This window comes from Pseudoalteromonas arabiensis (assembly GCF_001550155.1).
Classification (GTDB): Bacteria; Pseudomonadota; Gammaproteobacteria; order Enterobacterales; family Alteromonadaceae; genus Pseudoalteromonas; species Pseudoalteromonas arabiensis.
The window spans coordinates 173,015-403,700 of record NZ_LRUF01000008.1; the positions used below are offsets into that span (position 1 = coordinate 173,015).

The 230,686-nt window shown below is 41.1% G+C and carries 198 protein-coding genes and 3 pseudogenes (2 of these 201 cut by a window edge); 86 read left to right on the forward strand and 115 right to left on the reverse strand.

The genetic code is table 11. From position 1 onward, the window contains the following. Positions 1-423, reverse strand: partial view of a methyl-accepting chemotaxis protein gene (locus tag PAARA_RS03420; protein WP_062567673.1) — the beginning only. 1,701 nt of this gene lie to the left of the window's left edge; only the first 423 of its 2,124 coding nucleotides appear in the window; it begins with the start codon at positions 421-423; the stop codon falls past the left edge of the window. A 274-nt stretch (positions 424-697) separates the two neighbouring features. On the opposite strand from PAARA_RS03420, the gene PAARA_RS03425 reads away from it, so the two are divergent. Then, positions 698-2,431, forward strand: a complete 1,734-nt coding sequence (locus PAARA_RS03425; protein WP_062567674.1) for a GMC family oxidoreductase — start codon at positions 698-700, stop codon at positions 2,429-2,431. A 27-nt stretch (positions 2,432-2,458) separates the two neighbouring features. Here the strand turns inward: PAARA_RS03425 and PAARA_RS03430 are convergent, their stop codons facing one another. Further along, positions 2,459-2,887: an organic hydroperoxide resistance protein gene (locus PAARA_RS03430; RefSeq protein WP_062567675.1), complete on the reverse strand. Its 429-nt coding sequence runs from the start codon at positions 2,885-2,887 to the stop codon at positions 2,459-2,461. 123 nt (positions 2,888-3,010) lie between these two features. Between PAARA_RS03430 and PAARA_RS03435 the strand changes: the two genes are divergently transcribed. The 7 genes from PAARA_RS03435 to PAARA_RS03465 all read left to right on the forward strand — a co-directional run bounded on the left by PAARA_RS03435 (position 3,011) and on the right by PAARA_RS03465 (position 10,126). After that, positions 3,011-3,442: a MarR family winged helix-turn-helix transcriptional regulator gene (locus PAARA_RS03435; RefSeq protein WP_062567676.1), complete on the forward strand. Its 432-nt coding sequence runs from the start codon at positions 3,011-3,013 to the stop codon at positions 3,440-3,442. Between the two features lie 92 nt (positions 3,443-3,534). Continuing rightward, entirely contained in the window at positions 3,535-4,548 is a 1,014-nt protein-coding gene (locus PAARA_RS03440) for a zinc-binding alcohol dehydrogenase family protein (RefSeq protein WP_062567677.1), read from the forward strand. 552 nt (positions 4,549-5,100) lie between these two features. Beyond that, the gene (locus PAARA_RS03445) at positions 5,101-5,331 is read left to right on the forward strand and encodes a helix-turn-helix domain-containing protein (RefSeq protein ID WP_062567678.1); all 231 of its coding nucleotides are present in this window, start codon (positions 5,101-5,103) and stop codon (positions 5,329-5,331) included. A gap of 48 nt (positions 5,332-5,379) precedes the next feature. Further along, positions 5,380-6,723: an N-succinylarginine dihydrolase gene (gene astB / locus PAARA_RS03450; protein WP_062567679.1), complete on the forward strand. Its 1,344-nt coding sequence runs from the start codon at positions 5,380-5,382 to the stop codon at positions 6,721-6,723. Positions 6,724-6,726: 3 nt separating this feature from the next. Next, positions 6,727-7,236 carry a GNAT family N-acetyltransferase gene (locus PAARA_RS03455; RefSeq protein WP_062567680.1) on the forward strand — a complete coding sequence of 170 codons (510 nt, stop codon included), beginning with the start codon at positions 6,727-6,729 and terminating at the stop codon, positions 7,234-7,236. Between the two features lie 94 nt (positions 7,237-7,330). Then, complete coding sequence (locus PAARA_RS03460; protein WP_062567681.1) at positions 7,331-9,019, forward strand: methyl-accepting chemotaxis protein; 1,689 nt, start codon at positions 7,331-7,333, stop codon at positions 9,017-9,019. A 108-nt stretch (positions 9,020-9,127) separates the two neighbouring features. Continuing rightward, a complete protein-coding gene (locus PAARA_RS03465; RefSeq protein ID WP_062567682.1) occupies positions 9,128-10,126 on the forward strand; it encodes a DUF4382 domain-containing protein in 999 nt (332 codons plus the stop codon). Between the two features lie 35 nt (positions 10,127-10,161). Here the strand turns inward: PAARA_RS03465 and PAARA_RS03470 are convergent, their stop codons facing one another. The 8 genes from PAARA_RS03470 to PAARA_RS03505 all read right to left on the reverse strand — a co-directional run bounded on the left by PAARA_RS03470 (position 10,162) and on the right by PAARA_RS03505 (position 19,595). Continuing rightward, positions 10,162-10,773 carry a MarC family protein gene (locus PAARA_RS03470; RefSeq protein WP_062567683.1) on the reverse strand — a complete coding sequence of 204 codons (612 nt, stop codon included), beginning with the start codon at positions 10,771-10,773 and terminating at the stop codon, positions 10,162-10,164. Between the two features lie 60 nt (positions 10,774-10,833). After that, entirely contained in the window at positions 10,834-13,152 is a 2,319-nt protein-coding gene (locus PAARA_RS03475) for a family 20 glycosylhydrolase (protein WP_062567684.1), read from the reverse strand. Positions 13,153-13,155: 3 nt separating this feature from the next. After that, positions 13,156-14,076 (reverse strand): sugar kinase, encoded by a 921-nt coding sequence (locus PAARA_RS03480; RefSeq protein ID WP_062567685.1) that lies wholly within the window; start codon positions 14,074-14,076, stop codon positions 13,156-13,158. Then, positions 14,069-15,517, reverse strand: coding sequence for a sodium:solute symporter family protein (locus PAARA_RS03485; protein WP_062567686.1), 1,449 nt, complete (start codon positions 15,515-15,517; stop codon positions 14,069-14,071). The genes PAARA_RS03480 and PAARA_RS03485 overlap by 8 nt, the downstream gene beginning before the upstream one ends. A 122-nt stretch (positions 15,518-15,639) precedes the next feature. After that, positions 15,640-16,023 (reverse strand): RidA family protein, encoded by a 384-nt coding sequence (locus PAARA_RS03490; RefSeq protein ID WP_062567687.1) that lies wholly within the window; start codon positions 16,021-16,023, stop codon positions 15,640-15,642. A gap of 1 nt (position 16,024) precedes the next feature. Beyond that, the gene (locus PAARA_RS03495; protein WP_209438165.1) at positions 16,025-17,485 is read right to left on the reverse strand and encodes an N-acyl-D-amino-acid deacylase family protein; all 1,461 of its coding nucleotides are present in this window, start codon (positions 17,483-17,485) and stop codon (positions 16,025-16,027) included. Then, on the reverse strand, positions 17,485-18,336 hold the full coding sequence (locus PAARA_RS03500; protein WP_062567688.1) for a MurR/RpiR family transcriptional regulator: 852 nt from the start codon (positions 18,334-18,336) through the stop codon (positions 17,485-17,487). Before PAARA_RS03500 ends, PAARA_RS03495 begins: the two co-directional genes overlap by 1 nt. Before the next feature lie 11 nt (positions 18,337-18,347). Further along, a complete protein-coding gene (locus PAARA_RS03505) occupies positions 18,348-19,595 on the reverse strand; it encodes an amino acid deaminase (RefSeq protein ID WP_062567689.1) in 1,248 nt (415 codons plus the stop codon). A gap of 200 nt (positions 19,596-19,795) precedes the next feature. Here PAARA_RS03505 and PAARA_RS03510 point away from each other — a divergent pair, with 200 nt between their 5' ends. Then, positions 19,796-22,735 carry a TonB-dependent receptor gene (locus tag PAARA_RS03510; RefSeq protein ID WP_062567690.1) on the forward strand — a complete coding sequence of 980 codons (2,940 nt, stop codon included), beginning with the start codon at positions 19,796-19,798 and terminating at the stop codon, positions 22,733-22,735. Positions 22,736-22,930: 195 nt separating this feature from the next. Continuing rightward, complete coding sequence (locus PAARA_RS03515) at positions 22,931-24,526, forward strand: carboxylesterase/lipase family protein (protein ID WP_062567691.1); 1,596 nt, start codon at positions 22,931-22,933, stop codon at positions 24,524-24,526. 40 nt (positions 24,527-24,566) lie between these two features. Here PAARA_RS03515 and PAARA_RS03520 read toward each other — a convergent pair whose 3' ends face one another. From PAARA_RS03520 to PAARA_RS03530, 3 genes are all read right to left on the reverse strand, one after another. Then, on the reverse strand, positions 24,567-25,286 hold the full coding sequence (locus tag PAARA_RS03520; RefSeq protein ID WP_062567692.1) for an SIR2 family NAD-dependent protein deacylase: 720 nt from the start codon (positions 25,284-25,286) through the stop codon (positions 24,567-24,569). Beyond that, the gene (locus tag PAARA_RS03525) at positions 25,283-26,305 is read right to left on the reverse strand and encodes a Kelch repeat-containing protein (protein ID WP_062567693.1); all 1,023 of its coding nucleotides are present in this window, start codon (positions 26,303-26,305) and stop codon (positions 25,283-25,285) included. Before PAARA_RS03525 ends, PAARA_RS03520 begins: the two co-directional genes overlap by 4 nt. A gap of 68 nt (positions 26,306-26,373) precedes the next feature. Then, positions 26,374-27,003 carry an NAD(P)-dependent oxidoreductase gene (locus PAARA_RS03530; RefSeq protein ID WP_062567694.1) on the reverse strand — a complete coding sequence of 210 codons (630 nt, stop codon included), beginning with the start codon at positions 27,001-27,003 and terminating at the stop codon, positions 26,374-26,376. A 102-nt stretch (positions 27,004-27,105) separates the two neighbouring features. Between PAARA_RS03530 and PAARA_RS03535 the strand changes: the two genes are divergently transcribed. Together PAARA_RS03535 and PAARA_RS03540 are read left to right on the forward strand one after the other, a co-directional pair. Next, entirely contained in the window at positions 27,106-27,990 is an 885-nt protein-coding gene (locus tag PAARA_RS03535) for a LysR family transcriptional regulator (RefSeq protein ID WP_062567695.1), read from the forward strand. A 45-nt stretch (positions 27,991-28,035) separates the two neighbouring features. After that, positions 28,036-28,287, forward strand: a complete 252-nt coding sequence (locus tag PAARA_RS03540; protein WP_062567696.1) for a TIGR03643 family protein — start codon at positions 28,036-28,038, stop codon at positions 28,285-28,287. Positions 28,288-28,289: 2 nt separating this feature from the next. On the opposite strand, the gene PAARA_RS20950 is transcribed toward PAARA_RS03540, so the two are convergent. The 5 genes and pseudogenes from PAARA_RS20950 to PAARA_RS03555 all read right to left on the reverse strand — a co-directional run bounded on the left by PAARA_RS20950 (position 28,290) and on the right by PAARA_RS03555 (position 31,478). Next, on the reverse strand, positions 28,290-28,820 hold the full coding sequence (locus tag PAARA_RS20950; RefSeq protein ID WP_420806949.1) for a methyl-accepting chemotaxis protein: 531 nt from the start codon (positions 28,818-28,820) through the stop codon (positions 28,290-28,292). Between the two features lie 12 nt (positions 28,821-28,832). Beyond that, positions 28,833-29,687, reverse strand: a pseudogene (locus PAARA_RS20955) (PAS domain S-box protein); the annotation flags it as partial. A gap of 116 nt (positions 29,688-29,803) precedes the next feature. Beyond that, entirely contained in the window at positions 29,804-30,244 is a 441-nt protein-coding gene (locus tag PAARA_RS20960) for a methyl-accepting chemotaxis protein (RefSeq protein WP_371352958.1), read from the reverse strand. A 99-nt stretch (positions 30,245-30,343) separates the two neighbouring features. Continuing rightward, positions 30,344-31,123, reverse strand: a pseudogene (locus tag PAARA_RS20965) (PAS domain-containing protein); the annotation flags it as partial. A 100-nt stretch (positions 31,124-31,223) separates the two neighbouring features. Next, positions 31,224-31,478 (reverse strand): YfhL family 4Fe-4S dicluster ferredoxin, encoded by a 255-nt coding sequence (locus tag PAARA_RS03555; protein ID WP_062567699.1) that lies wholly within the window; start codon positions 31,476-31,478, stop codon positions 31,224-31,226. 594 nt (positions 31,479-32,072) lie between these two features. Here PAARA_RS03555 and PAARA_RS03560 point away from each other — a divergent pair. Next, the gene (locus PAARA_RS03560) at positions 32,073-32,609 is read left to right on the forward strand and encodes a hypothetical protein (protein WP_062567700.1); all 537 of its coding nucleotides are present in this window, start codon (positions 32,073-32,075) and stop codon (positions 32,607-32,609) included. 304 nt (positions 32,610-32,913) lie between these two features. On the opposite strand, the gene PAARA_RS20870 is transcribed toward PAARA_RS03560, so the two are convergent. The 4 genes from PAARA_RS20870 to trhP form a co-directional block, all read right to left on the reverse strand. Then, entirely contained in the window at positions 32,914-33,156 is a 243-nt protein-coding gene (locus PAARA_RS20870; RefSeq protein WP_062567701.1) for a S41 family peptidase, read from the reverse strand. Next, on the reverse strand, positions 33,156-33,377 hold the full coding sequence (locus PAARA_RS20875; protein ID WP_062567702.1) for a S41 family peptidase: 222 nt from the start codon (positions 33,375-33,377) through the stop codon (positions 33,156-33,158). The genes PAARA_RS20870 and PAARA_RS20875 overlap by 1 nt, the downstream gene beginning before the upstream one ends. Before the next feature lie 288 nt (positions 33,378-33,665). After that, complete coding sequence (locus tag PAARA_RS03575) at positions 33,666-36,977, reverse strand: bifunctional diguanylate cyclase/phosphodiesterase (protein WP_062567703.1); 3,312 nt, start codon at positions 36,975-36,977, stop codon at positions 33,666-33,668. A gap of 121 nt (positions 36,978-37,098) precedes the next feature. Then, positions 37,099-38,484: a prephenate-dependent tRNA uridine(34) hydroxylase TrhP gene (gene trhP, locus PAARA_RS03580; RefSeq protein ID WP_062567704.1), complete on the reverse strand. Its 1,386-nt coding sequence runs from the start codon at positions 38,482-38,484 to the stop codon at positions 37,099-37,101. A gap of 475 nt (positions 38,485-38,959) precedes the next feature. Between trhP and ndk the strand changes: the two genes are divergently transcribed. The 10 genes from ndk to PAARA_RS03630 all read left to right on the forward strand — a co-directional run bounded on the left by ndk (position 38,960) and on the right by PAARA_RS03630 (position 49,754). After that, on the forward strand, positions 38,960-39,391 hold the full coding sequence (gene ndk / locus PAARA_RS03585) for a nucleoside-diphosphate kinase (protein WP_036972405.1): 432 nt from the start codon (positions 38,960-38,962) through the stop codon (positions 39,389-39,391). A gap of 175 nt (positions 39,392-39,566) precedes the next feature. Then, complete coding sequence (gene rlmN / locus PAARA_RS03590) at positions 39,567-40,697, forward strand: dual-specificity RNA methyltransferase RlmN (RefSeq protein ID WP_062567705.1); 1,131 nt, start codon at positions 39,567-39,569, stop codon at positions 40,695-40,697. A gap of 114 nt (positions 40,698-40,811) precedes the next feature. Then, positions 40,812-42,470 carry a type IV pilus biogenesis/stability protein PilW gene (gene pilW / locus PAARA_RS03595; protein ID WP_062567706.1) on the forward strand — a complete coding sequence of 553 codons (1,659 nt, stop codon included), beginning with the start codon at positions 40,812-40,814 and terminating at the stop codon, positions 42,468-42,470. Continuing rightward, entirely contained in the window at positions 42,467-43,345 is an 879-nt protein-coding gene (locus PAARA_RS03600; RefSeq protein WP_062567707.1) for a RodZ domain-containing protein, read from the forward strand. The genes pilW and PAARA_RS03600 overlap by 4 nt, the downstream gene beginning before the upstream one ends. A gap of 5 nt (positions 43,346-43,350) precedes the next feature. Further along, the gene (ispG, locus tag PAARA_RS03605; RefSeq protein WP_062567708.1) at positions 43,351-44,469 is read left to right on the forward strand and encodes a flavodoxin-dependent (E)-4-hydroxy-3-methylbut-2-enyl-diphosphate synthase; all 1,119 of its coding nucleotides are present in this window, start codon (positions 43,351-43,353) and stop codon (positions 44,467-44,469) included. Between the two features lie 133 nt (positions 44,470-44,602). Beyond that, positions 44,603-45,877, forward strand: coding sequence for a histidine--tRNA ligase (gene hisS, locus PAARA_RS03610; RefSeq protein ID WP_062567709.1), 1,275 nt, complete (start codon positions 44,603-44,605; stop codon positions 45,875-45,877). A 24-nt stretch (positions 45,878-45,901) separates the two neighbouring features. Then, positions 45,902-46,522: a YfgM family protein gene (locus PAARA_RS03615; protein ID WP_062567710.1), complete on the forward strand. Its 621-nt coding sequence runs from the start codon at positions 45,902-45,904 to the stop codon at positions 46,520-46,522. Positions 46,523-46,531: 9 nt separating this feature from the next. Then, a complete protein-coding gene (gene bamB, locus PAARA_RS03620) occupies positions 46,532-47,710 on the forward strand; it encodes an outer membrane protein assembly factor BamB (protein WP_062567711.1) in 1,179 nt (392 codons plus the stop codon). Between the two features lie 75 nt (positions 47,711-47,785). Continuing rightward, the gene (gene der, locus PAARA_RS03625; protein WP_062567712.1) at positions 47,786-49,255 is read left to right on the forward strand and encodes a ribosome biogenesis GTPase Der; all 1,470 of its coding nucleotides are present in this window, start codon (positions 47,786-47,788) and stop codon (positions 49,253-49,255) included. Positions 49,256-49,373: 118 nt separating this feature from the next. Continuing rightward, positions 49,374-49,754: a VOC family protein gene (locus tag PAARA_RS03630; protein ID WP_062567713.1), complete on the forward strand. Its 381-nt coding sequence runs from the start codon at positions 49,374-49,376 to the stop codon at positions 49,752-49,754. A gap of 93 nt (positions 49,755-49,847) precedes the next feature. Here the strand turns inward: PAARA_RS03630 and PAARA_RS03635 are convergent, their stop codons facing one another. Both PAARA_RS03635 and PAARA_RS03640 read right to left on the reverse strand, forming a co-directional pair. Next, positions 49,848-50,363 carry a TFIIB-type zinc ribbon-containing protein gene (locus PAARA_RS03635; protein WP_062567714.1) on the reverse strand — a complete coding sequence of 172 codons (516 nt, stop codon included), beginning with the start codon at positions 50,361-50,363 and terminating at the stop codon, positions 49,848-49,850. Between the two features lie 20 nt (positions 50,364-50,383). Then, positions 50,384-50,971 (reverse strand): DUF4202 domain-containing protein, encoded by a 588-nt coding sequence (locus PAARA_RS03640; RefSeq protein ID WP_062567715.1) that lies wholly within the window; start codon positions 50,969-50,971, stop codon positions 50,384-50,386. A 278-nt stretch (positions 50,972-51,249) separates the two neighbouring features. Here PAARA_RS03640 and PAARA_RS03645 point away from each other — a divergent pair, with 278 nt between their 5' ends. Then, positions 51,250-53,658 carry a bifunctional diguanylate cyclase/phosphodiesterase gene (locus PAARA_RS03645; protein WP_062567716.1) on the forward strand — a complete coding sequence of 803 codons (2,409 nt, stop codon included), beginning with the start codon at positions 51,250-51,252 and terminating at the stop codon, positions 53,656-53,658. On the opposite strand, the gene PAARA_RS03650 is transcribed toward PAARA_RS03645, so the two are convergent. Then, a complete protein-coding gene (locus tag PAARA_RS03650; protein ID WP_062567717.1) occupies positions 53,633-54,097 on the reverse strand; it encodes a TlpA family protein disulfide reductase in 465 nt (154 codons plus the stop codon). The genes PAARA_RS03645 and PAARA_RS03650 overlap by 26 nt on opposite strands. A gap of 152 nt (positions 54,098-54,249) precedes the next feature. On the opposite strand from PAARA_RS03650, the gene PAARA_RS03655 reads away from it, so the two are divergent. Further along, on the forward strand, positions 54,250-54,585 hold the full coding sequence (locus PAARA_RS03655) for a zinc ribbon domain-containing protein YjdM (protein WP_062567718.1): 336 nt from the start codon (positions 54,250-54,252) through the stop codon (positions 54,583-54,585). 410 nt (positions 54,586-54,995) lie between these two features. Here PAARA_RS03655 and arsJ read toward each other — a convergent pair whose 3' ends face one another. The 3 genes from arsJ to PAARA_RS03670 form a co-directional block, all read right to left on the reverse strand. Further along, positions 54,996-56,204 carry an organoarsenical effux MFS transporter ArsJ gene (arsJ, locus tag PAARA_RS03660; RefSeq protein ID WP_062567719.1) on the reverse strand — a complete coding sequence of 403 codons (1,209 nt, stop codon included), beginning with the start codon at positions 56,202-56,204 and terminating at the stop codon, positions 54,996-54,998. 5 nt (positions 56,205-56,209) lie between these two features. Next, on the reverse strand, positions 56,210-57,220 hold the full coding sequence (locus PAARA_RS03665; RefSeq protein WP_062567720.1) for an ArsJ-associated glyceraldehyde-3-phosphate dehydrogenase: 1,011 nt from the start codon (positions 57,218-57,220) through the stop codon (positions 56,210-56,212). Positions 57,221-57,296: 76 nt separating this feature from the next. Beyond that, positions 57,297-58,061 carry a metalloregulator ArsR/SmtB family transcription factor gene (locus tag PAARA_RS03670; protein WP_062567721.1) on the reverse strand — a complete coding sequence of 255 codons (765 nt, stop codon included), beginning with the start codon at positions 58,059-58,061 and terminating at the stop codon, positions 57,297-57,299. Positions 58,062-58,236: 175 nt separating this feature from the next. Here PAARA_RS03670 and PAARA_RS03675 point away from each other — a divergent pair, with 175 nt between their 5' ends. After that, positions 58,237-59,370, forward strand: coding sequence for a PepSY-associated TM helix domain-containing protein (locus PAARA_RS03675; protein WP_062567722.1), 1,134 nt, complete (start codon positions 58,237-58,239; stop codon positions 59,368-59,370). A 35-nt stretch (positions 59,371-59,405) separates the two neighbouring features. Here PAARA_RS03675 and PAARA_RS03680 read toward each other — a convergent pair whose 3' ends face one another. Next, positions 59,406-60,215 (reverse strand): sulfite exporter TauE/SafE family protein, encoded by an 810-nt coding sequence (locus PAARA_RS03680; RefSeq protein ID WP_062567723.1) that lies wholly within the window; start codon positions 60,213-60,215, stop codon positions 59,406-59,408. 372 nt (positions 60,216-60,587) lie between these two features. Between PAARA_RS03680 and PAARA_RS03685 the strand changes: the two genes are divergently transcribed. From PAARA_RS03685 to PAARA_RS03700, 4 genes are all read left to right on the forward strand, one after another. Next, the gene (locus PAARA_RS03685) at positions 60,588-61,565 is read left to right on the forward strand and encodes a DUF1852 domain-containing protein (RefSeq protein ID WP_062567724.1); all 978 of its coding nucleotides are present in this window, start codon (positions 60,588-60,590) and stop codon (positions 61,563-61,565) included. A gap of 11 nt (positions 61,566-61,576) precedes the next feature. Beyond that, positions 61,577-62,605 carry a methionine synthase gene (locus PAARA_RS03690; RefSeq protein WP_062568154.1) on the forward strand — a complete coding sequence of 343 codons (1,029 nt, stop codon included), beginning with the start codon at positions 61,577-61,579 and terminating at the stop codon, positions 62,603-62,605. Between the two features lie 270 nt (positions 62,606-62,875). Further along, entirely contained in the window at positions 62,876-63,385 is a 510-nt protein-coding gene (locus tag PAARA_RS03695; RefSeq protein ID WP_083515246.1) for a M23 family metallopeptidase, read from the forward strand. A gap of 150 nt (positions 63,386-63,535) precedes the next feature. Next, positions 63,536-63,871, forward strand: a complete 336-nt coding sequence (locus tag PAARA_RS03700) for a hypothetical protein (RefSeq protein WP_062567725.1) — start codon at positions 63,536-63,538, stop codon at positions 63,869-63,871. 243 nt (positions 63,872-64,114) lie between these two features. Here PAARA_RS03700 and PAARA_RS03705 read toward each other — a convergent pair whose 3' ends face one another. The 3 genes from PAARA_RS03705 to PAARA_RS03715 form a co-directional block, all read right to left on the reverse strand. Then, positions 64,115-69,967: a DUF4011 domain-containing protein gene (locus PAARA_RS03705; protein WP_062567726.1), complete on the reverse strand. Its 5,853-nt coding sequence runs from the start codon at positions 69,965-69,967 to the stop codon at positions 64,115-64,117. A gap of 469 nt (positions 69,968-70,436) precedes the next feature. Further along, on the reverse strand, positions 70,437-70,805 hold the full coding sequence (locus tag PAARA_RS03710) for a hypothetical protein (RefSeq protein WP_062567727.1): 369 nt from the start codon (positions 70,803-70,805) through the stop codon (positions 70,437-70,439). 137 nt (positions 70,806-70,942) lie between these two features. After that, entirely contained in the window at positions 70,943-71,437 is a 495-nt protein-coding gene (locus PAARA_RS03715) for a hypothetical protein (RefSeq protein WP_062567728.1), read from the reverse strand. A gap of 344 nt (positions 71,438-71,781) precedes the next feature. Here PAARA_RS03715 and PAARA_RS03720 point away from each other — a divergent pair, with 344 nt between their 5' ends. Beyond that, positions 71,782-72,261 carry a hypothetical protein gene (locus tag PAARA_RS03720; protein ID WP_062567729.1) on the forward strand — a complete coding sequence of 160 codons (480 nt, stop codon included), beginning with the start codon at positions 71,782-71,784 and terminating at the stop codon, positions 72,259-72,261. Positions 72,262-72,264: 3 nt separating this feature from the next. Here the strand turns inward: PAARA_RS03720 and PAARA_RS03725 are convergent, their stop codons facing one another. Further along, positions 72,265-73,470, reverse strand: coding sequence for an anhydro-N-acetylmuramic acid kinase (locus PAARA_RS03725; RefSeq protein WP_062567730.1), 1,206 nt, complete (start codon positions 73,468-73,470; stop codon positions 72,265-72,267). A gap of 260 nt (positions 73,471-73,730) precedes the next feature. On the opposite strand from PAARA_RS03725, the gene PAARA_RS03730 reads away from it, so the two are divergent. The 3 genes from PAARA_RS03730 (at position 73,731) to PAARA_RS03740 (ending at position 77,198) form a co-directional block, all read left to right on the forward strand. Beyond that, a complete protein-coding gene (locus PAARA_RS03730; protein WP_062567731.1) occupies positions 73,731-76,466 on the forward strand; it encodes a TonB-dependent receptor domain-containing protein in 2,736 nt (911 codons plus the stop codon). Between the two features lie 135 nt (positions 76,467-76,601). Further along, positions 76,602-76,946 (forward strand): VOC family protein, encoded by a 345-nt coding sequence (locus PAARA_RS03735; protein ID WP_062567732.1) that lies wholly within the window; start codon positions 76,602-76,604, stop codon positions 76,944-76,946. 18 nt (positions 76,947-76,964) lie between these two features. After that, a complete protein-coding gene (locus PAARA_RS03740; protein WP_062567733.1) occupies positions 76,965-77,198 on the forward strand; it encodes a helix-hairpin-helix domain-containing protein in 234 nt (77 codons plus the stop codon). Here PAARA_RS03740 and PAARA_RS03745 read toward each other — a convergent pair. Both PAARA_RS03745 and PAARA_RS03750 read right to left on the reverse strand, forming a co-directional pair. Continuing rightward, a complete protein-coding gene (locus tag PAARA_RS03745; RefSeq protein WP_157066161.1) occupies positions 77,195-78,037 on the reverse strand; it encodes an SMP-30/gluconolactonase/LRE family protein in 843 nt (280 codons plus the stop codon). The genes PAARA_RS03740 and PAARA_RS03745 overlap by 4 nt on opposite strands. Before the next feature lie 10 nt (positions 78,038-78,047). Continuing rightward, positions 78,048-78,467: a hypothetical protein gene (locus tag PAARA_RS03750; RefSeq protein ID WP_062567735.1), complete on the reverse strand. Its 420-nt coding sequence runs from the start codon at positions 78,465-78,467 to the stop codon at positions 78,048-78,050. Between the two features lie 186 nt (positions 78,468-78,653). On the opposite strand from PAARA_RS03750, the gene PAARA_RS03755 reads away from it, so the two are divergent. After that, positions 78,654-79,685 carry an NADP-dependent oxidoreductase gene (locus PAARA_RS03755; protein WP_062567736.1) on the forward strand — a complete coding sequence of 344 codons (1,032 nt, stop codon included), beginning with the start codon at positions 78,654-78,656 and terminating at the stop codon, positions 79,683-79,685. A 58-nt stretch (positions 79,686-79,743) separates the two neighbouring features. After that, on the forward strand, positions 79,744-80,361 hold the full coding sequence (locus PAARA_RS03760; protein WP_062567737.1) for a glutathione S-transferase family protein: 618 nt from the start codon (positions 79,744-79,746) through the stop codon (positions 80,359-80,361). Positions 80,362-80,447: 86 nt separating this feature from the next. On the opposite strand, the gene PAARA_RS03765 is transcribed toward PAARA_RS03760, so the two are convergent. Together PAARA_RS03765 and PAARA_RS03770 are read right to left on the reverse strand one after the other, a co-directional pair. Continuing rightward, positions 80,448-81,116, reverse strand: a complete 669-nt coding sequence (locus PAARA_RS03765) for a response regulator (RefSeq protein WP_062567738.1) — start codon at positions 81,114-81,116, stop codon at positions 80,448-80,450. Further along, positions 81,109-82,410 (reverse strand): DUF4118 domain-containing protein, encoded by a 1,302-nt coding sequence (locus tag PAARA_RS03770; protein ID WP_245219880.1) that lies wholly within the window; start codon positions 82,408-82,410, stop codon positions 81,109-81,111. The genes PAARA_RS03765 and PAARA_RS03770 overlap by 8 nt, the downstream gene beginning before the upstream one ends. 180 nt (positions 82,411-82,590) lie before the next feature. Here PAARA_RS03770 and PAARA_RS03775 point away from each other — a divergent pair, with 180 nt between their 5' ends. Further along, on the forward strand, positions 82,591-83,250 hold the full coding sequence (locus tag PAARA_RS03775; protein WP_054553462.1) for a potassium channel family protein: 660 nt from the start codon (positions 82,591-82,593) through the stop codon (positions 83,248-83,250). Next, entirely contained in the window at positions 83,247-84,614 is a 1,368-nt protein-coding gene (locus PAARA_RS03780) for a TrkH family potassium uptake protein (RefSeq protein WP_062567740.1), read from the forward strand. The genes PAARA_RS03775 and PAARA_RS03780 overlap by 4 nt, the downstream gene beginning before the upstream one ends. A 51-nt stretch (positions 84,615-84,665) precedes the next feature. Here the strand turns inward: PAARA_RS03780 and PAARA_RS03785 are convergent, their stop codons facing one another. Continuing rightward, positions 84,666-86,600: a RecQ family ATP-dependent DNA helicase gene (locus tag PAARA_RS03785; protein WP_062567741.1), complete on the reverse strand. Its 1,935-nt coding sequence runs from the start codon at positions 86,598-86,600 to the stop codon at positions 84,666-84,668. 259 nt (positions 86,601-86,859) lie between these two features. On the opposite strand from PAARA_RS03785, the gene PAARA_RS03790 reads away from it, so the two are divergent. The 3 genes from PAARA_RS03790 (at position 86,860) to PAARA_RS03800 (ending at position 90,497) form a co-directional block, all read left to right on the forward strand. After that, on the forward strand, positions 86,860-88,164 hold the full coding sequence (locus PAARA_RS03790; RefSeq protein ID WP_062568156.1) for an NAD(P)/FAD-dependent oxidoreductase: 1,305 nt from the start codon (positions 86,860-86,862) through the stop codon (positions 88,162-88,164). An 88-nt stretch (positions 88,165-88,252) separates the two neighbouring features. Continuing rightward, positions 88,253-88,819, forward strand: a complete 567-nt coding sequence (locus PAARA_RS03795) for a manganese efflux pump MntP (RefSeq protein ID WP_062568157.1) — start codon at positions 88,253-88,255, stop codon at positions 88,817-88,819. A gap of 172 nt (positions 88,820-88,991) precedes the next feature. Continuing rightward, complete coding sequence (locus PAARA_RS03800) at positions 88,992-90,497, forward strand: phospholipase effector Tle1 domain-containing protein (protein WP_062567742.1); 1,506 nt, start codon at positions 88,992-88,994, stop codon at positions 90,495-90,497. On the opposite strand, the gene PAARA_RS03805 is transcribed toward PAARA_RS03800, so the two are convergent. The 5 genes from PAARA_RS03805 to arfA all read right to left on the reverse strand — a co-directional run bounded on the left by PAARA_RS03805 (position 90,481) and on the right by arfA (position 99,599). Continuing rightward, a complete protein-coding gene (locus tag PAARA_RS03805) occupies positions 90,481-91,248 on the reverse strand; it encodes a substrate-binding periplasmic protein (protein WP_062567743.1) in 768 nt (255 codons plus the stop codon). The two genes, PAARA_RS03800 and PAARA_RS03805, sit on opposite strands and share 17 nt — an antisense overlap. Positions 91,249-91,409: 161 nt before the next feature. Beyond that, a complete protein-coding gene (locus PAARA_RS03810; RefSeq protein WP_062567744.1) occupies positions 91,410-94,040 on the reverse strand; it encodes a glycosyl hydrolase family 18 protein in 2,631 nt (876 codons plus the stop codon). A gap of 64 nt (positions 94,041-94,104) precedes the next feature. Then, the gene (locus tag PAARA_RS03815) at positions 94,105-95,703 is read right to left on the reverse strand and encodes a lytic polysaccharide monooxygenase (protein ID WP_062567745.1); all 1,599 of its coding nucleotides are present in this window, start codon (positions 95,701-95,703) and stop codon (positions 94,105-94,107) included. Positions 95,704-95,757: 54 nt separating this feature from the next. Then, on the reverse strand, positions 95,758-98,925 hold the full coding sequence (locus PAARA_RS03820; protein ID WP_062567746.1) for a glycosyl hydrolase family 18 protein: 3,168 nt from the start codon (positions 98,923-98,925) through the stop codon (positions 95,758-95,760). Between the two features lie 485 nt (positions 98,926-99,410). Beyond that, positions 99,411-99,599: a ribosome alternative rescue factor ArfA gene (arfA, locus tag PAARA_RS03825; RefSeq protein ID WP_062567747.1), complete on the reverse strand. Its 189-nt coding sequence runs from the start codon at positions 99,597-99,599 to the stop codon at positions 99,411-99,413. Positions 99,600-99,824: 225 nt separating this feature from the next. Here arfA and PAARA_RS03830 point away from each other — a divergent pair, with 225 nt between their 5' ends. Further along, the gene (locus PAARA_RS03830; protein WP_062567748.1) at positions 99,825-101,693 is read left to right on the forward strand and encodes a cation:proton antiporter domain-containing protein; all 1,869 of its coding nucleotides are present in this window, start codon (positions 99,825-99,827) and stop codon (positions 101,691-101,693) included. A gap of 25 nt (positions 101,694-101,718) precedes the next feature. Here PAARA_RS03830 and PAARA_RS03835 read toward each other — a convergent pair whose 3' ends face one another. From PAARA_RS03835 to PAARA_RS03850, 4 genes are all read right to left on the reverse strand, one after another. Next, a complete protein-coding gene (locus tag PAARA_RS03835; protein ID WP_062567749.1) occupies positions 101,719-102,192 on the reverse strand; it encodes an RES family NAD+ phosphorylase in 474 nt (157 codons plus the stop codon). Next, complete coding sequence (locus tag PAARA_RS03840) at positions 102,192-102,626, reverse strand: antitoxin Xre/MbcA/ParS toxin-binding domain-containing protein (RefSeq protein WP_062567750.1); 435 nt, start codon at positions 102,624-102,626, stop codon at positions 102,192-102,194. The genes PAARA_RS03835 and PAARA_RS03840 overlap by 1 nt, the downstream gene beginning before the upstream one ends. Positions 102,627-102,854: 228 nt before the next feature. Further along, positions 102,855-105,395, reverse strand: coding sequence for a TonB-dependent receptor plug domain-containing protein (locus PAARA_RS03845; protein WP_062567751.1), 2,541 nt, complete (start codon positions 105,393-105,395; stop codon positions 102,855-102,857). A gap of 293 nt (positions 105,396-105,688) precedes the next feature. Beyond that, positions 105,689-106,639 carry a sensor histidine kinase gene (locus PAARA_RS03850; RefSeq protein ID WP_062567752.1) on the reverse strand — a complete coding sequence of 317 codons (951 nt, stop codon included), beginning with the start codon at positions 106,637-106,639 and terminating at the stop codon, positions 105,689-105,691. Positions 106,640-106,738: 99 nt separating this feature from the next. On the opposite strand from PAARA_RS03850, the gene nosR reads away from it, so the two are divergent. Then, positions 106,739-108,043 carry a response regulator c-di-GMP phosphodiesterase, NosR family gene (gene nosR / locus PAARA_RS03855; RefSeq protein WP_062567753.1) on the forward strand — a complete coding sequence of 435 codons (1,305 nt, stop codon included), beginning with the start codon at positions 106,739-106,741 and terminating at the stop codon, positions 108,041-108,043. 79 nt (positions 108,044-108,122) lie between these two features. Further along, positions 108,123-109,145, forward strand: coding sequence for a ferrochelatase (gene hemH / locus PAARA_RS03860; protein ID WP_062567754.1), 1,023 nt, complete (start codon positions 108,123-108,125; stop codon positions 109,143-109,145). 38 nt (positions 109,146-109,183) lie between these two features. Here hemH and PAARA_RS03865 read toward each other — a convergent pair whose 3' ends face one another. Both PAARA_RS03865 and PAARA_RS03870 read right to left on the reverse strand, forming a co-directional pair. Further along, positions 109,184-109,495, reverse strand: coding sequence for a cupin domain-containing protein (locus PAARA_RS03865; RefSeq protein ID WP_062567755.1), 312 nt, complete (start codon positions 109,493-109,495; stop codon positions 109,184-109,186). A gap of 17 nt (positions 109,496-109,512) precedes the next feature. After that, complete coding sequence (locus tag PAARA_RS03870; protein WP_062567756.1) at positions 109,513-110,661, reverse strand: benzoate/H(+) symporter BenE family transporter; 1,149 nt, start codon at positions 110,659-110,661, stop codon at positions 109,513-109,515. 219 nt (positions 110,662-110,880) lie between these two features. Between PAARA_RS03870 and PAARA_RS03875 the strand changes: the two genes are divergently transcribed. From PAARA_RS03875 to PAARA_RS03890, 4 genes are read left to right on the forward strand one after another with little or no spacing between them, the layout of a single operon-like run. Beyond that, a complete protein-coding gene (locus PAARA_RS03875) occupies positions 110,881-112,185 on the forward strand; it encodes a DUF5666 domain-containing protein (protein WP_062567757.1) in 1,305 nt (434 codons plus the stop codon). A 57-nt stretch (positions 112,186-112,242) separates the two neighbouring features. After that, entirely contained in the window at positions 112,243-112,776 is a 534-nt protein-coding gene (locus PAARA_RS03880; RefSeq protein WP_157066162.1) for a hypothetical protein, read from the forward strand. Then, positions 112,776-113,459: a response regulator transcription factor gene (locus PAARA_RS03885; RefSeq protein ID WP_062567759.1), complete on the forward strand. Its 684-nt coding sequence runs from the start codon at positions 112,776-112,778 to the stop codon at positions 113,457-113,459. The genes PAARA_RS03880 and PAARA_RS03885 overlap by 1 nt, the downstream gene beginning before the upstream one ends. After that, positions 113,459-114,781: a sensor histidine kinase gene (locus tag PAARA_RS03890; RefSeq protein ID WP_062567760.1), complete on the forward strand. Its 1,323-nt coding sequence runs from the start codon at positions 113,459-113,461 to the stop codon at positions 114,779-114,781. The genes PAARA_RS03885 and PAARA_RS03890 overlap by 1 nt, the downstream gene beginning before the upstream one ends. On the opposite strand, the gene PAARA_RS03895 is transcribed toward PAARA_RS03890, so the two are convergent. Further along, on the reverse strand, positions 114,778-115,734 hold the full coding sequence (locus PAARA_RS03895; protein ID WP_062567761.1) for an ATP-grasp domain-containing protein: 957 nt from the start codon (positions 115,732-115,734) through the stop codon (positions 114,778-114,780). The genes PAARA_RS03890 and PAARA_RS03895 overlap by 4 nt on opposite strands. Before the next feature lie 196 nt (positions 115,735-115,930). Between PAARA_RS03895 and PAARA_RS03900 the strand changes: the two genes are divergently transcribed. Further along, positions 115,931-116,467, forward strand: coding sequence for a hypothetical protein (locus PAARA_RS03900; protein WP_062567762.1), 537 nt, complete (start codon positions 115,931-115,933; stop codon positions 116,465-116,467). Between the two features lie 18 nt (positions 116,468-116,485). Here the strand turns inward: PAARA_RS03900 and PAARA_RS03905 are convergent, their stop codons facing one another. Beyond that, positions 116,486-117,676, reverse strand: coding sequence for an alkaline phosphatase family protein (locus tag PAARA_RS03905; RefSeq protein ID WP_062567763.1), 1,191 nt, complete (start codon positions 117,674-117,676; stop codon positions 116,486-116,488). A gap of 266 nt (positions 117,677-117,942) precedes the next feature. Here PAARA_RS03905 and dgt point away from each other — a divergent pair, with 266 nt between their 5' ends. After that, a complete protein-coding gene (dgt, locus tag PAARA_RS03910) occupies positions 117,943-119,400 on the forward strand; it encodes a dGTPase (RefSeq protein ID WP_062567764.1) in 1,458 nt (485 codons plus the stop codon). Positions 119,401-119,495: 95 nt separating this feature from the next. Then, positions 119,496-121,739, forward strand: a complete 2,244-nt coding sequence (locus PAARA_RS03915; RefSeq protein WP_062567765.1) for a hypothetical protein — start codon at positions 119,496-119,498, stop codon at positions 121,737-121,739. 53 nt (positions 121,740-121,792) lie between these two features. On the opposite strand, the gene PAARA_RS03920 is transcribed toward PAARA_RS03915, so the two are convergent. Then, entirely contained in the window at positions 121,793-122,488 is a 696-nt protein-coding gene (locus tag PAARA_RS03920; RefSeq protein ID WP_130151953.1) for a hypothetical protein, read from the reverse strand. Between the two features lie 1,190 nt (positions 122,489-123,678). On the opposite strand from PAARA_RS03920, the gene PAARA_RS03935 reads away from it, so the two are divergent. Next, complete coding sequence (locus PAARA_RS03935; RefSeq protein WP_157066163.1) at positions 123,679-124,032, forward strand: hypothetical protein; 354 nt, start codon at positions 123,679-123,681, stop codon at positions 124,030-124,032. A 554-nt stretch (positions 124,033-124,586) separates the two neighbouring features. On the opposite strand, the gene PAARA_RS03940 is transcribed toward PAARA_RS03935, so the two are convergent. Both PAARA_RS03940 and PAARA_RS03945 read right to left on the reverse strand, forming a co-directional pair. Continuing rightward, complete coding sequence (locus PAARA_RS03940; protein WP_062567770.1) at positions 124,587-124,868, reverse strand: putative quinol monooxygenase; 282 nt, start codon at positions 124,866-124,868, stop codon at positions 124,587-124,589. Continuing rightward, positions 124,865-125,086, reverse strand: coding sequence for a DUF2798 domain-containing protein (locus PAARA_RS03945; protein WP_062567771.1), 222 nt, complete (start codon positions 125,084-125,086; stop codon positions 124,865-124,867). Before PAARA_RS03945 ends, PAARA_RS03940 begins: the two co-directional genes overlap by 4 nt. 81 nt (positions 125,087-125,167) lie before the next feature. Here PAARA_RS03945 and PAARA_RS03950 point away from each other — a divergent pair, with 81 nt between their 5' ends. After that, positions 125,168-126,022, forward strand: a complete 855-nt coding sequence (locus tag PAARA_RS03950; RefSeq protein WP_062567772.1) for a LysR family transcriptional regulator — start codon at positions 125,168-125,170, stop codon at positions 126,020-126,022. Positions 126,023-126,143: 121 nt separating this feature from the next. Here PAARA_RS03950 and PAARA_RS03955 read toward each other — a convergent pair whose 3' ends face one another. Further along, positions 126,144-126,617, reverse strand: coding sequence for a hypothetical protein (locus tag PAARA_RS03955; protein ID WP_062567773.1), 474 nt, complete (start codon positions 126,615-126,617; stop codon positions 126,144-126,146). A 217-nt stretch (positions 126,618-126,834) separates the two neighbouring features. Between PAARA_RS03955 and PAARA_RS03960 the strand changes: the two genes are divergently transcribed. Next, positions 126,835-127,545, forward strand: coding sequence for a hypothetical protein (locus tag PAARA_RS03960; protein ID WP_062567774.1), 711 nt, complete (start codon positions 126,835-126,837; stop codon positions 127,543-127,545). Between the two features lie 72 nt (positions 127,546-127,617). Here the strand turns inward: PAARA_RS03960 and PAARA_RS03965 are convergent, their stop codons facing one another. The 3 genes from PAARA_RS03965 to PAARA_RS03975 all read right to left on the reverse strand — a co-directional run bounded on the left by PAARA_RS03965 (position 127,618) and on the right by PAARA_RS03975 (position 131,491). Further along, positions 127,618-128,535, reverse strand: coding sequence for a histone deacetylase family protein (locus tag PAARA_RS03965; RefSeq protein WP_062567775.1), 918 nt, complete (start codon positions 128,533-128,535; stop codon positions 127,618-127,620). A 290-nt stretch (positions 128,536-128,825) separates the two neighbouring features. Next, a complete protein-coding gene (locus PAARA_RS03970) occupies positions 128,826-130,346 on the reverse strand; it encodes an alpha/beta hydrolase (protein ID WP_062567776.1) in 1,521 nt (506 codons plus the stop codon). A 551-nt stretch (positions 130,347-130,897) separates the two neighbouring features. Beyond that, complete coding sequence (locus PAARA_RS03975; protein WP_062567777.1) at positions 130,898-131,491, reverse strand: class I SAM-dependent methyltransferase; 594 nt, start codon at positions 131,489-131,491, stop codon at positions 130,898-130,900. Positions 131,492-131,828: 337 nt separating this feature from the next. On the opposite strand from PAARA_RS03975, the gene PAARA_RS03980 reads away from it, so the two are divergent. Next, positions 131,829-132,977, forward strand: coding sequence for a porin (locus PAARA_RS03980; RefSeq protein WP_062567778.1), 1,149 nt, complete (start codon positions 131,829-131,831; stop codon positions 132,975-132,977). Between the two features lie 12 nt (positions 132,978-132,989). Further along, on the forward strand, positions 132,990-133,397 hold the full coding sequence (locus PAARA_RS03985; RefSeq protein WP_062567779.1) for a type 2 periplasmic-binding domain-containing protein: 408 nt from the start codon (positions 132,990-132,992) through the stop codon (positions 133,395-133,397). Between the two features lie 88 nt (positions 133,398-133,485). Here the strand turns inward: PAARA_RS03985 and PAARA_RS03990 are convergent, their stop codons facing one another. The 4 genes from PAARA_RS03990 to PAARA_RS04005 all read right to left on the reverse strand — a co-directional run bounded on the left by PAARA_RS03990 (position 133,486) and on the right by PAARA_RS04005 (position 137,206). Then, complete coding sequence (locus tag PAARA_RS03990; protein WP_062567780.1) at positions 133,486-135,111, reverse strand: methyl-accepting chemotaxis protein; 1,626 nt, start codon at positions 135,109-135,111, stop codon at positions 133,486-133,488. A gap of 291 nt (positions 135,112-135,402) precedes the next feature. Continuing rightward, positions 135,403-135,900 carry a DUF417 family protein gene (locus PAARA_RS03995; RefSeq protein WP_062567781.1) on the reverse strand — a complete coding sequence of 166 codons (498 nt, stop codon included), beginning with the start codon at positions 135,898-135,900 and terminating at the stop codon, positions 135,403-135,405. 60 nt (positions 135,901-135,960) lie between these two features. Then, positions 135,961-136,497: a carboxymuconolactone decarboxylase family protein gene (locus PAARA_RS04000; protein WP_062567782.1), complete on the reverse strand. Its 537-nt coding sequence runs from the start codon at positions 136,495-136,497 to the stop codon at positions 135,961-135,963. An 88-nt stretch (positions 136,498-136,585) separates the two neighbouring features. Then, a complete protein-coding gene (locus tag PAARA_RS04005) occupies positions 136,586-137,206 on the reverse strand; it encodes a TetR/AcrR family transcriptional regulator (RefSeq protein ID WP_062567783.1) in 621 nt (206 codons plus the stop codon). Positions 137,207-137,433: 227 nt separating this feature from the next. Here PAARA_RS04005 and PAARA_RS04010 point away from each other — a divergent pair, with 227 nt between their 5' ends. Both PAARA_RS04010 and PAARA_RS04015 read left to right on the forward strand, forming a co-directional pair. Further along, complete coding sequence (locus PAARA_RS04010) at positions 137,434-138,201, forward strand: EAL domain-containing protein (RefSeq protein ID WP_062567784.1); 768 nt, start codon at positions 137,434-137,436, stop codon at positions 138,199-138,201. A 207-nt stretch (positions 138,202-138,408) separates the two neighbouring features. Then, a complete protein-coding gene (locus PAARA_RS04015; RefSeq protein ID WP_083515247.1) occupies positions 138,409-140,004 on the forward strand; it encodes an ABC-F family ATPase in 1,596 nt (531 codons plus the stop codon). Positions 140,005-140,071: 67 nt separating this feature from the next. On the opposite strand, the gene katG is transcribed toward PAARA_RS04015, so the two are convergent. Both katG and PAARA_RS04030 read right to left on the reverse strand, forming a co-directional pair. After that, positions 140,072-142,249 carry a catalase/peroxidase HPI gene (katG, locus tag PAARA_RS04020; protein ID WP_062567785.1) on the reverse strand — a complete coding sequence of 726 codons (2,178 nt, stop codon included), beginning with the start codon at positions 142,247-142,249 and terminating at the stop codon, positions 140,072-140,074. Between the two features lie 582 nt (positions 142,250-142,831). Further along, positions 142,832-144,205, reverse strand: coding sequence for a GAF domain-containing sensor histidine kinase (locus PAARA_RS04030; protein ID WP_062567787.1), 1,374 nt, complete (start codon positions 144,203-144,205; stop codon positions 142,832-142,834). A gap of 271 nt (positions 144,206-144,476) precedes the next feature. Between PAARA_RS04030 and PAARA_RS04035 the strand changes: the two genes are divergently transcribed. Further along, a complete protein-coding gene (locus tag PAARA_RS04035) occupies positions 144,477-145,367 on the forward strand; it encodes a tetratricopeptide repeat protein (RefSeq protein ID WP_062567788.1) in 891 nt (296 codons plus the stop codon). Between the two features lie 214 nt (positions 145,368-145,581). Here the strand turns inward: PAARA_RS04035 and PAARA_RS04040 are convergent, their stop codons facing one another. The 4 genes from PAARA_RS04040 to PAARA_RS04055 all read right to left on the reverse strand — a co-directional run bounded on the left by PAARA_RS04040 (position 145,582) and on the right by PAARA_RS04055 (position 149,246). Continuing rightward, positions 145,582-146,292, reverse strand: a complete 711-nt coding sequence (locus PAARA_RS04040; RefSeq protein WP_062567789.1) for a nuclear transport factor 2 family protein — start codon at positions 146,290-146,292, stop codon at positions 145,582-145,584. 70 nt (positions 146,293-146,362) lie between these two features. Then, complete coding sequence (locus PAARA_RS04045) at positions 146,363-147,103, reverse strand: ferredoxin--NADP reductase (RefSeq protein ID WP_062567790.1); 741 nt, start codon at positions 147,101-147,103, stop codon at positions 146,363-146,365. 212 nt (positions 147,104-147,315) lie between these two features. After that, positions 147,316-148,017, reverse strand: a complete 702-nt coding sequence (gene deoD, locus PAARA_RS04050; RefSeq protein ID WP_036972525.1) for a purine-nucleoside phosphorylase — start codon at positions 148,015-148,017, stop codon at positions 147,316-147,318. After that, positions 148,017-149,246: a phosphopentomutase gene (locus tag PAARA_RS04055; RefSeq protein ID WP_062567791.1), complete on the reverse strand. Its 1,230-nt coding sequence runs from the start codon at positions 149,244-149,246 to the stop codon at positions 148,017-148,019. Before PAARA_RS04055 ends, deoD begins: the two co-directional genes overlap by 1 nt. Before the next feature lie 191 nt (positions 149,247-149,437). On the opposite strand from PAARA_RS04055, the gene udk reads away from it, so the two are divergent. The 3 genes from udk to PAARA_RS04070 all read left to right on the forward strand — a co-directional run bounded on the left by udk (position 149,438) and on the right by PAARA_RS04070 (position 152,198). Then, entirely contained in the window at positions 149,438-150,067 is a 630-nt protein-coding gene (gene udk / locus PAARA_RS04060) for a uridine kinase (protein WP_062568159.1), read from the forward strand. Between the two features lie 18 nt (positions 150,068-150,085). Then, on the forward strand, positions 150,086-151,309 hold the full coding sequence (locus PAARA_RS04065) for a NupC/NupG family nucleoside CNT transporter (protein WP_062567792.1): 1,224 nt from the start codon (positions 150,086-150,088) through the stop codon (positions 151,307-151,309). Positions 151,310-151,466: 157 nt separating this feature from the next. Further along, on the forward strand, positions 151,467-152,198 hold the full coding sequence (locus PAARA_RS04070) for a substrate-binding periplasmic protein (RefSeq protein ID WP_062567793.1): 732 nt from the start codon (positions 151,467-151,469) through the stop codon (positions 152,196-152,198). On the opposite strand, the gene PAARA_RS04075 is transcribed toward PAARA_RS04070, so the two are convergent. The 15 genes and pseudogenes from PAARA_RS04075 to PAARA_RS04140 form a co-directional block, all read right to left on the reverse strand. Beyond that, entirely contained in the window at positions 152,195-152,881 is a 687-nt protein-coding gene (locus PAARA_RS04075) for a substrate-binding periplasmic protein (protein WP_167346331.1), read from the reverse strand. The two genes, PAARA_RS04070 and PAARA_RS04075, sit on opposite strands and share 4 nt — an antisense overlap. A gap of 188 nt (positions 152,882-153,069) precedes the next feature. Beyond that, positions 153,070-153,279 (reverse strand): cold-shock protein, encoded by a 210-nt coding sequence (locus tag PAARA_RS04080; RefSeq protein ID WP_036972536.1) that lies wholly within the window; start codon positions 153,277-153,279, stop codon positions 153,070-153,072. A 203-nt stretch (positions 153,280-153,482) separates the two neighbouring features. Then, positions 153,483-154,187, reverse strand: a complete 705-nt coding sequence (locus PAARA_RS04085) for a hypothetical protein (protein ID WP_062567794.1) — start codon at positions 154,185-154,187, stop codon at positions 153,483-153,485. Beyond that, positions 154,175-154,921 (reverse strand): hypothetical protein, encoded by a 747-nt coding sequence (locus PAARA_RS04090; protein WP_062567795.1) that lies wholly within the window; start codon positions 154,919-154,921, stop codon positions 154,175-154,177. Before PAARA_RS04090 ends, PAARA_RS04085 begins: the two co-directional genes overlap by 13 nt. Then, positions 154,908-155,228, reverse strand: a complete 321-nt coding sequence (locus PAARA_RS04095) for a cupredoxin domain-containing protein (protein ID WP_062568161.1) — start codon at positions 155,226-155,228, stop codon at positions 154,908-154,910. The genes PAARA_RS04090 and PAARA_RS04095 overlap by 14 nt, the downstream gene beginning before the upstream one ends. Positions 155,229-155,247: 19 nt before the next feature. Then, positions 155,248-156,558, reverse strand: a complete 1,311-nt coding sequence (locus tag PAARA_RS04100; RefSeq protein ID WP_062567796.1) for an ATP-binding protein — start codon at positions 156,556-156,558, stop codon at positions 155,248-155,250. Further along, the gene (locus PAARA_RS04105) at positions 156,558-157,217 is read right to left on the reverse strand and encodes a response regulator transcription factor (RefSeq protein ID WP_062567797.1); all 660 of its coding nucleotides are present in this window, start codon (positions 157,215-157,217) and stop codon (positions 156,558-156,560) included. Before PAARA_RS04105 ends, PAARA_RS04100 begins: the two co-directional genes overlap by 1 nt. A gap of 3 nt (positions 157,218-157,220) precedes the next feature. Then, entirely contained in the window at positions 157,221-157,868 is a 648-nt protein-coding gene (locus PAARA_RS04110; protein WP_062567798.1) for a tetratricopeptide repeat protein, read from the reverse strand. A 20-nt stretch (positions 157,869-157,888) separates the two neighbouring features. Continuing rightward, positions 157,889-158,665 carry an SDR family oxidoreductase gene (locus PAARA_RS04115; protein ID WP_062567799.1) on the reverse strand — a complete coding sequence of 259 codons (777 nt, stop codon included), beginning with the start codon at positions 158,663-158,665 and terminating at the stop codon, positions 157,889-157,891. Next, positions 158,662-159,351: an iron-containing redox enzyme family protein gene (locus PAARA_RS20655; protein ID WP_209438168.1), complete on the reverse strand. Its 690-nt coding sequence runs from the start codon at positions 159,349-159,351 to the stop codon at positions 158,662-158,664. The genes PAARA_RS04115 and PAARA_RS20655 overlap by 4 nt, the downstream gene beginning before the upstream one ends. Positions 159,352-159,363: 12 nt before the next feature. Next, a pseudogene (locus tag PAARA_RS04120) lies at positions 159,364-160,821 on the reverse strand (AMP-binding protein); the annotation flags it as partial. Then, positions 160,818-161,459, reverse strand: coding sequence for a thermostable hemolysin (locus PAARA_RS04125; protein ID WP_062567800.1), 642 nt, complete (start codon positions 161,457-161,459; stop codon positions 160,818-160,820). The pseudogene PAARA_RS04120 and the gene PAARA_RS04125, both read right to left, overlap by 4 nt. Before the next feature lie 185 nt (positions 161,460-161,644). After that, positions 161,645-163,804 (reverse strand): S46 family peptidase, encoded by a 2,160-nt coding sequence (locus PAARA_RS04130; RefSeq protein WP_062567801.1) that lies wholly within the window; start codon positions 163,802-163,804, stop codon positions 161,645-161,647. Positions 163,805-163,918: 114 nt separating this feature from the next. Then, on the reverse strand, positions 163,919-164,803 hold the full coding sequence (gene folE2, locus PAARA_RS04135; protein ID WP_062567802.1) for a GTP cyclohydrolase FolE2: 885 nt from the start codon (positions 164,801-164,803) through the stop codon (positions 163,919-163,921). Positions 164,804-164,815: 12 nt separating this feature from the next. After that, the gene (locus PAARA_RS04140) at positions 164,816-166,147 is read right to left on the reverse strand and encodes a dihydroorotase (protein WP_062567803.1); all 1,332 of its coding nucleotides are present in this window, start codon (positions 166,145-166,147) and stop codon (positions 164,816-164,818) included. A gap of 129 nt (positions 166,148-166,276) precedes the next feature. On the opposite strand from PAARA_RS04140, the gene PAARA_RS04145 reads away from it, so the two are divergent. From PAARA_RS04145 to PAARA_RS04155, 3 genes are read left to right on the forward strand one after another with little or no spacing between them, the layout of a single operon-like run. Continuing rightward, positions 166,277-166,549, forward strand: coding sequence for an endonuclease/exonuclease/phosphatase family protein (locus tag PAARA_RS04145; RefSeq protein ID WP_062567804.1), 273 nt, complete (start codon positions 166,277-166,279; stop codon positions 166,547-166,549). 9 nt (positions 166,550-166,558) lie between these two features. Then, positions 166,559-167,212 (forward strand): endonuclease/exonuclease/phosphatase family protein, encoded by a 654-nt coding sequence (locus PAARA_RS04150; RefSeq protein ID WP_062567805.1) that lies wholly within the window; start codon positions 166,559-166,561, stop codon positions 167,210-167,212. 15 nt (positions 167,213-167,227) lie between these two features. After that, positions 167,228-169,393: a M3 family metallopeptidase gene (locus PAARA_RS04155; RefSeq protein WP_062567806.1), complete on the forward strand. Its 2,166-nt coding sequence runs from the start codon at positions 167,228-167,230 to the stop codon at positions 169,391-169,393. Between the two features lie 115 nt (positions 169,394-169,508). Here the strand turns inward: PAARA_RS04155 and PAARA_RS04160 are convergent, their stop codons facing one another. Then, positions 169,509-173,522 carry a rhombosortase-dependent M36 family metallopeptidase gene (locus PAARA_RS04160; protein WP_062567807.1) on the reverse strand — a complete coding sequence of 1,338 codons (4,014 nt, stop codon included), beginning with the start codon at positions 173,520-173,522 and terminating at the stop codon, positions 169,509-169,511. A gap of 124 nt (positions 173,523-173,646) precedes the next feature. Between PAARA_RS04160 and PAARA_RS04165 the strand changes: the two genes are divergently transcribed. Further along, complete coding sequence (locus tag PAARA_RS04165) at positions 173,647-174,141, forward strand: hypothetical protein (RefSeq protein WP_062567808.1); 495 nt, start codon at positions 173,647-173,649, stop codon at positions 174,139-174,141. Here PAARA_RS04165 and PAARA_RS04170 read toward each other — a convergent pair whose 3' ends face one another. The 3 genes from PAARA_RS04170 to PAARA_RS04180 all read right to left on the reverse strand — a co-directional run bounded on the left by PAARA_RS04170 (position 174,142) and on the right by PAARA_RS04180 (position 179,501). After that, a complete protein-coding gene (locus PAARA_RS04170) occupies positions 174,142-174,843 on the reverse strand; it encodes a M15 family metallopeptidase (protein ID WP_245219882.1) in 702 nt (233 codons plus the stop codon). It abuts the gene before it with no gap. 50 nt (positions 174,844-174,893) lie between these two features. Further along, a complete protein-coding gene (locus PAARA_RS04175; RefSeq protein WP_245219884.1) occupies positions 174,894-176,507 on the reverse strand; it encodes a sensor domain-containing diguanylate cyclase in 1,614 nt (537 codons plus the stop codon). 132 nt (positions 176,508-176,639) lie between these two features. Continuing rightward, positions 176,640-179,501, reverse strand: a complete 2,862-nt coding sequence (locus PAARA_RS04180) for an FAD-binding and (Fe-S)-binding domain-containing protein (protein WP_062567810.1) — start codon at positions 179,499-179,501, stop codon at positions 176,640-176,642. A 350-nt stretch (positions 179,502-179,851) separates the two neighbouring features. Between PAARA_RS04180 and PAARA_RS04185 the strand changes: the two genes are divergently transcribed. From PAARA_RS04185 to PAARA_RS04205, 5 genes are read left to right on the forward strand one after another with little or no spacing between them, the layout of a single operon-like run. Further along, positions 179,852-181,660, forward strand: coding sequence for a glycoside hydrolase family 3 protein (locus tag PAARA_RS04185; RefSeq protein WP_062567811.1), 1,809 nt, complete (start codon positions 179,852-179,854; stop codon positions 181,658-181,660). Positions 181,661-181,709: 49 nt separating this feature from the next. Then, entirely contained in the window at positions 181,710-182,507 is a 798-nt protein-coding gene (locus PAARA_RS04190) for a putative hydro-lyase (protein WP_083515249.1), read from the forward strand. Between the two features lie 6 nt (positions 182,508-182,513). Further along, complete coding sequence (locus tag PAARA_RS04195; protein ID WP_062568164.1) at positions 182,514-183,242, forward strand: 5-oxoprolinase subunit PxpA; 729 nt, start codon at positions 182,514-182,516, stop codon at positions 183,240-183,242. Then, positions 183,230-184,090, forward strand: coding sequence for a glutamate cyclase domain-containing protein (locus tag PAARA_RS04200; protein WP_062567812.1), 861 nt, complete (start codon positions 183,230-183,232; stop codon positions 184,088-184,090). Before PAARA_RS04195 ends, PAARA_RS04200 begins: the two co-directional genes overlap by 13 nt. A 2-nt stretch (positions 184,091-184,092) precedes the next feature. Next, complete coding sequence (locus PAARA_RS04205; RefSeq protein WP_062567813.1) at positions 184,093-184,950, forward strand: aminotransferase class IV; 858 nt, start codon at positions 184,093-184,095, stop codon at positions 184,948-184,950. A gap of 56 nt (positions 184,951-185,006) precedes the next feature. Here PAARA_RS04205 and PAARA_RS04210 read toward each other — a convergent pair whose 3' ends face one another. The 3 genes from PAARA_RS04210 to PAARA_RS04220 all read right to left on the reverse strand — a co-directional run bounded on the left by PAARA_RS04210 (position 185,007) and on the right by PAARA_RS04220 (position 187,256). After that, entirely contained in the window at positions 185,007-185,987 is a 981-nt protein-coding gene (locus PAARA_RS04210) for a WD40 repeat domain-containing protein (protein ID WP_062567814.1), read from the reverse strand. Positions 185,988-186,207: 220 nt separating this feature from the next. Beyond that, the gene (locus tag PAARA_RS04215) at positions 186,208-186,471 is read right to left on the reverse strand and encodes a hypothetical protein (protein WP_062567815.1); all 264 of its coding nucleotides are present in this window, start codon (positions 186,469-186,471) and stop codon (positions 186,208-186,210) included. Between the two features lie 407 nt (positions 186,472-186,878). Beyond that, positions 186,879-187,256 carry a VOC family protein gene (locus PAARA_RS04220; protein WP_062567816.1) on the reverse strand — a complete coding sequence of 126 codons (378 nt, stop codon included), beginning with the start codon at positions 187,254-187,256 and terminating at the stop codon, positions 186,879-186,881. 160 nt (positions 187,257-187,416) lie between these two features. Here PAARA_RS04220 and PAARA_RS04225 point away from each other — a divergent pair, with 160 nt between their 5' ends. Beyond that, on the forward strand, positions 187,417-189,444 hold the full coding sequence (locus PAARA_RS04225; RefSeq protein WP_062567817.1) for a S9 family peptidase: 2,028 nt from the start codon (positions 187,417-187,419) through the stop codon (positions 189,442-189,444). A 767-nt stretch (positions 189,445-190,211) separates the two neighbouring features. Here PAARA_RS04225 and PAARA_RS04230 read toward each other — a convergent pair. Further along, entirely contained in the window at positions 190,212-191,813 is a 1,602-nt protein-coding gene (locus PAARA_RS04230) for an isocitrate lyase (RefSeq protein ID WP_062567818.1), read from the reverse strand. Between the two features lie 230 nt (positions 191,814-192,043). On the opposite strand from PAARA_RS04230, the gene PAARA_RS04235 reads away from it, so the two are divergent. Next, on the forward strand, positions 192,044-194,218 hold the full coding sequence (locus PAARA_RS04235; protein WP_062567819.1) for a malate synthase G: 2,175 nt from the start codon (positions 192,044-192,046) through the stop codon (positions 194,216-194,218). Between the two features lie 332 nt (positions 194,219-194,550). On the opposite strand, the gene PAARA_RS04240 is transcribed toward PAARA_RS04235, so the two are convergent. From PAARA_RS04240 to PAARA_RS04255, 4 genes are all read right to left on the reverse strand, one after another. After that, complete coding sequence (locus PAARA_RS04240) at positions 194,551-195,276, reverse strand: YebC/PmpR family DNA-binding transcriptional regulator (protein ID WP_054553380.1); 726 nt, start codon at positions 195,274-195,276, stop codon at positions 194,551-194,553. A 249-nt stretch (positions 195,277-195,525) separates the two neighbouring features. Further along, on the reverse strand, positions 195,526-196,143 hold the full coding sequence (locus PAARA_RS04245) for an HAD family hydrolase (protein ID WP_062567820.1): 618 nt from the start codon (positions 196,141-196,143) through the stop codon (positions 195,526-195,528). Between the two features lie 122 nt (positions 196,144-196,265). After that, positions 196,266-196,769 carry a DUF6702 family protein gene (locus tag PAARA_RS04250; RefSeq protein WP_062567821.1) on the reverse strand — a complete coding sequence of 168 codons (504 nt, stop codon included), beginning with the start codon at positions 196,767-196,769 and terminating at the stop codon, positions 196,266-196,268. Then, on the reverse strand, positions 196,769-199,207 hold the full coding sequence (locus tag PAARA_RS04255; protein WP_062567822.1) for a M1 family metallopeptidase: 2,439 nt from the start codon (positions 199,205-199,207) through the stop codon (positions 196,769-196,771). The genes PAARA_RS04250 and PAARA_RS04255 overlap by 1 nt, the downstream gene beginning before the upstream one ends. A gap of 272 nt (positions 199,208-199,479) precedes the next feature. Between PAARA_RS04255 and PAARA_RS04260 the strand changes: the two genes are divergently transcribed. The 5 genes from PAARA_RS04260 (at position 199,480) to PAARA_RS04280 (ending at position 205,711) form a co-directional block, all read left to right on the forward strand. Next, positions 199,480-199,716 (forward strand): hypothetical protein, encoded by a 237-nt coding sequence (locus tag PAARA_RS04260; protein WP_062567823.1) that lies wholly within the window; start codon positions 199,480-199,482, stop codon positions 199,714-199,716. 134 nt (positions 199,717-199,850) lie between these two features. After that, the gene (locus PAARA_RS04265) at positions 199,851-200,087 is read left to right on the forward strand and encodes a hypothetical protein (RefSeq protein ID WP_062567824.1); all 237 of its coding nucleotides are present in this window, start codon (positions 199,851-199,853) and stop codon (positions 200,085-200,087) included. 69 nt (positions 200,088-200,156) lie between these two features. Then, positions 200,157-201,389, forward strand: coding sequence for an exonuclease SbcCD subunit D C-terminal domain-containing protein (locus tag PAARA_RS04270; RefSeq protein WP_062567825.1), 1,233 nt, complete (start codon positions 200,157-200,159; stop codon positions 201,387-201,389). Beyond that, positions 201,386-205,039 carry an AAA family ATPase gene (locus tag PAARA_RS04275; protein ID WP_062567826.1) on the forward strand — a complete coding sequence of 1,218 codons (3,654 nt, stop codon included), beginning with the start codon at positions 201,386-201,388 and terminating at the stop codon, positions 205,037-205,039. Before PAARA_RS04270 ends, PAARA_RS04275 begins: the two co-directional genes overlap by 4 nt. A gap of 9 nt (positions 205,040-205,048) precedes the next feature. Beyond that, a complete protein-coding gene (locus PAARA_RS04280) occupies positions 205,049-205,711 on the forward strand; it encodes a class I SAM-dependent methyltransferase (RefSeq protein ID WP_062567827.1) in 663 nt (220 codons plus the stop codon). 303 nt (positions 205,712-206,014) lie between these two features. Here the strand turns inward: PAARA_RS04280 and PAARA_RS04285 are convergent, their stop codons facing one another. The 6 genes from PAARA_RS04285 to PAARA_RS04310 form a co-directional block, all read right to left on the reverse strand. Further along, positions 206,015-206,821: an alpha/beta fold hydrolase gene (locus tag PAARA_RS04285; protein WP_062567828.1), complete on the reverse strand. Its 807-nt coding sequence runs from the start codon at positions 206,819-206,821 to the stop codon at positions 206,015-206,017. Positions 206,822-207,588: 767 nt separating this feature from the next. Then, positions 207,589-209,286: a gamma-glutamyltransferase gene (gene ggt / locus PAARA_RS04290; protein ID WP_062567829.1), complete on the reverse strand. Its 1,698-nt coding sequence runs from the start codon at positions 209,284-209,286 to the stop codon at positions 207,589-207,591. Positions 209,287-209,417: 131 nt separating this feature from the next. Continuing rightward, complete coding sequence (locus tag PAARA_RS04295) at positions 209,418-210,233, reverse strand: substrate-binding periplasmic protein (protein WP_062567830.1); 816 nt, start codon at positions 210,231-210,233, stop codon at positions 209,418-209,420. A gap of 27 nt (positions 210,234-210,260) precedes the next feature. Further along, the gene (locus PAARA_RS04300) at positions 210,261-210,629 is read right to left on the reverse strand and encodes a response regulator (protein ID WP_062567831.1); all 369 of its coding nucleotides are present in this window, start codon (positions 210,627-210,629) and stop codon (positions 210,261-210,263) included. A 66-nt stretch (positions 210,630-210,695) separates the two neighbouring features. Next, entirely contained in the window at positions 210,696-211,232 is a 537-nt protein-coding gene (locus PAARA_RS04305) for a DUF6942 family protein (protein WP_062568165.1), read from the reverse strand. After that, positions 211,232-211,681: a YaiI/YqxD family protein gene (locus tag PAARA_RS04310; RefSeq protein WP_062567832.1), complete on the reverse strand. Its 450-nt coding sequence runs from the start codon at positions 211,679-211,681 to the stop codon at positions 211,232-211,234. Before PAARA_RS04310 ends, PAARA_RS04305 begins: the two co-directional genes overlap by 1 nt. Positions 211,682-211,783: 102 nt before the next feature. Here PAARA_RS04310 and PAARA_RS04315 point away from each other — a divergent pair, with 102 nt between their 5' ends. Further along, positions 211,784-212,317, forward strand: a complete 534-nt coding sequence (locus PAARA_RS04315) for a lipocalin family protein (protein ID WP_062567833.1) — start codon at positions 211,784-211,786, stop codon at positions 212,315-212,317. Between the two features lie 174 nt (positions 212,318-212,491). On the opposite strand, the gene PAARA_RS04320 is transcribed toward PAARA_RS04315, so the two are convergent. The 3 genes from PAARA_RS04320 to PAARA_RS04330 are packed head-to-tail and all read right to left on the reverse strand — an operon-like array spanning position 212,492 to position 214,766. Further along, entirely contained in the window at positions 212,492-212,827 is a 336-nt protein-coding gene (locus tag PAARA_RS04320; protein WP_062567834.1) for a DUF3325 domain-containing protein, read from the reverse strand. Further along, the gene (locus tag PAARA_RS04325; protein WP_062567835.1) at positions 212,824-214,425 is read right to left on the reverse strand and encodes a PepSY-associated TM helix domain-containing protein; all 1,602 of its coding nucleotides are present in this window, start codon (positions 214,423-214,425) and stop codon (positions 212,824-212,826) included. Before PAARA_RS04325 ends, PAARA_RS04320 begins: the two co-directional genes overlap by 4 nt. Continuing rightward, positions 214,422-214,766 (reverse strand): hypothetical protein, encoded by a 345-nt coding sequence (locus PAARA_RS04330; protein ID WP_245219886.1) that lies wholly within the window; start codon positions 214,764-214,766, stop codon positions 214,422-214,424. The genes PAARA_RS04325 and PAARA_RS04330 overlap by 4 nt, the downstream gene beginning before the upstream one ends. 197 nt (positions 214,767-214,963) lie before the next feature. On the opposite strand from PAARA_RS04330, the gene PAARA_RS04335 reads away from it, so the two are divergent. From PAARA_RS04335 to PAARA_RS04350, 4 genes are read left to right on the forward strand one after another with little or no spacing between them, the layout of a single operon-like run. Next, positions 214,964-215,662, forward strand: coding sequence for an aspartate/glutamate racemase family protein (locus PAARA_RS04335; protein WP_062567836.1), 699 nt, complete (start codon positions 214,964-214,966; stop codon positions 215,660-215,662). 3 nt (positions 215,663-215,665) lie between these two features. Further along, the gene (locus PAARA_RS04340) at positions 215,666-216,028 is read left to right on the forward strand and encodes a VOC family protein (protein WP_062567837.1); all 363 of its coding nucleotides are present in this window, start codon (positions 215,666-215,668) and stop codon (positions 216,026-216,028) included. Between the two features lie 19 nt (positions 216,029-216,047). Then, positions 216,048-216,629 carry a uracil-DNA glycosylase family protein gene (locus PAARA_RS04345; RefSeq protein WP_062567838.1) on the forward strand — a complete coding sequence of 194 codons (582 nt, stop codon included), beginning with the start codon at positions 216,048-216,050 and terminating at the stop codon, positions 216,627-216,629. A 2-nt stretch (positions 216,630-216,631) separates the two neighbouring features. Beyond that, positions 216,632-217,384 (forward strand): phytanoyl-CoA dioxygenase family protein, encoded by a 753-nt coding sequence (locus tag PAARA_RS04350; RefSeq protein WP_062567839.1) that lies wholly within the window; start codon positions 216,632-216,634, stop codon positions 217,382-217,384. Between the two features lie 27 nt (positions 217,385-217,411). Here the strand turns inward: PAARA_RS04350 and PAARA_RS04355 are convergent, their stop codons facing one another. Then, positions 217,412-217,960 carry a hypothetical protein gene (locus PAARA_RS04355; protein WP_062567840.1) on the reverse strand — a complete coding sequence of 183 codons (549 nt, stop codon included), beginning with the start codon at positions 217,958-217,960 and terminating at the stop codon, positions 217,412-217,414. Between the two features lie 110 nt (positions 217,961-218,070). On the opposite strand from PAARA_RS04355, the gene arfB reads away from it, so the two are divergent. Together arfB and PAARA_RS04365 are read left to right on the forward strand one after the other, a co-directional pair. Then, complete coding sequence (gene arfB / locus PAARA_RS04360; protein WP_062567841.1) at positions 218,071-218,484, forward strand: alternative ribosome rescue aminoacyl-tRNA hydrolase ArfB; 414 nt, start codon at positions 218,071-218,073, stop codon at positions 218,482-218,484. Between the two features lie 132 nt (positions 218,485-218,616). Beyond that, positions 218,617-218,934 (forward strand): hypothetical protein, encoded by a 318-nt coding sequence (locus PAARA_RS04365; protein WP_062567842.1) that lies wholly within the window; start codon positions 218,617-218,619, stop codon positions 218,932-218,934. Between the two features lie 11 nt (positions 218,935-218,945). Here PAARA_RS04365 and PAARA_RS04370 read toward each other — a convergent pair whose 3' ends face one another. The 5 genes from PAARA_RS04370 to PAARA_RS04390 form a co-directional block, all read right to left on the reverse strand. Then, positions 218,946-219,980, reverse strand: a complete 1,035-nt coding sequence (locus tag PAARA_RS04370) for a DUF2955 domain-containing protein (protein ID WP_062567843.1) — start codon at positions 219,978-219,980, stop codon at positions 218,946-218,948. 13 nt (positions 219,981-219,993) lie between these two features. Beyond that, on the reverse strand, positions 219,994-221,055 hold the full coding sequence (locus tag PAARA_RS04375) for an HlyD family secretion protein (protein ID WP_062567844.1): 1,062 nt from the start codon (positions 221,053-221,055) through the stop codon (positions 219,994-219,996). Between the two features lie 4 nt (positions 221,056-221,059). Continuing rightward, entirely contained in the window at positions 221,060-221,536 is a 477-nt protein-coding gene (locus PAARA_RS04380; protein ID WP_062567845.1) for a MarR family winged helix-turn-helix transcriptional regulator, read from the reverse strand. A 269-nt stretch (positions 221,537-221,805) separates the two neighbouring features. After that, positions 221,806-222,693 carry a spermidine synthase gene (locus PAARA_RS04385; RefSeq protein ID WP_062567846.1) on the reverse strand — a complete coding sequence of 296 codons (888 nt, stop codon included), beginning with the start codon at positions 222,691-222,693 and terminating at the stop codon, positions 221,806-221,808. Further along, a complete protein-coding gene (locus tag PAARA_RS04390; RefSeq protein ID WP_062567847.1) occupies positions 222,678-223,304 on the reverse strand; it encodes a fused MFS/spermidine synthase in 627 nt (208 codons plus the stop codon). Before PAARA_RS04390 ends, PAARA_RS04385 begins: the two co-directional genes overlap by 16 nt. A 188-nt stretch (positions 223,305-223,492) precedes the next feature. Between PAARA_RS04390 and PAARA_RS04395 the strand changes: the two genes are divergently transcribed. Then, on the forward strand, positions 223,493-223,951 hold the full coding sequence (locus PAARA_RS04395; protein WP_062567848.1) for a GyrI-like domain-containing protein: 459 nt from the start codon (positions 223,493-223,495) through the stop codon (positions 223,949-223,951). Between the two features lie 53 nt (positions 223,952-224,004). On the opposite strand, the gene dgcA is transcribed toward PAARA_RS04395, so the two are convergent. The 5 genes from dgcA to PAARA_RS04420 all read right to left on the reverse strand — a co-directional run. Beyond that, positions 224,005-225,084, reverse strand: coding sequence for an L-Ala-D/L-Glu epimerase DgcA (gene dgcA, locus PAARA_RS04400; protein WP_083515250.1), 1,080 nt, complete (start codon positions 225,082-225,084; stop codon positions 224,005-224,007). Further along, a complete protein-coding gene (dgcN, locus tag PAARA_RS04405; RefSeq protein ID WP_062567849.1) occupies positions 225,078-226,076 on the reverse strand; it encodes an N-acetyltransferase DgcN in 999 nt (332 codons plus the stop codon). Before dgcN ends, dgcA begins: the two co-directional genes overlap by 7 nt. A 121-nt stretch (positions 226,077-226,197) precedes the next feature. Beyond that, positions 226,198-227,073 (reverse strand): LysR family transcriptional regulator DgcR, encoded by an 876-nt coding sequence (gene dgcR / locus PAARA_RS04410; protein ID WP_062567850.1) that lies wholly within the window; start codon positions 227,071-227,073, stop codon positions 226,198-226,200. A gap of 16 nt (positions 227,074-227,089) precedes the next feature. Beyond that, positions 227,090-228,814, reverse strand: a complete 1,725-nt coding sequence (locus tag PAARA_RS04415; protein ID WP_062567851.1) for a Na+/H+ antiporter NhaC family protein — start codon at positions 228,812-228,814, stop codon at positions 227,090-227,092. A 78-nt stretch (positions 228,815-228,892) separates the two neighbouring features. Next, positions 228,893-230,686: the 3' portion of a M14 family zinc carboxypeptidase gene (locus tag PAARA_RS04420; protein ID WP_167346332.1), read on the reverse strand. Its footprint extends 621 nt past the window's final position; 1,794 of the gene's 2,415 nt are visible here — the last part of the coding sequence; its start codon lies beyond the right edge, outside the window; it ends in the stop codon at positions 228,893-228,895.

The following is a 230,686-nucleotide window of genomic DNA, read 5'->3' on the forward strand; positions in this document are numbered from 1 at the left end:
TGCAACTGAGTGATCATAACCGCTGATAAAATTTGCATCGCGGTTATCAAACCCATTGCGCTCAAATTGAGTATAAATAGACGACAGTAAGGTGTTTTTTTCAAGCAATGAGCGGTTTAACTCCACAACAGCTTCACGCGTTAGAGTACTCGCGGCTTTTTCATCACCCAACATCGCAGCATAAGAGTATGGCACACGATACGCTTCATTAATAAACCCAGCAACTTGCTCACCATAGGCTGCTGCATTAGAGGCAAGTTTATCTTCAACCTCAGCAACAATCAGCTTTTCAGATTGCGCAGATAGCTGTTGGTTACTGCTTGATAACTGCCACCATAAAACACTCGATAGAACAAACACAGTAATAAAAATACTGCCAACGGTAAGCCATAATAATTTCTTTGCTAATGCTAACTGCCGCATTGATTTTTCCCATTTTTATTGTTGGTTTGCTAATAGTTTAGACCATTTGCATGACAACAGAGAGACGAATAGAAAAAAAGTGTGAATTTAAGGCTCATAACCCCATCTAAACGAATTAACTGTAACTGCTTTGCTATGTTGGCTGCCAACACTCCTTATAACAATTAATCAGCTGTATTTAGATGGTTATTTAACTTTTTCAAATTACGTTCTATCTTTATCCAGAAATCTTTTTAAATAAGCTCATAATAATAAACACCTACAGGTGACAATAATGCAGCAACACACATTTGATTTTGATCAAATTATCATAGGCTCTGGATTTGGCGGTTCTGTCAGTGCGCTACGTCTAAACGAGAAAGGTAACCGAGTTTTAGTACTCGAAAAAGGCCTGCGCCGCGAAGATAAAGCGTTTCCAAAGACCAACCTAGATATAAAAAACTATATGTGGCAGCCTGAAATTGGTCTAAGAGGCTGCATTCAACTTTCACTTACCAGCAAAGTGACTGTGCTGCATGGCGTAGGTGTCGGCGGTGGCTCACAAATTTATGCTAATGTGCACCTTATTCCTGATGATGAGGTCTTTCAATCTCCAGCGTGGACGCGGATAAAGCCAGACTGGAAAGAAAGCCTAATGCCCTACTATGGTCTTGCACAGCGAATGTTAGGCAGCGCCAAAAATACCTACACTAATGTTGCGGATGACACGCTTAAAGATATTGCTGAGCAGATGGGTCAAGGTGACTCATTCAAAACCGTGAACACTGGGGTGCTTTTTGCAAAACCTGGCGAAGCCTATAACAAAGAGCTACCAGACCCTTACTTTAATGGCGATGGTCCAAGGCGAAATACCTGTCATTACTGTGGTAGCTGTATGACAGGTTGTCGCCATAATGCCAAAAATACCCTCATGAAAAACTATCTTTACTTTGCCGAGCGCAATGGCGTAGAGATAAGAGCTAGCTCTGAAGTAATAAAAATCACCCCGCTCAATGCAGATGGCAGCGCCGGATACAAAATTAAGATTAAAGATACCAGCCATCGCAATAGCCATATTTATACGCTAACAACACGAGGCGTTGTGCTAAGTGCTGGGGTGATGGGCACTGTTCCTTTGCTTTTAAAAATGCGCGATAAAGATAAAACACTACCCAACATTTCGCCATGGCTTGGTCAGCAAATTCGCACTAATTCTGAAACACTTACCACAGTGAACAACACCACTAAAAAAGTTGATGACGGTGTTGCGATCAGCTCATTTATTTCGGCCGATAAAGACACCAACATCGAAATTTGTCGGTTTCGAGAAGGTGCTGATGGCACGTGGCTTTATTTACCTTACGTTCCCATGGTGACAGGAAAAGGCCTCAAGCGTATTGCTAAGTTTTTAGTTAATACACTTCGCCATCCAATAAAAACGGCCAAAGTATTACGCTCAAAAGGCAAAGCCCGCAGCTCAATTGTATTTTTAGTGATGCAAAAATCAGAGGCGTTTATTCACCTTGAATGGCGACGTAAATGGTATCGCTTATTTAAAAACGGCATTACTGCCGTGCAAAAAGAAAATGACACGCCGCTTAGCGTTAGCTTTCCAAAAGCAGAAGAAGCAACCAAACTTTACGCCGAAAAACTCGGTGGTGTACCAGGTTCAGCCTTAACTGAAGTGCTCTTTGGTGTCCCGATGACGGCGCATATAATGAGTGGCGTCGCCATGGGTACTGATGCTTCTAACGGCGTCGTTGATAGCTCTGGTGAAGTCTTTGGGTATCAAAACCTACGTGTTATCGACGGCTCAATCATACCAGGTAATTTAGGGGTAAACCCATCATTAACCATTACCGCATTGTCTGAGTACGCGATGAGCCAAATACCCGTATTCGATGAAACAAGAGCAAGTAAGATTAAGCCAATAGAATTTAGTAAACCACGTGAAGGCCTAGTATCAGCACTTACTGGTTCAGGTGATTTAGCAAAATCGATTGCTGAAAAACAAAAAAACCGTGCATAAAGCACGGCCTATTTTGATAAATAGCAATTAGATCACTGAGAGTTCTACAGCAATGTTACCACGCGTTGCGTTTGAGTATGGGCATACTTCGTGCGCTTTATTAACAAGTGTAAGAGCGGTGTCTTTATCAAGATCACCCACTGATACCGCAAGCTTAACAGCAATACCAAAACCACCTTCGATAGGACCAATTGATACTTCAGAGTTAATGTGAGTATCTGCTGGTAATTTAATTTTTGCTTGGCCAGCCACTAATTTTAATGCGCCGATGAAACAAGCTGCGTAACCCGCTGCAAATAACTGCTCAGGGTTAGTACCTTGACCATCATCACCACCTAGCCCTTTTGGTGTTGATAGTGCCACATCTAAACGACCATCATCTGATTTTGCTGTGCCTTCACGGCCACCTGTTGCTGTTGCTTTTGCTGTGTATGCGACGCTTTGTAGTTCTTTCATGATTACTCTCCTAATTGAGTGAAAATATATTTTGCATGCAAAATATATTAGAACAGCTTTTCCGGGATTGCAAATACTTTGTATGCAAATTAAAATACTCGTATTGAATTTTGAGGATCGAGTATGAAATACCCACAACTAAAATTAGATAACCAGCTATGCCACCGCTTATATATGGCATCGAATGGGATTGCCCGTGCGTATCGAGATTCTCTTAATCAATTAGATTTAACCTACCCGCAATACGTAGTGATGATGGCGCTGTGGGAAAAAGATCAGATCAGCATTGCTGAATTACTTGAAAAAACTGCCATTGATGGCGGTGCGATGACGCAAATTTTGAAAAAAATGAGCGATAAAGCATTGTTATCGATCACCAAAGATAGCCAAGATAAACGCAAACGACTCGTGCAGCTCGAAGCCAAAGGCAAGGCGATGCAAGATCAAGCTGCCGATATACCGTCGCAAATTCGTTGTCGCTTCCCAAGCGTGAGCGAACCACAAGCGTTGCAACTGATTGAGTTACTCGATTTAGTAAATAGTGACCTTAATTAACAAAAATTATTTGAAAGTGAATTTGGATTACACCGCTTTTTAATAAAACTAGATGCGCTATAGTGTTCAAAACTCATCAATACGGACACCATATGAAAGCATTTGGATACACTACAGCAACCCCAACGTTATCAGACTCTTCATTACAAGCGATTGAATTACCTGATCCTGTTGCCACAGGTCACGACATTCTTGTAGCCGTAGAAGCAATTTCAGTAAACCCTGTTGATACTAAAATTCGCGCTAACGTATCACCAGATTGTGGCTACAAGGTTATTGGCTGGGATGCCGTGGGGACGGTTAAAGCTGTTGGCGACAAAGTTTCGTTATTTAATGTCGATGACCGTGTGTTTTATGCTGGCGACTTAACGCGCCAAGGCAGCAATGCTGAACTGCAACTTGTTGATGAGCGCATTGTCGGTCTTGCACCAACAAGCCTTAGTAATAGTGAAGCAGCCGCCCTGCCATTAACCAGTATTACAGCGTGGGAGTTACTGTTTGACCGCTTACAGATTGAAAAGTCTAAGAATAATAAGCCAGCTTCAGTATTAGTGATAGGTGCCGCAGGTGGCGTGGGCTCAATTTTAGTGCAACTTGCCAAACAGCTTACCAATTTAACCGTTGTTGGTACCGCCGCACGAGAAGAAAGCGCCAACTGGCTTAAAGATTTAGGCGTTGATCATGTGCTTGATCATAGCAAAAACCTTAATCAGCAACGCCTTGCAGCCGACCTGAATGAATTTGATTACGTAGTGAGCTTAACGCACACCGACCAACACCTTGATAGCATTATGGAAGTGATCAAGCCACAAGGTAAATTGGCACTTATAGACGACCCTGCAAGCTTTGATATTTTAAAGTTAAAGCGTAAAAGTATTTCCCTGCATTGGGAGTTTATGTATACCCGCTCAATGTACCAAACCGATGATATGATTGCCCAACATCAGCTTTTATCAGAACTTGCTACCCTTGTTGATAACGGCACTATCAAAACAACATTGGGTGAGCATTTAGGTAAGATAAACGTAGCAAACCTTATTAAAGCCCATGGGATATTAGAGTCTCACAAGGCTCGTGGAAAGCTTGTATTAGAAGGGTTTGAGTAACAAGCATGTAGGTGGCGCAAGCATCTAGCGGCGATTTCACATCGCGTTTTGCCCTCGTTTCTTCCCTACCGCACCCAGGACGACCTCTAGGCGTCACGCTTGCTTGGCGCGCGAAACAAGTTTCACGCCTTCGTCCAGGGGTTTTACCTTTGTGTGGTAGTTAATAATTCATGACTAAAGTCATTCCTAGGAGGCGCGAGTATGTAGCAGCGATTTCACATCGCGTTTTATTCTCATTCATTAACGATAACAGGATAGGTCTTTCATACACGCATCATTAAAGTGCACAGAATAAAACTTATTTCCCTATTTTAGTGCTTGGAAAAGTTACTTATAACAATAAAAATCACAACATATTGATTTAAAACAAATTTAAATCATAAAACAGTTTGGCACAGATCTTCCAATAGTGAGTATGAACAGGCACTAACAAGGAGACTAACGTGACTCACTTCTTTCACACTCTTTATCTACTTTGGCGATTAGACATCAGCACATGGCATATTCATGAGGCTCACGATCCGCATAATGTTGCTGATTTGGAGCGTCGCTATGTTAAATAATGATCCGACTTTTATCGAAGCATTACAAAAGGTTTCTGTACATCAACTTACAATCACCGAGGCAGCAGAACAATACGACATCCCTAAAAGAGCTATTTACAAAGCAGTAAGGCAGCAACAGACCAAGCTAAACAAGCAAAAGGCATATTTAATTGCCACTCAGAAGCGTCTTAAGCAAAACCTACGTAATGTAGAAATGGAGTTAGCTAGCTTCAGCTAAATAACTTCTGTATGGTTAAAATACACGCACAACAATGACGGATTAAGTATGCACGCAGTAGAAGTAAACTTTGATGGCTTAGTGGGGCCTACCCATAATTACGCGGGATTATCGTATGGCAATGTTGCTTCGCTAAGTCACGCCTCTTCGCATTCAAACCCAAAAGAGGCAGTGCTACAAGGCCTTGAAAAAATGAAGGCGATGCACGAATTAGGGCTAGAACAAGGTATTTTTGCACCTCATGCTCGCCCCGACATTAACGTGCTAAAACGCTTAGGTTTTACAGGCACTGATAGCCAAATTATTGAAAAAGCATTTAAAGCCGACCCAGTTTTGCTACGCGCTTGCTACAGTGCATCGGCCATGTGGACAGCCAATGCTGGCACTATCTCGCCTTCAGTCGATACCCTTGATGGCAAAGTGCATTTTACGGCTGCAAACTTAAATAATAAGTTTCATCGTTCGTTAGAGCCAGTAACAACATCCGCGTTGTTAAAAGCCATGTTTAACGATGAGCGTTACTTTAGCCATCACACACACTTGCCTGATCAGGGCTTTTTTGGTGATGAAGGTGCTGCAAACCATAATCGATTATGCGACAGCCATGCAGATACAGGGCTTGAGATTTTTGTGTATGGGGCCAGTAGCTTTAATAGCGCCCTACCAAAACCCGTTAAATTTCCTGCAAGACAGTCACTTGAAGCATCACAAGCCATTGCCCGCTTACATCAACTAAAGCCTGAAAATCAGTTATTTATTCAACAAAACCCTGATGTAATAGACCAAGGCGTGTTTCATAACGACGTGATTGCAGTAGCCAATGGCAATGTAATTTTATGCCATGAACAAGCCTTTTTGAATCAGGCTGAAACGCTAAAACAAATTAAACACGCCTACCTTGGTAACAAGCCGCTGCATATTATTGAAGTGCCGACCAATAAAGTAAGCATTACAGATGCCGTAGGTAGCTATTTATTTAATAGCCAATTAATTACCTTAAGTGATAACAGCATGATGCTGGTTGCACCTAAAGAGTGTGAGCGCAATCAAGCCGTTCACGATTACATTCAAGAAATGATTGTGGCAAATAACCCAGTTCAACAAGTGCGCTTTTTTGACTTACGCCAAAGTATGCAAAATGGCGGTGGCCCTGCTTGTTTGCGCCTACGTGTTGCGCTCAATACTGATGAATTGGCAGCAGTCAATCCAGGAGTAAGATTCAGTGAAGAAAAATATAACCAATTAGTAAGTTGGGCAAATAAGCATTACCGTGACTCTTTAAGTAGTGACGACTTTGCCGATCCATTGCTTTTAACCGAAAGCTATCAGGCACTTGATGAGCTAACCAGCTTACTTAACTTAGGCTCTGTTTATCCATTCCAACAAGAATAAATAATGAAAATTAAAGCAGTACATTCTATTAAAGGTGTGTCTAAATCACTTAACGCATTGCTGATTGATAGCGTCGCCAATGGCGCATCAATTGGCTTTATAGCCCCGTTATCATTACAGTCGGCACATGACTATTGGCAAGCAGTCGATGCCGATTTAGCCACTCCCTATCGTCGTTTATACCTTGCTTTCGATGGTGAAGATGTAATTGGCTCTGTGCAACTTTCTTTATGCGCTAAGGCGAATGGCAGCCATCGAGGTGAGGTTGAAAAGCTGATGGTACATAGTGATTACCAAGGCAAAGGAATTGCAAAAAAACTTATGAATAGCCTTGAAACAGATGCACAGGTGTTAGGTCTAGCTTTGCTTGTTCTAGACACACGACTTGGCGATACTGCATCACATCTATATCGAAAACTAAGCTACATAGAAGCAGGCACAATTCCTGGGTTTGCTAAAAGTTCAACAGGGGAGTTTGATGCGACTGTGTATTTTTACAAACAGGTCGTTTAATTTAGCCAATTCAGGTGAATATAGCCATAAAGTCGACTTATAAAATTTTATAAACCCACTACACTAGTAGTAAGAATTATATAAGGAGAAATTAATGGCGCTATCAATTCAGCAAAGGGTACTGCTTCTTGCCCTTCTTCCACCTTTACTCATTGCGATTATGCTCACTATTTATAACTATGTGCAGTCAAAAAATAGTGGTGCTCAAACAGTGGAAAGCTTTGCTTCACAAATGAAAAATGATCGCAAAGCAGAAGTGAGTAATTACCAAAAAATTGCCATGAGCTCTATCTCTCACTTAGTAGCGCAGGATAACGGTACAAATACTCAACAATTACAAGCTCAGGCTAAAGATATTCTTAGAAACTTACGCTTTGATGACGCAGGCGATACTGGGTATGTGTTTGTGTATGATCTGCAAGGTGTCAGTGTTGCCCATGGTGTAAACGCATCATTAGAAGGCAAAAACTTATATGACTTTAAAGATCCCAATGGGGTTTATTTAATTCGAGAGCTCATTTCATCAGCCAAAGAAGGAGGTGGCTTTGTCGAGTATGCATGGAAAAATACCCAAGGTGTTGTTAGTCCTAAACTTGGCTACGCCGCACTCATCCCAAAATGGAACTGGGTGCTAGGTACCGGATTTTGGATAAGCGGCCTTGAGCAACAAGTTGCCAGCACAGAAACAAGAGTTAATGACGCGATTGATAATGCATTTGTAAATACCATTATCGCCTCTATTCTTGCTGTTGCTGTAACAGCCGCAATTGCCGTTGTAGTATCTCGCAGTATCACAAGTCCGTTACATACAACTGTACTTGCCATGAATGATATATCTCAGGGTGATGGTGACCTCACTCGACGACTCATGGAAAAAAGAACTGATGAGCTTGGCCAGCTTGGGAGTTCATTCAATCGCTTTGCCGATGATGTTGGCAAAATGGTCATCGATATCCGCCAATCATCACAATCAATGAATCACGCCTCACTCAAGCTCAATGAGCTACTTGCTAATATGCATACAGGTATTAATCGTCAACATGAAGAAAGTGAGCAAGTTGCAACCGCTATAAACGAAATGTCAGCGGCGTCAATGGAAGTTGCACGGAGCGCACAAGAAGCATCGACCGCGGCTGAACATGCCGACCATCTGGTAAAACAAGCTAATAATCAGCTTCTTATTGCCATAAAAGTGATCAACGGACTTGCTAAACAAGTCGACGAAGGGGCGAATGCGGTTGACCAGCTCAATCAACAATCAAGTCAAATAGGCAGTGTGCTTGATGTAATCAGAAATATTGCTGAGCAAACAAATCTATTAGCACTCAATGCAGCAATTGAATCAGCACGCGCAGGCGAAGCTGGTCGTGGCTTTGCAGTAGTAGCTGATGAAGTTCGTACGCTCGCAAAACGCACCCAAGACAGTACCCATGAAATTGAAAGCATGATTGAACAAGTTCAGCAAGGTACAACAACGGTTACAAGTATAATGCAGGCAATTAAGAGTGGTAGCGCAACCAGTGTTTCTGAAGCAAGTGAAGTAGAAAAAGCTTTAAATGAAGTGTTGCACTCAGTTAACACGATTACATCACAAAATGCACAGATAGCCACCGCAGCTGAAGAGCAAACATCGGTCTCTGAAGCGATAAACCAAAACATGACAACTATTGTTGAAATTGCAAATAAGACGGCCAGTGATACTGATGTAGCAACCTCTTATATGCACGAGCTTACTGATACAGCTACGCAATTGGAGCAGAACGTTAGCCGTTATAAGGCTTAGGTTAGGTCGCACTTTTCAGCTAAAAAGTTATTTTTCTGAAGTTCAAGTTGCATTAAGTTTAATTCATTACACTTAATGCAACATTTAGAACACAAAAAGGGATCAATCATGAACTTCAAAACAACTTTATTAAGCAGCGCCATTTTATTTGCACTTGTAGGTTGTGGCTCAGATAGCGACGATAACGACACGCCAGATCCAACACCACAAACAGCTCAGTTCACACTAGGTGTATCGGATGCGCCTGTAACAGGTTTAAAAGCGGTTAACGTTGTCTTTGATTCAATCACACTGAGAAGCCAAGGCGGTGAAGAGTTTACATTTGAGACTCGTGAAGACAGTGATGACACACTACCAGAGATGGTTAACTTACTCGATTACACTGGCGATGATGTTTTCTCACTACTTGATGATGAAGAAGTACCCGCTGGCGACTATCAATGGATCCGTGCTGATGTAATCAATGGTGACAGCAATAACCTAACGATGACTTCACATGTTGTATATGAAGATGACAGCATCGCGCCACTGGTTGTAAAACGCAAAGGCAACGATGGTGTAGGCGAAATCCAGCTAGATGGTTTTACACTTAACCAAGCTGGTAACGATTTTGTAATGGAATTTGATCTTAAAAAGTCATTGGTTGATCCACAAAATAGTGACGAGATTTTCTTAAAACCTCGTGGTGTACGTCTAGAAAACCTTGCTGAATCTGAAGATATTGAAGGTACAGTAAGCGACGTATTAATCGCTAACTGCGAAACAGATAACATCGATATCGCTCTTGAAGATGGCTCGTTTGGCCATGCTGTTTACCTATACAGCAGTGACGTAGAAGTTCCAATGGATAACTACGAAGTCAATGAAGATGAGACCCCTGCTGATGCCCCGCTTGCAACAGCTGATGTGGTATTCGATAGTGATGACAATCAATTTGAGTTTGAGCTTGCATTCGTACAACCTGGTGATTATCAATTAGCATACACATGTGCAGCACATATTGATGATGCAGAAGCGCAAGACGAGGCTTTCACTCTTTATCAGGTTAAACCTGTAACAGTCACTTCTGGCGACGACTTAGAGGTTTCATTCACTGTATCTGAATAATATTACAGCTTGCAAATTAAGCCCGCTATGCGGGCTTAATTACTTGCTATCCACTTAGCTACACCCAATGCTTCCATTACAAATTCAACAGACAAAGCGGCCAAAATCAACCCCATAATACGTGTTAGAATTGACGCACCGCCAGTGCCTATTAATTTTAAAATGCGACCACTGAGTAATAACAACACAAGTGTTATTAACAACACCCCTAGCATATTTAGAGCCGTTATAACTTGCTCTTTTATGGTGTATATATGGTTATCCGTTATTAAGATAACTGCCAATATTGCTCCAGGTGAAGCCGTTGCTGGGATAGCTAAAGGAAAAACGGAAATATCATGTTGCGGTTCAATATCCCCCTGTGAAGAATCATCAGCAAATATCATTTGCAGGCCAAATAAAAATAAAATGATGCCACCAGCAACCTGAAATGATAACAAGCTAATGCCCATTGCACTCAATAGTAACTGACCAATAACTATGGCGCCTATAAGTACAATGGCTGCATATCCCACCGTTTTAAAGGCTGTTTTGCGCCGCTTTTTAGCAGGTAATTTTGCCGTTAGAGCAGCAAACAGTGCCATCGTGCCTATTGGGTCAATTGTGGCCCAAATAACTAAAAAATCATGCAGTACTTTATCTAACATACACACCTTAACATTTAAAAGCTGTGCTCTTAGATTAGCAATAAAGCATGGGGATAAATATCAAAAGTGACTCTTTTTCATACTTTCGCAATGGTTGCTTGCTTCTTTGTAATGATTCAATGAAGCGATAACATGAGCAATAGTGCCATTATTATTCGCAATAGGTTGAACATCACTCGTGTTAAAAGATGCCTCTATTTGCTTGTAAACCTGCTGCCACTCAGGAATTGATTCAATAACCTTTTGCTGGTCAGTTATAAATTCTCTCCAACGACTGACTTGTGACTGCAACGTTTCTTTTAGCTCTGTGGCGCATTGCTGTCGAAAGTCTTCAACTTGATAATTAAACGCACGTAGCTGCAAACTTTCAACAGGGAGTACATCAACAAGCTTATCAAGTGGCGCATCATGGTGATATTCATTTCGCAAATAGGCTAAATGGTGCAAAGTATAATAATGTGCAGGCTCAATAAACGTACTAAATGTTAGTAGTGTATTGATATTAGCCTGATTGGCATTATCAGCTAACACGTTTTCAAGACGAGAAATAAATTGCGCCTTATGTTTACTACCATGTTGTATGGCAAATTCATCCATAATCGCTAAACGGCGATACATATCTCGCTCATCGGTCATACTCTTGGGTGACCAAAAACGCTCAGCAATAGCATAAACGCGTGGCCAAAGGCGTGTATCTATGGTGTCTGTCGTGATTAGCTCCGCCCATATTGTCGCCTCACCGCCCAATACTTCGCCTGACTTTTTCACCTGCTGCGTATCGTGTAATGTTTGATTAAGCACTTGAATACTGGGTTTCTCATCAGGTTTAGTCTGTAAGTCATACGGGGTATTGCCAACAAATGCTGGTAAGTTACTCACTTTGTTAGTCGCAACAACCAGCATCGTAGGCCCCATCCATGTATCAATTAATACTTCGAACCCTGCTGCTCGTTGTTTCACATTTTTTGTTATAAACGCCCCTTTGCCTGTTATCGTAACTAAAGCGGCAAGCTCTGAATTGGCAGTTGTAAATACACTTATGTCGCCGGTAACAGCACTGCCCTTAAGGCGTGTTAGAGTAAACTGTGCGCTGCTTAAAATGTTGCTTGCGGTTAATGAGTCACGCTTTATAGGCTCAGGGTGATTACGATAATGGTAATTTGTCCATTGTGGCTGATCGATGTAAAAACCACTGGATAATAAACCGTCAAACCCTGCCTTTTGAATGGCAGCAAGAGAATGATGACCACGCCAAGACTGCACTAATGTTTGCTTAGGTAGTGTTGGATGTAATACTTCATCCCAACCAATCATTTTGCGATTATATTTAGCTAAGATTTTAGCAACACGTTGATTAAAATAAGCATGTAATGCGTGGCTATCTGGTAAGTCATGCTCAGCCATAAACGCTTGTATTTTTTTATTTTCTTGCCAGTCACGCGCATCCACTTCGTCACCACCGATGTGTAAATAAGCGTCGGGAAATAGCTCCGTTAGCTCTTTTACAACGTCCTCTACAAATGTATACACTTTTGGATTACTAGGGTCTAATAAGGGTCTAAATACCCCCCAATGGCGCTCTATCGACGTAGGGGTTGTCCCACTGCCGAGCTCAGGGTAAGCAAGCACAATACTGCTCGCGTGCCCTGGCACATCAAACTCCGGCACCACTCGAATACCTAACTGTGCGGCATAGCCAACCACGTCTTTAATCTGCTGCTGTGTGTAATAAAGCCCATCCGAAGCATGTTGATGTAATTTAGGGTAACTTTTAAGCGCTATACGCCAGCCTTGATCATCTGTGAGGTGCCAATGAAATACATTCATTTTTGCTAAAGCAAGCCCTCTAAGGGTACGCTTTACATCTGCAATTGGTAAAAAGTGCCTAACGCTATCAAACAGTAGTCCTCGCCACGGGTACGCTGGCGTATCATCAATTTTGATCGCACTCAGTAAGTAAGGCTGCTTTGTTGAAAACACTAACTGCGACAAGGTGCTAAATCCTCGGAGCATACCAAACTGAGTCGCGCTCTTGAGTAAAATACCTTGAGAACTAATACTCAACTGGTAACTTTCATCCACACCTAAAGTAGGGACTGCGGGTAGCCAGTTATCAACGTCGATAACCAGCTGTGCTTTATTTTTTTCTACCCAATTGACCTTTGCAAACTGCTGAATAAACGCAGCGTGCTCAAATAACCCTTCACTAGGGTCTCGGTATTTCTCAGCTATATAGACAGTTAAGTTTTCTTGAGCTAATTGAAACTTGCCTTCAAGCTCTTTGATATTTGCAGGCATCGGCATTAAAGGTAATGATTTAGCATGCGCAACACTTAGTATCCAAAGACTACAAAATACAACGCGTAAAATAAATGACATGGTTTAACCCTCACTATGCTCTAATTGAATGTTGGTTGCGACTATCGCCCCTTTAGCAACGATAACTTGACTCGCCAATTGCTGAGCAATCTCTACGGCGTATGTAATGGATCCCGTAGGTAAAAAAGCAGCTAAAAAGCCAGCACTAAAAGCATCTCCAGCTGATGTTGTATCTATAACCTGTGTTACAGGCGTCACAGGAAAGCGTTGCAATGTTCCATGCTCAAGCACCAGTGTATCTGCCAGTCCTTGCTTTATCACAACAAGGTCAGATGAACATTGTTGGTAAAACGCGACTAACTGCTGCTCTGTGCATTCACCAAACACCCCATAATGATCATCATCGGTAACAAACAAATAATCAGCAAGCTGGAATGCTTTTTTAAAGTACCCAGCAGCATCGTCTGATTGCCAAAGTACAGACCGATAATTACTATCGAAAATCACTTTGCCGCCTGCCGTTTTAAAGGAATGCAATGCATCTAATAATAATTGTCGGCTTGGTGTATCTAAAATAGCTATACTAATCGCTGAGAAATAACAATGACTCATATTTCCTTCGCGCAAGGCATTAACGAACCTGTGCTGTGTATCTAAATAAAAATACTGCTTGGCAGCGCTGTCATCACGTTCATAACTAAAATTACGCTCTCCTTTTGCATCGGTTGTTATACCGTAGCTACCAAGGGTTTTATTCGCTGCTATTTGCAAGTAGTCAAGCGACAAGCCCTGCTTCTGCCAAAGGCAACGTGCAACGTCACTTACTTCATCACTACCCAGCGCCGTTACAAAGTTTACCTTCGTATTTTTTAATTGTAAGCGCTTAAAATACACCGCAGTATTATAAACATCGCCACCAAATCGAATGCTGTTATCACCGTCAAGCTCTTGCATTGCTTCGCCAAAAAAGGCCACATTAATCATGCTGCATCGCCTCTCTTTGCTTATTTAAAATTGCTAATGCTTGTTCGCTACTGCAGCGCTGTTTTGGGGTAAGTAAGGTCACAATAATACAAAGCAGCATTGATGCAGATGTTGCTGGAATAATGGGGTTACTCCAATAAGCTTGCCAACTTGGCGTTAAAATTACCGCCATTGACACAATAAATGACACTAATAATGCCGTCATAGCGCCCTGCCAATTAAATCGGGGCCAAAAATGCCCAAGCAGTACACAAACACACAACCCCGACATCAATGTCGCAATCATATTGGTGATGTAACCAATGACATCGTTAGTAAGTAACGCCAAAAGTAAAGCCGTGCCAATTGTTAGCACTAAACCTATGCGTGATAGCAAAACGACCTCACTGGCATGTGGCATCCGTTTAAATACCAGCATATAGATATCACGAATCAATACACTTACCGCCGCAATGGCATCGGAACTGGCACTTGAAATAGTGGCTGAGAGTCCAGCAATTATTACCAACGCCGCCAAGCCAAAAGGAAGAAGCTCAAAGGCCATATAAGGAAATGAAAAGGCACTATTTTCAAGGGTTGGGTTGAGCTTGTATGCAGCCATACCTATTATGGCAGGTACAATTGCAAACAGCAGATATAAACCGCCAGATAAATAAAATGACTGACGAATACTGCGAACATGCTTGCCAGAATATATCCGTTGGCGAAATGACGGTGCAACGAGTACGCCAACCAAGACTGCAAAAAACAACGAAATACCATGTACAACACCTATTTTATCGAGTGATAAAAAGCTTTGATTCAGTACAGGTTGTGCTTCGTTGATCATCATCAAACCATCCGCTTGATAGAGCGCAACACCCGCCATCAAGAAAAACCCTATAAACAATACTAGAGCTTGAATAGAGTCTGTCCACACAACGGCAACATAGCCACCTATTACCACATAAATACTAAACCCAAGAGCAATGAACAATTTAGCACTCAGTGGTGATAATCCCGTTAACCAAGCCAAATACATTCCGCCGCCTAGAATATGGGCACCAAGCCAGCCAATACTGGCTACAAAAATGAATATAGCGATAGTATTTTTAACAAGCGGATCAGCCCCAACATAAAAAGAAACCTCTTCGCTCATGGTCATAAATTCATGCTTTCTGACAGGTGCAAATAGCTTTGCTAGCAGCAAGATGCCGCATGCTCCACCAAGCCCATAAATCATCCCTGCCCAGCCATTGTTATAAGCAAAGCCAACTGCCCCCATTGAGGAGCCCGTGCCAACCATAGTCGCAACGGTTGTACCCAAGGTTAAAATAAAAGGAAGATTTCGTCCGCCTAGTAAAAAGTCGTCACCGGTTTTGCTATTACGACTTACCCACCAGCCAAACCAGATCATAAAAATCAGGTAGCCTAAAAAGGCCATTAGTAATTGCCACTTCATACAACATCCTGCTTCACCTCAGCCAAATTATTATCATTGCTTTATGCTTATTACATGGCTTTGGTGCTTATAATTATTTTTATGTATGAGTTCAACAGCCTAAGCTGTCGAACTTTTTTAATTTATGGGGCTTTATAACACGTCACATCGACTTCAACTTTGCAGTCAACAACAAGGTCTGCGACGGCACAAATTCGAGCAGGCGGGTGCTCACCAAAAAACTCTTTAAACACCTTATTAAATGATTGAAAGTAACGCGCATCCGTTAAAATCACTTTGACATGCGCAACATGTTCAAGGCCATAACCCGCTTCATCCATAATATCGATGCAGTTTTGAATCGCTAAACGAGACTGATCGATAATGCCACCTTCAACCACTTCACCGTCTTTCATTGGCGTTTGCCCAGACACCATCAACCAGCCCCCAGCTTCGATGGCTCGTGCAAAAGGTAAATGCTGACCACCGGTGCCTGTACCGCCCTCTGTTCCTATACGTTTAATCATATTACTCTCCAGTTGAAGTTAAAAACTTGCCCGAATATGCAGGCATTACTTGGTCATCAATAAAGGTTGGTTGACCATTGGTCCATACTCTGTGAATACCTGATGCTGGTAATTCAGAGTCAATAAATGTGGCGTTATCGCAAATAGCATCGCTGTCAAAAAGCACCAAATCAGCAAACTTTCCTACGCTAATCTCACCACGGTCAGTTAAACCGTAATTACGAGCACTGAGTCCTGTCATCTTATGTATTGCTGTTGCGAGTGAGAAAATGCCCTCATCACGTGCGTACTTACCTAATACACGAGGAAACGATCCCCATAAACGAGGATGCGGATGGGGATCACACGGCAGACCATCGGAGCCAATCATGGTTTTTTCAAAGGCTAGAATCATTGCCACATCTTGCTCATCAAGCCCATGATAAACAGCACCAGCCGGTTGCAGCTTTTTAGCACTTTCAAGTAACGACAGCTGCCATGTATCTGCAATATCTTGCAGCGAACGCTCCGCCATTTCGGGGTGAGGATCTGACCACGTTATAAAAATTTCGAAGTCGCTGGTCACTTGTTTTAAGTCCAAAGTGCTTGAACTGGCTGCATAAGGGTAAGCATCGCAACTGCAACGAGAGTGCGAACCTTGGTTTGAAAACCGATTAATCAGCTCTGGCGCACGTCCCCAGTTATTTTTACCAGCGCATTTCAAATGCGAAATAATAACTTTTATATCAAAAGCTTGCTCCATCGCAAACGCTTCATCCATCGCCTCAATGACAGCGTCAAACTCAGTACGCAAATGAGTTGTATAGATAGCGTCATGGGCTTTTAAAACAGGGCCAAAGGCTTGAACTTCATCACTGGGTGCCTGATTCGCATTTTTATAAGCAAGCCCCGTACTCAAGCCAATCGCGCCAGCTGCAAGAGCAGCATCAAGCTCTTTACACATATGCTTAATCTCTGCATCATTTGCACCTCGCAAAAGATCATCCATGACATTATTACGCAATGTAGTATGGCCTACTAAAGCCGCTACATTCACATTTGCAGGTCTTGCTTGCAAAGCGTGAATATAATCAGCCATGGTGGCAAATTTAAATTCACTAAGTGCCCCCAATAAGTTCATCGGATCTGGGGCTGCTTCATTTAGCACAGCAGGGGCTGCACTGATCCCACAATTTCCAGTAATGACCGTTGTGACACCTTGGCTGATCTTCGCAGCCATACTAGGATTGCGCAGTACTTCCAAGTCATCATGGGTATGTACATCAATAAAACCAGGCGCTAAGCATAACCCTTTTGCATCTATAACTTGTTTAGCAGGCAATTCGTTGAGCTTGCCAATTGCTATTATGCGATCATCGCTTATCGCTACATCAGTGATTGAGGCTTCATTACCTTGGCCATCAAATACCTTCGCGCCTAGAATCAATGTATCCACAGGCGGTGAGTCTTTGCTGTGCATCATTAATCTCCTAGTGGGGCGCGATCAGGTCCTTGGCGATATTCATCTAACTCGTGTTTAATACGACGTAGTTTTTCGCGTGATTTTTTCTGCGTTAGAATGGCCACTTCACTTGCTAGTACATCGACTGCGGCTAACATGGCATAACGCGCTGTACTCGGTGTGAAAATATAGTCAGATTCATTTGTTTTTATTGGTAAATGAATGGAGGCAGTGTTAGCAAGTTCACTCTCTGGGCAAATAGCAATCACTTTTGCTCCATAATCTTTCGCGATATTCGCTGCATCAATTAAGTCTTTGGTATAGCCTGTTAGTGATAACACCACCACAACATCACTCACATCGACACTTGCTGCTGTCATGCGCATCATTACAGGGTCACTGTAAGCATTGCTTAAAATATCAAGTCTGAATAATCGGTTGTGGCACTCTTGCGCAACCACTGAGCTTCCTCCACCCACACCAAAAATTAAACTATGACGACTATTTGCAATGTAATGAGCTGCTTGCTCAACATCCGTTTGATTAATTAGCCCTGCATTGACATCTAAAATGTCATGAATGGCCTGATAAATTGCCGGTATATCTTCACGCTGAGTGTTATTTTCAGTGATAAAACGCTCACCAACCGCTAAAGATTGCGCTAACTGCAACTTCATATCACGGACATTATTACAACCAAGCGCTTTCGCTAGACGCGTAATTGATGCATGACTCACGTTTGCTTTGTCAGCCAAATCACTAATGCTTGCCGAGGCTGCAAATTGCAAATCAGCTAAAATTAACTGAGCAACAGCTTGTTCTGATTGGCGTAGATGACCCAAACGCTCTTTTATTCTTGAAACTATATCCAAACGTCTTTCTCCTAAAAATAAGTCTCGACGACATCAACCACATTGTAGTTATCGTCTATTACGTTGATGTAGCGCCACTTATCGAATGTTAAGCACGGATGAGAGGTAGCAAAGGCTACAATGTCGCCAACACGAAGTGTGGTATCATTGGGTACTTTCATCATGGCATGCTGGTCCATCATTTTTTCTATTTTCCAATTGCTATTTGCAGCGCTTATTTGCCCTTGTTGATCAACATGAAGTGTTGGGATTGGAAACCCTGCATCAAACGCTGCATCTCGTTTACCAAAACCTATTATGGCCCTTCCTGGCTCGGGCATTGACTGCACATACGCCCAAATTTCTAAGCAAGATGTCAGCTCACTCCCCAAAGAGCATGCCAATTCATTGCGCGCTAATATTTGCTGTTGAGCTTGCTCATAAATTCCCTGATCATGAGTGACATAACAACCAGGTCGCAACACGGCTAGCATATTCTCGGTTAAATTATCTGGATGAAATGCCTCACACACTAAATCGTAGTAAGCCGACCCACCAGCGGTGATCATCACTTGCTTAGTATCAAACACATTATCGGCGATAAGCTGTTTGCAGGTCGCAACCGCATACTCAAGAAATTGACTCACGGCAAGGGGATCGCCCAGCACACCTTCATAAACCTCTATACCCGCTAGAGCTAATGAATCGAATTTTGCTATTTCTGCGATCAACTCTGCCAATAATTGACTGTTAACCACACCACAGCGGCCATCAGGAACGCCAAGCTCAATCAGTACATGAATGGTGTGCTGAGTATTAGCAAAGTACTCACCAAGCATGCGTACGTTATCAAGGTTATCGACCAAGCAATAAAATACAATCTCATTGCTACTGAGCAAATCATCAAGCTGTTGATAGTTTGCCCGACCAATCAATTGATTTGCCATCAAAACTCGCTCAGCGCCACTCGTTACTGCTGCAACAGCTTGAGCTGTGGTTGCCACAGTAATTGCATATGCTCCAGCCGCTAATTGTTTTTTAAAGATGGCAGGTGTCATGGTTGTTTTACCATGCGGAGCAAATAACACATGGCTTTGGTTGGTATAGTCAGCCATCCAGCTAATGTTATTCAATAGGCGTGATTCATACAGACACAAACATGGCAAACTGACATCTTGCTGTGCAATGTTCCACCCTGATTTGTGAAGCTGCTGAACATTACCGAGTCCTTTATTGGCTCGGCTTACGGTTTCCAAGTTTGCAACGCTTAATTTTTTCATTCAAAAACTCTTCATATAAATCAGCTGGTTAATTACTTTTCATTAAAAACCATACAAAAAATGTGACTTATTTAATGTAATAGGTATTGCAATTTTGTTAAATCTAATGTTAATTAATAACACAGCAACAGTCAATACGTGTTACAAATTAACAGAAGATAATAATTAACTTTAAAAATACAGGATGAGGAACGTTTAAAATGAAAACTAAAACCCGTCACCAACATACACTCTCGCCAAGCATAACGGCTAAGGCTGTGGCAGCTGTCATTTGTGGGCTAAGTGGCCTAAATACAGTAGCCGCACAGCAAAGTGATTTGACAAACGATGAAATAGAAACCATCGAGGTACGTGGTATTGCAGCCAGTAACAAGCAAGATATTAATAACAAACGCTTTAGTACTGGTGTGATGGATTCAATCACCGCAGAAGATATTGGTAAATTACCCGATGTGACCATTGCAGATACTCTACAACGTATACCCGGTATTCAAATTCGTCGCTCAGCAGGCGAAGGATCAACGATTAATGTTCGTGGTATGCCGCAAGTGACAACGCTGTTAAATGGCGAACAATTTTTAAGTGCAGGCTCAATTACAACACTTCAACCTGACTTCACTGACGTACCTGCTGCGCTTTTATCGGGTATTGATGTACTCAAGTCTCCGCAAGCCGATATTCTCGCTGGTGGTATTTCAGGCACATTAGATCTAAAAACTCGCCGCCCATTCGACTTAGAACAAGGCACGACTTTTTCATTTACAGGCGAAGCGTCACGCGGCAGCTTATCAGAAGAAACCGATCCTAAATTAGTGGCATTTGCGGGCTATAACAATGACAAATTTGGTATTATTTTCACTGCCGCTTATGATGAAAGTACACTTGCTAACTATCGTAATGGCACGATTTTAACCTCCAACGAGATTCAAAATGAAACCTCACGAGATTTCAATGGTGATGGAGACTTAAACGACAGTTACTACAGCCAACGTTTTTATGGCGTAATGCACCGAGAAACCGAACGAGATCGCCTCGGCTTAAACACCACAGTGCAATATCAGTTGTCTGATTCACTGACTTTTACTGGTGATATATTCTATACCGACATGGATGATGCGGATCGCAAGCAAGGGATGATGGTCGATAATGCGCGCGGCGAAATTTGGGCTTATTCAGATAACTTTATACCACGCCTCGACAACGACCGTGGTGGGCAAATTTACACTGTTAACGACGCCACATTAGAAGCACGACGTGTCAGTGCTTATTCAGAAAGCTTAACCAATGATCGTGAATCAACTAACGCAAGCTTACTCTTTGAATACCAAGGAGATGGCCCTCTTTCAGGTGAGTTCAGATACATACATGGTAGTGCCGAGCGCGGTCATACCGAAAATGTAGCGCATGGTTATTTAACCTCTGGCGCACAACATGGCCTACTTAGGAACGACGGCACAGGTGCAACACCGGTTAACCCAAATGGTGTTGGCCCAGATCCTGTCATGGTTGATTTCTCTCGTACTGGCGAGTACATCACCCTAGGTTTTGAGGAAGGCTTTGGCAGCGATATCAATCAATATAACCTAGTATCAACTTACTCAGAAAACAACTTCGAAGAAGAAGCAACGCTTGATGTTGCTAGACTTGATGGCCGTTATGAATTTTCAACAGACCACCTCACTAACGTCGATTTTGGATTACGGGCATCAAAACGCGATGTCGAGCGCGAAACGTATATTTTAGTGGCACCATTTACATCTGGTGATATTACCGCTGATGTCATGTGGAAAGACTCTGGGGCCTCTTTAGGCGATACCAATGGCGATGGTGAAAACAGCGTTGCGGGTGGTGATTTAACGATTGGTCATCCCAACTATTTTAGTGATTTACCAGACGGCTGGGTAAACCAAATAAATGACTTTGGACCAGGTGGTGTAGGACAAGGGTTTTATCTTATCGATCCGAAGGTAATGGATGACCCTATGGCATTCCAAAATGCTATTTACCCAGGCAATAAACGACTGGCTAACCCATCACGCACTTACAAAGTAAAAGAGCAAACCCAATCAGCTTACTTTAAATTTAATTTTGCAGGTGAGTTGGCTGATATGAGTTACACCGCAAATATTGGTGCGCAATACATCAAAACAGAACTCGACATGTTACAAAACCAACTCGGTTCAGCACGTCCATGTTCATTATGTACCGCGAGTGAAAAAACAGGTGAAAAATGGTTAAGTCGTGATTATTCAGACTTCCTACCATCAATGAACTTTAATTTAAACCTCACTGAAGATTTCATTCTACGTGCTGGTTACGGCAAAACAATGACAACGCTGGACATTGGTAAACTTGCAGGCGGCATCAGTGTTGGTCGTACTCGTGCTGGTGATATCCTCGCAGCTGAACTCGGTGTGAGCCCAGACTTACTCGTTGCGGTACAAGGCACGCAAAATGGTAACCCAGATTTAGAGCCTTGGCGCGCAACTAACTATAACTTATCTGCCGAGTGGTATTTTAATGAAAGTGGCTTATTAAGTATTTCTGCTTTCTTAATGGATATAGAATCATTTGTCGAAAGTGGCACTGTAATGCTAGGTCTGCCAGACATTGACGGCGTAATTCGTCGCGAAGTACCTGTAACGACCGAAATTAATGGCGAAGGTGGTGAAATCAAAGGCTTTGAAGTTACCTATCAACAAGCATTCGACTTCTTACCAGAACCTTTTGATGGTTTAGGTACATCTCTAAACTTTACCTATGCCCCAAGTGACAGCGCTAACGTCGATGCTTACGGTAAGAGCTTACCAATTCAAGACAACTCTGAAAAATCAGCTAATGCTGTTTTATGGTATGAAAAAGGCCCATTACAACTTCGCTTAGCTGCAAACTATCGTAGTGATCGTCTCGATAGCTTAAGCTCCGCTATGGGCGAAGGCGTGGTGCCATTTTGGACTAAAAGTACACTGTATTATGACATGTATGCTGGTTATGAATTTGCAGAAGACACGAGCATTTATACGTCAATCAGCAATTTAACCGAAGAAAAAGAAGATATATACGCCCAGTGGTCAGATAATGTGATCACTCAAAATATCTTTGAGCGTCGTATTACGCTAGGTATTCGTACACGCTTTTAAGCGTTAACTAAATTTGGCTCACTTCTGCCCAAGTGATAAAAGACTAACTTAGTCTTTTTAATGAACAACGCGCCGCGTGGTTTAGCCAAATACAAAACCAGTACAGACTCCCCTTGGTGCTGTACTGGTTTTCTCGTTGTTACTGTATGAATATGTTAATATTATAAGCCTAACCAGTTCTACCTAGGCTATGTGATGACATCTCGTTTTTTTAACTCTATGCTGTGTGCTTCTGTATTACTAAGCTCAGCTCTTTTTTTACAAGGCTGCCAAGAGCAACCTAAAAGTAACAATATCAAAGTCGATGGTGGATTAATCCAAGGACAGCAACAAGGTCGCGTAATAACTTATAAAGGCATTCCTTATGCAGCTCCCCCTGTCGGTGATTTACGCTGGCGAGCACCGCAGCCTGTGCCAAAATGGCAAGATGTGAAAGTGCTTAGCAATTACGCCCCTGACTGTATGCAAAAACCATTTGCTGGCGATGCTGCACCGCTTACAACAACGCCATCGGAAGACTGCCTTTATTTAAATGTATTTAAACCCACTAAACACAGCGATACTCCTTACCCTGTTGTAGTATGGATACACGGTGGTGGCTTTGTAAATGGTGGCGCATCTCCCGCTGTTTACTCAGGCGAAAGCTTTGCTAAACAAGGCGTTATTTTTGTTAGCTTTAATTATCGATTAGGCCGATTTGGCTTTTTTGCCCACCCTGCTCTTACTCGTTTTGAAAACGATGCACTGGGCAACTACGCATTAATGGATCAAATTGCCGCCCTTGAGTGGGTAAAACAAAATATCGCTCAATTTGGTGGTGATGCTTCTAAAGTGACACTTATGGGTGAATCTGCTGGTGGCGCATCGGTGCATGCAATGATGCAAACCCCTGCTGCCAATGGCTTATTCCAACAAGCGATTATTATGTCAGCCGGCGGACGAGAGCTATTTAAGCAGTTGCCGCTTAAGAGTGATGACAACACTGTATTAAGTGCCGAAAAAATTGGCGAAAACTTTGCCAAGCAACACACCATTTTAGGCAGTGATGAAAATGCCCTTGCGGCGCTACGTGAGTTACCTGCACAAGACGTGGTTGATAACCTCAATCTGAGCACATTAAACCGACAAAATAATGATCAGTCTACTTACGTTGGCGGGCCAATTATTGATGGCACAATCATCAATTCGGCCACTGAAGCGCGCTTGAGTAAAGGCACATTTAGCCATGTTGCAACCATGGTTGGCACCACAGATATGGATTTAGGCTTTGCTAATTTTGCTTCAAAAGAGTCACTGTTCGCAAGCTTTGCTCCGCACAGTACACAAGCAAAAATGACTTACGATGCAAATGGCAAAACACCATTACCTTTACTCAATTACCAAGTAGGTCAAGATGCTTTAATGCAAGAGCCAGCAAGGTTCGTTGCAAAACGTGTGACAGATATGGGTAATGATGCCTTTTTATATCGTTTTGGTTATGTTGCACAAACCTTAGATAAACCTGGTGCAGAGCACGCCAGCGAAATCCCGTACTTTTTTAATACTGTGGCAGCTAAATATGGGCATGTCACCACCGAGCAAGATAAGCAAGCCGCTAAAATAATGCACCGTTATGTGACTAATTTTATTAAATTAGGCACACCAAATGGCCCAGGTTTACCAGCATGGCAAGCATATAAAAATGATGAATCTTTTATACTGCAAATGAGCAAGTCAGGGACTGCAGAGTTTTTACCTGATCCATTACAAGCGCGCTTAAACATCACAGCAACAAAAGCCGAACAGCAGTAAAATCAATTAAATAAGGCGCTTAATATAAGCGCCTTATTTTTTACCCTTGCTGCTGCACATACTCAAGCGCAGTCATCTTGTGGTAGGTTACATTAGGATGAAATACGTGAGTAGGATCGGGGTCAACCACGTCAATTGGTGTGCCTTGGCTGCGTGCAATATCAAGTGCCATTTGCGTAATATTGACGCTAAACGAGGTGCCGATAAACACGATTTTATCGGCATCGAGCATGCGCTGTTGCGCCTCAGAAATTCGATAAAGTTCAGTGTAGTATTCATCAAATAACAATACGTAAGGCTTAAACGATTCGTTAAGCTTGGGGCTTTCATTACTGATATTGAACACCTCAAGCAATGAGTTGTGTAGATTGTCTTCGTTGACCTTATCCCACGGTGCGTTAAACGCCATTGCATCGTCACCTTGGTGGTGAAACAGTGTCATTTGATCTAAGCGACCATGAATAGCAATAAAATCGGTGTTACCTGCTTTGCCATCAAGACCATCTATATTTTGCGTAATGAGATTTTTATCACTCAACCAATGATGTACCTCATTGGGACCGTGATGCCGATACGTTGCAAAACGATGATAGTACCAAGCTAGAAACTCGCGGGGATTGTTTTCGTACATAGCACGGGTTGCCATTTCCATCGGCGTGTAATTTTTGCTACCAATGGTCCAAAAGCCATCTTCGCCACGAAAGGTCGGTATACCGCTAGCGGCACTCACTCCCGCCCCAGTAATATAGAGTGTATTCATAAAGAAAGGGCCACCTTGTAACCAAGTGCATCGGCTGTCACTTGTTGATTATTGTCCATACCACCAAGACGATACAAACTTCCTTGGTGCTCTAATAAACCTCGATGATCCATGCTCGCAGTATCGGCTTTTGGCATCACTTGCCAACTGTTTTTATCAACATCAAAGCGCCAAACATGATCACTCGCTGGCGCTGGTTTACCGTCGTATCCCATGCCATTGTAGTTATATGGGTTATCAGAGCCGCCCATCATATAAATGTCGCCATTAAAACTGGTTGCAGCCATACGGTAATGGGCAACACCTGTTGGATGTGGCACGGTACGCCAATCTATTTTTAATGGGTTATTTGCATCAATCGTGCCTTTTAAACACTGTGCAACCGTAGCAAAAGAACGACGCTTATCTGCATTCGCCTGTGTTTTTACACCATCACACACCAAAATTGTGTTACCACTAATTGCCGCCGCTTGGCCAAACACCGGTCGACCTAAAAAGGGCGAAGCCTGTTGCCATGTATCTGTTTGCGTATCATACACTTGTACAAGGTTAACATTGCCATCGTTATGCCAACCACTGACTAAATAGATATAACGCTGCTTATATGAAAGCGCCACACTGTCATCCACCGGCACTGGCATATTAGCAAGTTGCGTATATGAATTAGAGCGCACATCATAGCGATATACATCGGGTGTAGAGATTTCTTGATGATCGGCGCTAACGGTATAGCCACCAAATACATAGGCATGTTGACCAACACCCACTGCGGTACTCGCTAAACGACCAGTAAGGGGCAATGTACTTGGCACCGCTTTAGCCGCTTGCCACGCGTTATCGCCCACTTTGAGTACCCATACTTTATTGTGAACATCATTGTGTGCTTTGCCTGCCCCCAAGCCCATAAAGCTTAAAAAGTAGGCGTGTTCATCAATAACAACTTTGGCTACAGCGTTGTTGGCAACGGGCTCAGGTAAGGCGGGTATGGTTGCAAGTGCAACAGAAAATAGCAGGCTCATAAAATAAATAGATAACTTAACACATCGCTTAAGAATACCACTTTATGAGCCTGAAGAAAGACTCGTTATTAGTAAGCAATACTAATGCATTGATTTAAATGTGCTGCCGACTGTGCTTCATCAAGCATTGCTTTTGCATAATCGGTGACTGATATTTTGCTTTCGCCGTTTGCATCAGTAAAAAAGCTATCGCCACCGACACGGTATGGACCTTCTGACTCACCAGGGTAAATAACCGCAGCGGGTGACACAAATGTCCATGGTGTATCTGTTGTTGATGCTCTAAATACATCAAGTGCCTCACCTTGAGCAATAGCTTCTGCTTTGTATTCAGCAGGAAAATCAGGGCTTGATACCAGTGTTACACCGGGTGCCACTTCTAAGCTACCAGCACCGCCCACCCATAAAATGCGTGTGCCAGTACCTGCAAGCGCGTTTAGTAATTGCTTTGCTGTGTTTGCCACAATTTCATGGTTACCTAAAGCACGCCCCCCAATTGCAGCAATAACAACATCGCTCCCCGCTGCTGCGCTTGCGATATCATCGTTTGTTAAATCAAATTCAGTCACAGTAACGTTATCTTGGGTTACTTTACCTGCGTCTCTAACTAATGCATTTACTTGATGACCACGTGCGATTGCTTCTGAAGTAATGTGACTGCCAATCCAACCAGTTGCGCCAATAACTGCTAATTTCATGAGGAATGCTCCGTTGTTTGTTTCAATGATTGCAGTTTACTTGTTCACTAATTACTGATAAACACACTATATAGATACACATTGTTTCAGTTGAAGATACCAATGGACAAACTCAATTCAATTACTAGCTTTGTCGAAGTTGCCCGTACAGGCAGCTTTACTCAGGCCGCTGAACATTTAGGCTTAAGCCGGTTACAAGTGTCTAGGCATATTCAAGATATTGAAAAGTGGCTAAATTTAAGGTTATTTCATCGCACAACACGAAAAGTAAGTTTAACAATTCAAGGAGAAGAAGCCCTTAGCTACTGCCAGCAAATACTAACTCAAGTGTCTGATTTACAAAGCCGTGCACACAGCCATAACAATGAATTGGTGGGGACTATTCGCGTTGCCTCCCCTATTGGGCTTGGCCAACATAAACTGTTTGATGCCATTGAAGTGTTTACCAAACGCCATCCACAGACGCGATTTGAGCTGTTACTTTCAGATAGTTTATCGCAGCTTGTTGATGACCGCGTTGATATCGCTTTGCGTTACATCCATCAGCCAGATGAAGGACTCATTGCCCGCAAGCTCATGTATATCGCAACCGCTGTGTGTGCATCACACGATTATTTAGCTGCAAACCCACCAATTAATGAACCGAGTGACTTAACTGCACACAATTGCCTTATTCATAACAAACACAACATTTGGCAATTTCAACGCGGTGACAACACACAAAAAGTCACTGTTAAGGGCAACATTGTTGCCAACGATATGGGCGTACTTCTAAAAGCAGCAAAACAAGGCATGGGGGTGGCTCACCTACCTTGTGACCTTGCTAATGACTATTTGGCATCGGGAGAGCTTGTTAAAGTACTGCCAGAGCATACAACTACAGGCTCTCACTTATGGGCAGTGTATTTATCACATAACTTCCAACAAAATGTGGTCAGAGCGTTCATCGACTTTTTAGCAGAGCACTGGCAACAGGATATCTTATAATCTAAATCTGCTGCAAATACGTATAGGCTATAAAAAGGAGCCGTAATGCAGCATTTAGATCATGAAATATCTCGTATTATAGAAATGGCGTGGGAAGACAGAACCCCATTCGAAGCGATAAACCGACAGTTTGGCTTAAATGAAAAAAGCGTTATCGCGTTAATGCGTGAGCAATTAACAAACTCAAGTTTTAAACTTTGGCGAAAACGCGTATCTGGGAGGCAAAGTAAACATATAAAACTTCGCCACCCTGATATTCTACGTGGTTATTGCAAAACTCAATATAAGCACAGGTAACATTATTTAAGTTGGTCAGCAAACTGACCAACAGCATCCACCACTTTTTGCGCGCCGTTTTGAATGTCACTCATTACTTTTCCAGATTCAGTTGCAAGGCTGTAACCTTGCTCAGCTTTACTTTTTCCTTGCTCAATTACCTCTACCGTATTTTGCGTCAGCGCTCTGTTTTGCTGTACAACATCAACTATTTCAACAGTCGCTTTCGAGGTACGCGAAGCTAACTGTCTTACTTCGTCGGCAACAACTGCAAAGCCCCTGCCTTGCTCACCCGCCCTTGCAGCCTCTATTGCTGCATTAAGCGCAAGTAAATTAGTTTGATCTGCGATACTGCTAATACTTTGTACAATATTAGCTATATGCTGAGATTGCTTATCAAGTGCAGCTATTTCCGTTGCTGCTTGCTCCATTTTTTTTGCAAGTTCATCCATAACATTCACCATATCGCCTAACACCTCAGCCCCCTGATGAGCAATTTGGTCAGTTTCTGTCGAGGTACTATAGGCAATCTCAGCAGCTTGAGAGACTGCCATTTCACGATTAACTTGCTCTGTAATGACTGTTGCAAATTTTACGATTTTATAAAGCTCCCCTTGCTCACAAAAAACGGGGTTATAGCTTGCCTCAAGCCAAACAGGTTCACCATATTTATTAATTCGTTTAAAGCGAGACGCAATAAACTCGCCCTTTTGAAGCTTTTTCCAAAAATCGGCGTAGTCTGCTGAGTTTGCCTCCTCGGGCTCGCAAAATATACTGTGATGCTTTCCCACTATTTCTTGTTTTGCGTAGCCCACACCTTGTAAAAACTGTTCATTCGCAGTAATTACATGGCCAGATAAATCAAACTCAATCACTGCCATTGAGCGATGAATCGCTTTTACTAAATCTTGGTTTTCTCTTGACGTTTCTATAGTTCGGGTAAGTGCACTGGCATGCAAAGTGAACTGCTGGAACTGCTGCTGCCTATTAATAACGGGATGCAAAATAACCCGCAACCACGCCTGTTCATTGTGGGCATTTACAAGTTGTACAGCACCGACCCATGCCTCTTTATCATCAAGCGCTTTTTTAAAGCTCTGGTAATGACGGGTCGTTCTTGCCAGTTCAGGCACTAAACTAAGAAGTGATTTGCCTATCAGTTGATTTTTCTCATAACCTAGTTCAACGGTTGCTTGCTCATTCAGTGACAAGATATGTGCATTTTTATCTAGTTCTAAAGTAAGCATTTTACTATCGAGCGTATTTTTTACTTGTGAAACAGTAAACAACTCATCGTCTAATTCAGTAACTTTATTCTTTAATGATTGACTAAAAAACATGGGACTCTTCACGTTAAGGTAAGAAAAAAATACACCTTGGTCTGATGTATAGGCGCGCACATAGCAAAATAGTATATGCATGCTTACTTTAACGTATTTGTTACAGTAAAGTCCCTATTTTTGCGATAATAGGAAAATTCTTAAGACGAAATAAGAATTAACTTAACAATTTGAATATAAATGAGAAAAACACATCTTTAACTTGTTAGTTGATTAGCAAACTGCCCAACGGCATCGACAACCTCCTGCGCTCCTTGCTGAATATCTTCCATGACTTTTCCTGATTCATTCGCTAATACTTGCCCCTGTTCAGCCTTAACTTTACCTTGCTCTATCACTCGCACGGTATTTTGCGTAAGAGACTGATTGTCTTTTACGACATCAACAATTTCTTCTGTTGCTTTAGACGTACGAGACGCCAATTGCCTGACTTCATCAGCTACAACAGCAAAGCCACGCCCTTGCTCTCCGGCACGAGCAGCTTCAATCGCGGCATTTAACGCTAATAAATTGGTTTGTTCAGCAATACTACTAATACTTTGCACAATATTGGCTATCTGTTGTGATTGCTTATCAAGCGCTGCTATTTCCTGTGCAGCCTGTTCCATTTGCTGCGCAAGCTCATCCATCACAGCCATAGTGCTTTGTAAAACGTGTGCACCTTGTTTGGCGAGCTTGTCTGTTTCTGTTGAGGTGCCATAAGCAATTTCTGCTGCTTGAGAAATAGCATGCTCACGGTTCACTTGATCAGTAATGACAGTGGCAAACTTCATTACCTTATACAACTCACCAAAATCATTCGTAATAGGGTTATAAGACGCTTCAAGCCATACGTCATTGCCATAGCGGTCCACTCGTTTAAAACGCTCAGCAATAAATTCCCCCCGTCTGAGGCGCTGCCAAAATGCTTCATATTCTGCGGAGTTAGCGACCTCGGGCTCACAAAACATACTGTGATGTTTACCTACAATATCGTCTTTTTTATAACCCATAGCCGCTAAGAAAGGCTCATTTGCATTAAGCACAACCCCTTCTAGATCAAACTCAATAACGGCCATTGAACGGTAGATAGCATTAATAACATCCCGTTGCTCGCGAGAGCTGGCAATGGCATCAGTTAACACAGTGCCATAAATCGCAAAATAATCCAGCTCACCTTCTGCGGTATGAACTGGGTGAGCAATTAAACGTAACCATTCGAGCTTGCCATCGAATCGAGCTATTTGTAGATGACCGACGCCATGCTCTTGACAGTCAATTGCGCGTTTTAACGCTATAAATTGATCACTACTTTTAGATTGAGGTGTAACTATGTTTTCAAAAGGAGAGTTGATTAGCTGCTCAAGAGAGAAACCTAATTCATCTAGAAAGTTTTGGTTAATATAAGCCATATCCCCATCAGCATTAAGCCTAAGAACTAACATTTCTTCATCAATGCCTGCTGTTAGATCTTTAAGCGGGTAGAGCTCTGCTTTTAATGCTGCAATTTCAGCTTCTAAAGACTTACCAAACCACATAACACACCTTAATTAATAACGTATTGTTGTTCCTAGAATTGTAGAACAATTAACGCAAGGTGCTACTTTAAAACCATTAAAAAGAATGAGTGTACAATGACTAAGACGTTTGAGAAGTGAGTTTGACGTACTTATCAGCAAGTTCATCGAGTGATTCTCGATGATTTGGATCGGGTTTAATGCAATCAATAGGGCAAACACTCACGCAAGTCGGATTATCGTAATGGCCAACACACTCAGTGCATTTATTAGGATCGATTTGATAAATCTTCGCGCCCATATAAATAGCCTCATTCGGACACTCAGGATCGCACATATCACAGTTAATACATTTGTTATTGATGAGTAATGCCATGACACACCTTTAAGCACGATAATGAGTATTGCCATTAAAATCCACATTATGGATTTCGGACGCGACGAAATTGCAGCCGCGTAATATAGATTGCAGCGAATGAAATTTCCTTGATCTAGATCAACCTTAGAAGTACCAAGAATTTTCTTCGACCGATGTTCTAGAGTTACTGCATCAGCGGTTATTTACCGAGCTAAATTGTTTGATGAGGAAGTAAGATGCTTTTTATGGAAGCTAAACAGATTTTTAGTGTCTGCAACAGTTATTAGGAGGTAACTCGTTTCTGTCCCAAAATAAGTCAGGGTAAATGCTCTAACGACTGCTTTGTGCGTGTAAAAATATAGTTGCTTATCTAGCCAAACTTAGGTGTAATGGAAGCATAATAATGACTGAGTAACGCAGGGATAGCTTAGCGTTGGCTTGATATCGCTTAGGCCAGAAAAAACAAATTCCCATAGCATAAACAACACCAACTCTGACACACCGAGCAGGTAGCGGCTCAGTCCAACAAGCTACACTACAACACAAACTGCGTGTCGCATAAATACTAAAATGTTAGTTTTTTTAAATATATCGGTAAAAATAAGGTAAACTATGAAGCATGATGTTTGGGTTTTAGTATTGGCTCCTGGTGATAAAGATTACTCAGATTTTTGTTTTGATACGGGTATTATCGGTACTGGTTGGGCTAGCGTAGATGGTTACCACCATGTATTAGCAAAAAGCGAACAGGAAATTGGACAAGGCTATGATCTCGCATACTCTGGTGAGGATTGGGCGGATAATGACAATCGCAATAAAGCAATTTATGCGTTAAATAAAATAGCAAATGAAATAAAAACTGGTGATAAAGTCCTAATCCGAAAAGGCAATAAAAAACTTTTAGCAGTTGGTGAAGTTACTGGGGATTATAAGTTCAAGAAAAATTGGGTTGGCAGAGATCTTAGTCATATCCGTGATGTTCGATATACAGCCATCGCAAGAGAACAAAATCTATTCGACATAATGGTTAAACACCTAGGTAAGCAATTTTCTATGGGGCATACTATTTACTACTTTGGAGAAATCGATCACAGCGTATGGGGTGGTTTTGTAGAAGGTTGTCGTGATAAATTGATGGAAACGCTATAAACCTAACAAGCAATTTAAGAGTGATTCCCAAGGCTTGGCACTTTTCATTCCATCGTTGGGTTTTGCGTTTAAGGTGGTATGGTTCGGTTTCGGGGTAGCGTTGCTCACACCTTAATTGGGCGTCACCGAATAAATACTCAAACTCATTTCTGTCCAAAAATGAGTTGTTTACCTGTTTACTCATCCCAATAAATTAGAATACATTGAGAAGCGACTCAATGTATTCTAATGATAAGCGCTAGCCTTGAGAGAGAAGCCATTCTACAGCTGCGTCAAAACCTTTATCAGTTCCATTTACGCGATCTTACAGGTTAAAAAATGACGTTTGAATCATCGGTGGGATACCTGTTTGCTCGTATAACACGCGCTGATTTGATAATTGTTTCATGTTAGAAAGCCCAAAGATAAAACCATTCGGTAACGATTTAATTAAACTACCCGATAACATTCCTTGCGTTGCCTCTCCTATTAATGTCACTTTTTCTGATGTACTAAGCATCAAAGTTGCAAGCTCAGCAGCAGAAGCCGTTGTGTTACTTATCAGCACTACAACGGGTTACCATAATTGTGTGCTGCGGGTGTGAGTGTTACAAACTGCTCAGGGGCAAACTGATTTCCGTAACGAGTACTTTTAATGTAGCCCGTTTGTGGGCTGGCAATAAAATACTCAGCGAGTACTTTTGCCAAATAAGTATAGCCGCCACCGTTAAATCTAAAATCAATAATCACACCATCTGTTAATTCGAAATCAGCGATAACTTGCTTCATTGTACTGTGCAGTAAAGCAAGTGCTTAAGGGTGCTTATTCCCTTCGGTATAGTCGTTAAAACTATCAATAAACAGATAACCTAACTTTTCGTGCGTCCCCCAAATAATGTGGTCATTAGCTGCAAATGATAAAGTGTCTGAAGATAAATTACTTAAAATAGCAGCCTGAATGAGGTCTTCACTCTCTTAGATGTACTGTGCTAAGACTGCCTATGAATAGCCACTTTATCGCCGTCTGAGATAAAAGTATATCCATTTAGCAAGGGCTTAATTGCCGCAGATATAATTTCAAGTAACACTGCTTGAAGATTGAATAAATCGATAAAGCGCATCGAGCGGAAGTGGTTTACTAAAATAATAACCTTGTACTTGTGAACACGCGAGTTCCTTAAGTATTTTCACCTGCTGCAGGGTCTCGACCCCTTCGGCAATTGACTCCATATTTAACGCGCTGGCTAAATCAATCATGGCTTTAACGATTGCTTTGTCTGCATCGCTGGGGTTTTCTAAATCATCAATAAACGATTTATCTATTTTGAGCTTATCGAGTGAAAAGTCTTTTAAATAATTCATCGACGAATAGCCTGTGCCAAAATCATCAATCGACATTTTAAAGCCGGCCTCACGTAATTTAGAAATGGTGTTTAATGCAAATTTGGGATTACCAATGGCAATGGTCTCGGTCAACTCAAGCTCGATACATTCAGGGTTAACGGAATGTGTTTGTAAAACCGCAATTAAATCACTAAGCAAATGCTTTTTAATGAATTTAGTCGCCGATAAGTTAATCGCAAACGTCAGTTTTGGCATATCACTTTCTTGCCATTGACGAACAGTTTTAACGGCATTTTCAAATACCCAGTCATCAATTTCACTGATGCGCCCGCAACTTTCAGCAATAGGAATAAATTCGGCGGGTGATACATCACCCAGTATTTCTGAGTGCCAACGAAGTAACACTTCTGTGGCAACGGTTATACCCGTTGCAAGTTCGATCTGTGGCTGAAATACCAACGAAAACTCATTATGTTCAATCGCATAATTAAGCGCATTTATAATCTGTAGCTGTCGCAGTCCAGACTTATTCATCTCCTCAGCGTAAAATAGCGTATTATTACGACCTAGCTTTTTAACTTCGAACATTGCTGACTCGGCCATTTGCAATAACGGCTCAAACTCTTTGCCATCAATAGGATATAAAGCAATACCAATAGAGGCCGTAACAACAATTAACTCATCATTGACCAATAACGGCTCGCTTATCACCCTTAATAATTCTTGTGTGCTTTTATTTATGGCGCCTGTTGATGTATAGGGAGTAATAAACGCAAAACGATCGCTTTGTAAACGCGCCACCATTATATGCTCCCCTAAAAAGCTACGAATTCTGGCACTTAACTTTTGCAAAACAAGGTTACAATGAGCTATCCCCATTGCTTTGTTTAGTATTTTAAAGTTATCTAAACCAATCAATATGAACGCAGCTTTCGAATCTTCGTGTGGCTTGGCAATTCCTTCAAATTCCATTTTTAATCTGTCTTGATTTGCCAGTCCAGTTAGTTGGTCAAAATAGGAAAGTTGATGAATGCGTGTTTCACTCTCAACTTCTTTAGTCATATCGTGTTGAAATGATATGTAATTGCTCACCTTGCCTTGTTTATCTAAAATTGGGTAAATTGTTGTTTGCTCAACAAGGGTTTTGCCATGCTTCGTCATATTAACTAACGCCCCTACCCAAGCTTGTTTATTTTTGAGTTGCTGCCACATTTCTTCATAAACAGAAGATTCTGTTAGCCCTGCACTTATTGTTTGAGGGCTTTGTCCTATTAGCTCATCGTAGTCATACTGGCACATGTCTAAATAAGCACGGTTCATATACTCAATTTTGGCATCTGTATTGGTAAACATAATGGGGTGTGGGTTTTGCTCAACCGCTTGTGACAGAATATGCATGCGTTTATTTAGGTTTATTTTATTAAACCACTGCCAAACAGACTCAGCCCATACTGTAAGCATGTTTTTGTCATGCACTGTGAACACTTTTTCGATATGTTGCAAAATGATAGCCATATGACATTTTCCATAGCGAAGAATTGGCACAACTAATAAAGAATTTGAATCACTCGGTAAACCAAATTCTTTTGCTTGTTTACGATTAACAATAACCGCTTCACCAACGGCTACTTTTGCTTGTAATTTTTCGGTACACACGGCAAATGTAGAACCATGTTCAGCTCTATAGGTAAGTTGCTTTTGTTCATTACAGATAAACAGCGCAGCACCATCACAGTTTGTTATCGCACGTGCATGCTCGACGGCATAATTTAGCAATACATCTTGGTCATCTTGAAAAGAGATTTCGGTCAAATGTAACAGACCTCGATTAAACTTACTCTGTTGTATCAGTGCAGCTACGCGGCCAACTTTTTCAGATACATCGCGAGCATTCACTAAATAGGTAGGGCCATTATTATCATATTCAAATAATGTAATAGAAAACTCAAAATGAATCACACGTCCGTTAAATGCAATAGGTAATGGATTCAACAAACACACCCCCGAACGTTTTGACTCTTTTAAACCTTTTATAAACTCTTGCGCATCTGAATCTGAAAATAACTCTAAGATGCTCTTCCCTACTATACTTTTAATGAAGATATGATTATCAGAATTATCACTAAAAACCTCACGAAATGTGCCATTTTCTTCAAGCTCGAATACTGAATCGGGTAATGCAGTCAGCGTTGCTGATAATTGCTTAGTTGAGTTTTCAAGTGCCGCATAGGGCTTAATAACGGTTTCTACAAAGAGAATTTTATAGAGTAAGAAATAAGTTAACCCTTTATAAACGTGACCAAAAAAGTTAAAGATATTGGTCGTGTGTGAGGTGTCATTAAATACTACAAAACATGTTTCGCTCAAAATAGCGATTACGCATACAAGGGTTCTGTCTGCTATGTTCAAATTTGCTCTAGGCTTGCTTAACTGAGAGGCGAACATAAAAGCTGCACTGGTATAAAGGACTAATACACTCAGCTCTATGATAAATTTTACGTGGCTTGCCCCTTTTCCTTGAATGTATATAGCTGATAACCATGGGGGCGAATAGAACATTATACTAGCAATACAGAAACTGAAGAACAGTAATGAAATTAATAATATATTGGCATTAAGAGGCTTATATTTAAACCAGATCCCCATCGCGATAATTAGAAATGCTGCGGCATTAAAAAGTCGTGCAATTAACCAAAAATTCAGCACTAAACTCATTTGCTCTTCACTTTCATGCATATTGTCATAAGCTAAAAAGTGCAAGGAGTCGAAAATAGCAACACACAACATTGTGCATGCAAGCAACAGCAACTGATAATTTTTAGTAAAATGCCAAGTATTCCAACCAATGGCAAAAATCAAAAACGAGATGACAACCGAAAACAACTCTACGCTGGTGTGCATAGCAACATAAAACGGTATTTCAGCAATTAAACCAAACCACTCTAATAGCAATACAACGGCAATCAAAACAATACCCGCAACAATATATGGCAGCGTGTGTAAAAGCTCTCGATGATGGGATTTATGGACTAAAAATTTCACCATAACTTTTAATTAAATTTGTTAGTTGCCTTATAAAAAGGATAGTAAAAATAATTATTAGAGACAGTGAAATAGCAAAAAAGGTGAATAAAATGCGCTAAGTATGACCTAACGCATCTTGTTGTTAAGCTTTATTGAATGGGTTACGGGTATCTTGGTCGGCATCAAGGTTACGCATCAAAATAGCGTGGTCTAAGTCGATGTCTTCTGGCAAAGGAATTTTTACAATATGACCCGAGCCTTTTGCATCACTGATAGCCTCGCCTTTTTTATTTTCCATGAACTCAAGGTTAAAATTAATATTGCCTTTTGGCGTCATTAGTTCAAGTGAATGACCAGTACAGAATTTATTTTTCACATCAATTTCAACTAAGCCATTACTGTTGCGACCTAATACTTCACCAACAAACTGCTGCTTATCAGATACCGAATGACCGTACTCATAATTTTGATAGTCTTGGTGCGCATGGCGCTTTAAAAACCCTTCGGTATAACCGCGGTGTGCTAAGTTTTCGAGGGTTTTAAATAAGTTCGCATCAAATGGACGGCCTGCAACCGCATCATCAATCGCTTTACGGTACACTTGCGCAGTACGTGCAACATAATAGAAAGACTTAGTACGGCCTTCAATTTTTAAACTATGCACGCCCATTTTAGTAAGCTGATCAACATATTGAACTGCACGTAGGTCTTTTGAGTTCATAATGTAAGTACCATGCTCGTCTTCAAAAGCAGGCATGTATTCACCTGGTCGGCCTTGCTCTTCCAGCATAAATACTTCGTTACTGGGTGCGCCATCTCCCAGTGTTGGGATCACCGCTTTAGGGTCGATTTTATGTACCATTTCACCGGTTTCATTCTCGGTGCCTGGTTTTACATCGTAATTCCAACGACATGCATTGGTACACGTTCCTTGGTTTGGATCCCGTTTATTAATATAACCCGATAACAAACAACGACCAGAATATGCCATACAGAGCGCACCATGAACAAACACTTCAAGTTCTGTATTCGGGCATAGCTGGCGAATTTCAGCGATTTCTTCAAGCGATAATTCGCGCGATAAAATGACTCGTTCAATACCTTGCTTTGCCCAAAAGTTAACTGTGGCATAGTTCACCGCATTAGCCTGCACAGATAAGTGAATTGGCATATCAGGCCATTTTTCACGAACCAGCATAATAAGCCCAGGATCAGACATAATTAGCGCATCAGGTTGCATAGCAATAACAGGCTCAATATCGCGTAAGTAGGATTTTACCTTGGCATTGTGAGGAGCAATGTTCGACACCACATACAATTTTTTATTTTGTGCGTGCGCTTCATTGATACCTATTTGTAGATTATCTAGGTCAAACTCATTGTTACGAACACGAAGGCTATAACGAGGCTGACCTGCATAAACAGCATCTGCACCATAGGCGAAGGCATAACGCATATTCTTTAAACTACCCGCAGGTGATAACAACTCAGGCGTAAAAGGACGAGGGGTCAAAATAGGTGACGACATGAAAGCTCCACACATCGAACCGAGTACAAGTCGGTTGCATGAATTAATAGAATAATTGAGCGCGGGAGTATAATAATCTGCCTATTTTTTTTATTGATCTAGATCATAATTGGCGATAACTCAGCAAGGTTGCAATGAGTCTATAAAAGACGACTGACTGTAAGATCCGCTTTTTTGTTCAAACTCAACTAAGTGCCCAAGATAATTGATTTTTGAGTTTACAATATGCACAAATAGAAAAGCCGCTACATGTGTACTTTCCCCTCAATAGTAATGTAAATTCCTAAGTTAAAATTAGCCCACAAACCGCGCTGAATCATCAAATAAAAACTGACCAGCAATAATCCCTCAGGTAAGGTCATGAAAATGACATGGATGCACTATTTAATAAAATTAGGAATTTTAACGTAAAGCGCGTATAATTCGCGGCCGTTAATATTTAACCTTTTAAATTTAAAATTATTGGAGCATAAAGATGGCTTTAGAGCGTACTTTTTCAATCGTAAAACCTGATGCAGTTGCTAAAAACCACATCGGTGCTATCTACAACCGTTTCGAAACTGCGGGTCTTAAAATCGTTGCAGCTAAAATGGTTCACCTTTCAAAAGAAAAAGCTGAAGGTTTCTACGCTGAGCACAGCGAGCGTCCTTTCTTCGGTGCTTTAGTTGAGTTCATGACATCTGGTCCAGTAATGGTTACTGTTCTTGAAGGTGAGAACGCAGTTCTTAAAAACCGTGAAATCATGGGTGCTACTAACCCTGCTGAAGCACTAGCTGGTACATTACGTGCTGACTACGCAGACAGCATCGACGAAAACGCTGTTCACGGTTCAGACGCTGTTGAATCAGCTGCACGTGAAATCGCATACTTCTTCGCTGACGAAGAAATCTGCCCACGTACTCGTTAATTTCGAGTTCACAGCTAAGTCTGTGATGCAGAAGAAAAAGGGCTTTCGGGCCCTTTTTTAGTCATTAGCTAAGCCTGTTATAAATCTGTTTAGCTAATGACTAAAGCGATTAAATAATATACAATCGCGCACCCAAATTATTAATACCATCACCGTCACTGATTGAGGTTGTTTCATGGCCACTGAAAAAAAGATTAACTTATTAGATTTAAACCGAGATGCAATGCGCGAGCTATTTGTATCGTTCGGTGAAAAGCCATTTCGTGGCGATCAGGTGATGAAATGGATTTATCATTTTGGTGTAGACAATTTTGACGACATGACGAACGTCAACAAAAAGCTGAAAGAGAAGCTTAAAGCTGAGTGTGAAATTGTCGCTCCTGAGATCTCAGTTAAACAAGTAGCAAGTGATGGCACCATCAAATATGCTCTTTTGCTACAAGGCGGCCAAGAAGTTGAAGCTGTGTGGATCCCAGAAAAAGATCGTGCAACTTTATGTGTTTCATCACAAGTTGGTTGTGCGCTTGAATGTACATTCTGCTCAACAGCACAACAAGGCTTCAACCGTAACTTAGCGGTGTCTGAAATCATTGGTCAAGTTTGGCGTGTCGCCAAAGACATCGGTTTAGATGGCGACAGTACTAAACGCCCTGTAACTAACGTTGTAATGATGGGCATGGGTGAGCCATTGCTTAATCTTAAAAACGTTGTGCCAGCGATGGAGCTGATGATGGATGATTGGGGTTTTGGCCTGTCAAAACGCCGTGTAACATTAAGTACATCAGGTGTGGTGCCTGCGCTTGATTTATTAAAAGAGAAGATCGACGTCGCACTCGCTATTTCACTCCATGCGCCAAACAATGAGCTGCGTGATGTACTTGTACCAATTAATAAAAAGTACCCAATTGAAGAGTTTTTAGCGGCGTGTCGTCGTTATATTGATGGCTCTAAAGCAAACAAAGACGTGACAATTGAGTACGTCATGCTGCAAGGTGTCAACGACAGCACAGATCAAGCCCATGAACTAGTTAAAACACTCAAAGGCACACCATCGAAAGTAAACCTGATTCCATTTAACCCATTCCCAGGTAATGAATATGGCCGTTCGAGCAATAGCCGCATAGACCGTTTCTCTAAAGTATTACAAGCTGCAGGTATTACCTGTATTGTTCGTCGTACTCGCGGTGATGACATTGATGCAGCATGTGGTCAGTTAGTAGGTGATGTTGTTGACCGCACCAAACGCCTAGCGAAAAAGAAAATGCGTGAAGACAATGCAATTTCGGTGAACATTCACCAAGCATAAACACGAAAATAAAAGATAAGCCTTTGTAGCAAGCCTGTTATTTTTAAAATAATAGATGCAACACAAAGGCTTTTCGGTAAGATAGGCATACGGAATCAAACAAGAGATTAGGTAATGCGATCTTTACTTGCCATAACTGTTAGTACTTTAGCATTAACAGGATGTGTCACAGAAAACAGCTATAACGGCAGTAACAAACCGGTTGTAGAGAACAAAATCAACAACACAGGTGCGGCACGCACACGTATAGCACTTGCTCTACAGTATTTAAAAACTGGCAATAACTCGCAAGCAAAATATAACCTAGAACGTGCTGCTGATTTTGCTCCTGAGCTCCCTGAAGTTCATTACTCTCTTGCTTATTATTATCAACAGGTTGATGAACCTGAACTTGCAGACAAAGCTTATCAACAAGCATTACGCATTGACCCTAATGATCCTAATACATTAAATAACTATGGTGTGTTTTTGTGCGGTATTGGTGAATATGACCGCGCAGCCGAAGAACTGCTTAAAGCTATTTCAATTCCGAGCTACATCCGAGTAGCAGAAAGTTATGAAAACTTAGCCTTGTGTGCTATTGAATTTGATGACTTTGAAAATGCAGAAAAATACTTAAAATCGGCCCTGAGTCATAGTTCACAACGCCCTTCTTCGCTGATCAGCCTTGCTGGTTTATATTATGCAAAAAGCGACTTGCATAAGGCACAAGAGGTCGTCGAAAAATATGAAGCGACCGGCAGAGTGACACCACGCGCGCTCATGCTAAGTTATTTAATTCAGCAACGCATGGGACATATAGAAAAAGCCCAAACCACCGCAGGGATTATTTTACAAACGTACCCAGGTTCAACTGAGGCCAAAGCAATTTCATCGGAGCAACTAAAACGCACTGAATTTGAAATTTTGCGCGAAAAGTATCGTCAATCACAGCTCAAAGAGCTACAGGTCTCAAACAACACCTTTGCTGTCAGTAAAGATCAACCCAAAATACGCATTGTGAAGAAAAAAGCACCGCCAAAAACTTCGCAACCACAAGTGATAGCAGCAAAAGTAGCAGCACCAGCAGCGCAACCATCAGCTGTAAAAGCTGAAAGTGCGGTTGTTCAAAATACGCCAACCGATAATTCAGTAAACCAAAAAACAACAATAGAAGAGCCAACTGAAGTAACAACTTCACCTAGCACGACAGTAGCAGCTCCCGTTGCAACACAGAGTGACGATATTACTATTGTCTCGTTTGGTGCGCCAAAAAAACCTGCCACCAAGCAGCAAACAACAGCGCAATCTCAAGCGAAAAGTAATGACGCGAGCACGGTTGTTTTTTACGAAGCAGAAAAAGATGAAAGCGTGTTTAGTGCAAACTCAAAAGAGACTCAAAACACCACCCAAACGCACTTTAGTGTAACGAACGAGCATACAAACTTACCGATGCTGAACCCAAGTGTACCTGCGCTGAATATCCCTTATCATATTATTCAAAACGGCGAAAACCTGTTTAGCATTTCGGTGCGATACAATGTTAAACTACAGAAAATTTTGCAGTGGAATGGCTTAAAGGAATCGGATCGTGTGCAAAACGGCACAAAAATCTATTTAAATGATCCGCACATTTATCACAACATAAATACCGGTGATACCCTTTTTGGCATTGCCACTGAGCACAGCGTGTTGATCGATCAATTAATGCGCTGGAACAAATTAAGTCCAGATGTTGCCCTCGAACCTGGACATAGACTCTTATTGGTAGACCCTGACTCATACGCATTATGAATGAAGAAAAAAATACAGAACAACCGCAAGAAACGCTCGGCCAAGTACTAAAACAGCACCGCGAAAAAGCGGGAATGAGCCTTGAGCAGCTTGCAGGTGCATTGAAATTATCAGTGTTACAATTACAACGTTTAGAAAATGACGAGCACACACTTCTTGGCCCTGCTACTTTTGTAAAAGGCTATGTAAAAAGCTATTGCCGAGAGCTAAAACTAGACTGCCAAGAGATTCTCACTCTCTTACCAGAACATGTTGAACCAACTAAAAAGTCCAACATGCAAAGCTTTTCTCGTCGCACAGAAAAAGAAGCGCACGACAGTCGATTAATGCTATTCAGCTATTTTATTTTAGCAATAGTCATTGGCTCATCCGTATTTTGGTGGTGGCAAAATAGCGCACCAAACTTAGAAGAGCCAGTGAATGCAGCCATGCCAAATCAGCTTGAAAAAAATGAGCCTGCGAGGCCGACTGAAGAGACGACAGCAGCTGTTCAGAATACAGAGCAAACAACTGGTTTATCTGAGCCGCAAAACACATCGTTAGATGAAACACCTGCGACACAAACTGTGGAACCGTCAAAACCTACGGTGTCTACCGCAATTGAAAAAACGAAAAAAAATGACCCTGAACATAGCACCATTGTAATGAACTTCAATGAAGATAGCTGGGTCGAAATACATGACGGCAATGGCGATCGTGTAGCCTTTGGTGTAAAAAAGGCAGGCTATGTGATGACAGTAACTGGCGCACAGCCTTTTAATATTGTGTTAGGCAAGCATCAAGTTGTTGATATTACTTTCCAAGGTGAAGCTATCGACACCTCGCACTTTGCCAAAAATCGATTAGCTAAATTTACTTTACCGTTATCAGAGTAACCACAATGTTTTCAGAATCTCCCATTAAACGCAGAAAATCGAAACGTATCAATGTAGGTAACGTTCCGATTGGTGACGGCGCCCCGATTGCTGTTCAGTCAATGACAAATACTGATACGCTTGATGTTGATGCCACTGTGGCGCAAATCCAAGCTATTCAAGATGCAGGCGCCGATATTGTTCGTGTTTCAGTCCCAACGATGGATGCTGCTGAAGCGTTTAAAAGCATTAAAGAGCAAGTGACTATTCCACTTGTGACGGATATTCATTTTGACTACCGAATTGCGCTAAAAGTAGCACAATATGGCGCTGACTGTTTACGTATCAATCCTGGTAATATTGGTAGCGAAGAGCGTATTCGTGCTGTCGTTGATTCTGCGCGCGAGCATAATATTCCAATTCGTATTGGTGTAAATGGCGGCTCATTAGAGCGTGACTTACAAGAAAAGTACGGTGAACCAACACCAGAAGCCTTGCTTGAATCAGCAATGCGTCATGTTGAAATTCTACAACGTTTAGACTTTGATCAATTTAAAGTGTCGGTTAAAGCATCTGATGTATTTTTAGCTGTGGGTGCGTATCGATTACTTGCGAAAGAAATTGACCAACCGTTGCACCTAGGTATCACTGAAGCAGGCGGTATGCGTTCTGGCTCTGTTAAGTCAGCCGTTGGTTTAGGAATGCTACTTGCCGAAGGCATTGGTGATACATTACGCGTTTCCCTTGCTGCAGATCCCGTGCAAGAAATTAAAGTGGGTTTTGATATTTTAAAATCACTGCGCATTCGCTCACGCGGCATTAACTTCATTGCCTGCCCTAGCTGCTCACGCCAAGAGTTTGATGTGGTAAGTACCATGAACCAGCTCGAAGAACGTTTAGAAGACGTTGTTGAACCCATGTCAGTGTCAGTTATTGGCTGTGTGGTAAATGGCCCAGGCGAAGCACTTGTTAGCGATATTGGTCTTGCAGGCGCAAATCGCCGTTCAGGTTTATACATCAACGGTGAGCGTCAAAAAGCACGTATCGATAACGACAACATTGTTGAGCAACTTGAAGGGTATGTGCGTGACTTTATCGCTAAAAAAGAAAAAGAAACGCCAATCGACATCAAAATAGTAGAATAATTAGCATATAGTCGGCAAACCCTTGGGTTTGCCGTTTACCTTTACCGTCCAAACGGTATAATAACGGGTCAATTTTTCAGTTTTCTTGATGCGCAGAACATTTTTGCGCAAGTACAGTATTTAGGATTTATCAGTGGCAAAACAAATTCAGGCAGTGCGTGGTATGAACGATTGTCTGCCAGGCGATACGCAAATTTGGCAGAAAGTAGAAGACATTTTACGTGAAACAGTTTCATCGTTTGGTTATCAAGAAATTCGTTTTCCTATTGTTGAGTCGACCGATCTTTTTAAGCGTTCAATCGGTGAAGTAACCGATATCGTTGAAAAGGAAATGTACACCTTTGCTGACCGAAATGGTGATAACCTAACTCTTCGCCCTGAAGGGACTGCGGTATGTGTGCGTGCAGGTAATCAAAATGGTTTACTGTACAACCAAGAACAACGTTTATGGTACATGGGCCCGATGTTTCGTCACGAGCGTCCACAAAAAGGCCGTTACCGTCAATTCCACCAATTTGGCTTAGAAACATTCGGCATCGCCACTGCTGATATCGATGCAGAAGTTATTTTGCTAACAGCTCAATTATGGAAAGAATTTGGTATCAGCGAGCACGTTCGTCTTGAGCTTAACTCACTAGGTTCTAACGAAGCGCGTGCTGAATACCGTGATGCACTTGTAGCTTACTTAGAGCAACACGTCGATGTGCTCGATGAAGACTCAAAGCGTCGTATGCACACTAACCCATTACGCGTTCTAGATAGTAAAAACCCTGATGTACAAGCTATTTTAACAGATGCTCCTAAGCTATCTGAGCACTTAGACGCTGAATCAAAAGAACATTTTGAAAATTTATGTGAACGTTTAGACGCCGCAGGCGTCGAATACACGGTAAATGAAAAGCTCGTGCGCGGCCTTGACTACTACAACCGCACCGTTTTTGAGTGGGTGACAGATAGCCTAGGCGCACAAGGAACGGTTTGTGCCGGTGGCCGTTATGATGGCCTAGTTGAACAACTTGGTGGTAAAGCCACGCCAGCGGTTGGTTTTGCAATGGGTCTTGAGCGCTTAGTACTGTTACTTCAAGCGTTAGAATCCGTTGGTGACATTCGCCGTAGTGCTGATGTATATTTGGCAGCCATGGGCGATAAAGCCAGTATTCAAGCACCGCTTATTGCCGCTCAATTACGTAAAGATGTTGCGGGCTTACGTGTGATGGTGCACGCTGGCGGCGGCAACTTTAAAAAGCAATTAAAACGCGCAGATAAGAGCGATGCATTAGTCGCGGTAATTATCGGCGAAGATGAATTAGAACAAGGCGTTGTGACTATTAAGTACTTACGAGAGCGTAAAGAACAAGTCACCCTAAAATTAGAAGAAGCGAAGACGCTACTTGCTGCGCTTATATAAGCCCAGTGAGCAACAGAGGTAAGCATGGATATTTATTCAACAGAAGAACAACAAGCAGAAGCGATTAAACGCTTTTTCCGTGAAAATGGTGTCGCACTAGCTATTGGTATTGTTGCTGGTTTAGGTGGTTTATACGGTTGGAAAGCGTATAACCAAAACCAAATCACAACAGCTGAAACAGCATCAGATTCTTTCACTAAACTTGTTGATAGCGGCGCAGTGTTAGACAAAGCAGATACGTTTATCAATGAGAATAGCGAATCAAGTTACAGTACTCTAACAGCATTTGTTGCAGCAAAAGAAGCAGTAGAAAAAAATGATCTTGATGCAGCAAGCGAAAAGCTTAACTGGATCATCACGAATGAGAAAAACCCTGAGTTAAAAGCAACGGCTGCAACACGTCTTGCACGTGTTCATATTGCCCAAAAACAATATGACCAAGCGCTGGCTACTTTAAACTCGCAGTTACCTGAATCATTTGCAGCAACTGTCGCTGAACTTAAAGGTGATATTTTTTCTGCGCAAGGTGATAAGGCTCAGGCACGTACACAGTATCAAGCAGCTGCTGACAAAGGGGGTCTTGAGAATAACCCTTTATTACAAATTAAACTTGATGACTTAGCACAAACTAGCCCAGCGGCGTAAGGGGTTAAGATGAAGAAGTTAACAGCGGCTACACTTGCTCTGTGTATTGCAACCCTAACAGGGTGTTCGTCAAGTGATGACGAAGAAGAATTAGTGCTGCCAGAAATCGTTAATCAATTTGAAACAGACATCATTTGGCAAGAATCAATCGGTGATGGTGTAGAGCATTACTTTTCTCGCCTGACACCTGCAGTGCATAATGATGTTGTGTATGTAGCGAACCGTGAAGGTGAAGTTGAAGCCCTATCGCTTGAAAATGGCGATACACTATGGCAAACAGACGTACGTGAAAACCCAGCATTTTGGCCATGGGAAAGTACAGAAAGCGCGAAGCTTTCTGGCGGTATTTTACAAGCATACGGCAAAATTTTTGTTGGCTCTGAGCACGGCTACTTAACCGCGCTTGATCGCGAAACAGGTGAAATTGCCTGGCGTAAAACCATGCCTGGTGAAGTACTGTCTAAACCAGCCGCCGGTGATGGTCTGGTGTTCGTTAACTTAGGCTCAGGTAAACTATTAGCTGTTCACCCAGATACCGGTGAAGAGCGTTGGCGCTTTGAACAAGAAGTACCCCCTCTTACGTTACGCGGGCAAAGCTCTCCAACCGTTGCAAATGGTGGCGTTCTACTTGGCCTTGAAACGGGCCGATTAAGCGTGCTTATTTCAGAAAATGGCTACTCTGCATGGAGTGCTGAAATTGCAACGCCAAAAGGGGCTTCTGAATTCGAGCGTCTTGTTGATGTTGATACACAAGCATTAATTAGTGGCCCATATGCTTACGCTATCGCCTATAATGGTAACTTAGCAGCTGTTGATATTCGTTCTGGTAATGTTGTCTGGAAACGAGAGTACAGCAGCTATCGTGACTTATCTATGGATAGCCAACACATTTACGTTGTCGATAGCGATGGCGTAATTTATGCTTTAGATAAATCATCAGGCATTGAACGTTGGAGTCAGCCAGCACTGCGCGGTTGGTACCTTACAGGACCAACCATTGCAGGGAATTATATAGCCCTTGGCGACCAAGAAGGTAACCTACATTGGCTAAATAAAGAAACAGGTGAGCTTGTTTCTCGTGAAGACTTTGACAGCTCAGGTTTCTTCGTTGAGCCTGTTGTTGCTGGTGACAAATTAATTTTATACACCCGAGATGGTGAAGTTAGCGCGGTCAAAATTCCAGACTAACTTATTAATATTACTTGTACTTTTTATAAGGCTTCGCTTAGCGAAGCCTTTTGTTGTTTTTTTAAGAGGTAGTTTATGCTTCCCGTGATCGCTCTTGTTGGGCGACCCAATGTGGGCAAATCCACATTATTTAACCGTTTAACACGTACTCGTGACGCCCTCGTTGCCGACTTTCCTGGCTTAACACGAGATAGAAAATATGGCCAAGCTGATTACGATGGCTATGAATTTATCGTGGTAGACACGGGCGGTATCGACGGCTCAGAACATGGTATCGAAACTGAAATGGCTGAGCAGTCGCTACTTGCGATTGAAGAGGCTGATATCGTCTTATTTTTAGTTGATGCCCGCGCGGGTATGACTGCCGCAGACCAAGCAATTGCTAATCACTTGCGTAAACAGCAAAAAAAATGCTTTGTTGTTGCCAATAAGGTAGATGGTATTGATGCAGACTCCTACTGTGCAGAGTTTTTCCAATTAAGCTTAGGTGATATTCATCATATTGCGGCGGCTCACGGCCGTGGCATCACACAACTACTTGAAACAACTCTACAACCTGTGATCGCTGAACTGGCAGGTGAAACAGAAGAGCTTGAAGAAAGCGATGACGAACTCGTTGATCTTTACAGTGAAGATGAAGAAGGCGAAGACAATGCGCAAGCCTTTGCCGATAAGCCTGTAAAGCTCGCTATTATTGGTCGTCCTAACGTAGGTAAGTCAACACTAACAAACCGTATCTTGGGTGAAGAACGTGTTATTGTTTACGATATGCCAGGTACAACACGCGACTCTATCTACATTCCGATGACCCGTAACGATAAAGAGTACATCTTAATCGATACCGCCGGTGTTCGTAAGCGCAAGAAAGTAAGCGATGTAGTTGAAAAGTTCTCAGTGATCAAAACCCTTAAAGCAATTGAAGATGCTAACGTTGTATTGTTAGTAGTTGATGCGCGCGAAGGTATTTCTGATCAAGACTTAAGCTTACTTGGCTTTGCTCTTAATGCGGGCCGCTCGTTGGTTGTTGCGGTAAACAAATGGGATGGCCTTGACGATTACGTGAAAGAGCGTATTAAATCAGAACTTGACCGCCGTTTAGGTTTTATTGACTTCGCTCGTTTACACTTTATATCTGCGCTACATGGTACCGGTGTTGGTCACTTGTTTGAGTCAGTGGACGAAGCGTATGAGTCAGCAACTAAGCGTATCAGCACAGCGATGCTACGTCGTATCATGGATATGGCACAAGCAGACCACCAGCCGCCACTCGTTCGTGGTCGTCGTGTTAAACTTAAGTATGCACATGCCGGTGGTTATAACCCGCCACGTATCGTTATTCATGGTAACCAAGTGCATGACTTACCAGACAGCTACAAGCGCTACCTAATGAATTACTATCGTAAAGCATTAGGTATTATGGGCACGCCAATCAAAATTGAATTCAGAGAAGGCGATAACCCATACGCAGGCCGTACCAATAAAGTAACGCTATCGCAAAAACGTAAAATACGTGCCTTTGCAAAAGAAAACCGTAATAAATCTTAACGACGGTATCTATTAAGATGAAAACCTTGTAATTAACACTTACAAGGTTTTTTTATCTCTGCAAAATCGTAAAAAGTATGCTTTATTTAAAGAATCAATAATCACTTTGAGTGTACAAATGGAGTTTATAAGTCAGGTTATTTACGTCGATAACGTAGAAGAAGTACTCGACTTTTACTATCAAGCATTTGCTTTAAATACCAATCATATCAGTGATGATGCAGAGTATGGCGAGCTCGTAACGGGCACTGTAAAACTAGCATTTGCCACTCACCCATATGCCCAATCTTATTTTAAACAAGGCTACATTCGCGCCCATCCAAAGCAACCTGCGCTTGGCTTTGAGCTACGTTTTAGTTGTAAGAACTTAGTTGAAAGCTACGATAAAGCGGTGCTCGCAGGGGCAGAGCCTTTATGCCCACCAATCAAAAAAGATGCTCAACACTATGCCTATGTTCGCGCAATCGAGGGCACCCTCATTTGTCTAGTAGAGATTTAAATTACCATTTTTAAGTAATTAATTACGCTTAAAAACCCCTGCTCTTTGAACAATGAATTTCCTAAAGTTTAACTACCGAGGTTATACAAGTAATCACTCATTCAACAAAGACAAATACGCAAGCTCTGCGAGCTTTTGTAGGTTCGAGTTTTCATCGGCAGCAGACTTTTCTACATGAATATGATGACGCCGTTTTGGGATTTTAACTTGAATAAAGCCATTGTTATTTGCCATGTCGATGCGCAGCATTTCACGCTCTTTTGGGGTTAGGTGATTCTCATGAATTTTTTCAAGTTCCCCATTATCTAGCCAAATTGCAGCGCAGTTCGGACACTCATCAATTTCAACCACTCTAAGCGGGGTAAAAAAGCGCCGCATCATGACAACATAAGGACACTTAGGACAATGAATCCGCTTTTTTAAATCTATTGACTCAGGTGGCAGTGTTTGTAAATGAGCCACCAGCACTTGTGCGGGCTTTAACCTTGGGTCGCTGAAATGAAAGATTTGTCGATTATCAAAAAACACACCGCCAGTTGGGGATAAATAAACCTTAATATCACCAATAGTTGTTTCTTCAAGCGCTACTTTTGTTCGCGGGCAATACATTTTACATCCTTGTTTTACAATTAATTTAGCGCTTTTGTAATTAGCGGTTTAAGCGGCTCAGGTAAGCTGATGTTACCAGCGAGTACAAATTCATGTGCTTCGTTTGACATTTTTTGCCATGTTTTACGAATAATGCCCAGCCATTTTTGCTCATCGTAATCAGGCTTGCTACTTGCAAAATCAAGCATGTAATGTTCAATAAACACAAGACTTGCGATATCTTCAATGAGTTGGCTGTCGGGATTACGTTTTATATTCTTTTTAGCGACTGCCGCATAGACACGCTCGCATTCATCTGACGAATAGCCTGCCTGTTGCATTAACGTTGTAACACGTTCAGCATGAAAATCATATAAAGCAGTACGCCATTGATAGTAGCCTTGTTTTCCTAATGGAAAGTCACTTCGAGGAGAGCGCCAACGTTCAATGTGTTGTCCGTGAGCTGCGATACACATCAATTCATCTGCCGATGGATTAAAACGCTGCAACATCTCACTCATACGCGTAGCGTACAGGCTCTCTTTGCCATAGGGTTTCCCATCTACAGTCACTTTATTAGGGTCTGCAGCATTCGCTTTATCTATGGCTTTAATAACACTTTGGTACATTGCTTTTACACTTCTAAATTTCAAGTTACTGTTTCTCGGTACAAATATTTGTACTTTTAACAGCAATAACGCCCTATTTTATGTCTACTAACTAGACAATAAAACAACCCTAAACTAGTATTTTTAAGAACCTGCTCAATACTTAAATTGCATTATTAATCGGGAATACGAACTCTTTGCGAAATAATAACAAATCTTCACTAAGTGTGATCTCTTTCATTCTGACTTTTTGCTTATTTTCGATTATTGCGTTTAAAGTTTATCTCGATAGACAAACAATGCATCATATTGAACAAGAGTCTGTTCTTGATAGTTATACAAACTATTTAAAAACAAACCTAGAAACAGCCTTGCTCGGTCCTTATTTAATTAGAGATGCGATGCGTGATGCCAGCTACACAAAGACACAGTTTGAAACGCTCGCCAAGCATATTCTAAAACATAGTGACGGTAGTCAAACCATCCAACTCGCCCCAAATGGCGTTATTACTTACAGTTATCCGCTTGTTACACACGAAGGAGTCATTAACAGTGATTTGTTTGCTGTCCCTTCAATAAGACCCTCACTAGAAAAAGCAATTCAAACAGAGCAAATGCAGCTTGATGGCCCAAAGCAACTTTCTCAAGGGGGGGCTGGATTAGTTGCCCGCTTACCTATATTCAACAAAGGCTCTTTCTGGGGATTCAGCATTGTAGTGCTTCGCTTTCCTGAGTTTATTAATAAAATAAAATTAAAACATGTATCCCACTCCCATATTATCGAGGTGTGGCAAAACAACGATGGTAACTACATTCCTTTATTAGGAGAGCATGCGTTTAATAATACTAAATGGGAAACACGTTCACTACCTGTCAAAAATCAATTATGGATTGTAGGGATAAAAGATGAATTTGCGTATCGTGCGTATGCTGAGATAGGCATTTTAACATTCATTGTTTTAGCTTTTTCGTCTTTAATTAGTTACTTAATTAGCATCACTTTGCGCCTGCGCGAACATGAAAAAAACTTAGAGTCATTGCTAACAAAGCGAACCAATGAGCTTTCTGAGCAAGCATTAGCCTTAAAACAGGCCCAAACACTGAGTGGTGTAGGCAGTTGGCACATTTCGCCTTACAGTGAATCGAGACACCTTTCTGCACAAGCGACTAAATTATTTAAAACGAAGTCACCTAAGCAGCCAATTCAACAAGTATGTGACCAAATCGATAGTGCCTATAAAAATGCATTTCTTAATTTTATAAACGCAAAACCAGCCAGCCCCAGTGAGCTTGAGTACACAATAAAAATCAATGGTGAACAACGCTGGTTTCATGAGTATGCTGAGTGGAATAACAAAACAAAAACCTTGGTGGGAACAGTAGAAGATATTAGTGCTGAAAAGCAAAAACAGCATGAACTATATCAACAAGCTCATTTTGATCCCATAACGGGATTAGCAAACCGCCACTACAGCGAAAAATATATCACCAGCCTATGCTCTAAAAACCAATATAACTCGGGTTTAACTCTAATTTGCCTAGAAATTAAAGGCTACAGGCAAATTGAAGACATGTACGGATATAAGGCGTCAAATGAACTACAAAAAGCCTTAGCCAATCGCTTAATTGAGTTTGCAGAGCAACACCAAGCATTCTGCTCTCATATTAAACTAGGCTGCTTTATGCTCTTGCTAAAAGAGGGAATTTTTGACGAAGAACTTGCAACTCTCATCGATGAACTACAACACCGTGTCGCGGGGCTGATTGAAACAGCAGGTACAGCTCATTTTTATCATTTTTATGTTGGCATAGGCTATCCGCACTTACAGAATTTAGATGCAGCAGAGCAAATTAACACAACATTAATTGCCATGAATGAATGCCACCGACAGAAAAAAGCCTACACCATTTACAGTCAGTCTCTTAAAGACAAACTAATCGCACAAAGTGATTTAGAAAGTGACTTAAGGCATGCACTTTCAACCGATAAACAACTTAGTATGGTGTATCAACCTATTGTAAATACAAAAGATGGAAAACTGATAGGCTGCGAGGCACTTATTCGCTGGCAACATCCTGTACGAGGTTTTGTATCCCCACAGGAGTTTATCGCCATTGCTGAGCAATCTGAGCTAATTAACCTCCTTTCGCGCTGGATTGTCGCAAGAGTCGCAAAAGATTGCCATAGCCTTGTGGCGAACAATATCCATGTAAAAATGTCGATCAACTTATCACGTAAACAATTTTCAGATGCGCACCTTGTTAATCGACTAACAAGTGAAAAAGCGCAGCTGTTTCCTGCTACACAAAAAATTAATTTAGAAATTACCGAATCAGCGCTATTTCAAAATACGCAGTATGCTATTAGTTTAATGCATGAACTCAAGGCCGTTGGATTTGACTTATCACTTGATGACTTTGGCACTGGCTACTCATCACTCGCTTCGATTCAGCAATTCCCATTAGATAATGTAAAAATAGACCGCGCCTTTATTTGTAACTGCGTTGAAAACCCACGCGATGGTTTATTTTTACAGACCATGAGTGACTTAGCCCATCAACTAAATCTGACTATCACCGCTGAAGGGGTTGAGAGTTCAGAGCAGTGGGAGCTGGTCAGCGATAAACGCATTGATTATGTGCAAGGGTATTTAATATCAATGCCTTTACCGATTGAGGAGTTTATAAAATTTGACCCTGTATTGTGAGATCAGCAGCAATACTTTGCTTTGGTTTCTCAATCATACGCACAAGCTCTTTTTCGTCATCGCTGACAATGATGGTAGGCGTATAACGCACATCGTATTGCTTAGCCAGACCATTGGGATCGCGTTTATCATAGCCTACCGCCACTAAACGCAGCGAATCTAACTGTACCTTTGCAGCATTGAGTAATTTTAAAAAGCGCGGTACTTCTCGTTTTGAGTCATGACACCAAGTGCCCAAAAATACCAATACTTGCTTCCCTTGCAGTGCTTTAATTTTTACAAGCTCTTCTTTGCTTGGCGAAAAGCTCTCATACTCTTTATTAAATGCAGGGTAATCTTTAAGTAACTCATCGGTGGTAATGTCTCCTCGGTGAGGAGCATCCGTTGCATAAGCCATACATGAAAATAACACTAACAAAGCAGCTAAAAATCGTATCATTATTATATTTCCCTTTCATAAAGCTGTATCACATTAACTTAGACAAAACTCATCAATTTAATAAAAATCAACGCTCATAAATGAGCAAACAATCGAATCCTTTTGCCAAAACGGTTAAACTACAAAGAATCAAATGATTAAGAGTGAAGTGTATGTCTTATCCTCCCTGTCCACAATGTAATTCGGAATATGTTTATCCGGAACAAAATAATCTTATCTGCCCAGAGTGCGCCCATGAGTGGAATCCTGATACGGTCAATGAAGATGACATTATCAATGTAAAAGACGCTAACGGCACGCTGTTGGCTGATGGCGACAAAGTAACCGTTGCAAAAGACTTAAAAATCAAAGGCAGTTCACAAGTCATTAAAATCGGCACCAAAGCGTTAATCCGCCGAGTGCTTGATAAAAAAGATCACGAACTCGACTGTAAAGTTGATGGTGTCGGTGAAATGATGGTGACAGCTAAGTTCGTTAAAAAAGCATAATTTGTAGCTCACTTTAATGGCAAAAATCGCGCCACGATATTAAATCGAGACGCATTATTGAACTCAGTTAATAAATAAGCTGTTGGCAGGGTTTATTTTCAAAAGAGCGATTAAAATCTGAGATTTCTGTCGCTCTTTGATAATTTTAAGGCTCTAAGCAGTGCTAATTTGAGACACTCTCAAATAAATCTTGAATGTGTTTGGACATCGAATCTAACTAAGTTGTATCCCCCTCTTTTCAGGCATGCCCATTTTCTTTGCGAAAGCTGACATAACACCTCACATAACTTCATAAAAAGTTACTTTACTACTTATAGATATTAATAATTTTTATTCAAGTGCTTCAATGCCTTCATTCATATATTATGATGGACAACAATAAATAGGTGAGCAGCTTACTTTGCATGAAACTAAATTTGTTTTGGTAATTTAGTTGAAATAAATACGGTAAAAACAATAAACACCAGTGAGATAGCCAAGCACGCTGCCAAGCCATATAGCTGAAAAACTAAACCAGACAGCACTGTACCAACCAAGCGCCCCACAGCATTAGCCATGTAATAAAACCCGACATCGAGTGATACGCCATCGGCATCGGCCATGCTAACAATTAAGTAACTGTGCAAAGATGAGTTAATCGCGAATAACACACCAAATAACATCAACCCGCCTATGAGCATAGGTTTTACAGCCCACTCAAAGCCAATAGCAAGGGCAATCGCTAAAGTCACTAAAGCAAGCCATGATGCCCACTTAACTGTTTCTGCACTCGGTGATGTTTGCTTATTAAGCTTAATGATTTTAGGAGCAAAAGATTGCACTATCCCATAACCAATTACCCAAGTAGCTAGAAAAGCGCCCACAGTCCAGTGCTCCCAGCCAAAGGCTTGCGATAAAAACACCGGAAGTGCAACAACAAACCAAACATCACGCGCACCAAACAAGAACAACCTTGCTGCTGACAAAATGTTGATTGAACTGCTTTTTGAAAATACCTCGTTAAACTTAGGTTTGTTTTTGGCTTTGCCTAAATCATTTTTAAGTGCATAAAGACTGAAACACCACACCACCAGCAAAGTGGCAGCCATCGCGAGCATTGCGCCTTTAAACGACATTAATGTGAGAAGTAAGCCACCTAAAAAGAAACCCACACCTTTTAATGCATTTTTAGAGCCCGTTAGTATCGCCACCCATTTAAACAAGGTGCCTTCTTGGCCACTGGCAACCAGCATTTTAATTGAGCTTTTAGCACTCATTTTATTGAGATCTTTTGCAATGCCCGACAGAGCCTGCGCTAACATCACATAGGCAACGCTCAACCAGTCAGGGGGGACTGCCAGCATGAACAACGCCGCCACCTGTATGGCAAGGCCAATATTCATAGTTTTGTTTAAACCAAGCCTTGCGCCTAAATAGCCACCTACTAAGTTAGTAACAACACCAAAAATCTCATAAAACAAAAACAACATGGCAATACTCAAAGGCGAGTAGCCAAGCGCATGAAAATGCAATACCACCAACATCCTCAATGCGCCATCTGTTAGCGTAAATGCCCAGTAATTCCCAGTGACAATTAAGTACTGCTTTATATCAGCGGGAAGATTAGCCAAACGCGTCATTGGTTTTAACCTTTTAATGATAACGCAACTTTACGGGCAAGTTCGGCAGTGCGGTTTGCATAACCCCATTCGTTATCGTACCAAACATACAGCTTAACTTGTGTCTCGTTCACAACCATAGTTGATAACGCATCAACAATGCTTGAGCGTGGATCTGTTTTGTAATCGATAGAAACAAGTGGCTTTTCTTCATAGCCTAAAATGCCTTTTAGCTCACCCTCTGCGGCTTCTTGCATCCATTGGTTAATTTGCTCAGCGGTAGTCGGCTTTTCAACTTCAAACACACAGTCTGTGATTGATGCATTCGCTAAAGGCACACGAACCGCGTGGCCGTTTAATTTGCCTTTAAGTTCAGGGAAAATATGTGTAATCGCTGTTGCAGAGCCTGTTGTAGTTGGAATTAAGCTCATGCCACATGCGCGAGCACGGCGTAAATCTTTATGCGGCGCATCTAAGATAGTTTGCGTATTAGTGATATCGTGAATGGTCGTCATTGAACCATGTTTGATGCCAATTTTTTCTTGCAGTACTTTAACCACAGGCGCTAAACAGTTGGTAGTGCATGATGCCGCAGTCACAATATCGTGCTGCTGTACATCGTATAAATCATCGTTTACACCCATTACAACGTTTAACACGCCGTCTTCTTTTACAGGCGCAGTGACAACAACTTTTTTCACACCTTGTTCAAGGTAGGCTTGCAGTAACTCGTTTTTTTTCATCACGCCCGAGGCTTCAATAACGATATCGCAGCCAGACCAATCAGTGTCTGCAATTGCTTTATTTTGTGTGACATTAATTTCGTGACCATCGATAATCACTGCGTTATCGTTACTTTCAACCTCATGAGGCCAAATACCGTGTACCGAATCATATTTTAGTAAGTGAGCCAGTGTTGCTGCATCACCCGCAGGGTCATTAATTTGCACAAACTCAACGTCGTCCCATGCAAACGCTGCTCTTAGCGATAAACGACCCATACGGCCAAAACCATTAATGCCTACTTTAATTGCCATTATTAAGCTCCTACTTTTTGAAAATTGTCTAACTTGTTTACCGAGTTTGCCGACAGTTAACAGCAAACCGCTTTGTTTAATTACAACAGCGAGCAACACGGGTTGGGCGATCATCTCCCATCGCATTTAGCCTTGCTAACTCGTTCTCTATAAAATTCGGTTCGTTTACTACGGTCGAGGTAATTGTTTGTTTCATCCACATAGGTAGAGTCGGGTTTAAAGAGTAAAACACCCACTGCTGGTGTTTTCTATCCGACAAAATGCCCTGCTTTTTCAGCTGCGCTAAATGCCTTGAAACCTTTGGTTGGCTTTGCTCATTAAGTGCCGTCATTAATTCACACACGCAAACCTCTTGCTCAACGGCGATAAGTAATAAGCTTTTTAAACGAATATCATCTGCAAGCGCTTTATAAAATGTGGTTGGCGAAATAGAGACGGGCTTTTCTTTGTTATGGGATTGTACAAACTGTTTAATTCGCTCATTGATCTCTTGCAAGGTTTTTTCAAAAGCGTGAGGTTCGGAGCGAGATTTAGGATCTGCAAAGTCCCACGCAAGGCAATGGCTGCCATCGACGCGATTGGCGCATTCTTTTGTAGCGTCATCACATAAGGTAATAACGTAATCAAAATGCAGATTAGTTACATCGTTTAAGTGCTTTGAGTGTAAGTTATCGGTTTTTAAACCAAAATGCTCAATCGCCGCAAGCGTACGAGGGTCTACCGCATAAGGTTCTGTACCTGCACTAAACACTTCAAACTCACCTTTACCATGATGTTTAAGTAATGCCTCAGCCATAATTGAACGAGCTGAATTTTCTATACATAAAAAGAGAACTTTCATGGTCACTCCATAACAATTTATTTATATAATAATTTTGTTATATAAATAAAGCAAACCTTGTCTGACCTTATTTGAGAGCGACTGTGACATTTTGTCGCATTGCCCAGCGCAATTAATTTATGAAATAATATTTCTTGGCATATTGAATAAAGCCAGTAATCATAAGGGGTTCTCAATGCTCAACTGGCGAAAACTGCACCGCCGTATACACAAATGGCTTGGCCTGAGCCTTGGGTTATTATTTTGTGTTATCGCACTAACAGGTTCGTTATTAGTATTTTACGACGAGCTTGATCAAAGCTTAAACATCTCCCATTCCAAGTTGCAGAGCAACGCTTCGCCTAATTTTAGTAACGCACTGAATACCCTGCGTAAACAATATCCAGATAAACAAGGTAGTTGGCGTTTTGAAGTAACGGCAAATGCAGAGCTAATTCCCGCTCGATATTACAATCCGCCTGAAACACAGCACCTCGAATTTGCGCCGTTAATGGTGTGGCTCTCACGTGATGGCAATACAATTCTACGTCACGATTATTGGGGTCAATACTTAATGACGTGGCTGTATAACCTGCACTTCACTTTACTACTAGGTAACACGGGAACTTGGCTTTTAGGCTACGCAGGTTTAGCTATTTTATACTTGTTATTCAGTGGCTTATTTGCATGGTGGCCAAAACGAGGGCAATGGCAAAGACAAATTAAATTTAAAAAACGCCCATCGCCTATCGGCAGGCTTTACGATTGGCATAAATTGCTTGGGCTGATTTTTATAATACCCTTAGTCATTTTGTCAGTTACTGGCGTAATGTTAGCACTCCCTAAAGAGTCAACGGCAATTTTAATAAAAATAACAGGGCCAATAGACACAGCGGAGGCTCCTGTAAATCCTTATGGTACTGATGCAGATAACACTATCATTGAACCCAATACAGCATTGAGTTTAGCACTAAATACTTTACCTAACTCAAGAGGTGCATGGATAGAAACACCCGCAACAAACGGCAACCCGTTTTATTATCGAGTTAGAGTGCAAACAAAGGGTGACCCATCGCGCCGTTTTCCGCACAGCTATGTCTATATTGACGGCCATACAGGTGAAATTTCAGAGGTATTCGATTACCAGAAACAAGGCACCAGCACTACTATTTTAAATTGGCTTCATCCTATACATGATGGTAGTTTTCTTAATTTAACTGGACGTATAACTTGGCTTTTCAGCGGCTTAGCTGTAGGTGTGTTATTTATACTTGGCGCTATGCGCTGGTTTATTCGTAATCAACACAAAGGTAAAAAAAGCCCAAGTTAATATATTTTAAGGGCTCACTTTACCGTTTTCAGTTATCACCGAGTAAGCATGTTCACAGCCATAATAACCAACAATCCTGCAAAGATTTTTTTAATAGTAGATACTGGCAAGTGATGCGTCGCTTTTGCCCCTAACGGCGCGGTAAACCACGAAGTACAGACAATCCCAAACAAGGCAGGTAAATAAACAAAACCAGCAAAGCCCTCTTTTAACGTAAAGTACTGACTGCCCGAACTGATGTAACCCACTGAGCCAAACAGGGCAATCACAATACCGCACGCCGAGGCGCAGCCAATAGCTTTTTTCATATCGACCGAGAAAAACGTGAGTAGCGGTACCAACACGGCACCACCACCAATGCCTATCATGGCAGATAAACCGCCTGTGATTGTTGTATAAAACGTTAAAAGCCCTTTATTTGGTAATGCGCGAGCTGTTTGGGCATCATTTTTACTGCCAAAAATCATTTTTAATGCAATAAGCACCACACTTACCGCAAACACAATTCGTACTACATTTTGCGGTAATAACGCTGCTAAGAAACCACTTATCAGTGCGCCTAATGCAACTCCTGTCATAACCCAAGGCGCAAGCTGCCAAGGCACATTGCCATTTTTATGGTGAGCAATGGCTGATGATGTTGAAGTAAACAGGATTGAAGCGAGCGATGTAGCAATAGCCACCAGCACAACTTGCTCTGCTGGCAACACCTGAAAATGCAGCAGTATCATACTTAATATCGGCACGATCACTAAGCCACCACCGATCCCCAAGAGCCCTGCCAAAAAGCCAACACCACTGCCGAGTATCGCACAAGCTAGTATTAACACGATTAATTCATTCATTTTACTTGTCTTTGTTATTAGTTAGGGAGCCGAGTATAACAACTTAAAGCAGCACAAATGACTATGAAGACAATGATAAGGGGTGAATATTACTCACGTTTTATATGAAAAAATCACAACACCAATAAAAACATCTAGCCATCTAGACATTCAAAGGTATTTTTCCAGATATTATCCTCTCTTTGCCACTCGATAAACTAATCACCTCATTCAGGTATGAATCAAATTCATGTTTTACCTGAAATAAAAACGTTTTTCTTCATGATGCGGGGCACGTATAAATAGATACCCAAGCCACCTCAAGGTTAATGACCTAGCTATTAAAGGAAGGTGAGCAGCAATCATTTATCTCAGGACATTAGGTACATTGCCATGAAACATAATTTCTCATTTACAATTAAGAGTATTCGCCTTGACGAAAATTACCAACCGTCAAACAGCACCCGTATTACCACTAACTTCGCTAACCTAGCACGTGGCGAAAGTCGCCAGCAGAACTTACGTAATGCATTAAAAATGATAGATAACCGTTTCAATGCACTGGCAAATTGGGATAATCCACAAGGCAACCGCTATTCTGTTGAGCTTGAAATTGTCTCTGTTGATTTAGATATTGCAGGTAGTGGTGAAGCGTTTCCTTCAATTGAAGTTTTAAAGACCAATATCATTGACCATAAAACCAATGAACGTATTGAGGGAATTGTTGGTAACAACTTCTCATCGTATGTCCGTGATTATGATTTTAGTGTGCTATTACTTGATCACAATAAAAGCAGAGAAGAATTTAGTATTCCAGATAACTTTGGCGATCTACACGGTAAGTTATTCAAATACTTTATTGATTCAGAAACTTATAAACAGCACTTCAAGAAGCCTCCGGTTATTTGCCTAAGCGTTTCTGACAATAAAACATATCACCGTACTGAAAATCACCACCCTGTTTTAGGTGTCGAGTATCAACCTAATGAATCGTCACTCACAGAACAGTATTTCAAAAAGATGGGCTTACAAGTTCGTTACTTTATGCCACCAAACAGCGTTGCACCGTTGGCGTTCTATTTCTTTGGTGACTTATTGAATGATTACACTAATTTAGAGCTAATCAGCACAATCAGTACCATGGAAACATTCCAAAAGATTTATCGACCGGAGATCTATAACGCAAACGCCGTAGCGGGTAGCAAGTATCAACCAAATTTACGAAATGCCGATCACTCTATCACACAGATAGTTTATGACCGCGAAGAACGCAGCCAACTTGCTATTGCTCAAGGTAAGTTTACTGAACAGCACTTTATTAAGCCTTATCAATCAGTTTTGGAACAGTGGTCGGCTAACTACGCGATTTAATGAGAGTTAACATGAAAAAATTATTACCAACATCGACAGCGGGCAGCTTACCAAAACCTTCTTGGCTCGCTGAACCCGAAACTCTATGGTCGCCATGGAAGTTACAAGGCGCAGAGCTTATTGATGGCAAACAAGATGCGCTACGTGTAGCCCTGCAAGAGCAACAACAGGCTGGCGTTGATATTGTCAGCGACGGTGAGCAAACACGCCAACACTTTGTAACCACCTTTATTGAACATTTGAATGGTGTTGACTTTGAAAACCGTAAAACAGTTACTATTCGCAATCGCTACGAGGCAAGTGTACCAAGCGTCATTGGGCCGGTATCACGCAGTAAGTCGGTGTTTGTTGAAGACGCTAAATTTTTACGTTCACAAACCAAACAGCCAATAAAGTGGGCATTGCCAGGCCCTATGACAATGATAGACACCTTGTATGACGCCCACTATCAAAGCCGAGAAAAGCTGGCTTGGGAATTTGCCAAAATTCTCAATCAAGAAGCCAAAGAGCTCGAAGCCGCTGGCGTTGATATTATTCAATTTGATGAGCCTGCGTTTAATGTATTTTTTGATGATGTAAATGACTGGGGCATCAAGTGTCTAGAAAGAGCAATCGAAGGCTTAAAGTGCGAAACAGCCGTACACATTTGCTACGGCTATGGCATCAAAGCAAACACAGATTGGAAACAAACGCTTGGGAGTGAATGGCGTCAATACGAAGAAGTGTTTCCAAAACTACAAAAATCGAATATCGATATTATTTCGCTGGAGTGTCACAACTCTCGTGTACCTATTGAACTGCTTGAACTTATTCGCGGTAAAAAAGTAATGGTTGGTGCAATTGATGTGGCAACCACTGATATTGAAACACCCGATGAAGTGGCCGCAACGTTGCGCGAAGCTCTCAAATATGTAGATGCTGACAAACTCTACCCCTGCACCAACTGCGGTATGGCACCGCTTTCAAGAGATATAGCTAGAGCTAAACTAAGCGCACTTAGTCAAGGTGCTGAAATCGTAAGAGCTGAATTAGGCGCGTAGTTAATAAGCTCGCTCCCCACGTTATTCTTAAATCTACACATTAATCTATTTATTAAAAGTGCTTCACCACACCTTGAAGCACTTTCCTCCCTTTTACGGCTCACGCTTTAAACTGAAAGATAAAATTCAGTTTAAGATACATAAAAATTAAACCCCTTATTATGAATCAGAGTGTTCCAAACAACAGGTGGCGTTGTTTTGTATTGTTTTTTAGACTATTAATGAGTTTAATGGGTCAGCTTTAATTAAAAATATGTCATGGATAAGACAATGAAATACATAAAATATAGTTTCCTTACTTTAGGCTTGATAATCTTAATTGGCATGTTGATACCAGAAAAAATCATTATTCCTGTTAAAGGAGCGACACCGAATGATTGGAACCATGAAACTTTTTGGTTCGAGCCTTGGGGCTCTTCTGTTGTACATAAAGGTATAGATATATTTGGCGAGAAGGGAACCCCCATTTCAGCTGCAAGCTCTGGCATAGTTGTTTTTTCAGGTCATCTCAACAAGGGTGGTAAAGCAATTGCTATTTTAGGGCCTAAGTGGCGTATTCATTACTTTTCTCACCTAGATAGCCTTTCAGTCGCGAGTGGGAGCCTTGTTAAAATAGGTGATACCATCGGCACATTAGGTAATTCTGGCAACGCAATTGGTAAACCGTCACACGTTCACTATTCAATTTTATCTCTGCTACCACTGCCTTGGTTAATGACAAATGAAACCCAAGGATGGAAGAAGATGTTCTATCTAAACCCTCATGAAAAACTACTGTAAAGAGCTGAATTAATTACTCCTTCTACTGTTTTATTAACCCTTATTCAGAGAGGGTTAACCAAAAATCTGCAAAATAGCGTTGGCTAGATTTATTATTCTTTGCTAGATTTTAGTTGTACCCAATGGACGGGCAAATATTGAGGGATTAATATGAATGAGTTCGATATTTTCATTAAAAATATAGTCATGGATTACATTCGAGACCATGGTACTTGCAGTGATATTTGTGAAGAAAATGAACAGCTAACCTTCTATGTTGACATAGAAAACCCTGATAACGTCGTCTCACATCAGCAGTTTAAAGTCACCTACCCTATTACTTACTCAATTCAGTCAGCTATTAAACATGAAGTTGATTTACTGAGGTATTTAGACTCTGGCGAAATAAGAACACCGTTTACAACCGATATCGTCGAAGTACTTAAATCGGAACTCGAGTCGTTCATGTATAGCAATAAACCTAAAGGTGAATACCAGATTTATTGATGGGTTTGTTTTGATACAAAGATAGTTATACGTGTCTTAAGTACGCCTTAGATACTTGTTACATATGCACCTAAAGTTATCACCAAAGGTTACACCTGCATGACTGGTTAGCATCAAAGCAACGGAAGTTAAAAGTAAATTTCTTCTTTGTCTGCTAGTTACTTCACTTAGTTCTAGTACTTTATCATTCAATTTTTCAAAAACTCCTTTTGAAATAAAGCATCCACTGAAAGTCAGTAAAACCTATTCGACAAGCGAAAGCCACTGCTCAAATTGCTTAATAGTAGTTTCATGCTTTCTTTTTAAGCCGAGTTCAGAGCACATCTCTTCTACAGGGTTTGAGCTATTATTAGTTTTAGCAAAAGTTGCTAAGCCCAGAGCTTCTTCAAAAGCAAGCTCTTTCCAGTTTCTTTCATACCCAAACGCGTTCACACCTCGCCAATGTATTAACTCGCAAGTATCTTCTGGCGATAACCAAACTGTTGGCGAGAAACCCGAATTCTCTTTAATTCCTGCCCATGGCTTTAAAAGCTCATAAATGTAATCAACTTGCTTTTTACTAGTGCGTGTTAAGCCATGTAAGTTAGCAATCTCCAATGCCAAAGTATGTAATGTGATACCGGGCCTTTCTTTCAATGTTTCTTGTGCAATTTCAGTTAACCGTGACTTATACTCTTCTTTAAAGTAGTTGCTTGCATCAAGCACATTACTGGTAAGCTGTTGAGTATTTGATAAAAGAGATGTTTCATGTTGAGCTGAAGATGTTTTGTAATTAGTATTAGCAGCCGTTATTAGCACCTCTGCTTCTGCTTCTGCTTCTGCTTCTGCTTCTGCTTCTGCTTCTGCTTCTGCTTCTGCTTCTGCTTCTGCTTCTAACAAACTATCCTTTTCTCTTTCAGTAGCAAGTATTTCGTTTAACTTTGAATCTAACTTTTTAAGTGCGGTTTCTGAATCTACAAAATAATCCGTAGACCAGAGCCTAACGATATTCCAACCTAAACTTTCAAGAATTATTTGTCTTACACGATCTCTATCTCTAGCTGCTGGTGAGCCGTGATATGTAACACCATCGCATTCGACACCTGCAATGTAGCATCCGGGTTTATCAGGATGAAGAATCCCTAAATCAACTCTGAACTTACTGACACCAACCTGTGTTTGGACCTTCCAACCCATGTTGCGTAATTCGTTTGCAACGGCTTGTTCAAAATCACTATCAAACTGATCCACTCCGTAACGAGCCGAAGTGCTTTCCGCAAGTGAAATTGGCCCTCTTTCAGCAAACTCTAAATAATGTTTTAAATGTTCAATAGCAGTTGAAGAGGTGCGGCTCAAATCAATCATTGAAGAGTCAAAACTACTGAAAATTACGACTTCTGTCGTTGCTCTCGTAATGGCAACATTAAGTCTTCGCTCCCCACCTTGTTTGTTTAATGGACCGAAGTTCATACTCATTGTTTTCGCTTCTGGCTCAGTAGGACCATAACCTAAACTAAGCATTATGATATCTCGCTCATCACCTTGAACTGACTCTAAGTTTTTAACAAAAACAGGCTCTCTAGTTTCTGCTTCATGGAAATACTTTTCAATTTTTGGGTTATTCCTTCTAGCATCATCGAGTAAGTCTTCAATAGTGCGTTGTTGCTCTGTGTTTAAAGTAACAACACCAATTGACAATTTCTGTTGCTGCTTGTTGAGCAATCGCTTAGTGATTTCATTTACAACAGCCTGTGCTTCTTTGATATTGTTCCGACCCTTGGCCTTTGCATAAAGGCCATTAACCCGATGTAAAGAAACAGCTGACTCTTTTGTCTCTGATGATGGGTAAGTTACTAATGAGTTTTCATAGTACTTGCTGTTTGAGAATGCAATTAGAGTCTCATGTTTGCTTCGGTAGTGACCCATCAACCTTTTTAGCGGTAATCGAGCAGCTAAAGCTTGATCTAAAATAGATTCAAGATCTTCTTCATCTGGGGCATCGGAAGTGCCGGCCGCGAAGAAGTTGGTTGGAGGCATTTGTTTAGGATCACCGACAATAATTACATTACGCCCTCTGGCAATTGAGCCGACAGAATCCCATGTTGTCATTTGAGATGCTTCATCAAACACAACTAGGTCAAATCCTCTAAAGTCTGATGGCAGAAATTGAGCAACAGATAACGGTGACATCATCATACATGGAGTAAGCTCCAGCAATGACTCACCAAGCTCTTTAATCAAAGATCTAATTGGGATATGACGAGTTTTTTTCTGGATCTCTTTCGACAAAACTCCGAAGTGACGGTCGTTTTTAGCATCTTTGATTTCACTAGTTGGCACTCGACTTGAAGCCAGAGCAATAATGTAATCACTTGTTACTTCAGCTACTTTTTCATCTAATTTACGGAATGCTTCAATAGTAGCTTCATGTGTTGAAGCCTTAAATTCTCTTAAAATTTCACTGTCATCAATCAAAAGAGGTGCAAGCCAAGAAAAATAAGCTAATTCAAATTGCTCTAGTAATTCTGAAGATGAAATAACACCTTGGCTTAATGCCTGCTCAACAGAGTCTAAACCTACGCTATTAGCTTGATCTTTGGCGCTAACCCATTCACACCAGCTTTTAAGTTTCGCTTGATTGTTTTTTATTACACTTAAGGCTTGACTTAATTCAGTTAAATTTGAACCTGAAGTATCTGTAACATTGAAATCGAGTAAGTTATTGTGCGCCTGTTCAAATTCTTTATAACTAGAGGCGAAATCATCTAATTTAGCCTCTAGTTGAGAGTTTTCAATAAAATCTCTGCCGTCAACAAATTGCTTTTTAATTTCTATTAAAGCTTCTGTTGGGTCATTACATAATGAAAGAGCGCTATTTAACTTAGCTTTTACTTTTCTTCCGAACTCCACGGTAGCTATTAAGTCTTTCGAAGTTGTTAACCAACCTTTCCAAATACCTAACGCTTCAAGTTCACCATTAGTTTCAGAAATATCATTGGCAAGCTGCTTTGCTTCTAATAGCTCAGCTAAAATAGAAAGATCACTAAACTTCTTAAACCCAAACTCATTTGCTTGTTTATTAACTTTCCACTTAGCAAATAGAGATTTAAGCCAACTACTATTTGCAGCTTCATATTCTGAATACCACCTGCTTATTGGAGCTTTCAATAGCTGACTAACTTCAATATTGCTACTTAGCTTGCTAATAAGCTCATCTAACTTTTCTTTTTTGATAGCTAAGTTCTCTATAAGCTCAAATCGTTCGTTAAAGCCTGATTTTAAGACAAAAGTTATATCACGGTATTTCACAAGTTCTTTTAATTCATAAAATGAATTCAAGGCCAAGAAATTCTTGTTGTTCAGCTCAGGTGCATCGATGCCTAGGGTAGAAAGAGCCGATTGGAATTTATCTGTAATACTTTCAAATTCAATAAACCAAGCTTCAACTTTATTTATTAGCTGGCTTTGCCAAACATTTGACCATGCAGTAGCATTTATATAAGAGAAGCTAGTAAAGTCGAGTTCTTGAATATCTTCAAAGGCAATTTTAAGCTGCAAAACGATTTCATTTAGTGTGTTCAAGTCACTTTTTAAGGTTTTATCTGCACTTAAATCTAATGGCCAATTTAAGTTAAGTTTGACTTTCCCCTTAAGAAGAGCAAGCCTTGATATTGCGTCTCGAACGGATACTCCTGACTGTGATTTTTTATGTAGCTCTCTCACATAATCATTTAACTTATCTTTTTTATCCTTAAGCTCAGAAACATGCATAGACCACGCACTAGGATTTAATCCCTCTCTTGATTGCCAAGCCTGAGCTAGCTGCTCTAAAACGATCTTTTTGTTCGCTTTATTGCTGTGAAGTTCTAAACATAGATGGTCCAAACCTACTTTTTGCAATCGCTTGTATACTACATTCAATGCAGCCATTTTTTCAGCTACAAATAAAACCTTCCGCCCCTTACCAATATTATGAGCGATAATGTTAGCTATTGTTTCGGATTTACCTGTCCCCGGAGGTCCTTCAAGTACAAAATCTTGCTCTTTTGCTGAAGCATCAACAGCAACTAATTGCGAACTATCACAATTAAGTGGCGTAAACACTTCAGCAGGGTCTATAGCCTCATCAACTTGATGTTGTTCAACAAACTCAGCTGATTGAATATAAGCATCTTTTGGACTTTCTACTAAGTGCTGAACAAATCGATTTTCTTTTAAGTCATCCAACCTGTCTCTTAAATCTTTCCACATCAAATATTTTGCAAATGAAAATGAAGATAAAACTAATTCCTCAACTACCTCAAATCCCTTTTGCTCACTGACAGCCTGCCTTACCTGACTCCAAATAAATGGGACATCTATCCCACTTTCATCTTCAGGCAGCTCATCTTTAAATACATTTAAGTTGATATCGTGCTCAGATAGCAAAAACTCGATTAAAGTAAGATTAAAGATTGCTTCCTCACCTTGTAATTGCTCAACATAAATGGGAGCTCGAGCACTTTTTCGAGTGAGGTTGACTGGAATAAGAATTAATGGGGCTTTAAAGCTTCGGGTATCCTCTGGGTTCTCTTTCCACTTAAGGAAACCCAGTGCTAAGAAAAGTGTATTTGAACCACTTTCTTCTAAATCATTTTTTGCTTTCCGAAATAGCTCGATAGCATTTTTTTCTACCTTTTTAGGAGGCTGATTAGCTAATAAAATTTTATTATTTAACTGATTAAGAGCGTACTCTTTATGTATTTCCGAGCCGGTTTGGAAACGAAATAACTCACTGTCTCGTTCTGAATCAAAATATGGACTTTCTTGAGTTGATAAGAATTTAAACTTTGTCCCATCCGCCAACATATCTTCCATATTAGCTATATCAGGACAATATAACTTTATACATACCGACTTATCATTGAAATTTAAAAGTTTATTTCTCTTAGTTAAATCAAGAAGCTTTCGGCACCATGAGTCAATGCGTGTTTCAGGGCTTTCTTCGACAACACGCTCTTCAGCACGAACGGGAGGTAAAGGAGGAACTTCAGGTAAAGTAAGTTCAACAGTTTCATCTACTGATTCAGTTTCAGCTTTAGCCTCTTCTATAGTTGATAACGGTTTAATTGACTGAGCTCGTGCTTGGCCAATATCTAAAACCATTACAAACTCTTCTTCTTTATCCTCGTCAAGTAAATTTCTGGCATAATCTTTTGCTTGTTCAAATGTAACAGGGGAAGCATTTGTTACAAGCGTTGTTTCAAACAAGACTAAATCTCGGTTATCCACGCGCTTTCTTATATCCTGTGGATCATCATTACAAAGAATTGGCAACTTCTCATCAATTAACCAAGCACCAGCAAAAGCATGCCCACTAGTGATAGCCACCACAGGATTTAGACCCATAGCTTCTATACAACTTGCAAATAAGACAGAAGAATCTAAACAAGCGGCCATTTTAGATTGGCTGATATCCGCTGCTAGACGAATTCGTTGGCCTGTTTTTGCGAAGCCTTGAGGAGGGCTGACATATGCTAACTTTTCTTGAAAAATAACATTCCAAAGCGCAGCAAGCATCAAATATGGCTTTTCTCTAGTGTTCGACTGATACCCATCTACTGAGCGTCCATGGCCACTACTTTCTAAAAGTAAAGCGACTTTTCTAACTAAAGACTCTACGTATAAACCATTTGGCTTTACAAAAGCCGCTAGTAAATCTGGCTGACGACTCTCTCCCCCCCAAAAATTGGCGGGGAGAATACTCACTTTATGCTCACTACTACACAGGAGAAGGTTTTCATCATCCAGTAGCTCAAACTTAAGCCCTAGAAGAACTTCTTCGGTGAGGCCAAAAAGTGTTTCAAAAGGAAATTTAAGTTCTTTGACTGGTAATTTAACTGACTGCCCAGAAATCACTTCATCAATAAGCCACTCTGAGGAGTCTAACCAACCTTCAATGGCATTCAATCTTAACTTTAAATTACGTAGAACTGGTTTGTCGTAAAATTCCGATACAATGATTTGGATATTACGCAAAACTGAATATGAATTTTGCTGCGCAGCTAATGAAAAAGTAGAAATCACATCAACTTCTAACTCAATATTGCCTTGGTTTTGCTTATTAACTTCTTCCATGAGAGATGGTAATCCTTTGTTCTTGCTTAAGTAGCAATAGTAGTTATAACCAATGTAACTAGAACATTATGATTGGTCAAGAAACGGGCGGCACACATTTAATCTATATCAAAAAGTTTCTGGTTAACCTACAGAGCTGAGTGGCTTAAAATTGTTTTGCAAAGAAGTGGCCAATAGAACGCCCCTTCCAGAAAAAGGTATAACCTGAATATACGTGGTTTCTGCCTCAAAACTATTCAAAATATGCGCTCGCTATTAAGGTCTACTTAATAGCTGAAACAGATGATTGTTCTAGATCATTTCGAGACAGAAACACTTTGAGTCTTATAGTTGTATAAGGTGAACTTCGCATAAAACTTTGATAGGTTAACGACTTAATAATGGGCGCACATATACTTGATTACAATTAGCGACGAAGGGGCTCAAGCCAAGCGTTTGTGTCATTTAGTAATTTTCAGTTTTCAACGGATTAAGACTGACAATTGACTACTGCATCAAACTCATCCTGAACATATGATCTTAAACTTTCTCTTGTCCAAGTCTTAGTTTTTGAGCCTTGCTCAGTTTTATCAATATCAGCCATAAAATATAAGCCTGCTGTTGGAGTATGCATGGCTACTCTAACACCATCACCTAACTTTCTAGAAGTAATGATGGCATTACCAAATAGATTAGAATAGTTTTCCCACTTTTCTGCTATGCACTTTGCAACTACCGTAGGTTCATTGAAAGAAGAGTTAACCGTATCTGGTACAGTTTTGGATAGTTCGTCAGGGGTAGGCATACTAGAGCAACCTGTTAATAATAAGGTTAAAATTAGTATTTTTTTTACTTCCATTTAAAATAATTCCTTAAGGTAAATACGTTGGATATATGATGAAAACTAACGCTTATCTAACTGGCACGAAAAATAGGCTAAATTTAGCAACCTATGAGTGCAAGTCTGCCGTGTTGAATCCTTTGGTTTGGGTCTTGTTATGTGCTGGACAACTCTTCAACTAAGTTTATAAAAACTAAATCGTCGTCTGTGAATGATGTAAATTTCCCTGCGTTTTTAGAAAAACAACCCTGACTAACATGCTCCAGCGAGTAGGTTATTAGTTTTAACAAACAATCGTGAGCAGTTTCGCAGTTTAAGTGAAACATTCCCATAAGATCCATAGTAAACCCAAGGGAAACTATGCCACCAACTTTATAATAAGCTTCTAGAGTAATATCAGCGAGTTCATCTATCTCTTTTACTGAAATTACAGGTTCATCGATATTTCCACACCAACGAACTTCACAATAATAGCCATTAACAGGGTTGCTCTTTATGTTTTCGAAAGTTTCATCCACAAACTCTTTAGTTGGCTCTTTACCAAAATGGCAAGCAAGTGCTCCTACTAGAAAAGGAATAGTCACACCGTACTCACCTTTCCCCATGTCTTTCCATTGCTTAATAATATGAAACCAGAAAGGTTTATTCATTCTACTTCCTAAATAATTTGTACAATAAGCTATGATAACCACGATGGCACATAAGAACTTTATAGTGCGTGTGTTGAGCACCTTTCTGCCGATGCCACAATCATGTATTTGGTAAATATACTTTTAACAAATAACGTAATACATTTCCAAATATAAATATTCTATTGTTACAAAAGATACCTTCTATTCCAACCTTGTCAGAAACCATTCCAGTTTTGGAACAGAAAGTACAAAGTTGAACAGACACTAAAATAAATAATACGCTTTATGACAATAGTCATAATTTTGTCATTTAACTGATCAATAATTGACGCTAATTTAATCACCCACGTAATGAAGAAGTAATGGACAGTGCCTTGGTGCAACTTTCGTTTGCACTCCCCTCTAGTGACGATCCTATGTGTGCTGCACTTGCACATACTGTAGAATATGAACAATTGCATTTTATTGCCGATGAGCAAAACCGTGTCGTTTTTTGCTGCGTGCTACCAGATGATGCTCATCAGGGCGATGTAATCTCTATCAGTGCAACACGCCCTGATGCGCGAGAGTCTGCCTATTTTACTGCCCATACACTTACACAAAACGATTTAGAGCAGCACGTTATTATGCTCACACTAAATAATGTGGCGCATAACGGCGAGTTTGTATTGCAACTCATGCTACATGGCAAGCATGCCACTTTAAAAGACAGTGCGCAGTTTGATGTGAGCCTTGCTGCTAGCAGCTGTACAGCTGAAAACTTAACTAAGCAGCAAGATAAAGCGCAAAGCTTACGCCATTACATTAGTAGTATTGGCGCTAGCTTCTTGGCTTTTTTTTAGGGCCTAATCAGCAAAGCTAATTTTCCCCATGGTAATATCGGGGATCCCTTGCTCGGTATTACCAAATCGCTGTTGCCCACCCGACAAACATTCATTTGCTAAAATAGCAAATAACACCGCCTCTTTGGCATCAGGGTTTATACCTAATTCATCTGTGTTTTTGATAGCTGAAAGTTGTGGGCAGTTGTCTAAAATAACTTTCATTAATAATGGGTTATGCACCCCACCACCACTTGCATACACTGCAACTCGACTAAGGCCGTCACTACATTGAGTTATTGCTTTGGCAATCATTAACCCAGAAAAATGCACCAGTGTTGCCATAACATCAAAGTGAGACAAGTGCTCGGTGTTGCTACGTGCTTGGGCCGCTGCTAAATAGCCTAAATTAAACACTTCGGGGCCTGTGGTTTTTGGAAAAGCAAGGCCGAAGAATGCATTATCACAGAGCGCATTTAATAAAGATTCACTCACCTTTCCTTGGCTTGCGATTGCCGCATCTTTATCATAATGCAGCGGCGCAAAATGGCGCTGAATATATGCATCCATAATAGTATTGCCAGGGCCTATATCTGAGCTAAAAACAGCACGCGCATCGGCTGATTTAGGTAAGTAGGTCAAGTTTGCAATACCGCCCATATTAAGCAATATGCGGTTTTCGCTGGTGCTTGTGAAATACAAATAGTCACCATACACCGCAAGGGGGGCACCTTCACCTCCTGCTGCAATGTGTTTTTGTCTAAAATCACCAATAGTGGTGATTCCTGCAGCAACAGCAAGGTGATCACTATCGCCAATTTGTAATGTTGCATTGCCATATTCTGGGCGCTTATGCTGACTTTTTGGGCAGTGGTAAATCGTTTGTCCATGGCTTGCTATGACATCGACAAGCTCTTTCGCTACATTCCACTTGGCTAGGGTTTTTGCAACCATGTCACCATGTAATTGACCAATCCATGGGTTTAGTAGAGTCACCTCTTCAAGATCACACTCTCGCTTTGCAAACACCCGTTTAACTCGTGACTTATAATCATCGTCGTAGTCAACTGTGGCGAATTTTATAACGTCAACATGGGTATTCATACCCTGTCCTGATACCTCACATAACGCGATATCAAGGCCGTCTAGTGAGGTTCCACTCATCAGACCAACAATTAATTTTTTTTCTTTTTTGGCGCTTAAGTACAGTTTTTCAATATGTTGATGCATAAATAAATCACTTAAAATCAGCTTTTTATATGAAAATAAACAAGCTTGGATGTTGGAATAGTTTATATTTTAAAATAATAGATTCAAAGAATAATTATTGCAAAGATTTTTAAATTGCTTTAAAACTGTACGAGTGAACTCCCCAAAAGGAGAACACGGAACGCATCATAACAAAAAGTATGACTCATTAAATTAACTAAATGGTCTAGGTAATAAGCCAACCAGCGTTGATTTAAATGATAAAACGCTAGGGAATCAACATGAAAGCAAAGACAACATCCACAACGCGCTCGCTTTTACTGCTCTCGCCACTTGCGATCGCAGTAAGTTCAATTATCGGCGTAGCCCATGCTGAAGAAGCAGAACAAGTAAAAAAGCCAGAAGTAATCACTGTAACAGGGTCGCGTATCCAACGTGCAGAGCTTGCCTCTAGCAGCCCTGTCGTCAGTGTTGACGAAGCGCAAATCCATCTCGACCGCGCAGTAAACGTAGAAGATATCACAGCAAAGCTGCCGCAAGCTGCGGCGGGTGCAAACAGCACGGGTGCAACAGTTGGTGACTCATTTGGCTCATCAACTATTGATTTACGCGGCCTAGGTCAAAACCGAACATTGGTACTTATTGACGGTACTCGCGCCGTACCATTTAGTTTTCGTAACTCGGTTGACGTAAATACCATTCCTGCCGGATTAATTAAACGCGTTGATGTATTAACTGGCGGAGCTGCGGCCGTTTACGGTGCCGATGCAGTGGCTGGTGTTGTCAACTTCGTTTTAGATGATGATTTTACTGGTGCGGAGTTTTCAACCAGCTATGAAAGTGCTGATGGCGGTAACGAAAAACTAAATTTCGAGGCGATTTTTGGTGGCGATATTGCTGATGGCCGTGGCCACATTACCGGTTATTTAGGTTACACAGAGCGTAAGGAGTTATTAGCGGGTGAACGTGATTATGCACTTGAAAACTCGACACCTTTAATTAATAGCGGTGGTTACTACACTGACGTAGCTTCTGGCAATAGCCTTGCAATTACCGATACAGGTGCTGTAACAAATGAACGCCAAACCTCTGATTTTACTCCTCACCGCTACTTAACACAGCCAATGGATCGTTTCTCTGCTGGGTTACTATTTGATGTTGACGTAAGCGACAGTGCAATCGCTTATGGTCGAGCTATGTACTCAAAAGTAACCGTTAATGGTGCGGGAGCGAGTGGTCAAACACCTATTTTTGTTAATGAGCAAGTGACTCTTTCACAAGACAATGCTTATATCCCTGATGAGCTACGTGACCAACTAACATTTGACAGTGAAGGCAATGCCCTTGTTAATGTTGAACGTAATTTAGGTTTGGGTGTTCAACACACCAAAGCAGTGCGTGACTCAATGCAATTTCAATTGGGTTTAAAAGGCGATATTACCGACTACTTACGCTACGATGTTTACGGTCAATACGGTAAAACCGATGAAGTGGCGACTATTTACAATAACGCTTATCGTAATGATAATAATGGCAACAGCCGCTTTGCTGCATTGGCAAACTCCGTGGATATTTTTGATCCGAACCATGATTTTAGTGACTTTAGCGATCCCTTGCTTTATACCACCCGCGACCGTACACAAAGTGTGATATCAGCAACCTTATCGGGTGATTCTGGGTTCCTATTTGAGTTACCAGCCGGTGCTATTGATTTTGCAATTGGTTATGAATACCGTAAAGAAACTGGTAAACAAACACCAGGCGATGCTTTTAGAAACGGCACCAGCTTTGCTTCAATCAGCGCGTTCGATATGGATGCAAGCTTTAGTTCTGAAGAGTTCTATGCCGAAATTTTAGTGCCAATTTTAGTTGACCAACCTTTTGCTGAAGAGCTTAGCTTTGAAGGTGCGTACCGTATTTCTGATTATTCAAACACAGAAGCAGAAGACACCTACAAACTAGGTATCAACTGGGCAATTAATAGTGATATTCGTATTCGCGCAAACCGCTTAACAGCATTTAGAGCACCTAACTTAGGTGAATTTGCCAGCCCAATCACAGCACTTTCATTATCGTTATTCGATCAAAACAGTGACCAATTTGTACCTCGTCTCGCTGGGCGCTATAACGGCGATCCTTGCTTATTAGGCACAGGTGATGCAACACAATGTGCTGCCTTTGGCGCACCTGCTGTTGGTACACAGTTCGATTCAAGCACCGCTGAGTATACCTACGGTGGCAACCCGAATATCAAACCAGAACAAGCAGAGTCAGATACACTCGGCGTTGTATACACGCCAAGTTATATAGACGGTTTTGATTTGTCCGTTGATTATTACAGTATCCGTGTCACCGATGCTGTAAGCCAAATTCAACCTGGCGCAGCACTACAAAGCTGTTATATTGACGATCCGAATCCGAACAATCCATTGTGTGGTGCGGTACTTCGCGATCCGAATACAGGCTTTATTAGTACAGCGATCGTGAACGACTTTAACCTAGCCGCGATTGAACAAGAAGGTATCGACGTTGCGGCCAACTACGTGATTGATGCGCCAGAGCAAATGGGTGGTCGTTTCAGGTTCTCGTATCAAGGTAACTTTGTTACAAAACAAACTCGCCAAAACAACAGTACAGTGCCAGAAATTGACTGTAAAGGCACTTACGGCAGCGCATGTTCTGGTGACTTTGCGAGTATTTTGCAAGCAGATTACAAACACCGTGCAAGCATTGATTGGCAGTTAGACGATATGAACTTCCAACTTGGCTGGCGCAGAATCGGCGAAGTTGAGTACGCTGTTGACCGCTCAGAAACCATTTCAGCGCAGAACTACTTAGATTTTGCTGCGGCTTGGCAAGTTAATGAGGAACTTGCGGTTAACTTTGGTGTCGATAACTTATTAGACCGTGAACCGCCAACACCTGAGGTAGGCGCAAACCACTTTAACACCGTGAGTGATTATAGTGTGATTGGCCGCTCGGTGGGTGTATCACTGAGATATGCTCCAAGCTTCTAATTAATCCTACTGTTTTAGCTACACAGGATTGATCCCCACAAGCGCCCCCTGCCCGGTGCGCTTTTTTATTGTCGTTAATTTAGATTGCAAAACTAAGTGCATGTGGCAAAGTACTTAAATTAGGAAAGGAAAATTATGCAAGTTGATGACATCCGTGCTTTTGTACCAAGTAAAAACTACCAACAATCTCAAGCTTTCTACAAGGCATTTGGCTTTGAGTTAACCACAGTTTCAGACACACTTTGTCTATGTGAAAGTGGGGAATGCGGTTTTTTCTTACAAGACTTTTATCAACCTCAATTAGCAAACAACCTGATGTTGCAGTTGAGTGTATTAGATATTGATGAAGTGTATTCACAACTACGTAGACTAAATGACTTTAACGTGAAGTACAGCGACATAACGCAAAAGCCTTGGGGAAAAGAGTTCAGTCTTTGGGGTCCTGCAGGCGAGTTATGGCAAATCATTGAATTTATTTAATAAACAAGGAACGAAAAAATGCCATTTAACGATCAAGAACGAGATGCTTTATTAGCACTAAAAGGCGTTGGGCCAACGGTTGTAAAACGGTTTGAAGAAATTGGTATTGAATCGTTTGAGGAGTTAGCTGGGTTTGATGCAAGCACAATTGCGAAGCGAGTCGCGTCGATGCTGCATTCAACGTGTTGGCAAAATAGCCCGCAAGCGAAAGCGGCAATAACAGCCGCCATTACGCGAGCAAAGCAAGGCTAAAGTTCTATCACTTCGATAGCGCCACGTTTTTGCATAGTCACATACATTTTAGTTTGTGACTCATTAAATGTTAGATTAGTTGGGTGTTGGCCTTTTAGTTTATAAGTTTTTAACACCTTGCCTTTAGGTGATACTTTAAGCACTTTGCCCGCGCCATAACGAGTAATGAAAATTTGACCTTCACTGTTTACTCGCATGCCATCAAGGCCATGGTCGTCAAAGCGTATCAGCTCTTGTTTGTTACTGATGTTTAGCTCATCGTCAAGATCATATTGCCAAACCACACGCTGCACACTTTCATTTACGTAAAGTTTAGTATTGTCACCGTTCACAGCCACGCCATTGGTTGTGCCCATATTTTTTTCAAGAAGCTCAGTGCTGCCATCGGTATTAATGCGCCACAACTGGCCTGTACTCTTTGACCAGTTCGGATCACTTGCAAACAATGCCCCACTTTTAGTGATACTAATGTCATTTGGCTGATTCATTTTAGCGTTATGTGCAAACACTTCGACTTGATGAGTATTAGCAGGTACTTTTAAAATATTGTGGTTAACATAATCAGCAATATAGAGGTTACCTTGTTCATCAAATTGCAAGCCATTACCAACGCTGTCATTTGGTAAACGCACAAACAATGATGACTTACCCATGTTATCAACACGTCCAATAGTACCCTGCTCAGCATAATTCACTGCGTATAAGGTATCGTTGTACATGGTTGGCCCTTCGACACCTTGAGTGAACACGTTATCTTTCACAAAGTCCTGGCTATCAATTGCCAATGCAAGCGGCGTGCATAAAAAGCTAGTCACAGCAATAAGTGTGTGAAGTCTCATAATCGTCCTTTTAATTATCTAAACTGGTGTATACAGCTAAAATTGGATATTCATTTTCACCAAAAGACAGCGTTAACGAACGTTTTTCTCCGTTATCAAGCTTAACACCGCCACTGAAAGAGGATGGGTGAATTCTTGAGCCATCAGCAAACAAAGCCATAATATGATCAGCTTGTAAAATACGCGAGCCTGACGCTTTATTCTCAATGGTGACAACCGCTAAACGCCTGCCACTTTCACTGCTCATCAACACGCTATGAACAATGCTGAATTCACTTTCTTTTGGGTATCGCCTTGCATCATTTTCAAACGCAAATGCACTTCCTGCTGGCAAAGTAGGATCAACCGACAAAGTCCCTGAATTCGCTTGTGCATTGGTTGCAGTAAGCCCCATAACAAGCGCCATTATTATTAAAGAAATACCTTTCATATCAATCCTTTTTGATCAGCTGAATATTTTTTCAGCATACACCGTAATAATACGTGGTGCAAAATGGATTGTTGCTTAACTGCAATTAACATTCCCTACTTGGTAACAATTTAATCATTGATTTCTATTGGCGTGCCCGCACCTCTTTATTACACAGAATTAAAAGCTAAGTCATAGGAGCTAAGCATGTCTGATCTTCAAAACCGTCAATATATTCTCGAGTCACGCCCGAATGGCCCTGCAACGAAAAGTAACGTTGCGTTAAAGACAAACTCAGTATCATCACCTAAAGAGGGTGAAGTATTGTTAAGAACGATTTATTTATCTCTTGACCCTTATATGCGAGGCCGCATGAGCGATGCGGAGTCTTATGCAGATCCTGTTGCAATTGGCGATGTAATGGTTGGTGCAACCATCTGTCAGGTTGAGCAATCAGCGCATCCCGATTATAAAGTCGGTGAATGGGTATTGGCTTACACAGGCTGGCAAGAATATGCGATTAGTAATACTGAAGGGCTAATGAAACTAGGTGAAAACCCAGACAACCCTTCTTACGCGCTCGGAATTTTAGGCATGCCAGGGTTTACTGCCTATATGGGATTACTGGATATTGGTGAGCCAAAAGCGGGCGAAACGGTCGTTGTGGCGGCAGCAACGGGGCCAGTTGGTGCAACTGTAGGTCAAATCGCCAAAATTAAAGGCTGTAAGGTTGTCGGTGTAGCAGGCGGTAAGGAAAAATGCCAACACGCTGTAGAACACTTAGGCTTTGACGCATGTATTGATCATAAAGCTGACGACTTCGATGAGCAACTAAAAGCCGCTTGTGACCAAGGCATTGATGTTTATTATGAAAATGTCGGTGGTCATGTTCTTGATGCGGTGCTGCCTTTACTCAATACAAAAGCGCGTGTGCCCTTGTGTGGTTTAGTATCACAGTACAATGCAACTGAATTACCACCTGGGCCTGATCGTTTATCAATGCTGATGGGCTTGATTTTAAGAAAGCGTATTAAGGTACAAGGCTTTATTATTTTTGATGATTACGGGGATCGCTATGACGAGTTTGCAAAAGATATGCAGCAATGGCTAAAAGAAGGGAAAATTAAATACAAAGAGCACCTAGAAGCTGATTTTGAAAATACACTTGATGCCTTTAACGCTATGTTAAACGGTGAAAACTTCGGTAAAACGGTTGTTCAAGTACAAAAGCCACTGTAATACTGATCCATTCAAATTATGTGGGCGTAGTGGAATCACGCCCACAAAAGGATAACTTATGATTAAACTTCATCACTTAAATAAATCGCGTTCAAAGCGTATTATTTGGCTTTTAGAAGAGCTAGGCATTGACTACGACCTTGTTGCTTATCAGCGCAACCCCGAAACGTTTTTAGCCCCTGATGAGCTAAAAGAAATTCACCCACTAGGTAAGGCCCCTGTAATTGAAGATAATGGCAAAGTTATTACCGAATCGGGTGCCATTACCGATTATTTAATAACAACGTATGGTAAAGGCAAATACATGCCAGAACCACAATCTGATAGCTACGTTAGTTACCAGCAATGGCTTCACTTTGCCGAAAGTTCTGCAATGGTGCCTTTTTTATTAAAGCTCTTTATTACAAAAGATGGTTGTAAAACCAACTTTATAGATGACTATGCTGATAATGAAATTGGTAAAATACTGAGCTATGTGAATCAACAACTAAAAGGTAAACAGTACTTAGTTGATGATACACTGACTGGGGCTGACTTTATGATGTCATTTGTTATTGAAAAGGTCGCTGAAGCTGGCATGTTGTCATACTTTACTGAAATAGAGCGCTATTTTGAGCAACTTAAAACGCATGAAAGCTATCATACTGCTAATGAGTTGGAAGAAAAGTACGGATAAAATAGGTAAAGGCACGTTATAGTGCCTTTAAAAATACAGCTGGTGATATCGCTATGTCACGGATTGAACCCAAAAAGACTTAAGCTTTAATCAACCAACCGATAACCCACCGCGGGCTCAGTTAAGATATGCTTTGGGCTCGCTGCATTTTGCTCGAGCTTTTGCCGTAATTGACCAATGTGTACACGTACATATTCAGGACGATTAATATACTGCTCACCCCACACCTCAGATAAAATAGCGTTATGTGTTAGCACCTTGTCTTTTTGCTGAAATAACAACAACAATATAGCGTACTCTTTTTTAGTTAGTTTAACTTCTTCAGCGCCTTTACGGACCACGTGCTTATGTGGGTCGATGTGAATATCGCCGCATTGCAGAGTTAGGCTTGGTGTTGTTTGTGCGCGCAATAGCACCCGAATACGCGCTAATAATTCGTTTGCACTGAATGGTTTGGTCAGATAATCGTTAGCGCCATTATCAAGCGCGGTGACTTTTTCTGTTTCGCCATCGCGTGCAGAAAGTACTAATACAGGGAGCAGACTCCACTGCCTAAACTCCACCAGCCAATCTTGCCCATCCATATCAAGTAAACCTAAATCAAGTAGCACTAAATCAAACTGTTGTTGGCTTAAAAGTGCAAATGCATCAAGCCCTTTAGCGCACACACTGACTTCATGATTGCTGGCTTTTAGCAGTGTTTTTAAAAAACTTTGCAGAGGCGCAGAGTCCTCTAAAACCAAAATATTAGCCACGGCTGTTACTCCAAGTTAATATAGCTGTCGCCTGCTTTGTTTGCTCATTGAGAGTTAATTCAAAGCGCCCTTGATGACACTTAGCAACCACATCACAGATCACACTCCCTAAGCCGACTCCTTCATCTTGACTCGCCTCATGCTTATTAGCAAAAGGATTGGTTAACACAATTCGGTACTCACTATCTGTTTCAATAAATTGCATGCTTGCTGTGCCATTACCATAGCGCGCTGCGTTCTCGAGCATATTGGCAAAGGCAATTTCAAGTAAGGTTTCATCACCAAAGCAGAGACTGTTTGGCTGAGCCTCAATGTTCAATTTAAAGCATTGTAATTGCTGCTGGCGACGTGATTTTGCTTCGCTAACAAGAGTCAAAATAGGCAGCTTTTGCCAGTTGATATTCTCAGCTAATTTATTAACTTTACTGAGCTCCATGACTTTATCAAAGTGCTGATTAAGAATTTTACTTTGCTCATAAATATTAGCTGCTTGCTCTTTGATAACCTCTGAGCTTAGTTGAATATCATCATCAGCCAACATGCTCGATGCGCCCATTATAGTTGCTAATGGCGTACGCAAGTCATGGGATAAACTACGCAATAAGGTGTTTTTTGACCTTTCTAGCTCCGCCTGTACTTTGATCGCCGCGGATTGCTCACGCAATAAGGTTTTTTCTTGAACCTGATATAGTAAAGAGCATGCTGTATTCGCCAAAGCAAGTTGCTCAGCATTAAGCGCTTTAGCAAATGCAATACCGCCAAATTCAACTTGTTGTTCGTTTAAATAAATAAACTGCCCAGAGCCTGTTAGCTGCCAGTCACACGCAACCTTTAAGTGCGCAGCCATGGTCGTTAAAAACAGCTGCTTTTGCTCCTCAAGGCTATCGAGATCATTGAGCTTTTTAGCTAGTTCATACAACAAACGACTATTACTTGCATGGGCTTGCACATCGCGAACCTTGGTATTGAGCTCACCGGCTAGGTGGCTTATTACTAAACCCACAATCAGCATCACCAAAAAGGTAACCACATATTCAATATTTTCGATATGAAAAGTAAAATACGGCACCACATAAAACCAGTCAGTGCAGGCAACACTCACTAAGGTGGTAAGCGCAGCCACACGACGATTACTTCGCACCGCAACCCAGGTCACCCACAGCAGCTGTAACATCACAATATCAGTGGTTGTAAACAGTTCTCGAAACGGAAAAATCGTGAGTACCACCACAAGTGGCATCAACACACTTAAAAATGCGGCTTTTAAATACTGTATTTTGAATACTGACTGCATGATCTTTTCACTTATTGTTTGTCCCTATTAGATTAAAGGGTTTTCAATTTTGTCACTATAAAGTTTTTATAAAGTTTTTTTATCTCGGCATAAAATCTTTATAAAGCTTCTGCCATTTCTAAAGACTTCTTCTTTTTTGTCATTAGCATTAAGTGTGAACCCACAATAGCGAGAAAAACAATGGCTCAGTTTGCAGTAATCGGATTAGGACGTTTTGGCGTAACCGCCTGTTTAGAACTTTCAAAACAAGGGCACACGGTATGTGCCGCAGATATTAGTGAAAGCACAGTTAACCACTATGCCGACCAGCTCAGTTTTACTGTGGTGGTTGATGCCAGCGATGAAACACAATTAGCGCGGCTCGATTTACCCAGTTGCCAAGCGGTATTAGTCGCCATAGGCGAGAATATTGAAGCCAGTATTTTATGTGTATTGCACTTAAAAAACTTAGGCGTAAAACAAATTTGGGTAAAAGCATGTACCAAAAGCCATCATCAAATTCTGAGTAAACTGGGTGTTGACCGCATTATTCACCCTGAAGAGGAAATGGGCGTAAGAGTTGCACAAGCGCTTAACTACCCAATGGTTAATCAATATTTCCCGCTTAACCAGTCCACCTTTATTGTTGAGCTGGGCATTGATCTACAGCTTTCAGGTCGCAAAATTGGCTGGCTACTCAAAGAGCGTAATAGCGATATTAAACCGCTCACACTGCGACGTGATGATTATTTCAATACTGAGCTGACTAATGACACCGAGCTGCGCCACGGCGATAGTCTGGTGCTACTTGGCTCTAAAACTTATTTAACTAAACTAGCAAAACGGTTTCGTGCATTATGATTAACTGGCAAGCCAACGTTTATCCTAAACAATTTAGCGGTGTAAAGTGTCGCAAGCGGCAAAAAATTAACCCGCCATTAGTGCTCACTATCGGCTTTATTGTACTAATCATGCTGGGTACGAGTTTACTCATGCTCCCTGTCGCCAGCACCCAACCGATTAGCTGGCTTGACGCACTATTTACAGCAACCTCTGCGGTTACAGTTACAGGGCTGGTGGTAATAGATACGGGTACTGCACTGACAGTATTTGGACAAAGCATAGTGATGCTGCTGATTCAAATTGGCGGTATTGGCTTTATGACAGTGGCAGTGATTTCAATATTAAGTTTAGGAAAAACCCTCGGTTTACAACAGCGCTTATTGGCCAGTCGCGCTTTTGACACTAACGATTTAACCTCGGTGATCAAGGTCGCTAAATACGTTTTAGTCTATTCATTAATTATTGAATCCGTGGCGTTTTTCTTATTATTTATCAGTTGGTTTGATGATTATGGCTTAGTAAAAAGTGCTTACCACAGTTTGTTTTATACGATTTCTGCGTTTAATAATGCTGGCTTTGCCTTAAGTGGCGATAGCTTATCTGCGTTCAAAGGGGATGTGACCGTAAACTTAGTAATCACAGGCTTATTTATTATCGGTGGTTTAGGGTTTACAGTACTAATTGATATTTACAAACAAAAACGTTGGTCATCACTATCAACCAATACACGCCTAGTATTAATTGCGACTTTAGTGATCAATAGTACCGCATTTTTACTCATCTTTTTATTTGAACACGCAAACCCCGCGACATTAGCGCCGCTATCAACGTTAGAGCAAATACTGACCGCATGGTTTCAAGCAGTGACACCTCGTACCGCAGGGTTTAATACTTTACCGATTGATGCCTTAAGCCAAGATTCTACGCTACTAACCATGCTGCTTATGGTGATTGGCGGTGGCTCAGTTAGTACGGCTAGTGGTATAAAACTAGGAACCTTTGTGATCTTAATTTTAGCGATGCGCAGTTATTTAAAACAGCAAACAACAGTCACGGTTTTTAACCGCCAGTTGAGCGACAAACTCGTGATCAAGGCATTAAGTGTCATGATACTGTACTTATTTATCGCCTTTATTAGCATTATGGTTATTACCAAGCTTGAACAAGGCTCGTTACTGGATATCACCTTTGAGGCGATTTCAGCACTCAGTACTGTTGGCCTTTCGCGGGGTATTACGGGTGATTTAAGCGCACCTAGTCAGCTCATTATCATACTGCTGATGTTGATAGGTCGAGTTGGCCCACTCACGTTTGCATATTGTTTTGCAAGACAAAGTAGCCAACCTTTGACCTACCCTACTACCAGTATTCAAATTGGCTAAGTTTACAGTTATGACACTTTTTAGTGTCATAACTGAATACCTAAAACCCTGCTACAACTGCTGTAGCAAGGCTTTAATGTCACTGTATCGTTGCTGTTCGCAAAGGCCAAAGCCTGATAGCTGCCTAACTTTATTACGAGTAAATAAAGGTACACTCATGCCCGCTAAAAAGCGGCACTGTGTGTCAACGCTGACATCACTAAACCCTTTATTTGCTAGGTGCTGTTTAAGCTCAGCAACTTTACTGGCAATCACAGTTTGCTCAGGCATTTGATGCACTAATGAATAACTAAGTTTTACCTGCTGGCCTCTACACACTGAGCAATGGCCACATTGCTGGGGGGCATGTTGGTCATCAAAATAGCGGGCTAAGTTGTAACTTAAGCAGCTATCTAACTCAAAAAAGCGCACTAAAGTGGCGATACGCTTAATTTCGGCCTGTTCTTTTTCGATAAAGTATTGATGAAGTTGCTGTGCTAAATCAGCATGGTTAATAACCGCATTATTCACTTCATACACTTGCGTAATACGTTTAGTTTCAAGAGCGATATGACCCTTTTCGGCCAAATAATCAAGCGCGGCAACCACACGTTTTCTGTCAACTTGAGTGGCACGGGTTAGCGCATCAAAATTTAATGTGCCCCAAATTTTCTTAAACTCAGTGTGTTTAAATACCTGTTGTAAAAACGCTTGGCGATCAGCATCAAACTGGCTAAGCAGCGCATTTTGATCCGTTAAAAACTTATATTTAAAGTCAGCGTAATAGGCATATAAAGGTGTAATAGCCCCTTGCATTTCTAACTGCACCAGTAAGGTTTTTAACGCTAAAGCACGAATATTACTGTCGCTCGAAAGGCTGTACTCTTGCATTTCCCACTGGTTGTTCGTTTGCTCGTTACGAATGTTATTAATGACATACTCAATCCCACTTTGCTCTGGCGTGTCGGCATAAACAAAGTTCTCAACGGTATTTAAGCCATCTAAGTTTGCTAGGGTAAAACAGTTTGATGGCGCACCATCTCGCCCTGCGCGGCCAATCTCTTGGCTATAATTCTCAATCGATTTTGGCAAATCATAGTGGATCACAAAACGAATATCAGACTTATCAACACCCATCCCAAAAGCAATGGTTGCCACGACAACATTGATTTTACCCGCCATAAAATCATCTTGAATTTGCCAGCGTTTATCATCCTCAAGGCCTGCATGATAAGCCACCGCATTAAATCCCGCTCCCCTCAAGCCTTCGGCTACTTGCTCGGCGGTATGCTGTAAGGTGACATAAACAATCCCAGCCCCTTGTTGGCTGGCTATAATACTTGCTAACTGCTGAGGTTTTTCTTGGCTTGCAACACTGAGCACTGATAAATCGAGGTTGCTTCGGTAAAAGCCAGTTTGCACTACACATTCAAGGGCAATGGCAAAGCGCTCGCACATATCGCGCTTTACTTTTTTGGTAGCGGTAGCGGTGAGTAGCAATACCAGCGGAATATTAAGCTCTTCACGATAGCGCGGCAGCTTTAAGTAGTCTGGCCTAAAGTTGTGACCCCATTCAGATATACAGTGCGCTTCATCAACCACCAGCATTGAAATAGGCACTTGTTTAATAAATTCACGAAAGCGCTCATTCTTAAAGCGCTCCACTGAGACCATTAAAATTTTCACCTTCCCTGCGCGCACATCACTCATTACCGTATGGCTTTGCTCAGTGGTTTGGCTTGAATCTAGGCTTGCCGCATAGATGCCTTTACTGTTTAAAAAGCTAATTTGATCTTTCATCAGTGCCAATAATGGCGACACTACTAAGGTCAAATTAGGTAAATGCATCGCTGTTAATTGATAACACAACGACTTTCCCGAGCCAGTTGGGAAGATAGACAACGATGATTGCTGGTTTAATAACTGCTCAATGGTTTGTTGTTGACCTAAGCGAAATTCATTAAAGCCAAAGTACTGATTTAGCGATGCATGTAGTGACGTAGTCATCCTGATCCCTTCGTTCATTTCCTTTATTCTGAAATGATAGGTGTTTAAAAAACTAATGCACCATACTATCGCGTTTCCTGTTATCGCCCAAGCATGTAAATAGGATAAAAAGCGCCACATTGTTCTTAACTTTTGCTGACAAAACAAGCAAAAAGGCGCACAATAGAGCCGTTGCCGTGGGGTATTGATGGATGGATTTGCAATACCTAAGCGCTTTTTATCAAGAGTGTTTAGGTATTATACTTTTGAGGGCAACGTAATGATTAACCAACCTCCTAAAATCGTGATTATCGGTGGTGGCGCTGGTGGCTTAGAGCTAGCAACACAATTAGGACACAAACTCGGGAAAAAACGCCAAGCAGAGATACTTTTAATCGATAAAAACCGCAGCCATATTTGGAAGCCGTTACTTCATGAAGTAGCGACGGGGTCGATTGATGCCGATTTAGACGGCGTTGTATACTCAGCTCATGCAGCAAAACACCATTATAATTTTCAACTCGGCAGCTTTTGCCACTTAGATCAAAGCAATAAAACCATTACCCTAAGCGAGTTAAAAGACGAGCTTGGCCATCGCATTTTACCTGAGCGCCAAGTCAGCTATGACTACCTCGTACTTGCCATAGGCAGTGTCAGCAACGACTTCAACACGCCTGGAGTCAACAAGCACTGTTTTTACCTTGACTCAAACCAACAAGCTGAACGCTTTCAGCACGCTCTACTCGATAACTTCACCCGTTTACATCAAGATGACGACCAACAGCATTCGTTAACTATTGCCATAGTGGGTGGTGGTGCAACGGGGGTTGAACTGTCGGCAGAGCTTTATCATGTGTCAGACATGCTAAAAATGTATGGCCTTAATAAAATGACCGCCAAACGCTTACACATTGATTTAATTGAAGCGGGGCCGCGAATTTTGCCCGCTTTACCCGAGCGCATTGCAAACTCAGCTAAACGCGAGCTAGTTAAATTAGGGGTGACAGTACGCGAAGGCACCCAAGTAAAAGAAGCCACAGAAAACAGCTTTATCACCAAAAACGATGAACATATCAACGCCGATATTATGGTTTGGGCTGCGGGTGTGAAAGCCCCTGATTTCATTAAAGACATTGGTATCTTTGAACTTACTCGCAATAACCAAATTAAGGTGAACCAATATCTACAAAGTAGTGTTAACGACAACATTTTTGTGATTGGTGATTGCTGTGCATTTACTCAAGAAGATGGCACACAAGTGCCACCAAGAGCACAATCAGCTCATCAAATGGCACAATGTGTTGAAAAAAACCTCATTGCCACACTTAAAAACCAGCCACTGAGTGCCTTTACCTACAGTGACCATGGTTCTTTAGTCAACTTGTCACGCTACAGCACGGTCGGTAGCTTAATGGGTAACTTAACCAGTAATAGCTTTTTCATTGAAGGAAAAATTGCGCGCTTTATGTATATTTCGCTCTACCGTATGCATCAACGTGCAATTCACGGCAGCGCTAAAACCTTTGCACTGTGGATCAGTGAAAAAGTTCTGCGGGTGGTAAGGCCGAAGATGAAGCTTCACTAAACCAAATAGGCACTATTGAGCCGTAAAATTAACCTGTCGGTTTACGGCTCATAAGCGTATAATGCGCTCTTTTTGTGGGGCGCAAAAATTGAATATTATTACTCTGAGCGTTTTATCGCTTGCAATGTCTACCGATGCTTTTGCGGCTTCTATCACCAAAGGCAGTACACTTAAAAACCCGCGTATTCTCAGTGCAATCAAGCTTGGTTTATTGTTTGGCTGTATTGAAGCTATAGCGCCGATTATTGGTTGGCTTATCGGTAGTGCCGGTGCTGACTACGTGGAAGCCTTTGATCATTGGATTGCGTTTGTACTACTCGTTGGTCTTGGCGTTCACATGTTGCTTGAAAGCCGTAAAAAGGATGACGAAGAGGAACTAGCCCCCAATACCAAGCGCTCTTTTATTGCAACATTACTCACGGCTGTTGGTACCAGCATAGACGCGATGACAGTTGGTATTAGCCTTGCTTTCATGAAAGTAAACATTTACTTAGCGGCAGCAATGATAGGTCTTGCGACGACCACCATGGTGACAATTGGCTCACTACTTGGCAATGTAATGAGTGGCTGGGTTGGCAAAAAAGCCGAAGCCATTGGCGGTATAGCACTTATCTTAATTGGTTGTGGCATTCTTTACAGCCATACTCACGCTTAATTAAATCGCTCTTTAAAATAAGCTTTGGGCATAAGTTTTAAATCCTCTTGCCCAAGCTCATTAAAGCACACCAAAAACTAAAACCAATAAAAAATAACCATCGCGCATAATTTGTCTTCAAATTTTAACAAATGCCTTGTATGTTATGACAAACCACTAAAGGAATGACGCTATGACCCCCAAAACGCTGATTTTCAACTTTGATGGCACTGGCAGCGAACCTCGTGATGCAGAGCAATTTAGTGCAGCGCATTTTAAAGAAGACGCCAGTATCTCTAACATACTTAAACTTCACTTATTATTTGGCGGCGCACTAAATAATGAGCCAGAAACCCCATTTCCTGATCAAATTAGTTTTTATTATCAAGGTATAGGCACCCAAGGCAGTCGTTTTAAACGCCTTTTCAATCAAGCTTTAGCCCCTAGAGGGGATGATGTTGCCAGTATTTTAAATCGCGCCATTAATGACTTTAAAAGCTATTACACTGTTGGCGATAAAGTACTACTCACTGGGTTTAGTCGTGGCGCAGCGTTAGCACGGCGTTTTGCTAAATGCCTTGAACCACTTATTAGTGATGATGTTTACTTGTGTGTATTTGATACTGTGGCATCGATAGGGTTTTCTAAAGTCACAAAAGCAACCCGTGGTGCTGAGCATGTGATTTTTGAAAACTATACTTTAGCAACAAATATTAAAGCCGCCCTTCACTGTGTTGCACTTGATGAAAAACGCAGAGCTTTTGAACCAACGCTTATCAATAAAGCGCCTCATGTTAAAGAAATATGGTTCGCTGGTGCCCACTCCGATGTAGGCGGTGGTTACTATCGTGACGGTTTAGCCGACATTTGCCTACGGTATGCGATTGAGTGGTTAATTGAACAAACGGTTGCACTAAACCTTTTAACCAGCGCAGACATCAACTACAACACATTACTTCCACAAGCGCATCGTAACTTAATTGCACAAGACGATGTCACCGTTACGCCCGACCCGCTAGCACTCAGTCATCAACAAAACTATTTTTGGTTCAATCCGTTATTCAAACTCGTTGATCGTGAATGTTGTGTACTTATTGAAAACGAGCAAAGCGACCATCCACCAACTATTCACCACACTGTCGCACATAGAATCAACCGCTTAACAAGCTATCGTCCTGAGTCACTTAAAAGCCTAACCTATAACGTACTTTATAACGATGGCAACCTGCTAAAATTTAAGGGGTTATGCCAACACATTGCGCTTGATAAGCAAAATATGACTGTGCTTAGTATTGGCCAAAGCAAGGATGTTTTAGTGTATGGTTCTGAAAAATACAATCACACAGGTGTCATGTTAGAGCTAGGTGGCACTTACCGCTTTACACCTTACCCTGATCAAATTTGGTATGACGACGGTATTAGTTGCGGCCCAGGCGGCTGGCATCGCGATAATATACAGCTGGGCGTGAAAGAAATTCCGATGGCATTACTCGAGCCATTTCGACGTTTAGCGCACGCACAATGGTTTGCACTCATTGGCGCGATTGATAACAACGATGATCACCTTTTCGAAATCGCAGAAGGTGCCGATATCCGTATAGCAAAATCAGGTGAATTTTGCCCATTTGCAAACGACCTTAACCGCTTTTATGGGGCAAATGCAGGGCGCATAAAGCTGCGTGTTACTCGTCTTGGCTAAAGCTTCTAACATGCTCAGCTATCAAACCTGTGATGCTTTGTTGGTGTGTGATGATGGTATTGTTTATTCTAGTACGCTCAGGCTCTGTTAAGGTTGTTTTACTAAGCATAAACGACACCCAATTATCGTTAATAATATAGTCATGAAGCGCAATTCCTTTTAACTTAAGCGACCCTATGAGATAAAGACCGGCAAGCTCATCATCTATAAAAAAATCGACTCTATTAGCTTGTAGCATTCCTAAACGTTGTTGCAATTTAGGCACCGCCATAATTTGATTTTTAAACATTTTTATTCGGCTAAGCGCTGTAAACTCTTCACCGTAGTAGCTACCACTGTTGATTAAAATAACCTGACCTTTAAGTAATAATCCTTTTAGACTAAGTGCCGCATATTCTTTTTTGGGATACCAAAATAACCGCATCACCTCTTTTCTATAAGGCTCTGAAAAGTAGCTAAAACGAGCACGTTCCTCACTAAAACTTGCGGCGGGAAGTAGGTCTACTTTACCTGACCGCAGTTCAGCAAAGCCACGCTTTGAAGACGGGAGTGAAACAAATTGTGTGCAAAACCCAGATTTACTTAATACAAACTCAGTGATCTGGATATCAATACCAGAAAACGTTTTATCACGAATAAGTACATAAGGTGCCCATTGCTGAGATATTCCAACCTTTAACGTGCGTTCACAACCAAACGCTTTTGTAAAAAGCAAAATCGAACAAAGCAGAATACACACTTTTAACTTCATCAATATACTTATCGGCGGCTATAGTTAATCATTATCAAAGTATGGTTGATAGTAAGTAAAAGGCCAAAATAAACGTCAAAGCATGAAAAAAGCAGCCTTACGGCTGCTTTAGAGGGAAATCACATTATCATGAAACGCATTCCAATGTGGCTAAAAAACACTTAAAGTGCTTTCCATACATCAGCGCTGCCAGGCTCATCTCCTTGAGTCCACCACTTCGCTTCGTATTGAGTACCTTGGTGAGTCACTTGGTCGCCGCTGTTGTAAGTACCTGCTGCTTGCCAAATAACACCACCATTTGCATCTGTAGGCTGTGAACTTGCTTCCCATACGCCACCTAGATCTGGACGATCACCTTGTGTCCACCATTTAGCAGTATATAAAACACCGTTGTACATCACAGTATCACCACCCACATAAATGGCAGTTTCATCCCATGTTGTATTACCAGGAGGGTTAGTCGTACCTGAGTCTGTCACTGTCACGTTGAAGCTGACTGATGTAGCTGCTTGACCATCGCTTACCTCAACCGATACAGGGTAGGTTGTATCCGCAGTAACACTGGCCGCTTGCAAACTCACATTTGCACCGGAACCCACTAACGTCAGGCCGGCAGGTACAGTCCAATTATAAGTAAGGGCATCATTATCTGCATCTGTTGCAGAAACTGAGACGGCTACGCTTGCCTCTTCGGCAACTGTTTTGTCAGTAATAGCTGCAACAACAGGCGCTGAGTTTCCACCAGTACCAGGCGCAACGACATTGACTGTCACGTTACGGCTTACACTTGCTTTGCCATCAGTGACTGTTACTGTTGCAATGTATCGCGTGTCAACAGTGACCGATGGTGCTGTAATAGCAAGTGTATTTGTATTTGCTCCTGATACAGTAAGTGCATTATCGGCAGTCCAGCTAAAGCTTAGAGGGTCGTTATCAGCATCTGTTGCTGATGCACTGATTGAGACAGTTTCACCCGCATTCACTGTCACCGAGCCTGACACAGAGACAACGGGTGCTTTGTTAGTCGGCTCAGTAACGGTGCCACCTAAACCTTCATGCATTGCATTAAGAATATCACCGTTATCCGCATCAATTTCCCATGCAAATAAACCACCTAGGTTATGTTGGTTAACATAGTTACCTTTTGCGATAACTGACGCAGGGCTATCATATGTGATGAGTTTACCGGTAGAACGATTCCAAACATACGCGCCTTTTGCTTGTTCATCATAACCAACTTCAAAGCCGTTTATACCCGTACCCGATGCACCAATCATGTGTGCTTTAATGCCTTTATAATCGATTACACCATCTTCCCACACACCTTGTGCGTTACTGCCTTTTAATGGACCCGATCCTGTTGCTGTCATTGGATTACCATCAATGGTTGTGCCCGCAGGGTAAACACCTTCCCAACCACGGCCATACATTGCTGTACCAACAACAATTTTCTTCGATGGAACATTTTGCGCAAGCAGTAATTGAATTGCGTTATCGGTTGTGTAAGCAGGGCCTTTATAAGGAACACCACCAGCATCTACACCCGTACCATCACACTGACCAGGGCGGAAATGCGTACCACAATAAAGTGCTGTTTGGTGACCTGTTACACCACTCCACGCGCCATAGAAGTCATACGTCATGGCAAAGATGTAATCCATGTACTGGCTCGCGGCTTGATAATCAACATCTTCAATTTTATCGTAGCCAGCACCAATTGCAGAAGTAAGCTCATATTGACGGCCAGTTTCAGCTTCTAGCTCATCAAGCATGATGCGAAGCTCTTGCATCAATGCAACATATGCAGGACCATCAGCGACAGGGTCACCTAGATTAGGGTTTGCGCCGTCACCACCTGGGAATTCCCAGTCGATATCAACACCATCGTAGAATTTCCACGTTTTTAAGAACTCTTTCATCGAGGCGACGAAGGTGTCACGATTTGCCTTGTTAGTGAAATACGCGAATGGGTCTGATAACGTCCAGCCACCCACTGATGGTAAGATTTTTAAATCAGGGTAACGCTGTTTTAGTGCCATTAGCTGTGAATATGTACCACGGATTGGATCATTAGCATCAACACCCGGTAGTGCTTTTTGAACAGCTGCCCATGGATCATGAATAACCACTTCAAAATCCTGCGAACCAGCACAAGCGGTATTTAACGCATTTTTAGGCCCACCGGTCAGTGAATCATTCGGACCACAAATTGGAATAAAGCCATATAAAATGTGCGTTAAGTTTTGGGCAGGAATATTCGTTACATCGAAATCACGACCGTAAATGCCCCACTCAACAAAGTAAGCACCAGTGACTAACCCTTGCTTTGTACCAATATTTTTATTGTTTGGATCATAATCCATAGGCAATGGCGCTAAATGTGCGCCGTCGGTATCAGCAATAACAATTGGTTTGCCTTCACTGCGCGCGCAAGTCGTGCCGCCTTCACAAAGCTCGACATACATAGTATGGCGACCTGCTTTATTATAAGGGAAACTAATTACACCACTTTTAGTACCCGCTGCAAGCGTACCTTCATTTACAAGCATATTGTCAAAATACACTTTATAACTGTCGCCACCATCACCACTCCATGCATTCCACTGTACATTAATGGTCACTTGTTCAACACGATTGACAAGGCTTTTATATGAGCCTGTCCCTTCTAAATTCACCTCAACAAATGAGTATTCTTGTGGCTCCCAATTAAGAACAGGGGTTGAAGGAGCAGCACTTGCTGCACTTGCGAATAATGCAACACCAATGGCTGCGCTTAGTTGTTTTATATTCATGATTCTCTCTTTCTCTATTTTTATTAAGCTTTACGCTGTATTGAAAAGTTTGAACTACAAAACTTTAGATTTCTGTCCATACTTGGCTTTCACTCGGTACATCACCTTGAGTCCACCATTGTGCGCGATAGCGCTTTCCTTGATAGGTTACTTCGGCACTGCCCTGATAGGCTTTGCCACTCGCCCATTGTTCAGATGCTGTACCCGCTTCTAGCTGCCATGCATCACTGCTGTCAGGCTGTGCACCTTGGTTCCACCACTTGGCACTGTATATGCCACCGCCAAAACTGACTTGATCGCCCGTGTTATATTGGCGCGAGCTATCCCACGCAGGTACGCTTGGTTCGGTAGGTGTTGTGTTGGTATCTAGCACATTCACAACAAAACGTGTTTGAGTGGTTAATTCACCGTCTGATACCGACGCTGTCACTGTGTAGCTTGTATCAGCATCAACCTCTGGCGCGACGATGGTGATATCAGCTCCAGTGCCTGTAAAACTCAGCGGTGCAGGTACATTCCAGCTATACGTTAATGTGCTTTGTTGATCATCAAAGGCATGCAAATGCACTTTCGTACTGCTATTTTCATTAACTTGTAAATCATCGTGTTGATGAACAATGGGGGCTGTGTTTTCAGGTGCAGCTTGTACACTTAATGCAAAGCTGTAGCTTGCATTAGTTGCAAACACCTGATTTGTTAGTACATCGTTGGCATTAAAGGCAATACTGCCATCACTATTTTGAACACCCACTTGCAATAGGTGACTGTAATTAAGGTTGAGTAACTCAGCAAAGGCTTGCTGCCAATTCGCTTGATTTTCGCTGGTTATTTGCATTTGTTGAGTCACTAACTCTTGCCCTGCTTCATCAAACAAACGCGCAGAAACATTGCCACCGACAACAGCATCTTGCCCTTGGCGAACAAAGTAACTGAGTGCAGACCAGTTTGTTGAATCTGTTGGCCCAGCGTCAGTAACAATAGTAATATCGCTACAGTTATAAAAACCTTCACCACCGGCATCCTCACGCTGCCAACGTGTATACAAGATTGCATCACCGCTGCGACCAGCAGGAATTGAGACACTCATTTCGTAATAACGATCATTGTTTGCATCAATAACAAAATCGAGGTTGCCGTATTCAGCAACTAGCTCTAAGTCATTCCAAGTTAAAACTTGCGTTGCCCCATCAAAGCCTGGCTTTGTTAAGTAAAACTCCCAGAAGCTAGGGTTATGTGGTGTACTTGCTAAAAAGCGAACTAAAATATCGCCATTCGCATTCGGAATAACATCACTGCGTTGCCAATGCGGCGAAGGCAAATCCATACCTCGTTTTGCACTATCTCCTGCGGCACATAATGCCCCATCGGGCACACTTTGTTTTACCGCGGCAATGTTGGTGTAATCAGCGGTATTCGCCGAAAACTCAATATCTTGTACAAACTGTACATGCCCTGATTCAACAAATGCTGCTCGACAAGCTAGATTTGGAATACCACTGCCATCATCAGGCCACCAATAACCGCCATCAGCATTACAAATCGCCTGACGTGCTTTAGGACTTTCTAAAAATCCGTGGGCATTTACATGGCTTGATGCAAAGCCAAGCAACATGGTGCTTGCCAGTGCCGATAAAGACAATGCCTTCGATTTAATAATTTTCATTGTTGTGTTCTCGCTGTAGAAACGCGGAGCAATCTCCTTGCTCCGCTTATTGAGTTAAAGTGTGCAACTCACTGTCCAGTCAGCTGTTGTGCCTGGCTCTGCGCTTGTCCACCACTTTGCTTGGTAAACCACATTGTTGTGATTCATAAGATCGCCGCCTAGAGCATGAGTTGGGTTACCTGCCCAATCCGTTTGCGGCCAGTTTGGATACACAGGGATACTTGTTACATCAACACCTTCACATGTCGCACCATTTCCATTTGTGTTACCGCCTGTGTCAGTGCCTGAATTTGGCGTGCCAGGAACGGCATCTGGTAGCATTGGATACTCATATTTGAACGCGTATGTTTTACCGCCCTTTTCAATCGTGAAGTTACTTGGGCCAGTAATTGGCATGTAATACATCACTTGGGCATTTACGGTTTGGCCTGTATTGAAGGCTTTTTCGATACCGCCCCACTCATTTGTAAGCGTGATAGAAAAACGATGGAACTCATTTTCATAGCCACCAATGTTATTACCAGCCGCATTCGAGCCATTCACATCCACAGCCATACCCAGCTTTTCTTGAGCATTCCAATTTGATTTGAAAATAGCTGATGTTGATACAGGTACATCAAAACTGATTTTCGCACCGCTTAAATCAATATTTGAATTGTTTGTGAATGAGAATGTAGGCGAAATTGGGTAGTTATCATCACCAATTGGGAAGTCTTTCACTGTAAAGCTGACATCAACCGCTTCACTCGGAACAGTGAAATTAACGTTACCTTGATGCGTGTCATACGCAACACCACTTTGATTAAACTTATTGTAAGCAAGTGTCGTTAGGCTTGAACCCATGAAGTACTCACCTTTTGCTGAGTCATAATCAAAGTCACCAGCAAGCTCCCAGAACATGATGCCACCAAGGCCGTTGTTGATAACGTAATCAACTTTGGTTGCCATTGATTGCTCATCTTCAATTGATAAGAATACTTTTTTATCTGCATTCCATAACCATGGAGCCACAGCCACATTGTCGTAATGACGTGTATAAGTGCCTGTTAATACATCATTTGGATCTGTACTTGGTGTTAAACCATAGATTTCAAGATAAGACGGGTTGATACCGTTTTCTAAATTTTTAGCATGCCACAGTGGGTTTGAGCCAGCAGGCATTTCTTCACCAGCGTCATTTTTATCATGCCACAGGTTATCGATACCTAATGCACCGTTACCACATTTGTTCTTCTCACCAACACCGGTTCCTTTAGCACATTTAGATTGGTCAGGTAGTGCAGCTTGTCCCCATAATCCATTTGTACCGCCAGATACATCTTTGAAACCACGGGTATAATACGGAATACCAATGTTGATACGACCCGCAGATACTGCACCGCGGAAATAACGCACAGCCCAATCTGTATTTAAGTAACCAATACCTTCAAATTCTGCCGTTGTATACACACCCCATTGCGCGAGCTCTGAATCAAGGCCTGTATCAAACAATGCAGCATTGTGACCCACGTGTGAGTTCCATGCACCGTGTAAGTCGTAAGACATAATGTTCACATAATCTAGGTACTTAACACTTTGGAAAGTTTCCATACCACGTAACAAGTAGCCTGAAGATGGAGAAGCAATTGTTAGTAAGTAATGCTTACCCGCTTTTTGACCAGCAATATCAAGTTCTTCACGGAGTTTTTCCATAAGAACACGGTACGATGCATTTAGACCCGCACGGCGTGCATTCGAAATTGGGAAATCATCCGGATGACCCGAGTCATTCATTGATGAAGGGTATTCATAATCAATATCAACACCATCAAATCCATATTTTTCGATGAACTCAACAGCACTTTTCGCGAAAGCGTTAATACCAGCTTGGTTTATTGAACCATCAGCATTCGTTGTCATGGTGTAAAAACCACCACTATTAACACGTGTACCATCAGCACCAAAGTAACCACCAGTTTCGGCCCAACCACCAACAGAAATCAGTGTTTTTACATCTGGGTGTTGTTTTTTAAACTTGTTGAGAAGATTGAAGTGACCTGAGTAACTAAAGCTTGGATCCATCTCTGCACCCGACACACCAGGCCAAGTCATATTAGTGGCAGGGTTACCAGGTGCATTAGGGTCGCCAATTGATACCTTGTTGTTAGCATCAACATGAGCAAATGCATAGTTGATGTGCGTGATCTTATCCCATGGAATATCGTTCACTAAGTAACTAGGTTGACCATTTGCACCATTCCGCCAGCTTGTGAAGTAGCCAATAACACGGCGTGGGTGATCTGCGCCCATTTTTTCACGACCATTTGCATCATACACAGTACAATACGGCGTATTTACGCCTGGAGTTTGATATAAGCCTTGTGGTTTACAATCTGCACCAGGTGGGGTTGCTTCAACAACATTAACAACTTTAGTTGCTGTGCCAGTCGCACCTTCGTTATCTGTCACCGTTAACATGAAAGTAACTTGACCTAAAGCGGTAGCCTGCCATGTATAGCTTGAAGATGCAGTATTAGCTTGGTGAACAGCGGTGCCATTTTCAGACAAACTAAGTCCTGTTACTTGACCATCACTGTCGGAGCCAGATAGTGCAAACACAAGCTCTGAGCCAACGGTAATTTCATTGGGTACAGCACTAAATTCAATGCTGGCTGTGGGTGCTTGATTTGTTGGGTCTACAACACCCGACACACTCACCGTGTTAGCGACAGCAGTCGATACTAAACCTAAATCGTCCGTTGCAACGGCACTTATAACATGGCTGCCAGCAACCGCTTGCCAGTTAGTTGAATACGGTGGTGCACTCACAACGGCAACCGAAACATTATCAACAAAAAACTCTACACTGGCGACACTGCCATCGACATCGCTCGCCTGCGCATCAATGACAACGCTGTCACCACTATTAAATAAAGAACCATCAGCAGGTGTTAAGCTAGTGACTTGAGGAGCTTGGTTATCAGTGACAACGCTGTCACAAACTCCCAAAAAACGCCACTCTTGATCCGTGCCAGAATTCTCCACGGGGTTTGACTGTGTCCACCACTTGGCTTCATAGGCATTATTATTAGCCTGAACTTGGCTACCGCCAACGTGCGTTTGTCCTTGTTGCCATACTTCTAGATTACTGCAATCAACTGCAGCTTGTGCTGTAAAGCCATATAATCCAAGTGACATTGCACTTAGCTTAAAGGCATTTTTTATAAATTGATGTGAGCTCATTCGCTCCCTCCGCCCAAGGTTGTTATAACATTTATTTTACATTTCCAACTTAAAAGTAACACAAAAAATAAATGGGTCAACCTTAAAATTACCGATAAAAGGTAAAAATCAAATCCTTTTGGGCGTAAAATGCTTAGTTACAAACCAAAAAGAATGAATCCATTTACTCTTAATGAAACCGAGAGAGGATTCTACAACTAAAAAGTGAACACAAAGTTAACAACCAATTAACCTTGCTAACGATGATTAACACAGGGTTTTTGAATTAAATGGAGAGAGAAACGGGCTAAAACGGCAAATAAAATACGTTTCTTATTTGGGTATATAACTAATAATCTAGTTTTTAGAAAAAAATGTATAAAAAATTGTGTGTTTTTTGTTCTCCACTATTCACTTTTCAGTTTAAGAAGCAAATTCAAGGCATAAAAAAAGCAAACTTGTCAGTTTGCTTTTCTGTAAAAATCCTATTTGATCACAACTAAAATCTAAGCAGCGATTAAATAGGACTCTCGCCCTGCATGTTTTGCCTTACGTTGGTAAGCGCCTTTACCTTTTTTAGCTTTTTCTACCTTTGATTTAAATAATTTTGAAGTGACCAATGCCGCATAAACATTGTCATTAATAACACCGCGACCAGTATCAACTTGGCTTTGGTTATGTTTCTTTTTGCTCATTTATTGCTCCTATTTAAAGTGCCGCGATTATATACACGGTTTAATGCTACGCAAGTGGTTTTTAAAAAATTTTCTGTTTTATTCACTGCTTTAACGAACTTGAGGATGATTTTTTATTTTTCAACCCATTTAGTGTTTTCTTGCTTTTCCTATTGGCAATACTTTTTAAAACAACCATAGTTACTAAATGTGCTAATACATTGTTTATCATAAAAAAGGTCTAAAATGGCAGATATCCTCCTAATCGCCTTCATTTTTCTAATAGCAGGTATTGTTGCAGTACCCATTGCCACTAAGTTAGGTTTAGGTTCAGTGCTTGGCTATCTCCTTGCAGGTATCGCTATTAGCCCGCTGCTCAATGCGCTGAATGTCGATGTCATTGCAATTCAACACTTTGCTGAGTTTGGAGTTGTGATGATGTTATTTATCGTCGGCCTTGAATTAGAACCCAAAATATTATGGTCAATGCGTAAGCAACTAATAGGTCTTGGTGGTGGGCAAGTTATTATAACCAGTGCGGCTTTAGCTACAGTCGCTATTTTGCTCGGACACACTTGGCAAACGGCTGTCACAATTGGCTTAATCTTATCTTTATCGTCCACCGCCATTGTATTACAGACCCTCTCAGAGCGAGGACTATTAAAGTCAGATGGTGGGCAAGCTTCATTTAGCGTATTACTCACACAAGATATTGCTGTGATCCCTATGCTGGCTTTTATTCCTTTACTGGCTTTACCCGAGCTATCTCAAGGTATAAGTAGTGCGGCTCAAAATTCTCACAGTGGACTAAGCCTTGTTGCAGATCTTGAAAGTTGGCAGGCAGCATTTGTAACGCTAGGGATGATTGCCTTGGTCATTTTTGGTGGAAATTATCTAACAGCGCCTCTTTTTCGCTTTGTCGCGCTGGCTAGACTTCGGGAATTATTCACCGCTACGGCGTTACTTTTTGTAATCGGCATCGCGTTAATGATGTCTTTAGTCGGGTTATCTGCTGCATTAGGCACATTTTTAGCGGGTGTTGTGCTTGCCAACTCTCCTTATAAACATGAGCTTGAGAGTAATATTGAGCCATTTAAAGGCTTATTATTAGGACTGTTTTTTATCACCGTTGGTGCTGGAATAAACTTTCAGCTACTCACTGATAATTTCATGGTGACGGTGTTGTTAACATTCGCCCTTGTTATCACAAAAACGCTCGTGCTGTTTTTACTCGGCCGATTATTTGGCTTAAAAGGCGCAGCATCTTGGCTACTAGCTCTTGGACTTGCGCAAGCGGGAGAATTTGGCTTTGTCCTTTTAGCCTATAGTGTGGCAAATAATGTGCTCGATTCGAGCGTTGCTGATCAGCTACTTTTAACTGTCACACTATCAATGCTGATTTCGCCTGCTTTATTCATTATTTATCAACGTGTTATTGCACCAAGGTATATTACAGAGCAAGGCAGTAGAGAAGAAAGTTTCCCTGACGATAGCCATGTGATCATTGCAGGATCAGGCCGCATGGGTGGCCTTGTCGATCGTATTTTACAAGCTGGTGGCTATAAAACGACCGTGATTGACTATAATTATAAGCAGCTTGATGCACTCGAGCGAGTTGGAATTCGTAATTTCTTTGGTGATGCAACGCGTCCTGATTTACTTAATGCGGCTGGAATTGAAAATGCAAATTTGCTCATCGTTGCTTTAGATGATGCCGAACAAATAACTAAACTAGTACGTTATGCAATGTATAACTACCCACATTTACATGTTGTTGCGCGCGCAGTAGACCGCCATCATGTTTACGATTTATGGGCCTATGGTTGTCGGGATATCATTCGCGAAACGTTTGACAGCACGATGAGAATGGGGCGTTCAGCTTTTGAAGCTCTCGGTATTGAGCGAGGGAAAGCCCAAGAAATGGTCGATATATTCACTGAGTTTGATAAGGAAATGCTACGTCAAGCCGCTGATGCCTATGAAATTGGCGTTCCGTTTGAGAAAAATCAAGCCTACATTGATTGTATAAATAAGCTATTTGATGAAAAAGAGCCGCAAATAAAGCAACAAATGCGTGAGATTTGTGAGCGTGTTGCCACATCAGAAAATAAATAGATCACATCAACTACTTTGAGTAACCTCAAAGTTTAGCGGCTAGCCGATTAGGGTAAAGAAAATTCTGACAATCGATGCTTTGAATACGACTGATATCTTTATGTAGTGGGTTTATTAAAAAGTTATATTCGTCTGGACATAAACTGGAGGGAACTTGAAGCACCGCTGCCTCCATCGAAGTAAGCCAATTAGAGCCTAAGGCCTGAGTATCAGTAATATAAGGGTGATCATCCCATGCTTTTGGCAGCTCGGAAGCAACTAACCTGATAACTTTTAGGTCGTCAGGTATTTGAATCGTTGTGATACTCAGGTTTTTACTTAAAATATCCGTTGTGTCATTCACTAAACGTTCAAGCATTGCCAGTGATCGTGAGCTGGCGGTATACACAATTGGCTTACCAACAAAATGCCACCGTCCCTGCGCATACAAGCCACCTAATCCAGATAGCGCGTTCGTTAGGTCGTTATGTACTTTAGGTGCGATCCGATAACAAATCATTAAGCAGTAAACCCATACTCAAGCCCTAAAATAACACGCTTAATCAGCGCTCGACCGCGAATGGTATGAATCACCGATTTCGGCTCTTGATTAGCAAACTGAATGTTAGGAGTACTAAGCCATTCATTCCAACGTTTAACATCACCAAAGTAAGCTATACCTTGTGAAGAAATACGTGCAACCTCTAAGGCGTTTTCACTTAGCTTAGCATTAAGACGTTTTCTGTCTTTGCTATAACGCTCAAGAGTACGCGTCGTTGTGCCTATTGACGTCGCTAGAATATTAGCATCCCAATTTAGCTCTTTACCAAGAGATTTAATAGCACTGACTGTCACCCCCTGCGTGGCAACATTAATTTCATCTATTGTATTAGAGTGAACGGTCACTCTGCCATCGGTAACAACACCTAGGTAATCTGTTTCAATCACATTCATATTTCACCTCGCCGAAAATCGACATCTGTCATTCATTATAGTGACACCTGTCGCTTTTTACAATTATCATTGTGCAACCATTCTTATATTACTTTGGCTAATAATGCATCGTGCGACTTTTAGTTTTGGTGGGGGTTTATCACAGAGCTTTTAGATCTGTTTAGTTTTAGGAATGAAAATAGCGCCAAGTGGCGCTATTTTAAGTTTTAAAATTGCAGCTTGATTGCGTTAAAAGCTAAAGCTCAGTTTTGCGTAATAAGTCATGCCATCAAAACCATAAGGTAAAGCACGAACAGGATACTTAAAAGCTTTATTAGTAATAAAATCAAGCACCTCATCTTCACCTAACTCATCAGGTGTTACATCAAAAATATTATCAATACCTGCCGATAGCATCAGTTCATCGGTCAATTGATAGCCAACATTAACATCAACTAATACAGCTGATTCAACAGTGCTGGTATCTTTGAACTCGCCTGTTGGCGATAGCTCATCTGGAAGGCCGATGTGATCATTACCAAAGTATTTAACATCCGTTTCGCCGTAATAGTTGAAACGCACCATGCTATTGAAATCACCGCGATCATACTCAAAAGTCAGTGTTGCGCGCTCACCCGGTTGTCCATCAGTTAAAAAGCTACGTTGTAAGTCATCAAGAGCAACTGAATCAGGGATCCCTTCTGGCGCATTAACATCATCAATTTCTGTGTCATTTAAATTACCTGCAAAAGTCGCAGAGAAGTTACCTTCATACAAATCAGTGCGGTAAGAGGCAATGATATCCACCCCTTTAGTTGTTGAATCAACAGAGTTTGAGAAGTAGTTAGCTTGCTGGGCACCTGTGGCATTTAACGCCGCAACGGCCTCTGGACTAAACGCCACATCATTTGCCGACATCAAGCTGCCTAGTGTAATACGGTCTTTAATTTCAACATGATAAAAATCAACGGTTAACGATAATTCACTACTTACATTATATACAAAGCCTGCACTTAAGTTTTCAGAGCTTTCAAGACCTAAATTATCCACGCCAAGTGCTGAAGGGAAATCAGACCCCGCCGTTGCAGTGAACGATTGTAACAACACACCTCCTGCACCTAGGTTAGTGGTGTAGGCAGTGTATGCACTTTGTTGTAATGATGGTGCTCTGAATCCTGATGAGATCGCACCACGGACTGCAAAGTCGTCTGTAATTTCATATCGTGTTGCCAGCTTACCAATGATGTCATCACCAGCATCAGAGAAGTCTTCATAACGAAGTGCGGTACTGATTTGCCACGCATCGGTAATTAAGGTTTCAGCATTTACATAAAAAGCGTAGCTGTGGCGGCTTTCTTTGTTTGACGCTTCTGGACGTAATCCGTTATAAGCTTGAAAACCACACTCAGCAAATACCCCCTCATCATTGACCGCAGGGTATGAGGTATCGGTATTCGCTAAGCCACATGCGTATGAGGCCTCTTCACCTGGCACTATTTGATAATTCTCTTTTCGGTATTCAGCACCTACCGATACATAAACAGGTTCGCTACGACCAACATCTAAAATACCATTTAGATCGGCATTAACGGTGGTTTGATCAAACCTAAAACCACCAGAATAACCGCCCGTTGGGCCCGCATTTGCGGCAATATCTGCATCACTCGCATCAGGGTTATTCGCTACAAACTCAGCAGTATAAGAAGCATTTATGGTATTTTTTGACGTAAAATCATAGCTATTTTCACCATACACAGCAGATAGGTCATAGCTCCAATCTGTATTCAGGTCACCACGAAGTCCTAAGGCTACCGAGATATCTTCAGCTTCATTATCAATACGTGGTAAAAAGCCATCACTGTATACTTGCACTACATTTTTGGCTGCTTCATTGTAATTACGGTAAAAACCATTGCCTAATGCAGTTCTATTTGAATAACCGCCGAATGAATACAGCTCAAAATCCCCTAGTGGCAAAGCCATATTATAGAATAACGATGTAAATTCGCTGTCAGCATTACCTTGTCCCCAACGAACATCATCTGATAGCGCCCCTGCTGGCTCGCCTAAAGCTCCGCCGGTATCTCGTTGTGCTCGGTTAGTACCGTCAGCGTCCCGATATTCGGCTGAAAAATTAATAAAACCACCTTCGTCGCCTAAATCAAAACCACGATTTAAACCAATCGATATTGTATCGCCGTCGCCTTCGCCTGTACTCCCTGCTTGCACATACCCTGTAGTTATCCCCGTCGAATCATTTAGCGATAAGTTGATAACCCCCGCGATAGCATCTGATCCATACTGCGCAGCAGCACCATCTCGAAGTACTTCAACCCCTTTTAGGGCAGTCAGCGGAATCGCATTCATATCAGTACCAGCAGCACCCGCACCGACTGTTCCATTTAAACCAAAAATAGACTGATTATGACGGCGTTTGCCGTTTATAAGCACAAGCGTTTGATCTGGTTGCAAACCACGCAACGTAGCCGGTCTAAATAAGTCTGATCCGTCAGACACCTGAGTACGAGAAAAGTTAAAGGATGGTGCGGTTGCTTGTAAGCTTTGGCCAAGCTCAGTGAAGCCCCCTTTGTTTAATGTATCAGCATCAATTAAATCAATCGGAGATGAAGACTCTGTAGCAGTCCGATTAGCCACTCGCGAACCAAGCACTGATATTTGCTCTATATTTTTATCGGCTTTTGTACCTTGTGCTTCTTGAGCCTGCGTAGAAGTCGCCGTCAGCGCTAAACTCACCGCTACGGCAAGTAAGTTAAAAGAATGTGTTGTCATATGTGTCCTGTTGATAGTTTTAGGCTAACTTTCGTTAAAGTGAGACGCCCCTTAGAAAAACGAAAGTAACCACTAAGCACGTATAGTCGATTTTAAAATCACTGTGTTGAAAGCTAACTCATGCCTGCGAGTTAACTTTTAAGAAACATCCTATCAACAAACCAAGCAAATGGAAGAAAAAAAAGTTACGACTTAGGTATAAATTTTTCAAATAACGGAACTTACAAATTAGCACTGGTTAAATTTCACTAAAAACCAACACAAAAAAGGATACTAATGCAAAATATAAATGATTAACCTTCTAAACCAATTTGATTAAACACCGGAAATATACAGCTAATTCGTGACCCCATTCCCTCAGCGCTTTGAATATCGATCTCTCCTTGATGCTCATGGACAATAGCATACACCATTGTCATTCCCATTCCTGTGCCCTCGCCTACTGGTTTAGTGGTAAAAAAAGGATCATAAATTTTAGCGATAGTTTGCTCACTCATACCACACCCATTATCTTCAACATCAATATGGATGCGTCCTTCAAGTTCATAAACAGATACTATGATGTTAGCATTGTCATTGTTTTTACAAGCTTGGCTTGCATTAATCACTATATTTACAATTACTTGGCTAATTGCAGATAAATTACACCAACTTACAGAGATAGGGCTAAAATGAGTGTGTAATTGACAATGCTTTAATTGGTTAGCAAGTAATTTTAGTGCACTTTTAACAGCATCTGTCATATCTGAAAATTGCTTTTCATGGCTTTTAGGACGAGAAAAATCCAATAAATTAGCTACAATTTTACTGATTCGCTGAAGGCCTTGCGCGGTGTCACTTATCAGCTCAGGTAAATCATCAGAAACAGAACGAAACGAATGTGATTTGTTTAGTTGGCTAAGACGTTGGCAAAATGCTTCCTTATCTGTTGTGCTACATACAAACTCATCACACAGTTCAAGCAATTCGCTGAAATAAGCACAATGGCTTTTCAGACTATCAATATTACTCATACTGTAGGCCAATGGGTTATTAATTTCGTGCGCCACGCCCGCACACAAAGTTCCCAAAGTAGCCATCTTTTCGGCTTGTATGAATAAAGCCTGATGACATTTTAAATCCATGATTTTTTGTTCTAGTTCACTGTTTAGCGCGACCAGGATTCGACTTTTATCAGCTAATAGCTGCTCGGCCTCTTCTCTGGCTGCTTTTTCAAGTAAGTAGGCTTGTTTAAAATCATCCATTTTTAGCCTCAAAATATAAAATCATCTCTACTAAAACCTAGCACAAGCCCCAATTTGAAGCTATGTTATTGATTAAAGATAATTCATAGTGCGTCCTCTATGGCAGAACCAGCAATAAAAGAACATATTCAAGTTTTATGCATTGATGATGATGAAATTGTATTGCGCACTTTGCAAAGGCTACTTGTGTCTTATCATTTAAGTGTTAAAACAGCGCTTGCTCCCAACGAAGGACTAAAACTGCTCGATACTCACACATTTGATGTCATTATTTGCGACATGCGTATGCCACATATGGACGGTGCTGACTTTTTCGCACAAACACTTGATATTGCTCCAGATGTACACCGTGTTTTGCTCACCGGCTACGCTGACATAGACAGCACCATTTCTGCTGTTAATAAAGGAAAAATTCACGCCTATATACAAAAACCATGGCAAAACGAGTTACTGATACGAACAGTGAATGATGGTATCGAAAAAACGGCGCTAAAACGCAAAAATAAACAGCTCGAAAAACAAATAAAAGCGCAAAATAATCAACTAAAAGAGCTCAATAACAACCTTGAGCAAATGGTCGAAAAGCGCACACAGCAGATCCGTAAAGTGCTTAAGCAATTAGAAGAAGCAAACGAGCGAGAAAAGCATGAACATCGCACAACATTTGAAATTTTATATAACTTTATTAATGCCAATCCTTATTTAGATGGCATACAAGCGCAAAATATAGCCAGCACCAGCAAACAAATTGCAGAAAGTATAGGGCTGGATCAAAAGCATATTAATATGGCCGAAATGGCAGGTTACTTAGCACAAATAGGCTTACTCGCTATGGAACCAGCACTATATAAAACGCCGACTCGTGAATTACCCGAAAATCAAAAAAAAATATTCTACACACATCCAAGTACAGCACAATTAATGCTCATGCCAGCAACACATTTGCATGATGTTTCTGAAGCCATTTACCATCAGTTTGAGCATTACAACGGAACAGGCATCCCCAAAGGCTTAAAAGGTAAAGATATTCCAATTACAGCAATGATCTTAGCCGTCGCCCGTGATTTTTGGCAAGCCGTAGATAATGTAACCGTACAAGGAAACAAATTTGAAAGCGCATTAGATCAATTACAGTTATACAGTGGTACGTATTATCATCCCAAATTACTTGAAGCCTTAGCGAGTTTAAAAATTACGTGCGCAAGTAATCAGCAAGTGGGTAGCATGAAAATATTGTCTGCTGATGAGCTAAAGAATGGCATGGTACTCGGTCATGCACTAAGAAATTACGATGGCATTATGTTATTGCCAAAAGGTCATATCTTTGGTGCGAAATCGATTGCCAAGCTTCAGCAACTTGAAGCGAAAAAACCAAACCCTTTCAGAATCATGATCAAAAATTAACGAACAAAAGTGATCACATAACCCCATTACTTCGTTACAATATGATTTATATTACGTTTACTTTCAAAAGGAGCGCTCAGTGTCGCGATTTTCCGCTATTACAGACAAGCCGCATGACGGCAGATTCAATAAAAAAACGGGCATTTTATTGACCAATTTAGGGAGTCCTGATGCTCCAACAACAGCGGCACTGAGAACGTACTTACGCGAATTTTTATCTGATCCACGTATTGTCGAGATCCCACGTTTTATTTGGATGATCATTCTGTATTGCTTTGTACTGACACTTCGTCCAAAACGCTCTGCAGCACTTTATAAAAGTATTTGGACTGAAAACGGCTCACCATTAACACATACAACCCGCGAGCAAAGCAAAAAGCTGGCGGCTCTTTTAAAAGAAAAAGGTCATCAAGATACTGAGGTTGTTATGGCTATGCGCTATGGTAACCCATCAATTGAAGCAGGCCTTGAAGAGCTTCGCGAAAAAGGCATTACTCGGGTGATTGTGCTACCACTTTATCCGCAGTATTCAAGCACCACAATCGGTTCGACTTTTGATGCTGTATCGAACGTATTACGTAAATGGCGCTGGGTCCCAGAGCTACATTTTATTAATGGTTACCATGACAACCCAACCTATATTGACGCCCTAGCAGCGAGTATTAGCGAGGATTTAAACGCTCATGGTACACCACAAAAACTAGTCTTTTCGTACCACGGGACGCCCAAATTGTTTTTAGAAAACGGCGACCCTTATTACTGTTTTTGTATGCAAACCACACGCCTAGTTGCCGAAAAGTTAGGCTTAGAAAAAGATTTTGCAGTGACCACCTTCCAAAGTCGCTTTGGTAAAGCTGAATGGTTAAAACCATACACAGATGCCACACTTGAAAGCTACCCTAAAGAAGGCATCAAAGATGTTGCAATTTTAAGCCCCGCCTTTAGTGCCGACTGCTTAGAAACATTAGAAGAATTAGAGGGCGAAAACCGCGAAAACTTCGAACACGCTGGCGGTGAAAAATACCGCTATATTCCAGCACTGAATACGCGTGATGACCACATCAATGCTATGTACGAAGTCATTAAGCCTTCGCTAAAATAATGTTAAGTAGGCCCTAGTAACGAGGGCCTACTTAACTATCACACACTCCCTTGCGTTTCTATCACCAAGATACGCGCCTCACCTATTGGGTGTGCCACATGCTCAGTACCAACACTGGCATAAAAAATATCCCCAACACTTAGTAGCTCTGTGCATACTTCACCCTGTTGCTTGTAGAGCATCTCAACCCGACCACTTAATACCACAAACACTTCTTCGCCATCATTGATATGCCACTTGTATGGCTCATCCGTCCAATGCAGACGTGTTGTAATGCCATTCATATTGGCAATATCTAGTGCGCCCCATGCACGGTTGGCAGTAAATTCTTGGCTTCGTATTACTTTCATCGGTTTATTTCCATCGCTTAATCTTTACGTGTCATCACTAAGGTTATGACTCCTGCGACAATCCCCCAAAACGCCGAGCCAACGGTAAACAATGTCAGGTTTGAAGCCGTCACTAAAAATGTCACTATGGCTGCCTCGGTATAATAAGCCTCCGTTAACGCTTGCTGTAAACTACTGGCAATTGTGGCAAACAAGGCTATGCCCGCTAAGGCTAAAATCAGTGCTTGTGGTAAGCTCGCTACTAAACCAACTAATGTTGCCGCTAGTAACGCCATGATGATATAAAACACACCACCAGCAATACTTGCCCAATAACGTTTATCAGGATTCTTATCAGCTTCGGGGCTCATACAAATTGCAGCGGTGATTGCCGCTAAGTTTATCGAGTAACCACCAAACGGGGCAATCAATACATTTAAAAGCCCCGTAACATTCAAAGCCGCCGAAACTGGCGCCTTATATTGATGAGCCTTTAAAACAGCGATGCCCGGTAAGTTTTGCGATGTCATCGTCACAATAAACAGCGGTAAGCCTACGCTGATCATGGCATTTAAATCAAACTCAGGAGCAATAAACGCAAACTCACTTAATTTCCATTGCCAACTGCTTGTATCGATTTGCCCAGTAAAGCCTGCCATTAAAAAGCCAACCACAACAACAGCTAACATCGCAAAACGCGGAAAATAACGTTTACCAAATAAGTAAACAGCGACCATGACACCAATGACTAATGACAGCTCATTCATAAAATTGAATACATCTATACCAAAATTCACTAAAACACCCGCCAGCATCGCACACGCTAACTGACTCGGAATTTTGTTCATCACTCTTTCAAAAATACCAGTGATCCCGCATAAAAACACCAATACTGCCGAGAACATAAACGCTCCAACAGCTTGATTTAAGGTATAACCTTGTGCGCTTGAAATAAGTAATGCTGCCCCCGTTGTCGACCACGCAATTAAAATAGGAACCTTATAGTAATATGACAACGCAATAGAGCTTGCTCCCATCGCAAGGCCTAGCATAAGTACCCAACTGGCCACCAAATCAGGCGTACCACCTAGCACCATGACTAATTGATAAATCAAGGCAATTGAGCTGGTAAAACCAATAATTACCGCTACTAGGCCCGCAGTTGCTCGACTGATCAGTTGACTCATAAAGGGTAAACTCCTTGCAAAATATGCAGATAAAAACCTACCTTATCGCAAGCCGTACACAATGACACTGTACACTTTTGTAGTATTTTAAGATTTATTTACTATACAGAACCAACGTTAGTTCTCGCTGCAAACATTAACAAAATTTAATTTGCTCTCCACCTTGTAGCAATCCTTGCTTAGTTAAACTACAAACACTGACTAATTTAAGGACTAATCATGACTAAACTAAGCAATCAAAATCACTTATCTATTATCACATTAGCGACAATCAGCGCACTCCTTACTGGCTGTGGCAGTAGTGGTAACAATGAGCAACCAGCACAAAATACGCTTACCCTTCCTAGTTTATTAGTCGGTGAGGTTAGTGCGCTATCTGATACCAGTATTACCGTTAATCAGCATCAAATTGCAGCAAATAATGCTGATATTGAAATTGATGACAACCGCGCATCAATCAAAGATCTAAAAATTGGTATGATGGTAGAAGTTGAAACGAATGGAAAAGAAGCAACAGAGATTGACTACGATCCAAGCTTCAAAGGACCTATCAGTATTAACGAACAAGGCGCAACCATTGCAGGGATCAAACTAAATAACCTAAAGACAGAAAACCTGTCAGATGGCAGCCTTGTTGAGCTAAGTGGTTACAACAATAACCACAGTGAATTTACAGTTACCTACCAACAACCATTAACTAATAATGCAGAATTGGAGCTCGAAGGCTTCATTACTGAGTTAAATACCGCAGCATCTACATTTAAATTAGGTAATTTAACCATTCAATACCAACATGCAGATATAGACGGCACATTACAAAATAACCAATATGTTGAGCTAGAAGGTTACCTAGATGGAAAATTAATCATTGCACACGAGGTTGACGCTGAGCACAATTTTGAAGGCAATGACAATACTGACACAGAATTACACGGCACAATTACGTTTATTAATAATGACATCACCCTCGTTACGCTGAATAATCAGTGGCAAGTTAGTATCACAGAACAAACCACGTTCGAAGACATTACCCGCACAACATTAGCGATTGGAGATACAATTGAAGTAGATGCCGTATGGCAACAAGCTAATAACTGGTTCGTAGCTCACGAAATCGATCTTGAGAAAAGCCATACTGCGCCAAGTTCAACCCCTAGCTTTAGTGTTTCTGGTCTTGCCAACTACAGTGATGGAAACGTCATTATCAACGGGCTCAACTTACAAGTAACAAACAGAACGGTGTTTGAAGATGAGTTAACAGCAGATACACTTTCAGGTGAATGGTTAGAGCTTGAAGGGATTATTGACGGTCAAAACTATATTGTCAGTGAAGTCGAGCGTGACAACAGCAATGAGTTACTGGAGTTGAAAGGCATAGTGACTGCCAATGCATCACAACAAGCGAGCTTATTTGGCTATATTAGCGAAGATAACAGCTTAGCGAGCTTTACAGAGCAATATGTTGACCTAGAATGCCAGTGGGTACAAGATAATATTGTACGTGCATGCCAACTTGATGATTAACAGTAAAATTTAATAATGGCAGCGCTAAATGTGCTGCCTAACCAATATCGAAACACTATGAAAAAACTACTTCTAACTTGCTTATGTTTAATTTCAGGCCTTGCTTTTGCTGCCAGCTCAGCCATTTTCAATATGCTGGATTCAAGCTCTGCACCTGCACCAATCGATGTGCTATTTGGTATCGAACAACGCTACGCTAAAAATGCGGTTATTGTTGAATTTGAGTTTGAAATAGAAAAGGGTCAACGTGTTTATGAGGTCACGCTCTACCAAACAAAAAAACAACGTTTTATCGAGTTACTTCTTGACCAATCAGGACACATCATTGAACAAGAATACGAACAGCCAGAATTAGATGAACAAGAAGAAATTGCGGCTGCAAACCTGATGACTAAAAAAGGGTATACATTGCATGGTCTGGTCAAACAGTTGGATGACGAACCGACCCATTACCTAATTGAAGCTCAATTAGAGCAAGACATGGGTATTTCCTATATGGTCGCCACGTTTGTAACAGATAAAGGGCGACACAAAAAAGCCATTGACCTTGAAACAGGTAAGAATTTGCCATTACTTCGTTGGGGCAATTAATGAAACTGTTATTGGTTGAGGACGACCAACAAAATCGAGAGTTTTTATACAAAGCCTTTGTCGAGCAAGGCTACACACTCGATTGTGCAGAAGACGGCCAACAAGGGCTTATGCTGGCAACTTGTGAGCACTACGACGCAATTGTACTTGATCGCATGCTTCCTAAGCTTGATGGTTTGCAAGTATTACTAGCACTTAGAGCTACAGGAAAAACGACCCCTGTATTGATTTTATCGGCGCTCGATAAAGTTGATGACAGGGTAACAGGTTTAAAAGCAGGCGGAGATGACTACTTAACCAAGCCTTTCTCATTTTCAGAACTGGCTATTCGAGTAGAAAACTTAATAAAACGACATACCTTTCACGCACCGTTAACTACAAAAATTAATCTTGCTAACCTAACGCTTGATTATAGTGATCAACGGGTTGACGTAAATGGCAAAACACTCAACTTACAACCCAAAGAATTTAAACTACTTAGATATTTACTTGATCATCAAAATAAACTCGTCACCCGTACTCTATTATTTGAGTCGGTTTGGGAGTATCACTTTGATCCAGGTACCAACGTGATTGATGTTCATATTGCAAGGCTTCGTAAAAAACTTGCTGAGGCATCTGCACAATTAGAAATAGAAACAGTACGTGGTGTAGGCTACAGGTTAAAGGCGAATGTAAGTTGATGAATGAACATGGCCTGCGTTTGTTCGACCCTAGAAAAAGTTCCGTCTGGCGTTTAACGCTCGCGTTTGCAGCAATCACAGCGGTTACTTTACTGCTCGCGATTATACTTATCTATCAGTTATTACTGGGTGAACAAAGCCGCCAAGTTGAAAGGCGTCTTGATGCTGAAAAAACACGTATCGAAGCACTTGCTTCAGAGTTTGACAAAGGAAGCTTTTTTCAACAACTTGATGTATTTAGAAACGAAGGTGAAATTTTAATTTTTTGGCAAAGCGAGTATGAACAAAGCCAGCAGCTCAGTTTTTTGCCTGATAACATTCCCGCACTACCGCAAACCATTGTTTTTCCTGTTCTTGATACCGGGCGCGGACAAATCCGTCTACTAACAACTGGCAAAGTTAAAACACATCATGGTGATATTGTACTTGCCACCGCCACAGAGCATTTACAACGCTTAATTGTCGACTTTAAATCTATCGCTAGCTGGACTTTCATTATAGCCATCGTGCTGACAGGTCTATTTGGATATTTATTTTCTCGCCGGCATTTACGCCGTGTTAATTATTTTAATGAAACTGCCGAACAAGTACAAAATGGCGACTTGAGTGCGCGCCTGTCTCATAAAAATAAAGGCGATGAATTCGACCGCTTAGCAGCACATATAAATACCATGCTTGATGCTGTAGAAGAAAATTTCGCACTCGTGCAGGGTATAACCGACAACATTGCCCATGACTTAAAAACCCCACTGACACGATTAAAGCTTAACATAGAAAAGCGCTTAGAAGATCAACCCCAAATGGGTTATGAGCTTGAGCAACTCAATAATATCATTAATACATTTGATGCCATGCTTAAACTCACGCGTCTTGAGCATGGGCAGTTTCCATTGAAACTTGAAACAATCGACAGTAGCCAGCTTACTCACGATGTATGTGAGATATTACAACCCAGCGCAGAACAAAATGACCAAATAATTTGTGTAAATATCACTTCTCCTTGGCAATTAAACGGCGATAGAAACCTAATCTTCCAAGCAATATTTAACCTCGTTGAAAATGCCATAAAATACGCAGGTAAAGGCGCGACCATCACATTAGCACTTGATGAGAAAAGTCTTTCAGTCACCGATAATGGTAAAGGCGTTAACGAGCAAGATTTAAAGCAACTAACTAAGCGCTTTTATCGCAGTGATCCAGCTCGTCAACATGAAGGGTTTGGTTTAGGCCTTGCAACAGTCAAAGCAATTTGCAACCGACATAAGCTAAATTTATCGCTTAGCTCAGACAATGGCTTTTGTGTAAAAATAACCAATGATTAAGCGGCATCCTCTGCTGCTTTCTCTACATTCTCAAGCTGTTCAGGCTTATCAAAAATACCTAAACGGATACGAATAAAATGCAAAATCTCTTTTGCAACATCAATTCCCAACGCCCCTTCTAAACCTTCAAAGCCTGGGCTTGAGTTTGCTTCGCATATTTTGAAATGTTGCTCATCAAATAATAAATCAATGCCCGCCACATCAAGGTTAAGTACATTCGCAGTTTGTGTTGCAAGCCATTCGATCTCTGGGGTTATCGGAAATGACTTACCAGTACCACCGGCACTGACATTGGCTTTAAAGTTTTTGCCCTGCGAGTTACGTTCCATACAAGCAACAGCACGGCCACCGATAGTAAGTACTCGCAAATCACGACCGTGACTTGACTTAACAAACTGCTGCAAAATAATGTTTGCTTGTGGATTTGCAGCCTCAATTAACTGCATTAAATCATCAAACTCTTCTTTTGATTTTGATAAAAATACGCCACTGCCTTGCGAGCCTGATAACGTTTTAATCACCACAGGAAAACCGATTTGTTTTTCAACTAAATCAATATTAACTGGAAACTTAACGAGCATAGTGTTGGGGGTTGGTAAATTACACTCAGCTAAAATTTGCTGCGCAAATAACTTGTCTTTCACCGTTTCGATTGACTGCGAGCTATTCACGCAATACACGCCTAAACGCTCAAGATGGCGGATAATTGCCAATGCAAAATAGGTTGTGCTCGCGCCCATACGAGGAATCACAAAGTCAGGCAACTGTACAGAGTGACCATCAATCAAAATACTTTTACCATCTTCACGAGTGATCGTTAAATCAAACTGATCAGGCGAATAAACTTGTAAATCAATGCCTTCCTCTTTCGCCGCTGCAAGTAAACGTTCAACTTCGTAAGTTTCTTGCTTTAACAAGCCTTGGCTATCTTTATAAATGATCCACCCGCGCATAAGTCGGTACCTCTAATATTGGAGTTTCGGTGACAAAAAAACGCGGATTATGCTCATCATCGGGGAGTGAGTAAAACAAGTTAATTTTATCGTCACGATGATAAAAATGACTACAAACTGAATAAACATTGACCACATTGTTAAATTGAGGTAAAAAGTCACAGTAAGTTAACAATAAACCCGATTAGAGAAACATGTGAACAGGACGCTTGCATTAATCTTCATTATTCCACTGAGCGTATTTGCCTTAAATGAATGGCATATTCAAAGTGGTGCCTTTAAGTTACAGTCAAATGCTGAGGAGCTTTTTGTTTCCAATGATACGCTGGCTAAACACACGATTCCGCAGCCCGTTGTTAACCTAACAGCACCACTTAATCAGCTTTCAAATCGTGCACACGATTATCTTTATAAACAAGGCCGTTTGCCTAAAAGGCTCAATAATACAACGTTTAGCAAGTTTGACCTTGGCACTCTAAAAACACTGCAATCCGGTGATAACTTCATTCTTATCGTTGACGAGCATCAAAGTTATACTGTCGAAATAACCAATATTATTGAAGCAAGTAATGGTAACCGCAGTGTGTTTGGCAAGGTGAATGATCACACTAACGCATTTCATCAAGCTGTAATGACTCTTACCGACAACACGCTGCAAGGGCAGTTTAACGCTGGCGATAAGAGTTATAAATTTGAAAGCTTTGGCGAGTTTGGCTGGGTTTCAAAAATTTAACCTAGCCATTTAAACTTTTTATTTAATGGCTGGCCACAAAGTTTCACCATCACTGTCGATTGGGCTTAAAATTTTCAGTCCTAATAGTTTCGCAATAAGCGGATACACATCTAAGTTATTCACTTCATCTAGCTGTACATGTCGTTTAAATGCAGGGCCCGAGGCAATAAACGTCGCGGCCATATCATCTGTGTATGCATAGCCATGCGTACCTAAATAAGAAGCCATTTTACTATCAGTAAATACGCGCGGTGCTGTGGTTTGTAAAACAATATCACCAACCCGAGGGCCTTTATCGTAATAATAATCGCGCTTTTGCTGGTCAGTTAAAACGATATAACGGCCATCTGCTGCTTTAGCAAGCTTTTTACTAAAACCCTTGATGTCTGCTTTGCTATTTGGTTTTGCATAGTACAAAACGCGAGGACCGGTGTTTTGCACCATAAAATTATCGTCTTTTGGCAGACTATCTATTTTGATGCTCATGCTTGGATCAACAGATGCCATACCATGATCAGACACAATCACTAAGTTAATATTTTCATCAAGCGCTTTTAAACGCGTGTGCAAGTCAGCCATTAAACTATCTAGCTGTTGAACCGCATCGTATGTCTGTTGTGCATCTGGGCCATACTCATGCCCCATGCTATCCACTAACGAAAAATAGCTTACCACCAAACGCGGGCGCTGCGCTTTTGGCAAGCTTAACCACTGAATAATTTGATCAACACGCTTTTGGTAATCACTGTGTTTAGAATAATGATAAAAGTAATCAGGTAACATGCCATTAAAGCGCGCATCAGACTCTGGCCAAAAATAAGTAGCTGCTTTTACACCTTGCATTTGTGCAAGATTCCAAAGCGGAATACCATTCAGCCAAGTGCTGTCATCTTTACCCTTACCCATTTTGTAGCACTCATTACGCTCAGTATCACAAAAACGGTTATCAACAATACCGTGGTTGACTGGCAATAAACCAGTAATGATAGACACGTGATTAGGAAAGGTTTTCGTCGGATACACAGGGCGCATTTTGGTGGCTCGTACGCCCTGTTCACTGATTATTTTTAGATTTTTAGCATCATGTTTTTCAATATAATCCCAACGGAATCCGTCAATCGAAATAAGTACAACACTCTGTTCTTCAGCAGCTTTAACCACTGCACTGGATGCCAGTAAAGCGAAAAAAATAAAAGGCCAAATACGCATTAAGAATCCTTGTAAATTAATTTTTTAAGTCATTAAGTTAGTGTATCTAACTCACTTTAAAATTTTGTGATCATAGCCACAGCGACTTTTTAGCGCGTAACTAAGTACAATCATTTAATAGCAAGTAGTTTGAGCAAAGTACGCAAACTAAAATTATAACTTAAAACTAATATTTTAATTTATGATACAAGCTGTTAGATTAAATTTAATCTTTAAAATCACCAAAAGTAATCACCACGACTGTAATTTACTTGGTAGGAATAGAAATGATCGATTTTCGAAAAAAAATAACACCCGCTCGTGAAATGCGCTCTACCAATAATTTACATACAGCGCTTGAAAGCGACCGTGGTCGCATTATTAATAGCGCAGCCATTCGCCGGTTACAGCAGAAAACTCAAGTGTTTCCGCTTGAGCGTAATGCTGCTGTGCGCTCGCGCTTAACTCACTCGCTCGAAGTACAGCAAGTTGGTCGCTTTATAGTACAAACAATTTTTAATAAATTAAGCGATGCTCAGCAAAAAGAGTATGGCCTTAAAGGGCTAGAAAGACCTTTAGAAAGCCTTATTGAAATGGCCTGTTTGATGCACGATATTGGCAACCCGCCTTTTGGTCACTTTGGTGAGGCTGCTATTAATCAGTGGTTTGCTAAGCATTTAGATGAACTTGTTCCTGCGCCATGTAAAGCGGTTGGCATAAGTGTTATTTTTAAACACCTTGCGCAAGATATAAAAAGCTTTGAAGGTAATGCGCAAGGTATTCGTATAGTTCATTCTTTATTGTCACTCAATTTAACCTACAGCCAAACCGCTGGTATTTTAAAATACACCCGCCCTGCCAGTATGTCTAAAAAAGATAGTCCGACTAACAAAGATTATTTGATGAAAAAAGTCGGCTACTATTTTAGCGAAAAAACCTTCATAGACGCATTACGAACAGAGCTTGAAATAGAGCAATATTGCCGACACCCTGCAAGTTATATAATGGAAGCTGCTGACGATATTTCGTACTGCCTTGCCGACATAGAAGATGCAGTAGAAAAAGGCATCATTAGTGTCGATATACTTTGTGACAAGCTAAAAGAACAATATATCAAAACGCTCACAAACCTGACATTAGACAATACGAAACACGGTGACTTTGCAGAAAAAGCAATTGATTACGCACTAAGTAAAGCCGCTGAGCAGCCATATAACTTTAACAGCGAATTCTTTATTTACCTGCGAGTAACCTTACTACATCCTTTAGTAAATTATGCTGCTGAGCGCTTTATCAAAAATATTGAAGCTATTTACCATGGCGATTTTAATCAAGCACTGCTTGAGGATCGCAGCCACTTACATGCCGTAACAAAAACGCTGAAACAGGTCGCGCTTAACCACGTATTCTGCCACAAAGAAGTTGAACGACTTGAACTTCAAGGTTACCGTATCATTAGCGGCTTACTTGATTGCTATAAACCTTTGCTAGCACTTGATCACGATAGCTTTAAGCGAGCATTAAAAGGCGATAACAACTTACTTATTGAAAGTAGACTTGTTAAAAAACTTTCTAACAAGCACTTAAACAGCTACCAAAAAGCCATAGATGCGCTTAAAGCTGAGCCTGGTCACTATGCAGCTTATGAGTTTTATTATCGTTGTCGCTTAGTTCAAGATTATATCAGCGGTATGACTGACCAATTTGCTTACGATGAATATCGCGCTTTAATGGTTCTCGAATAAACCTAATTTGTTAACCAAATGTGGATAAATTAGTCGACTAAGCTTAAAATAATTCAATATATAGTCACCAGCTAAACTTCACTGGTCAGGAATCTATGTCAATTATAAAAACGACCCTTTTTTTGTTATTTGCTGGTCTTAGCTTTACCAGTAGTGCCCAGTACAACGAAGCAATGTGTATTTTGTTAAAACAACAAATGCATGAATACCGCGATAATACCAGCAACCGAAACTATCGCTCAGCGGCCAGAAATTTTGAAAAAAACTGTAAAAACCCGACCCCAGTTAATAATACCGCCGCGCTACAAAAGCTCACTTCAGAAGCAACACCGACACCACCTAAAACAAGCATAACCGAGCACTCAGGTGCGATTAAAGGTGCTACTGAAGATGTTCCTGCTCAAGCACCTGTTCAACAAGCGCCTGTAGAGCCAGTACAACAAACACAACAACCAGCAGAGCCAGAATTAACTGACTCTTCACTCAGTTCTGAGCTTAATAACAGTGAGCCGGTTCAACAAGATAACGATAGCCAGTCAATGCCTAAACTGCCACCAGCAACAGAGTCAGTGACTGAGGCGGCACCAATTACAAACACAGAGCCACAAGCTCCTGCTGCAAATAAAAACGACGCAAATCAAGCTATAGAGCCTGCTAAAAAACCGGCTCCGGTTATAGTACAAACACCAGAACCAAGCTCATCAAACTCATTATTGATGCCAAGCCTGCTTGTGTTATTGGTGCTTTTAGTTGGTGGCCTATTTATTTTGCGCCTTCGTAAGAGTAAACAATCTGACTCAAATGCTGAACTTGAAAACACCTTGCTTCAAGCTCAAGCTGCAAGTGCCAAAGTAAAAGCGCAACAAGCATTAAATGAAGATGAAACAAGCTCAGCAGAATCACAACCACACTACGAAGATGAGTTTGAGAGAGCATTTAATGACACATTTAACACGAAAACGACAACGTCCGATGATGAAGAATGGTCTGAATTTGCACGCTTAAATGCTGAACACGACGAACAAAGCGCCTTCTTAAGCACCGAAGAGCAAGCAACTGACTTTGCCCATGCGCATGAATTCAACGAGCTTGAAATTAGCCACGAAGAAATACAGAACGATGAATCAATTCAAAGTGATGAACTTGAAAGCTCACGCAGCTCATTTGGATTTGACGAGTACAACACCTCAGAGCCAGAAGAAGCAACGCCCATTTACGACGAGTCAGATAATACCGAATTAGGTGATGAGTTAGGCAATGATGAGCAAGACAGCAACATTAAACCAGAGCTAGATGATGAGCCTGAACTAACCAGTACACGCAGCTCTTTTGGGTTTGATGAGTACAACACCTCTGAGCCAGCAGAAACAACGCCCATTTACGACGAGTCAAATAATACCGAGTTAGGTGATGAGTTAGGTAATAATGAGCAAGACAATGACATTAAAGCAGAGCGCGATGATGAGCCTGAACTAACCAGTACACGCGGCTCTTTTGGGTTTGATGAGTACAACACCTCAGAGCCAGCAGAAACAACGCCCATTTATGACGAGTCAAATAATACCGAGTTAGGTGATGAGTTAGGTAATAATGAGCAAGACAACGAGGTTAAGCCAGAGCTCGATGATGAGCCAGAGTTTACCAGTACACGCAGCTCTTTTGGGTTTGACGAGTACAACACCTCAGAGCCAGCAGAAACGGCGCCGACATACGACGAGTCAGATAATACCGAATTAGATGATGAGTTAGGTAATAATGAGTTAGACAACGACATTAAGCCAGAGCTCTATGATGAACCCGAGTTTACCAGTACACGTAGCTCTTTTGGGTTTGATGAATATAAAAGCGTTGATCAACCTCTAAAAGATGACGTACCTGAGTACGATTTGTCATCTTTAGTAGATGACGATCTGTCTTTTACAGGCGCAATAGATGAGCCTGAACACTTACCCGAACCTGCAACAATTACGCTTACTGACGATGACATAAGCGATGATGACTTAGCAAAAGCCCTGCAAACACTTGAACAGGAGCTGCAACAAAATACAACTGCGCTTGCTGATGAGCCAAAGACGGCACCCATTATGACTGACACTAACCTGCCAGATAATGATGACGATACACTATCTTTAGATGAGAGTGACATGCCTCAAGGGATCAGTGATGAACAAACAAAAGAAACGAGCTCAACAAACCCTTTTGCTAACTTGTCGCTAGACCCTACGTGGGATCCCAACTCAACCGAAAAGCCGCAGATTGCAAGTAAAGAAAAACAGCCTAAATCACAAGCGCTTATTGACGCAGAAAACAGAGCGAAACAACTCAAAACAGATGATTAGCGTTGATATTAGTTAGAGTGCAATAAACTACTTATAGTTTATTGCACTCTAACTTAGTCTTTAATAACAGGGCGTGGGCGCATTAAAAAGTGAAAAATAAAGATAAGCGAAAAGAACACCGTTACGGCCAACGCACATAACACAATAATATTTGTTGGTAGAATTGTATCGTTAGTGTAGCTATAACGCTTTAACTCCCGTTCAGCCATTATTCTAGCTCGTTCAGACTTACTCGGTAATACAAACTCGTGAAAGGAATCTGTCGATTTAGCTTCAGCTCTTTCATACTGTGCACTTTTTTGCTGCCACAACATATCAAACTGCTGAAACTGAACCTGTTTATTCTCAATACACCAATCTAAATATTGAATATTTAAAGGCCTGTGTAAACAACGCGAAGGAATAACATAATAACGCTCCCACGCTGCTTGTTTACTAATATAACCTTGCTCAGATAAGGGTTTAGCTAATGGGTTTTCAAGATAAGCAATATCTTGGTTATAAAACGAATGAGTTCGCTTTAATATTTGTTCGTCGGTTAAGCAATTATCTGAAATGCGCGATGAAAGATTATGTAAGCGTTGTTTGTACGAATCAATCTTATCGAGTAGGTGGGTTTTTCGAATGGCTGATTGCAGCTCAGCTCGCTCTGCTTGCATGCTTTCGCATTGCTCAACACTAAGAGCTTGCTGCCCCCATGCAAAACAAGGAGCCATGAATAAAGCTGATAATAAAATCCTTTTGATCATAAATTTACGTCACTGTAAAAGTTAGAGGTACAGCCTAACATTTTTATATAATACTGCAACAAAACAGCGCCAAAATGACTAAAAAAGATGATAAGTAACTGCTTTTTTGTTAATACATTTTAACTGCTTATATACTAAATAACTCCCGTTAATATTTCCCCTCTTGAATTTAACTTTTAGCTTAGACATTGCGAGCAAACTTAATTTTATATAGAGCATGAGGAATGGAAATAGACCTGTTTATTTATCTGTTATAAAGTTAAGCTTCTAAACATGCTCTATAGGAAACCTTATACTCGAGAAAGTATATTAATGTCTATGGCTTATTTATCAGGCTACTTACTAATAACATTCATATGTGTTTGCTTTATTTCATCTCTTTTATTTTCAAGAGTGTCAATTAAGCGCATAAATAAAAAATGGAACTAGATGACGCGTACTCACCTAGTTGGGATAAAGGTATCGGCGCAAGCGTTTCGTTTTATGTATTTGCAATACTTTTTAACAAGTACAGAATTAAAAACAAACTATTTGATGGCCGCTTTGTAGCTAACCATACACGACCTATTGATAGAGTGATTACAGCGGCTCACTTTGTCTCAGTTAAAGGAGCAGCCATTAGTCTTTGTATTGCCTTATATTATCAAAGCAACTGATGACGTAGCCACTACAAAACAGCTAAAACTTTATATAATAGATAACCCTTAACACAAGATTTTTTTGCAATGGCAGTACTTAACTTTATCCTATATTGTGCCATTTTCTTCTTTGCTCTCATGATGATAATGACTGTGATATTCCCCAGAATATCAATACGACATATCGAGAGTAAAATGCAGGAAAATGGAGTTTCATCTCCTAGTTGGGATAGAGGAATTGGAGCCAGTGCTCCTTTTTACGCACTCGCTATCTTTGTAAAAAGAGCTCGTAAGTCTACGCCATTATTTGATGGCAGGTTTGTCGCCAAACACGCAAGGCCAATTGATAAGTTTCTCGCTTTTCTGCATCTTGTATCAACATCTGGCTTTATAATTAGCATATTTCTTATGGTAGTTTTAGAGTACTTTTTGTTGTAGCTGAGTTTTTTTACTTATTTCTAAAGTAAATATGTGTATTAATACTAATAGCTTCGTAAAAAAAGGTTATTGATAATATTTATGATCGTAAACTATTCATAGGGGTATTTATAGATGGATCTTACTCTAGCTCCTATTTTAACTTCCTTATTTTTAACTTTTCTTTTCAGCTTTTTTATTTCATCTCTTTTATTTTCAAGAGTGTCAATGAAGCACATAAATAAAAAAATGGAACTAGATGACCTGTACCCACCCAGCTGGGACCGAGGGATTGGAGCAAGCGCTTCGTTTTATGTATTTGCAATACTTTTTAACAAGTACAGAATTAAAAACAAACTATTTGATGCCCGTTTTATCGCTAAGCATGCGCGGACTATTGATAAAGTAATTGCAGCAATTTATTTTACTTCAGTGGCTGGCATGATAATTTGCCTCTGTATTATTACTTTATTTAAAAGCCTTACCTGAATTAACCTCTATGACAGGAGGCGCCATTATGGCGATCTCATTGGAAAAATTAGTTCTAGCGAACATGTTTGTATTCATGGCTTTAGCGTTTCTTTTTGTAATTTTATTTACACGCATCTCTATCAAGTACATAAATAAACAAATGCTAAACGACAGTGTTACTCCTCCGCTTTGAGACAAAGGCACTGGCGCTAGTACCCCCCTTTTATGCCATGGCAATATTTTTCAAACGCTCGCGATTACCCACACCTATTTTTGATGGCCGTTTTGTAGCTAAATATGCAAGGCCTATCGATAGAGTTATAGGAGCTGCGCACTTAATCTCGGTCTTTGGGGCGATTATTTGCCTATGTATCGTTTCTTATTATCAAAAAAGCTAGCTCCTTTGTCTAACTACAAAACTATCGATGATCTAAAAGTGCGACTGAGTAGGCGTGAAACTTGTTTCGCGCGCCATATAACCATGCAGTAAAGCGCCCCAAAACCAATTTATAAGTAATAAACAAGCTATAATGAGGCGCTTTAATAACCGAATATTTATATTTGGCTTTTAACTAATACACCTCTACTTTTGAAACCTCAACAGGCTGTGCCAGCGCATTTTCATAAAAAGCGAACACAGCTTTGGTGTATGGCTGCTCGTAATGAGCATCAAGTGCAGCTTGCGATACAAACTGCTCAACTAAAAACAGACAACGCTGCTCTTTACTCGCAAACAGCTCAAAACGATTACAACCCTGCTCTGCACGAGTGGCGTTTAATATGCCCTGTAAACGCCCTTTACAGTCTTCAAAAAATGCTGCTTTAGGGGTAATTTTTGCTACGATATTAATCATACTAACTCCTTAGCGTATAATTTTAAAACCAATGCCCTTATTGGCGGCGCAACCGTAAAAGCCACCACAAAAGCAGCAGGCCATGCATTGGCAAACGCCTTCATCCAGCTTGCTAAAAATGTATCGCTTAGCCCTAAATTGACATAGGTAACCCATGCCGAAAGCAAAAACGACATTAAAAACGAAAATGCCGCAGTAAATGTAAAATGAATTTTCATATGTCCTCCTTGGCGTTACTATATTTGCATAGCCCAAGTAGCAACAGTCACTAAAATGCAAACTAAGATTGAGGGAGTAGTATGCTGGATGATCTGCATTTATTTATCGAAATAGCCCGCCGTAAAAGCATGAGCCAAACAGCAAAAGATTTAGGACTGAATCTATCAACGCTTTCTAGGCGCATTCAAACACTCGAAGACAAGCTCGGTGAACCATTATTACAACGCACAGCCCGTGGCATTGTGTTAACCACCAAAGGCGAGTCACTTTATAACGAATTAGGCGAGCAAGTGCTTGCTCTCAATAGTCAGTTAGCACAATTAAACGACTCGCCTACCGCAAAAGACTTTTACCTGTTGTGCCCACAAAACATCATTGCGGGCCCACTGATGGGCGCAATTAATCAATTTGCGATGGCAAACCCTGCGTTAAACCTCCACATATACCCAAGCAATGCCAATAGCCAGTTAAGCCAAAAACGTTTTGACTTAGCTATTCGTATTGGCGAACAACAAGACTCTAGCTACTACCAAAAACGCCTAGGTATGATTGCAATTAAACTTATAACAAAACAAGGCGCACCTAAATCACGTTTAATAATCCCCTACTCTGAGTCACAACTATCCAGTGGTTTGCTAAACAAATTAAAAAAAGAGTATGAACAAATAAGCTTTTGTTTTGATATTACAATCGCCAGAAAAATGATTGAAGCAGGCTATGGTGCAGGCATACTCCCCATGAGTGAAATAGCCTGCATTAAAGACACTAATCAATTTAATTACCTAGATACGCCACACAATTTACCTACGAGGCCTATTTACGCCCTCTGGCCGCATTCACGCACCCCCTCTGCCAATGCCCAACTCTTAATAGAGCAACTGCAAAACAGCATTGCTCACACCCCTAGCTTACAAGGGGATGTGATAGAGCTATAGAATGAGTAGCAGCGATTTTACATCGCGTTTTAATAAGCTACTTTTAATAACTTACCGTCGCAGCATAAAGCCACTGCTACGCGTGTAAGAAAGTAACTTAAAAAACAAGCCTAATTTTGATTTAAGGCTGGGCATTCCAAGTAGATTCAAACAAGGCTTTTTGCTCAACTTTGTTTTCACTACACCATACAAAATCCGCTTGCCGGATTTTCTTTGCTCTACAGCGCTCTGGTAGCTTATAAAACTCACCCCACGCTTTACGTTTTTCATCATCATTGTATGAATTAGAATAAACAGTAGAGTTATATACTTTCGTATTTAAAAGCCCTGTCGGGTTTGACCGATAACTATAATTACCGCCATTACTTGTGCTTTTTGTCGGTTTTTTGCAATGTCTTGCCAGCAAAGTAAACAGCTCGTCGGAACGTTTATTCCAACGCTCACCTTGTTGTGCGCTATAACTGCGATTCATTCTTTTACGAATAGACTCACGTTCAGCTTTAATGCTATCGCATTGGTTTTGAGAGTATTGCTCATTGGCAATTGAAGTTGGGCTTACTAATAAACTAGCGAGTAATAAAATCCATTTATTCATAATTTCACATCAATGTTGTTAATTGTTTTTCCCTACAAATATTACCGACTAAAAAATATAAATAGTCTCAGAATTTTCCTGCCTTTTATAACATAAAAAAAACAAAAACCTACTTATTTTAGGGCTATATAAAGTACCCAAAATTTATTTTTAGCATATTAACATTACAAATAATCATGATAGAATTCTGCCCATAGGATTTTAATAAGGATATTTTATGGATATTATAATTGGCCAACACGTGCTGAAGAAAAAAGCACAGTTAACCCAACTTTCAGATCGCGCAATCGGGCGAGAATTTAAAGATCAAGCAGCCCTAGCAATACAAATGACACAATGTAGCGCAGCTGTTTATCGTCGCTTACAACGAACGTATAAATCAACCATCACACCAAAAGATCAAAAACGTGTAAAAGCGGGCGGCTTAAGTACAGAATCTGTGACTTTTTCAACAAGCAACCGTAGCCAAAAATCTTTTAACAGTTTACTTCCCGCTATGCGAGGAGGTGCATCTGCTCCTGGTAATGTGCCAAAAACATCTAATGATGTTGCTGTTGCTTCTAACCAACCCCAAGCAACTAACTTACTCGCTTTACTACACCCTATACTCAGCGAAGATATTATGAAAACGGGTAACAGTGTAGAAAAAGCCGCAACAATACTTGGCCTTGTCACAACAACAGCTGGTTTTGTTATTCCTGGCGGTGGCGTTGCTTCTTCAATCGTAAGTTGGGTAGGAAGTGGCGCAACTTATTCAAGCTACTCAATGTCAAGAATTCGCCCCGATGCACCCGACCGCGCTTTTCACCAACTAACAAACTACATTACCTGCTTAGCAGCATGGAATAAAAAAGCGTGTGAGTTAATTGATATTGCCGACTCAAACGGCCAATGGACTTTCCGCGATATTGAAACGGGCTTTGCATAAAACAAAGCTCGTTATAATGCACAGACACCACAGCATTGTGCTTGGTGTTTGTGATTTAAAAAATTAACGCCTCTATAAGGCCGTACACGCTCTAATTGCAGCAGCAATAGTTGACGCACTTTGCTTTGAGTAACCCCCGCCGCCAGTAACGACGGTTGGTATACTTAGGCTTTTTAAACGAGATAAAACACTCTTTTCACGCTCAACAACATCTTCTATTGTAAGTTTAAAGCCACCCAGTTTATCAACTGCCAGTACATCTGTTCCTGCAATTACAAAAGCCAAAGCATATTCATCAATGACTAATTCGAGCGCTTGATTAAGTTTCGTCAAATACTCTTCGCCTTCGACACCGCTTTTTAATGGCACAGGAAAATTCACTCTATTGCGGGTAAAGCTCGATGTTGGGTAAATGTCTTCATTGTAAACATCTAACAAATGTACATTTTCGTTATCTTTAAATGAATACGCATTACCGTTACCATGATGAGCATCAACATCAATAATCAACACTTTATCTGTTTCGCTTAAATGGCCATTTTTTCGTAATTGCTGGTAGGTAATGCCAATATCATTATAAATACAAAACCCTTCCATATTTAAATTGCTAGCATGATGAAAGCCACCAGATAAATTCCACATAATCTCGCCAGAACCCAGCGCTTTTTCGGCACCTAGTAGAGTACCCGAAACAGCTAAACGCATAGGCGTTAAGATTTTTTTATCTAGAAAATCAAAGCTAACAAAAGGGATTTTAGGAACTTCAAGGGCACGGAAAATAAGCGTTCGACTCAAGACCAATTTTCTCATTAGCTCATTGAGGTACTCGTTAATTATATCGGTAGAAATTGGTTCATTCGGTTGGATTACTTCAACATCCACACTATCAAGTTCAGATGCTACTTTGGCAAATTTTTCACCATCAAATGGGTGCAAATACTTCAGTAATCCTAGCTGATAATTAAAGCGTGGTTCGTAAATAACTTTCATATTTATGCATTTTCCGTTTCTGCAAGCTCTTTAGCGTAACGCAATACCTCATGAGGTGAGGTTTGTTATCCTTTTGAAGCACTAAACACCTAACTTGTCGATGTATTTCAAACTTGAAATTCTTCCAAGACTGATAGACAAAGTAACTATGTAGTCGAAATCAACCGTAAAATACTTATATAACCATTCCAAGAAGACGTGGCATCGTGCAAATACTTTAGCTGGTGTATTATAAAAGCAGAACTCTATCATTACCTAAGTAATTTTTATCACTTACAATTATAAATTATCTAGCATCTATGTAATTCCCAATAAGCTGGAGTATCTTTATCAGGAATAGCTTTTAGTCTTCTGTCCTTTGCTGCATTTTTATGAAAAAAGTAGTTATGTAAATCAGTTATTAGATAGCTATGCTGGAAGATATAAGAATGATTTAGCTTGAGTTTTTTTGGTAGGCCTGAGGTTAATGGTGTAGCATCAATAGTATCAACCCCATCTACCAATGTGATCGGGTTAGAATACCCCAAACGGTCAGAGCCATGAACTAATTTTGAAATAAGTAGCGCTCTATCTCGATTACATGCATAGACTGAAACTCCATTGGAATTATTTAGGTACTTTTTAGCATAGTGACTTTTAAAATCTTCACTATCAATATCAGGTGCCGCTAGGGCAATTCTAATTTTGTCTTTAAAACCAGATTGATTTATATAATTCACAGCCTCAGATAAGCAATATGTTCCCATACTGTGTGCTAATAAATAAACATTTTCTACATCAGAGTTAGATATTTTATCTATTAATCTTGCTAAATCAGCCCCAGCTCTAACTGCTCTTTCTTTATCTCCAACATAACCAATAACTTTACCCTTTGATGGCCAACTATATAGGATGAATTCACCTGGATAGGCTAAGTCAAACTTCAATTGTGCCGACTGGTGCAACGCATCAGTAAAAGAAACATTATAACCATGGATAAAAATCAAAACTGAGCTTGATGAATTGATTCCAGACAAAAATTGACTTTCTGTTGTATTTTTAATATCCCTTATAACAATGTACTTAGAAGGAGCTTCAGTATCTCTAGAGAAGATTTTAAGCGCTTTAGAAAATAATGATGGGCGCTCTACTCTACCGTCAACGTGTATAGTTGGAATTGATAGTTCTGCTCGACCGTAACTTAACTTTCCAGCTCTATTACTGCTAAATATTTCATTAGACTGTACCTTTTCTCTCGGTGTAACAAAGTTAATTTCGACTTTATAAGACTTCTCTTTAATTTTTTGTGATTGCGATTTTTTAGATTCATCCACATGCTTAAAATCAAGGTAATCCATGTCATAAGATTTATAACTTTCCTGAACTTTATTTTCACCGCTAGAATCATATTGTGGGGGCTGGATTCTATCTAATTTCTTTATGAAACTTTTTACATCCCTCCCTTCTTTCAATTCAATATTTGACTCTAGTGTAACTCTCAGCTTTTGACGAGATAGACTAATAGTTTTTTCACCATTAAGATAAAGTAACCAGCATACAATTGGGAGTTTGTAACTTACATAAGCATGTTCATTTTTATAAAAAGAAGGTTTTGTTTCACCCAATATCAAAACATCTGCAATTAATTCAATTAACTCATATAGGTCAAAACTAAAATCGCCTCTATTAGTTACAACTGTAATGCTTTTATTTTCAATAATTGCATAGAAAGTAGAGTGACTCGAACATAACTCAAACTCTTTAGGCAACGCTTTTGGTAAAAACCTATCTAAAGTATTTAAAGTTAAATCGGCAAGCTTGTTTAATTCCATATATTTATGTTTTCCACTAATTATTCAATTTTATTTTTACTACCCGACTAATGACATCTAACATTTATAGAAATAATTTCAATGGTTAAGGCCAAGCGATTGTATCCCCTATGAGAAACTTTTCTTTTGTCACTAAAAAGCTTACCCTTCGCAAATTTTTACCTCTTATCAGGCTAAGGATTTTTTAGTTTTAAAACATCTAAAATATCAAAGAATGCATTTGTTTCAGTAAAACCACTCTTACATCTCCATAGTTATTGGTGCTCATAAGAGCCATGGCTGGCAGAACTTATTAATTCTATACTGAGTGATGAATGCTGTTTGCTGAGAACATAAACCGCTCCATGGTTTGAATTAATACTTATTAACTAGATATTAAGCTAGCGTTAAGTTTTAAATAATCTAGCATAAGTAGTGATGAAAAATATAGACTTTTTCAGTAGTCGGGGTAATAGATCTAATTTTTAAGGAGGGATTTTATAGCTAGAATGCGGTACTTTAGGGGTGTACCACATTATTTTTAATAATTGACTATAAGACTAAAAGATTACTTAAATAGTCCTTCTGTGCAAAATAGCATTCAGCCATATCTCTGACGCACGCTCGGGCCGTTGATCAGCGCTTTGCCATGATTTTAAAATAAACAGGTCGGTGCCTTTAATAATGCTCTCAAGCGTTTGCTCGTTTAGGTCGGTAAATTCGCGGCCGTTGTGTTCGCGCTCGCCGTCGCCGTATTTAAACGATACGTACACAATTCCTTGTGGTTTAAGTGCACGGGCAAGGTTGTTAAATGCCTCGGTTAAGTCTTTTTTTGCGACATGAATTAAGCTTGCGCAGCACCAAATACCATCATATTTATCAACATCATCAAGCGCTTGAAAACTGCTTACAGCCACTTTCTGATTTAGGTATTCTGAGGCGAGTTTGGCAATTTCAGGGCTTATATCAAACGCATCAACATTAAAACCACGCTCTTTAAAAATGAAGGCGTCGCGTCCTGAGCCACACCCGGCATCTAACAACGTGCCATTTTTGGGGATTAACGGTAAAAATTCATCGTAAAGCTCTGTTAAGTCTACATCGAGCGTGGCATCTACAAATGCTTGTGCATTCTGGTTGTAATAATCGATTGTTTTGGTTGCCATTTTATATCCTTTATTGCGGCAGCGGTGTTTGCGTTAAAAATATCATTAAAAGGTGAGGATCATAAATAAATTTAGCAAATGTAGTAAGTATATAAATAAGTATTTATATGTAGAACGCCATTTAAGTACTATAAAATTACAAATATAACCTCTACTGACTTTTTAACTGCTACCTCAATTTATAATATTAAAACACCTTTAAACATTATTAATTAAAACAACAATTTTTTATTGCTCTGGTAACAATTTTCTCATACCTTATGTCGCCCATTTCGCAACTTACTACTATAATATTAAGCGAAATCAACATTTTCATACTAAATATTAGGGATACACAATGAAAAAACTTCCTATTGCATTAGCTCTATGTGCTGCTTTTGTGTCTGCAAACACGCTAGCAGAGGTTCGCATAAACGGCTTTGCTTCAATAGTTGGTGGTAAAACTCTTGATGACGACAACGCGACACTGTACGGCTACGATGATGACATTTCGTTTAAAAACGAGAGTATGTTTGCATTACAGCTGTCTGCTGATTTACAAGAAAAACTAAGTGCCACAGCGCAAATTGTTGCTCGTGGCAGTGATGATTTTGATGCTGAATTTGAATGGGCTTATCTAACTTATGAGTTTACAGATGAGCTACAAGTTAGTGCAGGTAAAATGCGCGTGCCTTTTTATCGCTACTCTGATTTTTTAGATGTGGGCTACACGTATCGCTGGGTTCGTCCACCACAATCGGTATATAACTTACCATTTTCGACTTATGAGGGTTTAAGTCTTCTTCATAATACACAGCTAGGCGACTGGGATTCTACGGTACAGGTTATCTATGGAAGCTTTGACGACAAAATTGCGGTGGTTTCTGTAAACGGTGATACCGAACTAAATGATATTGCAGGTATTAACTGGACGCTATCTTACGACTGGTTTAGTGCCCGCGCTGCTTATTTTGTAGCAGAAACCTCAATTGCGATTGAAAACGATACCGATGCTGGCATTGCACTAAATGGCTTAGAGCAGACATTGCGTAATGCAGGTTTTGTTGATCAGGCTGATGATATTGCCGTTAACGAAGATGATGGCTCTTTCTTAGCGCTTGGTTTTTCAATTGATTACAACGACATTTTATTTGATGCCGAATACACTGAGTTTGAAGTTGATAACAGCGCGCTTGCTAAGCAAACACAGTATTACTCGTCAGTGGGCTACCGTATGGATGAGTGGACTGTTCACTTAACTTACGAAAATAACGATGATAAGCACGATAGTAGTCGTTACAACGCTCTTCCTGCTGTACCTGCTTTAAACGCCGGTATTAACCAAGTATTGGAAAGCGGTAAAGCTAAAAGTAATGTTTACACTATTGGTACTCGTTATGACTTCCACCCTTCAGCCGCTTTGAAAGTGGACTTTAGCCGCTTTAAAGATGACATCACTGATACAGACACTGATGTTGTTGCTGTTGCTGTAGACTTAGTTTTTTAATTGGAGCGCATAATGAAAAAATTACTTTTAGCTACAGCGGTAGCGCTTTTATCAAGCACCGCTTTTGCTGATGTTGCTGTGATTGTTAACCCTGCGAATGGCAATGCAATTGATGAAGGCACAATTAAAAAAATCTACTTAGGTAAAGCAAAGTCATTTGATGATGGCACTAAAGTAAACCCAGTAAACCAAGACGGCAACAGTGTTAGCGATGAATTTAACGATAAAGTAGTCGGTAAATCGAGCAGCCAGCTTAATGCTTATTGGTCAAAATTAGTATTTACAGGCAAAGGCACGCCGCCAGAAAAGCTTGCTAATGACCAAGCTGTTATCGATTTTGTATCAACAAACGGTGATGCTATCGGTTATATTGATGCATCAAAAGTAACTGATAAAGTGAAGGTTGTTGCAACGTTTTAATTGCGTTTCAATAACAAGAGCCACCTTCTAAAAGGTGGCTCTTTATGAGTCTACTAAAGCTGGCGTTGCCAGCTTTTTATATGTAATTTTATTCGACCTTGAATTTAGCCGTAGCATCTAGTAGTGAGTCCGAGAGGTAATGCAGGTTCTTCGCAACATCTCTTACCTCAGACAACGAATTCATTGTCTCTTCAAATGACATATGCATATTAGAAACATTATCAACCACCATACTCGCGACCGATGTTTGCTCTTCAGTAGCCGCTGCAATTTGTGAGTTCATACCATTTATTTCTAGAATCTGCTCCGCAATTTTTTCAATTGAAAGGCCTGTACTCTCAGCTGCTTGTGCGTTATTTGTAGCCATATCTCTGGCTGATGTCATGGCATTAACTGACTCATTTGCTGCCGTTGTTAATGTTGTCAGCAGCTCTCTAATTTCGTTGGTAGAGTGCGATGTTCTTGATGCAAGTTCTCTCACTTCATCTGCAACAACGGCAAAACCTCGTCCTTGCTCACCAGCCCTTGCAGCTTCAATCGCTGCGTTAAGTGCCAATAGGTTAGTTTGCTCAGCTATAGAGGTAATAACGTTTAAAATCTGTGTCACATTTTTTGTGTCATCAGCGAGTCGGTTAATTGTCGTTGCAGCTTGATTAATTTCATTGCTCAAAGTGCGTGACTCTTGCACTGAACGCTGTATTTGGGTGCGGCTTTGTTCTACTTCTTGCTCAGCAGTTTGTGCTGCATGTGACGCACTGGCTGCCGATTGCGAAATGTCAGCAACGCTTTGACGCATTTCTTCCATTGAGTGTTTTACCACTTCTGCATCTGTTGTTTGCTTGGTTGTTGCTTTTTCTGCACGCTCCATACCTTGCACTAAGCGTGTTGAGTTTTCCATTAACGGCTCACACACAGACATCACATCCAGCACCGCGGCCTTTAATAGCTTAATAAAGGCATTAAAGTTAATAGACACTTGGCCAATTTCATCCTTTGCATGAACTGCAAGTTGTGTGCTTAACGAGCCTTTACCATCTGCAAGCAAGCCTAAATTATTTGCCGCTGCACTGGCTGACGAGCCAATTCCACGAGCAATCCAAATAGAGGTGATTACCAATAAAAAGAGTGAAATAACTGACACCACAAGCATTAACTGCAACGCATTGTCTGAGCGTGCTTTAGTCGCCTGAACAAGTTCAAAGAAACGGTCATCCGCGCGTGTTTGAGCACGCTTAAAACCTTCAAGTACAGCCTCATAGAGTTGTGTTTTTTGCTGAGCTTGCTGCTGAATTTTACTAAAATCAGCGGTACCTGAGATCATTGAACTGGCGATCGTAGACGAAATATTAGCATACTGTTTTAGCTTTTCTTTCGTATCATCATGAACATAGGTATCGTTAATGGCTATAATATTTTTTAAATTTTCATTAATTGTCTTATAAGTTTGTGCCGCACTTTCAACTAAGTCTGGCTCGCCAAATGTCACTGCTTGTGTGTAAAGCTCGTCTAATTTTTCGAGTAAGCCAACATTTGATGACGTTAACTTTACTACTTCGTATGAAGACTTTTCTAACTCATCAAGTGACGCTCTGTTGTCATTCATTGCGATGTAGTTTACTAACACAATAATGACAAATGCTGCCACTGCTATACATGTAATCGCGTGTATTTTTTTAGTAATACTTAAGTTTTTAAAAGAAATACCTGCCGCCATTGAATTCACCTTTGCTGTCTTGTTATACGTATTATCGCCCGATTTATAAAAACTGTTAACTATATTTATATATTTTCAGGTTTTTTTGTTAGCAACTGGCAAACAGTTTTAATCAAAGATACGTTTAACTTGAATGTAAACTCAGTATAGCAGTAACTCTTAGCTCGCAGCTTCTTGATTACAAAATCAATCCTTTTTTATCAAATTGACTTTATGTTTTAAAATAAGGGAGGGGTGCTTTATTAGTGAGCAAAATGAAAAAGGCCCTTTCGGGCCCCAACGTGGAGAGGGTTATTCACCGCCTTGGTTTGTAGCGATAATTTTCAGGCTATTTCCAGCAATAAATAAAGATGCTGCAAACAAACCGATATCTTTCAGTAGAAACTCACCAACAAAACTTAGCACTGGGAAACCTGCTTCCGTTGTAATGCCGGATAGAAATACCATCATGCTAATTGTTACAACAAATAACGCCATTGATAAAAGGCCACCAACCACTGATAACGCAGGATTGACGAAACGTCCAAAAAATAGCAAACCAATGATGATTTCAAGCGTTCCTAAAAAATTCACCAAACCTTGTTTCGAGAAAATGACATACATCCAAGAAACGAGAGGGTTATTGGCAATCATGCCGTACATGCCTTCAGCCTGTCCTTGCGTAAATTTAATTCCACCAAACCAAATATAAATAATACCTAGGGTAATATATAAAAGTGGTAAACCAGCATTCTCTAGTTTGCTTGCAATACGTTGTGCTGTTTGTTGCTGTGTTGTAGTTAAGTTCATGAGTTTCTCCTGTGGCTATAGCCGTTTTTGTTTAAAGGCTTTTAGCCTCACTTAGGGTAATTAGGTTAATTCAACTTGTGGAAAGTCAATTTCAATATCAAATGCTTCGTTAAAGTAGTTTGTGAAGCTATTTAGGGCGATATGACCAATCACTTCAACAAGCTGCTCATCGCTAAAACCGGCATTTTTTACGTGCTGTAATTGCTCTTGCGATACACTACCGCGTGATTCAATCACTTGCTTTGCAAAGCTCAGTAACACATTTGTTTGGTCGTCTGCTGAAGTCGCTTTTAAATTCGCTTTAATTTCATCGGCAGACAGGCCTAGCTTGTCGCTAATATATGAATGAGCAGAAGCACAGTAACGACAACCATTAGTGCCAGCGATTGCTAACGCTAATTGCTCTGAGTGCAATTGTGTTAAAGAGCCTTTATCTAAAGCCGCTTTAAAATTTAAAAAACCTTGTAACGCTGCGGGTGAATTAGCGAGCGCACCAAATAAATTAAGCTCTGCGCCCATTGCCTGCTTAAGGTCACTTAACTGGGTTTGCGCTTGGCCGCTCGTGGTGTTTACTGTCAATGTTGTAATGCGTTGCATAATAATGCTCCTTGTACAATTTAATTACCTACTAGTAGGTAGGTTTGTTGGGTAAATTTTTTAAAAACAGAATTTATGATCTAAACGATCATAAACTCAGTGTTTCTAAACATGCATCACAAGTTTGTATGAATATACCTTGATGATGCTCACTTCTGTTTAACATTAATGCGCCTTTAATCGCGCAACATATTATTACTGCTTGCTGATAAGCTGAGGTTTTAAAACTAAACTCATTTCTCTCAAGGCCAGCTTGTAAAATAGAGCTAAGTATCTGTAATTCAAGATCAGCCATTTTCGTCACTTGCTTTTGCAGCGGCTCTGCCATTAAACGTAAATCTGTTTGCATGGCATATATTCCGCACATTTGCTTTTCGCTGGCACAGCTTTGAAAAACATCAAAATAGCCTTTTAAGCGCTCTTTAGCTGAAGGCAATGTTTTTAAGTGTGACTCAAGTTGCTGAAGCTGCTCACATTTAAGTTGGCAGAATGCAATACCTAAATCTGCTTTTGTTGCAAAATGATGGTGGATACTCGCTTTACGAATATCGAGCTCTTTTGCAAGGTCAGCATAACTAAAACCATGAAAGCCATTACTCTGAATGAGCTTATCTGCAAGTTGCAGAATATTTGTATATGTCGTGTTCATGGCAGCCATCTTACCTACCAGTTGGTAGGTAAGCAAGTTATTTTTTAAACTTTTGATCAAAAAGATCCTCAAATTAAATATAATCTATTAAAAATCAGATAATTAATTATTACAAAAAATAATCAGTAGAGTCTAAATCTTGAGTAAATCTTTTACTAGATATAATCCTGCTTCTAAAAACAGCTGTAAGTTATCATTTATAAGTGTAAATTTTTGGTAACAAAATTTGCACATTAGCCCATTTACTAGCACTATGGTTTAAAATCGAAATAATTTATAGGTAATAAATGCCTTCTAATAACGCTTCTTGCCAGCAAACTTGCAGACACTGTGAAGATCTAGCTGCACTAGATTTTGAATTTACCATGGCTTTTCAACCCATAATTGACTGTACGGCAAAACGTATTTTTGGTTATGAGGCGTTAGTTAGAGGAGCAAATAATGAGTCTGCTTACTCTGTAATCTCTCAAGTTAACAACGAGAACCGATATACATTTGATCAGCTTTGTCGAATAAAAGCCATTTCACTCGCAGCACAACTAAAACTCGATTCAATTTTAAGTATCAACTTTTTACCAAACGCAATTTATAAACCTGAGCGTTGTATAAAAACGACGCTAGAAGCTGCAAATAAGGTTAACTTCCCTGTTGAACAAATTATGTTTGAGTTTACTGAGGTAGAACAAGTAGAAGACAGCGCACATATCAAACGTGTCATTGAGTACTATCAATCACTTGGTTTTATCACTGCCACGGATGATTTTGGCTCTGGCTACTCGGGGTTAAACTTATTAGCTGATTTTCAGAGTAATATAATTAAGCTAGATATGAATCTAATTAGAGACATTCATCTTAATAAAGCAAGACAAACGATTGTCAGTCATTGTATTGCTATGTTTGAAGAATTAAATATCACTACACTTGCTGAAGGGATAGAAACAATTGAAGAATATCAATGGTTACGCCAAGCTGGTGTGAGTTTGATGCAAGGCTATTTATTTGCGCGCCCGGGGTTCGAGTCTTTACCTAGCGTTGACTTTAGCGTGCTTGATTAAATGAAGCGGCTTTATGCCGCGACATCACAAATTGCAACGCGATGTAAAATACGCCTAAGATTGAACTGTATCCAACTTTATCTTGTTTTTAATAGCGTTCTGAAAGGCTGATCTGTATAATCCGCGGCCTATTATTTACCCTATTGCTTGTTTATTTTCGCAGTTGCTGCGCCCATAACCTGTCAGTCTTTTTCTAGGAATAATTCGTTGATTTCAACCGCTAATATCACCATGCAGTTTGGCGCAGAGCCTTTATTTGAAAATATATCAGCCAAGTTTGGTAACGGTAATCGCTATGGTTTAATTGGCGCCAATGGCTGCGGCAAATCAACCTTTATGAAAATTTTAAGCGGCGCACTTGTGCCTACCGCTGGTAATGTGTCGATTGCGCCTGGTTTAAAGCTAGGTACCCTTAGCCAAGATCAATTTGCTTTTGAGCAATACTCTGTAGTTGATGCGGTGATCATGGGTGATGCTGAGCTTTGGAAAGTTAAACAAGAACGTGACCGTATTTACTCATTACCTGAAATGAGTGAAGAAGACGGGATGAAAGTCGCTGAACTTGAAAGCATTTTTGCTGAAATGGATGGCTACACAGCCGAAAGCCGCGCTGAAGAAATTTTGCTTCAAGCAGGTATTGAACAAACGTTTCATTACGGCTTAATGGCGAACGTTGCACCTGGTTGGAAACTGCGTGTGTTATTAGCACAAGCACTCTTCGCGAATCCTGATATTTTACTTTTAGATGAGCCAACCAATAACCTTGATATTCACACTATTACGTGGCTTGCGAATGAGCTAAATCAACGTAAATGTACAATGATTATTATCTCGCACGACCGCCACTTCTTAAATTCGGTATGTACTCACATGGCCGATATTGATTACGGCGAGCTAAGAATCTACCCAGGTAACTACGAAAAGTGGATCGAAGCTTCAAGCTTACAACGTGAGCAACTGCTTGCTGAAAACGCAAAAAAGAGCGCAGAAATAGATGAGTTACAGGAGTTTGTAAATCGTTTTGGTGCGAATGCTTCAAAAGCAAAACTGGCCAGTTCTCGCGCTAAACGTATGGATAAAATTAAGCTTGATGAAGTAAAAGCATCCAGCCGTATTAGCCCATCACTTCGTTTTGACGAAGGGAAAAAGATGTATCGCCAAGCATTAGAGCTCACTAAGTTAGGTCATGGGTTTGATGGTGAAACCCTGTTCAGCGGCGGTGACTTATTACTGGAAGCCGGTGCTAAGCTTGCCGTTATTGGTGAAAATGGCGTAGGTAAAACCACTTTTTTACGCTGCCTTGTTAATGAATTACAAAGCAACGAAGGCGTGGTGAAGTGGTCCGAAAACGCTAGCATCGGTTATTGCCCTCAAGATAGTAGTAAAGAATTTGATAACGATCTCACGCTGTTTGATTGGATGTCACAATGGCGCACCGCTAAGCACAATGATTTAATGGTTCGCGCTATGTTAGGTCGATTATTATTTACCGCCGACGATGCCAATAAAAAAGCACGTAATTGCTCAGGTGGAGAAAAGAACCGCCTATTGTTTGGTAAGTTAATGATGCAAGACATCAATGTATTGATTATGGACGAACCGACCAATCACATGGATATGGAAGCCATTGAAGCACTTAATAATGCATTAAAAGATTATCAAGGTACCTTGATTTTTGTCAGTCATGACCGTGAATTTGTCTCATCATTGGCAACTCGCATCATCGATATTAAGGATAAACAGGTCATCGATTTTCAAGGTACATTTGACGAGTATATGGATCATCTGGCTCAGCAAGCATAGTGCACTCAAGCACCATAAAAAAAGGCTACAGAGTTCTGTAGCCTTTTGGGTGTAGCATCATATCAAATTAAATATCAAAGCGGTCAGCATTCATCACTTTAACCCACGCATCAACAAAGTCTTGTACAAAACGCTCTTTGTTGTCGTCTTGTGCGTAAAACTCTGCGTATGAACGCAAGATTGAGTTTGAACCAAACACTAAGTCAACACGTGTTGCTGTCCACTTAGTAACCCCAGTGCTGCGCTCAACAATATCGTAGAAACCTTTGCTTATTGGCTTCCACGTGTAAGCCATATCGGTTAGATTTACGAAAAAGTCGGTGCTTAATGTACCCACGTTATCAGTAAACACACCGTGTAAAGTACCATCATAGTTAGTACCCAATACACGCATACCACCGACTAGTGCCGTCATCTCTGGCGCTGTTAAACCCATTAATTGTGTACGCTCTAGCATTAGCTCTTCAGCAGAAACTGCGTAGTCTTGTTTCAGCCAGTTACGAAAACCGTCATGAATTGGCTCAAGCACATCGAACGAATCAGCATCGGTCATTTCATCCGTTGCATCACCACGACCTGGGGCAAATGGCACGGTTATATCAACGCCTGCGGCTTTTGCTGCTTGCTCAACCGCCGCTGTTCCACCTAGTACAATTAAATCAGCTAAGCTTACTGGTTTACTTAAACTCGCTTGCACCGATTCGAGCGCACTGAGAACTTTTGCTAAACGTTTTGGTTCGTTACCTTGCCAATCTTTTTGTGGCGCAAGGCGAATGCGTGCACCGTTTGCACCACCACGGTGATCTGAGCCACGGTATGTACGTGCGCTATCCCATGCGGTTGCAATTAAGTCTGCTTGGCTTACACCACAGTTCAGCAGCTTGGTTTTAAGGTCACTAATTTCGCTATCTGATAATGTGTAATCAACCGCAGGGATCGGATCTTGCCAAATTAGATCTTCGCTTGGTACATCTGCACCTAAGTAACGCGATTTTGGACCTAGGTCACGGTGCGTTAATTTGAACCATGCACGTGCAAACACATCACTAAAGTATTCAAAATCATCGTTAAAACGCTCGATAATCTTACGGTAGGTTGGATCCATTTTCATCGCCATATCGGCGTCGGTCATAATTGGGTTTAGACGAATTGATGGATCTTCCACATCAACTGGCTTGTCTTCTTCTTTGATATCGATTGGTTCCCATTGCCACGCACCTGCTGGGCTCTTCTTAAGTTCCCACTCGTAGTTAAGCAGCAAATAGCAATATCCGTTATCCCACTTAGTTGGGTAAGTCGTCCACGCACCTTCGATACCCGAGGTCATCGTATCGCGACCAATACCGCGTGAGTTGTGGTTGTTCCAACCTAGGCCTTGCTCAAACACATCGGCCGCTTCAGGTTCAGGACCAACGTTTGCTTCGCTGCCGTTACCATGCGTTTTACCTACGGTATGACCACCGACTGTTAACGCCGCAGTTTCTTCGTCATCCATTGCCATACGGGCAAATGTTTCGCGAACTTGCTCCGCCGTTTTAAGCGGATCAGGGTTACCATTAACCCCCTCAGGGTTTACGTAAATTAAGCCCATTTGCACCGCAGCAAGCGGATTTTCCATCGTGTCGGGTTTTTCTACATTGGTGTAGCGTTCATCACTTGGTGCTAGCCATTCTTTTTCAGCCCCCCAGTAAACATCTTTTTCTGGATGCCAAATATCTTCACGGCCGCCAGCAAAACCAAAGGTTTTTAAGCCCATTGATTCATAAGCCATATTACCAGCTAAAATCATTAAATCGGCCCAAGATAGCTTGTTACCGTATTTCTTTTTAACAGGCCAAAGTAAACGACGTGCTTTGTCTAGGTTAGCGTTATCTGGCCATGAATTTAAAGGCGCAAAACGTTGGTTACCTGTACCACCGCCGCCACGGCCATCTTCTAAACGGTATGAACCCGCTGAATGCCATGCCATACGGATCATTAAACCACCGTAATGACCCCAGTCAGCAGGCCACCACTGCTGGCTTTCAGTCATCAAATTTTTTAAGTCAGTTTTTACAACTTCAAGATCGAGCGATTTAAATGCTTCAGCGTAGTTAAAGTCTTTACCGTAAGGGTTAGTTTTACTGTCGTGTTGATGAAGGATGTCGAAGTTTAGAGAATTTGGCCACCAATCTGTATTTGATTGTGCGGTAACAGTGTTACTACCATGCATAATCGGGCAGCCGCCCGTTTTTCCATTACTCATTGTATGCTCCTGATAAGCTAGAAATATGACAAATATTTATGTATGAATACTGATAAGGCTTTGTCATAAAAAAGGATTTCCTGTTAATAATGAATCACTAATCACTTAGAATTTCCCGTTGTTTTAAACTATAGGGGCAGTGCAAAAATAAAGCTAGGCCTGTCTTTACTTTTAAATCGATTGTATTAATTGAAAAATCTGATTTGAGTTATTGGCAAAAGTCATACATTTTATAAGGGTATTCATTGACGGTGAGAAAATCATGAAAGCCATAAACCCACAGGTTGCAAAACAACTAAGTATTAACTTTTTTATCGCAAATTTACCTTTATTAATGTTAACAGGGATGGTTGTTGCCTCAATTGTCGGGTTGGTGTTTCGAAGCCCAATTTTATTTTGGCTTACGCTGCTAATGACACCTCTGGCTATAAATCACGTATATTCAAAAAGAAAAATCAAGCAATTTTGCGAGACAAACTCATGCGATAATTTATCTTGTCTTGGCAAAGCTGTTGATTAAAAATTAATTTTATTACCCAGTCACCAGATTATTTAGCCTACATTTAGCTTAAATTTTGTTTATTAAGCTATATTAATAGGCAGTTTTAAGGTGACTGAGACACCTTGATCAGGCTGACTAGCGACATTAATTTCGCCTTGCAGAGCTTGGGTTGCAAGGTTATACACTATCGACATTCCCAAACCGCTTCCACCTGTGCCACGCTTAGTGGTAAAAAATGGTTCAAATACTTTATGCATCACCTCATCAGTCATTCCACAGCCATTATCTTTATAGCAAAGTGTGTATATCCCCTTTTCATCATCTAGGTGAACGCTAATATCAATCACGTTATGATCTTTTCCGACAAAACCGTGTACACAACTATTATTCACTAAGTTTAAAATGATTTGGCTAAGCGCTCCTGGAACGGTTATTAGCGTAAGGTCATCTGCACAGTCAATATTAACGATAACATTATGGCTGCGTGTTAAAGGCATTAAACTATGGACAATATTCTCAAGGTAAGCTTTTATTTGAGTTTCTAATAAATTTAACGAAGATTGATCAACCGCAGTTTGCTTGAAATCACTGATCAGTTTTGCAGCACGCTCTAAGTTAGTAAATGAAATTTTTATACATTCATTTAAATGCTTCATTCCTTCTAGCAATGCATGCTTGGTTAGCGTATTGGCACTTATAAGTTTATCAATCTCAGTGAGTTTGTCCTTTGCTGAACTATTTGCTGTAACAGCAATACCAATCGGTGTGTTTACCTCATGAGCAATACCTGCAACTAAGTTACCCAAAGAAGCCATTTTCTCAGACTCAATGAGCTTTTCTTGCATTTCTGTCAGTTCATTTAAGGTTTTTTCGAGAGTGCGAGTTCGCTCGGCAACCCGATGTTCTAAATGTTGGTTAGCTTTTTCTAACTCGGCATTAACGCGCTCATTCTCCTGCGCCGATAATGCACGTCCGTACAGGTCAGCTAATGCGCCAATAAATGAACATTCATCTTCAGTCCACTCTCGTTCTCCCCCTATATGCTCACAGCAAAATATACCTATCATTTTTCCTTTATAGCGTATTGGTGCATCAAGCATGGCACCAATATTTAAAGGGCTGAGGTAACTTTCACTAAATTCGTAAGTCGCAGGGTCGGTGTGAGCATTAACAGCGGTAATGGTTCGTTGCGTATCAAGAGCTCTAAAATAAGCAGGGTATGCGTCTCTTGGAAGCACCAACATTTGAAGCTCTTTGCCATTTTCTCTATCAAGTAAAAGGCGGCATTCAATGGCGGTATTTTCTTCATTCAGTAACCAGATACCCGCTCTACCTATTTCTAGGCCGTCTAAAACCGCATTTAGAATTAAACGTTCAGCTAATTCAACGTTACCACTATCAAGATCTGATGATATTGACACTCCATAGAGTAGTTGGACTAGTTGTTGGCGCATCACTCTCACCTTTTAGTTGTAAGACCATTTAAGTCTAGACGAACATAACTGATCTAGCATATTGAAAATAAATTTTTAGAAACTCTTTTAGGATTAAGTAGTTGTTCAGATACCAATGGTTATATTACACCTAACTCCTGTTGATACCCCTGACAACTTATGTTGTTTATGCAGTTTGACCAGCTCACCCTACGAGCTGGTTTTTTTTGCCTAGTCCACAGTGCTCACGCATGTTACAGTTAGCCTAGAATTCACTATAAATGAATAAGCTATGCGTTATATCTTACTATTAATTACCCTATTAATGAGCCTTACCATCTCTGCAAGTGCTCAAAACGAAACAGAAAACCGCCCTGCGCTGACTGAGGTTGAGCAACAGCAAGCTCTCGATAAGCTACAAGAGCCTATGTATAAGCCGCTCTTAGAGCGCTACATTCTTGATGAACTTAAAGCTGTGCGCCAAGATCAACAAAAGTTACGCGAAGATGTAACAAAACAAGTCGCTCACACTCAATTAGATACTGCTGACCGTGCTTTAACTTATACAACGGACACGATAAATAATGTCTTCTTTATTATTACGATTACTGCATCTATCTTGGTTTTAGTTGGCTGGAATTCATTACGTGATGTGAAAAATAAAGTAGAAGACATTGTAAATACCCGCGTTAGTGCGATCACTAAAGAGTATGAAGAACGTCTTAAAGTATTAGAAGAGAAGCTACGTGAACGTTCTGAAGAGATTTTACTTAACCAACAAAAAATCTCGATTACAAACGAAGTACACTCTTTATGGATGCGAGCTAATTTAGAAAGTGATGTTGCGAATAAAATTGAAATATTCGACGAAATTTTAAAACGTAAACCAGAAGATGTTGAAGCCATTGCCTACAAAGCAGATGCGCTACTTGAGATAAACGAAACAGGCGAAGCAATCGAGTTATGTAATCAAGCACTTGAAATAGATAGTGACTATGGTTATGCATACTGGCAACGCGCTTGTGCTTATGCTCTATTGCATAAACATGCTGATGCAATGGCTGATATTCGCATGGCGCTTGAGTATTCACCTAATCTTCGCAATGAATTATTACATGAAAGTGCTTTTGCAAGCTTGCATGACAACGAAAGCTTCAACTCATTGTTAAATGAAACGGCTTAGCCGAGTCGCGCGAAGGATACCTTGGGTCGAGCCCAGCGACACCCAACGTAAAGGAGCTTTAAGCCGTAAGCTCTCAGCCGACATGTAGCAATGGGTTTATCCCGCGTCATTAGGTGCTTGGTTCTAGTGCTGGGACGCGATATGAAATCGCTGCTACCTCAAATCTAGTAACTTTCATCTACCCAAAAAAAAGAGCAGCTAAGCTGCTCTTTTTTTATCTGAAAAATAATACTTTGGTTATTTTACCGTTTTCGATTTGGTAACTTGTAACAAACTCAGCCCGTTTATCAACCACATTCGGGTCTTCTGAGCAGGTTTCTGATAACTCATGATCAATCACTATATTGCCATGCACAATACGTTTAATCGGTGATGATTTGATACACTTTAACTTTTTAAACATGATGCCGTAGCGAGCTATAAGCTTCTCTTTCCCCGTGAACATAAGCTCATTAGGAAATGTATAAAACTCAACATTTTCATCATACATTTTGATAAAAGCGTCAATATTGCGGGCATTATAAGCCGCAATAACTTGTTCGATAACCGCTGTCGCCTCACGTGACTGACGCGCTTTTTCTTGCTGTTTCTCTGTGAGTGCCTTTTTAGCTTTAGCAACAGCTTGTTCAGCCTCATTCACAGCTTCCTGTTTTTCCTCTGCGGTCTTTGGCTGTTCTGCCGGTGCAGGATTTTGTGAACCTAATACCTTACTGTCATCAACCTTAGCCAACGGTTTTTTAGCTTGGGTTGAACTCGGTACTTGCTGAGTTGCTGGCTTCTGTTCAATAAATTCAAGGCTATCAACCTCTTTCTTTTCAGGCTCATTTACTGAAGCTGGCTGAGCTTGCTTTTGTTCAGTGCTTGATTCAGTAGCAGCCAATTGCCATGAAATAAATAGACTTATTGCAAAAAGTAACGGTTTCATAGTTTTCCTAAACACACCATGCTCATTTGAGGCGCTAAAGTAGCAAATTCTAGCTATTAGGCATAGCTTTTTACCAATATTGCTCAACAGTTATGTGACCAGGATCACGACGTCTGTTGCGGCTAAAGCCAAGCTCTAACAAAATAGCTGTTGTATCTTTCACCATTTCTGGATTACCACAAATCATAAATTGTGTGGTATCAGGCACAGCAGGATGACCTATAACATCAAACAAACGGTGGTCTTTAATTACATCTGTGATCCGACCATTAAACCCCATTGTGGCTGACTCTCGGCTGACTACAGGAGAATAATGCAAATTTGAGTACTGTTGCTGTAGCGCTTTAATGCGAGCTTGGTAGCTCAAATCTTCGTTGAGGCGCACGCCATGTACAAGGTGAACATGCTCGAACTTTTGCCACACCTCCCCCTGCTCTAAAATTGAAATAAAAGGCCCAAGTGCCGTACCTGTACTCAGCATGTAAAGCTGCTCACTGCTTGGCACTTCATCAAGGGTAAAAAAGCCTGTGGCGCGGTGCTCAATAGTGACGCTATCGCCTGGCTTTAATTGTGCCAGCTGCTGAGAAAGTTGACCGTCTTTAACATTGATCAAATAAAACTCAAGGTCGGGATTATTCGGCGCATTCACATAAGAATAGGCACGTGCAACACGTTTATCACCCACTTGCATAGCGAGTTTAGTAAACTGCCCTGCGGTGAATGGTTCTACGTCCGCATTTACAATTAAGCTAAATAATGAGTCTGTCCACCATTTAACGTCTTTGACCTTAGCTTCAACCCAATTAGACATACACTTCCTCAATTGTTGTTCCTCTATTAAAAGTGGCAACAGTTGCTTGAATTTTCAAGTTTTAAGGTGCGAGGTATAGGCAACGAGCTGAATTTTACGCGAGATAAACTCGCAACTATAAAAAAAGCCGCATAAATGCGGCTTTGAGGTTAGTCTCACTTCACTTTGGGCGTGTTTCCAAATTTCAGTGAATACGTTACCAAGGAACTTATTTAAATTGATTCTAAAGCAATTTTAACCATTTCGTTAAAAGTGCTTTGACGCTCTTCACTTGGCGTCGCTTCACCAGTGATTACGTGGTCACTAACAGTAAATAATGCCATCGCTTTTGCGCCGTATTCAGCGGCTACACCGTACATGCCTGCTGTTTCCATATCAACAGCAAGTACGCCTAGCTTGTCTAATTCTTGATAGAACGTGTTATCTGCTTGATAGAATGTATCTGTTGTAAATACATTACCTACCTTCGCTTCAATGCCTAATTCTTTTGCTGCGTTTACGCCGTTAAGTAGTAAACCAAAATCAGCAATTGCGGCAAAGTCATAACCACGAACGCGCGCACGGTTTACGTTTGAATCTGTGCTTGCACCTTGTGCAAAGATAACGTCACGGATTTTGATATCGCTACCAATACCGCCACAGGTACCAATACGAATTAGATTTTTAACGCCGTAACTAACGATCAATTCACGGGCATAAATTGACATTGATGGAATACCCATCCCAGAGCCCATAATACTTACTGGTTTACCTTTGTAGGTACCGGTAAAACCATACATATTACGAACGCCTGTTACTTGTTTTGCGTCATCTAAAAAGTTTTCAGCAATGTATTGAGCGCGAAGCGGATCACCTGGCATTAATACCGTTTCTGCAAATTCGCCTACATTGGCACTGATATGAGGAGTACTCATTATTGGTTTCCTTTTTTGTTCGCTAATAGCTGGTCTTTGAAGCTATCACCGTATTCAAGTGCAGGAAGATTAAACCACTGGGCAAGGGTTTGACCTATGTCTGCAAAACTAGCTCGTTCTCCAAGCGGGGTGTTTGTCATCCCAGGTTGGTAAGCAAGTACTGGCACGTATTCACGTGTATGGTCAGTGCCTGCTGCTGTTGGATCACATCCGTGATCGGCGGTGATAATTAACACATCATCACTATTTAGTTGATTTAAGATGGTCGGTAGATAGTCATCAAACTCTTTTAATGCTTTAGCATAGCCAACGGCATTACGGCGATGACCGTACTTTTCATCAAAATCAACTAAGTTTGTAAAAATCAAACTATGCTCTGGTGCGCTTGCGATAACTTCTGAGGTTTTCTCAAGTAAGTTTATCAGCCCTGGCGCTTTGTGTTTTTGGGTGATGCCTTGGTGCGCATAGATATCAGCAATTTTACCAATACTAATCACTTCACCGCCGTCTTGCGATAATTTATCAAGCAAGGTTGGCGACGGTGGCAGCACCGAATAGTCACGACGATTACCGGTACGGGCAAAATCGTCACGGCTCGAACCCAAAAATGGCCGCGCAATCACTCTTCCTATGTTCATTTCATCAAGCAGCGCCCGTGCGATTTCGCAAACCTGATAAAGTTTCTCCAGTCCAAATGATTCTTCGTGCGCGGCTATTTGAAACACGCTATCAACTGAGGTGTAGCAAATCGGCATACCGGTTTGCATGTGTTCTTCACCTAGTTGTTCTAAAATGGTTGTTCCTGAGGCATAGCAGTTACCCAAAATGCCAGGAATACCTGCACGAGCTATTAGCTCGTCCACAAATTCTTGTGGAAAACACGGCTGTGTATTTGGGAAGTAACCCCAATCAAATAACACAGGGACACCAGCCATTTCCCAGTGCCCTGAAGGCGTGTCTTTACCACTTGATAACTCTTTAGCGTAACCCCATGCGCCAACAGGTGCTTGGCGATCACTGACTAAACACGGTTCTTTACCAGCGGCTTCGCATGCATCGGCCAAACCTAAACGGGTAAGATTAGGTAGCGATAAGTGCTCACCAGTTTCTTCAGCATAAGCTTTGAGTAAATGAGCGAAAGTATTTGCGCCCACATCACCAAACTTGTCTGCGTCAGGTGCTGCGCCAATTCCTAGGCTATCTGCCATTAAGATAAGTGCTCTTGCCATGGGTACCTCGTTATCAATATGTGAATACTTTATATGCTCTTCGAATTTTTGGTACAGGACATAAGTCCTGTTTCATAAAACAGAAACATTATAAATTTGCACCTCTGAGCGAAGCAAAAGAGATTAATCGTGTCTTTTTTGCTATTGTGATCTACCTAACAATGTTTCCTTCTGTGTGGGCGAGAACTTTAGTGACACGAACAATTATAGCTATTGCTGGCGCATCTGCGTCGGGCAAGTCTCTTTTTAGCAAGACAATTTATAACGAATTAGTCAATGAGCTTGAACCGGGCGCGATCGCAGTGATCGAAGAAGATGCTTATTACAAAGACCAGTCGCATTTGCCGTTTGACCATCGAACGCAAACTAATTACGACCATCCTGATGCTTTCGAGCATGAGCTTATGCATGAGCATCTACTTCAATTACGCGCTGGAAAATCAGTAGACGTACCAACTTATGACTATGCAATGCATACTCGCAGCGAAGAAACGCGCCGAGTTGCACCGGCAAAAGTACTTATCGTTGAAGGTATTTTGCTACTGAGTGATCCGGCACTCCGTAAAGAATTTGATATTAAGGTGTTTATTGATACACCATTAGATATCTGCCTTATGCGCCGTATGCAACGAGATATGGAGCAGCGTGGCAGAACATTACAGTCCGTTGTTGATCAATATCAAGCGACAGTGCGACCTATGTTTTATCAGTTTATTGAGCCATCAAAGCACAAAGCTGATCTCGTAGTCACACGCGGCGGTATGAATCGCGTTGCCATTGATATAATTAAAAGTAAAATAAAATATTTACTGCAACAATAACAACGGGAAATAGTCAGTATGACAACATTTATGAGCTTAGTAGGCATTGTTATGCTACTAGCCATTGCTTTTGCGGCCTCAACAAACCGTAAAGCAATTAATTTAAGAACTGTGGGCATCGCCTTTTTACTTCAAGTGTTAATTGGTGGCTTTGTCTTGTTCTTCGAGGTGGGCAAAAACGTACTGGCAAGTATGTCACGAGGCGTGTCATCGGTCATTGGTTATGCTAATGACGGTATAGGCTTTTTATTTGGCTCACTGGCATCGCAAGATACCTTAGGGTTTATTTTTGCGATACAAGTATTGCCCGTTATTGTGTTCTTTTCAGCACTCGTTGCTGTGTTGTATCACATTGGGGTGATGGATTGGATAATCAAGATTCTAGGCGGTGGCTTACAAAAGCTATTGAAAACCTCGCGCCCTGAGTCGCTTTCTGCAACCGCCAATATTTTTGTTGGCCAAACAGAAGCACCATTAATTGTTAAACCATTTATTGCCAGCATGACTAAGTCTGAGCTGTTTGCGGTAATGGTCGGTGGCTTGGCTACCGTAGCAGGCTCCGTTATGGCAGGTTATGTAACGATTGGTGTAGAGCTTAAATACTTAATTGCAGCCAGCTTTATGGCGGCACCGGGTGGCTTCTTAATGGCAAAAATGATTGTGCCAGAGACCGAAACACCCAAAGAAGATTTAGCTGATTTAGACGTACAAGAAGAAAAACCGGTTAACGTAATTGATGCTGCTGCATCAGGTGCCGCAAACGGTATGCATCTGGCACTTAATGTAGGTGCGATGTTACTTGCTTTCGTAGCACTTATTGCACTTCTAAATGGGTTATTAGGCGGTCTTGGTGGTTGGTTTGATCATCCAACATTAACGCTTCAGGAAATTTTAGGTTACGTATTCGCACCGGTTGCATGGTTATTAGGTGTACCTTGGGACGAAGCAGTAATCGCAGGCAGTTTTATAGGTCAAAAGGTTGTAGTTAACGAATTCGTTGCTTACCTCGACTTTATTAATTATCGCGATACGTTAAGTGCGCACACACAAGCGATTGTCACATTCGCGTTATGTGGGTTTGCTAACTTATCATCGATAGCAATTTTACTAGGTGGATTAGGCGGTATGGCGCCTAGTCGGCGAAAGGATATCGCACGCTTAGGGCTCAGAGCAGTGTTAGCAGGATCTATGGCTAACCTCATGAGTGCAGCAATTGCAGGTTTTTTCCTCTCGCTAGCTTAGAAACTTAATGAGATGAGCCGTAGTTGCAAAACAATAGGATAGAACTTTAAGGGGTTAAAGGTCTATCTGACTTGAACGATACTTCACCAAGGGCCGCAAGGCCCTTTTATCGTTTTATGTGCTAAGATTTAAATACTAAGTCTTTTTAAGTACATAAATGAAATACTCTCTATTTTTATTCACCTTATTATGTATAAGTTGGTCTGCGCGTAGTGAACCGGCCTTAACGGTCGTGACCGAACTCTCCCCTCCCAATCAAACTTTAATAAATAACCAAGTTTCAGGCGACAGTACGCAGCTTGTGAAGGCGATATTTGCCAAAGCTGAATTAACAGCCAATATTGAGGTTTATCCATGGGCACGTGCTTATAAGATGGCGTTAAAAAAGCCACATACGTTTATTTTTAGCATGGCTAAAACACCTGAGCGAGAAAATAAATTCGAGTGGATTGGGGCAGTGGCAACCTATCAAATGGGGTTTGTAAAGCTCACCCAACGCGCTGATATTAATATAACAACAAGCGAACAGGCAAAGCAGTATAAAGTCGCTGTTCAACGAGATGACCTGTCAGCCAAACAACTTTCGGAGCGAGGCTATACAATCATATACACTTCAGATATAACCCGTTCTTACCAATTACTCATATCTGGCAAAGTCGACCTAATCGTTGATGATAAAAACTATATCGCAGCAATGGCAGAGCAATTAGCACAAGACGAACAAAATTTTACCTTTGCTCATTCTATCGACTTCTTAGCCATGAAAGGCTACCTTGCAGCCAATAAGAATACAGATCCACGTTACATTAAAGCACTGAAAGATGCTTTTGAAGATGTAGCAAAGAGCGAAACTTATCGTAAAGTGATGATGCTAACTGAATACAATTAGTGCTGACCGACTAAGTACTCGTTTGTTAGCTTGTCTAATTTACCTTGTTTCATCAGCTTTTGGTAACTGATTTGAAATTGCTCAACAATTTCTTTAGGCATATTTTTATTTAACGCTAAAAAATTACCCGTTGTATTGTTAAGTGGTAATTCTATTAGCTTTACAACTTCTTGACCTGCATAGCCGTATTGCATAAGTTGATAATGGAAGGATAATTCTGAGCCGATAATAAGGTCGAGCTTTCCCTTAAAAAATAAGTTAATGCATTCATAATAATGGCTAAATTTAAGCAGATTCTGCTCGCTTTCAAAACCAATATTTTCTACAAACTGCTCATAAATACTGTCTCTCACCACCCCAAGAGTATAATCTTTCACTTCCGATAAATCTCGGGGGTTAACTTGCGAGTTCGACTTTAAACGATAAAAATAGTTACGAGATGAAGCCATAGGCCCAATCCAATTGAAGAAGGGCTCTCTATCAGGGATACGGGCTGTAGACACAAGCCCTGCCATCGGTTCTTCTTGCGCTAAGTGATAGGCTCTTGACCAAGGCAATAGCACAAATCTACACTCGATATTGGCATCCACGCACATTGCGCTTACAAAGCGAAGATTAATGCCTTCCAAGTGCCCTTTGTTAGAGAAGTTATAAGGGGGAAACTGCTCAGTATAGATGGTCACACTATGCTTGGCGTACACTATCGGAGCAATGCCCAAACACGTTAATAGAAGATATCTAAAAATGATTAAAACACCCAAATACGACGACTGAATTAACTATAGGAATGTTAATGCTCTCAGTCAATTTTTAGACATAAAAAAAGCAAGCCGTAGCTTGCTTCTTCTTAATCATTACTTTTCAGTAAGAATTATAACGGAGTGATGTTATCCGCTTGAGGACCTTTTTGACCTTGTGAAAGAGTGAACTCTACACGTTGGCCTTCAGCTAAAGTTTTGAAACCGTCGCTTTTGATTGCGCTGAAGTGTGCGAATACGTCTGGGCCATTTTCTTGCTCGATGAAACCAAAACCTTTAGATTCGTTAAACCACTTAACTGTACCTGATACGATGTTAGACATAGTATTATTCCTGATATAAAAAAATTAAACATGCCCTAGATGGGCGGGTGTAGCAAAAAATGAGATGGTACTTAAAAACTTCAGGACGGTACTACAAGTATTACTTATACAACAACGAAATAAAGATTTATTAATTACACGCTTTCTTTCTAGCTGGGGCCCACTATATAGAGTTAAGAAGATAAGTCAAATACTATCGACAATTAAAATTCAAACTCTAGTGCTAAACGAAAACTATGATCTTTGCCTGATTGAGTTAATTCACTTATGAACCCCGCTTCCCATTTTAGTTGATGCTTAGGACTAAAGCGATGCAAACCAATAAAACCGGGGCCTATGCCGAAAAAGTCTTCCCCCGCATAAATTTCAATAGAGGGTTGAAACTCAGAGCGGTAGCGATAGCGATACTGGGCACGAAACTCGCTTTCCCATTCATTTTCAATATCAGCTCCCCACTCATAAACTAAAAAAGCATTCAACGTTAAGCTGGTGCGGCCAAACTCTTTCTCCCACAGAAAACCACTTGTCGCTTCATATGCATCTAAAGTGTGCTGTTTTTCAAGCTCAAATAATGCGCCCCAATCTGCCCATAAGCGACCTTGCTCTACTAGCTGCCAACGCAGTTCAAGCTCATAAGAAGCGAGACCAAAATCACCATTGTCATCACGCTCTCCTACTACATATCCCTCTAAACTCATAGTATCGTTAATTGCACCACCAAAACCGGCACGCTGAGCCAGCACATTACCTGAATCAGTTTGCCTTGATACAAGTCGCCATTCAACTTCTCGCTCAAAGGGAAGCACATAGGGGTGATATACTTTATCAACCACCATACCATCGGCATACGCGACTTGGCTAATGCCTGCTAATAGCAAGCAACTTAAGCTAATAATTAAGAACCGCATACTGGCTCCTCTATCTTTTTAATTTTTAAAACACGCACCAAGGCGATAAATGTAACTGCTGCAATCACATATACCCAAAGCGCAGTTTTACTGGGTGTTGCTTCGTAGCCTGCTAAAGCTTTTAATACACGGCCAAGCTCTGAGTTTTCGACTAAAAACCCACGCCAATCTAAATAATTTGCGGTCACGTCAATTAAGTCGACCTGACTTGCTAAATCAAGAAGTACCAATAACTTTGCCGTTGCATTTAAAGCTAACAACACAATCAAAGACTGCACGCCAGCACGTCTAACAATACTTTCCAGTAAAAAGAACAGTAACACCCCAAAACTAATACAAATACCAACACCTAAAAAGGTACCGAGTATTAAAGGCTCTGCGGTGTCTTTGCTATGCCAAAAACTCACTAAATAAATCATGTAATGGCTTAAATACAAGGTCATGGTAGCAATCAATGCGACCGCTGCTGCATGACTACGCTGCTGACAGCTAATTAACGCGGCAACATAAACCATGACACATAGCAGCATTTGCAGAAACTCTAAGCCACGATGGTCAAATAACTGGCTCACCCACGCAGCGCCTTGCACGAACACTAGGCTCACGAGGATACCAAAGACAGCATAAATACTGAGCTGGCGTTGATTTAAAGGCACAATCAAACTCAATAACACAGCTAAAATCACCACGGGCAGAAGTTGATTAATACTCATCAGTAAACTAGTTATCAGCATTATCTACCTCCGTAGCAACAACAGTTCCTCGGGCAGTATTAGGCGAAAACTCCCCAAAAAAATCATATCGGCCAGGGCTTAACGGGCCGATATAAATGACACTCGTGCGGCTAGGGTAAAGTACTTTTTCACGGTTTAAGTCGAAACTATCGAACTCTTCCGGAGTATCATCTTGATTTTCGATTAAGAGTCGTAGCTTTTTATTGGCAGGTACTTTAATTTCAGCGGGGTAAAATAGATGATCTTTTAAGATCAACTTGTACTCTTTGGCATAGGCGAGCCAAGACGACATACATAGTAGCAACATAGAAAGTGCCAGAATCCATTTATTCACTAACCTCTCCTTGCATAAAGGAGACGATCACTCGTAAACCACCGAGATGGCTATCAGCAAGTGTAATATCAGCGTTGTAAATCGATACTATATGTTCGACAATAGCCATACCAAGCCCAGCTCCTTGCTCACCGGATGGGTGTTTATCGCCACCCACGCGGTAAAAACGGTTAAAAATGCGCTGCTTTTGAGCTTCATCAATACCTGGACCCGAGTCATCAATTTGCCAGATAAAACGATTGTTTTCGGTTTTCAGAGTAATACCTATTTCTCCCACAGCTGGGGTATATTTTATGGCGTTACTCAGTAAATTACCAAACAAAGTGACTAAGGTGAATTCATCTCCAGCAATAACAAAGTCATCACCATCAATGCTAATGCTATGCTCTTTTTCGTCTATACGATCATAAAGTTGTGCGACAACGTGCTGGCTAATTTCTAACACCGATACAGGACTAAATTGTGCCTGCCATTGCTCTGGATAAGTACGCCCTAAAATCAACATCTGTTCAACAATATTACTTAGTTTATCAACCCCTTTTTCCATCGCATTAAGTTCTACACTATCAACCCCCTGAGCGAGTAAATTATGTACATTGATTTTTAAACTACTGAGCGGCGTGCGTAGTTCATGGGCCGCATCTGAAGCGAAAAAGCGTTCTCGTAAATAGGCACTTTCAACACGTTTAAATAAATCGTTTAAGCGGCTAATTACAGGTTTAATTTCTTGTTCTGGGGTTTGCCAAGGAATCGCCGTAAAGTCATTTGCTTGACGATGTTTTAATTGATTAGATAATCGAGTCAGTGGCGCAAGCCCTTGTTTTACAAAAACACTAATAAGCACTGCTAGAATTGGCACGCTCCATAACAGCGGCGTCATGGCCGACAAAATCACGGTTTCGGTTAGTGCCACACGCTTACTTAGAGGCTCAGCAATAAGCACCCGCTTATTGCCTTCACTTAAACGAAACACTTTGACTCGTTGCCCTGCCAGATTCTCAACACTAAACCCAGTTTGCCACTGACTTTTATTGATTGGATAATGCTGCAATGACTTTGAGCTTGAAGCCAAGCTACCATCAACCCACACCTGAAATAATAACTGCGGTAAATCACTTGTATAGGCAGGAGTTTCTTTACTTAGAGGTTGTTCAATCAAGACATGCGCCAGCGTAACTAGCTCGTTATCAAGCAGTGCTTCAGCCTGATTCATGCTTTCACGGTAACCTTTAGTAAAAGCCAAAAAGCAGGTTAAGATCACCATCGACAAGATAAGTAAGGTCAGTCTTTTACGGATTGACACTAGCGTTTACCCACCACATAACCAATACCGCGCAGGGTTTTAATAAATTCTTTCGGGAATTTTTTACGCAAGTGATGAATATGTACTTCGATGGTATTTGACCCCACCTCTTCGCCCCACTCATAGAGCTTATTCTCTAACTGCTGTTTTGATTGCACGCGGCCTTGATTTTCGAGCAACGCTTTGAGTAACATAAACTCTTTACGCGGCAAGTTCACCGGCTCTTTTTGAAAACTCACGGTAAAAGCTGCGGTGTCCATTTCAACATCACCGACTTTTAAAGTGCTAGTTTGTGCTTGGGTAAGACGCCTGCTGGCAACCCGAAGGCGTGCAAATAACTCAGCGGGATCAAACGGTTTTGCAAGATAATCATCAGCACCTAAATCGAGTCCCATCACTTTATCGTCGATACTACCCCTAGCAGTTAAAATCACCACAGGCAGGTTTTTACGGTGCTTTTTGATGTGCTTTAGAATGTCGATGCCATCACCATCTGGTAGTCCTAAGTCTAGGACTACCAGCTCAATTTCATCGTTTTGCAGCCATTGCATCGCTGACTTAACGGTCGAACTATGTTCAACACTATAACCTTGTTGACGCAAAGAACGGCATAGGCCTTCTGCCACTAAGTGATCGTCTTCAACGAGCAATAAATGCATAACTTATCTCTTTATTTTTTTCTCTACCTTAGCCAATAGTTCAGTAATTTCTTGTTGGCGGTAAAGGTCTGCTTTTGGTCTATCAGGACGCGCAGCCGCTTGCTGAGCAACCAATAAAAATTCTTTAGCTGATTTATATTTGCGCTCATCATATAGAAATGACGCATATAAATAGTTGCTATCGATACCACGCGGGTTCAGCTCAAGCGCTTGTTTAAACAGTTTCTTCGCTTCATCGTCATCACCAAAACCAATTGGCCAACCCGGCACTTTACCGTATAAGGTGGCAAGACTGGTATACGCTGAACCTTCAAGTGCTTTTGGATCTAGACTTAGTGCTTTTTCGAATTGCGCTTTCGCATCTTTTGCAAGACCAAGCGCACCTAAGCCGCCTTTCGCACCTGCATAGCTCGATAGCACAATACCATACCAAATATGGCTTGCAGCTTGCTGGTCGTTCGCTTTTGTAAACTCTGCGGTTTCGCTCGCTAATTTTTCAAATGCATCCAACTGCGCATCGTCAACTAATTCGTAATTAACCACTGCCCACTGCTTCTGCACCGAACTTAAATCGCTATTAAAGTCGGCTTTTGCAGGCGTAGCCATGATAACACCTAACATCATTAGGGCTTTAAAATTTAGTTTAGTCATAATCATTCACCTTAATCAATTTAGTTCGCAAAAAAACTTTTAATTTTAGGAAGTTGTTTTGCTATTGCGTTATCAACAAGAGATGGAAATGCGCCGTTAATACGAGCAAATAATGTTTCTGGAAAGCCGATAAAACGGCGACGCTTTTTTGAGTTAATTAAATCTAATAAAGCATCCGCCACTTTTTCTGGTGGATCCATGGTGTTACCCAACGCTTTATTCATCGCCCGTACTTGTGGCGAATTAATCGCGGTATCGGTTGCACGAGGCGCTAAATATAATACTTTCACATCGCTGTGGCTAAGCTCTCTGGCAAGGGCTTCGGTCATCCCTCTTAAGCCAAACTTGCTAGCACAGTACAAGGTTTGATACGGATAGCCGATACTACCAAACGATGAACCTATGTTCACAATCGTGCCTTTGTTGAAAGTGACTTGGGGTAAGAACAATTGACACAATTTAATTGGCACATGCAGGTTGATATTTAATAAGTGCTCAATTTGCTGCTCACTGATTTCACTAAAGCCCTGCATCACGTTAACGCCCGCGTTATTGATAAGTAGCGTTGCACCACCTAGTTGCTGAGCAAACTTGGCAAGTTCATCGCGAGATTCACTGTTACTTAGATCAGCCTGAAAGTACTCCGCTTCATTACCACACTCCAATTTAAGTGCGGCAAGTTGCTTAATATTTCGACCTACCAGCAATAAACGCCACCCCTCTTTTGCAAGGCGAAGGGCAATAGCCCGGCCAATGCCGCCTGTAGCACCGGTTAGCACACATACTGGGCTATTCATGCGCTCTGCTCCAAATCAGCCTCACTAAAGAAAGGCTCAGTATCAAGGTCACGGAAAATATTGCCGTACAGTTTGTAAAAACATTTTGCGGCGTGAATGATGGCTTGCTGGTCGTCCTCGTTATCAATTTTGTTCATGAGATTTTCGAAGAACTTCACGTGTTCAATATCAAGTGCACCGTGCGAAGTAAGGTAGGTAAATGCCTTTTTAGGTAAACCTACAACCTCACGGATTTGCCCTGCAGCATTATCGGCTAATGCAATCGAGGTACCCTCTAGAACATGAACCATGCCAAAAAATGCCAAAGGATTGCCACGATTAATTACATCATAAGCATACGACACCATTAACTCGGTCGAAAACTGTGGGCGAGAATGACGCACCAGCTCTTTATCGAACCCACATGCTGCAATATCATTTAACACCCACTCTTGATGGCCTAGCTCTTCTTCGATGTATTCTGCAACAGCTTCGCGCAGCCACTCTTGTTTATCGGTAAGCTTTGCACCTAGGGCCATTAATAGTGGGACTGTGTGCTTAACATGATGATAAGCTTGCGTTAAGAACGATGCATATTCACTCAGGCTCACTTCACCTTTAAAAACACGGCTAATAATCGGTGCAGCTAAAAGGTAGTCGCGCTCTTTTTGTGTTTCAGTTTGTAATGTATTGAAAAATTGACTCATGCTCGTTGCCTCTTGATAAAGTGCTGAAATCTCTGTAGCAAAAAATTGGTTAATAACATCGCGTTTAGGGCGATTATTGCTGGTTAATAAGCCTTGCGTGTGGCTCATAGGCTCTGCCATTCGATGCCATTTTCTGATCTGTGCGTATTCGGGTAGTTGCGCGTTTTGTGCCGTAATATGAGCAGCAAGTTCAGCGTCACTCATCGCTTGATTTGCATAGATAAGCGCGGCTAAAAATGCTTGGCCTTCGCCAATCACCACCGTTTGCTGAACCTGGCTGTGGCTAAGCAATAACGACTCTGGCCACTCAGCGCTGATATTGCGCCCAAAGCTGGTGATCAGCTGGTTTTTCAAACGCCCTTGAATAACCAAGCGGCCTGCTTGCTCAGTGACCAGATCACCGGTTGCATACCAATCGTCAGCATTTTGTGCAGCTTTACCTAAATAACCCAAAAACAATGAACCTTTGATATAAAGCTGGCCATTTTCAATTTTATATTGAATGTGCTTCAGTACTCGCCCTGCGGTGTCTATGTCATCATCATCGCGCGTGTTTAAACTCACCACTGATGAAGATTCAGATAAACCATAGCCTTGATAAACGGGTAAACCGAGCTCACGGGCTTGCTTAATAAGTGCTTGGCTTACAACCGCGCCACCAACGGCAATAAACTTTAAGCTTTTAGGTGCTTGCCAGCCTTGCTTTGCAAAAGCCACTAAACACGTTAGTAGTTCTGGCACTAAAATAAGGGTATTTGGCTCAGTACGTTCAATTGCGGCTATTAATTTATGTGGTTCAAGTAGCTGCGCACCAGAAAAACCAAGTTCAGCTAAAGGCACTAAATTAACCATGCCACCCGCTAATAGCGGCGCATACACACCAGCTAAATTCTCAAGCAAAACCGCTAGCGGCAGTAAACACAAATGGTTTGGTTTTTCTAAACCTATGCTTTGATACAGTGATGTTGCCACTTGCATTTGACTCTCAAGGGATAAACACACCCCTTTAGGTGTGCCCGTTGAGCCTGAGGTAAAGGTAATCTTTTGCGTGTTTGCAAAATATGGCACAGGCTGTGTGTTACTCAATTGGTAAACATATAAAGGGTAATGCTTACACACATCCACTAACGCCACTAATTTAGCATGCTCGCCTTCGTAAGCACGGTCGCATACAAATAGCCCTGCCCCACTGTTTTGCAAACCAAACGCTATTTGCTGCGCTGTAAAAAACGTTGGTAGTGGAATCGCCACTCTATTAAGCTCACTAAGCGCAGCTTCTAATACACACCAAGCGGGTGTGTTATCTAATTGATAAGCAACGCCTTGAGCATCAAACTCTGCCAAAGTAGGCAGCAAACGAGTCACTTGTTCAGTAAATTCTTGTTTGGTTAGTGAGCGCACACCATCACTTTGATGGCAAACCATCAAGGTATCGCTATCCTTATGCGGTAATTGTGTTAACCAGCTCATAACGCCTCCAAATAGACAGCCAATTCAAGGGATGACTGCAAACATTGCTGTTTGATATTGAATAAAACGGGGGTATTTAATACCCGTTGATGTGCTTCGTTTAGGTCAACCACACAAATGGTTGGTTGATTGTCGTAATAGCTACCCCAGCTTGCTGGATCTTGTAGTGCTTGTGCATTGGCAACACCGATTTCTTTGCAATTCACACCCAGCATTTTTAATAGTGCTCTCACTTTGCGGGTTGCACAAAATACTAAATATTTTGCCCTTGCTTGATAGAGTGCTTCGTTCATTAAAACAAAATGTGCCAAGGTGGCTTTTCGATGCGTTGAGCATAAATTACCTAGCTCAAAAATGTGCTCACGCTTGGCACTGACAAAGTGCTCAATAGACGCAGGGAGATATTGCTCAATAAATAAAGCTTGTGATGCAGAGCGAAGACCTAACGTACATACTTCATCGTCAACATTAAGCTCACACAGTAGCGGCATGAATTGCGAAATTTTCGCGTTATAGGCCGCAGCAAAACCTTGCTTGATATTACGCTCAAGACGGTCACGGAATTGACCTCCTTCACGCGTGCAAACAAAGGCTGGCTCTTGAACTTGAGTTTGATATGATTGCTTGACTGAAAGCATAATTGTTCGCTCCACTTAGGTTATGTGTAAAATTTATCGAGCGAAACTTAAATAAAACTTAAGAAAAATTAATTTTTATAAATATTTTTCAACCTTATGAAATTTAATGTTTTTATTTTTATAAAAACAAAAATGCCAGTCTGTTAGACTGGCATTTTAATACTTAAATTAATGTTAAACTTAGATTACTTAACGATAGTCATCTCTTTAAGTAGGTTTTGAGCATTATCAACTTTATCCATCACCCACAACATGTATCGTGAATCAACGTGAATTGAGCGATTTAAGTTTTCATCGTAATCCCAATCACCAATAATGCTTTCGTAAACACCATCAAATAACAAACCAACGAGCTCAGCATTACCGTTTAACGTTGGAGAGCCTGAGTTACCACCTGTGGTATCTACATTTGATAAAAAGTTAACCGGAACAGTGTTCATACCGCCAGTGTAATCGCCATAAAGCTTTTGCTTAATCAACTCATTTTGTTTCTCTGGTGAGTTGAATGGTTCAACACCCGTGTTTTTAGCAAGCAGTCCTTCTAAAGATGTAAAGGGGGTTGCCACTAAGCCATCTTGCGGGGAGTAGCCGCCTACCGTACCGTAAGTTACACGTAAGGTGCTGTTAGCGTCCGCGTAAACCGGCTTATTAAGTGCTTTGTTGTAAGCAATGATTGCTTCCATTAATGCAGGGCGAGCGGCTTGCTGTTTACCAGCCAGTTCTTTTTTCGCATCTTCAATATCTTTCGTAACGGCAAAAACAGCCTGAGCATATTGAATAAATGGATCGCTACTTTGCTTTAATTGTGCAAGGTCAAGGCCTGCCATCCATAAACGTTTGCTTTCATCTGCAAGAACCGATTTAGCATACATATCATCAAGCAAGGCTTGTTGTTCTTGCTTATCAAAGCCGTTTGTTAAACCAAGCGCCTTATCAACCTCAGCAACTCGCTCATCGTTTGGTAATGCGGCATATTGCTCAATAAAGTACAGTAAAATAGCTTTATCTACAGTTTCGTCGTAACGACGGCTCATGCTTTCTAAACGTGACTTAATGCGTGGCATATCACGCTCTTGATAACCACTTTCACGCTCAGCATCTGGCTTTTGTTTTTCATAGACTAAACGATACAGCATACGTGCCGATGACATCATTTGTGAACGGTGTACGTAGCCTAACATGCGGTCGCGCTGGTTATGCTCTTGAGACTCAGCAACTAGTGTCGTTAAATCAGCGAGTACATGTCCGTATTTAGCTTTGCGCTCGCTATCTTCATTGATCCACGCAGTGAGATCTTTTTCGAATTGTTGCTTGCGGCTATACATTGAACCCTTGTTAAAGCTCTCAATCATTGAGCCATAGTTTTTAATGTAATTGTTGTAACCAGCAATCGTGCTTTCATAAGCGATTCGTGCCTCTGAACCCTCTGGCGCATTTTCTTCAATCAACGAGACATATTTAGAGTTATATTTACGCGCTAATGGGTAAGCTGTGTTAAATACATAGTCAACTTCAGGCGAAATACGGTAACGGTTTGTGCTGCCTGGGTATCCGGTCACCATCACAAAATCGCCTTCTTGTACGCCTTTAGCACTTACTTTTAAAAACGCATCACTTTGGTATGGCACGTTATCTTCTGAATATTCAGCAGGCTTACCATCTTTACCCACATACGCGCGATAGAACGAGAAATCACCGGTATGACGCGGCCACATCCAGTTGTCGATATCACCGCCGTATTTACCGACCCCCATAGCGGGTGCATACGCTAAACGCACATCTTTAATTTCTAGCGATTTGATCAGGTAATACTCAAGACCACCGTGGAAAGTATACACATTACAGCGGTAGCTCTCGTCTTTCTCACACTCACTAACAAGTGCTTTTTCATTTGCTTGAATAGCATCAAAGCGTGCTTTACCTGTTAGCTGTTCAGTACCTTGGTTTACTTTCTCTGTAACGTCGGTCACTTGCTCGGTTACATAGACACGAGAGCCTGGGGCTGCAGGCACTTCATCATTGTGCTTTTTTGCTAAAAAGCCATTTTCTAAAATGTTGTTCTCGGTGGTCGAGTTATATTGAATCGAACCGTAGGCACAGTGGTGGTTTGTTACAACTAAACCTTTTGGTGATACAAACGAAGCCGTACAACCACCAAGGCTAATTACCGCATTCATCGGGAACTCAGTCAGTTTTGAAATTGACTCTACATCAATACTCAAGCCTTTCGCTTTTAAGACTGATTCAAGTTCTGGCAGTTGATGAGGTTGCCACATGCCTTCGTCGGCAACGGCAACATTTGCGACAGCAATACCCACTGCAGCAGCAATAAATTTAAAACGCATAGTCATCCTTTTTTATAATATTTTTGGTAGGCATATCATTCACCTTGTTTTTATTAATAGCAATGATTTGCGACTATCTTTGTCAAAATTTGTAAATACTTAAGGTTATGAGATCTAATTCTTAGACTCATGAACCACTGCATTGTGGCCATGTAAACTTTCTTGATGCTCAACCTTAAATTGGTAGTCAGCAATACTCGGCATAGTTTCGAGGCGTTGTTTTAATCGCCTTGCTGCATCTTCACAAAATAGTAAATTTTTCGCGTTTAGGGCTGCAAATGCTTGTTCATCTTCACGTTTTACGGCGGTTTGCACAGGAGTGCCAATAGCTTGCTCACAGGTACTAATAAAAGCACTCAGATCAGGCAGCTTTTCATTACTAAAAGTGACATCTATATAAGCATAAGAGCGCTGACTATGCGGCGTTGCTATTGAGCCCTGAGCACTTGCAAGCCAATTAAGTAAAGATGCTTTATCAATAGCGGCATCGCTAAATTGTTTATCGACCGCCTCACTCAAAAGCTGCCTTGATAATGCTGCAGAGCATGGGCAAGTACTACTGTAGGCAATATCGACCTTTAAGTTAATGGTGAGCGATTGCTGCTTAGTAATTGTTAAAACAACAGGGTAAGCATTGTAACCTGCATTATCGCTAAGGAGTGCTGGTTTAAGCAGTGGTAAATCAAAATGCAGCACCAGTTTTGCGCCTTTACTTAAGCCTTTTTGTGATGTTAAAACAGCATTCATAAACTCGTTAACACCCTGACTCGTTAAGTTCTGTTTTGCCAATAGCTGATTAAGTAACAAATAAAGACGCGACATATGAATGCCTTTTGCATTGCTATCAAGGCTAACGAACACATCCGCTTTGGCATTAAGATGTACATCAACATGAGGTTGTGCAAGCTTTAAAGGCAGTGCAATTTTTTCCATGCCAACCCATTTCAAAGGCGACTGAAAATCTACATTAGAGTGCGAGGTAATATCCGGTAATTGCATATCGACTTCTTTTTAACGATTGAATATTAAGGCCATAGCGGCCTGCTTATGCGGGTAAACATGTGTGCCATCAAACACACACTCTCCATTTACAAAGGTATGTGTAATTCGGTGTGAAAAAGTGGTGCCATTAAAAGGAGTCCATTGGCATAAATAATGTGTATTTGTGTGCTCGACGTGCTTTTCAGCGTTTGGGTCAACCAGGACTAAATCAGCAAAATAACCTTCACGAATGAAGCCCCGCTCTTCGATAGCAAATCGCTTTGCTACATTATGCGCCGTTTTTTCAACGACTTGCTCAAGACTTAACGCACCGCGTTTTACCTGCTCAAGTAACGATAATAACGCATGCTCGACTAATGGGAGACCTGCTGGCGCAACACTGTATTGTTGCTGCTTTTCTTGCCAAGTATGAGGTGCATGATCGGTGGCAATAATATCAATGCGCCCATCGCGCACGGCGCCAAGTAAAGCTTGGCGGTCTTGCTCTGATTTTATTGCCGGATTACATTTAATTAGATTACCATAGTTTGCGTAATCGTCTTGGTTAAACCACAAATGATGCACGCACGCTTCAGCGGTTATGTGCTTTTGTTCTATAGGCGCGTTACTAAATAGCGCCAACTCTTTTGCCGTTGTAAGGTGTAAAACATGCAGCTGTGAACCATACCGTTTTGCCAGCGATACTGCATACGATGATGATGAATAACACGCTAACTCATCACGAATTAATGGATGATGTTCTATATGTAGTTTGCCAAAACGCTTCGCTACAAGGCGCTGATTTTGTTGAATCACTTCACCTTGCTCACAATGGGTTGCAATAAGTACAGGGCTTTCGCGAAAAATGGCCTCAAGAGCATGAGGATGCTCAACCAGTAAATCACCTGTTGATGCCCCCATAAACACTTTAACGCCGCATACCTTTTTGGCATCAAGGGCTTTAATTTCATCGAGGTTATTAGGGGTTGCGCCAAAGTAAAATGCATAATTCGCAGAGCTGGTTTGCGCCGCTATTGCGTATTTATCTGCCAAGGCTTTTGCTGTGGTGGTCGAGGGTGAAACATTAGGCATTTCCATAAAGCTGGTAATGCCACCGGCCACAGCAGCGGCCGATTCACTGGCAATTGTACCTTTATGGGTTAGGCCTGGCTCTCTAAAATGAACTTGGTCATCAATCATGCCGGGTAACAGCAATAAACCGTTAGCATCAATCACCTGATCATTCACTTTAGCTGTGATATCTGTAGCGATTTGAACTATTCGTTTACCAACAATTTTTATATCTTGTGGTCCGCGTTGTCCTTCATTAACAACGCAAGCATGTTTAATTATGATAGCCATACGACTCCTTGCTTATCCAGCAACATTTGCAACTTATCGTAAAAAAAAGCACTCCATGGCAAGATTGATTGCAGATTAAGTTGTTATAATATAACATACCACATCATTATTCTTAGGTAATAGTCGTAGATGAAAATAATTAAGCATCCGCATTTGACTAGCTTGGCATTACTACTGCTATCAGTTGTAAATAGTAATTTTGCAAATGCCAAAAGCTTACGCGTGGTCACTTGGAACACCGAACACTTAGCAGCCCACAATGGTACAGGCTGTAAAGCCAGAGACACTGAAAGTTACACTCAGATGCGCCAATACGCGCAATCACTTGATGCAGATGTAATTGCACTTCAAGAAGTTGGCTCTTTGGCAGCTGTTAAACGAATATTTCCTGCCTCACAATAGCAAATAATCATGTCATCTCGAACGGATTCACCCAGTTACACTTGTAGAGAAAACAAGCAAGCATCAACACAACAAAAAGTCGCCTTCGTGGTGAGAAAGCCCATTTTAATAAAACAGGTTAACCATCTAAGTGAGTTAGCTAACGCAAAGGTGGGTGCAAGAGAAGCGATTCATTTACAAATTGAACAAGCGGGTAAACCATTAAACTTACTTAATGTTCATATGAAAAGTGGCTGCTTTGTTGAAAATTATGCAGTATCAAATAAATCAAATTGTGCAGTATATGCTAAACAAGCTGAGTATTTAAAAGGCTACCTAGCCAAGCATAACTTAGCTCGCGAAAACTGGCTTATACTGGGTGATTTTAACCATCATTTGACAGCCATAAATAACCATTTTAGAGTTGAGCTTTTAGCAGCTTCTGACCATAAAAATAAAAAAGATTATAATGATGGTTCGCCACTTATCGCAGCTAATAACCTTTTTATCGCAACAGATGGTGTAGTAGGTTGTCATCCAAAGTACCCTTTGCCCATTGATCACATTGTGATATCAGCTTCCATGAGGCGCGCTTTGGTGCCATCTTCTGTGAAATTTCACAATTACAACACAGATCATATGTTAAGCGATCACTGTGCTTTATCAGCGCAATTTAATTTTTAAAACAAAGAGAAAACAATGAAACACGTACTCGCAACCGCGATTAGCTCAGCGTTATTATTAACGGCCTGTTCTGAGCCACAAACAACTGAAAATAAAACAACAACTAAACAAGTTGCAACAACCGCTGACGTTGAGCAAGCAAACCCATTATTTACAAAAAGCGTATTACAATACGAAACACCTGACTTTAGTGTCATCAAAGATGAGCACTTTATGCCTGCTTTCAATAAAGGCATGACTGAGCAAATGGCTGAAGTACAAGCTATCATTAGTAATCAAGCTAAGCCTGACTTTCAAAACACCATTGTTGCCCTTGAGCTAAGTGGCGAATTACTGACTCGCACCCGCAGCATTTTTTATAATCTAGCAGGGAGTGATTCAAACCCTAAGCGTCGTGAAATACAAAAAGAGCTCGCACCAAAGCTTGCTGCACATAACGACAATATCTTTTTAAATAAAGACTTATTTGAGAAAGTCTCTGCTGTATATGCTGAGTCAGATAAATTAGCATTAACCGCTGAAGAAAAACGTCTTTTAGATGTTTACTACAAGCGTTTTGTACGTGCCGGTGCGAAACTAACCGCGGAAGAAAAACAACAGATCCGTGATATTAATACAAAACATTCAAGCTTAACGACTCAGTTTTCGCAGAACTTATTAGCACTGACTAAAACGAACGTTGTGCTTGTTGATGACAAAGCTGAACTTGAAGGTTTACCTGCAGGTCAAATTGAACAGCTTGCTAATGCAGCAACAGAAGCGGGCCACTCTGGCAAATACCTAATTAAGATCACCAACACGACACGCCAACCTATTTTAGCGACACTTAAAAATCGTGATTTACGTGAAAAAATTTGGCGTGCCTCAGCTGAGCGCGCACTTTCTGGTGAAAACAGTAACCGTGAAATCGTTGCAGAACTTGCTCAGTTACGTGCTCAAAAGGCTAAGCTACTTGGTTATGATAGTTGGGCGGCATTCGGACTAGAGTCACAAATGGCGAAAACGCCGCAGGCAGTATTTGATATGTTTGCAGGTATGATCCCTGCGTTAATGCAAAACGTTAATGCAGAGGCTGAAGCGATCCAAGCTAAGATCGATGAGTCAGGTGAACAGTTCAAACTACAACCTTGGGATTGGTTATTCTACGCAGAACAAGTTCGTAAAGATAAGTACAATCTAGACGAAAATGCAGTGAAAGAATACTTTGAATTTAATCGTGTGCTAGAAGACGGTGTATTCTTCACCATGAACCGTTTATACGGTATTACTTTCAAACCACGTAACGATATTCCAGTTTACCATCCTGATGTTAAAGCCTATGAGTTATTTGATGAAAACGGTAACAGCTTAGCCATTTTCTTTGCTGACTACTTTGCTCGCGAAGGTAAGCGTGGCGGTGCATGGATGAGCTCATTTGTAAAACAATCAGGCCTTAAAGAACAAAAGCCTGTTGTTGTTAATGTAATGAACATTCAAAAAGGCGCAAATGGTGAACCTACGCTTATCAGCTATGATGAAGCGACAACTATTTTTCACGAATTAGGCCACGGCTTACATGGCATGTTCTCTAAAGTAAAATACCCTATGCTTTCAGGTACGTCGGTATCACGCGACTTCGTTGAGTTCCCGTCAACGTTCGAAGAAGACTGGGCAATGTACCCTGAAGTTATCGCAAACTATGCGAAACACCATAAAACAGGTGAACCAATTCCTGATGAGTTACTGAAAAAAGTAATCCAATCACGTAGCTTCAACCAAGGTTTTGATACGTTAGAATATGTTGCTGCTGCACTTCTTGATATGGAATGGCACTCACTACCTGCAGATGCACCATTGCAAGACATTGAAGAGTTTGAGCAACAAGCACTTACAAAACATGGTGTAAATGTACCATTTGTACCACCACGTTATAAATCAGCATTCTTCTCACACTCTATGGGTGGCGGCTACTCAGCTGGTTACTACGCATATATGTGGAGTGAAATTTTAGCAGCTGATGCGTTTGCTTATGTACAAGAGCAAGGCGGTTTAACTCGCAAAATGGGTGACAAATACCGTAAAGAAATTTTAGAAATGGGCAACTCGCGCGACTTAATGGAATCGTATAAAGCATTCCGTGGTCAAGAGCCTGACACTTCAGCATTATTAAAACGCCGCGGTTTAAAAGCGACAGTTCAATAGTTTTGTAATGCCACTTTTTACTTGCCATGACATGAGCAGGTAAGTCCACAGAAACTAAAAAAGCCCTTACAGAGAACTGTAAGGGCTTTGTTTTTATCACTGTCTGATAATTAACTTAGCGTTTGCGGCGACGGCCTACTAACGCTAATGGAGCAAGTAGTAAGGTCAAGAAACCAAAACTACCACTGCTTGATTTTCTAGGCTCTGGGGTTTCAACCACAGGCTCTGCTTCATTTGTAACAGCAACCGTTACTTGCTCTGACACGGATGCAACACCATCGCTAACAACAACCTCAAAGACGACCTCTTCATCTGCTGAGATTGAGCCTGGAGTGAAACTTAATGTTGCAGTATCTTCGCCTGATAATGTTGCTGCTGAACCACTTACTTGCGTCCAAGCATACGTTAATTCATCATCACTATTGCGATCAGTTGCAGTTACACTTAACGTACCGGTTGCAGACTCAGAAATACTTTCATCGCCAGACACGCTAATCACTGGCATTGCATTATCACATGCAAAAGTGTCACCCGCGATAACGTTTGATAGTATCGGTGTTGTTACATTGGTAAATGACACATTATCAATCCACCAACCAAACTCTCTCACTGCGTTATCCGATGATAAACGGAAACGAAGCTTCGCACGGTTACCATTTAACTCAGTACCAAATCGAATTGTTTCGTAATTACCATACGCACCATTCTCATCAATATTATTGCCTGTAAACGTATCACGGTCTTGAATTGCCTGTGCATCATTTTCAGTCAGCGGACCATCATAACCAACATCAAATGTGCCCCCCATTTCAGTGACATCAACCCAATTACCACCATTTACGCTGATCTCAACGACACCACCATCCCAATTTTCTTCAATTAGATAGAAATGCCAGAATGACACTGCAAACTCGCCAGCAAAACCAATCTCAAACTCTTTAGTTTCAACAGCAACGTCAGATTCAAAATCATTGTTATTTAGGTACATGGTTTGCTCACCAAGCCCAAAACCAAAAGTATTGAAAAAGGCTACGTTGCCATCATTAGCCATGCTTTGAGTGCCCTCAGCTAGGTCGCCACCCGTCATTACATTTTCTTTAAAGTCATGAAGTGACGTAGCAGCGACTTCCATGTTATCCGAAGTTTGAGAACCAACAGGTGCTTTTGCTTCAAAGTCCATGTTAACCGTATATGAGAGTGTCTCACTTGCTGCTTCAACAATTTCATCATCAGCAGAAAGCTCTGGGAATGACACTTGAATCTCAAGGGTATCTGCCGTACCAGCGTCATTAAGTGTAAACTTAATCGGCGCACTTGTAGCCGATGTGAATGGGGTCATCTCATCAAACGTGATTAAGCCATCATTTTCAAAAGTAACATCATGGTTACTAACAACGCTCAACTGTGCTTGTGTACCTGTCAGTGTTTCACTACCTGTATTGGTAATGCTCACGGTTAGTGTGCCGGTTTCACCTTTATCTAGAATGTTATCATTCGAGCAATAACCTAACTCTGCACCGTTAAAGTTATTATTTACGCTCACATCTTTAAGAGTAAAGCTAGCAAGCTCCATATCATCAGATTCAACCACACCGGTTAAGTCAGTGCTGAAGCGCTCTGGAGCAACAGCGCCTAAACCCATACCACGCTTAGCAAACGCACCTAGAATTAGCTCGTAGTCGTTTGTATCAACAGCATAAGCAGCAGCTAAGATAGCATCACGTGCTTCTGTGTATAGCGGCGCAATTGGTGTTAGTTTATAACCCGCAACAAGGTAGTTTGCCATGCGATTTTGTGCTTCTTCAAAACCATGCTCGTTGATTAGTGCAACATAGCTTTCCCACAACATTGTTGCCCAAATTTCACCGGCAGCATGAGGCGAAGCCACATTTGTTGGCGCGATACCAACGTCCGCTCCTGCATTTTCAGTAATGTGACGGAAAGACAGTGGGTTTACTTCCATGTTTGTAGAATATGGAACACGGCGAATACCAAAATAGAAGTCTTCTACAAATGTACCGCTACCGTAAGCTTTTTGGAACTTGTCGTTACCAACAATGTTGATATCGCCTGCTTTAGCAATAAACATAAGTGAGTGGAAATCACCCCAGCCTTCACCCATGGCACGGCCTTGGAAGTTGATAAGACCAGACGAGTTACCGACTAAACGGTTACTAATATAGTGACCCCATTCGTGTGCAATAATACCGTTATCTAATGTGCCATCTTTTAACGTTGCTTTGTTAAACATGTTTACAGTTACAACATTACCTGCATCTATCGCGTCATACATTTTATGACCATCGGCAAAGTTAAGTCCCATGTTTGGAATAAGCACGGCATCATCTTCACCGCCCATAGGTGCAGGATCATCGGTATTAGGATCATTATTTACAACGATTGCACCAATAGCGCCCGCTTCTTGAGCGTGGAATACTTTTGCAGTGAAGTTACACGAACCACGGTCAACTAACGCAATTTTACCAGCTAAATCTGCTGCATTCGTTGCAGGCTCACAACCATCCGTTACACTCCCTGAATCAACATCATTACCATCGATTAGACGTACAACTTCAGCGGCTACGTCTGCAAACTGACCTTGACCAAAACCAGAAACTTGCGTTGACTCAAGAAGACCAATCGTTTCATCAGATGTAACTACAACACCAAAATCGACACCTACTTTCGCATCTTTTGAGTTGTATAAATACATTTGCATACGAGGGCTTGCACCATCTGCTGGTGTAGACATATTTGCGTTATTTAGACCGCTGTTATCTTGAGCTTGCGCTTCAATAGGATCGCCTTCTACACCACCACGGCCATAGTTAGATACTTGTGCAACATTTGATGTTTCGTCAAAACCATGATCATAAAAGAAATCGTGTAAGAAGTTGTTCATGTAGAACAAGTTAACGATTGCTGCCTTACGGTTATCATAACTATTAGCAACCTGATCAACTTGATATGGGTAGTCAAAAGTAAAATCAGACGTTGTTTCAGCGGTAAAGTCACCCTCAGTAAAACCTTGCGGTGCAATAACATCAGCATACGCAAATACGTTATTACCTGATGTAGTCGTTGCATCATCCTCAAGCCACGGGTCCATTGTGCTCAGCTTACTGTAGTAAGATAAGCTAACTAAAGGTGCATCTAGGATTTCAGTTTCATCAACTTGATCAGGGCCATCTGCTGGGATTACGTCACCATGCGGACCTTCCCATGGGTAACCATCTGCATCAGCCCATACACGATAGTTAAAGTCTGCCGCGTGTGCTTTTAAGTCTTTTTTGAAGTAAACCTTATTGTTGTCAGCACCAATAACATAGCTGAAGTAGTCGCTATCTAGACTATTTTTATCGGCAACTTCAACTTCAACATAATAAGCTGACTCAAGTTGTCCGTTAACTTCAAAAAATACTTTCTTCGCACGTGGTTGACCAACGACAACTTTTTCACCATTTTGGTTAGTTACATTGTACTTAACATAGTCGCCTTGCTCTGTAGACTTAACCAGCGAAACATTGATATCTGCTAACTCTTTAATAGCACGCTTAATACTTTGCTCAGCACCCACAAATTTAGCAAGTGGTGCAAATGATTTAGTCGCATTTGAACTAACGTTAGCAAAGTAACCAGAGCCAGCTACTAAGTTTTGCTCTTTATCCATGATTAAATTGTATTCACGGTTGAATACTTCAATATCATGTACTTTTTGCTTGTATTTAGCCGTGATTGAGCCCAGTTTTTGCTCAGATAAATCCGTTAATACGGCGCTTGATATACCTTTCTTAGCTGTACTTACACCCGTTAGCGCATTCAAATAAAAATCTGCAGCGTAAGCATTGCGTTGCTCTGGTAAAACAACTGACATATCTGGTTTTGCTTGACCAACAGCCTGCCATAAGAATGTTGCTTTACCTAATTGAGCATCAAAAATAGATTTATGACCCGATACAGTGCGGCGCTCAGCTAATGCACGTTGCTGAGTTATTTGTGGATTGAATTGCGCGTGTGAGCTTGTACTAGCGGCACTGTAGAAGCGAGTTTGTTCACTTGCTTGTACTTGTGATGATGCCAAAATAGCCGTTACTAATGTTGCTACAGCGCTTACTTTAAATTTAGCCATGCATAAGTTCCCTGTTGTTATATTTTTAATTTTGGTTAACAATTTAACCAACTATAATGTACCTAAAGCTGTTAATAAAAAACAGTAATATTTGTAAATAAAAGTAACAATAGTAGGAGATTTAATGCACCAGATTAATAAAATACAACTAATTGCAGTGTTATCTATGTTAATTTTAGGTTGTCAGAAAGATGAAAGTGTAAATAAAAAGGAAGGCACACCTAAAAATACAGCGCTTCAAAAAGAGCAAAATACACCACAAACCACAACAAAAAAAACTGAAGAGTTAACGAAAACGAGTAATAATTCTGTTAATAACAATGGTGAAAAACTAACTTACAACTCTGAGCAGCTTTTAAAAGGAACCATCGTCTTTAACCACGCAAATTCAGAGCAAGGGACGGTGACTGGTACTGTGTTTATTTCACTCAAAACCAAAGAAGCATCTTTAGCACTGCTAGACACCTATCAGTTAAAAAGGGTAGCTGAGCATACGTACAGCTTTTTTGTCGATAAAGATACTGATTTAAAAGTAGTCAAAACTGAATTAGAAAAATACCCAGAAGTCGGTATTGTTGAAATTGGGGTGGATTACACACCCATTAGCGAAGTACGTTAATTATTTTATTACAAAGTTAAAATAAGTCGCAGGGTAAGCCTGCGGCTGATAAGTGAAATGCCACCATTCCATTGAATACGGAGCAAAACCCGCATCACTCATAAGTGTTTTAAGCTTATAACGATTAGCTTTTTGAGTGGCACTAATTCGAGGATCATCCGTATTTGAAAGCGTATCAAACATGTCAAACGGTGATGCCATATCAAGCTCAACACCATATGCATCAACTAACGTTAAATCAATGGTTGAGCCACGGCTGTGGCCTGATTTAGCAGCAATATAATCACCTAACAGCTGATCTTTATTAAGGTTAGGATAAAACTCAGCTTTGGTGCGCGTATCACTTAAATCATTAACCCAACGTACAAAATGATCAACAGCGCGCTGTGGACGATAACAATCGAATATTTTTAAATTCAATCCCTCTTTCTGAGCCGCCTTTTGTACGTTTTTAAGCGCATTCGCTGCGGTTTTGTGCAATAAACATTTAGGCGCAGTGTAACCATCAATAGGAGCGCCCACAAAGTTATGACGCCCAAAGTAGCGAATATCTAAAACCGCGTTAGGAAGGAGTTCACCAACATCAATAAACTCACTACGCTTATTCTCATTCGTCTTAGCTTGCACTGCCGATGTATTGAGTAAAATGACACTCAACACACAAGCCATTTTCATTAAACGAGACGAACTAATGGATACCATGTGATTTTCCAAAATAACCTAATGGTGTTTACTATTGCATATAAAATAACTTATTCCAACACTGGCACTTCAGACACAAGTGGAAGATCTTGGCAAAATGTAGCATCAAGTACACAACGATTTCGACCTGTTTTTTTAGCTTTGTAGAGTGCTTGGTCAGCTAATTTCATCACGTCCTCAATACTAAGCTGTTCCAGAGGCCAGCCTGAAATACCAATCGACACATTAATACAACCCACAGGTTCTATATAATATTCAGACACTTGCATTCTTAAGCGTTCAGCAAGCTGATAGGCACGTTTTGCCGTAACCTTTGGCATAATAACGATAAACTCTTCCCCACCTGTGCGAGCGACAACATCCCCTTCTCGCGTTGCATCAACCAATAACTTAGCCAGTGATTGCAGCACTAAATCTCCAATATCATGGCCAAACTCATCATTGACGCGCTTGAAATGATCTATATCGATTGCTAATACTGCAAATGGGCATCGCTGTGCCATCAAATGGCTTAATCTGATATCCAAACTTCTTCGATTGTGTAGGCAAGTCAAAGGATCCGTCTGTGCTTCATGCCTCAGTAGGCCTATTTTACTTTGCAAAAGCCCCACTCCCTTGAGCATCGCATTTCTTAACTCGTTACTTTCATAGTACCAAGAGCGAAGTTGCTTAAGTTCTTGCGATGTTGTTGGTCTATCTAATGTGCTCGCTGTTTCTGCCAGCTGTTTAAGTGGCTGCGAAATAAGTCTTGCTAATACCCAGATGAGTATAAAAGTAAACAAACCGATTGGAGCAGTACGTAAAAAGACCTGCCACATAAGCGTATCAAGCGGCGCAAGTGTGCTTTGGAGGGGTCTTTGCGTGACGACTCCCCAGGGAGCCACCGACAAAGGTGCGTACCCGGCAAGCATTTCAATACCCTGACTATTTTTAACGACCTGTGTGCCAGCGTGACCACTTAAAACCGATTCAATAACTTCATTATCAAATACTTGCTCGCCTATACGATGTTTATTCGGGTGGTAAAGTAAACGATTATTCTCATCCACGACATACAAGTACGAGCCATCTTGATAGTAGTGAACTTGCAATAATTCATTCAAAATACTGGCACGTTTTAAATATAAAGTACCGCCAACATAGCCGATAAACTCCCCTGTTTTATCAAACAATGGCTGTGACATAAAAATAAGCAGATTACCAGCCATGGAAATGTATGGCTCACTTATCATTGGCCTACGGTATGATAACGCGGCTTTAGTACCAAAACTGTCGACCTTGAGGTTTTGTAAGTTTAATGAGGCTGGAGAAACGCCTAAAATATTGCCTTTTTTATTTACAATAATCGTAGAATTAAAACTATTGGTTTGTAACCTTAAGCGTTCGGTTTCAGCATTAATTAACCCTTGATTATTAAAATCTGCCTCTAATATTTTACCAACATAAGCAAGTTGTTGTTGAGCAGCTAGTAAAAAGTTATCTGTAGCTGACACCAGTTTAGCTGCATAAGCTTTATGGTTATTTAGAGTTTCATTGATAAGTTGCTGTTTTTGAACTTGGTAACTTGAATAATAACTGTTAAGGAAAGTAATCAGCGTTGCCGAAAACGCTAGCAACAAAATTAAACGATGCAGGTTTAAACCTGTTCTAAGACTATTAAGCACGGTATTTTTCTCACATTAAACCCAATATCCGTATCGGGTACATCTAATACCTTTATATTAGCAACTACTACTTTGTACCTCTATAGGACTTTTGTCATAATTTGATTTAGCGCAAGAAAAAGAGCAAATACTCTACTCGTTACTTTGCTGATCTAACAAATACAAAATTGACTGATAACTAACGCCACTGTGCTCAGTTAAACCAATTTCACAGCTACGACTATTTGACACGCCGCGACGACAGTTCTTTGGTACTTGTTGTTTAAGGGTTTTTAAGGCGTTGCTATTTAGTTCAGGCAAGTTAAAGCCCTTATCACCAGCAAATCCACAACACTCTATATCTGCTGGAATAATCACCTCATTACTACATGCCTTGGCAAGTGATACTAGGCTTTGTTCTTTACCTAATCGCTTAGAACTACAGGTAACATGGAGCATCACCGGCTCATTCACGGGCGTAACCTGTAAATTAGGCAGTAAATGTAGAGCCGCAAAATCGGCACTTTCGTAAATTGTGAGTGCCGTATTTTGTGCGGCATTAAGAGTGGTGAGCGCACAAGGGCTGGCATCAAAAACGATTGGATATTGGCCCTTATTTGAAAGTGCCTCAAGCTCAGTAAGTAACTGCTCACTCTTATTTTTAGACTCTTTGTTAAAGCCTTTACTAGCAAATGGCATACCGCAGCAAAGTGAATCAGCGTGCTTCGGTAGCACCACATCATAGCCTGCTTTTGCAGCGAGTGAACAGATTACATCAAGCAGTGAACGCTTATCATCGGCAAGTTTATCAGCCGCAAAAACCCGACTTGCGCAGCTTGGCATATACACCAACTTTTTTGCTTGTTGGGATTGTTGAAACTGCCTATTAATTGGCTGCTCTGCTCTTGGCCATGCCGAGTAATACAGCGGCGTACTAAGCAACTTATTAGCAGATTTGCTCAGGCTTATTAGGTTACTACTGCCAATTGCTTTTTCAAGCACCTGCGTGACGGTTAAGCCAAACCGTGTACCAGAGGCAACAACCGCAAAATGCTTGCTGGCAAAACGTGATAATGACCGCGCAATCTTGTTTGATGAGGCTTGCTCAGCTCTGAGTGATTTTATAAATTCGCCCGTGTTTATCCCCACGGGGCATTTAAGGCCGCAAAGACCGGTTGCCGCGCACGAATCAATACCAAGGTATTTAAAATCGGCCTCGATAACACTAAGCTTTTGATTTAACTTCTGCTTGTTCGCTACATCGTCGGTTGTTAGTAATTGATTGTGTAGCTCGGTGCGATGTCGCCATAAAGTAATACGCTGCCTAGGTGTTAAGGTAAGTCCTTTTGATGGGCAAACAACTTCGCAAAAACCACACTCAATACAGGTATCAATAATATCATCACTTTTAGGCATAACTTTTAAATGCTGAGTGTGGGCATTTTTGTCGTGATTAATAATAACCCCAGGATTAAGAATATTCTGCTTATCGAATAATGCTTTAAGTGCAACCATCACCGCAAAGCCATCGTCTCCCCATTCAGTGGCAACAAACGGCGCCATGTTGCGGCCTGTGCCATGCTCTGCTTTTAATGACCCTTTTAGTTCAACCGCCACTAAGTTCGCCACATCAGCCATAAATTGCTCATATCGGTTTACTTGCTCGTGTGTGTCGAAGGCTTGGGTGAATACAAAATGCAGGTTTCCGGCCAATGCATGACCAAAAATAATGGCTTCATCATAATCATATTTGATAAATAATTGATGCAGCGCATTCACACCTTCAGCTAATTTATCAAGGGTAAAGGCAACATCTTCAATAATCACTGTGGTGCCTGTTTCGCGCACCGCACCAACCGCAGGAAACGTGCCTTTACGGATATTCCAAAGTGCCGCATTACGGGCAGTGTCTGCAGAAAACTCAATCACTGCCAGTTGGCTTTGCTTAAACTCGGCAAGAAGTTGCTCGGTGATCTTAGTGAGCGCATCAAGAGCCTGTGCATTTTCAGCTCTTAACTCAATTAAAAGTGCCGCTGACTGCTCTGGGTAACTGGCCACTTCTTTTGGCATTATGGCATGCTCAGACACCGACATCAGGGCGCGTTTATCTAGTAGCTCAACCGCAGCAACATCAAGTTCACTCAGCCTTTGTACCAGCTCACACACCTTACTTATATCGTTAAAAATAAAGAAGCCTGTGTGTTTGTACTTATGCTCAACCACGGTGTGGTAGGTGATATCTGCAATAAAAGCTAACGTACCTTCAGAGCCAATAATTAAGTGCTTAATGATTTCGATTGGCTCAGCAAAATCCAGCAGCGCATTTAAACCATAACCTGTGGTATTTTTTAAACGGTATTTATGGGCAATGCGCTCACTCAAGTCTGGGTTTTGCTTCACACTGTCAACCAAACTCATTAACTCATCAACAAAGCGACTATGGCTTTGCAAGAAGGCATTACAGCTTTGACTATCAGCCGTATTAAGCACAGTGCCATCAGCAAAAATTAGGGTCATATCTTTTACTGTGTGGTAGCTGTTTTGCGCCACCCCACAGCACATACCCGATGAATTATTTGCCGCCATACCCGCTATTTTACAGCTATTAATTGAAGCGGGATCAGGGCCAATTTTTTTACCAAATGGGGCTAACACTTGATTTACTCGAGCGCCAATGATCGCCGGTTGTAAGCGTATTGCATCGGCATCATCAATAATCTCAAACTTGCTCCAACTATCGCACAATAAAACCAATACCGAATCGGTAATTGCTTGCCCAGATAAACTCGTTCCGGCGGCCCGAAACGTGATGGGGACTTGTTGCTCGTTGGCAGCCATGATCACGTGTCGTGCTTGATTCTGATTGCTAACTAATACAATTAACTCAGGAATTAATCGATAAAAGCTCGCGTCTGTCCCAAACGCATAACGGCGCGAGTAATCTTCTATTAATGCAGACTCTGGTAAAAAAGGTTTAATTTGCTGTTTAAATGCGTGCAATCGAGCTAAAGCCATCTCGCCCCCGAGCTTGTCATATTTACGCTGATGAATATGGAATATATTATTACTTTAAATTGACCTAAAAAGCGACCCATTAAATTGATAAATTATCAACTTGCCAAGGTTTTTATCGGTATAAAGGGTTGGTTATTTAAGCCTATTAGCCCAATTTGGTGATCTAACTTAGCTTTTTGCAGTCGGACAGAAAAACCGCTAGGGTAGCAAAAAAATACTGTATTTATATTTAAAAACCCATTAATATCAAGAATAATTTATTCTAAAAACTAAATAAGCGTTTTGCTTTGGAGCTTGCTGTGTTAAATAAGTTTGCACTATCGTCACTGGTTATCGGATTAGGATGTTTCATGCCATTACAATCATCATTTGCTGAGTCTGCATTAACTTTAAAACAACAGTTAGGGCAAAAGCTCATGCTTGACCTGCGCTATTACTGTAAACAAGACCCAGGTGAGCAAAAATGCCGTACACCGGTGACAGAGCTGCCGGCCGATTTAGCGAATATCATCACTAAGCATAACATTGGTGGGGTGATTTTATTTGCAGAAAATATCGATACCGTGCCGCAGGTGATCAAACTTAATAATGATCTACAAAAAGCCGCTGCCAAGTCTGAGTTAGGCTTACCGCTGTTTATTTCAATAGACCAAGAAGGTGGTCGAGTCGCCCGTATTCCGCGTGATGTAGGCACGTCGTTTACCGGTAACATGTCGATTGGTGCAACCTATAAAGAACATGGTACATACTTCGCGACAGAGTCTGCACGTATTATCGCCGACGAGCTATTGGCACTGGGTGTGAATGTTAACTATGCACCCACGGTCGATGTAAACATGAATCCAGACAATCCAGTTATTAACGTGCGCTCTTACGGTGAAGAGCCGCAATTGGTTGCAAAACTAGGTGCTGCACAAGTCGCAGGGTTCGAGAACAACGGCGTTATTTCATCACTAAAGCACTTTCCAGGGCATGGCGATACCAACGTAGATAGCCACACAGGCCTGCCAAAAGTAATGCATGATAAAGAAACTATTTGGCAGCAAGACCTACCTCCTTTTAAAGAAATTATTAAAAACCAACAACCGGGTATGATCATGACGGCACATATCCAATACCCAGCCCTCGATGACAGTACGTTTGTCAGTAAAGAAGGCAAAACCATGATCAAACCTGCGACGATGTCGCGCAAAATCATCACCGACTTACTGCGTGATGAACTCGGTTATCAAGGTGTTGTAATCACTGATGCATTGGATATGGCGGGGATCAGTCACTTCTTTGAACCAATTGAAGCGGTAGTAAATACCTTTGCAGCGGGTGTTGATATTGCCCTTATGCCTATCGAAATCAGAAGCCCAAAAGACTTAGCTGTACTTGAAGCCCTTATTGAGCGATTAGAGCAAGAAGTACAGCACGGCACTTTAAATGCCGACGAAATGAGTGCTTCTGCAACGCGTATTTTAAAACTTAAAGAGAAATTTAAACTCAGCTCTTCACTTGATGACGAAGCAGCCACCAAAAAAGCGCAGCTGTTACTTGGCGATCAAAGCCATAGAAAAGTAGAAGCAGAGTTAGCATTGGCTGCGATTACCGAAGTTAAAAACGAAAATAATACCCTGCCGCTTAGCATTAAGTCGGGTAGTAAAGTGCATATTATTATGCCAGATACACGCAAATGTTATGCCTTACAGCAGGCGTTAGTTGATAACACCAATAAGTTAATCAGCTTTAGTTGCACCAGTTTGCAAGGCTATGAGAAGCTTGCAACATTAAAAGAAATTAACGAAGCCGATATCATTATTGCTGCAAATGCGTCACCAAAACAAAGTGCTGTTGAAGTGGGCGGGATGGATGATTTAGCCGATAATCCAGAGTTTGCGATTGCTAAGGCTGATCAATCAGCCGCATTAGAATCATTGCTCAAACAAGCGAGGTTAGCTCATAAAAAGACCGTATTTGTAAGCTTGCGTGCCCCTTACGATATTGCTCAATTTGGACAATTTGGCGATGCAGTACTTGCCACTTATGCTTACAATATCGATGTAGACACTAATGAAAAGATTGCTGGCCCTGCTTTCACTGCACTGGCAAAAGTATTACTAGGAAAAGCCCCTGCAAAAGGACAGTTACCCGTTACTATAAATGATCTAAACTGAGTGTTATTGTAATAGCCTCAGCTAGGTTTTAATTTTCAAGGAGAGGCACTTGCAAAAAGATGCATCATTAACCACCCCAGCAGCTATCCGTAAAATGGTACGCGCGGGTGACTACAGTGGTAATACGTCTGGGTTTGCATCTGGGTTTGTACAAGCAAACTTAGTGATTTTACCTAAACAATACGCGTTTGACTTTTTGCAGTTTAGCCAAGCCAATCCTAAATCATGCCCGATTATAGCAACCAGCCGTTTACCAGGCGTTACCGATATGCCAACTGTTGGCGAAGACATTGATATTCGTAGTGATTTGCCGCGTTATCGTGTTTTTAAAAACGGACAAATGATTGAAGAAGTGACTGATATCAGCAACCATTGGCGCGACGATTTGGTTACTTTCTTAATTGGTTGCTCATTTTCATTTGAAGAAGCATTGATTGCCGCTGGCCTTGAAATTAGAAATATCAGCGAGCAAAAAAATGTGCCTATGTATGTGACCAATATAGCGTGTCAGCGTGCGGGGATTTTCCATGCTAATATGGTTGTTAGCATGCGCCCAATGAAACCCGCTGATGCTATTCGTGCAATCCAAATTTGCAGCCGTTTTCCAAGCGTACATGGTGCGCCAGTGCATTTTGGCGACCCTGCAGCAATCGGCATTAAAGACATCAACAAACCTGAGTTTGGCGATGCAGTGACCATTAAAGAAGGCGAAGTGCCGGTATTTTGGGCCTGTGGTGTTACTCCACAAGTTGCGATTGCCAATGCTGCACCTGATTTTTGTATTACCCATAGCCCAGGGCATATGCTGGTAACCGATATTCCTAATAGTAAAATGGCAGCTTTTTAAATGACGATGAAACTAAACTGCGACTTAGGCGAAAGCTTTGGTATGTGGAAAATGGGCCTAGACGAACAAGTGATGCCACATATTGATATGGCCAATATCGCTTGTGGCTTTCATGCGGGCGATGCCGATGTAATGGCAAGCACCCTCTCTCTTGCAAAGAAGCACAAGGTCACTATAGGCGCACACCCAAGCTATCCAGATAAACAAGGTTTTGGTCGTCGCTCGATGGCAATGAGTGAAAAAGAACTCACTAACTGCCTTCATTATCAAATTGCTGCAATTGATGGTATGGCTGCTGTGCATGGCTTAACACTGGAATACGTTAAACCACATGGTGCCCTTTATAACGATATGATGCGCGAAGAACATACGTTAAATATCGTTATGCAAGCAGTTGCTCGTTATCCTAAACCACTAAAGTTAATGATTTTAGCCACCAATCAAGCAGCCAAACACAAAGCGCTAGCAACTGAATTAGGTATCGAACTCATTTTAGAAGCGTTTGCCGATCGCCAATATACCGATGAAGGAAAGCTGGTCTCACGCGCTCTTGCGGGGAGTGTTTTAGAAAAGCCCGCTCTTTTGAAGCAAGTAAAACAATTAATTGAACATGGTACTGTTACCACTCAAAGTGGCCAGCAGCTCACACTCCATGCCGACAGCCTTTGTGTTCACGGCGATAATGATGCAGGCATTGCCCTGATTCAAGAGATCAACGCATTATGCCAAGTCTAAGTGATGAAGCACTCAGTCTAAAAATAGAAAGCATGATGGTCGAACTAAATCCACGAGGTATGCAGTCTTTATATGCCAAGCAAACCAAGGGCACTTATTTACGAGCCGCACAGTCACTTCACAACGCGCAACATACTATTCTGATTGGTACAGGCTTTGCGGTTAATAACACCTTTGAAACTGACGGTCCTGTTGGCGCTATAGCACTTTACAAAGTACTTGAAAAGCTCGGTAAACAGCCAATTTTGGTCACTGGCAACCCCCTTTACAGTATCCTAAAAAAAGACTTTAACTGTTTTGAGCTGCCAATTAACAATATTGATAATGCGCGCACTTTTAGCATTAAAGCCCTTGAGCAGTTAAAGCCTGATTGTGTTTTATCAATAGAGCGCCCAGGGCTTAATCAGCATCAACGTTATTACAATATGCGCGGCATTGATATTTCTGAACATTGTGGCTGCTTTGATTTTTTTGTGACAGAAGCACGTTGCCCCACTATTGCAATTGGTGATGGCGGTAATGAAATAGGCATGGGTAACCTTGCACAACATATGCAAGATCTTAGCATCACCCCCTGTTTAACACCCTGTGATGAGTTGTTGTTGGCAGATGTGTCTAATTGGGCCGCTTATGGTCTCATTGGATTCTTAAGCCGCTGGCACAACACAGACTTATTGGCAGCTATTGAGCCTCTAGACATTCTACATTACCTAAGTGAGCGCGGTAGTGTTGATGGCGTCACCCATAAAAATGAGCTCACCGAAGATGGCTTGCATGCTATGCATGGTCAACAATTAATAACTCGGCTTCGCCAACTTGGCGGCTTTATTACACAGAATGAGGTTTAACAATGGGCACGGTATACCTAAACGGTGACTACCTTAGCGCTGATGAAGCAAAGATTTCACCAATGGATCGCGGCTTTTTATTTGGCGATGGCATCTATGAAGTGATCCCATCTTATAACGGTAAAATGCTAGGCTTTGGCGCACATATTGAGCGTATGAATAACGGTTTAAACGAGCTTGAAATTAAGCTCGATTACAATGCCGATACGTGGCGAAAAATCTGTAACGACTTATGCGAGAAAAACCAAGGTGACAACTTAGGGATTTATTTACACGTGAGCCGTGGTGCCGACACTAAACGCGCCCATGGCTACCCAACTAACATTACCCCAACGGTATTTGCATTTGCTTTCGAAATTCCAGCAGAACCTGTTAGTGACATCGATAATGCGACAGCATATACCGTATCACTTGAGCAAGATCGCCGCTGGCAACGTTGCCATATTAAATCAACTGCACTACTTGGTAACGTTATTCATTACCAACATGGTGCCGTAGCAGGTAACAAAGAAACGATTCTATTTAACCGCTTGGAAGAAATTACCGAAGCCAGTTCAAGCAATGTGTTTATTGTAAAAGAGGGTGTGATAAGCACGCCACCACTCGATAATCAAATTTTACCTGGGATCACCCGCTGGTTAATCCTCAATATTCTACACAGCTACAGTGACTTCAAAGTGCAAGAACGTATTATTAGTAAAGATGAGTTACTTGATGCCGACGAAGTATGGATCACCAGCGCCACTAAAGAAGTTGGCCCTGTCGTAAAAGTAAATGGCAAGTTAGTTGGTGATGGTAAGCCTGGTGCTGTTTGGCAACAAGTGCAAAGCCTGTTTACCAAGCATAAGTTTGATTACTAATTTAATTGCAGTTTAAAACAAACGCCTACTTAAAGTAGGCGTTTTTGTTTTAGCTGTTATTTAGTGCTTATTTTATCAAATGGCCAAGCTTGCAATAGGCCGTCACTGGTTTCTGAATATAGCTGGTTACCATCGTAAGCCACACTCAGTACTGACGTGCGCTGACGCTGCTGTTTAGCTTCGTATTCAGCGATTAATTCACCATCTGCAACGCGATATAAGCGCATCTTCATTTTTGGCGAGCCAGTTAATAGCCATTTGTCTTGGTTGATAAATTGCGATGCGGTGAACTCAATAAAGTTAGCGTATGAGTCCACTTCTGATAGCTCTTGTTTATTGGCCAAATCAAAGAATACACGATCATCAACCGAATCAATTGCAAAAGCCAAGCTTGCTGATTTATTTAAAGTAACGTGATTCACTCTGGTCGCTAAACGCTCTTCAAAGCGAATGCTGCCATCACTCGTTGACCAAAGCTTAACGTACTTGTCGCTGGAGCCGGTAAACGCCCACTGGCCATCAGCCGATAGCGCCACGCTATTAATATCTAAACGATGAATATCAAAACGCTTAGTATCACCTGTTCGGGTATTTATCACCTCAGCCTTGCCGCTACGATAGGCAATAACCAAGGTATCACCAGAGGCTGATATAGCGATGTCTCTGGCGATTTCCTGCCCGGTGAGCCAAGTGCCGATACTACGCCCCGTGCGAGTATCGTATAAAGTCACCGATAACCGATTTGAAATAAAAAAATGAGATTTGTTAGCACTAAAACCCACAAGCTCAACATGCTCAGCGCCCTGCCCTGTTATACAATCGTATAAACGCGCTTTTAACTGATTATCCCAAATACACACTTTAGATTGAGTTGCCACTAAAGCGTGACTCGCATCTTCGGTTAGCGCAGTGGCACTTAATAGCTCATCGCCATGAGCAAACTCATTGCTAGCAGATGCTGTAAACACCTCATTTGTGCCACATCCAACCAACGCTAATGTAACAACACATGAAAGTGACCTAAACAGTTTCGACATTATTCTAACTCGCTTATTTTTATAGTTATTTTTTATAGCTGTAGTTTAATGAAAATAGGGAGAAGTTGGTAGGTGTGCTTAAGAGCCTAATAAGACTTTCTATTCATTGATAATACTTTCTTTGAGGGATGCATGTAGGCGCGAAATTATTTCGCGCGGGACTGCATAGATATTGTGCGATGTTGCAGACGCGCCACGCAAGCATGACGCCAGCAATAAGCTACTGCTTGTCTGTTCTGCTAACAATTTCGTAGCCTTGGGCTTCATAATCGTTAATACATTTTTGAAATTTATTCTGAAGTTTTATTTCATCAAAAAAGCCAAACGAGTATGCATCACACTTTACTTTCATATGTTCACTGTTTTCCAATACTGCATTAAGTTTAAGCTCAGCAAAGCCAAATTTATAAGCTAATTCTGAAAATTGAGAGTACAAAACCAAAAGCAGTACAGCAAGAAGGGTAAGCGTTAAGGTATTTTTCATTTTTTATTTCCTTTAAAAGAGTTGTAAAAATAAAAAAAGCAATTAATGAACCAACAATATAACTTTATATAAATCAAAACAATGAGTAACTCACACAAAAGCAAGGTTAATATTTTCGCCAAAAAATAGTGAAAAAGGCAGTTTTTTGAAAACAAATACAACTTTGGAATGTTGCGTATTTATGATGGGGCATGGTTCGAGAAAAGAAATAGGAAGGGCAAGATGCTAGATTTGAGAAGCAAGGGTTTAAAGTCAGATGCGAGTTAGGAGATGCTTTAGCTTCGAACAAGAATCTCCCGATTCACCACTTGAGTAAATTAATAGCATTCATGTAGGTGTGAAATTTATTTCGCGCGAGACTACCACATATTACGAGGTGTAGCAGGTGCAGCACTTGCTAACTTCCCTCACCCATGGGTAAAACAAAACACATTAAGTTTGTTACCGTCTAGGTCTCTGAAGTATCCCGCATAGAAGCCAGGCATTTCACGTGGGCCGGGTGCACCTTCGTCTGTGCCGCCAAGCTCTATGGCTTTTTTATAAAAAGCATCTACTTGGGCTGGGGTTTCGACTGCCAACGCAATCATGGTGCCGTTACCTACGGTCGCTTTTTCATCATTATAAGGTTTGGTTATCGCAAAACCAGGTTTATCTTGCCCAGTGTTCCATGCGACAAAGCGGTCAGTTTCTAAAAAGCGCTCGGCGTTTAGGGTGGCGAATAATTCATCGTAATACTTTACTGCTTTAGCTAGGTTGTTAGTGCCTAACATGATGTAACCTATCATTGTGTGTTCCTTACGTTTAAAAGTGTCTGTACTCAACATAAAAGGGAAATGACCATCTGTCTATTGATTTCTCCATTCATCGCAATGGACTGTATTTCGGGTGGTTGTTACTTTATAACAGGATAACAGGTTAAACACCGCTCACTAACAAGGAAATCAAATGAAGTTTAAAACGTCTTTAGCGCTGCTTGCAGCAGCTAGCTTTTACGGCCACGCCGAAGCTAGCAATACCTTTGAGCTTGAAAATGTTTTTGATCTTGAATACGCCAACCAAATAGAAATGACAAAAAATGGCAACACAATTTATTTTGTGCGTAACCGAATGGATATCAAAAGCGACCGTAAAGTTAGCAATATTTGGTCAGTAAACCCAGATGGCAAAACCATGCTACCGCTTACGTCTGGTGTACATATGGATTACTCACCAGTACTGTCGCCGGATGAAACTCGCCTAGCATTTATCTCGACTCGTGATGGTAGCAGCCAAATCTATGTAAAATGGTTAAAAACCGGTAATGTAGCGAAAATCAGTAACCTAACGCAAAGCCCTAGCGGATTAACTTGGACGCCAGATGGCAAACAATTGGTGTTCAGCCAGTTTGTGCCAGCTAAATCAGCAAGCCCAGTGTCTTTACCAGGTAAACCTGAGGGCGCAAAATGGGCGGAGCCAGCTACCTATATTGATGATACCTATTATCGCGCCGATGGCGGTGGCTACTCTGAAAAAGGCTATCATCACTTTTTTATCATGAGTGCAACGGGCGGCAATGCCCGCCAATTAAGCTCAGGTGATTTTGATCACGGCGGTGCTATTAGCTTTAATGAACAGGGTGATGCGTTTTATTTTTCAGCTAATCGATATGAAAACAACGAGTTACACCCAACTGAATCTGAAATCTATAAACTTAGCTTAGCGGATCGTTCAATCAGCCAAATAACAGACCGTAAAGGCCCTGATTCAAGTCCTAAAGTCTCTCCAAATGGTCGTTATCTCGCTTACACTGGCTATGATGACAAAAAGACTAACTATGAAAATAACGATATTTATTTACTTGATTTAAAATCAGGTAAAAGCTCGGTACTCACTGCTGATTTAGATCGCAGTGTCGAAAGCATTAAATGGGATGATAGCGGCCAAGGCCTTTATTTTAGTTACGATAGCGAAGGTAAAACACACCTAGCTTACCAACCGCGTAGTGGTAAACATAAAGTGATTACCTCAGAGATTGGTAGTGTCGCCTTTGGCCGTCCCTATTCAGGTGGTGACTTTGACGTGAGCGAAGATGGTGAAGTTGCATTCACACTCGCTGATACACAACGCCCAGCTGATGTAGCATTAATTAAGCGCGGTAAAACGGCTCGTTTAACGCAATTAAACGAAGATGCACTGGGCGACAAAGAACTTGCCAAAGTTGAAGAAATTTGGGTTAAATCAAGCCATGACGGCTTAGCCGTTCAGGGTTGGATTGCATACCCACCGGGTTTTGATAAAAACAAGAAGTACCCTCTTGTTTTAGAGATCCACGGTGGCCCTGTTGCAAACTACGGCCCTCACTTTAGCCCTGAAGTGCAATTATACGCAGCCAAAGGTAATGTTGTACTTTATATGAATCCGCGCGGCAGTGACTCGTACGGTAAAGAATTTGCGCAAACAATTCATCATAACTACCCAAGTAATGACTTTGATGATTTGATGACAGGTGTTGATGCTGTCATCAATAAGGGCTTTATTGATGAGAGTAAACTGTTTGTTACCGGCGGCTCAGGTGGCGGTGTATTAACAGCATGGATTGTGGGTCATACAGACCGCTTTGCAGCAGCTGTTGTTGCTAAACCAGTCATCAATTGGATCAGCTTTGTACTAACTGCTGACTTCTATCCTTTCTTTGCTGATTATTGGTTCCCAGGTAAACCATGGGACAACATTGAGCATTATATGAAGCGCTCACCAATTAGCTATGTGGGCAATGTAAAAACACCAACTATGCTGTTAACTGGTGAATCAGACTATCGCACGCCGATTTCTGAAACTGAGCAATTTTACCAAGCGTTAAAGCTACAAGGTGTTGATACGGCTATGGTGCGTATTCCTAATGCCTCGCATGGTATTACTGCTCGCCCATCAAACCTGATGACCAAAGTAGCCTATATTCAATGGTGGTTTGATAAAAACAGTGGAAATGATTAACGATCATCGAGCGAAGCGAGAACGTTTCATTTGCGCAAGGTGAACGGATTTCGTGACGCAGTTTCGTTTAACTTATCTCACATTGTATTTGGCGCGATTTTATATCGCGCCTAATCCGAAACATCATTTAATAAAACCATAACGCGGGGCAAACCCGCTGCTACTTGCTAACTTTACTCTTTCTTACTTCCCCCTTGCTAGCTCCCTCTCTGTAAACCCCCTTTACAGTTTAAATGTGAGTAACTCCTTACATATTTCTAGTAAATATCGGACATTAAATAAAAAGCAGTTAGTAAAAAATCGGTTTATAGCCAAAATCAGTAACTTGAGTTAGTAAAAAATCGGTTTGTGCCGCTAAAAACCTAGCTTCAGTTAGTAAAATTTTGGTTTGTAAGGATGTTGAGTTGGTAAAAAATCGGTTTATGGCTTAGGTGAGTTAATAAAAAATCGGTTTGTAAATCGCAATATTCTACAAAACAGCCCTAAATTACCGTTTGTATGACCTAATTTTAGCCATTCTAAAGGTGGTTTTTAGTCAATGAGTGCATATTTTCTGCTTATAAGACGAAGCTAGTTAAATCCTGATCTAAAATTCTGAGGCTGGTAAATGCGTGATCTGTATTTTTACAAAGCTAGTAAATGGCTGATCCAAAACTTAGTTAAACTCTGATCCAAATATCTAAGCCCGCACTCAAAAAATGAAAAAGGGCCCGAAGGCCCCTAACAACATTATTGAATAGCTATAAAGGTGTTACATCATTACTTGGTTAGAACTGATTCATAGTATTTGCTTCACCACCGGCTTTAAGCGCATTTTCACCAGAGAAGTACTCTTTATGAGTATCACCAATGTTAGAACCTGCTAGGTCTTGATGTTTCACTGATGCTTGCTCACGGCGAATTTCTTGACGTTGTACGTCACGAACATACGCCAGCATACCTAGGTCGCCGAAATAGCCTTCTGATAGAATATCAGTACTTAGCGCCGCTGTATGGTAAGTTGGTAACGTGATTAGGTGGTGGAAGATACCCGCTTCACGTGCACCATCTTTTTGGAAGTTTTGTACAAGTACGTCTGCTGCTGCTGCAAGCTCTGTGTCATCCATTTCTGGTGCCATTAATGCTTTATTATCATCGATGCTTGGGTAAGCTGATAAGTCTTTACCTTGTTCTTGCCACTCAGCGTATACTTGCTCACGGAATTTAAGTGTCCAGTTGAACGACGGTGAGTTGTTATATACCAACTTAGCATTGGGTACTTGCTCTTTAACGCGATTCACAAGCTCAGCGATTTGTTTAACATTTGGTTTTTCTGTTTCAATCCACAGTAAGTCTGCGCCAGACTGTAAGCTAGTAACACAGTCTAGCACTACACGGTCTTTCTCTGTGCCTTCACGGAACTGATATAAACCATTATCTAAACGTGTTGGCTTGCAAAGCTGACCGTTGAGCTTCATTGCTGTGTCGCCTTCGTTTAAGTCATCAACACTGTTTACTGGTGTTGTTTCAAGGAACGACGTGTATTGGCTCGCAAGGTCACCTGGTGTTTTAGATACAGGCACTTTTTGAGTAAGGCTTGCACCTAATGAGTCAGTACGCGCAACGATAATGCCGTTATCAATACCAAGCTCTAAGAATGCGTAACGAACTGCGTTAATTTTTGCTAGGAAATCCTCATGCGGTACAGTTACTTTACCCGCTTGGTGACCACATTGTTTTGCGTCAGATACTTGGTTCTCGATTTGGATAGCACATGCGCCTGCTTCAATCATCTTTTTAGCAAGTAGGTAAGTGGCTTCTTCGTTACCGAAACCCGCATCAATATCAGCAATAATTGGCACAACATGACTCTCGAAGTTATCGATTTTATTTAGCACGGCTTGAGCATCACCGCCGTTTGCTTTCGCTGCATCTAGGTCTTTGTAAAGGTGGTCAAGTTCACGTGCATCTGCTTGCTTTAAGAAAGTGTAGATTTCCTCGATTAGCGCTGGAACAGACGTTTTTTCATGCATACTTTGGTCAGGTAATGGACCGAACTCAGAACGAAGTGCCGCAACCATCCAGCCGCTTAGGTATACATAGCTGCGTTTAGTTGTTTTGTTATGACGTTTAATTGCCATCATCATTTGTTGTGCAGTGAAACCATGCCAACAACCTAATGATTGTGTGTATTGGCTGTGGTCAGCATCGTAGGCTGCCATGTCTGCACGCATGATGTCTGCAGTGTATTGAGCAATGTCTAAACCCGTACGAAAACGGTTTTGTAAGCGCATACGGCTTGCGTATTCTGGGTTGATTGACTGCCACGTTTTGCCTTGTGTTTGACATAAAGTAGCTAGGTTATCTGTTTCGCGTTGATATGTTGTCATAATAAAAATCCTTCGAACGGGTTATCTATTTTTTGTTAGTGAGAGTGGCTACTTGGCGTTCGCTTCGTAGCGCTTAATCCAACATTAGGCGGATTTTTTGGATTTAGTAAATTTATAGTTGTTATTACCACTATATTTTTAGTGAATGGTAAATAACCTGCTTATTAGCTTTTTTTACGATATGGTTAGGCCATGAATGATCACATTAAGCTCGTTTAAAGGACATTACTATGACCACTCTCTCACTTAACGGTTTAAGCGTTGATCAACAACTAGCACAGTTTGTTGAACAGCAACTTTTACCAGGAACAGGTATTAGCACAGACACTTTTTGGCAAGGTTTTGCTGATATCGTCACTGAGTTAACGCCAATCAATCGTGCGCTTTTAGAAAAACGCGAACAACTGCAAGCAAAGATTGATGACTATCACAAGCAACAACCGGTATGGGATGCAGCTAACTATCAAGCATTCCTAAAAGACATTGGCTATCTCGTTCCTGAGCCAGCTAGCTTCAGCATAGAAACAGAGCAAGTTGAGCCTGAAATCGCAAGCACTGCGGGGCCGCAGCTCGTTGTGCCAGTGAGCAATGCACGATTTGCCTTAAACGCAGCGAATGCCCGCTGGGGCTCACTGTATGATGCGCTATACGGCACTGATGTATTAAGTGAAGATGACGGCGCTGAGAAAGGCGCTACATACAACCCTGTACGTGGCTTTAAAGTCATGGCTTATGCCCGCCAGTTCCTAGATAAAGCATTGCCTTTAGCAAATGGCTCGCATATCGAAAGTACCAGCTATTCAGTGGTTAACAATGAACTTTTAATCACATTACGTGACAGCAGCCAGGTTCGTTTAGCTAATCCTGAACAACTTATTGGTTACCAAGGTGAAGCGCAAAATCCGAGCGCTATCTTACTGAAAAATAATGGCTTACATATCGAACTGCAAATCGACCATCATCATCCAATAGGTCAAGCAGATAAAGCAGGCCTTAAAGATGTGCTACTTGAAGCAGCCCTCACAACGATTATGGACTGTGAAGATTCCGTTGCTGCTGTTGATGCACAAGACAAAGTAAACGTCTATCAAAACTGGCTTGGTTTAATGCAAGGTAACCTAGTAGAAGCATTTAGCAAAGGCGGTAAAACCATTGAGCGTCGTTTAGCACAGGACCGCCAATATCAAGGTGTGAATGGTGAAACACTGACGCTAAAAGGCCGTAGCATGATGTTTGTGCGTAACGTTGGCCACTTAATGACAAATCCAGCTATCCAAGATAGTGAAGGCAATGACGTGTTTGAAGGTATTATGGATGCCATTATCACCAGCACCGCAGCACTTCATGACTTAAAAGGTACAAGCAGCCTTAAAAATTCAACGGCCAATAGCATTAATATTGTTAAACCAAAAATGCATGGCCCAGAAGAAGTGGCCTTCACCAATACCCTATTTACCCGCGTTGAGCAGCTATTAAGCTTACCTGAAAACACCATTAAAATGGGGATTATGGATGAAGAGCGCCGCACTTCAGTTAACTTAAAAGCGTGTATTTTCGAGGCTAAAAAGCGTGTTGTATTCATTAACACAGGCTTCTTAGACCGTACCGGTGACGAAATTCATACTTCAATGCAAGCAGGTGTTGTACTACCAAAAGGCGCTATCAAACTTGAGCCTTGGATCAGCGCATACGAAGACCGCAACGTAGATATTGGTCTTGCTACAGGACTCAGTGGCAAAGCACAAATTGGTAAAGGTATGTGGCCAATGCCAGATAAAATGGCGTTAATGATGGAACAAAAAAGTGGTCACCCGAAAAGTGGTGCAAATACCGCGTGGGTGCCCTCTCCTACTGCTGCAACGCTACATGCAATGCATTATCACGATATTGATGTATTTGCTTGTCAAAAAGCGCTGATGGACCGCAAAGAAGCAAGCCTTACTAGCTTACTCACTCCACCGCTTATGAAAGATGCCAGCAGCTTAAGCAAGGAAGATATTCAAGCCGAACTTGATAACAATGCACAGGGTATTTTAGGCTATGTTGTGCGTTGGATTGACCAAGGTATTGGTTGCTCAAAAGTACCTGACATCAACCATGTCGGTTTAATGGAAGATCGTGCCACACTGCGTATTTCAAGCCAGCACATGGCCAACTGGCTGTATCATGGTGTTTGTTCTGAAGAGCAAATTAGAAAAACCATGGCGCGAATGGCAAAGGTTGTCGATGGTCAAAATGAAGGGGATCCGGCCTACAAGAATATGGCTGATTCAGCCGAAACCTTAGCACAAAGTATTGCTTATCAAGCTGCGCTAGCCCTTGTATTAGAAGGAGTTAAACAACCTAGTGGCTATACTGAACCATTACTGCATGCGTTCCGTATAAAACATAAGTCATTAAATTAAGCATAATTTAACTCCCTTCGAGTTTGATGTGTCGTTCCTAGCAGCCTTTGGCTGCTTTTTTTTTGACTAATATCAATTGATACCAATCCGCAATAATATTTAATTATTTTGAGGGATTAAACCTGTCGCTACCTGCGTTAAAAATTTCTGATTTAGAACAACTAAATAACGAAATTTTTGCCTTGTTATCAACGAGGTTTTTTTGCCTCAAAATAGACCACTAAATTAAGCGTATTGGTATAAACTCATAACGACAGTGAATACTCACCATTCATAGTATAATAAAAATCTATTAAAAAAGGGCATTTGTTATCAAATGCCCCTTTTTAAAATTAGTTTTTGACAATCGCATTGTGATAAACGTTTTGAACGTCATCACAGTCATCAAGCATAGAAATAAACTTTTCAAAGTTTGCTATGTCATCTGGATCAGTGATGTCTGTATGAACTTGTGGAACAAACGTAATCTCGTCTACTTCAAAGTTAATACCCTCAAATGCTTCTTCAAGTGCTGTTTTTGCTTTGTAGTACTCAGTGTGAGGAGCGAATACTGACACTTTGCCGTCTTCTACTTCTACATCAGTTACGTCTACATCAGCCATCATTAACGCTTCTAGCACGACTTCGTCGTCATCACCTTCAAAGCCTAAAACAGCTAAGTGATCGAACATATGCGCTACGCAACCGGGTGTGCCAATTTTTGAATCTGTTTTTGTAAACGGTAAACGTACATCTTTAATAGTACGGTTAGGGTTATCAGTTAAACAGTCAACAATAACCATACAGTTACCTGGGCCGTAGCCTTCGTAACGTGCTGGAGAGTAGTCTTCCCCTGCCCCACCGGCAGCCTTTTTGATTGCATTATCAATTACATGTGCTGGAACTTGATCTTTTTTTGCACGCTCAATAATACGTTTTAGCGCTTGGTTAACTTCTGGATCTGGTTCGCCATTTTTAGCAACAACGTAGATTTCTTTACCGTACTTAGAATTTACTTTTGTTTTTGCATTGGCTGTTTTAGCCATGGCGTTTTTGCGGACTTCAAATGCTCTGCCCATCTTATGCCTCTATGAATACATTTGATAATTGCCGATATTTTAACAAGTCATGACCGCTTGGGCTAGTACTAGGGCGTGTTAACCTTCAGGATTAAAATTTGTTCACTCTAGGGACGATTTTATTAACACCTTGGGATGTATAACCGATTAGGTAAAGTAAAAAATGAGCAAAGATCAAATCGTCCCTAGGAAACTTAAAAAAATAAAAAGCTAACAATTAATATCAGGAAAAATAAAAAACAAGACTATTTAACATAACACCTTACTTTCTTGGAATGAATCAACCAAAATTGGCAGTTCTGAAAAATGATGCAGTACATAGTCTGCTTGATTTGCATATTCAGGAATTTCATGTGGTGCGTATAAACAAGCTCGCATGTTAGCGTTGTGGGCTGCTTGTATGTCAAATAAATAATCACCAACATAGAGTAACTCTGACTGGTTAAGTTCCCAGAGTGTGGCAATGGCATTTAAAGCACTTGGGTCAGGCTTGGCTGGCGCATCTGAGCGAGTCAAAACCGTTTCTATCGGCAGAGGATTATTTTTTAGCTTAATGGCTGCTGCACGGTCGTAATTACGAGTCACAATGGCCATTGGAATATTACTTTCTTTTAGCTTGGTAATCGCATCAGCCACACCAGGCAATAAATATGCGTGCTGCGCATCAATAAGCTCATGTTGATGGACAATATTCATCGCCTCTTCGCGCATGTAAGGCGAGGGAAGCGTGGCAATATACGCCAACAAATCCTCCTCAAGAGGACAACCCACTTGTGCTTTGATCAGTGAGAAATCCAGCTCTGACGATACCAAAGTGCCGTCTAAGTCAAAAATCACACCACGAATATTGTTATCATAAATACTCATATAAATCCTTGTATATGGCGATTGGGAAATGTTTATACCCACTAATAAGATAGTGTACGATATAGCTTTATTAAAGGATCAAAGGATTAAAAAGCCAAGTTTTTTAATCCTTTTGTATAAGTCTATTGAGGTTCTAACGCCTCAAACTTAGCTTCAAGCCAGGTATCATCTTGGCTAAAGGTCAGTGTTTTTACTTTCCCTTTACCCTCAATATTTACCATATTCACTTGTGCAGGCCAAAGGTCGCGAAGTGCTCCGTTGCTCATACGAATGCCATGAATTCCCTCTGGGATCGTGACTTCCTGATAAACCCAAAAGAATTTACCATCAACTTGTGCACCCACTTTTTTAAGTTCAAGTGGCTTACCATCTAAAGTTTGCAGGGCAATATGTGACTCAACATAATCAGCAAAACGCTTTTGGTCGTCTTTATTACTTAAGATATCAGCATTACCGTCGAACAAATATTCAACAGCATGCTCCGTATCATGCAAATAAAAGCGATGCATAAGCTCTATGTTGTTTGTACGTTTATTAAACAGCACAGTTGTCACAGACGCTTTTAACTGGTGCGCCATACTAGGCGCACTCAGTAATAAAGCAAAAACAATGGCTACAAAGCGCATTATTGTTGCTCCTGGGCATCTTTTTCATCGCCCTTTTTCAGCTCTGTTTTAATATCTTGCATGATATCGCGGCTGACTTTCGCTTTACTCTTCTCACGCTTATACACTTCAATACGTGATGGAATAATACGACGCGGGTAGTTATTGTTTTCTACATCTACATCCGCAGTTTCCCAACGAGGGTCAACCGCAACAGACACTAGGTTTTTACCCTTCTCAGTTACAATTAGCTTTTGAACATGCTTATGGTTACGACGCCAAATTTCAGCCGGAATGTACTGCTCTTCTTTCGTACCATCTTCATAAGTAAGCTCTAGTAAGATAGGCATTACTAAGCCCCCCAAGTTTGAGAACTCAAGTACGTAGTAGTTCTTATCTTCTTTGATTGCACGCTCAAATGTTTTACGTTCCCAAGGCTCTAGGCCTTTAAGGAATTTATTATACGCGTTGCGCTCTTTATTAGTTACCGTAAAGCGGTCGTTTTCATCATAGAAGTCAGTGACATCTGGGTTTTCTTCAACCCACAGTTTTTTACCTTCTTCTTTATTACGTTGTACGAATAATGGCATTGGCTTGTCAGCTTCGATGTCACGCAAACGGTTAAAGTCGATATCAGGGTTTTTGGTGTCTAAACGTAACTGATAAACTTTATCTAACGAGATATCAACGTGATCTGTGGTGTAGAACCAACCACGCCAGAACCAATCAAGGTCAACGCCAGACGCTTCTTCCATTGTACGGAAAAAATCAGCTGGAGTAGGGCGTTTGTATTTCCAACGCTGCGCATACTCTTTAAATGCAAAGTCAAATAACTCACGACCAAGGATCACTTCACGTAATATGTTAAGTGCGGCAGCAGGCTTAGTATAAGCATTAGGGCCTAAACGTAATACACTGTCTGACTGTGTCATAACCGGCACTTGGTTTTCTGACTTCATGTATTCAACGATATCGCGAGGCTCAACACCCCAAGGAATTGTGTGGTCCCATTCACGACCAGCAACACCATCTAAGAAGCTGTTAAGACCTTCATCCATCCACGTCCATTGACGCTCATCAGAATTCACCACCATTGGGAAATAAATATGCCCAACTTCATGGATAACAACGCCGATTAAGAAGCGTTTTTCTGCTTGAGAGTAGGTACGTGTTCCGTCATCTTGCAAGTCTGTGCGCGGACCATTGAAGGTGATCATGGGGTATTCCATACCACCGACAGGGCCATTAACTGACTGTGCCACAGGGTAAGGGTAGTCAAACGAGAAGCGCGAATACACTTCCATCGTATGAACAACAGCTTCTGTAGAGTATTTCTTCCAGAGATCGCCACCCTCTTTCGGGTAGAAAGACATCGCCATCACTAACGGCTGGTCTTTACCACCTTGATGGTAGCCCTTAGCATCCCACATAAATTTACGTGATGAGGCCCATGCAAAGTCACGGACATTTTCAGCTTTAAAATGCCATGTTTTAGTTTTGTCTGTGCCTTCTTTTTCGTTTTCGAGTGCCTCTTCTTCAGTCACGATAAAAACAGGGCGTTTGGCATCTTCAGCTTGCTCTAAGCGTTTACGCTGCGTACTAGTTAGAACGCTGCTCGGGTTATCCAGCTTACCTGTTGCAGATACAATGTGGTCTGCAGGAACCGTTAATTCAACGTCGTAGTTACCAAATTCAAGGGTAAATTCACCACTCCCTAAGAACGCTTTGTTCGTCCAAGCTTCATAGTCAGTATACGCAGCAAGACGAGGGAACCACTGCGCTAATAAGAAGATATCGTTACCATCTTCTTCAAAATGCTCATAACCCGAGCGTGCACCAACGGCATCTTCTTCAACAATGTTAAAGGCGAAGTCCATGCTGAACTCAACGTCTTTACCCGGTTTAAGCGGTTCGTTTAAGTCGATACGCATTAATGTATCTACTACAGTAACTTTAAGCTCTTTTCCGTCTTCGTCTTTAACATTGGCGATTTGATAACCCAGCTCGTTGTCGGCCATGAATTGCTGACGACGTAACTGTCCTAAACTCAATTTAGTTGATTTTGGCTGAGGGTCACCTTGCAATGTTTTACCATTAAAAGTCGATGTCATTTCAGCAATTGAGTCAGATTTAAAGATATTTTGGTCTAGTTGTAACCAAAGGTACTTTAAAGTGTGAGGCGAGTTATTTTTATATTCAATTGTTTGGCTTGCTGTTAAACGGCGTTTCTTTTCATCAAGCTTAGCATCAATATCGTAGTTTACCTGTTGCTGCCAGTAGTTTTCGGCAGGGGCACCCGCCGCACTTCTATATACATTTGGGGTAGGGAGTGCTTCATCTAACTGACGAAACTTATCAACAAACGAGCCTTTAGTTTGCTCTACCGATGACGCCATGACTGCTGAAGACACTGCCAAAGGCAATACCAAAGCACTCAAATGGAGAACTGCTTTTTTCATTGTTAATCCTGTAAATTAAGTGTAAGCCTACCATCTCAAACAGCTAACAAGGTTGCAATAAAATCACGATAAAATGCTAGTTTTTCAGGTTAGTATTCACCTTTGTGCAATGAACTATTTTTGCAGCTACATATCCCTACTTTCAGGCAATGTAAAGGGGGTTTACAGACGCATTGGTTATTTTTAATTCAGCACGAATTCATTACAAAGTATTACAGTTAATTTTAAGCCAACTTGGTCAAATTTTGTTTAACAGTAATAAAGGTGATTAGATGAAGTTTTATATTGTAAAAAAAGACTCTCGTTTAGCCGCTATTCCTGCGCAAGAATCAATTTTAAACGAGTACAAAGAACGTGGCTTTGAATATATTGAAGTGATCAACGCATGTGATGAAGACGATGCGTTAGCACGTACATCTCCCAGTTCAAAATGGACTAAAAAAGGACTGTTTTTAGGCTCATCTTTAGTAATTTTGACTCTAATTTTCATTATTTTCGCAATAAATTAATTTTTGCGGCATTTTCTATTGAAATTTACTGCCATTTGTATTTAAAATCGCCCACTTTTTTGATTTTGGGTCAATGCAGAAGCTGTATTTATCCCAAAAATGTGTCGGTAAACAGCTTAGAATTCGGTGGGCTTATGGATTTCTATATCCTAAAAAAACAACAAGAACTAATTGCAATTCCAGCGGACGAACAAAATTGTAAACAGTACCTAGATTCAGGGTATTTTTATATTGATAAAGTAGCGGCATGTAATGAAACGAATGCCCTAAAGATTTTACAAGCAAAACAAACTAAAGCGCTTAAAGTTCCATTGATTATGGCGTTGCTAGCTCTACCTATGGTGGTTTTTGCTTGGTATAGCTTAAGTTAACAAACCAAGCTGGGCATCTTGTCTCAGCTTAGGTATATTGACGCTCTTAATAAATAATAAGAGCGTTTAATGAAAGTCCTTCATACATCTGATTGGCATTTAGGCCAACAATTCTACGAGCACTCCCGATTCGATGAGCATCAAGCATTTCTAGCTTGGTTAACCGATACGCTTGTCTCAGAACAGATCGACTTATTACTGGTTGCGGGTGACATTTATCATACGGCAACGCCACCTACCAGCGCAGAAAACCAACTCTACCAATTTATTAAAACCACTAAGCAGCATTGCCCTGACTTACACATAGTGATTATTGCTGGTAACCATGATTCAGCAAATCGAATTATGGCGGCAAAGCCTTTATTGGCTCAGTTTGATACGCATGTTGTTGGCCGCTTTGATAGCAATGCTCCTCATGAAGTAGTCCTGGCAATCAGCACAAAAAACGGCGATGCGAATGTTGTTGCCATGCCATTTTTACGTAACAGTGATTTAAGCAGTTATAACCGCCAACAAGAGCAACCGTTAAGTTACAACCAAGCCGTTGCCCTTGCCTACAAAGATGCATTACAAGCAGCAAGCGAATTACCAAACGCGCCATTAATTGCCATGGGCCACCTGCATGCAAAAGGCGGAGACATCTCATCTGATTCTGAACGTAACTTAGTGATTGGTGGTGAAGATGCGATATCGGCAAGCATATTTACTGATCAACCCGATTATGTCGCGCTAGGGCATCTTCATAAGGCTCAAACCGTCGCGAAGAAAGAGACCATTCGCTACAGTGGCACGCCAATGCCAATGTCATTTTCTGAAAGACGCTATCAGCATCAAGTTGTGCTAGTCGAGCTTAGTGACTCAGGAACTTCTGTAAACCCCCTTTACATTCCTAGCTTTTGTAAAGTCATGTTGCTACCGGAAAAAGACTGTGTGCCACTAAACGAACTCTGTGAGCTAATAAAACAGCTCGATTTAACAGATGAAGATTTAGCACCATATCTGCGGGTTAAATTGAGTGCCCATGACACTGACACCACTTTCAGAGAACAAATAGAACAAGCCCTTGAAGGTAAGCAGGTTAAGTTCTGTGGTATTGAAAGGGTGCGTCAGCAAAACAATCAGCAAGACGATGAACAAACCCTATTTGAAGATGTCTCGCAAATTGAAGCGCTAAACCCACATTCACTTTTAGAGCAAGCATTTGCAAACAATAAAGATATGGCAGGACAGGCGGTGCCAAAAGAGCTAGAAGGCTTACTAAGCCAAGTGATCGATGAGTTGAATGCAGAGGACCTACTATGAAAATTTTAGCAATTCGTGTTCATCAACTCGCCTCTATCTTAGACGCCGAAGTCGACTTTAGCACTTCGCCTTTAAAAGAGGCGGGACTATTTGCCATCACAGGTGATACTGGCGCGGGTAAAAGTACTTTACTCGATGCCGTTTGCTTAGCACTGTACAACAAAACCGCACGACTACGAGGTGATACAGGCAATAAAATTGACTTTAATGGCGACAACATCAAACTCAATGACTCGCGAAACTTATTACGCCGCGGGGCAGGGCAGGGGTTTGCCGAAGTCGACTTTATAGGCCAAGACAAACAGCTTTACCGTGCAAGGTTAAGCTTTAGCCGCGCTCGTAATAAAGCTGATGGTAAATTACAGCCCGCACAACATAGCCTCTATTCATTACCTGATGAAGCCCTCATCGCTGATAGAAGCGCAGCAGGTAAAGAAATTGAACGTATTATTGGTTTGAGCTTTGAACAGTTCTCACGAGCTGTACTGCTTGCACAACATGAATTTGCCGCCTTTTTAAAAGCAACCGGTGATGAACGTGCGCAATTACTTGAATGTTTGACAGGCACCGATAAATTTAGCCGTATTGGTCAGCGAATTTTTGAACGCCATCGTGAGCAGCTGCAAGCATTAGAGCAGTTAAAGTTAAGTTTAAGTAATTATCAGGTTTTAAGCCCTGAAGAGGTCGAAACTAAACAAGCAGAACACAAAGCGCTTGAGGCTAAACTTGCTGAGTTACAAAAACAAATAAAACAATTTGAACAGTTCCAAGCGTGGTATAAACAAGCATTGCAGCAGCAACAACAGCTAAACCAAGCTGAGCAAGCAAAGCAAGAGTTACAGCAACAAATGCACGCGCTTGCTGAAAAAGCCACTGAAGCAAAACAAGCCCAGCAATGCTTAGAAATAAAAGATAACCGTGAACGCGTCACTTCGATTACTGCTCAACATGAGCAACTTATTAAAAACCGGGAGCAGCTTTTAAACGTTGACCATAAAACACTAATCAAAGACGCTGAGCAAACGCTTGAGAAGCAAACCGCGCAACTAAACCAAGCAAAGCAAGCACAAAAAGACGCGCAACCTATTATTAGCCAGGCCCGTGAGTTAGATAAACAACTTGCGGTTTTAAATCAGCAAGCAACGGCGCAAAAAGTACAAGCAGAAAAAGCAAAGCACCATCATCAAGAGCTGAGTAATACACTAAATAGCCATAAAGCCGAGCAGCAAAAACAGCTCGAGCAGCAAGCGCAAATCAATGGCTATTTAGAAACACATGCACAATGGCAACCATTAGCAAAAGACTGGTCATTCTATAAAAGTGAGTTAAGCCGCTTTAGCCAGCAACAGCACACGATTAGCCAATCACAGCAAAACGTAAACTCTCTTCAGCCTAAAATTGATGAGCAGCAAGCAGCCGCGCAGCAGTGTAAAACTCAATACCAAGCCCTTGAACAAGAAATTCAGCGCTTAAATGAACAAGATGCCGCCTTTAAATCGAGTTTAAATACCCAATCAATGGCGGATATTGATGCGGGGCTTGAGGCGATTAAGCACCTGATTGAAAAGCGCCAAGTGTGGCAAACTAATCATCAGCAGTTAAAAAATTGGCAAACCCAGCTAAAGGCATTAAGCCAAACTGAGCAGCAACTACAAACCGCACTAAAAGATGCGCAGCAAGGGGCAGAACAAGCACAGCAACAGGTTTCGCTTTGTGAGCAAAACTTACAGCAAGTGCAATTAAGAGCCAGTGAAGGAGTCAGCCAGTTACGTGCCACCTTAAAAGCAGGGGAGCCGTGCGCGGTATGTGGCTCAAAAGAGCACCCATTTATGCATGAAGAAATGGTGAACGAGCAATTTAGCCAGCTTATTAACGACTTTACCAGGGAGCTAACTAACGCCAAACAGCATTTAAAAGCTCAGCAAATATTACAGCAAGCTAAAAGTAATGAGCTGGCGGCATGCAGCCAACAGATAAGCTCATTAAACGGGCAAATCTCAGAACTGAGTGCTCAACAACAGAGCCTCAAAGAAACTATGGCAGCAAGCCGTACTGAGCTAAATGATTTAACCGAAGCTCAGTTAAACGAGCGTCAGCAACAGCTCAGCCTGCAAAAACAGCAATACTATAAAACTCTTGAGCAGCAACAACAGCTGCAAAATACGCTTGCGACTAAGCAAACTAAGTATAATCAGCAAAGGCAAGCGCTACATAACAAAGAGCAGCAGTTAAATGAGTTGCAGCAACAGCTGAATAATCTGCAAACGCGTTTAAATGAGCTCAATGATGAGCATCAGCAGCTACATGCCACACTGAATCAACAGTTCACCAGTGCACCTTGGTGGCAGGCACTCAATACACAAAACATTTCTTTAGAGGTCATTGCAGAGCACGTTGAGGCTTATCAGGCGTCGCTGCAAACTGCGGATGAGCTTAAAGCTAGTTTAAAAGCCATTGAGCAGCACCTTGCGCATGTAACACCGCAGCTTAACGAAGCACATACCTCTTTAACTCAGTGCAACGAGCAACTAAGCCAAACTCAAACCGAATTAACGCAGATACAATCAAAGCGCGAGGGCTTATTGAGTAACGCAGCAATATCGGTAGATGAGTTTATAGCAGAGCTTGAAAAGGCGGTAGATTCCGCGCAGCAGGCACTGCAACTTGCCCTGACAACCCATAGTAATGCGGTGAAGGCGCGTGACGAACAAGCCATTCAAATAGCAAATCTTGACGAACGTAAAAAAGAACTAAACGCTGAACATGCGGCACTTAATGAACGCTTTAGCCATTGGTTTAGCGATTTTAAAGCGCAGCACCCAAGTTTGGATGAACAAGCAGTTAGTCAGCTATTAACGATAAACCCAACTGAGATCAAGAAAACATTGGCTGATCACCACACTGCCGAGAGTAGCTTAAAAGACGCTGAGGCACTGTTAAAACAGTTACAAAAAGCTCAAGCTCAGCACCAAAAAGATAAACCTGCACTGAGTGAAGATGAGCTGCAAATACAGCTTAATCAAACAACAGAGCAACAAGTGCAAGCTAATAACGCATTATTGCAAGTTGCGACGGAGCTTAAAACCCATCAACAAAATAGCCAAGCGCTGGCAGATAAACAAAAGCAATTAGTAGAGCAGCAAAAAAGCTATGAACACTGGCATCTACTCAATAAGGTATTGGGGGATGCCAGCGGCAAAACCATGCGTAATTTAGCACAAACGCAAACCTTAAAAATACTGTTGCACTACGCGAATAGTCACTTACAGACACTAAATAAACGCTACAAATTAACCGCTATAGGACAAACCCTCGATATCGCAATTATCGATAGAGATATGGCCGATGAGCAGCGCTCTGTTAATACGTTATCGGGTGGTGAGTCATTTTTGGTGTCGTTAGCCCTCGCATTAGGGCTTGCCTCCTTATCGTCAAATAAAGTGCAAATAAACTCTTTGTTTATCGACGAGGGTTTTGGTACGTTGGACAGTGAAACGTTAAGCATCGCGATGGATGCTCTTGATTCTCTGCAAGCACAGGGCCGCAAAGTCGGGGTGATTTCTCACGTCTCAGAAATGACCGAACGCGTTGCCACCCAAGTGCATGTGGCGAAAAAACCAGGTGGTTATTCGACCATCTCAGTTATTTAAAGGATTAGCATGCCAACTTTTAATCATGAAGAAGCAAGTCACTACGACGAACGTATTTTGCGACTAGTTCCAGGTTATGAGCTATTACATCAAGCAACCGCAGCCCAATTAGCAACAACGCTGAACGATAATGCGTGCATTTTAGTGGTTGGTGCCGGAACAGGTAAAGAAATCATTGAATTAGCGGCGTTAAAACCAGGCTGGCAGTTTATTGCTCAAGATATCTCACAAGACATGCTCGATATTGCCGAGCAGCAGTTTGGCCAGCATAACATCAGCGACCGAGTAACAGTGCATTGCGGTGATATCAACGGCATCGACAGCCAGTGTGACGCCGCACTGTGTTTACTAGTCATGCACTTTGTTGAAGATAACGGCGATAAAAAAGCACTATTAAAAGCGATTCACAGCAAGCTCAAAAAATCGAGCAACTTATACGTTGTCGATTTAATGCGCCCAGAATCTGCTTTTGAGCGCGAGTCACAACTACAGCTTTGTTCACAGTTAGGTTTGACTGAAGCCGGCACAGAGCGCATGCGCCACAACCTAGAGCACGAGTTTTACCCATTAGACCGAATTCGTTTTTCTGAATTAGTAAATGAAACTGGATTCAGCACCCCTAAACAGTATTTTAAAGTGCTTGGTTTTACAGGGTATGTGGTTGGGAGTTAATAGCTGTAGGCGCGATTTTGCATCGCGCCACATGCCAAGCAGCATATCAATAATTACACGGTAAACCCGCTGCTACCACGTCGAAATTTGCTCTCTTAAGGGGTTCAATCTGAGAGCTCAAAGCTTGTAACTTTACTTGATCTGCCACATTTGATTATTAGAGTTGAATCTTACCGAGAATAACAGCTTTGTGCCTTGAGTCGACGAACTCATTTCTGGACAAAATGTTTCAGATCCGAATGACGGCTCTATACCAGACATTGGTAACGTCCATAGTTGTTTGGGGTCGGTTGCCTTTGCTTGTTAGTGGTTATCCAGCTTTTGCATCAGTACTAAAAGCTCATTTAAAACCAGTTCTGGTTCATCAATCTGTACAAAATGACCACTTTTTCCAGTCAACACAGATTTACCCTGTGGGAAAGCACTCGCCCACTCCTGCCATAGCTCACCCCACATTTTTCTGCCCTGATCCGTGAAAAACAAATTGGCTGGTCTTTCTACTTTTCTTACAGAGGTAATCACTGTTACGGGCATATCTTTGATTTGTGGGTAATCAGGTAGCGGTCTTTTACTCCAGAAGTCTAGATATTGGTTCGACATACCATCGGCCATGTCATCCAGTTTGATCTGAGCAATTTCTCGATTAGCTTTTTCTAAATCAATAGCACGCAATATATCAACATCATGTTCGGAAGACGGGTCTAACATTAACAGTGCTTTTATTTGTTTTGGGTAAGCTGCGGCGAACTCTCTCGCAACGCTGCCACCATATGAATGAGCAACTAAAATGACCGGCTGGTTAACATCTAATGCAACTAAAAACTCGCTGGCGTATTCTGCATAATCACTTGATGTAAAATGCCTCTTAATAGCTGTGGAGTTGCCATTTCCAACTCTAGAATAACGAATAACCGTGGCATGCTCAGCTATTTGGTTAAAAACGGGCTCCCAGTCAGACATACCAGCACTACCACCGGCCTCCAAAAGAACTATATGCTTACCATTACCTGCAACTTCATACTCAAGTTCAAATTCATTGACGTTGATAAGTGTCGGTTGAGCTGAAACAGTAAAAGATAATGCGATACCAATAAACGGGATTAACTTCAAAACTACTCCTTAAAACATTAACATTTTAGCTTTTATGCGGCACGCAGTTTGTGTTGCATAATCGCTTGTTGGACTGAGGCGCTACCTGCTTGGTGTGTGAGAATTGGTGTTTTTATGCTATGGGAATTTGCTTTTATGACCTAAGCTACACCAAGCCTGCTTAATCGGCGCGCCTGTCGCATCTATGCTGTCCCTATGTTGCTCAGTGTTTGTCATGTCGTTATTACAACTAAATTAGGCTTTATAAGCAACCACTATAGGCTATTTCAGTATTAACTTATTTAATGAGTTTATTCATGACTTGCCTTCCAGTAATGGAATAACCCTTAGGTAAGTGTGGCTCAAATGTCCTGAGTAGGCTCTCCACATAGCGGCTAAGTTCAACAACTCTCTTAAATGACTGGTTCTCGCTCAGAGCCGACCTATAGAGTAATTACGCTAACGCACTTTGGGGCAAAATGCGTTACAAGAACGTCCGCTTTATAAAATAAAGTCATTAGCACTAACTAGCTGTGACCGTCTATTATCCGCTCATAGCCGCCTGTTAGACGAGGTTTATACCTTCTCACCTAAACTGTAAGATCTGATACGAGCTAAGACACTTAATTCACAACCTACTAACTTGTTGGGTATCACTCCTCTCTACCCAACCCACGAGCTATGAATCATCGCGCGAAATAAATTTCACGCCTACGCGATGTAAAATCGCTGCGACCTCAAAGCTCGTAATATTACTCTTTATCTTTATAACTCGCTAACTTGCGAGCCTAATACCCAGCTGCTTGACCATCTTTACGGGTTTCAGATGCACCATAATAAACACCGGTTTTAGGGTCTTTCAATATAGCTTGATAACCACCATAGGGGCCAACGGCGTCTTGCAAAGTGTGGCCTTTCTTTATTAGCTCACGGCGGGTTTCCATTGAAAAACCTGACTCTAAGCTAACAAAACCACCATCCTCCATGATTTCACCAGTTGGTTGCGATGACCCCGTATGCAGAATACGTGGCGCATCACCGGCTTCTTGCAGATTCATGCCAAAATCAATCATGTTGATAAGTATTTGAGCATGCATTTGTGGCTGCGTCGCACCGCCCATCACGCCATAACTCATATATGGCTTACCATCTTTGGTGACAAACGCAGGAATGATTGTATGAAATGGTCGTTTACCTGGCTCATATTGGTTCATGTGGCCTTTTTTAAGCGCGAACATTTCGCCCCGGTTTTGCAATACAAAGCCTAATTTAGCAGGTGTCATACCAGAGCCCATACCACGGTAATTACTTTGAATAAGCGAAACCATGTTGCCGTCTTTATCGGCGGTCGTCATATAAATAGTATCGCCTTCTACTGGGCCTGCATGGTCACGTTTTGCGGCCTTGTTAGGGTCTATCAGCTTGCGTCTTTGGTCAGCATACTGCTGCGAAATAAGTGTTTGTACAGGAATCGTGTTAAACGCTGGATCCGCGTAATATTTTGCACGATCTGCAAAAGCGAGCTTTTTCGCCTCAACAAAGGTATGGACGTATTCTGGGCTATCAAAGCCCATTGCTTTGATATCGTAACCCTCAAGAATATTAAGAATTTGCTGTGCAGCAATACCTTGGCCATTTGGTGGCAATTCCCAGAGCGTATACCCTCTATAATCAGCGTTCACAGGTTTGACCCACTCGCTATGGTGCGCAGCTAAATCTTCATAGGATAAGTAGCCGCCGTTTTCTTGCATGTAGCGACCAATTTCTTTAGCAATATCGCCTTTATAAAAGGCATCGCGGCCGTCTTTGGCAATTTTGCGATAGGTGCTTGCAAGGGCTGGGTTCTTAAAGATTTCCCCTTTTTCAGGCATGGCCCCATTTGGCATATACACATCTTTAAAGCCCGGATATTTGCCACGAGCAGCAACACTTTTTTGCATGTAATAGGCAATCAGTTCAGACACTGGGAAGCCATTTTCAGCGTAGTCGATAGCAGGTTGGAGTAAGGCTTTCATTGGTGTTTTGCCAAACTTTTTATGTAACTCAAACCAACCATCGACAGCACCAGGAACCGACACTGGTAACGGCCCATAAGCAGGAATGGTGTCGCCTTGTGCTTTTAAGGTATCGAAAGACAAGCTTTGTGGTGAACGACCAGAGGCATTTAAGCCGTATAGTTGCTTGCTTTTATTATCCCAAACAATGGCAAATAAATCCCCACCAACTCCACATCCAGTCGGTTCAACAAGGCCAAGCACTGCGTTTGCCGCAATCGCCGCATCAATGGCATTACCACCATCTTTTAGTACTTGTAAGCCAACCTGCGTAGCTAACGGCTGTGATGTTGCAACCATACCTGATTGTGCGATGACTTCTGAACGGCTAGCAAAGTTATGGCCTGTGATGCGATCGTAAGCTTGGGTAGAGCCTGCTGTAGCTAAGCATAGAGCTAACACTATCCTTTTAATGAGTGGAGTTGGTTTCATCGTTATTGCCCTTTTATTGTTTTATTCACTATAAAAAGCAATTTAAAGCTAAGCAAAAGCTTTGCGTCCGAAGACCAAAAAATACGACTATTGCCAACAACCGAGCTAAATTAGACTTTCATTAAGAAAAACTAATAAATAGCGTTACCGGTAAAACACTCTTTTAACATAGCGGATGCATAAGGGTGGCTTTGCTGAGCCGAAGGTATAAACTGACTAACAATATCGTCAACTTGCTCGGTTGCTTTTAACTGCTTTAAATGACTTTGTAACTCTTTTACGGTTTCAATTGATGTGCTTTTATTCAGAGCTAAGTAGTTTCCAGCCAGTGCAGGATGGTTAAGCGCAAATACGGGGGCTAGCTGTTCGGGACTTAACCCCACTTTTTCTAATTGAGAAGCCAGTGTTAAGGCCGAGCCAATTAATAAGTCGTGCTCGCCTCTTTTAAACATTTTTAGCTCTTCAAATTTTTTTGAGTAAGTTAAAAAATGCTGACCTTCTTCCAGATTTAAATCCATTAAAACTGAGTGATATACATCTCCCCGTGCCACACCTACGGTGTAATTTCGTAAAGACGCCATACTATTCACAGTTATATCTGAGCGAGTCGCTAACTTATAAAAACATGTTTGCCCAGAAGCTAATGGACCAACCCAATAAAACTTCGATTCTCTTTGTGCTGTGCGTGAAGTTGAAAAGATGCCACTATTGGCTCTCGTTGAAACTAGTTGCATCGCTCTTTTCCAAGGGTATAAGTCAATAGTACAGTGTAAATTTGCGTTTTCGCAAAGAAGCCGAACAATCTCTGTGTTGATTCCCGTAATTTGGTCTTCTTTTTCGAAATTATAGGGAGGGAAAGACTCAGTATACAGTGTCAGTGTTTTTTGTTTAGCAAGCACATCCCCTACAAACATAAAAAACAACACGCTTAGCAGACGTATTAACATAGTCAACTCCACACGAAACCTATCACTTTAGTCATGCTTAACAATGCGGCTCAGCTGTTTATTTAGGGTATTCAGGCAAAATGGTTTAATAATAAAGCCATCAACTTTAGCACTAATCATATCTGTCACGGTCTCTTTACTGTCTTCGCATGTGACCATTAAAACAGGGATACTCTTAAAATCAGGTGTATCTCGCATTTGCATAAGTAAGCATTTACCATCCATTTTTGGCATATGCAAATCAGTAATGACTAGGTCAAAATGTTGCTTTCCTAATAACTCAATAGCTTGATTGCCATCTGTTGCTTCTGTGATGTCATCATAATCAAGGCGGCGCAACATGTTTATTAAAACATGGCGCATTAAAGGCATATCATCGACAACAAGAATTTTCATACTAAGCACACTAGCTTTTATAATATCTTAAGCTTAGTTTGCATACTCAATAACGCAATGGAGTATTCAAGCTAAGATATCAGCCACTAATTGGCTTAGTCGAGCAATCTTACTATTACTCAATTGCCGATAATCGAAGTAAGGGCATACGATAACCTTATCACTCTTGCTAATGGCAAACTCATCATCTATCCAAGTTAGTGGTGAATTAAGCTGCCCTGATTGAATCAGTTTTTTAGCATGAGTACGACCTGCAATAATATGCAATTGGTTACTTACATCTAAAAGTGGCGGACTAAACAAAAGCGCAGTGCAACTGTTAGCTTGCAGTAATAAATCATCTCGGAAGGTTTGCCAGTCACACGCTTGCTTTGCAAATTTAAAATGCTCACTAGGCAGAGCAAATAACACCTTAGCATATACGTTAAAAACTTTTCTCCAGCCATTGCCGCAAGCTTGATTTATGCTATTAATTTCGCCTGCTTGCATTGCATGCAAAAAATTGAGTGTTTGCCACGGCGCCATGGGTGGGCGCTTTTCAATATATACTGCAACGGTGAATTTGCTGTCTCCAAAACCCTGTAGCCGTTTCTTTGTGTCCATCATAATTTTTTTGCAAGAATGCGATCTAAATTATTGGCAAAGTTTTGCCTGTCGGCTTGGCTAAGAGGCGGTGGCCCTCCCGACATTTCAACTCCACTAGAACGCATTGTTTCCATAAAATCTCGTACGTTTAATCTAGAGCGAATATTCTCCGTGGTATACAGCTCTCCACGAGGATTCAGCGCTTGTGCATTTTTTTCTATTACTTCTGCAGCAAGTGGAATATCACCTGTGATAACCAAGTCACCCGCTTCAACACGTTTCACAATCTCGTTATCAGCAATATCAAACCCTGATGAAACCTGTATACGCGAAATAAACTTTGAAGGTGGGATACGCATCGCATGATTAGCAACCAGCGTTGTAACTGTTTGCGTGCGCTCTGCTGCGCGAAATAATATCTCTTTAATAACAGTAGGACAGGCATCCGCATCAACCCAAATTTTCATAGCACTCTCGACAGAATTTTTAAGTATGAGATAGTTTACCGTAATTGAACTTATTTACCGCTATTAACGTATTAAAATATTTGATTTTAAAAGGAGCTTTACGTGCGCAACTTCCATAAACTTCTCATTATAGCAATTACCTCTACGATACTCTCTGCGTGTACTGGCACTCCAGAGAACATAAAACCTGTTGAGAACTTTGAACTCAATAAATACACAGGTACTTGGTATGAAATTGCGCGGCTAGATCACTCTTTTGAACGTGGCTTAGAAGGAATAACAGCTCAATATTCAGTAAACCCTGATGGCAGTGTAAAAGTAATTAACAGAGGCTACAATCTTGAGGAACAAGCATGGGAGCAAGCCCAAGGCAAAGCTAAATTTGCGAGCAAACCTAACATAGGTCATTTAGAGGTTTCTTTCTTTGGCCCATTCTACAGCTCATATGTGATTTTTGAATTAGATAAAGAAAATTATCAATATGCATATATCACCGGCTACAACAAAGAATATTTATGGTTCCTATCAAGAACACCCAAGGTGAGCGAAGCACAATTAAAAGACTTTAAAGACACAGCTAAAAAATATGGCTTTAAAACCGAAGAATTAATCTTCGTTGAGCATGACAACCTGTAAAGGGGATTTACAGGTTGTCTTTAAAACATCATGGATGTGTAACACAACTGTCATTGAACCAAGGCAAACTCTGCTTTATTAAATTGAAGCAACATGTGATCCCCCCAATTTAATTCCCTGCTCGGGTAGGCTATGCCTACCCATTTTTTTCAGATCAGTTTTTTACTAACTAAGCTAGAAAATCATTACCGAAAAGCAACTTAACAGTAAAATTGATAAATTGAGTATACTGATATGCTTTACCCATGAAACAGTAAAACTATATAAAATCATGAGCATAAGTACACTTAGCGCCATATAACCGCAAAACAATAATGCACCATATCCACCTTCGCTCAGTACAGATAACACTAAACTTAGTAAAATAGTGATCCAGCCTGTAGCTAAAAAGCTATGTCGTTGTTTATCCGTTAGCTTCTTTTTAAAAACTTCACGAAAATGGTTAAACTTTGCTAAAGCAAAACAATTAAATGCCATAAAGCACAAACTAAACTGCAGTAATTCCATCATCCTTGTTGCTCCTTAAGGTCCTTGGGCTTTTGAAAACGGCGAGTACTTACTTTTTTGCTAGCAGTACGTAATTTTTTGCCCTGTAAAATAAACAGGCTTCCCGCAATAATGAAACCAAAATCAACGCAAAACAGCGTCCATTTTTGAGTTAGTAAATAACTGATCCAATTTCCCTCGGTTGTCATAGCATTTACTAAAGGAACAGCAAAACATACCAATGCGTTAAGCCACGCTGCTAATTGCCATTGACGTTTAGAGCTACTTATTATTGCCAACACAGTCATTGCTAACCATGCGAGGAAGAACACGAGTATTTCTTTATCGGCACGCGCTACCATCTCTAAAGGTAATAATCGATTAGCAATAAAAAATGATGCCGTTGCAAATGGTAACCCCATCAGGGTAGCTAGATTTAACGTTTCTACTAATTTCAAGCCAACCCCAGCTTGCTGCTGCGGCTTTAAACGCTCCCTTAAACGTTTAGCCCACATAATGCAGCCTGTAGCAATCATTGCGCAGCCAGCGATACCACATAAGAAATATAGCCAGCGTAATAATGGGCTAGCTAGTCGCCCTGCGTGTAATGCTGTCATCGAATCATAAAAGCGTGCTGATGCCGACCAATCTTTACCTTGCTCAGCGAGTAGTTCGCCAGTACTACCTGAAAATAAAAATGCCGCCCCATTATCCACGACCTCTTTACCTGTGTTCAAATACACACTCACGCGTGATGACTCTTTGTTTGCATCGCGAATAAAGAAGAAACCTATATCGGCATCAGGTGACTTAGTATAAACCTGATCTAAAATAGTATTCATGCTAACCAGTGGCGCAGGAACATCACTCGATTCGACACGAGCCCTGATAGGACTTGCCTCATTAAACATTTGTTGTAGCCCCTTCTCATACACCGTTTGAGCAGGGTAGGGGAAAACCATAAATATTAAGGTTATCAAGCCTGTATACGTAATCATAATATGAAATGGTAAGGCTAATACCGATGATACATTATGAGCATCAAGCCAACTGCGACTTCCTTTGTTTTTTCTAAAGCTAAACATATCTTTAAAAATACGCTTGTGAATAACAACACCAGTAATCAAGGCAATCAGCATAAATAATGATGCTAGACACACTAGCCAACGTGCCGTTCTGACATCGATGTAATGCAAATCAAAATGCAGTCGATAGAAAAAATACCCGCCTTTGGTCTCTCTAGGCGGCGCAATTTGCTCATTGGTAGTAGGGTCTAAATAAGTCTCAGTAAATTTAGCGCGTCGTTGCCCTGACTGCTTAGGCTCAGCATAACTATAGGTATATAAAGGGTTACGAGGCTCAGGTAAATAAATACGCCATGATGATGAGTCTGCTGCTTTATTTTGCAACTGCTCTACAGCATAGTTAATTTGCTGTCTTTGCTTAGCTAGGCGGTTATCTTGATGAGTAACAGTGTGCGTTTCTGGCTCGAACCAATAAGTAATCTCGTCTTTAAAAAAACTGATGGTGCCAGCAAAAAAAATTAAAAATAATAACCAACATACTAACAAACCAACCCAAGTATGTAGCCAGGTCATTGAACGAAAAAAGTTCTCTTTCATAACCAACCCTTAATCAACGAAAGAATTACAAACTGGACACCTGTAGTTAGTAAAATAGTGATCCAGACACGCTTTAATGACTTAACTGCAAACACCCAAATAAAAACACAACTATAAAAAAATACCGACAACGTAGTGGTTAATAACACACTGTCTAGCTGATTCAAGGGAAGCAAGATGGCTAACAAAGAGATAAGTACACTGGTAAATACATAGCCCCCAAAGATGGCAGCAACAAACCGAAAGAATACCGATATTCGGTAAGATATGCTCACAGAGCGCTTTTTAAACACATTTTTAGGACGCTGCGAAGGCACTGCATCAATGGATTGTGAATGCATGATAATCCTTTAAATAAACACGAATAGAAAGCGCACTATTATAAACTGACAAAATAAAAAAGATAGTGATTATCATTTGCGTAACCATGAAGAATAAGTAAATTTATTGAGTACTCTCTAGTTAGTAAAATAATGATCTACTGGCTTTGCGAAGCCTAATATCATAAGGTGATATAAAAACCGAATGGGGTGCTTGGATGCGAACAATAGGATTAATTGGCGGTATGAGCTGGGAGTCAACGCAAAGTTATTACCAGCTTTTAAATCAAGGTGTTAAAGAAAGCCTTGGTGGACTGCATAGTGCAAAAATAGTACTGGTAAGCTTAGATTTTGCCGAAATAGCAAGATTACAACAGCAACAAGATTGGCCACAGATGGCAGAGATACTGATCAAAGCAGCCAAGCGAGTGGAGGCTGCAGGTGCGAATTATTTATTAATTTGTACCAATACAATGCACAAATTAGCTGAGCAAGTACAAGCTGCGATTTCAATTCCTTTATTACACATTGCTGATGCAGTTGGTGAAAACCTGATCCAAAATAATCATAAAAAGGTCGCTTTACTTGGAACCCAGTTCACTATGGAACAGGATTTCTATAAACAACGACTAGCAGATAAATTTTCTATTGATGTGTTAGTCCCAGCAGCACAGGAGCGAGCCATCATTCATAATGTTATTTATAATGAATTATGCAAAGGGATTATAAAATCAGAGTCTAAAGCTGCGTACTTAGCAATTATTGATAAACTAAAACAGCAAGGAGCTGAGGCAGTAATTCTAGGTTGTACAGAAATCGCATTACTAGTACAGCAAGCTGATACTTCAATGCCGCTGCTTGATAGCACTACGCTACATTGTGAAATGGCCCTTGAGCATAGCCTTAATGAGGAATAAATAATGTCAAACCATCATACTTTAAATTACGTTGAATTTGCTGCGAGCGATTTAACAGCAACTAAAGCTTTCTTCCAGCATGTGTTTAAATGGCAGTTTACTGACTATGGACCTCAATACACCGCATTTAGCTGTGAATCTGCAGGCCTAGACGGGGGCTTTTATCAAGCACCATTAAAATGTCTATCAACGAATGGTGGGGCGTTGTTAGTGCTTTACTCAAACAACATTAAGGAAACTCAATCACAGGTTGAGAGCCATGGCGGTAAAATAATAAAACCTCTTTTTAATTTTCCGGGTGGTTATCGCTTTCATTTCACAGAGCCAAGCGGTAATGAACTAGCTGTTTGGTCAAAACAAGCCTAGATCATATTTTTACTAACTCATGAATACAAAACTTTTACTAGAACAAGTTAGTAAATGCGTGATCTGTGAACCTCATTTACCACTTGGCGCACACCCTGTTATCCAGTTTAACAGTAACGCTCGTATTTTAATTGCAGGCCAAGCGCCCGGAGTTAAAGTTCATCAAACAGGTCAGCCGTTCAATGATGCAAGTGGCGATAGACTTCGAGAGTGGCTTAATGTAAGTACTGATGAATTCTACGATGAACAGAATTTTGCTATTTTACCTATGGGTTTTTGTTATCCAGGAAAAGGCAAATCAGGTGATTTACCGCCAAGAAAAGAATGCGCTATTGCATGGCGAGAGAAGCTTCTGGCGCAATTAAATAATATTCAGCTTACTATTGTGCTTGGCAAGTATGCGCAAGCTTATCATTTACCACAAACAAAGAAGCAGCCATTAACAGAGTTAGTAAAATCATGGCGTGACTATTGGCCAAGCCATCTTCCGTTACCTCACCCAAGCCCCCGCAACAATATATGGCTAAAGAAAAATCCTTGGTTTGAACAACAAGTACTGCCTGAGCTTGGCACAAAAGTACGCTCCATACTTAAAGGCTAATAATGCAAAACCGCTATTATCAACAATATGGTTATTACCATGTAAAGGGCCTTTACAATGACAAGAGCCTATCAAAGGTTCGCCCAATTCTAGATAAGTTTCATAATAACTGGTTACAGGAAAACCAACATTTTTACAAAACTAAAGGTATCAATAGTTCAGGGCTGACCGCAGCACGATGTTTAACGGATGACGAAAAATTAATTTTATTTAAGTTCATTAATTCAGATACTTTGCTCAACCATGTAAGACCAATTATTGCTGCACCATGCTTTATGAATACCCAACTTTTCTTTAACCCTTACAAAAAAGAACAGCGTAATTATTGGCACAGAGATATGCAGTACCATTTAAACCTAACCGAGCAAAAAGAAGCGCTTAAGGGCCCAGAGGTTTTGCATTGTCGAGTGGCTTTTGAAGATGAACTTGGTATTGAAGTCATTCCTGCAAGCCATAAACACTGGGACTCAAAAGAGGAGTTAACAGTTCGGCTAGAGGAACAGGGGGCTTCAAATAGTAACGCACTAAAGAATGGTAAAACCATTGCTCTTAAAAAAGGGGACTTACTTATTTTTTCTGCAAATATGATTCATAGAGGCCTATATGGCTTAAATCGGTTTGCTTTTGATATTTTATACTTTGATCGTCATCCCAGTATTGTGCAATTTTTACAAACCGATTTTTTACCAACTGAAAATCAGAAGCTGCAACTCGACAACCCAGATGCCTTTATTTGGCCACAAAAAAACGGCTAGTTAGCCGTTTTTTATTGAATGACAAGATTACTGTAACATCGCAAATAGTTGTTTTAGTTGTGGCATATATTCCTTAACCAAATTCACATTGCCTTCGTTCACGTTAGTGCTTGATTTTGCCCCTTCTAATGCACCTGCCAACGAGCGTGTGCCCGAATTAGCCGAAGAAGCGCCGAAACTTTGTAAGCCTGTTACAGCTTGATCAACACGCTTTTGATTGTCACTAGACAAGCTACCTTTTAAATTAGCTAAATAGGCCATTGATACTTCAGAACCAACGACAATTAACTGCTCTGGCGTAAAACCATATTGCTCAGTTAAGCCTGCAAACTCAGTATATAGCTCGTGTTGTTTTATTTGATCAAGAAACCCCATCATTGATGAGGTATTCGTTGCCTCAGAACCACTTAACATACTTCCTAAGTCAACGTTTTTAAGCTCAGGCTGATTCTGCGACCAATTAGCCACTGCAGGTAACGCTTTAATATAACTTTGAAGTTGGTTTTCCGTAATATCTTCTGCGAAGCTTGAAAAACTCATTATGAGTAAACTCAATGATATAAGTAACGCTTTCATCAGATTCTCCTTGTGTACAATTTTTAGCCACCAGTTAGTTTTAACGGGTTATTATGATCAGCTAATTACAAATGTTAGAATATAGTTTTTATCACAGCTAACTGAACCTAATGTTAATTATTTCCAATACTGTAACAATCGATGAATGGGAGCTCGATATAAGCGCTATCCGTTCTCAAGGAGCGGGTGGGCAAAATGTGAACAAAGTGGCGAGTGCTATCCATTTACGCTTTGATATTAATCGTTCCAAACTTCCTGACTTTTACAAACAACGACTGTTAAATTTAAATGACTCTCGAATCACAAAAGAGGGTGTTGTTGTAATAAAGTCGCAAAACCACCGAACTCAAGAACTTAATAAAGAGGATGCACTTAACCGCTTAAAAGAACTTATTATAAGTGCCACACAGGTTCAAAAGAAACGCAGACCAACCAAACCAAGTAAAAACTCTCAACGCAAGAGGATGGACAGCAAAACAAAAAGAGGACAAACAAAAGAGCTAAGGAAAAACATAAAATTATAACTTTATAATTACGACTTAGTATCAAAATTAAGCAGAACTGTAAAGAAGTGTAACTTGTTAACAAAGTTAATTGATGGTTAATCTAGCAAATACTATAATAATAATACTATCTCACTTTTGAAGGAGCCGTATATGGGCTACAAAACACGCTGTTTTGCAATTGCAATGATAACGCTGTCAGTTTTACCTATGTCTAGTTTTGCGGTTGACTCTTGGCAAGCTGGTAGCGCGTACCCGCAAGGGAGTGAAACCTGCTACAACGAGATTTTATACAAGGCTCGATGGTGGGCCACCCCTGGTGAAGAACCTGGTAGCTCACAGTGGGGAGCATGGGTTGCAGATGTTGTCTCAAAAACCTGTGTGCAAAATGTGGTGAAACAAGATGAATTATTGAAATCATTACCCACTATTTTTGAAGCGAACAATAAAAAAGGGAGTTCATCAGATTAACTCCCTTTTTATTAATCAAATGTATGATGCCGTGTTACAGCAAAACGATTAAGTATATGATGCATAATATACACAGCACATAAACTAACAAGAATCGCTACTGATACTGACGAAAACCGATATAAGGCACTGTAAACCAAGTCCTGCCCAGGTCCTAACGATTGACCAAACAAAATACCAAACGTAGTAATAATACCGAAGCCAACCCCCGGAATGCCGCCAGAAATTATATGATATCGACTAAAGATGAACGTCAAAATCCATAAGATAAGCGCAGGAAAAATCAATATATCAGTGTGATTGTATAAAAAGAGCTGTGCAACTAACGCTAAATTACAGCCAATTAATGTGCCAACTGCACGCTGCCACGCCGCCATACCAGCCGCTTTCCAGCACAATGAAAATAAGATCAATACAGATGCCGCTTGTGCGGAGATAGAATCTTGTAAATCAAATACCTGAAATACCACAAACGATAAGGTTGCCACTGTTGAACAAAGTAATACTTCATGGCGTACACTTTCTTTCGCTTTTTCGGGCATTACACGTGCTTGACGCGGTGCAACATCAGGAAACAAACCATGCATGAGCATCGAAAAAACAACAGTAACCACAACAGCAACAGCGTTACTAATTATCAGAGGATAGATACTTACTCCTCCACCTGTGTAGGTCGAAAAGTGCAATTGAATCGACAAACTCACAACCGTAGTGGCACCAAATAAGAAATTAGCGCCACGGCTCATTTGATAAAACAAAAAAGCAAATGCGACAAAACTCATCATTGTCATAACAACGGGTAAGTGGGAAAACAATCCTTGTACCACAAGCACAAACAATGCACTGAATACAGCACCAGCGTAAAACTGACGAATAATATGCATATTAAGTACAGGGACTAAACCGAGCAATAACATAGGGTAAACAGTAAAAAAGATGCCATTAGGCCAGTTCATCAATTTTGCCAGTGCGAACCCTAATGCTGAGCCCGTGGCAATGCGTAGCGCTTGGCGCAAGCCATTACCATCGAGTTGCAATACTGACATAACTTACCCTGCCTTAGTAAATGAAGTGCAGAACACTGATAAAGCGAATTTGCATGCTCGCAAACCAACTGCCAACGCTCGAATCAGGCAAAAGCTGAACTGTGGCACGAGCTCCGCTTGGAAATTTAGCTAACATTTGGTGCTCATCCAATTGAATATGAATACGTTGACGCTGCGCATCTCGTACCCAGCGATTGCTACTTTCAGTGGCACTGAGTAAACCGTTAGCATTAAGCTGGCCATCACTGACTCCCGCTTCAAAGCTAACAATTTTGCCAGTAAATACTTTGCCGGGTAGCGCATCAAAGCTTACTTTCGCAGTACTGCCAATTTGCACGTGTACCAATGACTTTTCACGAAAATCAGCAACAAGGTCAGCTTTATTAGCAACAATCGCCATTAAAGGTTGCCCCTTATTCGCATATGTACCTGCTGTCACTTGTAAATTTGCAGTTTTACCATCGGTATCGGCCGTTACTGTTGTATAAGACAAGTTGAGTTTAGCCTGTTCAAGCTGGTTCAGGGCATGGCGTAATGCTAAGTTATCATTTCCCATTTTACCGCGAGCAAGTTTAGCTTCGCTAAGCTGAGCTTCAATTGCCGCTACATTTGCCTTACTTGATTGGTAATTTGCATTAATTGTTTCGTATTCCTGCTCTGAAATAGAACGTTTTTTTAGTAACGATTCACCACGTTCAAACAATAATGTTTGCTCATGCAGTTTTGCTTTCGCTGCCGCGAGCTGCGCCTCAATTGCTTTCACACTGCTATCTAAACGTTGGTTTTGAAGTTTAGCATCATCATAAGCAAGCTCAGCCTGTTGAACAGCCAACTCAAACGGTTCATCATTAATCTTAAACAATGCTTGGCGCTTTTCGACAGCTTGATTGTTCGTTACTAAAACCTCCGTCACGCGGCCGCTTACCTGTGGTGTCACTTGCACAACTGGGTGGTATACACGGGCCTGTGGCGTCACTGGCATATAAAGGTCAGCAATTACAAAATACAGAAATAGAACAATGAAACCCACTAAGGAAATTTTTACATAACGGGCAAATTTTTGATCCGGTGTCATAAAGTTATTTATCTCCTGAGTAGTGATTAATACACTGACGGGCATTTTTTTCCATCTGAACAAGGCCATGTGCCATAGTATCTAGCTGGTTTGTCGTTAAATCTGCATAAAGGTTTTGTTTTACATCAGCAATGATCACACGCAAGGTCTCCAATAAGTTTAGACCTTGTTCAGTAAAATACAGTCGCTTACTGCGTTTATCCTCTGCATCCGCTTCACGTACAATGATCTGTTGTTGTTCAAGCTGCTTGATAGTGCGTGTTAAAGACGGCATTTCAATACCCAAGCTATGCGCCAACTCTTGCTGGGTACAACCCTGATTTAAGTGAAACAAATGAATCATAACAGTCCAACGAGACTGAGTTAGACCAAGAGGTTCCACCGCAAGCGTGACGGCATCACGACACAAACGATGTACACGACCCATGCTCCCGCAGAGGGTTAAATCTAACGTTTCATGAAAGGGGATAGTGGAAGACATAATGCACTCCAATTACTTAGCATGCTAACTATTATATTTTACTTAGCATGCTAAGTAAATATTAATGCATTTTATAAAATAAATAGGATCAATCGGAAAAAACGAAAAGCTGCGAAACTTATGCAGAAGCAAATTCTTTGAAGCAATACCCTTTCAGTTTTGCCCCTTTTTAATAAGTTTAGTCCAGCCAAAAGCGGGGATGGATGGGTATCGTTGCTCTACCAAAAAGCAGAGCAACTAAATTGGCCTTATCAAAGAGTATGTGTTTACTAATAGTTTAACAGATTTGCAGGCGAGTATTGATCCGTCAGTACTTTCGTATCTGACGGCCAATTCTGATTATCTTTGGTGTAGAGTAAATGCTCGCTCAATGAATGTATATCTACATCATATGGCGCTAATTTTACCGCTAATTGTTTTACACGCTTTGCTATTTGCTGATCACTTGGCATCGCATTTAACCCTGCCAAGATTATGCGGTTTGAGTTCTTATCTGTCACAACATTCACAAAGTCACCAAACACATCATAATAAGTAGCCGACTCATGCTGATAAAGCTTACTTGAAGAAAAAGTATTAGCAGCAACAATCCCCCCCTCAGCAAGCACACTTTTTACCTCAGCAAAAAACTCCTTAGTCAGTAAGTGCTCAGGAATGTAGTCACCATTAAAAGCATCAAGAATAATCCAATCATACTTCTGTTTTTTTAATGCGGCTCGTTTAATGAAAATACGCCCATCTTGTACTTTAGAAGTCACTTTATCGGTTTCTATAAATTGAAAGTAATCACGCGCAACTTTTATCACAGCGGGATCTATCTCAACGTTTTCTATACTTGCGTTAGGATAAAGCTCGTGAATAGTATTGGATAATGTCCCACCGCCTAAACCGATAATGAGGACATTTTGGGGATTATCGATAAAAAGTAAACTCGCAAATGTCATTTTTGTGTAGTTGAAGACTAGCTTTTTGGGTTTACTTTTATACATGCAACTTTGCGTACTTTTGCGGGTTTTTTCATTGAATTTTAAACACAACAAATCACCTGACTCTTCAACTAATATATTGCGATATAACGAAGGTTCCTTATGTATTACCTCACTGTAGACACCGAACGACAATATCAAAATTACACACCCTATCAAGACTCTAAACATACTGTGCGCTCCTTAGCACGTGTTTGACTGACGGCAATAGCAAGTAGGCCTAACGCACCGAGTACCGATGCAAATGTTTTTATAATATCGTTTACATCAAAAGCTAACACCATGTAGAAAGATGTGATGATAGTCCCAAGAGCACTACCTAAAGTGCTAACAAAATATAAACCACCGGCAACCTGACCGCTTTTTTCATGATCGGTAACCAATAATCGCACTGAATAAGGCGAAATCATTCCGAGAATAGTCGTTGGAATAAAAAACAATGCTGTTGAGGCAAGTAAAGAACCGTAACGGCTGTCTTCAATATGGCTAAAAATAAAAGCCATAATAGGCTCAGCAAATAAAACAATGGGGATGACCATAATACTGGCGATAAAAAAGATAACGCCATATTTAGCTAAGGAGGGGTTATGTGTAGACAGCTTTCCGCCGAGTAGATAGCCAATCGATAGACTCAGCATAAATACAGTAATTATACTGCCCCAAATATGTACACTGCTACCAAAATAGGGGGCCAAAATTCGCCCTCCTAAAAGCTCAATCCCCATGATACAAAAACCACTACTAAACGCGAGAAAGTAGATGAGAGCATTGATTTTATTCATAAAAACACCTGCTAATTTTATTTTAATTTAAATTCATCTTAACCTGATGGTGATTGCGATACTATGACTATTTTTTAGCCTGTTAGATACATCCATAACGCTCAAGACTAAAATTTTTCAAAAAAGCTATATATCTAATCCAAAATTCTGATATTTTATAGGTACAAAACACACAAGGAAAAAACGCTATGGATCAGCAGCAAGCACATATCACTATCAATAACTCCACCACATTATTTGGTTTAAAAGTTCGCACTTGTAACAGCAACGAAATGAGTGGTCGGGGCGCTAAAATAGCGACGTTATGGCAGGAATTTTATGCCAATATTGCGCCGGAACTATCTCCTGAAAGCCAAGTTTATGGTGTATACACACATTACGAATCAGATGTTACTGGAGACTTTGATGTCTATGCTTGCACCAATACCCCTGTACAATCAGCTAATACAGAATCAATAGACCTTGCAACGGGGAAATATCTTCGCTTTAGCGGTAAAGGAGCTATGCCTCAAACGGTTGTCGATGTATGGGGGCAAGTATGGCAATACTTTAGTAATGAGCACTGCCCATATATTCGCGCTTATAAAACTGACTATGAGTTTTACAAAAATAGTGAAGAGGTCGAGGTGTTTATTTCTGTAGAATAAATACCTCTAAGCTCCCTGCTATGACAAGCTTATGGGAGCTTAATTGAAAAGCATTACTGTAACTGTAAGCGATCAACGAAAAAGCGCTCACTATTATGCGCACCTCCCCATAGACAACTTTGAAGAGGGCTCATTTGACCATCAGCATAAGTAAAGTGATGCTTTCGATCTTTTAACACTAACAGTGGCCCATCCAAATCGACATAACGAGCTTGTGATGCAAGTAATGAGGCTGGTGCCATCGCTAGAGAACTGCCCACCATACAGCCAAGCATTATATCAAACCCCATCTTTTGGGCTTTACTGGCTAACGAACAAGCTTGTGTTAAACCTCCTGTTTTATCGAGTTTAATATTGACAACTTGATATCGTCCCTGCAAATAAGGAAGATCATTTTCAGTATGGCATGATTCATCAGCACAAAGAGGGATTGGCGATGTGAAGTTAATCAGTTGCTCATCCTCACCAGCGGGTAGGGGTTGCTCAATGAGTACAACATTAAGTGCTTTTAGCGCCTCTACATTCTCTTCTAAATCACGAAAGCACCAATCTTCGTTTGCATCTACGATAAACTGACTATGAGGCGCAGCGTTTGCAATAGCCGTCATCCTAGCGATGATATCTTGTTTATCTAGTTTTACTTTCACTAGGGGAGGGGAATTCATCGCCAATACAGCCTCTTGCATGGCTTTTGGTGTATCAATGCTAAGTGTGTGCGCGCAAATACTCGTTATACTGGTTTTACTCAATATCTCTGCAACTGGTCGTGTACTTTGTTTGGCCTGAAGATCCCACATAGCACAATCTAGTGCATTACGGGCAGCGCCAGCGGGGAGTGTATTAATTAACTCGGAAAGTTCCATTTTGCGAGTGAAGGAACGATCACAAAACAATGCTTTAATTTGTTTTGTCGATGTACTTATCGATTCATCATAACGCGCATAGGGGACCGATTCAGCCCAGCCGTAAAATTCTTTGTCTGCAATCACAACCACAATCACATCTGCGCTCTTTTTTGTTCCTCTAGAAATTTTAAAGTCTGATTTCAATGGTATTGATTGATGAAAAACAGAGACAGTGTAGACGCTCGACAACGTTTCTAAGGATATATTGAACAATCTTTCTGTTAGCATAAGTTGGCCACTATTGAATCGACGCCATCACGTAAGGGATCAACACATGGCACACCAAATGTCTGACTCAGACGCTCACAAATTTCATTTCCTTGTTCAATACTAACACTGGATGTATTAACTGAAATACCGACCACCTGAACATCAGGGTTCGTTAATTTCGCCGCAGCAATATTTAACTCTATCGTCGTTTCAATACTAGGAAAGGAAGTATGGAGTAAGCCACGCATATGGGTTCTATTTAAAGCATGACATATCACTAACGCATCAGGCTGAGAACCATGTAACAATCCCAAGCTAACTCCAGCAAAAGCAGGGTGTGACAGTGAACCTTGCCCTTCGATAATATCCCAATGCGTTTCATCTGCATCAGGACTTAATGATTCTGCAGCACCGGAAATAAAATCAGCAATAACGCAATCTATCGCTACACCACTGCCTGAGATTAAAATTCCGCATTGCCCCGTAGCCCTAAAGTCGACATCTATATTTTGTTCTTTCATCGCTTTCTCTAGGCTTAAGCTTGTATACATTTTACCTACAGAGCAATCTGTTCCCACAGTAAGTAATCGCTTACCTTTGCGTTTATATCCCTTGCCTGTTGCAAATGCTGTACTTGGATGACGAATATCCAATAAATTTGTATTGTGCTTTTGCGAAAGACTGACCAGCTCATCAAAGTTAGTGAGCTTATCGTGAAGCCCACTTACGATGTTCATTCCGTGCTCTATTGCCTCACTAATAATTGGCAACCACTTTTTGTCTAACACACCACCACTATTAGCAAAACCTAGAACGAATGTTTTTGCGCCTAACTTAGCAGCTTCACAGATGCTACATTGATTGAGACCAGTACTGACTGTACAACCGTTAACGCTCAGCTCGCCTACACAAAGTTCAGCGCGCCAATCAGCTAAACTTTGTGCCATTTTAATTGAGAGTTTATCGGTCGCATCACCGATAAATAGTAAATAAGGAGGCTTAATTTGCATAATATATCTCTAATTTAGAAAGAAAAATTGACTAAGCAGAGCATATTATTTTTTAAAATTTAGAAAAGAATGAAGAATTATTGCACCTATAACCTATGTTTATAGCCAGACAAAATACCCTTTAAATACAATTAGATAACTCATTTAAAAAGGCGTCTAAAACATGTGATAAAACTTTATTTTCTAAATGAAGAGCACTCACGTTGAAAAATAAAGGAGGGCTGAATGAGGCGATAGCAATGTCATCTGACAAGTTTCCCATAGCAGTATACTTATCAACGATACATACACCCACTCCCTGTGCTACCAAGCGTGCAGCAATAAAGTAAGTTTGCACTTTAATTGTAGAGTCCAGTACGATATTTTCCTCAAGCATGCGCTTCCACAACAGGTGCCCTAAAGGGCCACTATCACTTATATCAATAAATTCTGCCCCTTCAAGTTCCTGAAAGGTCAGCTGAGCAGGTATAGATGGAAATAAACGTTTAGGAAATACCGCAACCAGCTCTGACTGTGCAATTTTAATAGCTTTAACGCCTGGCATCGCACTCGGCGAAAAAACAACAGCCAAATCGCACTTATGTTCAAGTAATGCTTGCAATGCTTCATTGTTATGAATCGTCTGCACATTAAAGTTAACTTTTGGATACGCGTGATGATACTTTGCTATTGCACAGGGAAGTGCATCGAAACCTAAGGCAGGTGTAACACTTAAATTTATATTGCCAAACTCAGCTTTTTTTATATTTTCAGCTGTGTTTTTAATCGACCGCATTTGCTGGTAAATTTTGTCAACTTCGTTGAATAGCATCGACGCCTCCTCAGTTGGAATGAGACGTCCCTTTACCCGCTCAAATAACTTAAAACCTAATTGCATCTCCGCATGCGATAAAACTTTACTAACCGAGGGTTGTGATACATGTAAAGCTTTAGCGGCATTCGTGATTGAACCCGTTGTATAGATTGCATGGAACACTTCGATATGTCGCAGTCGCATTTATTAACTCCTAAAGTTAGGCAAAAAAGTAAACAGTCAAAGTCCAAAGTAAACCTGCCAGACCAGCTGCGATTGATGCAGGAACAAGCTGCGACTTAACATGGTCCATCAGATCACACCCTGTGGTCATAGCGCTTAAAATCGTTGTATCTGAGATAGGTGAGCACTGATCACCAAATACGCTCCCATTTAAAACCGCAGCAAAGCATACAGCCATAAATAACTCTGGATGTGCGAGTTCTTGTGATTGACTAATAGCCCAAGCAAGTGGCATTGCTAAAGGAAATGCGACAGCATAGGTTCCCCAACTTGTGCCTGTTGAAAAAGCTATTGCGAGCGTGATCAGCTGTAGAAGTATTGGCAGCAGCCAAAAGGGCAAACCATCCCCAAGTAAAGATACAAGGTACAAACCTCCACCAATTTGTTTACTAATGGTTCCTATAATAACCGCAAGCATTAAAATAACAGAGGCAACAACAACCCCCTTTAAGCCTGTTGCAAACCCGTCCATCAGGTCACTTAACGACATACCTTTACACAACGCAATAAACGCAGACATTAATAACGCAACCCCAAATGCCCAATTAACTTCAGGCGTACCACTGTATAAAAAAGTAATAATGGCGATACTAATCAAGCTTATCAAAGGCAATAAAAACTCTAATACATGTGGCGAGTAATGAGAAGGGACATGGGTTTGCTGTAACTCTTTTGCACTCAATGGTGTTGCATCTGGGGCATCAAGCTGTCCTGTTGATAATGCGCGTTGATGAGCATCTCTAATCCGCTTGCCAGAAAAACGCGTAATATTCATGCTCAACAAAAATGTGCCTAAAACGGCGAAAAAACTATAAAAACTAAATGGAATACTTGAGAAGAAAAATTTAATTCGCTCTGACTCTGTGGCAAGAAAAGAAACCCCAGGTACAAAAATTAGCGCTTGAATATAAGCAGGCCATGCATTAAATGCGAGGATTGATGCAATAGGGGAGGCTGTTGAATCAACAATATAGCTCATTTCTTCATGGCTCACTTTTGCTTTATCAGCAAGGGGGCGCACTGTGGTGCCAACTAAGGTTGTACTCATGGTACCGCCTTGAAAGAAAATAACGCCTAAAAACCATGAAATTAATTTGGCTGAGCGCTGCCCTTTCACAAAGTGCTTTGTCATAAAGTTTGCAAACGCTTGAGCCGCCCCTGTTCGAGACCAGATACCAATCAACCCGCCTAATAACCACAAGTAAAGTAATAACAAAGCAGCGCTACTTTCAGTTGCTAAATTCACAATGATAACGTCATTGGTTAAATCATAGTGACCAAGTAATAAAGCCCCAACAACAATACCACTAAATAGAGACGTAAGTGGCTCTTTGGTAATCAAACACAATAAAATGGTGACAAATGCAGGCAGCAGTGACCATAAGCCATAATGAAAGGCAGGTTTAAGTAAGCGTACCTCGCCATCATCAGTCATAACCCATTGCTCTTCTAAACTCGGAGTTTGTTTACTCGCATCTAAAGAGGCTTGATTTAAAGGTGAGTCTTGATATGCCACAACTGAGTTTATAGTGACTTCTTTTCCTTTATACATATAAGCATACTGATTATGCTCAGTTTGATATGTATCGTATAAATAAGATTGCTCTAACCATGTTGGAGTGACAAAAAAGTTCACATACAATGCACTTGCAATGGCACTTAAAAGGATCAGAAAGGGTAAAAGTTTATTGTTGCTTATCATTTTATTGTCTTTTTTTGAAATGCAAATGAACACCCAACTTGAGCCCGAAGTCGAACGCTTGGGGCTCAAAAATGCACACTATCTGGGCGATACGAATAACTTTGAAAAGAATAAGCTATTTAAAAATAGCTTCTCTGTTCCATAAAAGTAGCCTCTAAAGTTTGGATCATCGGCAAATAAAATAACACTTCCTTTTCCTAACCTTTGTGCAACTAAACTTGTTTTTCCTGCTAGTTGCTGTTGATTTTCAACTGAAGCAAACCCTGTTAATAACGGTTTTTGAGCTATCTGTACAATAGACGCGTAAGGGTTTTTTGGCATTTCAAACGCCAGTAAGCCACTTCGGTGACTGGCAACCTCTCTTCTTACATAGCCGTATCCAAGCGGGTGGGTAATGTCTAAGTCTCCTAACATGACTGCACCACCAATAATATCTTGCGCTTCAAGGTGTGACTTCTGGCCATAATTGATTCTTTCTCGCTGATTCTCAATACCCGGGCTAATCTCGACCGTAACAAGGTCTAGCAACTCTTTGCTGGCCCATTTTGCACCGTCAGCTATACCAATAAATGTCCCTCCCGAGCGGGTCCAAGTTAATAACTTATCGGTGGTTTTCTTATTAATATTTGCGTGTTGACCGTCAACAAGCACAATGTGGCTGTAGTTATTTAGATCTAACTTTTCTAACTGTGATTTAGTCACTAAAACACTAGGAATATTCATGCGCTTATCAAGTAGATGCCAAACTTCTCCAGCTTGATACTGTGAAATTGAAGGCCCAATAACAAGTAATACGTGAGGCTGTTCAATTGCTTCGATGTTATTACTACCCAAATCCATGCCAATACTCTGAGTATGCGATGATTGCAATGCGTAGCTAGCTATCGCATCTTGCTCCGCAGCCTGGCTCATTAATGAATGTAATTTACTTTTATCTTGATTCGATACAGGCACCACCACTGTACCGCGCATAAATGTTTTTTGCCCTTGGTCTGTTTCTGCTTGAAAGCCATTATTAGCAACACGGGGACGAAAACCTTCTTGCAGTAATTGATACATCAATTTAGGGGCGTAATAATTGCTCCATTCAAATGCATAAGCAACCTGAGCCTCGCTTGGGGAGGGTTGGCGAGGAAAAGTAACCGCAAGCACTTCACCTACTTGGTAATTACTTTGTTTGAGCTCTTCATATTCAATGCCAAAAGCTAACGGCATCGTCCAGCCAGATACATCATAAAATGTATTATTTTCAAAGCGCGTTACTTTTGAGAACAAACCTTTAAGCATGGGATAACTCGCTTGAGCTGATTCAACAACGTATGCTTGATTTGCAAAAAATGATTTACCGTTAACGGTCATGTCTTTTGTCAGGGGCTTAACGTCTATTTTATTGCGGCTAAGTAGCTGTAAGAAATGAAAGATCTTTGCAGGGTCTTCTGGTGCTGAAAATACATACCCTTTAACACTATCGTTCTTCGCGGTTTCTTTAGTCTCTTTAGAAAACTGATACTGATAATTAAGTAAGGCCTGTTTTTTGTCTACAGCATTATTAAGAAGCGCTAGGCCTACATGATAATACGTTTTAATATTTTCTCGAAATGACAACAGCCCTCTTGGTGTTTCCAAAACCCCAGCAGAACTGGCCTGTTCAAATAGAATACCTAAACTGCCGTATAAATGTGGATAAGTCGCTCCTTTACCAAGGTAGAAATTATCATAGGCCTCTTCATTAAAAAACAAAGTAGCAGCGCTATCTAGATACGCGCGAGGTTGCTCGACAACATCCGATAACAACCCCATAGCCTGCTTATTGATTAATGGATGAACCCTATCAGGTGCGCCTGGGTGAAAATAAAACGATTTATAAGAGCG

What these genes read in the sequence shown, in the direction of transcription:
- PAARA_RS03815 (WP_062567745.1), bottom strand. Translation starts at nt 95,703, where the DNA reads ATGAAAATTATTAAATCGAAGGCATTGTCTTTATCGGCACTGGCAAGC.
- PAARA_RS03990 (WP_062567780.1), bottom strand. Translation starts at nt 135,111, where the DNA reads ATGGCGGCAGGTATTTCTTTTAAAAACTTAAGTATTACTAAAAAAATA.
- PAARA_RS03780 (WP_062567740.1), top strand. Translation starts at nt 83,247, where the DNA reads ATGATTAACTGGCAAGCCAACGTTTATCCTAAACAATTTAGCGGTGTA.
- PAARA_RS03440 (WP_062567677.1), top strand. Translation starts at nt 3,535, where the DNA reads ATGAAAGCATTTGGATACACTACAGCAACCCCAACGTTATCAGACTCT.
- PAARA_RS03870 (WP_062567756.1), bottom strand. Translation starts at nt 110,661, where the DNA reads ATGAGTCAACTGATCAGTCGAGCAACTGCGGGCCTAGTAGCGGTAATT.
- PAARA_RS03455 (WP_062567680.1), top strand. Translation starts at nt 6,727, where the DNA reads ATGAAAATTAAAGCAGTACATTCTATTAAAGGTGTGTCTAAATCACTT.
- PAARA_RS03485 (WP_062567686.1), bottom strand. Translation starts at nt 15,517, where the DNA reads ATGAAGTGGCAATTACTAATGGCCTTTTTAGGCTACCTGATTTTTATG.
- PAARA_RS04275 (WP_062567826.1), top strand. Translation starts at nt 201,386, where the DNA reads ATGAAAATTTTAGCAATTCGTGTTCATCAACTCGCCTCTATCTTAGAC.
- PAARA_RS04265 (WP_062567824.1), top strand. Translation starts at nt 199,851, where the DNA reads ATGGATTTCTATATCCTAAAAAAACAACAAGAACTAATTGCAATTCCA.
- PAARA_RS04040 (WP_062567789.1), bottom strand. Translation starts at nt 146,292, where the DNA reads ATGAAACCGTTACTTTTTGCAATAAGTCTATTTATTTCATGGCAATTG.
- PAARA_RS03895 (WP_062567761.1), bottom strand. Translation starts at nt 115,734, where the DNA reads ATGCGCGGGTGGATCATTTATAAAGATAGCCAAGGCTTGTTAAAGCAA.
- PAARA_RS03960 (WP_062567774.1), top strand. Translation starts at nt 126,835, where the DNA reads ATGGATATTATAATTGGCCAACACGTGCTGAAGAAAAAAGCACAGTTA.
- PAARA_RS04065 (WP_062567792.1), top strand. Translation starts at nt 150,086, where the DNA reads ATGACAACATTTATGAGCTTAGTAGGCATTGTTATGCTACTAGCCATT.
- PAARA_RS03940 (WP_062567770.1), bottom strand. Translation starts at nt 124,868, where the DNA reads ATGATTAATATCGTAGCAAAAATTACCCCTAAAGCAGCATTTTTTGAA.
- PAARA_RS03680 (WP_062567723.1), bottom strand. Translation starts at nt 60,215, where the DNA reads ATGAATGAATTAATCGTGTTAATACTAGCTTGTGCGATACTCGGCAGT.
- PAARA_RS03995 (WP_062567781.1), bottom strand. Translation starts at nt 135,900, where the DNA reads ATGAACTTAACTACAACACAGCAACAAACAGCACAACGTATTGCAAGC.
- ispG (WP_062567708.1), top strand. Translation starts at nt 43,351, where the DNA reads ATGTTTTCAGAATCTCCCATTAAACGCAGAAAATCGAAACGTATCAAT.
- PAARA_RS03575 (WP_062567703.1), bottom strand. Translation starts at nt 36,977, where the DNA reads ATGGTGAAATTTTTAGTCCATAAATCCCATCATCGAGAGCTTTTACAC.
- pilW (WP_062567706.1), top strand. Translation starts at nt 40,812, where the DNA reads ATGCGATCTTTACTTGCCATAACTGTTAGTACTTTAGCATTAACAGGA.
- PAARA_RS03970 (WP_062567776.1), bottom strand. Translation starts at nt 130,346, where the DNA reads ATGGAATTAAACAAGCTTGCCGATTTAACTTTAAATACTTTAGATAGG.
- PAARA_RS04375 (WP_062567844.1), bottom strand. Translation starts at nt 221,055, where the DNA reads ATGACACCGGATCAAAAATTTGCCCGTTATGTAAAAATTTCCTTAGTG.
- PAARA_RS03515 (WP_062567691.1), top strand. Translation starts at nt 22,931, where the DNA reads ATGACATCTCGTTTTTTTAACTCTATGCTGTGTGCTTCTGTATTACTA.
- PAARA_RS03905 (WP_062567763.1), bottom strand. Translation starts at nt 117,676, where the DNA reads ATGCGTATTTGGCCTTTTATTTTTTTCGCTTTACTGGCATCCAGTGCA.
- PAARA_RS04070 (WP_062567793.1), top strand. Translation starts at nt 151,467, where the DNA reads ATGAAATACTCTCTATTTTTATTCACCTTATTATGTATAAGTTGGTCT.
- PAARA_RS03775 (WP_054553462.1), top strand. Translation starts at nt 82,591, where the DNA reads ATGGCTCAGTTTGCAGTAATCGGATTAGGACGTTTTGGCGTAACCGCC.
- PAARA_RS04105 (WP_062567797.1), bottom strand. Translation starts at nt 157,217, where the DNA reads ATGCATTTATTGCTCGTTGAAGACGATCACTTAGTGGCAGAAGGCCTA.
- PAARA_RS03480 (WP_062567685.1), bottom strand. Translation starts at nt 14,076, where the DNA reads ATGATTAATGTGGCCTTTTTTGGCGAAGCAATGCAAGAGCTTGACGGT.
- PAARA_RS04210 (WP_062567814.1), bottom strand. Translation starts at nt 185,987, where the DNA reads ATGTCGAAACTGTTTAGGTCACTTTCATGTGTTGTTACATTAGCGTTG.
- PAARA_RS03645 (WP_062567716.1), top strand. Translation starts at nt 51,250, where the DNA reads ATGCATCATATTGAACAAGAGTCTGTTCTTGATAGTTATACAAACTAT.
- PAARA_RS03530 (WP_062567694.1), bottom strand. Translation starts at nt 27,003, where the DNA reads ATGAAATTAGCAGTTATTGGCGCAACTGGTTGGATTGGCAGTCACATT.
- PAARA_RS04230 (WP_062567818.1), bottom strand. Translation starts at nt 191,813, where the DNA reads ATGACAACATATCAACGCGAAACAGATAACCTAGCTACTTTATGTCAA.
- PAARA_RS03835 (WP_062567749.1), bottom strand. Translation starts at nt 102,192, where the DNA reads ATGATTTGTTATCGGATCGCACCTAAAGTACATAACGACCTAACGAAC.
- PAARA_RS04080 (WP_036972536.1), bottom strand. Translation starts at nt 153,279, where the DNA reads ATGTCTAACATCGTATCAGGTACAGTTAAGTGGTTTAACGAATCTAAA.
- PAARA_RS03735 (WP_062567732.1), top strand. Translation starts at nt 76,602, where the DNA reads ATGCAAGTTGATGACATCCGTGCTTTTGTACCAAGTAAAAACTACCAA.
- PAARA_RS03865 (WP_062567755.1), bottom strand. Translation starts at nt 109,495, where the DNA reads ATGAAAGTAATACGAAGCCAAGAATTTACTGCCAACCGTGCATGGGGC.
- PAARA_RS04140 (WP_062567803.1), bottom strand. Translation starts at nt 166,147, where the DNA reads ATGGCTATCATAATTAAACATGCTTGCGTTGTTAATGAAGGACAACGC.
- PAARA_RS03945 (WP_062567771.1), bottom strand. Translation starts at nt 125,086, where the DNA reads ATGAAAATTCATTTTACATTTACTGCGGCATTTTCGTTTTTAATGTCG.
- PAARA_RS03705 (WP_062567726.1), bottom strand. Translation starts at nt 69,967, where the DNA reads ATGGAAGAAGTTAATAAGCAAAACCAAGGCAATATTGAGTTAGAAGTT.
- PAARA_RS04170 (WP_245219882.1), bottom strand. Translation starts at nt 174,843, where the DNA reads ATGGTATCCATTAGTTCGTCTCGTTTAATGAAAATGGCTTGTGTGTTG.
- PAARA_RS03790 (WP_062568156.1), top strand. Translation starts at nt 86,860, where the DNA reads ATGATTAACCAACCTCCTAAAATCGTGATTATCGGTGGTGGCGCTGGT.
- PAARA_RS04055 (WP_062567791.1), bottom strand. Translation starts at nt 149,246, where the DNA reads ATGGCAAGAGCACTTATCTTAATGGCAGATAGCCTAGGAATTGGCGCA.
- bamB (WP_062567711.1), top strand. Translation starts at nt 46,532, where the DNA reads ATGAAGAAGTTAACAGCGGCTACACTTGCTCTGTGTATTGCAACCCTA.
- PAARA_RS03615 (WP_062567710.1), top strand. Translation starts at nt 45,902, where the DNA reads ATGGATATTTATTCAACAGAAGAACAACAAGCAGAAGCGATTAAACGC.
- PAARA_RS03670 (WP_062567721.1), bottom strand. Translation starts at nt 58,061, where the DNA reads ATGAAAGTTCTCTTTTTATGTATAGAAAATTCAGCTCGTTCAATTATG.
- PAARA_RS03640 (WP_062567715.1), bottom strand. Translation starts at nt 50,971, where the DNA reads ATGTACCAAAGTGTTATTAAAGCCATAGATAAAGCGAATGCTGCAGAC.
- PAARA_RS03725 (WP_062567730.1), bottom strand. Translation starts at nt 73,470, where the DNA reads ATGCATCAACATATTGAAAAACTGTACTTAAGCGCCAAAAAAGAAAAA.
- PAARA_RS04280 (WP_062567827.1), top strand. Translation starts at nt 205,049, where the DNA reads ATGCCAACTTTTAATCATGAAGAAGCAAGTCACTACGACGAACGTATT.
- PAARA_RS03760 (WP_062567737.1), top strand. Translation starts at nt 79,744, where the DNA reads ATGATTAAACTTCATCACTTAAATAAATCGCGTTCAAAGCGTATTATT.
- PAARA_RS04415 (WP_062567851.1), bottom strand. Translation starts at nt 228,814, where the DNA reads ATGATAAGCAACAATAAACTTTTACCCTTTCTGATCCTTTTAAGTGCC.
- PAARA_RS03525 (WP_062567693.1), bottom strand. Translation starts at nt 26,305, where the DNA reads ATGAGCCTGCTATTTTCTGTTGCACTTGCAACCATACCCGCCTTACCT.
- PAARA_RS04035 (WP_062567788.1), top strand. Translation starts at nt 144,477, where the DNA reads ATGCGTTATATCTTACTATTAATTACCCTATTAATGAGCCTTACCATC.
- PAARA_RS04330 (WP_245219886.1), bottom strand. Translation starts at nt 214,766, where the DNA reads ATGCATTCACAATCCATTGATGCAGTGCCTTCGCAGCGTCCTAAAAAT.
- PAARA_RS04215 (WP_062567815.1), bottom strand. Translation starts at nt 186,471, where the DNA reads ATGAAAAATACCTTAACGCTTACCCTTCTTGCTGTACTGCTTTTGGTT.
- dgcN (WP_062567849.1), bottom strand. Translation starts at nt 226,076, where the DNA reads ATGCAAATTAAGCCTCCTTATTTACTATTTATCGGTGATGCGACCGAT.
- PAARA_RS04260 (WP_062567823.1), top strand. Translation starts at nt 199,480, where the DNA reads ATGAAGTTTTATATTGTAAAAAAAGACTCTCGTTTAGCCGCTATTCCT.
- PAARA_RS03635 (WP_062567714.1), bottom strand. Translation starts at nt 50,363, where the DNA reads ATGTATTGCCCGCGAACAAAAGTAGCGCTTGAAGAAACAACTATTGGT.
- PAARA_RS04365 (WP_062567842.1), top strand. Translation starts at nt 218,617, where the DNA reads ATGGGCTACAAAACACGCTGTTTTGCAATTGCAATGATAACGCTGTCA.
- PAARA_RS04030 (WP_062567787.1), bottom strand. Translation starts at nt 144,205, where the DNA reads ATGCGCCAACAACTAGTCCAACTACTCTATGGAGTGTCAATATCATCA.
- PAARA_RS04130 (WP_062567801.1), bottom strand. Translation starts at nt 163,804, where the DNA reads ATGCGTTTTAAATTTATTGCTGCTGCAGTGGGTATTGCTGTCGCAAAT.
- PAARA_RS04225 (WP_062567817.1), top strand. Translation starts at nt 187,417, where the DNA reads ATGAAGTTTAAAACGTCTTTAGCGCTGCTTGCAGCAGCTAGCTTTTAC.
- ggt (WP_062567829.1), bottom strand. Translation starts at nt 209,286, where the DNA reads ATGAAACCAACTCCACTCATTAAAAGGATAGTGTTAGCTCTATGCTTA.
- PAARA_RS04370 (WP_062567843.1), bottom strand. Translation starts at nt 219,980, where the DNA reads ATGTCAGTATTGCAACTCGATGGTAATGGCTTGCGCCAAGCGCTACGC.
- PAARA_RS03885 (WP_062567759.1), top strand. Translation starts at nt 112,776, where the DNA reads ATGAAACTGTTATTGGTTGAGGACGACCAACAAAATCGAGAGTTTTTA.
- PAARA_RS03715 (WP_062567728.1), bottom strand. Translation starts at nt 71,437, where the DNA reads ATGAATAAACCTTTCTGGTTTCATATTATTAAGCAATGGAAAGACATG.
- PAARA_RS03755 (WP_062567736.1), top strand. Translation starts at nt 78,654, where the DNA reads ATGTCTGATCTTCAAAACCGTCAATATATTCTCGAGTCACGCCCGAAT.
- PAARA_RS04305 (WP_062568165.1), bottom strand. Translation starts at nt 211,232, where the DNA reads ATGGACACAAAGAAACGGCTACAGGGTTTTGGAGACAGCAAATTCACC.
- PAARA_RS04150 (WP_062567805.1), top strand. Translation starts at nt 166,559, where the DNA reads ATGTCATCTCGAACGGATTCACCCAGTTACACTTGTAGAGAAAACAAG.
- PAARA_RS04185 (WP_062567811.1), top strand. Translation starts at nt 179,852, where the DNA reads ATGCCATTACAATCATCATTTGCTGAGTCTGCATTAACTTTAAAACAA.
- PAARA_RS03470 (WP_062567683.1), bottom strand. Translation starts at nt 10,773, where the DNA reads ATGTTAGATAAAGTACTGCATGATTTTTTAGTTATTTGGGCCACAATT.
- PAARA_RS04115 (WP_062567799.1), bottom strand. Translation starts at nt 158,665, where the DNA reads ATGAATAGCCCAGTATGTGTGCTAACCGGTGCTACAGGCGGCATTGGC.
- PAARA_RS20950 (WP_420806949.1), bottom strand. Translation starts at nt 28,820, where the DNA reads ATGGCAGTCTCTCAAGCTGCTGAGATTGCCTATAGTACCTCGACAGAA.
- PAARA_RS03770 (WP_245219880.1), bottom strand. Translation starts at nt 82,410, where the DNA reads ATGCAGTCAGTATTCAAAATACAGTATTTAAAAGCCGCATTTTTAAGT.
- PAARA_RS03600 (WP_062567707.1), top strand. Translation starts at nt 42,467, where the DNA reads ATGAATGAAGAAAAAAATACAGAACAACCGCAAGAAACGCTCGGCCAA.
- PAARA_RS03675 (WP_062567722.1), top strand. Translation starts at nt 58,237, where the DNA reads ATGCTCAACTGGCGAAAACTGCACCGCCGTATACACAAATGGCTTGGC.
- PAARA_RS20875 (WP_062567702.1), bottom strand. Translation starts at nt 33,377, where the DNA reads ATGAAGCAAGTTATCGCTGATTTCGAATTAACAGATGGTGTGATTATT.
- PAARA_RS04000 (WP_062567782.1), bottom strand. Translation starts at nt 136,497, where the DNA reads ATGCAACGCATTACAACATTGACAGTAAACACCACGAGCGGCCAAGCG.
- PAARA_RS03730 (WP_062567731.1), top strand. Translation starts at nt 73,731, where the DNA reads ATGAAAGCAAAGACAACATCCACAACGCGCTCGCTTTTACTGCTCTCG.
- PAARA_RS03785 (WP_062567741.1), bottom strand. Translation starts at nt 86,600, where the DNA reads ATGACTACGTCACTACATGCATCGCTAAATCAGTACTTTGGCTTTAAT.
- PAARA_RS04270 (WP_062567825.1), top strand. Translation starts at nt 200,157, where the DNA reads ATGAAAGTCCTTCATACATCTGATTGGCATTTAGGCCAACAATTCTAC.
- PAARA_RS04390 (WP_062567847.1), bottom strand. Translation starts at nt 223,304, where the DNA reads ATGAATAAAATCAATGCTCTCATCTACTTTCTCGCGTTTAGTAGTGGT.
- PAARA_RS04180 (WP_062567810.1), bottom strand. Translation starts at nt 179,501, where the DNA reads ATGGCTTTAGCTCGATTGCACGCATTTAAACAGCAAATTAAACCTTTT.
- PAARA_RS03650 (WP_062567717.1), bottom strand. Translation starts at nt 54,097, where the DNA reads ATGATACGATTTTTAGCTGCTTTGTTAGTGTTATTTTCATGTATGGCT.
- PAARA_RS03975 (WP_062567777.1), bottom strand. Translation starts at nt 131,491, where the DNA reads ATGGCAACCAAAACAATCGATTATTACAACCAGAATGCACAAGCATTT.
- PAARA_RS03435 (WP_062567676.1), top strand. Translation starts at nt 3,011, where the DNA reads ATGAAATACCCACAACTAAAATTAGATAACCAGCTATGCCACCGCTTA.
- PAARA_RS04165 (WP_062567808.1), top strand. Translation starts at nt 173,647, where the DNA reads ATGCACCAGATTAATAAAATACAACTAATTGCAGTGTTATCTATGTTA.
- PAARA_RS03695 (WP_083515246.1), top strand. Translation starts at nt 62,876, where the DNA reads ATGAAATACATAAAATATAGTTTCCTTACTTTAGGCTTGATAATCTTA.
- PAARA_RS03880 (WP_157066162.1), top strand. Translation starts at nt 112,243, where the DNA reads ATGAAAAAACTACTTCTAACTTGCTTATGTTTAATTTCAGGCCTTGCT.
- PAARA_RS04045 (WP_062567790.1), bottom strand. Translation starts at nt 147,103, where the DNA reads ATGTCTAATTGGGTTGAAGCTAAGGTCAAAGACGTTAAATGGTGGACA.
- PAARA_RS03745 (WP_157066161.1), bottom strand. Translation starts at nt 78,037, where the DNA reads ATGAGACTTCACACACTTATTGCTGTGACTAGCTTTTTATGCACGCCG.
- PAARA_RS03955 (WP_062567773.1), bottom strand. Translation starts at nt 126,617, where the DNA reads ATGAATAAATGGATTTTATTACTCGCTAGTTTATTAGTAAGCCCAACT.
- PAARA_RS03685 (WP_062567724.1), top strand. Translation starts at nt 60,588, where the DNA reads ATGAAACATAATTTCTCATTTACAATTAAGAGTATTCGCCTTGACGAA.
- PAARA_RS03430 (WP_062567675.1), bottom strand. Translation starts at nt 2,887, where the DNA reads ATGAAAGAACTACAAAGCGTCGCATACACAGCAAAAGCAACAGCAACA.
- PAARA_RS04250 (WP_062567821.1), bottom strand. Translation starts at nt 196,769, where the DNA reads ATGCGCTTTGTAGCCATTGTTTTTGCTTTATTACTGAGTGCGCCTAGT.
- PAARA_RS04380 (WP_062567845.1), bottom strand. Translation starts at nt 221,536, where the DNA reads ATGTCTTCCACTATCCCCTTTCATGAAACGTTAGATTTAACCCTCTGC.
- PAARA_RS03740 (WP_062567733.1), top strand. Translation starts at nt 76,965, where the DNA reads ATGCCATTTAACGATCAAGAACGAGATGCTTTATTAGCACTAAAAGGC.
- PAARA_RS03915 (WP_062567765.1), top strand. Translation starts at nt 119,496, where the DNA reads ATGTCAATTATAAAAACGACCCTTTTTTTGTTATTTGCTGGTCTTAGC.
- PAARA_RS04335 (WP_062567836.1), top strand. Translation starts at nt 214,964, where the DNA reads ATGCGAACAATAGGATTAATTGGCGGTATGAGCTGGGAGTCAACGCAA.
- PAARA_RS03555 (WP_062567699.1), bottom strand. Translation starts at nt 31,478, where the DNA reads ATGGCATTACTCATCAATAACAAATGTATTAACTGTGATATGTGCGAT.
- der (WP_062567712.1), top strand. Translation starts at nt 47,786, where the DNA reads ATGCTTCCCGTGATCGCTCTTGTTGGGCGACCCAATGTGGGCAAATCC.
- PAARA_RS03495 (WP_209438165.1), bottom strand. Translation starts at nt 17,485, where the DNA reads ATGATGCACAGCAAAGACTCACCGCCTGTGGATACATTGATTCTAGGC.
- PAARA_RS03710 (WP_062567727.1), bottom strand. Translation starts at nt 70,805, where the DNA reads ATGGAAGTAAAAAAAATACTAATTTTAACCTTATTATTAACAGGTTGC.
- PAARA_RS03630 (WP_062567713.1), top strand. Translation starts at nt 49,374, where the DNA reads ATGGAGTTTATAAGTCAGGTTATTTACGTCGATAACGTAGAAGAAGTA.
- PAARA_RS03540 (WP_062567696.1), top strand. Translation starts at nt 28,036, where the DNA reads ATGCAGCATTTAGATCATGAAATATCTCGTATTATAGAAATGGCGTGG.
- deoD (WP_036972525.1), bottom strand. Translation starts at nt 148,017, where the DNA reads ATGAGTACTCCTCATATCAGTGCCAATGTAGGCGAATTTGCAGAAACG.
- PAARA_RS03535 (WP_062567695.1), top strand. Translation starts at nt 27,106, where the DNA reads ATGGACAAACTCAATTCAATTACTAGCTTTGTCGAAGTTGCCCGTACA.
- PAARA_RS03510 (WP_062567690.1), top strand. Translation starts at nt 19,796, where the DNA reads ATGAAAACTAAAACCCGTCACCAACATACACTCTCGCCAAGCATAACG.
- PAARA_RS04010 (WP_062567784.1), top strand. Translation starts at nt 137,434, where the DNA reads ATGCCTTCTAATAACGCTTCTTGCCAGCAAACTTGCAGACACTGTGAA.
- arsJ (WP_062567719.1), bottom strand. Translation starts at nt 56,204, where the DNA reads ATGACGCGTTTGGCTAATCTTCCCGCTGATATAAAGCAGTACTTAATT.
- PAARA_RS20655 (WP_209438168.1), bottom strand. Translation starts at nt 159,351, where the DNA reads ATGAGTCAATTTTTCAATACATTACAAACTGAAACACAAAAAGAGCGC.
- PAARA_RS04245 (WP_062567820.1), bottom strand. Translation starts at nt 196,143, where the DNA reads ATGAGTATTTATGATAACAATATTCGTGGTGTGATTTTTGACTTAGAC.
- PAARA_RS04145 (WP_062567804.1), top strand. Translation starts at nt 166,277, where the DNA reads ATGAAAATAATTAAGCATCCGCATTTGACTAGCTTGGCATTACTACTG.
- PAARA_RS20960 (WP_371352958.1), bottom strand. Translation starts at nt 30,244, where the DNA reads ATGGCTGTGATGGATGAGCTTGCGCAGCAAATGGAACAGGCTGCACAG.
- PAARA_RS03805 (WP_062567743.1), bottom strand. Translation starts at nt 91,248, where the DNA reads ATGAAGTTAAAAGTGTGTATTCTGCTTTGTTCGATTTTGCTTTTTACA.
- PAARA_RS03950 (WP_062567772.1), top strand. Translation starts at nt 125,168, where the DNA reads ATGCTGGATGATCTGCATTTATTTATCGAAATAGCCCGCCGTAAAAGC.
- PAARA_RS03980 (WP_062567778.1), top strand. Translation starts at nt 131,829, where the DNA reads ATGAAAAAACTTCCTATTGCATTAGCTCTATGTGCTGCTTTTGTGTCT.
- PAARA_RS03800 (WP_062567742.1), top strand. Translation starts at nt 88,992, where the DNA reads ATGACCCCCAAAACGCTGATTTTCAACTTTGATGGCACTGGCAGCGAA.
- PAARA_RS04310 (WP_062567832.1), bottom strand. Translation starts at nt 211,681, where the DNA reads ATGAAAATTTGGGTTGATGCGGATGCCTGTCCTACTGTTATTAAAGAG.
- PAARA_RS04255 (WP_062567822.1), bottom strand. Translation starts at nt 199,207, where the DNA reads ATGAAAAAAGCAGTTCTCCATTTGAGTGCTTTGGTATTGCCTTTGGCA.
- PAARA_RS03655 (WP_062567718.1), top strand. Translation starts at nt 54,250, where the DNA reads ATGTCTTATCCTCCCTGTCCACAATGTAATTCGGAATATGTTTATCCG.
- PAARA_RS03425 (WP_062567674.1), top strand. Translation starts at nt 698, where the DNA reads ATGCAGCAACACACATTTGATTTTGATCAAATTATCATAGGCTCTGGA.
- PAARA_RS04125 (WP_062567800.1), bottom strand. Translation starts at nt 161,459, where the DNA reads ATGCTTTCAGTCAAGCAATCATATCAAACTCAAGTTCAAGAGCCAGCC.
- ndk (WP_036972405.1), top strand. Translation starts at nt 38,960, where the DNA reads ATGGCTTTAGAGCGTACTTTTTCAATCGTAAAACCTGATGCAGTTGCT.
- nosR (WP_062567753.1), top strand. Translation starts at nt 106,739, where the DNA reads ATGGCAGAACCAGCAATAAAAGAACATATTCAAGTTTTATGCATTGAT.
- PAARA_RS03935 (WP_157066163.1), top strand. Translation starts at nt 123,679, where the DNA reads ATGGATCTTACTCTAGCTCCTATTTTAACTTCCTTATTTTTAACTTTT.
- PAARA_RS03560 (WP_062567700.1), top strand. Translation starts at nt 32,073, where the DNA reads ATGAAGCATGATGTTTGGGTTTTAGTATTGGCTCCTGGTGATAAAGAT.
- PAARA_RS03845 (WP_062567751.1), bottom strand. Translation starts at nt 105,395, where the DNA reads ATGACAACACATTCTTTTAACTTACTTGCCGTAGCGGTGAGTTTAGCG.
- PAARA_RS04325 (WP_062567835.1), bottom strand. Translation starts at nt 214,425, where the DNA reads ATGAAAGAGAACTTTTTTCGTTCAATGACCTGGCTACATACTTGGGTT.
- PAARA_RS03700 (WP_062567725.1), top strand. Translation starts at nt 63,536, where the DNA reads ATGAATGAGTTCGATATTTTCATTAAAAATATAGTCATGGATTACATT.
- PAARA_RS03460 (WP_062567681.1), top strand. Translation starts at nt 7,331, where the DNA reads ATGGCGCTATCAATTCAGCAAAGGGTACTGCTTCTTGCCCTTCTTCCA.
- PAARA_RS04090 (WP_062567795.1), bottom strand. Translation starts at nt 154,921, where the DNA reads ATGCTGATAACTAGTTTACTGATGAGTATTAATCAACTTCTGCCCGTG.
- PAARA_RS04160 (WP_062567807.1), bottom strand. Translation starts at nt 173,522, where the DNA reads ATGGCTAAATTTAAAGTAAGCGCTGTAGCAACATTAGTAACGGCTATT.
- PAARA_RS03820 (WP_062567746.1), bottom strand. Translation starts at nt 98,925, where the DNA reads ATGAGCTCACATCAATTTATAAAAAATGCCTTTAAGCTAAGTGCAATG.
- PAARA_RS03750 (WP_062567735.1), bottom strand. Translation starts at nt 78,467, where the DNA reads ATGAAAGGTATTTCTTTAATAATAATGGCGCTTGTTATGGGGCTTACT.
- PAARA_RS04320 (WP_062567834.1), bottom strand. Translation starts at nt 212,827, where the DNA reads ATGATGGAATTACTGCAGTTTAGTTTGTGCTTTATGGCATTTAATTGT.
- PAARA_RS03720 (WP_062567729.1), top strand. Translation starts at nt 71,782, where the DNA reads ATGGACAGTGCCTTGGTGCAACTTTCGTTTGCACTCCCCTCTAGTGAC.
- PAARA_RS03920 (WP_130151953.1), bottom strand. Translation starts at nt 122,488, where the DNA reads ATGATCAAAAGGATTTTATTATCAGCTTTATTCATGGCTCCTTGTTTT.
- PAARA_RS04345 (WP_062567838.1), top strand. Translation starts at nt 216,048, where the DNA reads ATGAATACAAAACTTTTACTAGAACAAGTTAGTAAATGCGTGATCTGT.
- PAARA_RS03965 (WP_062567775.1), bottom strand. Translation starts at nt 128,535, where the DNA reads ATGAAAGTTATTTACGAACCACGCTTTAATTATCAGCTAGGATTACTG.
- PAARA_RS04110 (WP_062567798.1), bottom strand. Translation starts at nt 157,868, where the DNA reads ATGACTAAACTAAATTTTAAAGCCCTAATGATGTTAGGTGTTATCATG.
- PAARA_RS03985 (WP_062567779.1), top strand. Translation starts at nt 132,990, where the DNA reads ATGAAAAAATTACTTTTAGCTACAGCGGTAGCGCTTTTATCAAGCACC.
- dgt (WP_062567764.1), top strand. Translation starts at nt 117,943, where the DNA reads ATGATCGATTTTCGAAAAAAAATAACACCCGCTCGTGAAATGCGCTCT.
- PAARA_RS04350 (WP_062567839.1), top strand. Translation starts at nt 216,632, where the DNA reads ATGCAAAACCGCTATTATCAACAATATGGTTATTACCATGTAAAGGGC.
- PAARA_RS04235 (WP_062567819.1), top strand. Translation starts at nt 192,044, where the DNA reads ATGACCACTCTCTCACTTAACGGTTTAAGCGTTGATCAACAACTAGCA.
- PAARA_RS03830 (WP_062567748.1), top strand. Translation starts at nt 99,825, where the DNA reads ATGGCAGATATCCTCCTAATCGCCTTCATTTTTCTAATAGCAGGTATT.
- PAARA_RS03890 (WP_062567760.1), top strand. Translation starts at nt 113,459, where the DNA reads ATGAATGAACATGGCCTGCGTTTGTTCGACCCTAGAAAAAGTTCCGTC.
- arfA (WP_062567747.1), bottom strand. Translation starts at nt 99,599, where the DNA reads ATGAGCAAAAAGAAACATAACCAAAGCCAAGTTGATACTGGTCGCGGT.
- rlmN (WP_062567705.1), top strand. Translation starts at nt 39,567, where the DNA reads ATGGCCACTGAAAAAAAGATTAACTTATTAGATTTAAACCGAGATGCA.
- folE2 (WP_062567802.1), bottom strand. Translation starts at nt 164,803, where the DNA reads ATGCAATTACCGGATATTACCTCGCACTCTAATGTAGATTTTCAGTCG.
- PAARA_RS04155 (WP_062567806.1), top strand. Translation starts at nt 167,228, where the DNA reads ATGAAACACGTACTCGCAACCGCGATTAGCTCAGCGTTATTATTAACG.
- PAARA_RS04240 (WP_054553380.1), bottom strand. Translation starts at nt 195,276, where the DNA reads ATGGGCAGAGCATTTGAAGTCCGCAAAAACGCCATGGCTAAAACAGCC.
- PAARA_RS04085 (WP_062567794.1), bottom strand. Translation starts at nt 154,187, where the DNA reads ATGCGGTTCTTAATTATTAGCTTAAGTTGCTTGCTATTAGCAGGCATT.
- PAARA_RS03505 (WP_062567689.1), bottom strand. Translation starts at nt 19,595, where the DNA reads ATGAAAAAATTAAGCGTTGCAAACTTGGAAACCGTAAGCCGAGCCAAT.
- PAARA_RS03850 (WP_062567752.1), bottom strand. Translation starts at nt 106,639, where the DNA reads ATGGATGATTTTAAACAAGCCTACTTACTTGAAAAAGCAGCCAGAGAA.
- PAARA_RS04395 (WP_062567848.1), top strand. Translation starts at nt 223,493, where the DNA reads ATGGATCAGCAGCAAGCACATATCACTATCAATAACTCCACCACATTA.
- PAARA_RS03810 (WP_062567744.1), bottom strand. Translation starts at nt 94,040, where the DNA reads ATGAATATAAAACAACTAAGCGCAGCCATTGGTGTTGCATTATTCGCA.
- PAARA_RS04385 (WP_062567846.1), bottom strand. Translation starts at nt 222,693, where the DNA reads ATGTTTAGAGTCTTGATAGGGTGTGTAATTTTGATATTGTCGTTCGGT.
- PAARA_RS03875 (WP_062567757.1), top strand. Translation starts at nt 110,881, where the DNA reads ATGACTAAACTAAGCAATCAAAATCACTTATCTATTATCACATTAGCG.
- PAARA_RS04220 (WP_062567816.1), bottom strand. Translation starts at nt 187,256, where the DNA reads ATGATAGGTTACATCATGTTAGGCACTAACAACCTAGCTAAAGCAGTA.
- dgcR (WP_062567850.1), bottom strand. Translation starts at nt 227,073, where the DNA reads ATGCGACTGCGACATATCGAAGTGTTCCATGCAATCTATACAACGGGT.
- arfB (WP_062567841.1), top strand. Translation starts at nt 218,071, where the DNA reads ATGTTAATTATTTCCAATACTGTAACAATCGATGAATGGGAGCTCGAT.
- katG (WP_062567785.1), bottom strand. Translation starts at nt 142,249, where the DNA reads ATGAGTAATGGAAAAACGGGCGGCTGCCCGATTATGCATGGTAGTAAC.
- PAARA_RS03690 (WP_062568154.1), top strand. Translation starts at nt 61,577, where the DNA reads ATGAAAAAATTATTACCAACATCGACAGCGGGCAGCTTACCAAAACCT.
- PAARA_RS03445 (WP_062567678.1), top strand. Translation starts at nt 5,101, where the DNA reads ATGTTAAATAATGATCCGACTTTTATCGAAGCATTACAAAAGGTTTCT.
- PAARA_RS04340 (WP_062567837.1), top strand. Translation starts at nt 215,666, where the DNA reads ATGTCAAACCATCATACTTTAAATTACGTTGAATTTGCTGCGAGCGAT.
- PAARA_RS03665 (WP_062567720.1), bottom strand. Translation starts at nt 57,220, where the DNA reads ATGGCAATTAAAGTAGGCATTAATGGTTTTGGCCGTATGGGTCGTTTA.
- PAARA_RS04355 (WP_062567840.1), bottom strand. Translation starts at nt 217,960, where the DNA reads ATGAAAGCGTTACTTATATCATTGAGTTTACTCATAATGAGTTTTTCA.
- trhP (WP_062567704.1), bottom strand. Translation starts at nt 38,484, where the DNA reads ATGTCGTCACCTATTTTGACCCCTCGTCCTTTTACGCCTGAGTTGTTA.
- PAARA_RS03840 (WP_062567750.1), bottom strand. Translation starts at nt 102,626, where the DNA reads ATGAATGTGATTGAAACAGATTACCTAGGTGTTGTTACCGATGGCAGA.
- PAARA_RS04195 (WP_062568164.1), top strand. Translation starts at nt 182,514, where the DNA reads ATGAAACTAAACTGCGACTTAGGCGAAAGCTTTGGTATGTGGAAAATG.
- dgcA (WP_083515250.1), bottom strand. Translation starts at nt 225,084, where the DNA reads ATGCTAACAGAAAGATTGTTCAATATATCCTTAGAAACGTTGTCGAGC.
- astB (WP_062567679.1), top strand. Translation starts at nt 5,380, where the DNA reads ATGCACGCAGTAGAAGTAAACTTTGATGGCTTAGTGGGGCCTACCCAT.
- PAARA_RS04200 (WP_062567812.1), top strand. Translation starts at nt 183,230, where the DNA reads ATGCCAAGTCTAAGTGATGAAGCACTCAGTCTAAAAATAGAAAGCATG.
- PAARA_RS03465 (WP_062567682.1), top strand. Translation starts at nt 9,128, where the DNA reads ATGAACTTCAAAACAACTTTATTAAGCAGCGCCATTTTATTTGCACTT.
- PAARA_RS04095 (WP_062568161.1), bottom strand. Translation starts at nt 155,228, where the DNA reads ATGTTGCTACTATGTATGTCGTCTTGGCTCGCCTATGCCAAAGAGTAC.
- PAARA_RS03490 (WP_062567687.1), bottom strand. Translation starts at nt 16,023, where the DNA reads ATGATTAAACGTATAGGAACAGAGGGCGGTACAGGCACCGGTGGTCAG.
- PAARA_RS04300 (WP_062567831.1), bottom strand. Translation starts at nt 210,629, where the DNA reads ATGAAAATTCTTGTTGTCGATGATATGCCTTTAATGCGCCATGTTTTA.
- PAARA_RS04295 (WP_062567830.1), bottom strand. Translation starts at nt 210,233, where the DNA reads ATGTTAATACGTCTGCTAAGCGTGTTGTTTTTTATGTTTGTAGGGGAT.
- PAARA_RS04205 (WP_062567813.1), top strand. Translation starts at nt 184,093, where the DNA reads ATGGGCACGGTATACCTAAACGGTGACTACCTTAGCGCTGATGAAGCA.
- PAARA_RS03520 (WP_062567692.1), bottom strand. Translation starts at nt 25,286, where the DNA reads ATGAATACACTCTATATTACTGGGGCGGGAGTGAGTGCCGCTAGCGGT.
- PAARA_RS03475 (WP_062567684.1), bottom strand. Translation starts at nt 13,152, where the DNA reads ATGTCATTTATTTTACGCGTTGTATTTTGTAGTCTTTGGATACTAAGT.